The sequence below is a fragment of the Achromobacter anxifer genome (assembly GCF_903652925.1).
In the GTDB taxonomy this organism is placed as follows: domain Bacteria; phylum Pseudomonadota; class Gammaproteobacteria; order Burkholderiales; family Burkholderiaceae_B; genus Achromobacter; species Achromobacter anxifer.
The window spans coordinates 277,642-501,856 of record NZ_CAHLAR010000004.1; the positions used below are offsets into that span (position 1 = coordinate 277,642).

Annotated in this window: 204 protein-coding genes and 1 pseudogene (2 of these 205 running past the window's edge); 101 read left to right on the top strand and 104 right to left on the bottom strand. The window is 66.9% G+C overall.

Annotation, left to right across the window (positions count from 1 at the left end; translation table 11 throughout):
• The 5 genes from HWY37_RS14340 to HWY37_RS14360 form a co-directional block, all read left to right on the top strand.
• Nucleotides 1-897, top strand: the 3' portion of a protein-coding gene (locus HWY37_RS14340; protein ID WP_175205627.1) for a branched-chain amino acid ABC transporter substrate-binding protein. The gene continues 231 nt to the left of window position 1, outside the view; only the last 897 of its 1,128 coding nucleotides appear in the window; its start codon lies off the left edge, out of view; the stop codon is at nucleotides 895-897.
• A 210-nt stretch (nucleotides 898-1,107) separates the two neighbouring features.
• The gene (locus HWY37_RS14345; RefSeq protein ID WP_175205628.1) at nucleotides 1,108-1,809 is read left to right on the top strand and encodes a response regulator; all 702 of its coding nucleotides are present in this window, start codon (nucleotides 1,108-1,110) and stop codon (nucleotides 1,807-1,809) included.
• Complete coding sequence (locus HWY37_RS14350; RefSeq protein ID WP_176088891.1) at nucleotides 1,802-3,094, top strand: ATP-binding protein; 1,293 nt, start codon at nucleotides 1,802-1,804, stop codon at nucleotides 3,092-3,094. The genes HWY37_RS14345 and HWY37_RS14350 overlap by 8 nt, the downstream gene beginning before the upstream one ends.
• A gap of 149 nt (nucleotides 3,095-3,243) precedes the next feature.
• Entirely contained in the window at nucleotides 3,244-4,338 is a 1,095-nt protein-coding gene (locus tag HWY37_RS14355; RefSeq protein ID WP_176088892.1) for a serine hydrolase domain-containing protein, read from the top strand.
• 63 nt (nucleotides 4,339-4,401) lie between these two features.
• Nucleotides 4,402-5,289 carry a MipA/OmpV family protein gene (locus HWY37_RS14360; RefSeq protein WP_175205631.1) on the top strand — a complete coding sequence of 296 codons (888 nt, stop codon included), beginning with the start codon at nucleotides 4,402-4,404 and terminating at the stop codon, nucleotides 5,287-5,289.
• Nucleotides 5,290-5,372: 83 nt separating this feature from the next.
• On the opposite strand, the gene HWY37_RS14365 is transcribed toward HWY37_RS14360, so the two are convergent.
• From HWY37_RS14365 to ugpB, 4 genes are all read right to left on the bottom strand, one after another.
• Nucleotides 5,373-6,461, bottom strand: a complete 1,089-nt coding sequence (locus HWY37_RS14365; RefSeq protein ID WP_176088893.1) for a sn-glycerol-3-phosphate import ATP-binding protein UgpC — start codon at nucleotides 6,459-6,461, stop codon at nucleotides 5,373-5,375.
• A 50-nt stretch (nucleotides 6,462-6,511) separates the two neighbouring features.
• On the bottom strand, nucleotides 6,512-7,363 hold the full coding sequence (gene ugpE, locus HWY37_RS14370) for a sn-glycerol-3-phosphate ABC transporter permease UgpE (protein ID WP_013393954.1): 852 nt from the start codon (nucleotides 7,361-7,363) through the stop codon (nucleotides 6,512-6,514).
• 21 nt (nucleotides 7,364-7,384) lie between these two features.
• Nucleotides 7,385-8,266, bottom strand: a complete 882-nt coding sequence (gene ugpA / locus HWY37_RS14375) for a sn-glycerol-3-phosphate ABC transporter permease UgpA (protein WP_175205633.1) — start codon at nucleotides 8,264-8,266, stop codon at nucleotides 7,385-7,387.
• A 197-nt stretch (nucleotides 8,267-8,463) separates the two neighbouring features.
• Nucleotides 8,464-9,777 carry a sn-glycerol-3-phosphate ABC transporter substrate-binding protein UgpB gene (gene ugpB / locus HWY37_RS14380; protein ID WP_175205634.1) on the bottom strand — a complete coding sequence of 438 codons (1,314 nt, stop codon included), beginning with the start codon at nucleotides 9,775-9,777 and terminating at the stop codon, nucleotides 8,464-8,466.
• A gap of 193 nt (nucleotides 9,778-9,970) precedes the next feature.
• Between ugpB and proC the strand changes: the two genes are divergently transcribed.
• Both proC and HWY37_RS14390 read left to right on the top strand, forming a co-directional pair.
• Nucleotides 9,971-10,804: a pyrroline-5-carboxylate reductase gene (proC, locus tag HWY37_RS14385; protein WP_175205635.1), complete on the top strand. Its 834-nt coding sequence runs from the start codon at nucleotides 9,971-9,973 to the stop codon at nucleotides 10,802-10,804.
• Complete coding sequence (locus HWY37_RS14390; RefSeq protein WP_175205636.1) at nucleotides 10,801-11,358, top strand: queuosine precursor transporter; 558 nt, start codon at nucleotides 10,801-10,803, stop codon at nucleotides 11,356-11,358. The genes proC and HWY37_RS14390 overlap by 4 nt, the downstream gene beginning before the upstream one ends.
• A gap of 38 nt (nucleotides 11,359-11,396) precedes the next feature.
• Here the strand turns inward: HWY37_RS14390 and HWY37_RS14395 are convergent, their stop codons facing one another.
• The 3 genes from HWY37_RS14395 to HWY37_RS14405 all read right to left on the bottom strand — a co-directional run bounded on the left by HWY37_RS14395 (nucleotide 11,397) and on the right by HWY37_RS14405 (nucleotide 14,468).
• A complete protein-coding gene (locus tag HWY37_RS14395; RefSeq protein ID WP_175205637.1) occupies nucleotides 11,397-12,416 on the bottom strand; it encodes a Bug family tripartite tricarboxylate transporter substrate binding protein in 1,020 nt (339 codons plus the stop codon).
• A 76-nt stretch (nucleotides 12,417-12,492) separates the two neighbouring features.
• Nucleotides 12,493-13,305 carry a citryl-CoA lyase gene (locus HWY37_RS14400; protein ID WP_175205638.1) on the bottom strand — a complete coding sequence of 271 codons (813 nt, stop codon included), beginning with the start codon at nucleotides 13,303-13,305 and terminating at the stop codon, nucleotides 12,493-12,495.
• Complete coding sequence (locus tag HWY37_RS14405) at nucleotides 13,302-14,468, bottom strand: CaiB/BaiF CoA transferase family protein (protein WP_175205639.1); 1,167 nt, start codon at nucleotides 14,466-14,468, stop codon at nucleotides 13,302-13,304. The genes HWY37_RS14400 and HWY37_RS14405 overlap by 4 nt, the downstream gene beginning before the upstream one ends.
• A 116-nt stretch (nucleotides 14,469-14,584) precedes the next feature.
• Here HWY37_RS14405 and HWY37_RS14410 point away from each other — a divergent pair, with 116 nt between their 5' ends.
• The 6 genes from HWY37_RS14410 to HWY37_RS14435 all read left to right on the top strand — a co-directional run bounded on the left by HWY37_RS14410 (nucleotide 14,585) and on the right by HWY37_RS14435 (nucleotide 20,803).
• Nucleotides 14,585-15,487 carry a LysR substrate-binding domain-containing protein gene (locus HWY37_RS14410; protein ID WP_175205640.1) on the top strand — a complete coding sequence of 301 codons (903 nt, stop codon included), beginning with the start codon at nucleotides 14,585-14,587 and terminating at the stop codon, nucleotides 15,485-15,487.
• Nucleotides 15,488-15,872: 385 nt separating this feature from the next.
• Nucleotides 15,873-16,988, top strand: coding sequence for a high-affinity branched-chain amino acid ABC transporter substrate-binding protein (locus tag HWY37_RS14415; RefSeq protein WP_175205641.1), 1,116 nt, complete (start codon nucleotides 15,873-15,875; stop codon nucleotides 16,986-16,988).
• Nucleotides 16,989-17,176: 188 nt separating this feature from the next.
• Complete coding sequence (gene livH, locus HWY37_RS14420; RefSeq protein WP_175205642.1) at nucleotides 17,177-18,103, top strand: high-affinity branched-chain amino acid ABC transporter permease LivH; 927 nt, start codon at nucleotides 17,177-17,179, stop codon at nucleotides 18,101-18,103.
• A complete protein-coding gene (locus HWY37_RS14425) occupies nucleotides 18,103-19,338 on the top strand; it encodes a high-affinity branched-chain amino acid ABC transporter permease LivM (protein ID WP_175205643.1) in 1,236 nt (411 codons plus the stop codon). The genes livH and HWY37_RS14425 overlap by 1 nt, the downstream gene beginning before the upstream one ends.
• Entirely contained in the window at nucleotides 19,335-20,102 is a 768-nt protein-coding gene (livG, locus tag HWY37_RS14430; protein ID WP_175205644.1) for a high-affinity branched-chain amino acid ABC transporter ATP-binding protein LivG, read from the top strand. Before HWY37_RS14425 ends, livG begins: the two co-directional genes overlap by 4 nt.
• Nucleotides 20,102-20,803, top strand: a complete 702-nt coding sequence (locus tag HWY37_RS14435; protein ID WP_176088894.1) for an ABC transporter ATP-binding protein — start codon at nucleotides 20,102-20,104, stop codon at nucleotides 20,801-20,803. The genes livG and HWY37_RS14435 overlap by 1 nt, the downstream gene beginning before the upstream one ends.
• Nucleotides 20,804-20,859: 56 nt before the next feature.
• On the opposite strand, the gene cuyB is transcribed toward HWY37_RS14435, so the two are convergent.
• From cuyB to HWY37_RS14450, 3 genes are read right to left on the bottom strand one after another with little or no spacing between them, the layout of a single operon-like run.
• Entirely contained in the window at nucleotides 20,860-21,594 is a 735-nt protein-coding gene (gene cuyB, locus HWY37_RS14440; RefSeq protein ID WP_175205646.1) for a cysteate racemase, read from the bottom strand.
• 1 nt (nucleotide 21,595) lies between these two features.
• Nucleotides 21,596-23,062, bottom strand: coding sequence for an N-acyl-D-amino-acid deacylase family protein (locus HWY37_RS14445; protein WP_176089086.1), 1,467 nt, complete (start codon nucleotides 23,060-23,062; stop codon nucleotides 21,596-21,598).
• A 2-nt stretch (nucleotides 23,063-23,064) separates the two neighbouring features.
• On the bottom strand, nucleotides 23,065-24,042 hold the full coding sequence (locus HWY37_RS14450) for a Bug family tripartite tricarboxylate transporter substrate binding protein (protein WP_175205647.1): 978 nt from the start codon (nucleotides 24,040-24,042) through the stop codon (nucleotides 23,065-23,067).
• A gap of 134 nt (nucleotides 24,043-24,176) precedes the next feature.
• Between HWY37_RS14450 and HWY37_RS14455 the strand changes: the two genes are divergently transcribed.
• Nucleotides 24,177-25,148, top strand: a complete 972-nt coding sequence (locus HWY37_RS14455; protein ID WP_175205648.1) for a LysR family transcriptional regulator — start codon at nucleotides 24,177-24,179, stop codon at nucleotides 25,146-25,148.
• Nucleotides 25,149-25,184: 36 nt separating this feature from the next.
• Here the strand turns inward: HWY37_RS14455 and HWY37_RS14460 are convergent, their stop codons facing one another.
• The gene (locus HWY37_RS14460) at nucleotides 25,185-25,796 is read right to left on the bottom strand and encodes a glutathione S-transferase family protein (RefSeq protein ID WP_175205649.1); all 612 of its coding nucleotides are present in this window, start codon (nucleotides 25,794-25,796) and stop codon (nucleotides 25,185-25,187) included.
• Between the two features lie 80 nt (nucleotides 25,797-25,876).
• On the opposite strand from HWY37_RS14460, the gene HWY37_RS14465 reads away from it, so the two are divergent.
• A complete protein-coding gene (locus HWY37_RS14465) occupies nucleotides 25,877-27,031 on the top strand; it encodes a PQQ-dependent sugar dehydrogenase (RefSeq protein WP_175205650.1) in 1,155 nt (384 codons plus the stop codon).
• Nucleotides 27,032-27,036: 5 nt separating this feature from the next.
• Entirely contained in the window at nucleotides 27,037-27,675 is a 639-nt protein-coding gene (locus HWY37_RS14470; protein WP_175205651.1) for a glutathione S-transferase family protein, read from the top strand.
• Between the two features lie 7 nt (nucleotides 27,676-27,682).
• Here HWY37_RS14470 and HWY37_RS14475 read toward each other — a convergent pair whose 3' ends face one another.
• Nucleotides 27,683-28,597, bottom strand: a complete 915-nt coding sequence (locus HWY37_RS14475; protein ID WP_175205652.1) for a DMT family transporter — start codon at nucleotides 28,595-28,597, stop codon at nucleotides 27,683-27,685.
• 67 nt (nucleotides 28,598-28,664) lie between these two features.
• On the bottom strand, nucleotides 28,665-29,042 hold the full coding sequence (locus tag HWY37_RS14480) for a DUF423 domain-containing protein (protein ID WP_175205653.1): 378 nt from the start codon (nucleotides 29,040-29,042) through the stop codon (nucleotides 28,665-28,667).
• Between the two features lie 191 nt (nucleotides 29,043-29,233).
• Here HWY37_RS14480 and parS point away from each other — a divergent pair, with 191 nt between their 5' ends.
• Both parS and HWY37_RS14490 read left to right on the top strand, forming a co-directional pair.
• Nucleotides 29,234-29,701 carry a type II RES/Xre toxin-antitoxin system antitoxin gene (parS, locus tag HWY37_RS14485; protein ID WP_175205654.1) on the top strand — a complete coding sequence of 156 codons (468 nt, stop codon included), beginning with the start codon at nucleotides 29,234-29,236 and terminating at the stop codon, nucleotides 29,699-29,701.
• Entirely contained in the window at nucleotides 29,698-30,213 is a 516-nt protein-coding gene (locus tag HWY37_RS14490; protein ID WP_175205655.1) for an RES family NAD+ phosphorylase, read from the top strand. The genes parS and HWY37_RS14490 overlap by 4 nt, the downstream gene beginning before the upstream one ends.
• A gap of 2 nt (nucleotides 30,214-30,215) precedes the next feature.
• Here HWY37_RS14490 and HWY37_RS14495 read toward each other — a convergent pair whose 3' ends face one another.
• Together HWY37_RS14495 and HWY37_RS14500 are read right to left on the bottom strand one after the other, a co-directional pair.
• Nucleotides 30,216-31,274 carry an alcohol dehydrogenase gene (locus HWY37_RS14495; RefSeq protein ID WP_176088895.1) on the bottom strand — a complete coding sequence of 353 codons (1,059 nt, stop codon included), beginning with the start codon at nucleotides 31,272-31,274 and terminating at the stop codon, nucleotides 30,216-30,218.
• 62 nt (nucleotides 31,275-31,336) lie between these two features.
• Nucleotides 31,337-32,545, bottom strand: coding sequence for an ABC transporter substrate-binding protein (locus tag HWY37_RS14500; RefSeq protein ID WP_176088896.1), 1,209 nt, complete (start codon nucleotides 32,543-32,545; stop codon nucleotides 31,337-31,339).
• Nucleotides 32,546-32,774: 229 nt separating this feature from the next.
• Here HWY37_RS14500 and HWY37_RS14505 point away from each other — a divergent pair, with 229 nt between their 5' ends.
• A complete protein-coding gene (locus HWY37_RS14505; RefSeq protein ID WP_176088897.1) occupies nucleotides 32,775-33,515 on the top strand; it encodes an IclR family transcriptional regulator in 741 nt (246 codons plus the stop codon).
• Between the two features lie 82 nt (nucleotides 33,516-33,597).
• On the opposite strand, the gene rocF is transcribed toward HWY37_RS14505, so the two are convergent.
• Both rocF and rocD read right to left on the bottom strand, forming a co-directional pair.
• Nucleotides 33,598-34,563 carry an arginase gene (rocF, locus tag HWY37_RS14510; RefSeq protein ID WP_176088898.1) on the bottom strand — a complete coding sequence of 322 codons (966 nt, stop codon included), beginning with the start codon at nucleotides 34,561-34,563 and terminating at the stop codon, nucleotides 33,598-33,600.
• Entirely contained in the window at nucleotides 34,563-35,798 is a 1,236-nt protein-coding gene (rocD, locus tag HWY37_RS14515; protein ID WP_176088899.1) for an ornithine--oxo-acid transaminase, read from the bottom strand. Before rocD ends, rocF begins: the two co-directional genes overlap by 1 nt.
• A gap of 159 nt (nucleotides 35,799-35,957) precedes the next feature.
• Between rocD and HWY37_RS14520 the strand changes: the two genes are divergently transcribed.
• Nucleotides 35,958-36,779, top strand: a complete 822-nt coding sequence (locus HWY37_RS14520) for a MetQ/NlpA family ABC transporter substrate-binding protein (RefSeq protein ID WP_176088900.1) — start codon at nucleotides 35,958-35,960, stop codon at nucleotides 36,777-36,779.
• A 15-nt stretch (nucleotides 36,780-36,794) separates the two neighbouring features.
• Here HWY37_RS14520 and HWY37_RS14525 read toward each other — a convergent pair whose 3' ends face one another.
• From HWY37_RS14525 to HWY37_RS14535, 3 genes are read right to left on the bottom strand one after another with little or no spacing between them, the layout of a single operon-like run.
• Nucleotides 36,795-37,733: an NAD(P)-dependent oxidoreductase gene (locus HWY37_RS14525; RefSeq protein ID WP_246302298.1), complete on the bottom strand. Its 939-nt coding sequence runs from the start codon at nucleotides 37,731-37,733 to the stop codon at nucleotides 36,795-36,797.
• The gene (locus tag HWY37_RS14530) at nucleotides 37,730-38,413 is read right to left on the bottom strand and encodes an RraA family protein (RefSeq protein WP_176088902.1); all 684 of its coding nucleotides are present in this window, start codon (nucleotides 38,411-38,413) and stop codon (nucleotides 37,730-37,732) included. The genes HWY37_RS14525 and HWY37_RS14530 overlap by 4 nt, the downstream gene beginning before the upstream one ends.
• A gap of 43 nt (nucleotides 38,414-38,456) precedes the next feature.
• Nucleotides 38,457-39,425 carry a Bug family tripartite tricarboxylate transporter substrate binding protein gene (locus tag HWY37_RS14535; protein WP_175205664.1) on the bottom strand — a complete coding sequence of 323 codons (969 nt, stop codon included), beginning with the start codon at nucleotides 39,423-39,425 and terminating at the stop codon, nucleotides 38,457-38,459.
• 91 nt (nucleotides 39,426-39,516) lie between these two features.
• Between HWY37_RS14535 and HWY37_RS14540 the strand changes: the two genes are divergently transcribed.
• Nucleotides 39,517-40,248: an IclR family transcriptional regulator gene (locus HWY37_RS14540; RefSeq protein ID WP_425485023.1), complete on the top strand. Its 732-nt coding sequence runs from the start codon at nucleotides 39,517-39,519 to the stop codon at nucleotides 40,246-40,248.
• A 56-nt stretch (nucleotides 40,249-40,304) separates the two neighbouring features.
• Here HWY37_RS14540 and HWY37_RS14545 read toward each other — a convergent pair whose 3' ends face one another.
• Entirely contained in the window at nucleotides 40,305-41,501 is a 1,197-nt protein-coding gene (locus HWY37_RS14545; protein WP_176088903.1) for an MFS transporter, read from the bottom strand.
• 91 nt (nucleotides 41,502-41,592) lie between these two features.
• Between HWY37_RS14545 and HWY37_RS14550 the strand changes: the two genes are divergently transcribed.
• Nucleotides 41,593-42,048 carry an Lrp/AsnC family transcriptional regulator gene (locus HWY37_RS14550; RefSeq protein ID WP_175205666.1) on the top strand — a complete coding sequence of 152 codons (456 nt, stop codon included), beginning with the start codon at nucleotides 41,593-41,595 and terminating at the stop codon, nucleotides 42,046-42,048.
• Between the two features lie 10 nt (nucleotides 42,049-42,058).
• On the opposite strand, the gene HWY37_RS14555 is transcribed toward HWY37_RS14550, so the two are convergent.
• The 4 genes from HWY37_RS14555 to HWY37_RS14570 form a co-directional block, all read right to left on the bottom strand.
• Nucleotides 42,059-43,228 (bottom strand): metallophosphoesterase, encoded by a 1,170-nt coding sequence (locus tag HWY37_RS14555; protein WP_176088904.1) that lies wholly within the window; start codon nucleotides 43,226-43,228, stop codon nucleotides 42,059-42,061.
• Between the two features lie 216 nt (nucleotides 43,229-43,444).
• The gene (locus HWY37_RS14560) at nucleotides 43,445-44,671 is read right to left on the bottom strand and encodes an alpha-hydroxy acid oxidase (RefSeq protein ID WP_176088905.1); all 1,227 of its coding nucleotides are present in this window, start codon (nucleotides 44,669-44,671) and stop codon (nucleotides 43,445-43,447) included.
• Between the two features lie 91 nt (nucleotides 44,672-44,762).
• On the bottom strand, nucleotides 44,763-45,626 hold the full coding sequence (gene asd, locus HWY37_RS14565) for an archaetidylserine decarboxylase (RefSeq protein ID WP_175205669.1): 864 nt from the start codon (nucleotides 45,624-45,626) through the stop codon (nucleotides 44,763-44,765).
• A gap of 220 nt (nucleotides 45,627-45,846) precedes the next feature.
• Nucleotides 45,847-48,201, bottom strand: a complete 2,355-nt coding sequence (locus HWY37_RS14570) for a cytochrome P450/oxidoreductase (protein WP_176088906.1) — start codon at nucleotides 48,199-48,201, stop codon at nucleotides 45,847-45,849.
• A 114-nt stretch (nucleotides 48,202-48,315) separates the two neighbouring features.
• On the opposite strand from HWY37_RS14570, the gene HWY37_RS14575 reads away from it, so the two are divergent.
• Complete coding sequence (locus HWY37_RS14575; RefSeq protein WP_176088907.1) at nucleotides 48,316-49,149, top strand: IclR family transcriptional regulator; 834 nt, start codon at nucleotides 48,316-48,318, stop codon at nucleotides 49,147-49,149.
• On the opposite strand, the gene HWY37_RS14580 is transcribed toward HWY37_RS14575, so the two are convergent.
• The gene (locus HWY37_RS14580; RefSeq protein WP_176088908.1) at nucleotides 49,146-50,087 is read right to left on the bottom strand and encodes a LysR substrate-binding domain-containing protein; all 942 of its coding nucleotides are present in this window, start codon (nucleotides 50,085-50,087) and stop codon (nucleotides 49,146-49,148) included. The two genes, HWY37_RS14575 and HWY37_RS14580, sit on opposite strands and share 4 nt — an antisense overlap.
• 143 nt (nucleotides 50,088-50,230) lie before the next feature.
• On the opposite strand from HWY37_RS14580, the gene HWY37_RS14585 reads away from it, so the two are divergent.
• Together HWY37_RS14585 and HWY37_RS14590 are read left to right on the top strand one after the other, a co-directional pair.
• A complete protein-coding gene (locus tag HWY37_RS14585) occupies nucleotides 50,231-51,193 on the top strand; it encodes a Bug family tripartite tricarboxylate transporter substrate binding protein (protein WP_176088909.1) in 963 nt (320 codons plus the stop codon).
• Entirely contained in the window at nucleotides 51,190-52,782 is a 1,593-nt protein-coding gene (locus tag HWY37_RS14590; protein ID WP_176088910.1) for a sulfatase family protein, read from the top strand. Before HWY37_RS14585 ends, HWY37_RS14590 begins: the two co-directional genes overlap by 4 nt.
• A 34-nt stretch (nucleotides 52,783-52,816) precedes the next feature.
• Here the strand turns inward: HWY37_RS14590 and HWY37_RS14595 are convergent, their stop codons facing one another.
• From HWY37_RS14595 to HWY37_RS14620, 6 genes are all read right to left on the bottom strand, one after another.
• Complete coding sequence (locus HWY37_RS14595; RefSeq protein WP_176088911.1) at nucleotides 52,817-54,448, bottom strand: ATP-binding cassette domain-containing protein; 1,632 nt, start codon at nucleotides 54,446-54,448, stop codon at nucleotides 52,817-52,819.
• Between the two features lie 166 nt (nucleotides 54,449-54,614).
• A complete protein-coding gene (locus HWY37_RS14600) occupies nucleotides 54,615-55,583 on the bottom strand; it encodes a serine hydrolase (RefSeq protein WP_246302299.1) in 969 nt (322 codons plus the stop codon).
• A 177-nt stretch (nucleotides 55,584-55,760) separates the two neighbouring features.
• Nucleotides 55,761-56,630 (bottom strand): HpcH/HpaI aldolase/citrate lyase family protein, encoded by an 870-nt coding sequence (locus HWY37_RS14605; protein ID WP_176088912.1) that lies wholly within the window; start codon nucleotides 56,628-56,630, stop codon nucleotides 55,761-55,763.
• 11 nt (nucleotides 56,631-56,641) lie between these two features.
• Nucleotides 56,642-57,361, bottom strand: a complete 720-nt coding sequence (locus tag HWY37_RS14610) for a response regulator transcription factor (RefSeq protein ID WP_176089089.1) — start codon at nucleotides 57,359-57,361, stop codon at nucleotides 56,642-56,644.
• 318 nt (nucleotides 57,362-57,679) lie between these two features.
• On the bottom strand, nucleotides 57,680-58,150 hold the full coding sequence (locus HWY37_RS14615; protein WP_175205677.1) for a hypothetical protein: 471 nt from the start codon (nucleotides 58,148-58,150) through the stop codon (nucleotides 57,680-57,682).
• A gap of 73 nt (nucleotides 58,151-58,223) precedes the next feature.
• Nucleotides 58,224-58,823, bottom strand: a complete 600-nt coding sequence (locus tag HWY37_RS14620) for a GNAT family N-acetyltransferase (RefSeq protein ID WP_176088913.1) — start codon at nucleotides 58,821-58,823, stop codon at nucleotides 58,224-58,226.
• Between the two features lie 107 nt (nucleotides 58,824-58,930).
• Here HWY37_RS14620 and HWY37_RS14625 point away from each other — a divergent pair, with 107 nt between their 5' ends.
• On the top strand, nucleotides 58,931-60,163 hold the full coding sequence (locus tag HWY37_RS14625) for an NAD(P)/FAD-dependent oxidoreductase (RefSeq protein WP_176088914.1): 1,233 nt from the start codon (nucleotides 58,931-58,933) through the stop codon (nucleotides 60,161-60,163).
• A 34-nt stretch (nucleotides 60,164-60,197) separates the two neighbouring features.
• On the opposite strand, the gene HWY37_RS14630 is transcribed toward HWY37_RS14625, so the two are convergent.
• Nucleotides 60,198-61,334: a 3-deoxy-7-phosphoheptulonate synthase gene (locus HWY37_RS14630; protein WP_281372228.1), complete on the bottom strand. Its 1,137-nt coding sequence runs from the start codon at nucleotides 61,332-61,334 to the stop codon at nucleotides 60,198-60,200.
• Between the two features lie 239 nt (nucleotides 61,335-61,573).
• Here HWY37_RS14630 and HWY37_RS14635 point away from each other — a divergent pair, with 239 nt between their 5' ends.
• The gene (locus tag HWY37_RS14635) at nucleotides 61,574-62,800 is read left to right on the top strand and encodes an EAL domain-containing response regulator (RefSeq protein WP_175205680.1); all 1,227 of its coding nucleotides are present in this window, start codon (nucleotides 61,574-61,576) and stop codon (nucleotides 62,798-62,800) included.
• Between the two features lie 189 nt (nucleotides 62,801-62,989).
• A complete protein-coding gene (locus HWY37_RS14640; protein WP_246302300.1) occupies nucleotides 62,990-64,291 on the top strand; it encodes a ferredoxin reductase family protein in 1,302 nt (433 codons plus the stop codon).
• A 5-nt stretch (nucleotides 64,292-64,296) separates the two neighbouring features.
• Here the strand turns inward: HWY37_RS14640 and HWY37_RS14645 are convergent, their stop codons facing one another.
• Nucleotides 64,297-65,949, bottom strand: coding sequence for a mucoidy inhibitor MuiA family protein (locus HWY37_RS14645; protein ID WP_246302301.1), 1,653 nt, complete (start codon nucleotides 65,947-65,949; stop codon nucleotides 64,297-64,299).
• 164 nt (nucleotides 65,950-66,113) lie between these two features.
• The gene (locus HWY37_RS14650) at nucleotides 66,114-67,004 is read right to left on the bottom strand and encodes a LysR family transcriptional regulator (RefSeq protein ID WP_176088915.1); all 891 of its coding nucleotides are present in this window, start codon (nucleotides 67,002-67,004) and stop codon (nucleotides 66,114-66,116) included.
• A gap of 105 nt (nucleotides 67,005-67,109) precedes the next feature.
• Between HWY37_RS14650 and HWY37_RS14655 the strand changes: the two genes are divergently transcribed.
• The 3 genes from HWY37_RS14655 (at nucleotide 67,110) to HWY37_RS14665 (ending at nucleotide 72,311) form a co-directional block, all read left to right on the top strand.
• Entirely contained in the window at nucleotides 67,110-68,426 is a 1,317-nt protein-coding gene (locus HWY37_RS14655) for an MFS transporter (RefSeq protein WP_175205682.1), read from the top strand.
• Nucleotides 68,427-68,512: 86 nt separating this feature from the next.
• Entirely contained in the window at nucleotides 68,513-69,223 is a 711-nt protein-coding gene (locus HWY37_RS14660) for a DUF2325 domain-containing protein (protein WP_175205683.1), read from the top strand.
• A 94-nt stretch (nucleotides 69,224-69,317) separates the two neighbouring features.
• Complete coding sequence (locus tag HWY37_RS14665; protein WP_176088916.1) at nucleotides 69,318-72,311, top strand: PAS domain S-box protein; 2,994 nt, start codon at nucleotides 69,318-69,320, stop codon at nucleotides 72,309-72,311.
• A gap of 35 nt (nucleotides 72,312-72,346) precedes the next feature.
• On the opposite strand, the gene HWY37_RS14670 is transcribed toward HWY37_RS14665, so the two are convergent.
• Together HWY37_RS14670 and HWY37_RS14675 are read right to left on the bottom strand one after the other, a co-directional pair.
• Entirely contained in the window at nucleotides 72,347-73,786 is a 1,440-nt protein-coding gene (locus HWY37_RS14670; protein ID WP_258128653.1) for an RNA polymerase factor sigma-54, read from the bottom strand.
• A 170-nt stretch (nucleotides 73,787-73,956) separates the two neighbouring features.
• A complete protein-coding gene (locus tag HWY37_RS14675; RefSeq protein ID WP_277354211.1) occupies nucleotides 73,957-74,967 on the bottom strand; it encodes a sigma-54 interaction domain-containing protein in 1,011 nt (336 codons plus the stop codon).
• Between the two features lie 183 nt (nucleotides 74,968-75,150).
• On the opposite strand from HWY37_RS14675, the pseudogene HWY37_RS14680 reads away from it, so the two are divergent.
• A pseudogene (locus tag HWY37_RS14680) lies at nucleotides 75,151-76,497 on the top strand (sigma-54-dependent transcriptional regulator); the annotation flags it as partial.
• 280 nt (nucleotides 76,498-76,777) lie between these two features.
• Here the strand turns inward: HWY37_RS14680 and HWY37_RS14690 are convergent.
• Nucleotides 76,778-77,062, bottom strand: a complete 285-nt coding sequence (locus tag HWY37_RS14690; RefSeq protein ID WP_176088917.1) for a DUF378 domain-containing protein — start codon at nucleotides 77,060-77,062, stop codon at nucleotides 76,778-76,780.
• Between the two features lie 155 nt (nucleotides 77,063-77,217).
• Here HWY37_RS14690 and HWY37_RS14695 point away from each other — a divergent pair, with 155 nt between their 5' ends.
• Both HWY37_RS14695 and HWY37_RS14700 read left to right on the top strand, forming a co-directional pair.
• Nucleotides 77,218-77,808 carry a hypothetical protein gene (locus tag HWY37_RS14695; protein WP_175205686.1) on the top strand — a complete coding sequence of 197 codons (591 nt, stop codon included), beginning with the start codon at nucleotides 77,218-77,220 and terminating at the stop codon, nucleotides 77,806-77,808.
• A 28-nt stretch (nucleotides 77,809-77,836) separates the two neighbouring features.
• Nucleotides 77,837-78,460, top strand: a complete 624-nt coding sequence (locus tag HWY37_RS14700; RefSeq protein WP_175205687.1) for a DUF4142 domain-containing protein — start codon at nucleotides 77,837-77,839, stop codon at nucleotides 78,458-78,460.
• A gap of 49 nt (nucleotides 78,461-78,509) precedes the next feature.
• Here HWY37_RS14700 and ligD read toward each other — a convergent pair whose 3' ends face one another.
• The 3 genes from ligD to HWY37_RS14715 all read right to left on the bottom strand — a co-directional run bounded on the left by ligD (nucleotide 78,510) and on the right by HWY37_RS14715 (nucleotide 82,391).
• Nucleotides 78,510-81,044, bottom strand: a complete 2,535-nt coding sequence (ligD, locus tag HWY37_RS14705; protein WP_176088918.1) for a DNA ligase D — start codon at nucleotides 81,042-81,044, stop codon at nucleotides 78,510-78,512.
• A 9-nt stretch (nucleotides 81,045-81,053) separates the two neighbouring features.
• Complete coding sequence (ku, locus tag HWY37_RS14710; protein WP_175205689.1) at nucleotides 81,054-81,965, bottom strand: non-homologous end joining protein Ku; 912 nt, start codon at nucleotides 81,963-81,965, stop codon at nucleotides 81,054-81,056.
• 84 nt (nucleotides 81,966-82,049) lie between these two features.
• The gene (locus HWY37_RS14715) at nucleotides 82,050-82,391 is read right to left on the bottom strand and encodes an ElaB/YgaM/YqjD family protein (protein ID WP_175205690.1); all 342 of its coding nucleotides are present in this window, start codon (nucleotides 82,389-82,391) and stop codon (nucleotides 82,050-82,052) included.
• 204 nt (nucleotides 82,392-82,595) lie between these two features.
• On the opposite strand from HWY37_RS14715, the gene HWY37_RS14720 reads away from it, so the two are divergent.
• A complete protein-coding gene (locus tag HWY37_RS14720; RefSeq protein ID WP_175205691.1) occupies nucleotides 82,596-82,847 on the top strand; it encodes a hypothetical protein in 252 nt (83 codons plus the stop codon).
• On the opposite strand, the gene HWY37_RS14725 is transcribed toward HWY37_RS14720, so the two are convergent.
• Nucleotides 82,833-83,903 carry a DNA topoisomerase IB gene (locus HWY37_RS14725; protein ID WP_175205692.1) on the bottom strand — a complete coding sequence of 357 codons (1,071 nt, stop codon included), beginning with the start codon at nucleotides 83,901-83,903 and terminating at the stop codon, nucleotides 82,833-82,835. The two genes, HWY37_RS14720 and HWY37_RS14725, sit on opposite strands and share 15 nt — an antisense overlap.
• A gap of 123 nt (nucleotides 83,904-84,026) precedes the next feature.
• On the opposite strand from HWY37_RS14725, the gene HWY37_RS14730 reads away from it, so the two are divergent.
• The 3 genes from HWY37_RS14730 to HWY37_RS14740 all read left to right on the top strand — a co-directional run bounded on the left by HWY37_RS14730 (nucleotide 84,027) and on the right by HWY37_RS14740 (nucleotide 85,461).
• The gene (locus tag HWY37_RS14730; RefSeq protein ID WP_175205693.1) at nucleotides 84,027-84,194 is read left to right on the top strand and encodes a hypothetical protein; all 168 of its coding nucleotides are present in this window, start codon (nucleotides 84,027-84,029) and stop codon (nucleotides 84,192-84,194) included.
• 51 nt (nucleotides 84,195-84,245) lie between these two features.
• Nucleotides 84,246-84,398 (top strand): DUF3309 family protein, encoded by a 153-nt coding sequence (locus tag HWY37_RS14735; protein ID WP_013393887.1) that lies wholly within the window; start codon nucleotides 84,246-84,248, stop codon nucleotides 84,396-84,398.
• A gap of 127 nt (nucleotides 84,399-84,525) precedes the next feature.
• On the top strand, nucleotides 84,526-85,461 hold the full coding sequence (locus HWY37_RS14740) for a 2-hydroxyacid dehydrogenase (RefSeq protein ID WP_175205694.1): 936 nt from the start codon (nucleotides 84,526-84,528) through the stop codon (nucleotides 85,459-85,461).
• A gap of 43 nt (nucleotides 85,462-85,504) precedes the next feature.
• Here the strand turns inward: HWY37_RS14740 and HWY37_RS14745 are convergent, their stop codons facing one another.
• Together HWY37_RS14745 and HWY37_RS14750 are read right to left on the bottom strand one after the other, a co-directional pair.
• Entirely contained in the window at nucleotides 85,505-86,338 is an 834-nt protein-coding gene (locus tag HWY37_RS14745; RefSeq protein ID WP_175205695.1) for a universal stress protein, read from the bottom strand.
• Between the two features lie 114 nt (nucleotides 86,339-86,452).
• Nucleotides 86,453-88,573, bottom strand: coding sequence for an FUSC family protein (locus HWY37_RS14750; protein WP_176088919.1), 2,121 nt, complete (start codon nucleotides 88,571-88,573; stop codon nucleotides 86,453-86,455).
• Nucleotides 88,574-88,861: 288 nt separating this feature from the next.
• Between HWY37_RS14750 and HWY37_RS14755 the strand changes: the two genes are divergently transcribed.
• The 5 genes from HWY37_RS14755 to HWY37_RS14775 all read left to right on the top strand — a co-directional run bounded on the left by HWY37_RS14755 (nucleotide 88,862) and on the right by HWY37_RS14775 (nucleotide 94,633).
• The gene (locus HWY37_RS14755; RefSeq protein WP_175205697.1) at nucleotides 88,862-89,776 is read left to right on the top strand and encodes an EAL domain-containing protein; all 915 of its coding nucleotides are present in this window, start codon (nucleotides 88,862-88,864) and stop codon (nucleotides 89,774-89,776) included.
• A 169-nt stretch (nucleotides 89,777-89,945) separates the two neighbouring features.
• Nucleotides 89,946-90,128, top strand: coding sequence for a hypothetical protein (locus HWY37_RS14760; RefSeq protein WP_175205698.1), 183 nt, complete (start codon nucleotides 89,946-89,948; stop codon nucleotides 90,126-90,128).
• 218 nt (nucleotides 90,129-90,346) lie between these two features.
• Nucleotides 90,347-91,459 carry a DUF748 domain-containing protein gene (locus HWY37_RS14765; RefSeq protein ID WP_175205699.1) on the top strand — a complete coding sequence of 371 codons (1,113 nt, stop codon included), beginning with the start codon at nucleotides 90,347-90,349 and terminating at the stop codon, nucleotides 91,457-91,459.
• 185 nt (nucleotides 91,460-91,644) lie between these two features.
• On the top strand, nucleotides 91,645-93,282 hold the full coding sequence (locus tag HWY37_RS14770) for an ABC transporter ATP-binding protein (RefSeq protein WP_175205700.1): 1,638 nt from the start codon (nucleotides 91,645-91,647) through the stop codon (nucleotides 93,280-93,282).
• A gap of 202 nt (nucleotides 93,283-93,484) precedes the next feature.
• A complete protein-coding gene (locus HWY37_RS14775; protein ID WP_176088920.1) occupies nucleotides 93,485-94,633 on the top strand; it encodes a DUF748 domain-containing protein in 1,149 nt (382 codons plus the stop codon).
• A 63-nt stretch (nucleotides 94,634-94,696) separates the two neighbouring features.
• On the opposite strand, the gene HWY37_RS14780 is transcribed toward HWY37_RS14775, so the two are convergent.
• The 5 genes from HWY37_RS14780 to HWY37_RS14800 all read right to left on the bottom strand — a co-directional run bounded on the left by HWY37_RS14780 (nucleotide 94,697) and on the right by HWY37_RS14800 (nucleotide 99,816).
• Nucleotides 94,697-95,410 carry an MgtC/SapB family protein gene (locus HWY37_RS14780; protein WP_175205702.1) on the bottom strand — a complete coding sequence of 238 codons (714 nt, stop codon included), beginning with the start codon at nucleotides 95,408-95,410 and terminating at the stop codon, nucleotides 94,697-94,699.
• 199 nt (nucleotides 95,411-95,609) lie between these two features.
• Entirely contained in the window at nucleotides 95,610-95,963 is a 354-nt protein-coding gene (locus tag HWY37_RS14785) for a hypothetical protein (RefSeq protein WP_176088921.1), read from the bottom strand.
• Nucleotides 95,964-96,330: 367 nt separating this feature from the next.
• Nucleotides 96,331-97,290 carry a c-type cytochrome gene (locus HWY37_RS14790; RefSeq protein ID WP_176088922.1) on the bottom strand — a complete coding sequence of 320 codons (960 nt, stop codon included), beginning with the start codon at nucleotides 97,288-97,290 and terminating at the stop codon, nucleotides 96,331-96,333.
• Nucleotides 97,291-97,292: 2 nt separating this feature from the next.
• Nucleotides 97,293-99,059 (bottom strand): GMC family oxidoreductase, encoded by a 1,767-nt coding sequence (locus HWY37_RS14795; RefSeq protein WP_176088923.1) that lies wholly within the window; start codon nucleotides 99,057-99,059, stop codon nucleotides 97,293-97,295.
• Nucleotides 99,052-99,816: a gluconate 2-dehydrogenase subunit 3 family protein gene (locus tag HWY37_RS14800; RefSeq protein ID WP_175205706.1), complete on the bottom strand. Its 765-nt coding sequence runs from the start codon at nucleotides 99,814-99,816 to the stop codon at nucleotides 99,052-99,054. Before HWY37_RS14800 ends, HWY37_RS14795 begins: the two co-directional genes overlap by 8 nt.
• Nucleotides 99,817-100,330: 514 nt before the next feature.
• Between HWY37_RS14800 and HWY37_RS14805 the strand changes: the two genes are divergently transcribed.
• From HWY37_RS14805 to HWY37_RS14860, 12 genes are all read left to right on the top strand, one after another.
• Nucleotides 100,331-101,908 (top strand): TerC family protein, encoded by a 1,578-nt coding sequence (locus tag HWY37_RS14805; RefSeq protein ID WP_175205707.1) that lies wholly within the window; start codon nucleotides 100,331-100,333, stop codon nucleotides 101,906-101,908.
• 262 nt (nucleotides 101,909-102,170) lie between these two features.
• Nucleotides 102,171-103,166, top strand: coding sequence for a SphA family protein (locus tag HWY37_RS14810; RefSeq protein WP_175205708.1), 996 nt, complete (start codon nucleotides 102,171-102,173; stop codon nucleotides 103,164-103,166).
• 81 nt (nucleotides 103,167-103,247) lie between these two features.
• Nucleotides 103,248-104,411, top strand: a complete 1,164-nt coding sequence (locus HWY37_RS14815) for a formylglycine-generating enzyme family protein (RefSeq protein ID WP_176088924.1) — start codon at nucleotides 103,248-103,250, stop codon at nucleotides 104,409-104,411.
• A gap of 37 nt (nucleotides 104,412-104,448) precedes the next feature.
• The gene (locus tag HWY37_RS14820; protein WP_176089091.1) at nucleotides 104,449-105,420 is read left to right on the top strand and encodes an AAA family ATPase; all 972 of its coding nucleotides are present in this window, start codon (nucleotides 104,449-104,451) and stop codon (nucleotides 105,418-105,420) included.
• A gap of 7 nt (nucleotides 105,421-105,427) precedes the next feature.
• On the top strand, nucleotides 105,428-106,387 hold the full coding sequence (locus tag HWY37_RS14825) for a DUF58 domain-containing protein (RefSeq protein ID WP_175205710.1): 960 nt from the start codon (nucleotides 105,428-105,430) through the stop codon (nucleotides 106,385-106,387).
• Nucleotides 106,384-106,884: a DUF4381 domain-containing protein gene (locus HWY37_RS14830; protein WP_175205711.1), complete on the top strand. Its 501-nt coding sequence runs from the start codon at nucleotides 106,384-106,386 to the stop codon at nucleotides 106,882-106,884. The genes HWY37_RS14825 and HWY37_RS14830 overlap by 4 nt, the downstream gene beginning before the upstream one ends.
• On the top strand, nucleotides 106,871-107,890 hold the full coding sequence (locus HWY37_RS14835; protein ID WP_175205712.1) for a vWA domain-containing protein: 1,020 nt from the start codon (nucleotides 106,871-106,873) through the stop codon (nucleotides 107,888-107,890). The genes HWY37_RS14830 and HWY37_RS14835 overlap by 14 nt, the downstream gene beginning before the upstream one ends.
• Nucleotides 107,875-109,467, top strand: coding sequence for a vWA domain-containing protein (locus HWY37_RS14840; protein ID WP_176088925.1), 1,593 nt, complete (start codon nucleotides 107,875-107,877; stop codon nucleotides 109,465-109,467). Before HWY37_RS14835 ends, HWY37_RS14840 begins: the two co-directional genes overlap by 16 nt.
• Before the next feature lie 215 nt (nucleotides 109,468-109,682).
• Complete coding sequence (locus HWY37_RS14845) at nucleotides 109,683-110,972, top strand: hypothetical protein (protein ID WP_246302302.1); 1,290 nt, start codon at nucleotides 109,683-109,685, stop codon at nucleotides 110,970-110,972.
• Nucleotides 110,969-111,967 (top strand): HAD family hydrolase, encoded by a 999-nt coding sequence (locus tag HWY37_RS14850; protein WP_176088927.1) that lies wholly within the window; start codon nucleotides 110,969-110,971, stop codon nucleotides 111,965-111,967. Before HWY37_RS14845 ends, HWY37_RS14850 begins: the two co-directional genes overlap by 4 nt.
• 47 nt (nucleotides 111,968-112,014) lie before the next feature.
• Nucleotides 112,015-113,652, top strand: a complete 1,638-nt coding sequence (locus HWY37_RS14855) for an arylsulfatase (protein WP_176088928.1) — start codon at nucleotides 112,015-112,017, stop codon at nucleotides 113,650-113,652.
• Between the two features lie 101 nt (nucleotides 113,653-113,753).
• On the top strand, nucleotides 113,754-116,324 hold the full coding sequence (locus HWY37_RS14860) for a spermidine synthase (RefSeq protein WP_425485024.1): 2,571 nt from the start codon (nucleotides 113,754-113,756) through the stop codon (nucleotides 116,322-116,324).
• A 3-nt stretch (nucleotides 116,325-116,327) separates the two neighbouring features.
• On the opposite strand, the gene HWY37_RS14865 is transcribed toward HWY37_RS14860, so the two are convergent.
• The 3 genes from HWY37_RS14865 to HWY37_RS14875 form a co-directional block, all read right to left on the bottom strand.
• Nucleotides 116,328-116,855: a hypothetical protein gene (locus HWY37_RS14865; RefSeq protein WP_246302303.1), complete on the bottom strand. Its 528-nt coding sequence runs from the start codon at nucleotides 116,853-116,855 to the stop codon at nucleotides 116,328-116,330.
• A gap of 124 nt (nucleotides 116,856-116,979) precedes the next feature.
• Nucleotides 116,980-117,624, bottom strand: a complete 645-nt coding sequence (locus tag HWY37_RS14870) for an FMN-dependent NADH-azoreductase (protein ID WP_176088929.1) — start codon at nucleotides 117,622-117,624, stop codon at nucleotides 116,980-116,982.
• Nucleotides 117,621-118,067, bottom strand: coding sequence for a GNAT family N-acetyltransferase (locus HWY37_RS14875; RefSeq protein WP_176088930.1), 447 nt, complete (start codon nucleotides 118,065-118,067; stop codon nucleotides 117,621-117,623). The genes HWY37_RS14870 and HWY37_RS14875 overlap by 4 nt, the downstream gene beginning before the upstream one ends.
• A 91-nt stretch (nucleotides 118,068-118,158) precedes the next feature.
• On the opposite strand from HWY37_RS14875, the gene pdxR reads away from it, so the two are divergent.
• Nucleotides 118,159-119,598, top strand: a complete 1,440-nt coding sequence (gene pdxR / locus HWY37_RS14880) for a MocR-like pyridoxine biosynthesis transcription factor PdxR (RefSeq protein ID WP_175211183.1) — start codon at nucleotides 118,159-118,161, stop codon at nucleotides 119,596-119,598.
• Between the two features lie 2 nt (nucleotides 119,599-119,600).
• On the opposite strand, the gene HWY37_RS14885 is transcribed toward pdxR, so the two are convergent.
• Nucleotides 119,601-120,080, bottom strand: a complete 480-nt coding sequence (locus tag HWY37_RS14885; protein ID WP_176088931.1) for a carboxymuconolactone decarboxylase family protein — start codon at nucleotides 120,078-120,080, stop codon at nucleotides 119,601-119,603.
• 120 nt (nucleotides 120,081-120,200) lie between these two features.
• Nucleotides 120,201-121,499 carry an ATP-binding protein gene (locus tag HWY37_RS14890; RefSeq protein WP_175211187.1) on the bottom strand — a complete coding sequence of 433 codons (1,299 nt, stop codon included), beginning with the start codon at nucleotides 121,497-121,499 and terminating at the stop codon, nucleotides 120,201-120,203.
• 230 nt (nucleotides 121,500-121,729) lie between these two features.
• On the opposite strand from HWY37_RS14890, the gene chrA (HWY37_RS14895) reads away from it, so the two are divergent.
• On the top strand, nucleotides 121,730-122,980 hold the full coding sequence (gene chrA / locus HWY37_RS14895; protein WP_175211189.1) for a chromate efflux transporter: 1,251 nt from the start codon (nucleotides 121,730-121,732) through the stop codon (nucleotides 122,978-122,980).
• A gap of 72 nt (nucleotides 122,981-123,052) precedes the next feature.
• Here the strand turns inward: chrA (HWY37_RS14895) and HWY37_RS14900 are convergent, their stop codons facing one another.
• Both HWY37_RS14900 and HWY37_RS14905 read right to left on the bottom strand, forming a co-directional pair.
• On the bottom strand, nucleotides 123,053-123,847 hold the full coding sequence (locus HWY37_RS14900) for an enoyl-CoA hydratase (protein WP_175211191.1): 795 nt from the start codon (nucleotides 123,845-123,847) through the stop codon (nucleotides 123,053-123,055).
• A gap of 64 nt (nucleotides 123,848-123,911) precedes the next feature.
• Nucleotides 123,912-125,111, bottom strand: a complete 1,200-nt coding sequence (locus HWY37_RS14905; RefSeq protein ID WP_176088932.1) for a multidrug effflux MFS transporter — start codon at nucleotides 125,109-125,111, stop codon at nucleotides 123,912-123,914.
• Nucleotides 125,112-125,184: 73 nt separating this feature from the next.
• Between HWY37_RS14905 and HWY37_RS14910 the strand changes: the two genes are divergently transcribed.
• Nucleotides 125,185-125,505 (top strand): Rdx family protein, encoded by a 321-nt coding sequence (locus HWY37_RS14910; protein ID WP_176088933.1) that lies wholly within the window; start codon nucleotides 125,185-125,187, stop codon nucleotides 125,503-125,505.
• 55 nt (nucleotides 125,506-125,560) lie between these two features.
• Here HWY37_RS14910 and HWY37_RS14915 read toward each other — a convergent pair whose 3' ends face one another.
• The 3 genes from HWY37_RS14915 to HWY37_RS14925 all read right to left on the bottom strand — a co-directional run bounded on the left by HWY37_RS14915 (nucleotide 125,561) and on the right by HWY37_RS14925 (nucleotide 128,408).
• The gene (locus tag HWY37_RS14915) at nucleotides 125,561-127,087 is read right to left on the bottom strand and encodes a tripartite tricarboxylate transporter permease (RefSeq protein ID WP_175211197.1); all 1,527 of its coding nucleotides are present in this window, start codon (nucleotides 127,085-127,087) and stop codon (nucleotides 125,561-125,563) included.
• A gap of 3 nt (nucleotides 127,088-127,090) precedes the next feature.
• A complete protein-coding gene (locus HWY37_RS14920) occupies nucleotides 127,091-127,561 on the bottom strand; it encodes a tripartite tricarboxylate transporter TctB family protein (RefSeq protein WP_175211199.1) in 471 nt (156 codons plus the stop codon).
• A 334-nt stretch (nucleotides 127,562-127,895) separates the two neighbouring features.
• On the bottom strand, nucleotides 127,896-128,408 hold the full coding sequence (locus HWY37_RS14925) for a GFA family protein (RefSeq protein ID WP_176088934.1): 513 nt from the start codon (nucleotides 128,406-128,408) through the stop codon (nucleotides 127,896-127,898).
• Nucleotides 128,409-128,575: 167 nt separating this feature from the next.
• Here HWY37_RS14925 and HWY37_RS14930 point away from each other — a divergent pair, with 167 nt between their 5' ends.
• Both HWY37_RS14930 and HWY37_RS14935 read left to right on the top strand, forming a co-directional pair.
• Nucleotides 128,576-129,460 carry a bifunctional helix-turn-helix transcriptional regulator/GNAT family N-acetyltransferase gene (locus tag HWY37_RS14930; protein ID WP_176088935.1) on the top strand — a complete coding sequence of 295 codons (885 nt, stop codon included), beginning with the start codon at nucleotides 128,576-128,578 and terminating at the stop codon, nucleotides 129,458-129,460.
• Nucleotides 129,461-129,741: 281 nt separating this feature from the next.
• Nucleotides 129,742-129,894, top strand: a complete 153-nt coding sequence (locus HWY37_RS14935) for a hypothetical protein (protein ID WP_175211206.1) — start codon at nucleotides 129,742-129,744, stop codon at nucleotides 129,892-129,894.
• Nucleotides 129,895-129,917: 23 nt separating this feature from the next.
• Here HWY37_RS14935 and HWY37_RS14940 read toward each other — a convergent pair whose 3' ends face one another.
• Nucleotides 129,918-131,468, bottom strand: a complete 1,551-nt coding sequence (locus tag HWY37_RS14940) for a sensor domain-containing diguanylate cyclase (protein WP_175211208.1) — start codon at nucleotides 131,466-131,468, stop codon at nucleotides 129,918-129,920.
• A gap of 45 nt (nucleotides 131,469-131,513) precedes the next feature.
• Nucleotides 131,514-132,596, bottom strand: a complete 1,083-nt coding sequence (locus HWY37_RS14945; protein ID WP_176088936.1) for a site-specific integrase — start codon at nucleotides 132,594-132,596, stop codon at nucleotides 131,514-131,516.
• Nucleotides 132,597-132,743: 147 nt separating this feature from the next.
• On the opposite strand from HWY37_RS14945, the gene HWY37_RS14950 reads away from it, so the two are divergent.
• From HWY37_RS14950 to HWY37_RS14980, 7 genes are all read left to right on the top strand, one after another.
• Complete coding sequence (locus tag HWY37_RS14950; protein ID WP_175211212.1) at nucleotides 132,744-133,772, top strand: DNA-binding protein; 1,029 nt, start codon at nucleotides 132,744-132,746, stop codon at nucleotides 133,770-133,772.
• Between the two features lie 148 nt (nucleotides 133,773-133,920).
• Nucleotides 133,921-135,075: an AI-2E family transporter YdiK gene (gene ydiK / locus HWY37_RS14955; protein WP_246302304.1), complete on the top strand. Its 1,155-nt coding sequence runs from the start codon at nucleotides 133,921-133,923 to the stop codon at nucleotides 135,073-135,075.
• Between the two features lie 110 nt (nucleotides 135,076-135,185).
• A complete protein-coding gene (locus HWY37_RS14960) occupies nucleotides 135,186-135,998 on the top strand; it encodes an RNA pseudouridine synthase (protein ID WP_246302305.1) in 813 nt (270 codons plus the stop codon).
• Between the two features lie 206 nt (nucleotides 135,999-136,204).
• Nucleotides 136,205-137,146, top strand: a complete 942-nt coding sequence (locus tag HWY37_RS14965) for a S66 peptidase family protein (protein ID WP_175206551.1) — start codon at nucleotides 136,205-136,207, stop codon at nucleotides 137,144-137,146.
• A 133-nt stretch (nucleotides 137,147-137,279) separates the two neighbouring features.
• A complete protein-coding gene (locus tag HWY37_RS14970; protein WP_175206541.1) occupies nucleotides 137,280-137,624 on the top strand; it encodes a helix-turn-helix transcriptional regulator in 345 nt (114 codons plus the stop codon).
• Between the two features lie 13 nt (nucleotides 137,625-137,637).
• Nucleotides 137,638-138,951 (top strand): type II toxin-antitoxin system HipA family toxin, encoded by a 1,314-nt coding sequence (locus HWY37_RS14975; protein WP_246302306.1) that lies wholly within the window; start codon nucleotides 137,638-137,640, stop codon nucleotides 138,949-138,951.
• Nucleotides 138,948-139,850, top strand: coding sequence for a LysR family transcriptional regulator (locus HWY37_RS14980; RefSeq protein ID WP_175206540.1), 903 nt, complete (start codon nucleotides 138,948-138,950; stop codon nucleotides 139,848-139,850). The genes HWY37_RS14975 and HWY37_RS14980 overlap by 4 nt, the downstream gene beginning before the upstream one ends.
• A gap of 38 nt (nucleotides 139,851-139,888) precedes the next feature.
• Here HWY37_RS14980 and HWY37_RS14985 read toward each other — a convergent pair whose 3' ends face one another.
• The 7 genes from HWY37_RS14985 to HWY37_RS15015 all read right to left on the bottom strand — a co-directional run bounded on the left by HWY37_RS14985 (nucleotide 139,889) and on the right by HWY37_RS15015 (nucleotide 146,621).
• Nucleotides 139,889-140,758 (bottom strand): alpha/beta fold hydrolase, encoded by an 870-nt coding sequence (locus HWY37_RS14985; protein ID WP_175206539.1) that lies wholly within the window; start codon nucleotides 140,756-140,758, stop codon nucleotides 139,889-139,891.
• Complete coding sequence (locus HWY37_RS14990) at nucleotides 140,755-141,141, bottom strand: hypothetical protein (protein WP_175206538.1); 387 nt, start codon at nucleotides 141,139-141,141, stop codon at nucleotides 140,755-140,757. Before HWY37_RS14990 ends, HWY37_RS14985 begins: the two co-directional genes overlap by 4 nt.
• A 9-nt stretch (nucleotides 141,142-141,150) precedes the next feature.
• The gene (locus HWY37_RS14995; protein ID WP_175206537.1) at nucleotides 141,151-141,948 is read right to left on the bottom strand and encodes an N-acyl homoserine lactonase family protein; all 798 of its coding nucleotides are present in this window, start codon (nucleotides 141,946-141,948) and stop codon (nucleotides 141,151-141,153) included.
• On the bottom strand, nucleotides 141,945-143,162 hold the full coding sequence (locus tag HWY37_RS15000) for an ABC transporter substrate-binding protein (RefSeq protein WP_175206536.1): 1,218 nt from the start codon (nucleotides 143,160-143,162) through the stop codon (nucleotides 141,945-141,947). Before HWY37_RS15000 ends, HWY37_RS14995 begins: the two co-directional genes overlap by 4 nt.
• An 89-nt stretch (nucleotides 143,163-143,251) precedes the next feature.
• Nucleotides 143,252-144,694: an NAD-dependent succinate-semialdehyde dehydrogenase gene (locus HWY37_RS15005; protein WP_175206535.1), complete on the bottom strand. Its 1,443-nt coding sequence runs from the start codon at nucleotides 144,692-144,694 to the stop codon at nucleotides 143,252-143,254.
• On the bottom strand, nucleotides 144,695-145,672 hold the full coding sequence (locus HWY37_RS15010) for a Bug family tripartite tricarboxylate transporter substrate binding protein (RefSeq protein WP_175206534.1): 978 nt from the start codon (nucleotides 145,670-145,672) through the stop codon (nucleotides 144,695-144,697).
• 55 nt (nucleotides 145,673-145,727) lie between these two features.
• Nucleotides 145,728-146,621 carry an NAD(P)-dependent oxidoreductase gene (locus tag HWY37_RS15015; protein ID WP_175206533.1) on the bottom strand — a complete coding sequence of 298 codons (894 nt, stop codon included), beginning with the start codon at nucleotides 146,619-146,621 and terminating at the stop codon, nucleotides 145,728-145,730.
• Between the two features lie 226 nt (nucleotides 146,622-146,847).
• On the opposite strand from HWY37_RS15015, the gene HWY37_RS15020 reads away from it, so the two are divergent.
• Genes HWY37_RS15020 through HWY37_RS15030 form a run of 3 tightly spaced genes read left to right on the top strand, consistent with a single transcriptional unit; the run spans nucleotide 146,848 to nucleotide 151,512 of the window.
• Nucleotides 146,848-148,203, top strand: a complete 1,356-nt coding sequence (locus tag HWY37_RS15020; protein ID WP_175206532.1) for an MmgE/PrpD family protein — start codon at nucleotides 146,848-146,850, stop codon at nucleotides 148,201-148,203.
• Between the two features lie 40 nt (nucleotides 148,204-148,243).
• Nucleotides 148,244-150,325 (top strand): acetate--CoA ligase family protein, encoded by a 2,082-nt coding sequence (locus HWY37_RS15025; RefSeq protein WP_246302307.1) that lies wholly within the window; start codon nucleotides 148,244-148,246, stop codon nucleotides 150,323-150,325.
• Nucleotides 150,326-150,360: 35 nt separating this feature from the next.
• Nucleotides 150,361-151,512, top strand: a complete 1,152-nt coding sequence (locus tag HWY37_RS15030; protein WP_176088939.1) for an acyl-CoA dehydrogenase family protein — start codon at nucleotides 150,361-150,363, stop codon at nucleotides 151,510-151,512.
• Nucleotides 151,513-151,517: 5 nt separating this feature from the next.
• On the opposite strand, the gene HWY37_RS15035 is transcribed toward HWY37_RS15030, so the two are convergent.
• Both HWY37_RS15035 and HWY37_RS15040 read right to left on the bottom strand, forming a co-directional pair.
• Nucleotides 151,518-152,369 carry an SAM-dependent methyltransferase gene (locus tag HWY37_RS15035; RefSeq protein ID WP_175206529.1) on the bottom strand — a complete coding sequence of 284 codons (852 nt, stop codon included), beginning with the start codon at nucleotides 152,367-152,369 and terminating at the stop codon, nucleotides 151,518-151,520.
• A 65-nt stretch (nucleotides 152,370-152,434) separates the two neighbouring features.
• On the bottom strand, nucleotides 152,435-153,733 hold the full coding sequence (locus HWY37_RS15040) for an APC family permease (protein WP_175206549.1): 1,299 nt from the start codon (nucleotides 153,731-153,733) through the stop codon (nucleotides 152,435-152,437).
• 490 nt (nucleotides 153,734-154,223) lie between these two features.
• Here HWY37_RS15040 and HWY37_RS15045 point away from each other — a divergent pair, with 490 nt between their 5' ends.
• The 3 genes from HWY37_RS15045 to HWY37_RS15055 are packed head-to-tail and all read left to right on the top strand — an operon-like array spanning nucleotide 154,224 to nucleotide 157,019.
• On the top strand, nucleotides 154,224-154,982 hold the full coding sequence (locus tag HWY37_RS15045; protein ID WP_176088940.1) for a COG4705 family protein: 759 nt from the start codon (nucleotides 154,224-154,226) through the stop codon (nucleotides 154,980-154,982).
• Nucleotides 154,983-155,004: 22 nt separating this feature from the next.
• Entirely contained in the window at nucleotides 155,005-155,670 is a 666-nt protein-coding gene (locus tag HWY37_RS15050; RefSeq protein WP_176088941.1) for a response regulator transcription factor, read from the top strand.
• The gene (locus HWY37_RS15055) at nucleotides 155,646-157,019 is read left to right on the top strand and encodes a sensor histidine kinase (RefSeq protein ID WP_176088942.1); all 1,374 of its coding nucleotides are present in this window, start codon (nucleotides 155,646-155,648) and stop codon (nucleotides 157,017-157,019) included. The genes HWY37_RS15050 and HWY37_RS15055 overlap by 25 nt, the downstream gene beginning before the upstream one ends.
• 9 nt (nucleotides 157,020-157,028) lie before the next feature.
• On the opposite strand, the gene HWY37_RS15060 is transcribed toward HWY37_RS15055, so the two are convergent.
• Nucleotides 157,029-157,619 (bottom strand): YceI family protein, encoded by a 591-nt coding sequence (locus HWY37_RS15060; RefSeq protein ID WP_175206525.1) that lies wholly within the window; start codon nucleotides 157,617-157,619, stop codon nucleotides 157,029-157,031.
• A gap of 370 nt (nucleotides 157,620-157,989) precedes the next feature.
• Nucleotides 157,990-158,613: a glutathione S-transferase family protein gene (locus HWY37_RS15065; RefSeq protein ID WP_175206524.1), complete on the bottom strand. Its 624-nt coding sequence runs from the start codon at nucleotides 158,611-158,613 to the stop codon at nucleotides 157,990-157,992.
• A gap of 141 nt (nucleotides 158,614-158,754) precedes the next feature.
• Here HWY37_RS15065 and HWY37_RS15070 point away from each other — a divergent pair, with 141 nt between their 5' ends.
• The 6 genes from HWY37_RS15070 (at nucleotide 158,755) to HWY37_RS15095 (ending at nucleotide 164,449) form a co-directional block, all read left to right on the top strand.
• Nucleotides 158,755-159,165 (top strand): DUF2946 family protein, encoded by a 411-nt coding sequence (locus HWY37_RS15070; protein WP_175206523.1) that lies wholly within the window; start codon nucleotides 158,755-158,757, stop codon nucleotides 159,163-159,165.
• 240 nt (nucleotides 159,166-159,405) lie between these two features.
• Entirely contained in the window at nucleotides 159,406-161,469 is a 2,064-nt protein-coding gene (locus tag HWY37_RS15075) for a TonB-dependent copper receptor (RefSeq protein ID WP_176088943.1), read from the top strand.
• Nucleotides 161,470-161,488: 19 nt separating this feature from the next.
• Nucleotides 161,489-161,851 carry a copper homeostasis periplasmic binding protein CopC gene (gene copC / locus HWY37_RS15080; protein ID WP_175206521.1) on the top strand — a complete coding sequence of 121 codons (363 nt, stop codon included), beginning with the start codon at nucleotides 161,489-161,491 and terminating at the stop codon, nucleotides 161,849-161,851.
• A gap of 13 nt (nucleotides 161,852-161,864) precedes the next feature.
• Nucleotides 161,865-162,743, top strand: coding sequence for a copper homeostasis membrane protein CopD (copD, locus tag HWY37_RS15085; protein ID WP_175206520.1), 879 nt, complete (start codon nucleotides 161,865-161,867; stop codon nucleotides 162,741-162,743).
• A gap of 258 nt (nucleotides 162,744-163,001) precedes the next feature.
• Complete coding sequence (locus tag HWY37_RS15090) at nucleotides 163,002-164,108, top strand: BamA/TamA family outer membrane protein (protein WP_175206519.1); 1,107 nt, start codon at nucleotides 163,002-163,004, stop codon at nucleotides 164,106-164,108.
• Between the two features lie 65 nt (nucleotides 164,109-164,173).
• On the top strand, nucleotides 164,174-164,449 hold the full coding sequence (locus HWY37_RS15095; protein ID WP_176088944.1) for a hypothetical protein: 276 nt from the start codon (nucleotides 164,174-164,176) through the stop codon (nucleotides 164,447-164,449).
• Nucleotides 164,450-164,486: 37 nt separating this feature from the next.
• Here the strand turns inward: HWY37_RS15095 and HWY37_RS15100 are convergent, their stop codons facing one another.
• Nucleotides 164,487-165,350 (bottom strand): LysR substrate-binding domain-containing protein, encoded by an 864-nt coding sequence (locus HWY37_RS15100; RefSeq protein ID WP_175206517.1) that lies wholly within the window; start codon nucleotides 165,348-165,350, stop codon nucleotides 164,487-164,489.
• Nucleotides 165,351-165,518: 168 nt separating this feature from the next.
• Between HWY37_RS15100 and eno the strand changes: the two genes are divergently transcribed.
• Both eno and rpiB read left to right on the top strand, forming a co-directional pair.
• Nucleotides 165,519-166,808, top strand: a complete 1,290-nt coding sequence (gene eno / locus HWY37_RS15105) for a phosphopyruvate hydratase (RefSeq protein WP_176088945.1) — start codon at nucleotides 165,519-165,521, stop codon at nucleotides 166,806-166,808.
• 23 nt (nucleotides 166,809-166,831) lie between these two features.
• On the top strand, nucleotides 166,832-167,263 hold the full coding sequence (gene rpiB, locus HWY37_RS15110) for a ribose 5-phosphate isomerase B (RefSeq protein WP_176088946.1): 432 nt from the start codon (nucleotides 166,832-166,834) through the stop codon (nucleotides 167,261-167,263).
• Between the two features lie 84 nt (nucleotides 167,264-167,347).
• On the opposite strand, the gene HWY37_RS15115 is transcribed toward rpiB, so the two are convergent.
• The 6 genes from HWY37_RS15115 to HWY37_RS15140 are packed head-to-tail and all read right to left on the bottom strand — an operon-like array spanning nucleotide 167,348 to nucleotide 172,986.
• Entirely contained in the window at nucleotides 167,348-168,160 is an 813-nt protein-coding gene (locus tag HWY37_RS15115) for a phosphodiesterase (protein WP_176088947.1), read from the bottom strand.
• An 8-nt stretch (nucleotides 168,161-168,168) separates the two neighbouring features.
• Entirely contained in the window at nucleotides 168,169-169,428 is a 1,260-nt protein-coding gene (locus HWY37_RS15120) for an ABC transporter substrate-binding protein (protein ID WP_176088948.1), read from the bottom strand.
• Between the two features lie 10 nt (nucleotides 169,429-169,438).
• Complete coding sequence (locus HWY37_RS15125; RefSeq protein WP_175206512.1) at nucleotides 169,439-170,281, bottom strand: carbohydrate ABC transporter permease; 843 nt, start codon at nucleotides 170,279-170,281, stop codon at nucleotides 169,439-169,441.
• A gap of 5 nt (nucleotides 170,282-170,286) precedes the next feature.
• Complete coding sequence (locus HWY37_RS15130) at nucleotides 170,287-171,150, bottom strand: carbohydrate ABC transporter permease (protein WP_175206511.1); 864 nt, start codon at nucleotides 171,148-171,150, stop codon at nucleotides 170,287-170,289.
• A gap of 8 nt (nucleotides 171,151-171,158) precedes the next feature.
• Nucleotides 171,159-172,295, bottom strand: a complete 1,137-nt coding sequence (locus tag HWY37_RS15135; RefSeq protein WP_176088949.1) for an ABC transporter ATP-binding protein — start codon at nucleotides 172,293-172,295, stop codon at nucleotides 171,159-171,161.
• Entirely contained in the window at nucleotides 172,288-172,986 is a 699-nt protein-coding gene (locus HWY37_RS15140) for an HAD family hydrolase (RefSeq protein ID WP_175206509.1), read from the bottom strand. Before HWY37_RS15140 ends, HWY37_RS15135 begins: the two co-directional genes overlap by 8 nt.
• 142 nt (nucleotides 172,987-173,128) lie before the next feature.
• Between HWY37_RS15140 and HWY37_RS15145 the strand changes: the two genes are divergently transcribed.
• Nucleotides 173,129-173,911 carry a DeoR/GlpR family DNA-binding transcription regulator gene (locus HWY37_RS15145; protein WP_175206508.1) on the top strand — a complete coding sequence of 261 codons (783 nt, stop codon included), beginning with the start codon at nucleotides 173,129-173,131 and terminating at the stop codon, nucleotides 173,909-173,911.
• Here the strand turns inward: HWY37_RS15145 and arsH are convergent.
• The 4 genes from arsH to HWY37_RS15165 form a co-directional block, all read right to left on the bottom strand.
• Entirely contained in the window at nucleotides 173,908-174,630 is a 723-nt protein-coding gene (gene arsH, locus HWY37_RS15150) for an arsenical resistance protein ArsH (RefSeq protein WP_246302308.1), read from the bottom strand. The genes HWY37_RS15145 and arsH overlap by 4 nt on opposite strands.
• A gap of 118 nt (nucleotides 174,631-174,748) precedes the next feature.
• Nucleotides 174,749-175,828, bottom strand: coding sequence for an ACR3 family arsenite efflux transporter (gene arsB / locus HWY37_RS15155; protein ID WP_175206506.1), 1,080 nt, complete (start codon nucleotides 175,826-175,828; stop codon nucleotides 174,749-174,751).
• A 4-nt stretch (nucleotides 175,829-175,832) separates the two neighbouring features.
• Nucleotides 175,833-176,333, bottom strand: coding sequence for an arsenate reductase ArsC (locus HWY37_RS15160; protein WP_175206505.1), 501 nt, complete (start codon nucleotides 176,331-176,333; stop codon nucleotides 175,833-175,835).
• Between the two features lie 102 nt (nucleotides 176,334-176,435).
• Nucleotides 176,436-176,762 (bottom strand): ArsR/SmtB family transcription factor, encoded by a 327-nt coding sequence (locus HWY37_RS15165; RefSeq protein WP_175206504.1) that lies wholly within the window; start codon nucleotides 176,760-176,762, stop codon nucleotides 176,436-176,438.
• Nucleotides 176,763-176,899: 137 nt separating this feature from the next.
• Here HWY37_RS15165 and HWY37_RS15170 point away from each other — a divergent pair, with 137 nt between their 5' ends.
• The 3 genes from HWY37_RS15170 to HWY37_RS15180 are packed head-to-tail and all read left to right on the top strand — an operon-like array spanning nucleotide 176,900 to nucleotide 179,691.
• Nucleotides 176,900-177,844: a chromate resistance protein ChrB domain-containing protein gene (locus HWY37_RS15170; RefSeq protein ID WP_175206503.1), complete on the top strand. Its 945-nt coding sequence runs from the start codon at nucleotides 176,900-176,902 to the stop codon at nucleotides 177,842-177,844.
• Nucleotides 177,841-179,223 (top strand): chromate efflux transporter, encoded by a 1,383-nt coding sequence (gene chrA, locus HWY37_RS15175; RefSeq protein WP_176088951.1) that lies wholly within the window; start codon nucleotides 177,841-177,843, stop codon nucleotides 179,221-179,223. The genes HWY37_RS15170 and chrA (HWY37_RS15175) overlap by 4 nt, the downstream gene beginning before the upstream one ends.
• A gap of 9 nt (nucleotides 179,224-179,232) precedes the next feature.
• Complete coding sequence (locus tag HWY37_RS15180; protein WP_175206501.1) at nucleotides 179,233-179,691, top strand: chromate resistance protein ChrB domain-containing protein; 459 nt, start codon at nucleotides 179,233-179,235, stop codon at nucleotides 179,689-179,691.
• A gap of 171 nt (nucleotides 179,692-179,862) precedes the next feature.
• Here the strand turns inward: HWY37_RS15180 and sorU are convergent, their stop codons facing one another.
• The 4 genes from sorU to HWY37_RS15200 all read right to left on the bottom strand — a co-directional run bounded on the left by sorU (nucleotide 179,863) and on the right by HWY37_RS15200 (nucleotide 183,277).
• A complete protein-coding gene (sorU, locus tag HWY37_RS15185) occupies nucleotides 179,863-180,150 on the bottom strand; it encodes a SorU family sulfite dehydrogenase c-type cytochrome subunit (protein WP_246302309.1) in 288 nt (95 codons plus the stop codon).
• 50 nt (nucleotides 180,151-180,200) lie between these two features.
• Complete coding sequence (gene sorT, locus HWY37_RS15190; RefSeq protein WP_176088952.1) at nucleotides 180,201-181,448, bottom strand: SorT family sulfite dehydrogenase catalytic subunit; 1,248 nt, start codon at nucleotides 181,446-181,448, stop codon at nucleotides 180,201-180,203.
• Between the two features lie 209 nt (nucleotides 181,449-181,657).
• The gene (locus HWY37_RS15195) at nucleotides 181,658-182,290 is read right to left on the bottom strand and encodes a class I SAM-dependent methyltransferase (protein ID WP_176088953.1); all 633 of its coding nucleotides are present in this window, start codon (nucleotides 182,288-182,290) and stop codon (nucleotides 181,658-181,660) included.
• A gap of 279 nt (nucleotides 182,291-182,569) precedes the next feature.
• Nucleotides 182,570-183,277 (bottom strand): FadR/GntR family transcriptional regulator, encoded by a 708-nt coding sequence (locus tag HWY37_RS15200; RefSeq protein ID WP_176088954.1) that lies wholly within the window; start codon nucleotides 183,275-183,277, stop codon nucleotides 182,570-182,572.
• A gap of 228 nt (nucleotides 183,278-183,505) precedes the next feature.
• Here HWY37_RS15200 and ilvD point away from each other — a divergent pair, with 228 nt between their 5' ends.
• The 3 genes from ilvD (at nucleotide 183,506) to HWY37_RS15215 (ending at nucleotide 187,991) form a co-directional block, all read left to right on the top strand.
• On the top strand, nucleotides 183,506-185,215 hold the full coding sequence (gene ilvD, locus HWY37_RS15205) for a dihydroxy-acid dehydratase (RefSeq protein ID WP_175206496.1): 1,710 nt from the start codon (nucleotides 183,506-183,508) through the stop codon (nucleotides 185,213-185,215).
• Nucleotides 185,216-185,281: 66 nt separating this feature from the next.
• Nucleotides 185,282-186,568 (top strand): MFS transporter, encoded by a 1,287-nt coding sequence (locus HWY37_RS15210; RefSeq protein WP_176088955.1) that lies wholly within the window; start codon nucleotides 185,282-185,284, stop codon nucleotides 186,566-186,568.
• A gap of 49 nt (nucleotides 186,569-186,617) precedes the next feature.
• Nucleotides 186,618-187,991 carry an FAD-dependent oxidoreductase gene (locus HWY37_RS15215; RefSeq protein WP_176088956.1) on the top strand — a complete coding sequence of 458 codons (1,374 nt, stop codon included), beginning with the start codon at nucleotides 186,618-186,620 and terminating at the stop codon, nucleotides 187,989-187,991.
• A gap of 61 nt (nucleotides 187,992-188,052) precedes the next feature.
• Here HWY37_RS15215 and HWY37_RS15220 read toward each other — a convergent pair whose 3' ends face one another.
• The 8 genes from HWY37_RS15220 to HWY37_RS15255 form a co-directional block, all read right to left on the bottom strand.
• A complete protein-coding gene (locus HWY37_RS15220; protein ID WP_246302310.1) occupies nucleotides 188,053-189,027 on the bottom strand; it encodes a Bug family tripartite tricarboxylate transporter substrate binding protein in 975 nt (324 codons plus the stop codon).
• A 142-nt stretch (nucleotides 189,028-189,169) separates the two neighbouring features.
• Nucleotides 189,170-189,961 carry a TetR/AcrR family transcriptional regulator gene (locus HWY37_RS15225; protein ID WP_175206493.1) on the bottom strand — a complete coding sequence of 264 codons (792 nt, stop codon included), beginning with the start codon at nucleotides 189,959-189,961 and terminating at the stop codon, nucleotides 189,170-189,172.
• 75 nt (nucleotides 189,962-190,036) lie between these two features.
• Nucleotides 190,037-190,495, bottom strand: a complete 459-nt coding sequence (locus HWY37_RS15230; protein ID WP_175206492.1) for an acyl-CoA thioesterase — start codon at nucleotides 190,493-190,495, stop codon at nucleotides 190,037-190,039.
• Nucleotides 190,492-191,649 carry an FAD-dependent monooxygenase gene (locus tag HWY37_RS15235; protein WP_176088957.1) on the bottom strand — a complete coding sequence of 386 codons (1,158 nt, stop codon included), beginning with the start codon at nucleotides 191,647-191,649 and terminating at the stop codon, nucleotides 190,492-190,494. The genes HWY37_RS15230 and HWY37_RS15235 overlap by 4 nt, the downstream gene beginning before the upstream one ends.
• Nucleotides 191,646-192,500, bottom strand: a complete 855-nt coding sequence (locus tag HWY37_RS15240) for a VOC family protein (protein ID WP_176088958.1) — start codon at nucleotides 192,498-192,500, stop codon at nucleotides 191,646-191,648. Before HWY37_RS15240 ends, HWY37_RS15235 begins: the two co-directional genes overlap by 4 nt.
• On the bottom strand, nucleotides 192,497-194,200 hold the full coding sequence (locus HWY37_RS15245) for an AMP-binding protein (protein ID WP_176088959.1): 1,704 nt from the start codon (nucleotides 194,198-194,200) through the stop codon (nucleotides 192,497-192,499). Before HWY37_RS15245 ends, HWY37_RS15240 begins: the two co-directional genes overlap by 4 nt.
• A 47-nt stretch (nucleotides 194,201-194,247) precedes the next feature.
• Complete coding sequence (locus HWY37_RS15250; RefSeq protein WP_217706387.1) at nucleotides 194,248-195,432, bottom strand: alpha/beta fold hydrolase; 1,185 nt, start codon at nucleotides 195,430-195,432, stop codon at nucleotides 194,248-194,250.
• Nucleotides 195,433-195,667: 235 nt separating this feature from the next.
• Complete coding sequence (locus HWY37_RS15255) at nucleotides 195,668-198,130, bottom strand: penicillin acylase family protein (RefSeq protein WP_176088960.1); 2,463 nt, start codon at nucleotides 198,128-198,130, stop codon at nucleotides 195,668-195,670.
• A gap of 252 nt (nucleotides 198,131-198,382) precedes the next feature.
• Here HWY37_RS15255 and HWY37_RS15260 point away from each other — a divergent pair, with 252 nt between their 5' ends.
• The 7 genes from HWY37_RS15260 (at nucleotide 198,383) to HWY37_RS15290 (ending at nucleotide 203,658) form a co-directional block, all read left to right on the top strand.
• A complete protein-coding gene (locus tag HWY37_RS15260; RefSeq protein WP_176088961.1) occupies nucleotides 198,383-199,591 on the top strand; it encodes an amino acid ABC transporter substrate-binding protein in 1,209 nt (402 codons plus the stop codon).
• A 25-nt stretch (nucleotides 199,592-199,616) separates the two neighbouring features.
• Nucleotides 199,617-200,480, top strand: coding sequence for a branched-chain amino acid ABC transporter permease (locus HWY37_RS15265; RefSeq protein ID WP_176088962.1), 864 nt, complete (start codon nucleotides 199,617-199,619; stop codon nucleotides 200,478-200,480).
• Nucleotides 200,477-201,424, top strand: a complete 948-nt coding sequence (locus HWY37_RS15270; protein WP_176088963.1) for a branched-chain amino acid ABC transporter permease — start codon at nucleotides 200,477-200,479, stop codon at nucleotides 201,422-201,424. Before HWY37_RS15265 ends, HWY37_RS15270 begins: the two co-directional genes overlap by 4 nt.
• The gene (locus HWY37_RS15275) at nucleotides 201,421-202,155 is read left to right on the top strand and encodes an ABC transporter ATP-binding protein (protein WP_176088964.1); all 735 of its coding nucleotides are present in this window, start codon (nucleotides 201,421-201,423) and stop codon (nucleotides 202,153-202,155) included. Before HWY37_RS15270 ends, HWY37_RS15275 begins: the two co-directional genes overlap by 4 nt.
• Entirely contained in the window at nucleotides 202,152-202,871 is a 720-nt protein-coding gene (locus HWY37_RS15280; RefSeq protein ID WP_176088965.1) for an ABC transporter ATP-binding protein, read from the top strand. Before HWY37_RS15275 ends, HWY37_RS15280 begins: the two co-directional genes overlap by 4 nt.
• A 141-nt stretch (nucleotides 202,872-203,012) precedes the next feature.
• On the top strand, nucleotides 203,013-203,426 hold the full coding sequence (locus HWY37_RS15285) for a hypothetical protein (RefSeq protein ID WP_175206482.1): 414 nt from the start codon (nucleotides 203,013-203,015) through the stop codon (nucleotides 203,424-203,426).
• A 10-nt stretch (nucleotides 203,427-203,436) separates the two neighbouring features.
• Complete coding sequence (locus tag HWY37_RS15290) at nucleotides 203,437-203,658, top strand: YMGG-like glycine zipper-containing protein (protein ID WP_176088966.1); 222 nt, start codon at nucleotides 203,437-203,439, stop codon at nucleotides 203,656-203,658.
• Between the two features lie 52 nt (nucleotides 203,659-203,710).
• On the opposite strand, the gene HWY37_RS15295 is transcribed toward HWY37_RS15290, so the two are convergent.
• The 4 genes from HWY37_RS15295 to HWY37_RS15310 are packed head-to-tail and all read right to left on the bottom strand — an operon-like array spanning nucleotide 203,711 to nucleotide 207,597.
• Complete coding sequence (locus tag HWY37_RS15295) at nucleotides 203,711-204,523, bottom strand: SDR family oxidoreductase (protein ID WP_176089097.1); 813 nt, start codon at nucleotides 204,521-204,523, stop codon at nucleotides 203,711-203,713.
• A 14-nt stretch (nucleotides 204,524-204,537) separates the two neighbouring features.
• Complete coding sequence (locus tag HWY37_RS15300; RefSeq protein ID WP_246302312.1) at nucleotides 204,538-205,278, bottom strand: SDR family NAD(P)-dependent oxidoreductase; 741 nt, start codon at nucleotides 205,276-205,278, stop codon at nucleotides 204,538-204,540.
• A gap of 23 nt (nucleotides 205,279-205,301) precedes the next feature.
• Nucleotides 205,302-206,630, bottom strand: a complete 1,329-nt coding sequence (locus tag HWY37_RS15305; protein ID WP_175206545.1) for an MFS transporter — start codon at nucleotides 206,628-206,630, stop codon at nucleotides 205,302-205,304.
• A 28-nt stretch (nucleotides 206,631-206,658) separates the two neighbouring features.
• The gene (locus tag HWY37_RS15310) at nucleotides 206,659-207,597 is read right to left on the bottom strand and encodes an alpha/beta hydrolase (RefSeq protein ID WP_175206479.1); all 939 of its coding nucleotides are present in this window, start codon (nucleotides 207,595-207,597) and stop codon (nucleotides 206,659-206,661) included.
• A 159-nt stretch (nucleotides 207,598-207,756) separates the two neighbouring features.
• Between HWY37_RS15310 and HWY37_RS15315 the strand changes: the two genes are divergently transcribed.
• Nucleotides 207,757-208,659, top strand: coding sequence for a LysR family transcriptional regulator (locus HWY37_RS15315; protein WP_176088967.1), 903 nt, complete (start codon nucleotides 207,757-207,759; stop codon nucleotides 208,657-208,659).
• Between the two features lie 54 nt (nucleotides 208,660-208,713).
• Here HWY37_RS15315 and HWY37_RS15320 read toward each other — a convergent pair whose 3' ends face one another.
• Nucleotides 208,714-209,391, bottom strand: coding sequence for a hydrolase (locus tag HWY37_RS15320; protein ID WP_176088968.1), 678 nt, complete (start codon nucleotides 209,389-209,391; stop codon nucleotides 208,714-208,716).
• A gap of 141 nt (nucleotides 209,392-209,532) precedes the next feature.
• Between HWY37_RS15320 and HWY37_RS15325 the strand changes: the two genes are divergently transcribed.
• Nucleotides 209,533-210,438 (top strand): LysR family transcriptional regulator, encoded by a 906-nt coding sequence (locus HWY37_RS15325; protein ID WP_176088969.1) that lies wholly within the window; start codon nucleotides 209,533-209,535, stop codon nucleotides 210,436-210,438.
• 107 nt (nucleotides 210,439-210,545) lie between these two features.
• Nucleotides 210,546-212,024 carry a hypothetical protein gene (locus tag HWY37_RS15330; protein WP_176088970.1) on the top strand — a complete coding sequence of 493 codons (1,479 nt, stop codon included), beginning with the start codon at nucleotides 210,546-210,548 and terminating at the stop codon, nucleotides 212,022-212,024.
• A 41-nt stretch (nucleotides 212,025-212,065) separates the two neighbouring features.
• Here the strand turns inward: HWY37_RS15330 and HWY37_RS15335 are convergent, their stop codons facing one another.
• Complete coding sequence (locus HWY37_RS15335) at nucleotides 212,066-213,304, bottom strand: EAL domain-containing response regulator (protein ID WP_176088971.1); 1,239 nt, start codon at nucleotides 213,302-213,304, stop codon at nucleotides 212,066-212,068.
• Between the two features lie 262 nt (nucleotides 213,305-213,566).
• Here HWY37_RS15335 and HWY37_RS15340 point away from each other — a divergent pair, with 262 nt between their 5' ends.
• Together HWY37_RS15340 and HWY37_RS15345 are read left to right on the top strand one after the other, a co-directional pair.
• Complete coding sequence (locus HWY37_RS15340) at nucleotides 213,567-216,602, top strand: hybrid sensor histidine kinase/response regulator (protein WP_246302314.1); 3,036 nt, start codon at nucleotides 213,567-213,569, stop codon at nucleotides 216,600-216,602.
• A 203-nt stretch (nucleotides 216,603-216,805) separates the two neighbouring features.
• Nucleotides 216,806-217,492, top strand: a complete 687-nt coding sequence (locus tag HWY37_RS15345) for a response regulator (RefSeq protein ID WP_175206473.1) — start codon at nucleotides 216,806-216,808, stop codon at nucleotides 217,490-217,492.
• 12 nt (nucleotides 217,493-217,504) lie between these two features.
• Here the strand turns inward: HWY37_RS15345 and HWY37_RS15350 are convergent, their stop codons facing one another.
• The gene (locus HWY37_RS15350; RefSeq protein WP_175206472.1) at nucleotides 217,505-218,206 is read right to left on the bottom strand and encodes a response regulator; all 702 of its coding nucleotides are present in this window, start codon (nucleotides 218,204-218,206) and stop codon (nucleotides 217,505-217,507) included.
• Nucleotides 218,207-218,656: 450 nt separating this feature from the next.
• On the opposite strand from HWY37_RS15350, the gene HWY37_RS15355 reads away from it, so the two are divergent.
• On the top strand, nucleotides 218,657-221,710 hold the full coding sequence (locus tag HWY37_RS15355) for an ATP-binding protein (RefSeq protein ID WP_176088972.1): 3,054 nt from the start codon (nucleotides 218,657-218,659) through the stop codon (nucleotides 221,708-221,710).
• 64 nt (nucleotides 221,711-221,774) lie between these two features.
• Here HWY37_RS15355 and HWY37_RS15360 read toward each other — a convergent pair whose 3' ends face one another.
• Both HWY37_RS15360 and HWY37_RS15365 read right to left on the bottom strand, forming a co-directional pair.
• Nucleotides 221,775-222,764: a PDR/VanB family oxidoreductase gene (locus HWY37_RS15360; RefSeq protein WP_176088973.1), complete on the bottom strand. Its 990-nt coding sequence runs from the start codon at nucleotides 222,762-222,764 to the stop codon at nucleotides 221,775-221,777.
• A 68-nt stretch (nucleotides 222,765-222,832) separates the two neighbouring features.
• Nucleotides 222,833-224,215: the 3' portion of a Rieske 2Fe-2S domain-containing protein gene (locus HWY37_RS15365; RefSeq protein ID WP_175206469.1), read on the bottom strand. It continues 168 nt past the right edge of the window; only the last 1,383 of its 1,551 coding nucleotides appear in the window; its start codon lies off the right edge, out of view — the gene reads right to left on this strand; its stop codon occupies nucleotides 222,833-222,835.

The following is a 224,215-nucleotide window of genomic DNA, read 5'->3' on the forward strand; positions in this document are numbered from 1 at the left end:
GACGACGGCTGCGAACCCAAGCAGGGTCCGGTCGCCGCCAACCGCGTGGTCAACAGCAAGATCGGTTTCGTCGTGGGCCACGTGTGCTCGGGCGCCACCATCGCCGCCGCCGACATCTACAACAACGAAGGCGTGGTCATGGTCACGCCCTCGGCCACGTCGCCGGCCCTGACCGACGGCAAAAACTACGAGTTCATCTTCCGCACCATCGGCCGCGACGACCAGCAAGGTCCCGCCGCCGCCAAGTTCATCCTGGACAAGATCAAGCCCAAGAAGGTCGCCGTGCTGCACGACAAGCAGTCGTACGGCCAGGGCATCGCCACCGCGGTCAAGAACGACCTGGAGAAGGGCGGCGTGCCGGTCGCCATCTTTGAAGGCATCAACGCCGGCGACAGCGACTATTCGGCCGTCATCACCAAGCTGAAGAGCCAGGGCGTGGACTTCGTCTACTACGGCGGCTACCACCCCGAAATGGGCCTGTTGCTGCGCCAGGCGGCCGAACAGGGCGTGAAGGCCAAGTGGATGGGTCCGGAAGGCACGGGCAACCCCGACATCAACGCCATCGCCGGCGACGCGGTCGAAGGCATGCTGCTGACGCTGCCGGCCGACTTCACCCAGAACGCCGCCAACGCGGACATCGTCAAGGCTTTCGAAGCCAAGAAGCGCAACGCCAGCGGCGCCTTCCAGATGACGGCCTACACGGCCACCCAGGTCATCGCCGACGGCATCAAGGGCGCGGGCAGCGACGACCCGACCAAGGTCGCCAAGTACCTGCACGCCAATACCTTCGACACGCCGATCGGCAAGGTGTCCTGGAACAAGCAGGGCGACCTGACGAACTTCCAGTTCGACGTGTTCACCTGGCACAAGGACGGTTCCAAGACCGTCTACAAGTAAGCTCCCTGCGGGCCGCAGAGGCCCGCGATGCCGGCGGAACCTCTTGCCGTTCCAAAGCAGACCGGGCCGGAAGCGACAGTCTTCCGGCCCGGTTTTTCTTTGCCGCTGGCAGGCCGGGGAACCGGAGCGCGGCCCCCCCGGTCGAACGCCCGCTCGCCGCATTTGCGTAGAATGCGGCGCCATCGACCTCACTTTTTTTGTCCGGACATCATGACCAAGGCCCTGTTAGTCGAAGACGATCCGAAACTCTCGCGCCTGATCGCGCAGTTCCTGGAGCAGCACGGGTTCCATGTCGCCCAGGCCTACCGCGGCGATCACGCGGTCGAGGCCTTCCGCAGGCATGACCCGGCCATCACCATCCTGGACCTGATGCTGCCGGGACGCGACGGCCTGCAGGTCTGCCGCGACCTGCGCGCCTTCTCGTCGGCGCCCATCCTGATGCTGACGGCCCGCGAAGACGACCTGGACCAGATCCTGGGCCTGGAGTCGGGCGCGGACGACTATGTCATCAAGCCCGTCGAGCCGCGCGTGCTGCTGGCGCGGGTCAGAGCGCTGCTGCGGCGCCATAGCCAACTGGACGAACCGCCGGAGCGCCTGGAGTTCGGGCCGCTGGTCATCGACCGGCGCACGCGGGCCGTGGTCCATGCCGGCGCCGAGGTGGACCTGACCACAATGGAGTTCGAAATGCTCTGGGCGCTGGCCAGCCAGGCCGGGCAGGTGCTGACCCGCGACGATCTGCTCAACGCGGTGCGCGGCATCGAGTTCAACGGGCTGGACCGCAGCGTCGACGTATGCGTCAGCAAGCTGCGGCGCAAGCTGGACGACGACCCGCGCGATCCTGCGCGCATCAAGACCGTGTGGGGCAAGGGCTATCTGTTCTCGCCCAAGGCACACGAGGGCGGTGATGCTTAAGTTTGTCCTGCGGCTGTTCGTGGTGCTGGCGATAGGGTTCGTCATTTCCAACGAAGTGGTGGACCGTTCCGCCAATTACTTCTTCGAGCCGGTCAGCGACGCCTATACCCGCGAAGCTGTGCGCGGCCAGATCCACAGCCTGGTGCAGGAGCTGGGCCGTGTGCCTCCCGCCGAGCGCGAGGCGCACGTCCGCGATGCGCTGGCGCCGCACTATGGCCTGGCGCTGCGGGTGGTCCAGGCCGACAACTATGGCGCGAGCGAAGAAGAGCGCGCCATGGCGGACTCCGGCAGCTTCTTCCTGCGGGATAAGCAGCAGACCTTCGTGGCGGCCATTCCAGGCGGGGGCAGCCAATGGCTGGAGGTCAAGCTGCCGCCCGAACCATCCATTGGTCCCTGGCTCATGGCCGCGGTGTATTCCGCGCTGGGACTGCTGCTGTGCGCCTTCATGCTGGTTTGGGCGCTGCCGATCTGGCGCGACCTGGAAGCGCTCAAGACCGCCGCGCTGCGCATGGGGCAGGGCGATCTGCAGGCGCGGGCGCGCCTGTCGCGCCATTCCAGCATCCGCAACCTGGGCGACACGTTCAACCAGATGTCCGACCGCATCAGCGCCTTGGTGGGCAACCAGCGCGACCTGACCAATGCCGTGTCGCACGAACTGCGCACGCCCATCGCACGCCTGTCGTTCGAGTTGGACATGATGGACCGCGAGGACGATCCTGCCGCGCGCAAGCGTCTCATCGAGGAGATGAAGAGCGACGTGGCCGAGCTGGACGCGATGGCTTCGGAATTGCTGATGTACGCCCGCCTGGAGCACAAGGGCGACGGCGTGCCGCTACAGGCCCAGGATGCCCGCAGCTGGCTGGATTCGGTGGTGCAGCATGCCGGCTTCGAGGCGGAGGTGTCCGGCGTGCGTTGCGAGGTCGCGCTGTGCCAGGTCGCGGAGGTGCACCTGCATCAACGCTACATGACACGGGCGCTGCTGAACCTGCTGCAGAACGCCATCCGCCATGCAGGCCGCAAGGTCCAGGTCAGCCTGATCAGCCCGGCGCCGCGCGAATACGTGCTGATCGTGGACGACGACGGCCCAGGCATTCCGCCCGCCGACCGCGAGCGCATCTTCGAACCCTTCATCCGCCTGGACGAAAGCCGCGACCGCGGCACCGGCGGCGTAGGGCTGGGCCTGGCCATCGTGAGCCGCGTGGCGCGCTGGCATAACGGCACGGTGCAGGCCAGCGACAGCCCGCTGGGTGGCGCGCGTTTCGTGGTCAGCTGGAAGACCGCCTGAGCAACGGCGCAATGCGGCGCGGCACAACGTAAACAAACTTCACAAAGCCCCGCCGCAATCTTCACAAACTCCATACAAAGCGGGAAAGATCCCGGACAGGCGCGTGGCTAGCATGACGGCAGTTCTCTTCAGAGGCATTGCCGCTTGCCATGTTTTCCCTCAGCCGCCTGGTTGCCCTTGGTTCGTTGCTGGTCGCCGCAGGCGGTTGCCAGGGCGTGCCGCCGGGTGCGCCGCCGCCGATCGCCAAAGGCGATTACGAGGCGGTCGTCGGCTACCTAGCGCAGCGCATCCCCTACGACATGAACGCCTTGAGCGTTCCCGGCCTGTCCATCGCGCTGGTCGACGACCAGCGTGTGGTGTGGAGCACCGGCTTTGGCTTCGCGGATCCCGTGCGCCATCGCCAGGCCACCAGCGACACGCTGTACCGGGTCGGTTCCATTACCAAGATCGTCACCGCCGCGGGCGTGCTGCGGGCCGCCGATGACGGCCGCCTGACGCTCGACCAGCCGGCTTCGCAGGCGCTGCCCGACTGGGACATCCAGCCGCGCCGTGGCGCCATGCAATGGCTGGGCGCGCATCCCTTCACTCCCCGCAATCTGCTGGCCGTGCATCCGGGATCGCTCGAAGACACCATGGGCCGCGCGCGCGCCGACATGGCGTATGCCTTGCTTGGCGACATGGTGGCGCACGTGGCCAGCGAACCCTTCGATACCTACGTGCGCCGCACCATCCTGCAGCCCTTGAACATGCCGCGCGCGGGCTTCCAGCCCAACCCGCGCATGCTGGATTTGCGCGCGTCGGGCTACCGCCGCGGCGCGCCCTGGACCGAGGCGCCGCAGCCCAACGAGGCGGCCGATGGCCTGTGGCTCAGTTCTTCGGAAATGGCGCGCTTCTTCTCCATGCTTTTCGCCGACGGCCTGTATCAGGGGCGGCGCGTGCTCAACGCCGATTCTGCGCGCGCCGTGCTGGACCTGGAGACGGTGGACAGCGGGATGGCGCTGGATTGCCGCCTGTCCCTGTCGTGGCTGGCCGCGCCTTGTGATGCGGAGCTCACGGGCGGCGAGTTGCGGCTGCACAGCGGCGCGACCGAAGCCTTCCATTCCCGCTTCGTGCTGGCTCCGTACGACAAGCTTGCCGTGCTGGTCATGAGCAATTCCGATACCAGCGAGCCGCTGGTGTCCTCGGTGTCGGCGATGGCGATGGCGCTGATGCGCCAGGCCAAGCAAGGCGCAGTGACCCAATAGATCGGGCCCGAACGCGGCCTGCCATGTTTTACCCCCTCAACCTCGTTTCTTGGAAGCTGTTAAATGAAGCGAAAATTGCGTTCTTCCCTGTTTACGCGCGGTACTGGCGCCGCGTGCCTGCTGGCTTTTATCCCGGGACTGTCCCTGGCCGATGACGCTGCCAACAGTTCCGTCTATGGCCAGCGCGGGGCCAGTTCTCGCGGGTTGACGGTGGCGACCGGAGAGGGGCCGGCCGACGAATGGCTGTTCTACGGCACGCTGGGGGCAGGCTATGCGCCGCGCTATAGCGGCAGCGACGAATACTCGGCGGTGCCCATCATCGGCGTGGGCGTGCGCAGCCCCGGCGGTTTTTTCCTGGGCACCGACCGCGGCCTGGGCTGGGAAACGCAGGCGCTGGACAGCACCTTCCGTTTCTATCTGGCACCCAGTGCGTCGCGCAAGGACCACAAGAAAGGGTTCCAGGGTTCGGACAAGCTGAGGGGCATGGGCAATATCGACAGCCGGGCGCAGGTCGGCATGGACGCCGAAACCACGTTGGGGCCGGTGACCCTGTCGGCGTCGGTCGCGCACGCCTTCAAGAAGGGCGACGACCGCGATGTGGGCAGCGCCTACACCATGTTCAATCTGGGAGCCAGCACCACGGTGTACGAGGGCAGCGCCGGGATGATCTCGCTGGCCTTGTCCAGCACCTTCGGCGACGGCAATTACATGCGCACCTGGTATGGCGTGAGCGGCAAGCAGTCGGCCAAGTCCGGCTACCGCAAGTACACGCCCAAGGGCGGTCTGGAAAGCGTGGGCCTGGGCGCAACCTGGACCGTGCCCTTGAGTAAGTCCTGGGCGTGGACGACGGCGGCGGAGGCGCGGCGTCTCTACGGCGACGCGGCGGACAGTCCCATCGTGAAGGACCGCGCCCAGTACACCATCGGCACCATGATGACGTACTCGTATTGATCGGGGGTAGTAGCCCGTTCCCGGCCGGGAACGGGCTGGACGGAACCGGGTGCGCAAAGCCGCCGGTTCCGTCCAGGATGGGATTACAGGCCTTGCACGCGGCGGCCGCTGTCGGCCTCGAACCAGTGCAGCGGATGGCGGCCGTCCGGCCCCACGTTCACGCGATCGTTGACCTTGGCCGACGATTCGGAGAGCTGGCGGGTGGTGCAGCGCACGACCAGCGTGGACTTGCCGCAGCGGCAGTGGACCAGTTGTTCGGAGCCCAGCGTTTCCACCATCTCGACTTCGGCGGGCACGCCTTGGGTGTTCAGCAGCATGTGCTCCGGGCGCATGCCCATGATGACCTTGCGGCCGCGCACCTGCGCGGGCACCTGCAGCGGCGAGATTTCCAGCGAGGTGCCGTCCAGGGTCTGGACCGTGCCGTCGCCGGCCACGTTCACTTCCATCAGGTTCATCGGCGGCGAGCCGATAAAGCCGGCGACGAAGGTCGAGGCAGGCTTTTCGAACACTTCCATCGGCGTGCCGATCTGCTCGGGCACGCCCTGATACATGACGATCATGCGGTGGGCCAGCGTCATGGCCTCGACCTGATCGTGGGTCACGTACAGGCTGGTGGTGCCCAGGCGGCGGTGCAGCTTCATGATTTCCAGGCGCATCGCCACGCGCAGCTTGGCGTCCAGGTTCGACAGCGGTTCGTCGAACAGGAATACCTTGGGTTCGCGCACGATGGCGCGGCCCATGGCGACGCGCTGGCGCTGGCCACCGGACAAGGCGCGCGGACGGCGGTCCAGCAGGTGGCCGAGTTCCAGGATCTGAGCGGCCGCGTCCACGCGCTTCTTGATCTCGTCCTTGGAGAACTTGCGGATCTTCAAGCCATAGGCCATGTTCTCGAACACGGTCATGTGGGGGTAGAGCGCGTAGTTCTGGAACACCATCGCGATGTCGCGTTCGGCGGGTTCCAGGGTGTTGACGACCTTGTCGTCGATGATGATCTCGCCGCTGGTGACGGTTTCCAGGCCGGCGACCATGCGCATCAGCGTGGACTTGCCGCAGCCCGACGGGCCGACGATGACGATGAATTCACCGTCCTTGACGTCCATGTCGATGCCATGGATGACCGGCACGTTGCCGGCGTAGGTTTTCTTGACGTTGCGGAAGCTGAGAGTAGCCATGAGTTATTCGTGTTCGGAGTCGTGTTCGGGTGGGCGAGGGAGGATAGGCGTCACTTTTCAGTGTCGACCAGACCCTTGACGAACCATTTCTGCATCAGGATGACGACCAGCGCCGGCGGGATCATCGCAAGCATGGCGGTGGCCATGGTGATGTTCCATTCGGTCACGCTGTCGCCGCCGCTGATCATCCGCTTGATGCCGATGACGACGGGGTACATGTCTTCCTGCGTGGTGACCAGCAGCGGCCACAGGTACTGGTTCCAGCCATAGATGAACTGGATCACGAACAGCGCGGCAATGCTGGTCTTGGACAAGGGCAGCAGCACGTCGCGGAAGAAGCGCACCGGCCCCGCGCCGTCGATGCGGGCGGCCTCGATCAGCTCGTCCGGCACCGTCAGGAAGAACTGGCGGAACAGGAAGGTGGCGGTCGCCGAGGCGATCAGCGGCAAGGTCAGGCCGGCGTAGCTGTTCAGCAGGCCGAGGTCGGCCACGACCTTGTAGGTGGGCGCGATGCGGACTTCGACCGGCAGCATCAGCGTGACGAAGATCATCCAGAAGAAGAACATGCGGCCGGGGAAGCGGAAGTACACCACCGCGAAGGCCGACAGCAGCGAGATGGCGATCTTGCCGATGGAAATCGCCAGCGCCATGATCAGGCTGACGTACATCATGCGGCCCACGGGCGCGCCCGACGAACCGCCGGACGAGCCGCCGAACAGGGCTTGCATGTAGTTATCGACGAAATGCTTGCCGGGGATGAGGGACATCGGCGCGGACGCCACTTCCTGCGCGGTCTGGGTGGACGCGACGAAAGTGACGTAGAGCGGAAATGCCACCATCGCCACGCCGCAGAGCAGAATGACGTGGGCCAGAATATCCAGCCAGGGACGGCGTTCAACCATTGTTTGTAGCCTCGGACAAAATCAATACTGCACTTTGCGGTCGACGTAGCGGAACTGCACGACCGTCAAGGCAATCACAATGAACATCAGCACCACCGACTGCGCCGCGGACGAACCGAGATCCAGGCCGCGGAAGCCGTCGCTGTACACCTTGTAGACCAGGATGGAGGTCGACGTGCCGGGGCCGCCCTGCGTGGTCGTATCCACCACCGCGAAGGTGTCGAAGAAGGCGTAGATGATGTTGACCACCAGCAGGAAGAAGGTGGTGGGCGAGAGCAGCGGGAACACGATGCTCCAGAAGCGGCGCGACGGGCTGGCGCCGTCGATCGCGGCGGCTTCGATGAGCGAACGCGGAATCGATTGCAGGCCGGCCAGAAAGAACAGGAAGTTGTACGAGACCTGCTTCCACACGGCGGCGATCAGCACCAGGATCATGGCCTGGTTGCCATTCAGGCGCGGGTTCCAGTTCACGCCAGAGTGGTTCAGCGCCACGGCCAGGATGCCGACGGAGGGCGAGAACATGAACAGCCACAGCACGCCGACCACGGCGGGGGCCACGGCGTAGGGCCAGATCAGCAGCGTCTTGTAGAGGCCGGCGCCGCGGATGACGCGGTCGGCCATGACGGCAAGCAGCAGCGACACGCCCAGGCCGACCACCGCCACCAGGATCGAGAACACGGCGGTGACGCGGAACGAGTCCAGGTAGGCTTGCTGCTTGAACAGTTCGATGAAGTTGTCCAATCCGACGAACTCGGAGGACAAGCCGAAAGCGTCTTCCAGCCGCATCGATTGCCACATGGCTTGGCCAGCGGGCAGGAAGAAGAAGACCACGGTAATGATGATCTGCGGCAGGAGCAGCAGATAGGGCAAGGTCTTGTGCCCGAATACAACGCGTTTTTCCATAGGGGGAACCCAAGGTACAGAAAAGCGGCGGTTGAAGTAACCGCCGCCTGAAACCGCCTTCGTAAAATACGAGAGGCTTAAAGCCCTAAAAACCCAGGGCCTTAAGCCTTGTACTGCGTGGTGTGGAGCAGCCCAAGTCCTTGTTACGGCATGGAAAATACCGATTGACAGGACCCGGGCGGTATTTCAGAAGGGCGTTACTTTACACTCTTCTCGAACTTTTCCAGCAGTTCGTTGCCGCGCTTGACGATGCTTTCGGCGCCGTCCTTGGCGCTGACCTTGCCCGAAACGATGCGCTCGATTTCAGCGTCTTCGATTTCGCGGATCTGCGGCAGGAAGCCCAGGCGCAGGCCGCGCGATTGGGCGGTGGTTTCAACGTTCAGCTGCTTGACGCCGACTTCGGTGCCCGGGTTCTTGTCGTAGAAGCCTTCCTTCTTGGTCAGCTCGTAGGCAGCCTTGGTGACGGGCACGTAGCCGGTCTGCTGGTGCCAGCGGGCGGCGATTTCCGGGCTGGCCAGGAACTTGAAGAACGCGGTCACGCCCTTGTAGGTTTCCGGCTTCTTGTTGGCGAAGACCCACAGCGAAGCGCCGCCGATGATGGTGTTCTGCGGCGCGCCTTGCACGTCGGCGTAGTAGGGCAGGGTCGAGGTGCCGAATTCGAACTTGGCGTTCTTGGCGATGTTGGCGCGCAGGCCGGACGAGCCGGTGATCATGGCGCACTTGCCGCTGATGAACAGCGAGTTCGGCTCGTCGCCGCGGCCGCCGTACATGAAGATGCCTTCCTTGCCCAGCTTGGCCAGGTTTTCCAGGTGGCGCACGTGCAGCGGGGTGTTGATGGCGATGCGGGCGTCCAGGCCGCCGAAACCGTTGTCCTTGGTGGCGTACGGCACGTTATGCCAGGCCGAGAACGTTTCCAGCTGGACCCACGACGGCCAGGAGGTGGTGTAGCCGCATTCCTGGCCGGCTGCCTTCAGCTTCTGGCCGGCGGCGGCCAGCTCTTCCCAGGTCTTGGGAGGATTGTCGGCGTCCAGGCCGGCCTTCTTGAAGGCGTCCTTGTTGTAGTAGAACACCACGGTCGAGCTGTTGAAGGGCATCGACACCAGCTTGCCGTCGGCCGACGAGTAGTAGCCGGCCACGGCGCCGATGAATTCCTTCGGATCGATCGGGTTGCCGACCTCTTCGGACATCTGCTGCACCGGCTTGATGGCGCCCTTGGCGTACATCATGGTGGCGGTGCCGACTTCGAACACCTGGAGAATGTCGGGCGCATTGCCGGCGCGGAACGCGGCGATGCCGGCGTTCATGGATTCACCGTAGTTGCCCTTGTAGACTGCCTTGACTTGGTAATCGGGGTTCTTCTTGTTGAATTCGTCGACCAGGCCGTTCACGCGGTCGCCCAGCGCGCCTTCCATCGAGTGCCAGAATTGGATCTCGGTGGCGGCATGCGCGGACGCGCCTGCGAAAGCCGTCATGATGGCGGCAAAGGTTAGGGCAATACGGTGGGATCGCATAGAGAGGTTCCTCCAGTTGGGCGTGACGCGACCGGGTTGTCCGAGCGCGGAAAACACGACACCTTATGAATTGTTTGTGACAAAACCGTGACTTTCACATCACTCTAAACGCCTGTCAAATTGCGCGTTTTAGGCGCGAACGAACATTTTTCTTTTTTTCCCGAACGAGAACTCCCGTTTACAATCGCCTCCTATGAAAAACGAACTTTCGATTGCGTTCATTGGCGGCGGCAATATGGCAGCCGCCCTGGCTTCGGGCCTGGCTGGCAAAGTATGCGCCGCCGGGAACATCCATGTCATTGACATAAACCAGGATTCGCACGCCGCCTGGCAGGCCCGCGGAATGACCACCGCGACGGCCCCCGGCGAGGCCCTGGCGGCCTGCCGCGTATGGGTGTTCGCAGTCAAGCCACAGAACATGAAAGACGTTGTGGCTTCCACGCGTCAGTGGCTGCGCGACGACACTTTGGTGGTAAGCGTGGCGGCGGGCATCCGCGCCGATACGCTGGCCGCCTGGCTGGGTACGCCCGAGGCGCCGTTCAAGCGCCTGGTGCGCTGCATGCCGAATACCCCGGCCCTGGTGGGCGCAGGCATCACCGGCCTGGCTGCCCTGGACGGCGTGGACGCGGCCGACCGCGAACTTGCCGCCCGCCTGCTGTCCAGCGTGGGGCAGGTGGTCTGGGTTGCCGATGACGCCGCGCTCGACGGCGTGACGGCCTTGTCGGGCAGCGGCCCGGCCTATGTGTTCCTGTTCCTGGAGGCCCTGGTGGCTGGCGGCCAGAAGGTTGGGCTGACGGCTGAACAGGCCAAGCAATTGGCGCTGGGCACGCTGGCCGGGGCGACGCGCCTGGCGGCCGAGTCCTCGGAACCGCTATCCACGCTGCGCGAACGGGTCACCTCCAAGGGCGGCACCACCGCCGCCGCGCTCAATGCCTTCGGCGCCGCGGGCTTCGCCGGCATCGTCGAGGACGCCATGGCCGCCGCGGCGCAGCGCTCGCGCGAGCTGGCGGAGGAGTTCGGGAAATGACGGTTGCGGCCTCCAGGCGCTTTGCCGCCATGAGTCGGCCGCAGTTCGCCATCGCCGTGCTGTGCATGCTGGTGGTGGTGGTCGGCTCCAACATCCTGGTTCAGGTGCCGCTGAATGACTGGCTGACCTGGGGCGGCCTGTCGTATCCGGTGGCGTTCCTGGTCACCGACGTGCTGAACCGCCGTTTCGGCCCGGCCGCCGCGCGCCGGGTGGTCTGGTTCGGCTTCGCCGCCGCGCTGGTGGTGTCGGTCTGGGTGGCGTCGCCCCGCATCGCGCTGGCTTCGGGCCTGGCCTATATCTGCGCGCAACTGGTCGACATCCAGGTGTTCGACCGCCTGCGCGACCAGCGCTGGTGGCGTGCGCCGCTGGTGTCGGGCGTGCTGGGCGCCATCCTGGACACGGCGGTGTTCTTCAGCGTCGCCTTCGCCGCGACCGGCGCGCCCTGGATGACCTGGATGATGGGCGACCTGGCCATCAAGCTGGCGGTCAACATCAGCATGCTGGCGCCGTTCCGCGCGCTGATGTGGAATCTGGCCAAGCCGGCCAACGCCTGATCGGACGGCGCCTGCCTGGGCGCCGTCGGGTTTCCTGACTAGTTGGCCTGGGCGCCGGACTGCTTGATCAGGTCCGACCATTTCGCCAGTTCGTCCTGTCCGAACTTGTCGATGTCCGCCATCGGCACGCTGTTCCTCTCCACGCCTTGGACCTCCAGCTTGGCCGTGATGTCCGGATTCGCCAGGGCGGCCGCAGCCGCGTCCCGCAGCTTTTGCAGCACCGGGGCGGGGGTTGCGGCCGGCGCGTAGATCATGAACCACGCTTGCAGGTCGAAATTCCCGCCCAGCTGCTCGGCGATGGTCGGTACCTCAGGGGCGGACGCGCTGCGCCGCATGCCCGAAGTGCCTAGCGCGCGCAGCTTGCCAGCCTTGATGTGCGGCAGTACGGCAATGGGGTGATAGAACATGAATTGGGCCTGGCCCGACATGACGTCGGTCAGCGCCTGGCTGCCTTCCTTGTAGGGGATGTGCACCATGGTGCCGCCCAGGCGCGATTTCAACAGTTCCCCGGCGAGATGGCCCGAGGTGCCGGTGCCGGCCGAAGCGAAGCTGATGCCGCCCGGCTTCGCGGCCGCGGCAGCCAGGTCCTTGAGATCGCGGATCGGCGAGCCGGCGGCGACCACCAGCAGGGTGGGCGTGGAGCCGACCATGGCGACGGGCGTGAAATCGCGCAAGGGGTCGTAGCCCAGCTTCGGATACAGCGCCTTGTTGATGGCATGCGTGCCGACCGTGCCCATGACGATGGTGTAGCCGTCAGCCGGCGAGCGGGCGACGAACTCGGTGCCGATGGAGCCGCCCGCGCCCGCTTTGTTTTCGACGATGACGGGTTGGCCCAGGGACTTCGCCATGGCGTCGCCCATCATGCGGGCGACGGTATCGGTGGTGGTGCCGGGGCCGAACGGCACGATCATCTTGATGGGGCGTTCGGGGTAATCCGCGGCGCGCGCGGGCTGGGCCGCCAGGCCTAGCGCGCCGGCGAGCAGGGCCAATGCGGCGAAGGCGAGGCGGGCCGGGCGGGCGGGGTGGCCGCGTACGGATCCCAAGCAAGTAATCGTCATGGTGTTTGTCTCCTGTGTTTATCATGCGCCGCCGGCTACCCGCCACGCGCGTGGCAGGCAGGCCCGCGGCGTGCGTTCAGCGGTCCGTGTTGCCGAATCCGTCTGGAACCTTGCCGTCGTACTGCAGTTCGCGAGTCGCCTGGTACGACAGGGCGAAGCCCGCGGGCTGCTGCAGTTCCTCATACAGGTGCGCGATCAGGCCGGCCGTGCGCGCCAGCAAGGGCACGCCGCGCAAGGCCTGCAGCGGGAAGCCGGCGCCCAGCAACACCGCGGGAATGGCGGCGGACACGTTCAGCTTGAGCGCCTTGCCAAGCACCTCCGGGATCTGCCGTTCCACGGCTTCGGCGATCTCGATGTAGGTCTGGTCCGAACCGCAGTCCCGCGCCACTTCGAACAGCCTCGCCACGCGCGGATCCCGCGTCTTGTGTAGCGGGTGGCCGTAGCCCGGGATGGCCCGGCCTTCGGCGCGATAGCGCTTCAAAACCTCCAGCGCAGCCGCGTCCAGGTCCAGCTGCCGCTGTTCCGCGCAATCCTTGATTTCGGCGAAGAGGCGGCCGGCGGTCTCCGAGGCGCCCAATATGACCGACCCGCAGCCGAGCAGGCCGGAAGCAACCGCGCCCTGCATGGCGTCGGGCGCGGCGGCCAGCGTCATGCGGGCCGCCTGCACGCTGGGTACCAGGCCATGTTCGGCGATGGCGACCAGCGTCGCGTCCAGTACGGCCGTGGCGGCGGCATCGGGCCGGCGGCCGGTGACCAGCAGGTGGAAGTAGTCGGTAAAGGAGATCTTGCCTATCAGGTCGCGGCACAGATCCTCGCCGCGCACCACGATCGCGTGTTCGTCGGAGGTGCAGATGGCGCTGCGGGGTATGGTTGCCTTGCCTATTTTCATGACGGGTCCCGGGTATCAGGGTGGGGCTTGCGGGCCGCGAGCGCGCCGCGGATCTCGGCGTTGTGTTCGCCCAGCACGGGCGGCGGAATGACGGTTGAGGCGCGCTGGCCGTCGAAGCTGACTGGCGAGCGCACGGTGCGCCACCGTCCTTGCGTGGGATGAGAGCCCTCGATCTCCAGCTGGAGATGCCGCGCCTGCGGGTCCTGCAGCGCTTCGGCCGTGTCGTACATGGGCGCGTGCGGCACGTCTTCGGCCGCAAGGCGCCGGCACCATTCCTCGCGGGTCCGCAAGGCGAAGACCGCGCCGAGCACGCTGATCAACTCCTCATGGTGGGCGATGCGGCCGGCGCGCGTGGCGAAGCGCGCGTCCTGCAGGATGTCGGGCCGCTCAATGGCATTGGCCAGTCCGCGCCAGAACTTTTCAGGCGAGGACATGTGCAGGGCCAGCTTCTTTCCGTCGGCGCAGGCCAGGGCATAGGACTGGGACACGCTGGGCCGGCTGAAGGGGCCCATGACCTCGCCCTCGGAAAAGTAGTGGGTGAACGCGTCCAGGTTGAAATGGCACATGGCTTCCAGCATGGACACTTCCACGCTACGGCCCACGCCCGTGCGGGCGCGCTCGACCAGCGCGCCGAGTATGCCGTAGGCGGCGTAGAAGCCCGTGAGCGCGTCCGCGATGGCCGGGCCCACGACGCGCGGGTTGGCGGGGTTCACCAGGAGATTGAGAAAACCGCTGGCGGCCTGGGCCACCGAGTCATAGGCCGGCCGCGCGGCGGCGGGGCCGGTCTGGCCGAAGCCGCTGATCGCGCAATACACCAGGCGCGGATTGAGGGCGCGCAGTCGGGCTTCGCCCGCGCCCAGCCGTTCGGCGGCGCCCGGGCGGAAGTTCTGGATATAGACGTCCGCCTCGCGTATCAGGTCGTCGAAGACCTGCGCGTCGTCCGGCTTGCGGGCGTCGATTTCTATGCTGCGCTTGTTGCGGTTGTAGGTTTGGTAATGCGGGCTGTAAAGGCCGCCCTTGAAGGCGCGGAACGGATCTCCCGTGCCGGGTTGCTCCACCTTGATGACGTCGGCCCCCAGATCGGCCAGCAGCATTCCCGCCGCCGGACCGGTGATGAAGGTTCCCTGTTCGATGACGGTGATGCCATCCAAGACCTTGGACATGGATTTTTCCTCTTGCATGTGCTGCGAGTCGATAGGCTATCGGCCTCCATGCAAAGATGAAAATGATTAATATCGTCCATGATCATTGATAGTATCGATTATTGGAGGCTTGTGCCATGGAACTGCGGCATCTCAGGTACTTCATCGCCCTGGCCGGCGCGCTGAACTTCACGCGCGCGGCCGAACGGGTGCATGTGACGCAGTCGACGCTGTCCCACCAGATACGCCAGCTGGAGGACGAGATCGGCCAGCCCTTGTTCGAGCGCATCGGCAAGCGCGTGGTTATGACTGAAGCCGGCGAGACCTTCCTGGCCTACGCGCTGCGGGCGTTGAAGGAGATCGACCAGGGGCTGGGGGAAATCAAGCAGGACCTGGCGCAGACGACGGGAGAGGTCCGGGTCGGCACCACCCACACCTTCAACCTGAATTTCATTCCCGATTGCGTGGCCCAGCTGCTGAGCCGCAGTCCCGGCGTGAAGATCGTCATCGAGGAGCTGCCCGCCGATGCCATTGCCCGGAAACTGGAGTCCAGCGAACTGGACATAGGCGTGGCGTACCGGCCCGAGGCGCCGAGCGAGCTGCGCTTCGAGCCCTTGTTCAACGAAGAACTGGTGCTGGTGGTGTCCGCCAGCCATCCGCTGGCGGCGCGCCGGCGCATCCGGATGATAGAACTGCATCGCGAACCGCTGGTGCTGCTGCCGTCAGGATTTTCGACGCGGCGCATGCTGGATGAGTGCTTCCAGGCCGCCGGCGCCGCGCCCGAGGTCGTCGCGGAAATGAACACCATTGCGGCGATGCTGGGAATGGTGGCGCGCATGCACGTCGGCGCCATTGCTGCCGCCAGCGCCATCGCGCAGGACCCCGGGCTGCGCATGATTCCCCTGGAGAGTCCGACGCCCATGCGCACCCCGGGCTTGCTGTTCAATAATGCGCGGCCACAGACCCGGGCGGGCAGGGCGTTTACCGCCTTGCTGCGCAGGCGCGCCATGGGTCACGGAGAGAGTGCCGGCCGGACATAATCCGGTCCGGAATCGTGAGGCTCTCCATTATTCGTAAGTCCGGCGTAAGTACTGTATTTAAATGCGTATTTAAACGACGTATTAATGAGCGGCTTATTTAAAACGCCAAGCACGATTCCGTTCGGAACGCCAGATATTTAATAAGGTTTCCTTGCGGATTCTCCAGCGATTTCATGGGCTTGCAATCGCAATCCGTCACGATTAAAGGTTGCGGCGTAAATATTGGGGATTACACGCAGTGACAGTGTGGCGGCTTGCTTCCAGAATACCGGCCACACCGTGATTTTGCCCAAGAAGCCGGCGACGGGCGACTCGGATTAACGGATTACCCACCCGATAAACCGTGTCGTACAGAGCCGCTCAAAACCTCGCTGGAGAACTCCGCATGAAGTTTCTGAATCGCCTTACCCCGGTAGCCATGGCGCTTGGGGCACTTGCCTTGGCTGGCGCCGCGCACGCCGCCGACACGATCAAGATTGGCATTCCCCAGCCCATGACCGGCCCGAACACGCAATACGGCGACCAGATCCAGGCCGGCGCATTGACCGCGATCGAGACCATCAACGCCAAGGGCGGCGTCAAGGGCAAGAAGCTCGAGCCGATCCTCATCGACGACGGCTGCGAACCGAAGCAGGCCGTGCCCGCCGCCAACCGCGTGGTCAACTCCGGCGCCAAGTTCGCCGTGGCCCATGCGTGCTCGGGCGTGACCGTGGCTGCCGTCAAGGTCTACGAGGAAGAGGGCATCGTCGGCATCACCCCGGGCGCGACTTCGCCGTTGGTCACCGACACGATCAAGCCGCACTTCTTCTTCCGCACCATCGGCCGCGATGACCAGCAAGGTCCGTACGCCGCCCATTACATCGCCAAGACCCTCAAGCCCACCAAGGTCGCCGTGCTGCACGACAAGCAGACCTACGGTTCGGGCGTGGCCACGCAGGTCCGCGACACCCTGGTCAAGGACGGCGTGAACGTCGCCATGTTCGAAGGCATCAACGTCGGCGACAGCGACTATTCGGCCATCATCACCAAGCTCAAGTCGGCCGGCGTCGACCTGGTCTACTTCGGCGGCTACCACCCCGAACTCGGCCTGCTGCTGCGCCAGTCGCGCGAACAGGGCCTGAAGGTCCAGTTCATGGGTCCGGAAGGCACCGCCAACCAGGATCTGGTGGCCATCGCCGGCCCGGCCATCGACGGCCTGCTGGTCACGCTGCCCGCCGACTTCACCAAGCTGCCCGGCAACGAAAGCATCGTGAAGGCCTTCAAGGACGCCAAGCGCGATCCGGACGGCGCCTTCCAGATGCCCGCGTACGCCGCCGTGCAGATCCTGGCCGACAGCATCAACGCGGTGGGCGAGGATCCCGCCAAGGTGGCCGACTACATGCACAAGACCACCTTCAACACTGGCATCGGCAAGGTCGAGTACGACGCCAAGGGCGACCTGAAGAACTTCGAGTTCGCCGTCTACAAATGGGATAAGGACGGCAAGAAGACCCAGCTGTAAACTCGCGATCCGCCGGCGTCGCCGGCGTGTAGGGCCTGTCGTCCTCGTTCTGCCGTAATCCGCGTAGCGATGCGCCAAAAGCGCTGTGCGGCCGGCGGGCGCAGATGCCAGGCCCTTATAAAATACGCCCAGGTTTCCGGCTCCGGGTCTCTCTACCGGGGCCGGAACCATTTGGAGCAAGAGAAATAATGTCTGACCTCATACCCCAACTTACCCAGCAATTCTTCAACGGATTGTCTCTGGGCGCGATCTATGCGTTGATTGCCATCGGCTACACAATGGTCTACGGCATCATCGGTATGATCAACTTCGCTCACGGCGAAATCTACATGATCGGCGCCTATGTCGGCCTGGTCACCCTGACGGCCATCGGCACCAATAGCGGCCTGCCGGTACCGTTCATCATCGCGGCCATGCTGGTCGTGGCCATCGTGGTCACGGGCATCTACGGCTTCAGCGTCGAGCGCGTCGCCTACCGGCCCGTGCGCGGCAGTCCCCGCCTGGTGGCGCTGATCTCGGCCATCGGCATGTCGATCTTCCTGCAGAACTGGGTGGCCCTGGGCCAGGGCGCGCGCGACATGGCCGTGCCTTCGCTGGTATCCGGCGCCGTGCAGTTCCACATGGGATCCGACTTCGACGTGACGGTGCCGTATTCGCGCATCATGATCATCGTGGTCACCGTGTTGCTGATGATCGCGTTGACGCTGTTCATCAAGTACTCCCGCATGGGCCGCGCCTCGCGCGCCTGCTCGCAGGACATGCACATGGCCAACCTGCTGGGCATCGACACCAACCGGGTGATCTCGTTCACCTTCGTGATGGGCGCGATCCTGGCGGCGGTGGGCGGCGTGCTGATTGCCATCACCATCGGCAAGCTCAATCCCTTCATCGGCTTCCTGGCCGGCATCAAGGCCTTTACCGCGGCGGTGCTGGGCGGCATCGGCAGCATCCCCGGCGCCATGCTGGGCGGCGTGCTGCTCGGGCTGGCCGAGACCTTTGCGGCTGCCTACATCTCCTCACAGTACAAGGACATCGTGGCGTTCTCGCTGCTGATCCTGATCCTGCTGTTCCGTCCCACCGGGCTGTTGGGCAAACCTGAGGTGGAAAAAGTCTGATGTCGAACAACAATCTGAAAAACGCCACGATGGCGGCCGTGCTGACGGCTGTCATCGTCACCCCCGTCTTCGGCCTGCAGCTGATCCGCCAGGGCGCGCGCACCACGATGGAGTCGAACTGGTCGCTGGTGGCGATTGCCGCCGCGGTGGTCTTCTTCTTCCAATTGCTGCGGCCCTGGATCGCCAAGCCATTCCAGAAGCTCAAGACGGGCCTGCCCACTCTGCCGGCCGCGCCGGCCAAGACCCACAAGCCGCTGGCGCTGCTGTTGCTGGCGATCGCGGTGGTCTGGCCGTTCTTCGCCGGCCGCAGCTCGGTGGACATCGCCACGCTGGTGCTGATCTACGTGATGCTGGGCCTGGGCCTGAACATCGTCGTGGGTTTCGCGGGCCTGCTGGACCTGGGCTTCGTGGGCTTCTACGCGGTGGGCGCCTACACCTACGCCTTGCTCTATCACTGGGGCGGCTGGAGCTTCTGGGAAGCGCTGCCGTTCTCGGGCGCGATGGCCGCGCTGTTCGGCTTCATCCTGGGCTTCCCGGTGCTGCGGCTGCGAGGCGACTACCTCGCCATCGTGACGCTGGGCTTCGGTGAAATGATCCGCCTCTTGCTGATCAACCTGAACACGCTGACCGGCGGTCCGGACGGCATCTCGGGCATTCCCAAGCCGACGGTGTTCGGCCTGGAAATGACCCGCCGCGCCAGCACGGAAGGGGGCACCACGTTCCATGAATTCATGGGCTGGAACTTCCAGAACCAGGACATGGTGGTCTATCTGTACCTGATGGCGCTGCTGCTGGCCCTGGTCACGCTGTTCGTGTCCACGCGCCTGATCCGCATGCCGGTGGGCCGCGCCTGGGAAGCGCTGCGCGAAGACGAGATCGCCTGCCGTTCGCTGGGGCTGAACCCCACGCGCATCAAGCTGTCGGCGTTCACGCTGGGCGCGATGTTCGCCGGCTTCGGCGGCGCCTTCTTCGCGGCGCGCCAGGGCATGGTGAACCCCGAATCCTTCACCTTCATCGAATCGGCGCTGATCCTGGCCATCGTGGTGCTGGGCGGCATGGGCTCGCAGGTGGGCGTGATCCTGGCGGCTGTGCTGCTGACGGTGCTGCCGGAAGTCGCGCGCGAGTTCGCCGAGTACCGGATGCTGATGTTCGGCCTGGTGATGGTATTGATGATGATGTGGCGTCCGCAGGGGTTGTTGCCCATGAAGCGTCCCCACGTGGAGCTGGCTAAATGAGCGAGGCATTGCTGAAAGTATCCGGACTGACCATGCGGTTCGGCGGCCTGCTGGCCGTCGACAGCGTGGCGTTCGAAGTCAAATCCGACGAGGTGTTCGCCATCATCGGCCCCAACGGGGCCGGCAAGACCACCGTGTTCAACTGCGTGGGCGGCTTCTATGCGCCGACGGCGGGCGAGATCACCATGGACGGCCAGGCCATCACCGGCCTGCCCAGCCACAAGGTGGCGCGCCACGGCCTGGTGCGCACCTTCCAGAACGTGCGCCTGTTCAAGCAGCTGACCGTGCTGGAAAACCTGCTGGTGGCCCAGCACACCCAGGTGGAAGCGCGGCTGCTGCCGGGCCTGCTCAAGCTCAAGTCCTACCGCCAGTCCGAGACCGACGCGCTGGCGCGCGCCGCGCAATGGCTGGATTTCATGGGCCTGCGCGAGTTCGCCAACCGCGAAGCCGGCAACCTGGCCTACGGCCACCAGCGCCGCCTGGAGATCGCGCGCTGCATGATCACCAAGCCGCGCCTGCTGATGCTGGACGAACCGGCGGCCGGCCTGAATCCTCAGGAAAAGCGCGATCTGCAATCGCTGATCGACCAGCTGCGGCGCGAGTTCGGCGTCGCGGTGCTGCTGATCGAACACGACATGAGCCTGATCATGGGCATCTCCGACCGCATCCTGGTCATGGAGCACGGCAAGCCCATCACTACCGGCACCCCCGAGCAGGTGCGCAACGACGAGCGCGTCATCAAGGCGTACCTGGGGGAGGAATAATGCTTAAGCTGGATAACATTCATACCTACTACGGCGCCATCCAGGCGCTGAACGGGGTGTCGGTTGAGGTCAACAAAGGCGAGATCGTCACGCTGATCGGCGCCAACGGCGCGGGCAAGACGACGCTGCTGATGACGGTCTGCGGCAATCCGCGGGCCAAGGAAGGCACGATCACGTTCGAGGGCGAGGACATCACCCACAAGGACACGCACCACATCATGCGCAATGGCATCGCCATTTCGCCGGAAGGACGGCGAGTCTTCAAGGACCTGACCGTCGCCGAGAACCTGATGATGGGCGGCTTCTTCGCCAAGCGCGACGAGATCGAGGCCGGCATCGACCATGTGTATGGCCTGTTTCCGCGCCTGAAAGAGCGCGCCAGCCAGCGCGCCGGCCTGATGTCGGGCGGCGAACAGCAGATGCTGGCCATCGGCCGCGCGCTGATGACGCGTCCGCGCCTGCTGTTGCTGGACGAACCCACGCTGGGCCTGGCCCCGCTGGTGATCGCCCAGATCTTCGACATCATCCGCGAGATCCGCGAACAGGGCGTGACCGTGTTCCTGGTCGAACAGAACGCCAACAAGGCGCTGGGCGTGGCCGACCGCGGCTACGTGCTGGAGAACGGCCGCGTGGTGTTGCAGGACACCGGCGCCAATCTGCTGGTCAACGACCAGGTGCGCAAGGCGTATCTGGGCGGCTGATCCTTATTCCCCGCGAAGGGAAATTGGGCGCATCGGAAGATGCGCTTTTTTTTCGCTCAAGCAGCCGCCAGCTCTTCCGCCTGATAGTGCGCAATAGCCGCCCGGGCCAGCGCGTCGATGGAGTCCGTCAGCGTTACGCCCAGGCTCGGGCGCAGCGCGTGCGGCACGGCCAGGGGCAGCTCGGTGCATCCCAGCACCACCGCGTCGGCGCCGCGCGCCTTGAGGCGGGCGATGCATTCGGCGGCCGGCGCGTAGGCGTCTTCAAGGCGGTTGGCCTTGACCGCGCGGATCGACCCCATGCAATAGCGTTCGACTTCGTCGTCGTCCGGCACGATGCATTCGTAGCCTTGCGCTTCCAGATGCCGCTGGTACAGGCCCAGCTTCAGCGTGGCGGCCGTGCCCATCAGGCCGATGCGGCCGGCGGGCAGGCCCAGGCGGCGCAGATCGTCGATGACGGCCTGGATGATGTGCAGCACCGGCACGCCGGTGGACGCGGCGATCTGGTCGTACCAGAGGTGGGCCGTGTTGCAGGGGATGGCGATGAGTTGCGCGCCGGCCTGCTGCAGGAAGCGCACGCCTTCCTGCATGTAGGGCAGGGGATTCTCGCCGCCGGCCATGTACGCGCTGGAGCGGTCGGGGATGCGGGGGTCGTTGCGCAGCAGCGTGGGGATGTGCTGCTGATCGATCGCGGCAGGCGTCAGCGCCGCCAGACGCAGGGCAAAGGCCGCGCCGGCCATGGGGCCCATGCCGCCCAATACACCCAGGTAACAACCCTGGGAATAGGTGTTCACGTTATTCACTCCGAGGTAATGCCATCCCGGGCCGCAGAACCTGGCCCGGGCGTTCGGCGCCGGTTCGTTTCCCGTCCCACACCTGCTTGCCATTGACCCAAACCGCATGGATGCCCTGGCTTGCCTGAATGGGAGCTGAAAAAGTGGCCACATCTGTCACCGTGGCGGGATCGAACAGCACCAGGTCAGCATGATACCCCTCCTGCAACAGGCCGCGCTCGGCGATGCCGTATTGGTCCGCTGCGAGGCCGGTCATTTTGTGGATCGCGGCCTCCAGCGTCAGCAGCTGTTGTTCGCGCACCATGGCGCGCAGCACATTGGTGAAAGTGCCCCATTGGCGCGGATGCGGATGCGGGTCGAAGGGCAGACCGTCGGAGCCCACCATCGTCAGCGGGTGCGAGAAGATGCGGCCCACGTCGGCCGGGTCCATCAGAAAATAGATGGCGCCGGCGGGCGCCAGACGGGCAACGGCGGCCTCGTCGTCCAGGCCCAGTTCGGCCATGACCTCGCCGAAGTCGCGGCCGGTGGCTTCGGGGTAGCCCTTGGACCAGGTGATCATCGTGCGGCTGGCGAGCCGCGCGCGGTCCAGCCGCAGCATGGTGGAGGTGGCCGGGTAGGGATGGCAGTCCAGGCACACCGGCTGCGTGGCGGCGGCGCGACTGATCAGATCCAGCGTTTCGCGGCTGCGGCCATGATTGCGTTCGCCCGCCAGCTTGTGGTGCGAGAACACCACGCGGCAATCGAGCTCGCGCCCGATCAGCAAGGCCTCTTCCATGGCGGGAACGATGTGGTCGGCCTCGTCGCGCAGGTGGGTGGCGTAGACGCCGGAACGGCCGCGCAGCGGCGCGCAGACCTCGACGATCTCGTCGGTGGGCGCGGCGCTGGCCGGCGGATAGAAGGTGCCGGTGGAGACGCCGAAGGCGCCCGCGTCCAGCGCTTCCTGCAGCAAGTCGCGCATGGCGGCGCGTTCGCCGGCATCGGCCGCCCGCGAGGTGTCGTCCATGACGGCCACGCGCAGCGTGGTGTGGCCGACCAGCGGGACCACGTTGACGGCGGCGGGCGTGGCGCGCAGCGCGTCCAGCCAGGCGCGGAACGTATCGAAGCGGAACAGTTCGGCGGGGCCCAGCAGGTCCAGCGGCTGGGGTATCGCCGTGCCGGCCAGCGGCGCGAGGCTGATTCCGCAGTTGCCGGTGACCACCGTGGTGATGCCCTGCGAGACCTTGGGCAGCATCTCGGGGTGGGCCAGCAGATAGCCGTCGTCGTGGGTATGCGAATCGATGAAGCCGGGCGCCAGCGCCAGGCCGCGGGCGTCGATGACGGGCGCGCCCGTGGGGTGGGCGACCGCGCCCACCGCGGCGATGCGCCCGTCGCGCACCGCCAGATCGCCTTGGCGGGCGGGGCCGCCCGTGCCGTCCACGAGCGTGGCGCCCGCCACGATGAAGTCTGCTTGCAGCATGCTCGCGCCCATCATTAATCGAGCTTCTCGATGCCGGCGGCGTCGATGATCTGTTGCCACTTGGCGGTTTCGCGGTCGATCAGCTGCTTGAATTCAGCCGGCGAGCCGGTCGCGGGCTCCGCACCCAGCGTGGCCAGGCCGGTGCGCACCTCGGGCGCTTGCAGCGCCTTCTGGATGGCGGCGTTCAGCGTGGCGACCACATCGGCGGGCGTGCCCTTGGGCGCCACCACGCCGCCCCAGGCGACGGTCTCGTAGCCCTTCAGGCCGGCCTCGTCCAGCGTCGGCACGTCGGGCATCAGCGCCAGGCGCTTCAGGCTGCTGACGCCGATGGCGCGGACCTTGCCGCTCTTGACCAGCGGGGTCGCCTCCGAGGTGTTGACGAACAGGTAGTCCAGGCGGCCGCCCAGCAGGTCCTGGATCGCGGCGGGGCCACCGTTGTAGGGGATGAACATGACGTTCACCTTGGCCATGCTCTTGAACAGTTCGCCTCCCATGTGGCCGGTGGTGCCCACGCCGGAGGCGCCGTAGGACAGGCGGCCGGGTTCCTTGCGGGCGCGGTCGATCAGGTCCTGCACGCTCTTGATCGGCGAGTCGGCGGGCACGATCAGGGCGTTGTACAGGTCGAACAGATGGGCGACCGGGGTCAGGTCCTGGTCCACGTCGTACGGCAGGCGCTTGAACAGCGAACGGTTCACGGCCAAGGTGTTGATGTTGCCGTAGCCCACGGTATAGCCGTCGGGCGCGGCGCGCTTGACCAGCGCGATGCCGATGTTGCCGGCCGCGCCGGGACGGTTCTCGACCACCACCGTGGCGCCGGTGTCGCGCGCCAACTGGGTGGTAATCAGGCGCGACAGCACGTCGGGCGAGCCGCCGGCGGCGGACGGCACCACGAAGGTGATGGGCTTGTCGGGATAGGCGCCGGCAGTGGCGGTGGCCGACAGGACGGCGCCTAGCGCCAGTGCGGAAAGGCCGCGGAAGAGTGTGGTGCGCATGTTGGATTTCCCCTTGGTTTTGTCGTGTTGAGGCGGGCAGGTTACACCTCGCGCCGCCCTGCGCCCTCATCGAAAAATGTCGAAAACCTATAATCCCGCGTTATCGGTTTAGGGCACACGGGACAGGGGAAAAGATGGATGAGCATGCCTATGCGGACGAGGTCGGGCCCAGTGCCGGACGACCTTTGAACCTGCGCCAGATAGAGGTGTTCCGGGCCATCATGATGGCCGGATCGATCAGCGGCGCCGGACGCATGCTGCACGTGTCACAGCCGGCGGTCAGCCGGGTGCTGGCGCTGACCGAGAGCCGCCTGGGCTACAAGTTGTTCGAACGCGTCAAGAGCCGCCTGTCGCCGACCGCCGAGGCGCGGCGTCTGTACGCCGAGGTCGAGCAGGTGTACGGCGGCATTCAGCGCGTGAACGATCTGGCGGCCAGCCTGGGCCAGTCGGGCGCGGGCATGCTCAAGATCGTTGCCAGCGCCAGCTTCGGACAGCGCCTCATCCCCATGGCGCTGGACCGCTTTCGCGGCCGCAACGCGGATGCGCGCGTCGATTACCGCAGCGTGACCTTCGACGAGCTGGCGGCCTACTTTTTGTCGGGCCAGGCTGACATAGGCATTTCCATGCAGCCTCCCGATCATCCGAATCTGACCTCGTTGCGGCTGGCGCAGGTGCCGGTGATCTGCGCGCTGCCCGCCGGCCATCCGCTGGCGGCGCGCGAGGTGTTGCGGCCGGAGGATTTTTCGACGGCAACATGGATTGGCTATCCGCGCGACACGCCGCTGGCGCGAGCGCTCAAGCCTTTTTTCGGGGAAGGCCCGGCATGCGCGGCGGCCATCGAGGTGCATTCGCCGGTGACCGCCTGTTCCTTCGTGCAGCAGGGGCTGGGGCCGGCGCTGGTGGACGCCTGGTGCGTCACGCCCGACCAGGCCGCGCACATGGCGCTGCGTCCGATATGGCCGCGGGCCAGCGTGGACATCTGGGCCACGCATTCCAATCTGAGTGCGCCGCCCTTGCTGGCGCGGCGTTTCCTGGCGGCGGTCAAGAAGACGCTGGAAGAGGGCGCGCCGCCCGATCTGGCGTACGCGCCCGGCGCTGCCGGTTGAGTAAGGGCTGCCGCGTGCGCGCCAGCCCTTGTGGCCTTACAGGCCTTCGGCCTTGAGCGCAGCCTGCACGCCCTTGTCGGCTTCCATGCGCTTGAAGAAAGCGGCCAGGTTGTCGAGCCCGGACAGGTTCACTTCCTTGGCATGGGCCCAGCGCAGCACCACGTACAGGTAGGCGTCGGCGATGGAGGGCGCGTTGCCCGTCAGGTAGGGCTTGCCGGCCAGTTGGCCGTCCAGCTGCGCGAACAGCTTGGTCAGCAGCGCGGATGCCGAGGCGGCCAATTCCTTCTGCGCGGCTTCGTCGCTCACGAAGCGCGACGCGCCGAAGATCATCGAGAAGGTCTTGTGGATGTCGGAGTTGATGAAACCGAGCCAGCGGCGCACTTCGGCGCGCGAACGGGGCGAGCCATCGCCCAGCAGCTTCAGTTCCGGCGCGTGTTCAGCCAGGTATTCCAGGATGGCCGCGTTCTGCGTAACGGTCCAATCGCCATCGGCCAGCGCGGGCACGGCGCCCAGCGGGTTGACCTTCAGAAACTCCGCGCCCTTGAGCTCGTCGCGGCTGAGCTTGTGCGTTTCATAGGGTTTGCCGATCCACTCCAGAACGATGTGGGAGGCGAGCGAGCACGCGCCGGGCATGTAGTACAGTTTCATGTGATGGGGTCTCCTGAGAGGAAGGACGGGGATCTCCGTTCCCGCCCGCTATGGTACGCCACCCGCTGCCGGAGATGCCCATGCCGTCACGCCCCGCCGCGAGCACGCGCGCGCTGTTCCTGTCGTTCAGTCTTTCCTTGGCGCTGGCCGCGTCCGCGCAGCCCGGCCCCGAACCCGCAACGGTCCCGGCCCGCGTCACGGCGGTGGTGGGCGGCCTGAATCATCCCTGGGCCATGGCCTTTCTGCCCGAAGGCGGCGTGCTGATCACCGAGCGCCCCGGCAACCTGCGGCTGCTGCGCATCCCCGGCGGATTGTCCAAGCCCCTGGCCGGCGTGCCCAAGGTGGCGGCGCAGGGCCAGGGCGGCTTGCTGGACGTGGCGCTGTCGCCCGATTTCGCCTCCGACCGTTATGTCTATCTTTCGTACGCCGAAGCCGATGGCGGCAAGAGCGGCACCGCCGTGGGCCGCGGCCGCCTGTCCGCCGACGGCAGCGCGCTGGAGGATTTCCGCGTGCTGTTCCGGCAGGAACCCAAGCTGTCCTCCGGCCTGCATTACGGATCGCGGCTGGTGTTCGACGGCAAGGGCTATCTGTACATCTCGCTGGGCGAGAACAACCAGCGGTCCACCGCGCAAGACCTGGACAAGCTGCAAGGCAAGGTCGTGCGGCTGAAGGCCGACGGTTCGGTGCCGCCCGACAATCCCTTCGTGGGCCGGGCCGGCGCGCGGCCGGAAATCTGGTCCTACGGGCACCGCAATCCTCAGGGCATGGCACTCAATCCGCGGACCGGCCAGTTGTGGGAGAACGAGCACGGCCCGCGCGGCGGCGACGAAATCAATCTGATCCAGCCGGGCAAGAACTATGGCTGGCCGCTGGCGACCCACGGCATCAACTATTCGGGCCAGCCCATACCCGAAGCCAAGGGCACGGACCTGCCCGGCATGGAGCCGCCCTTGTTCTGGTGGCCGAAGTCGCCCGCCATCAGCGGCATGGCCTTCTATGATGCGAACCGCTTTCCGGCCTGGCGCAATTCATTGTTCATCGGCGCGCTGGCCAACCAGAACCTGATCCGCCTGACCTTGGACGGCGACCGCGTGGTGGCCCAGGAATGGCTGCTGGCAGATCGCAAGCAGCGGATACGCGACGTGCGGCAAGGGCCGGACGGCTATATGTACGTGTTGACCGATGCCTCGCCCGGCGAGCTGTTGCGCCTGGCGCCGGCGGAATCCGGAGGATGAACGCCATGAAACCGTATGAGCTGATCGGGTCCGCGGGTTGCGGATCCGCCATCGTCGAGATGGCGCTGGTGCTGGCCAACGTGCCGCATACGCTGACGGATCTGCCTTACCTCAAGCCTTGCGCCGAGCGCGACCGCCTGCTGCAGTTGAATCCGCTGGGACAGGTGCCCACGCTGATCCTGCCGGACGGCGAGGTCATGACGGAGAGCGCCGCCATGATCCTGCACCTGAACGACGTGGCGCCGCAGGCCGGGCTGGCGCCCGCCGCCGACAAGCCGGAGCGCGCGCGCTTTCTCAATCTGCTGATCCGCCTGGTGGCGGCCATCTATCCCACGTTCACCTATGGCGACAATACGCCGCAGTGGACCACGGAAGGACGGGCCGCCGATCTGTTGCGGGAACGGGTGCACACGCGGCGGGCGGATCTTTGGCAAGAACTGGAGCGCCAGGCCGGCGCGCCGCACATGCTGGGCCGGCGGTTTTCGGCGCTGGACCTGTATGTGACCGTGATGACACGCTGGCGTCCGGGGCCGGCCTGGTTCGCTGCCGAATGTCCGGCCCTGACGGCCGTGGCGCGCGAAGGCGCGCTGGAGCCCAACGTGGCGCGGGTGCTGCGGCGGCACTTCCCGCCGCCCACGGAGTAGCGCGCCGTCAGCGCTTGGCGGACTTGCGCGTTCTGGCTTTGGCCCGCGCTTCGCGCACCGCGATGTAGACGCCGCTGCCGGCGATGAACAGGGCGCCCAGATAGGCGTAGGCGTCAGGCGTCTCGCGCCAGAAGATCCAGCCAAGGATCGTGGCCCAGATCAGTCCGGTGTAGTCGAAGGGCGCCACCACCGAGGCGGGCCCGATGCGGAACCCTTGCGTGATCAGCGCCAGCCCCAGCGTGCTGAACAGCGCTACCGCGCCGAAGTAAGGCAGATCCGCGATTGCCGGATCTTCCCAGACCAGGGGCAGGGCGACCGCGCTGCATACCAGCTGGCCCAGCACAATGTAGAGCGTGGTGGTCAGCATGCCTTCGTTGCGGTTGATGCCGCGGGCCGTGATCATCATCACCCCGTAGAGCAGGGCGGTGATCAGGGGCAGGAGGGTCGCAGCCTGGAAGGTTGCGGCGCCAGGCCGGACCACGATCAGCACGCCCGCAAAACCGGCCAGCACGGCCAGCCAGCGCTTGGCATCCACGCGCTCCTTCAGGACCAGCACGGACAGCGCGGTCACGAACAGCGGCGCCGCGAAGGCGATAGCGGTGGCCTCGGCCAGCGGCAACGAACGCAGGCCCAAATAGAAACAGTAGGCCGACACCACGTTGATGGCGCCGCGCGTCAGGTGCAGGCCGGGATGGGCGGTGCGCAGCACCCGGCGTCCGCCCAGCCACAGCGCCAGCGCGGTGACGAAGGGCAGCGCGATCAGGGCGCGCAGGAACAGGATCTGCAGCGGGTTGTAGTGGGCGCCCAGCCACTTGGCGTTGGCGTCGCTCAAGGTCAGGAAAAAGATGCCCCCCACCACGCAGGCGATGCCTGCGGCGGCGGATTGGGTTTGGGTGGCGGGCAATGCGGAGGAGGTGGACATCTACAGCCTGGAAAGTGGGCGGTTCCTGCCGCCGTGTGAGGATGAGGGAAAGAAGGCCGCGTGGCGTTCAGCCCTGGGCGCGATAGGCGGCCAGGGCGACCATGCCCCACGACGCCAGGAAGGCAACGCCGCCGAAGGGCGTGACGGCGCCCAGCCAGTGCGTGCCCGTCAGGGACAGTACATACAGGCTGCCGCAAAACAGCACGATGCCGACGAACATCACCACGCCGGCCGCGGAAAGTAGGGATGAACCATAGCGCGCGCCCAGCAGCGCGACGACGAACAGGCCCAGCGCGTGGATCAGGTGGTAGAGAACGCCGGTTTGCCAGACGGAAAGCAGCTCGGGCGTGAGCATGCGCTTGAGGCCATGGGCGCCGAAGGCGCCTGCGCCCACCGCCACCATGAGGTTCAACGCCGCGAGTATCGTGAGCTGCCGGTCCGTCATTGCCAGTCCTTACAAGTGTCTGATTTATCGTGTTACAGCCGCCTATGATATGCCCAAATCCGGCGCCGGCCCTGGACGCGGCGGCATGGGGACGGATCTTGTGATGGACATTCCAAATGGGATATCATGAATTCAATTTGGAAATGCCATGCGCCCAACAACAAGGGCGCGCCATCATGCAGGAGCTGGCCATGAACATCGCCGTCGCCGAAAAATCCCCAACCAAGCGGCCGTCCCGCCATGCGGCGGCGCGCGCCAAGCAGCTGTTCCGCAGCCTGGTGGACAGCCCCCTGGTCGACATGGCGCGTGACGTGCGCCGCGGCCTGCCCGCCCAGATGGTGGACGACGCGGCGGATTACCTGCAGGTGTCCAAATCCGAGATCATGGCCATCACCGAGGTCAAGGCGGCATCGCTGTCGCGCTGGAGCCGCGAAGGCCACATGCTGCCGCTGGGCGAATCCGACCGCCTGGCCCGCGTGGCGCGGGTGGCGCGAGTGGCGCGCCAAGTGCTGGGCAGCGACGAGGAAGCGGTGGCCTGGCTGAACACCCCGGTGCCCGCGCTGGGCAACGTCAAGCCGCTGTCGCTGCTGACTTCCGACGCCAGCAGCCGCATCGTCGAAGACACGCTGGCGCGCGCGGCTGCCGGCGTCTACGCATGACGGACGACAGCGTTTCCATCTGGCGTATCGGCACGACAGCGGGCAAGTACCGCGCCGACGACCTTAGCGGAGCCGGGGCGGCGGCCGTGGGCGGGCGCTACAACAGCCCCGGCACGCCGGTGGTGTATGCGTCGGCCAGCGTGGCGCTGGCGGTGCTGGAAACCGTGGTGCACTTCGCGGCCCGCGCATCCGAACAGGCCAACCGCTACCTGATCGAACTGGCCGTGCCGCGCGCCGTGCTCGAGGCCCGCCAGACCTTGAGCCTGACCCAGCTGCAGGAAGACTATCCCTTCTGGGACGCCGTGCCCTTCGCCGAAGCTTCGCAGGCCGTGGGCGACAACTGGGTGGAGTCCGGCGTGTCGGCGCTGCTGGAGCTGCCCAGCGCCATCGTGCCTTACCGGGGGGTGCCGGACGCCAATTTCCTTATCAATCCGGCGCACCCCGACGCCGAGAACATCGTGGTCGTGCGGCGCGAACGCTTCATCTACGATCCGCGCCTGCGGCCCGCCTGAACTCAGTTCGTCAGCACCGCGCGCCCCACCACCTTGCCGGCCCGCAGCGAGGCCAGCACGCTGTCGGCCTCGGCCAGGGCGTGGCGATGCACCGGCATGGGCGGCACCTTGCCGGCCCGCACCAGCTCCATCAGTTCCTTCAATTCGGCCAGGTTGCCGACATAGCTGCCGACAATGGACAGCGCCTTCATGGGGATCAGCGCGATCGGCCACGAAGACGCCCCGCCGAACAGGCCCACGATGATGAGCTTGCCGCCCTTGACCAGGAAGTCGAAGGCAAGGGAAGTGGTCGCCGGCGCGCCGACCAGGTCGATCGCGGCTTGCACCGGCTTGCCGCCGGCCGCCTTGATGATCTGCTGCGCGGCGTCGGGCGCGGCGCCGTCGATCGCGGCCAGGGCGCCGGCATCCAGCGCGGCCTGGCGCTTGGCCGGGTCGATGTCGACCACGATGGCGCCCGCGCCGCCCAGCGCCTTGATCAGCGTCAGGCTCATCAGGCCCAGGCCGCCCGCGCCGAAGATGACCACGGGATGCGAGCGGTACACGTCGGCGCCGATCTTCTTCAGCGCCGAATAGGTGGTGAGGCCGGAGCAGGCGTAGGGCGCGATCTGCGCGGGCTCCAGGTCGCCGATGTCTATCAGGTAGCGCGAATGCGGCACCAGGATGTGATCGGCGTAGCCGCCTGCGCGGTGCACGCCCAGGCAGGCCGGCGCCGGGCAATGGTTTTCCATGCCGGACAGGCAGGTCGGGCAGGTACCGCAGCCGATCCAGGGATAAACCAGGTAATTGCGGTCGGCTGCCAGCCCCTGGACGTCGGGGCCGGCGGCTGCCACCGTGCCCACGGTTTCGTGGCCCATGGTCAGCGGCAGCGAAACGCCACGGTCTTTCAGCGACAGGGTGCGGCCCTGGCCGAGGTCGTAGCCGCCTTCCCACAAGTGGATATCGCTGTGGCAAACGCCCGCCGCGCGGACCTTCAACAGCACCTGCGACCCCTGCGGCGTGGGGGTGGGCTGGTCCATTTCCTGCAGGGGTTCGCGGAAGTTCACGACGCAATAGCACTTCATGGGATGTCTCCTCCTGGGTGTTGTTGCAGCCGGCCCGCGCTGCGGGCGCGACGTCGGCTAGGCTATTTCTTCACGGCCGGGCATTCGCTGTCCGCCAGGGACACGAAGACCTTTTCGCCCGGCACCGTGGACAGGATCCGGTAGAAGTCGCCGGGGTACTTCGATTCGGCGGGTTTCTTCACTTCGACCAGATACAGGTCCATGATGACGCGGCCGTCTTCGGGGCGCACCCGGGCATTCTTGATCAGTTTGGTGGTGATGGGCAACTCGCGCATCTTCTGGTTGACGGTGGCGCCGTCAAAGGTGCCAGCCGCCTGCGCCGCCTGCAGGTAGTGGGTGGTGGCGACGTAGCTCAGCGCCTGCACGATGGAAGGCGCTCGGGTCACGCCCATTTTCTTCTGCCAGCGCCGGGTCCATTCGCGGGTGTCGTCGTCGGCGTCCCAATAGAAGCCGGTAGGGAAGGTCAGCCCTTGCGCCACCGGCAGGCCCATGGCCTGCACGTCGTTGATGAAGGTCAGGAAGGTCAGCATGCGCTGCTTGCCGCCGGTCAGGCCGAACTCCTGGGCCTGCTTGATCAGGTTGACCAGGTCGCCGCCAGCGCTGGCCAGGCCCACCACGTCCGCCTTGGACGACTGCGCCTGCACCAGGAACGAGGCGAAGTCCATGGCGCCCAGCGGATGGCGGGTGCTGCCCAGCACCTTGCCTCCGGCGTTCTCGACGAAGCGCGAGGCGTTCGCTTCCAGCGACTTGCCGAATACGTAGTCGGTGGTGATGAAGTACCAGGACTTGCCGCCGCTTTCGACCACGCTCTTGACGACCGCGTTGGCCAGGGCATAGGTGTCGGGCGCCCATTGGGTGCTGAGATTGCTGCACTGCTTGCCGCTGAAATCGCCGGCGAAGCCGCCGCTGATGAGGGCGGTGCCGCCTTTCTCGCGCGCCACGCCCTGGGCGGCCAGGCCGGCCGAACTGGCGCCGCCGTCCACCACGGCCACCAGGCCCTGGGTGTCGAACCAGCGGCGCACCAGGGCGGAGGCCACGTCGGCCTTGTTCTGATTGTCCGCGCCGATGACCTCGACGGTCTTGCCGGCGACCTTGCCGCCGAAGTCCTCAACCGCCATGCGGACCGCCATTTCGGAGCCCAGGCCGCCCAGGTCCGAATAGATGCCGGAACGGTCGTTGGATACGCCCAGGCGGACCACGTCGGACTGGGCATGGGCCGCGCAGGCGGCCAGCGAGGCGGCCAGCGCCGCCAACAGGGGTTTGATACGCATCTGCTTGCCTCCCGGCCCGGGGCGGGCCGAATTATCGGTTTTCGTTGGGATGCCGTGTATCTGCTTGCGGGGCGCCAGTTCTCCATCTGGCTGAAAATTATTTCATATTGGTGAAATAAAATTCCTGTGCAAGAATTTAGGTTCATGTACATGAAAAGTCAACATAGTGGATTTCCCAAGCCCGGCGCTTACGCCAGGCGGCCGGAAACCTCGCGGGAGGGCCGCCGTCATGGAAGTGAAGCTGGTCGCAAGAACGCTGGAACTGATCGAACTGTTCGCCCAGGAGCGCCGTCCGATGCCGCTGACCGAGCTGGCTCAAGGCCTGGATGCGCCCATGTCCAGTTGCCTGGCGCTGGTGCGCACGCTGGTGGCGCGCGGCTACCTGTACGAGGTGCGGCGCCGCGCGGGCTATTACCCCACGCCGAAGCTGCAAGCCCTGTCCGGCCAGATCCAGGCGGGCGATCCCTGGATGGAGCGTGTGCGTCCGCAGTTGGCCGCGCTGCGCGACGCGGCCAATGAAACAGTGATGCTGGGGAAGATCCAGGATGGCGCGGTGCTGTTCCTGGACGTGGCGGAATCCACGCAGCCGGTGCACTACGCCACCCGCCCGGGGGGGCGGCGGCCTTTGCATACCAGCGCAGTGGCCAAGGCGATTCTGGCGCGCTTGCCGCCAGCCGAACGCGAGAGCGTGCTGGCCGAGCCCAAATACGAACGCTACACGGAGCGCACCCTGGTTACGCGCCAGGCGCTGCTGGACGAAGTGGAGCGGACGGCGGCCAGGGGCTGGGCGGAGAACGCCGGCGAAAGCGTGGCCGACCTGACCGGACTGGCCGTCGCGCTGGACCTGGGCGGGGAGTGGTATGCGCTATGCATGGCGGGCCCCACATCGCGTCTGGCCGAAAGGCGGGGGGAGAACGTGCGCTTTCTGAGCGAGGCGGCGGACGCCATCCGTCTCGGCCGCGAAAGCTAGGATCTGCCCGACACCGACACCGACACCGACACCGACACCGACACCGACATCGCGCCCGAACCGCGCACTGACCGCGGCAGGCTCACGAACCGCGGCGCATCAGCGTGGACTTGCCGAACAGGCTTTCGATCAGGTCCACCGCCAGCTCGGCGGTCTTGTTGCGCACGTCGAAGGCCGGGTTCAGTTCGACCACGTCCAACGAACGCATCAGGCCGGTGTCCGCGATCATTTCCATGCAGAGCTGGGCTTCACGGTAGGTGGGGCCGCCGGCCACGGTGGTGCCCACGCCCGGAGCAATTTCCGGGTCCAGGAAGTCCACGTCGAAGCTCACGTGCAGATGGGTGTCGGCGTCCAGTCCGGCCAGCGCTGATTCCATGGTGGCGCGCATGCCCATCTCGTCCAGGTAGCGCATGTCGAAGACTTCCAGGCCGGCCTCATGCACCAGGCGCTTTTCGCCCTGGTCCACGCTGCGTATGCCGATCTGGCGCACCCAGCCGGGTTCGATGTCCGGCGTCTGACCGGACAGGCCAGTGATCTGCTCGGGGCCGTAGCCGCACAGGCAGGCCACGGGCATGCCGTGGATATTGCCGGTGGGCGTCAGGGCATTGGTATTGAAGTCGGCGTGGGCGTCGAGCCACAGCACCCGCAATTTCTTGCCGGCTTCGCGGCAGTGGCGCGCCACCGCGCTGATCGAGCCTATGCCCAGGCAGTGGTCGCCGCCCAGCAGGATGGGCAGATGGCCCTGGCCCAGTTCGTCGTAGACGGCGGCGTGCACCGCGCGGTTCCAGGCGGCGACTTCTTCCAGATGGCGATAGCCTTGCACCGGCGGCTGCCAGGGATTGGCCGGTCCGTAGAGGTTGCCGCGATCGGTCACCAGGAAGCCCTGGGCTTCGATGACCGGGCCGATATCCGCCACGCGCAAGGCTTCCGGGCCCATGGAAGCGCCGCGCGCGCCGGCGCCTATGTCGGTCGGGGCGCCGATGAGGGTAACGTGTTGGGGCAGGTTGGCGGTGTTCTGCAAGGCGCGGACTCCGGGTAAAAAAGACATCAAGGAGCGGATAGTACCGCGGCAAGTTGATCGCAAGCCCAGTCGATCTGCTCGCGGGTCACGATCAGGGGCGGCGACAGGCGCAGGGTGTGGCCATGCGTGTCCTTGACCAGCATGCCGCGCGCCTGCAGGCGTTCACACCACAGGCGCGCGCCACCGGCGTCGGGCTCCAGCTCCACGGCCAGCATCAGGCCGCGGCCGCGTACCTCGCGCACCGGACCGGGCAGGGCGCGCAGGCGTTCCAGGAAGTACGCGCCCATGGCCGCGGCGTTTTCGATCATGCCTTCCTCGGTCAGCACCCGCAGCGCGGCGCGCGCGATGGCGCAGGCCAGCGGATTGCCGCCAAAGGTGCTGCCGTGCTGGCCGGGCTGGAACACGCCCAGCACGTCGGCATTGGACAGCACGGCGGACACCGGATAGAAGCCTCCCGACAACGCCTTGCCGATCAGGGTGACATCGGCCTCGATGCCTTCGTGCTCCTCGGCCAGCAGCTTGCCGGTGCGGCCCAGGCCGGTCTGGATTTCGTCCAGTATCAGCGTGATGCCGCGTTCGGTGCAGCATTGGCGCACCCGCGTGAAATAACCCGCCGGCGGCAGGATCACGCCGGCCTCGCCCTGTATCGGTTCCACCAGGAACGCCACGGTATTGGGCGTGATGGCGGCTTCGAAGGCTTCGTAATCGCCGAAGGGGACGATCTTGAAGCCCGGCGCGAATGGCCCGTAGTGGCCATAGGCGTCGGGGTCGGTCGAGAAGCCGACGATGCCCAGCGTGCGGCCGTGAAAGTTGTTGGCGCAGACGATGATCTCGGCCTGGCCCTCGGGCACGCCGCGCACCTCGTAGCCCCATTTGCGCACGGCCTTGATCGCGGTTTCGACGGCTTCCGCGCCGCTGTTCATGGGCAGGATCTTGTGCGCGCCGGTCAGCCGCGCCAGGTCTTCGTAGAACGGCGCCATCTGGTCATGGCGGAAGGCGCGCGAGGTCAGCGTGAGTTTTTGCGCCTGTTCGACCATCGCGGCCAGGATGGCCGGATGGCAATGGCCCTGGTTGACGGCCGAATAGGCCGACAGGCAATCCAGGTACTTGCGTCCGTCCACGTCGTAGAGCCAGACGCCGCTGCCGCGCGCGATCACCACATCGAGGGGATGGTAGTTGTGCGCGCCGAGCTGGTCTTCGACGAGGTCGCGGTGGCTGGCGGCGGATCCGTCGCCGGAGGGGGTATTCAATACCGCGCTCATGAGCGTCTCCCGAGGAGGTATTGCATCCATCTTAGCGCCGCGAGCCGGTCCCGGACATTGCCATTGCATGACAAAGGCCATTACCGGCTGCGGCAGTGCGCTGCTGCACAATAGCGGCTGCGCCGGGCGATGCCCCGATTTCTTTCCTGGAAGGTCCCTATGTTCTTGCCTCAACTGTTTACCAAACTCGCGCGCGGCGCGGCCGCGGCCGGCCTGGCCCTGGCCTGCGTAGCGAATGCCTCGGCGCAGGACAAGCCTTTGCGCATCGGCGTGATCCCCAGCGTCGCCAACGCCGCCACCGAACTGGCGATTGCCCAGGCCAAGAAGGAAGGGCTGGAGGTCAAGCTGGTGGAATTCAACGACTGGGTGCTGCCCAACATCGCGGTGGCCGATGGCTCGGTGGACGCGAACTTCTTCCAGCACGAACCGTTCCTGGAGTTGTTCAACCAGCGCCGCGGCGCGGACTTGAAGCCCATCGCCTACGGCTATTCCACCACCATCGGCCTGTTTTCCAAGAAGCTGAAGAAGGGCGACCCGATGCCGGACGGCGCCACCATCGCGGTGCCAAACGACCCGGTCAATACGGGCCGCGCGCTGCTGTTGCTGGAGTCCATCGGGCTGATCAAGCTCAAGCCCGGCGTGGCACATCAGGCCAGCCTGCAGGACGTGGTGTCGAACCCCAAGAAGCTGAAGTTCGTGCCGATCGAGGGCTCGCAGTCGGCGCGCACTTTCGACGACGTGACGGCCTCGGTTACCTACACGACCTTCGCCAAGCAGGCCGGCCTGAACGAAAAGGACGGCCTGGCCTTCGACAATACCGATCCCGCCAACGTGCGGCGCTATGCGATCCGCTGGGTGACCACGCCGGCCCGCGCGCAGGACCCGCGCCTGCTGAAGTTCATTTCGATCTACCAGAACTCGCCCGAGGTGAAGGCCAAGCTGCGCAGCCTGTATGGCGATCTGATCGACTTTCCCTGGTAGCCCGGCGCGGCGGCGCTATCCGGCGCGCGCCAGCGCAGCCAGCAGGTTGCGCGCCGCGGCCACGCCCATATTGACGTAGGCCGCGCTGGTGACGCCGCCTATGTGCGGGCTTAGGACGATGCGCGGCTCCTGCTGGAAAGGATGGCCGGCGGCCATGGGCTCGACCGCGAAGCTGTCCAGGCCGGCAGCCTGCACGCGGCCCGAACGCACGGCCTGCAGCAGCGCTTCTTCATCCACCAGGCCGCCGCGCGCGGTGTTCACCAGGATCATCCCGGGCTTGCACTGCGCCAGCGTCGACGCATTGACCATGGCTCGGTTCTCGTCAGTGAGCGGGCAGTGCAGGGAGACCACGTCGGCTTCGCGCCAGATCTCTTCCAGCGGCACGCGCGCGATATGTTCCGGCAGGCTCTGCGCATAAGGGTCGAAACCAATCACGCGCATGTTCATGCCATGCGCCATGGCGGCCATGCGCTGGCCGATGGCCCCCAGGCCGATCAAGCCGATGGTCTTGCCGCCCAGTTCAAGGCTCTTGTGCGTGGACTTGTCCCAATGACCTGCACGCATGCGCTGGTCCAGTCCTACCAGCGACTTGGCGCATGCCAGCAGCAGCGTCAGCGCCTGTTCGGCCACGGCGGCGGCGTTCACACCGACCGCGGCTTCGACCCGGATGCCGCGCTGGGCGGCCGCGGCCTTGTCGATGGTGTCGGTCCCGCTACCGTGCTTGGAGATCACGCGCAAGGCGGGCGCCGCGTCCATCGCGGACGCGCCCACCTTGCTGTAGCGCACGATGATGGCGACGGGATTATGCTTGCGGCATAGCTCGACGATGCCGTCTTCGGTCGGCGTCTTGCCGGCAAAGACCAGTTCGAAATCCTGTAGCAGCGCGAGCGCCTCGGGCGCGAGGTCGGCCGCGGTCACGACGATGGCGGGCTTGCCCGCAGCGCGGCTGTTCACAGCGTTTCCCCTTCCTTCAGGACGCCGGCCGCGCGCAGGGCGGCCGCCAGCCATTTGGCCTCGGTGTCGCCTGCCTGGATGGCGGCGATGCGCTCGGCTTCGTCACGCACCTTCTTTTCCGCGACGGGCAGCAGGGCTTCGATCTTGCCGCGTTCAACCGCCACCACGCCGTCGGCATCGCCGATGATGAAGTCGCCGGGATGGACGGTCACGCCGCCCACCGACACGGGATGGCCGATGCGGCCGGGCACGTTCTTGGTCGGACCGTTGGGATTGGCGCCGGCGGCGAACACCGGGTAGTCCATGTCTATGATTTCCGCCGTGTCGCGCGCCGCGCCGTCCATCACCACGCCGGCCAGGCCCAGCTTGCGGCAGGCGTGCATCATGATGGTGCCCATCAGCGCCGCGCTGAGGTCGCCCTTGCCGTCGATCACCAGCACGTCGCCCGGCCTGGCCAGGGAGATTGCCGCGTGGATCATAAGGTTGTCGCCGGGGCGCACTTCAACGGTCAGCGCCGGGCCGGCCAGCTTCATGCCGGGATGCAGCGGACGGATGCGGCCGTTGAGCGCGCCGCGCCGGCCCGCCACGTCGGCCAGAATGGCGGGTTGCAGAGCCGCGGCGCGGCGCACGATGTCGGCGCCGACGCGGGGAAAGTCCTTGATGATGTCCTGATTGGCCATGAGTGTTCCTGTCGGGTTGGAGTATCTGCGGGACCGTGGCCTGTCATTCGACCTTTGCGCCCGATTCCTTGACGATGGCGCCCCAGCGGACGCGGTCGTCGCGGATCAGCTTCGCGAAGTCCTCGGGCGTGCCGGTCAGCACGCGCGCGCCTTGCTCCTGGTACTTCACGCTCAGGTCCTTGGCCTGCAACGCCTTGTTGAACTCGGCGTTCAGGCGCTGCACGATGTCCTTGGGGGTGCCGGCCGGCGCGGCCAGGCCGAACCAGGTCACGGCCTCGAAGCCGGGAAAGCCGCGCTCGGCGATGGTGGGCACGTCGGGCATGTCGGGCACGCGCTGCGCCGAGGTCACCGCCAGCGCCCGCATCTTGCCGTTGCGCACGTGGCCGATGAGCGTCGGCACCGAGGACAGGTACATGTCGATCTGCCCGCCGATCAGGTCATTGGAGGCTTGCGCCGCGCCCTTGTAGGGAATGTGCGTGAGCTTGATGCCCGCGGCGTTCTGCAATTGCACCGCGGCCAGATGCGCCACGGTGCCGTTGCCCGAGCTGGCGAAGTTCAAGATTCCCGGCTTGGCCTTGGCCGCGGCAATCATGTCGTCGAAGGATTTGAGCGGCGAGTTGGCCGGCACCACGATCACGAGCGGCGCGTCCGCGACCAGGCCGATGGCGGTCAGGTCCTTTTCGGGATCGTAGGGCAGCTTGGAATACAGCGTGGGGTTGATCGCCAGATTGCTGGTCTGGCCCAGCACCAGGGAGTAGCCGTCCGGCGCCGACTTGGCCACCGCGTCCACGCCGATGTTGCCGCCCGAACCGGGCCGGTTTTCCGTGACGATGTTCCAGCCGGTATTGCCGGCCACCTTGATCGCGGCCTCGCGCGCCAGCACGTCGGTTCCGCCTCCGGGCGGGAACGGCACGATCAGGCGGATGGGTTTGTCGGGGTAGCCCTGAGCCGCGCCCAGGCCGCTTACGCACACCAGGGCCAGGCCGGCCAGCACACGCGCAATCTGTTTCATGGTTAGTCTCCGTTTTGTTTTTTGGTGCGTGCATTCTGGAGAGTTGTTCCGCGTAATACAATGCAAGTTCGTTAGATGAAACGTGTTGCGCATGATGAACGATGATCCGATCCATGACCCAGACGAATCCCAGGCCGAGGAAGGCGTGGTGGCCGTGCGCCGCGCGATGCGGATCCTGGAGGCTTTTGGCGTGGACGACGCCCACCTGACACTGGCCGAACTGAGCCGGCGCACCGGTTGCCACCGCTCCACGGTGTTGCGCCTGGCGCGCACGCTGGCCATGGACGACTACCTGGCGCAGAGGCCGGATGGAACATGGCGGCTGGCGCGCGCCGCCGGCTGGCTGGGCGCCTGTTACCAGGCCACGTTCAATATCGCTGAAGTGGTGCAGCCGGTATTGCGCGAGCTGTCGGCGACTACCGGAGAAAGCGCGACGTTCTATGTCCGCGAAGGCAAGCAGCGCATCTGCATGGCACGCGTCGAAGGCCCGAAATCCATCCGCCACCACGTGCGCGTCGGGGCCGCGCTGCCGCTGGAACTGGGCAGTCCCGGCCGTGTGCTGCTGGCGTTTTCAGGAGAGCCGGGCGAGCCCTATGAGTCGGTGCGCCGCGCGGGCTACATGATGTCGCTGGGCGAACGCGACGCGGAGGTGTCGAGCATCTCGGCGCCGGTCTATGGCATCAACTGGACCTTGCAGGGAGCGATCTGCATATCGGGGCCGATTTCGCGCCTGACGGAGCAGGTGCTGCTCGAACTCAAGGACCCCGTGCTGGCCGCTGCCAGCCGGCTGTCGCGTTCGATGATGGGTGTCAGGCAGGGTTAGTTTTCGGCGGCGCTGGTGTCCGCCTTATGCCTGGACGACTGAATGTTGGTGCCGGCTCAGGCGGTCGCTTCGCCGCGCGCGGCGCGCCGGCCGTTCAGGCGCCAATGCAGGCCTAGCGCCGCGGCGGCCAGGGCGCTGGCCGCGGCCAGGCCCAAGGATTCGAAGCCGGCATGCGTGTAGATCGTGCCGGCAATGGCGGTGCCGACGCTGGCGCCAAGGTAGGTGGTGCAGGTGTTCAGGCCCAGCACCGCGCCGCGCTCTTCGGGGCGGGCCCGCGACAGCAGCAGCACCAGCAGGTTCAGGCTCAGTTGCGAGGCCGCGCCCCACAGCACGGCGATGGCCAGTACCGAGGCCAGCGCATGCGCGGCCGGCAGCAGCCCCAGATAGACCAGGGCGATGACGCCCAGCGCCAAGGGCAGGGCGCGGCGCGGACCCAGGCGCTCGATCAGCGGCGCGCCGGCCACGCCCGCCAGCAGAAAGCCGGCGCCATAGGCGAAGGCGATGAAGCCCACTTGCCCGGCGGACAAGGCGAGCAAGCCGCGCACGTGATCCGCCAGGAAGGCGTACACGCCGTAGAACGCGGACGAGAACGCCAGGCAGCCCAGCAGCAGGGCCGGCACGTCGCGGTAGGACAGGGGCGCCAGCAGGCGCGACAGGCGCAGCGGCGCGGGGTTGGCGGCGCGGCGTTCCGGCAGCTTGCGCAGCCCCAGCACAGCGATCGTGGCGCACAGCGCCAGCGCGCCATAGGTGGCGCGCCAGCCCACAGCATCGGAAATCAGCGCCGACAATGGCACTCCCGCGACCAGCGACACGGACCAGCCCGCGATGACGCGGCCCAGCGTGCGCGCCTCCTGTCCCGGCTGCGCGATCAGCGCGGCCGAACCATACGCGGCGGGCAGGATGACGCCCGCGGCCGCGCCGGCCAGCGCCTGCGCCAGCGTCAGCACGATCCAGTGCGGCGCGCAGGCGGACAGGATCAGCGCGGCGATCAGCGCCGCCATCGCGCCCAGCAGCGAGCGGCGAATGCCGATGCGGTCGATGCGGGCGGCCAGGAAGAAGGCGCTGGCCGCGGTCGCGGCGCCGTAAGCGGAAATGGCGGTGCTGATGGTCAGCGGCGAGGTGGAGTAGGAGCGCGCCACGTCGCTCAGGATGGGGCTCAGGGCCAGGCCGTTGGAGCCGACGACGCTGACGGCGAACATCAGGGCGGGCACGGGAGAGGTCTGGCGGGCGCTGCGGGTGCTACGGTTATGCATCGCCGAATTTTATTGGAATAAAATAAGGGTTAACGCTAGTATTTCCTTATTCCATAAAAGTTCGAATGCCGTTCGGCAGAATGTGATTCCAATGCCTGATCTTGATGACCGCGACCGAAAACTGTTAACGCTGCTGGCCGACGACGCCACTCCCAGCTACGCCGAACTGGGCAAGATGCTGAATCTTTCCGCCCCGGCGGTGCATGAAAGGGTTAAACGCCTGAAGCGCGACGGTCTGATCAAGGGCATCGCCGCCAAGCTGGACGGCGCCCGCATCGGCCGGCCGCTGCTGGCCTTCGTGCACGTGGACACCAACAACTGGAGCATCACGCAGCAAGTGCTGGGGCTGGCCGAGCTGACCGAGGTCGAAGAGATCCACACCATCACCGGCAAGAGCGCCATGCTGCTGAAGGTCCGCGTGAGCGACACGCAGGCGCTGGAACTGCTGCTGGCGCGCATCCATCAGATCGACGGCATCACCAACACCACCAGCGACATCGCTCTGACCAGCTACCTGGAACGCGGGCCATTGCCGGACAAGGGCTGAAGCCGCGCCCTCAGCGGGCCGGCGCCGCGCGCAGGCGCAGGCGCGTGATCTCGGAGGGCGCGCCCAGACGCTTGGGCGGCCCCCAGTAGCCGGTGCCGCGGCTGATGTAGATCCACATCTTGCCCATGCGGTGCAGGCCGGCCGTATAGGGCTGCTGGAAGCGCACGAAAAAGCCCCAGGGAAAGAACTGCCCGCCATGGGTATGGCCCGACAGCTGCAAGGTATAGCCCAGCGGCTCGGCCGCGGCCGCGCTGCGCGGCTGGTGCGCCAGCAGGATCCGCGCCAGGGCGTCGGCGGGCGCGCCGGCCAGCGCGCCCTTGGGGTTGCTGCGCTGCTGCGGGTCGAAGGAGCCGGCGCTGTAGTCGGTAATGCCGGCCACCACCACGGGCAAGCCGCCGGGGTAAATCACCACATGCTCGTTCATCAGCACGCGCAGGCCCATGCGGCGGAACTCCGCGACCCAGGGCGCGGCGCCCGAATAGTATTCATGGTTGCCAGTGACCAGGTACACGCCATAGGGCGCGCGCAGCTGGCCCAGCGGGCTGGCCTGTGCGGCCAGCTGTTCCACGCTGCCGTCGACCACGTCGCCGGTGATGGCGATCATGTCGGGCAACAGCTCGTTGACGGCGTCGGCGATGGCCTGCACGTAGCGCTTCTTGATGGTCGGCCCGACGTGGATGTCGCTGATCTGCACGATGGTGAAGCCGTCCAGGTCGGGCGCAAGCCCGGCGATGGGCACGTCCACGTCGACCACGCGGGCGCGCTTGCGCGCGTTGTACAGGCCGACCAATGTCGCGGCCAGCGCCAGAATGGGCACTGTCCGGGCGCTGAGCGCCAACAGCGCGGCCCAGGGCAGGTCGGCGCCGACCGCCAGATTCACCAGCCAGGTCACCAGCAGCAGCGCGTCGCGCAGCACCGTCAGCACGAACAGGGACGAGAACAACCCCATGGCGAACAGTCCGACCCAGGCGATGCGGTCGCCCCAGGGCGGGTGCACCGACGAGCGTCCCAGCATGCCCAAGGGGATCAGGATGCAGGACAGCAGCAGGGCAAGAATGGCGGCGGCGGCGCTCGCGCCGCCCAGGTTGGCGTCGGGGATCAGGCGGGCGCCCACATAGACGTGAGCCAGGGCGCCCAGGGTCAGGAAGCGGAGGAAGAATGAGGATTGGCGTAGGGACACGGGCGGCTCAGGGGCGCGCCGGGCGGAGCGGCGGCGCGCGTAGCGTAGGAACCGTCATTCTATGCCGGGCCAGGCGCCGCGCCGCTTCCTGCCCGACAGCGCCGGCGCTGCGTCATTGCAAAACGGACTGTTCCTGCATTACTGCGCGCTCGAATACTCGAACGCTACCGCATTCCGGAATACTCCCGAATCACTGCGCTCCGGAATACTCCCGAGTCACTGCGCGCGGGGATATTCGCGCGTCAACAGCTCGGCCAGCATTTCGCGCACATGGTTGATGCCCAGCATCGCCATGTTGCGGTCGACCTCGGCGCGCAGCAGGCCGATCGCGTGCGACACGCCGGCCTCGCCGCCCACCGCGGCCGCGTAGTTGAACGGCCGGCCGACAAAGACGAAGCTCGCGCCCAGCGCCAGGGCCTTTAGCACGTCGCTGCCGCGCCGCACGCCGCTATCCATCATCACGGTCATGCCGCCGGCCGCAGCCACCACGCCTGGCAGGGCGCGCAGGGGCGAGATTGCGCCGTCCAGCTGCCGGCCGCCGTGATTGGACACGATGATCCCGTCGGCGCCGTGCTGCCTGGCCAGCGCCGCGTCCTGCGGATGCAGGATGCCCTTGATGATGAGCGTGCCCGGCCATTGGCGGCGGATGCGCGCCACATGCTCCCAGCTGAGATGGTCGCGCGCGCTGAAGTCGCGCAGCACGGACGAAGACACGATGGGCGCTCCGCGCGTGGCGAACGAGTTCTCGAAATGCGGCATGCCGTGAGCCAGCAGCGTGCGCAGGAAGGTGCCGGCCAGCCAGCGCGGCCGCGTCAGGCCGTCCCAGGCCAGGCGCAGGCTGGGCTTGAGTGGCGTGGAAAAGCCCGTGCGCACATTGTTTTCGCGGTTGGCCGACACGGGGATGTCCACGGTCAGCACCAGCGTTTCGTAGCCGGCGCGGCGGGCTCGCTCCACTAGGGCGTCGATGCGCTGCGGATCGCCCGGCAGATAGGCCTGGAACCAGGTGCCGGGCGCTTCGCGGATGACATCCTCCAGCGGAATCAGCGAGGTGCCGCTGAGTATGGCCGGTATGCTCTGGGCGCGCGCGGCGCGGGCCAACACGATGTCGCCGCGATAGGCCGACAGCGCGCTGATGCCCATGGGGGCGATGCCGAAGGGCGAGGCGTAGCGGCGGCCGAACAGCTCGGTCTGCTGGGTGCGGTGCGACACGTCCACCAGCACACGCGGCGAGAACGAATAATCCGCGAACGCCTGGCGGTTGCCGCGCAGGGATTGGTTGTCTTCCGCTGCGCCCGCCACATAACCGAAGATCGGGCGCGGCAGGCGCTTTCTGGCGGCGGCCTCGAAATCGTCCAGCGACAGCGCGCGCGCCAGCGCGCGCGGCAGGGGGCGATCGGCCGTGGTGGCGCGGGGACTGGCGGTGGACGTGAGTGTGGATGTCATGGCGGGCCGGCAAAAGCCCGTAATCTAGCAATGCCGATTCATCGCATAAAGCGAATAAAACCAGACATCCAGTTTCGATTAAAGCGAAATATCAGGCAGGCAGCGCCATCAGCTCGCCCATGCGCACGGGTCCCAGCACCGAGGGCGTGTCGGCCCAGCGGATCTTGTTGGGGCCGAACAGCACGATGGCGGTCGAACCCAGCTTGAAGCGGCCCATCTCGGCGCCCTTGGCAAGGTGGATCGGGCCGCGGGCGGCATCATCGTAGCGGGTGGATTTGACGCGGCGCTTGTGCGGCGTGACCAGGCCCGCCCACACGGTTTCGATGGAAGCGACGATCATCGCGCCCACCAGCACCACGGCCATGGGACCGTGTTCGGTATCGAAGATGCAGACGACGCGCTCGTTGCGCGCGAACAGGCGCGGCACGTTGCGGGCGGTCAGCGGGTTGACCGAAAACAGGCGGCCGGGCACGTGGACCATTTCGCGCAGCGTGCCGGCAACCGGCATGTGGACTCGGTGATAGTCCTTGGGCGACAGGTAGATGGTGGCGAATTGGCCGCCCTGGAACGGTTCCGCGCGCTCGGCGTCGCCGCCCAGCAGGTCGGCCAGGCCATAGTTGTGGCCCTTGGCCTGGAAGATGCGGCCGTGTTCGATCGCGCCCATCTGGCTGATGGCGCCGTCGGCCGGGCACACCACCGAGCCCGCTTCCTCGTCCAGCGGACGCGCGTCTTCCTTGAGCGCCCGGGTGAAGAAATCGTTGAAGCAATCGTAGGCCAAGGGATCTTCCTGCAGCGCTTCGCGCATGTCGACGCCGTAGCGGCGGACGAAGCGCGAGATCATCCAGTTCTTGACCGCGGGTTCCCGGCAGTCGGACGCATATCCGAAAAGCCGCGACACCAGATGGTGGGGGGCAAGGTACTGGCTGGCGAGGAATAGTTGGTCTTTGATCGGCATCTAGGAGCGCTAAGAAGTAACCCCGCGGCGCGCCGCGGCACGGACTGGGCCGCCTGGGGCCCGCCGCAGGCCCGGGACTGGCCGCGTCAAAAAACGTCGTCCCGCGTTGCAGCGGGACGACGTGGTGATGAGCAGAGGGTGAATTCTACCGCTTTCAGGGCTACTTCAGGCATGCCAGCCGCGCCGTTCGCAACGGCCAGCGCGGCTGGCGGGCAGGGCGCTACAGTTCCAGCACGATGCGTCCGCCCTGGGCGCGCGAGCAGCAGGCCATCATGCGCTTGCCATCCTGCCGTTCCGCGCGGGTCAGCACCACGTCGCGATGGTCGATGTCGCCGCCCAGCACGCGTACCTCGCAGGAGCCGCAAAGGCCTTCCTCGCAATCGCTCTGCACGTCGATGTTGGCGCCGCGCAGCGCGTTCAGCAGGGTCTGGTCGGCGGGCACCTGCACCACGATGCCGGAGTCCTTGAGTTCGGCTTCGAAGGCGTGTTCCTTGGACGGGTCCAGCGTGCCCAGCGTGGAATGAAAGTGCTCGACGCGCAGGCTGTCCTCGGGCCAGTCCGTGCAGGCCTGCTGCAGCGCGTCCAGCATGCGTTCGGGACCGCAAGCGTAGATCTGGACGCCGGCCTCGGGCCGCGCCAGCAGCGCGTCGAAGTCGTTGCGGCTGCCTTCGTCGCTGACGTGCAGGCGCAGGCGCGCGCCGTGCAGCGCCTGCAGCTCGTCCAGCAATGCCATGCAGGCGCGCGTGCGGCCGCTGTAATGCAGTTCGTAGTCGATGCCCAGTTCGCGGGCGCGGCGCGCCATCGCGCTGATGGGCGTGATGCCGATGCCGCCGGCGACGAAGATCAGGCGCTTTGCGCTCTCGTCCATGCGGAAGTGGTTGCGCGGCCCGCGTGCGCGCACGATGCTGCCGGGGCGCAGGTGCTGGTGGATCCAGGCCGAACCGCCACGCCCGTCCGCTTCCTTCAGCACCGCGATCTCCAGCGCGTTGGCCGCCGCCGGATCGCCACACAGCGAGTATTGGCGCGACAGACCGGTGTCACCGCATTCGACGTCGATGTGCGAACCGGGAGTCCAGCGCGGCAGGGGCTTGCCGTCGGGCGATTCGAGCCGGATACGCGCAATGCCGTCGGCGGCGGTCGCGACCTGGGTCACGACCAGCTTGCGGCTGATGGCGTGGGTGGAGGGTTCGCCGATGCGCACCGGCTGCACCTGTCCAAGCAAGGCGGGATCGTGGCGCTCGGGGTTGTCCGCCGGGTTCCATTCCACCCACAGATGCTCGGGGCCGCGGAACGAGGTATTGGGCACGTAGGTGAACTGCTGTTCGGCCAGGCGCATGTGCGGCAGGCGGCGGGTCAGTTCCTCCAGGAAGATCTGCATTTCCATGCGCGCCAGGTTCTTGCCCATGCACTGGTGCGCGCCATAGCCGAAGGTCAGCTGGTCGCTGGCGTTGTCGCGGCGGATGTCGAAGAAATCGGCGTCGGCGAAATGGCGTTCGTCGTGGTTGGCGGACGAGGACACGATCAGCAGCTTGGCGCCCGCCGGTATCGCCACGCCCGCGATTTCGGTGTCGCGCGTGGCCAGGCGGCGCCAGGCCGCGACCGAGCCGTTGTGACGCAGGCATTCCTCGACCGCGTTGGGCAGCAGGCCAGGGTCCTCGCACAGTTCGCGCCAGGCGTCGGGATGCTGCAGCAGCAGCTTGATGGCGTTGGCCGAGGCGTTGGCGGTGGTCTCATGGGCGGCGACGATGCCGGCCATCATCATCGAATGCAGATAGGAGTCGGTCACGACCTCGGGATGATCCTTCTGCTTGCGGATGCCGTACTGCATCCAGCCCGGCGCGTCTGGATCCTGGCGCATCTTGTCCAGGATCTTGCCGGCCAGCTGCCAGAAATTCCCCACCGCGTGCGCCACCGCCACTTGTTCCTCCGGCTTGGGCCGGCCCCAGGTGTTGACGGTGTGCGCGATGGAGTACTGGCGCAGCAGGTCCATGTCTTCCTCGGGCACGCCGAGGAAGTGCAGGGCGACCGTCAGCGGCACTTCCCACAGCATCTGGTCGACCAGGTCGGCGCGGCCGTCGTTGATGAAGCGGTCCACGTATTCGCGCGTCAGCCGCCGCACCATGGGTTCGTGGTGCTTGAGTTCGTCCGGCGTGAAGGGATCCATCAGCACGCGGCGGCGCGGCATGTGGGCCGGTTCGTCCTCGTTGACCAGGGTGCGGTTCATGGCGTAGCCGTAGCTGGCCAGCACGGCGTTGGCCTCGGGGCCGGTCGGCGTGATCTTTTCCAGCGCGATCGAGGGGCTGTAGGTGTGGTTGTCGCGGAACACCGCCTTGATGTCGTCGTAGCGGGTCACCACCCAGTAGCCGAGCTTGGGGCTGTAGAACACCGGTTCCTGTTCGCGCGCCCAGCGCACGTAGTCGGGCGGATCCTGCTGGTAACCGTCGCCGAAGGGGTCGAATTCGGCCGCCCGCGGACTGACCGGACAGCCCTGGGCACGTGCCAGCGCGGCGTGGTCGATGGGGCAGCCGCCGTTGCTGGCGGCTGCCTTGGATTCGGGGGTAGAAGTCTGGCCCATGGTGTCGCTCCGGATTACAATTGCGTAAATCATATACGCATTGCGTAATTATTCAATTGGGGTAATCTCCGGGCTGCGCCCGCAGCCGGCAGGCAGTCCATCCATCGCGCCGACATGACCCAGATTCCCGATCCAAACTCCGTTTCCGCTCCGTCCGAGCCGGCGCGCCCGCGCGAACGACGCCAGCGGGTGCAGGCCGCCGAGACCGGCATGGCCGTGCTCAAGGGGCTGGGCCGGCTGGGCGGCCGAGCCAGCCTGACCTTGCTGGCCGCGCAAGTGGACGAAAGCCCGGCCAAGGTCCACCGCTATCTGGTCAGTCTGATGGAAGAGGGCCTGGTGGCGCAGGATGCCGCCACCCAACAGTACTACCTGGCCCTGGAAGCCATGCTGCTGGGGCTGGCCGCGCTGCGCCAGGCCGATCCCATCCGCCTGGCCGAACCCAGCCTGGTGCGCCTGCGCGAAGGGCTGGAAGTGACCTGCTTCATTGCGGTGATGGGCAACAAGGGGCCGACCATCGTGCGCTTCGAGGAGCCGGGCCTGCCGGTGACGGTGAACGTGCGGATGGGTTCGGTGCTGTCGATGCTGTGGTCCGCCACCGGCCGGGTGTTCCTGGCGTTGCAGGACGACGCGCGAGTGCGCGCCCTGGCGGAAACGGAGCTGGCACGCGCGCCAGCGGAACTGCGCGCCCAGCTCGACGTCGCCGATCCCATCGGACGCTTGCGCCAGCAGGTGCTGGCCGAAGGCTGCGCCACGGTGCGCGATACCAATCTGAAGGGCATCAGCGCCGTGTCCGCGCCGCTGCTCAACCACAACGGGCGGCCCTGCGCCGCATTGACGGCGCTGGGCGCGACCGGAGGCTTCGACGCCTCGCCCGACGGCCCGATTGCGCAAGCGGTACGGCGCGAGGCAGAAGCGGCCAGCGTCTTGCTGGGCTACCAGGCGCCTTAGCTCGGCTCGATCGGGACTGTGCCGGCCGACACGCCGCGCAGCCATTCCATGGCGGCGCGCACCAGCGGCATCCCGGCCGTGCTGCGATTGATCACCGCGCCGATGGCGCCGAAATTCGCTTCCAGGCGCAGCGGAAGCACTGCCACGCCGCCTTGCCGCTCGCAGTAGCGCGCGATGGCCTGGGGCAGCGCCGCCAAGCCATCGTTTTGAGCCAGCAGCGCCAGCGTCGCCAATAGCGAGTTGGACTGGATGCTGGAATCGGGCGGACGCGCGCCGGATTGCGCGAAGGCCTCGTCCAGGCGTTCGCGCATCATGGTGCCTTCCAGCGGCAGCACCCAGGGCCAGCGCGCCAGCTCGGCGGCGTCGAGCGCATCGCGGCCGGCCAGCGGATGGCCGGGGCGCGCCACCACCAATATCGGTTCTTCATGCAGGCGGATGACTTCGCAGTCCGTGGGCAGCAAACGGCTGCCCAGCCGGCCCAGCACGATGTCCAGCTCGTCGCGCGCCAGCCTGTCCATGAGTTCGCCAAGCGCGCCTTCCACCAGCTTGACCTCCAGCCGCGGCGATTGCTGCTGCAGATGCGCGATCAGCTGGGGCGCAAGCCGGGGCGCGGCGGAGGGCAGAGTGCCCAGGCGCAGCAGGCTGGCGCCGCGTTCCTGCGCCGCGCGCAGTTCGGCGGCCACGCGCTGGGCCGCGCCCAGGCCGTTGCGGGCGTGGCGGATCATAACCATTCCGGCATACGTGGGCTGAGTGCCCTGGGTTCCGCGCTCGAACAGCGGATAGCCCACCTGTTCCTCCAGCTGCGCCAAGGCCTTGGACGCGGCGGGCTGGGACATGTGCAGGCGCTCGGCCGCGCGCCCCAGATGGCGCTCGTCGTCCAGCGCGACCAGCAGCTCGGCATGACGCCGCTTGAGATGGGTGCCGGCGCGATCGGACATGGCTTTACATATTCAATTGGTTATGAATCGTTCAGTTTATTTCATTTCACGCGGGCATCGCGCCCTGGGCATACTTGCCGCTCGACAAGACAGAGGCGTTCCCCGGGCCGGCCCCGGGAAGAGCGCCAGGATGGAGATGATTCATGAAGAAGTTCTGCTTGGCCGTGGCTGCAAGCCTGGCCTGTGGCATCGCGGGCGCGGCGCAGGCGGCCGACGCCTATCCGGCGCGGCCGGTGCAGATCGTGGTGCCGTTTTCACCGGGCGGCGCGGTGGACGTGCTGTCGCGCCAACTGGCGCAGCGCCTGGAGCCGCGCGGCTACACCATGGTGGTCGAAAACAAGCCCGGCGCCGGCGGCAACATCGCCGCATCCATGGTGGCCCGCGCCGCGCCTGACGGCTACACGCTGCTGATGGGCACCACCAATACGCACGGCATCAACAGCGTGCTGTATGCCAGCCTACCGTACGACCCGGTGCGCGACTTCGCGCCGGTAGGCCTGGTGGCGGACAACGTGGTGGTGCTGCTGGCCAATGCCGACTTTCCCGCCAAGACGCTGGCCGATGCGGTCAGCCTGATCAAGGCCAATCCCGGCAAGTACACCTATGGCTCGCCCGGCCTGGGCACGGTGCACCAGCTGGCGATGGAACAGCTGAAGCACGCCGCCGGGCTGGACGTGGTGCACGCGCCCTACAAGGGCGCTGCCCCCGCGATGGCCGACCTGGTCGCCGGCCACGTGCCCCTGATGATAGGCGGCATCGCGCCCGCCATTCCGTTCCTGGCGTCCGGCAAGGTCAAGGTGCTGGGCGTGGCCAATATCGAAAAATACGCCGCGCTGCCCGATGTGCCGCTGTTCTCGGACGTGGCGCCCGGCGTTGGGGTGCGTTCCTGGATCGGCTTGTTCGCGCCGGCCGGCACGCCGCCCGCCGTGGTGCAGAAGCTGAACGCGGACCTGCGCGCCGTGCTCACCGACCCGTCCTTCGAGCAGGTCTTGCAGCCCCTGGGCATGGTGCCCATCTACATGACGCCCGAGGCCTTCGGCGACATGGTCAAGCGCGACATGCCGGCCTGGCGTTCCGCGGTGGAGATGTCCGGAGCCAAGCAATGAGCCGTACCGAGAAGCCGGTCAATTTCCTTCTGTTCATCACCGACCAGCACCGCGCGGACCACCTGGGCGCCTATGGCAACCGCGTGGTACGCACGCCCAACCTCGACCGCCTGGCGGCCTCGGGCTGGCGCGCCGACAACATGCACGTGGCCACGCCCATCTGCATGCCGAACCGCGCCAGCCTCATGACGGGCCGTTATCCGTCCGCGCATGGCGCGCGCCACAACGGCATCGCGCTGTCCTTGCGCAGCCGCACTTTCGTCGAGGCCATGCGCGAAGCGGGCTACGGCACCGCGCTGGTGGGCAAGGTGCATCTGCAGAACATGACCGACATTCCGCCTTCCTGGCCGGTGCGCGCCGAGGACAGGCTGCCGCGCGAGGCAGTCGAGCCCGACGCCGGCCGCTACGACCAGGAGCAGCGCAAGCTGTGGTTGGAACGCGCCGACCATGATCTGAGCTATCCCTATTACGGTTTCGAGCAGGTGGACCTCGTCGACGACCATAGCGACGACGTGCACGGCCATTACCGTCGCTGGCTGCGCCGCGAGCATCCCGAGGTCGAGGCGCTGATCGGCCCCGGCCACGCGATTCCCGCTCCCGATTACGAACTGACGCGCATCCGCCAGGCCTGGCGCACGCGCGTGCCTGAAGAGCTGTATCCCACCGCCTACATCGCCGACCGCAGCATCGATGCGCTGCGCGGCTATGCGGCCGAAGGCCGGCCGTTCTTCCTGCAATGCTCGTTCCCGGACCCGCACCATCCCTTCACGCCGCCGGGGCGCTTCTGGGACCTGCACAAGCCGGAGGACATGGAACTGCCCGCGTCGTTCCACGGCGCCGGCGCGCCGCCGCCGCACGTGGCCTGGCTGCGCTCGCAGCGCGATGCCGGCACGGCCGTCAAGCACACGCCCGCGATCTTTGCCTGCAACGAGCGCGAGGCGCGCGAAGCACTGGCGCTCAACTATGGCTCCATCGCCAATATCGACAACCAGATCGGCAGGGTGCTGGCCGAGCTCGACGCGCTGGGGCTGGCCGACAACACAGTGGTGATCTTCACCAGCGACCATGGCGATTACCTGGGCGACCACCAACTGATGCTGAAGGGGCCGATCCACTACCGCGGCCTGACGCGCGTGCCTTTCATCTGGCGCGATCCCGCGGCAGGAGCTGTGGCGGGCGCTGCCAGCGACGCCTTGCTCAGCACCATCGACGTCGCGCCCACCGTGCTGGCGCGGGCCGGCGTGCAGCCTTACAACGGCATCCAGGGCCGCGATATGGCCGGGCTGATCGCGGGACGCGAATCCGCCGTGCGCGACGCGCTGATGATCGAGGAAGAGGGGCAGCGCGTGATTCTCGGCTTCAAGAGCCGTATCCGCTGCCGCAGCTTGCTGGCGGACGGATTCCGCGCCACGGTCTATGACGGCGCGCCCTGGGGCGAGCTGTATGACCTGAAGCAGGACCCCCACGAATTGCGCAACCTGTGGGACGACCCCGCGCATGCCGCCGACCGCGCGCGCCTGCTGGAGCGGCTGGCCTACGGCATGCTGGAGCACATCGACACCAGCCCCTATCCCAGCGCGCTGGCGTGATGACGGGCTGCCGGCCGGGCGCCGGCAGCCGCGTTCAAGCGGCCTTGGCGGCCAGCTTGGTCTTGTAGAGCCAGTCCTTGTAGTCGTCCAGGTCGCCGTCGAAGGGGCTGACCTCGCCGTCGGCCACGATGATGAATTCATCGGTGGTGGCGCGCAGCAGGTGGCGGTCGTGCGACACCAGCATCAGCGTGCCTTCGAACTGCGCCAGCGCGCTGGTCAGGGCTTCGCGCGTTTCCAGGTCCAGGTGGTTGGTAGGCTCGTCCAGCAGCAGCAGGTTGGGGCGCTGCCACACGATCAGGGCCAGCGCCAGCCTGGCCTTTTCGCCGCCGGAGAAGGGTGCGATGGAACTGGTGGCCATGTTGCCGTTGAAGTTGAAGCTGCCCAGGAAGTTGCGCAGCTCCTGCTCGCGCACCGTAGGCGCGATCTTCGTCATGTGCCACAGCGGCGATTCGTCATGCCGCAGCATTTCCACCTGATGCTGGGCGAAGTAGCCGATGGACAGGCCCTTGTTGAACTGGGCCTCGCCGGCCAGCGTCGCCAGCTCGCCCGCGATGGTCTTGATGAAGGTGGACTTGCCCGCGCCGTTGATGCCCAGGAGGCCGATGCGCTGGCCGGCCTGCAGCGAGAAATCGATGCCCGACACGATGATCTTGTCGGACACGGCTTCCGTCACTTCGTCCGTGATGCGGTAGCCGGCGCTGACGGCGTCCATGGTCAGAAGCGGATTGGGCGCGCGCAAGGGCTCGCGGAATTCGAACGAGAACTCGGCGGCCGCGCGCAGCGGCGCCACTTCCTCCATGCGGGCCAGCGCCTTGATCCGGCTCTGGGCCTGGCGCGCCTTGCTGGCCTGGGCCTTGAAACGGTCGATGAAGGATTGCAGGTGCGCGCGCTGGCGCATCTGCTTTTCCATCATGCCCTGGGCCAGTTCCAGTTGCGCGGCGCGCTGGCGCTCGAAGGACGAGTAATTGCCCGAGTAGCGCTTGAGCTTGCGCTCGTCGATATGGACGATGACGTTGACCACGCCGTCCAGGAAGTCGCGGTCGTGCGAGATGACGATCAGCGTGCCCGGGTAGCGCTTGAGCCAGTCTTCCAGCCAGATGATGGCGTCCAGGTCCAGGTGGTTGGTGGGCTCGTCCAGCAGCAGCAGATCGGACGGGCACATCAGCGCCTGCGCCAGGTTCAGGCGCATGCGCCAGCCGCCCGAAAAGCTGGTCAGCGGCAGCTGCATCTGCGCCTGCGTGAAGCCCAGGCCGGTCAAGAGCTGCTCCGCGCGCGAGTGCACCGTGTAGGCGTCCGCATCCGCCAGGGCCGAGTAGATCTCGGCCATGCGCAGGCCGTTATCCGCGCTTTCGGGCTCGGCTTCCAGCTGCGCCAGTTCCTCTTCCAGCTTGCGCAACGTGACGTCGCCGTCGATGGCGTATTCGATGGCGGGGCGGTCCAGCGCGGGCGTTTCCTGCGCCACGTAGGCCATGCGCCAGCTGGCGGGGTAGTCCAGGTCGCCCTGGTCGGCGTGCAGCGTGCCGCGCAAGAGGCCGAACAGGCTGGACTTGCCGGCGCCGTTGGCGCCGATCAGGCCGATCTTGTCGCCGGGGTTGAGCAGCAGGTCGACCTTGTCGAGCAAGGGCTTGACGCCGCGCATGAGTGAAACTTGTTGGAAGCGGATCATGGATGGTGCAACAGGGAACGCGGCAGGATTCCCGCCGGCCAGGCGCAGTGAAAAGTAATCGGGGAAAGGGGCGCACCGGCGGCGCGGCAGGCGGGCGGAACGGGCGGGCGTTCCGCGTCAAAGGCGGGTATTGTACCGGGCTTGGCGTGACAGGCGCGCTCTCGGGTCAGCGCGACGCGAACCGGCTGTCCAGCACCCGCCGCAGGCGCACCGCGTCGCCGAAGCGCGAGCCGCTCACGCCCTGCGCGTTGAGCAGCACCATGGCCAGGTTACGCTTGCCGACCTTGACCGCCATGACCAGGCAGTCGCCGGCTTCTCGCGTGGTGCCGGTCTTGGACACGAGAATGTCCCACTGCGGACGGCCCAGCAGGATGTTGGTGTTGCGGAAGGTCTGGCCGGCAGCCTGGTAGCTGGCCTCGCTGGCATATTGCCGGATCAGCGGCTGCGCGGAGATCGCCTGCAGCAGTTTGACCAGATCCCTGGCCGAAGACTGGTTGTCGTTGGACAGGCCGCTGGGTTCGGCGAAGCTGGAGTCGGTCATGCCCAGCGCGCGCGCTTCTGCATTCATGGCCGCGACGAATGCTGCCGTGCCGCCCGTATAGGTGCGCCCCAGGGCTTGCGCGGCGCTGTTTTCCGAAGGCACCAGCGCCAGGCGCAGCAGATCGGCGCGGCTCAGTTTGGTGCCGGCCGTCAGGCGCGACGGCAGCTCGCTGGTGGAGCGCGTGTCGCTGGCGTCGATGGTGATCATCTCGTCCATGGGCAGGCCGGCCTTGACCAGCGTCAGCGCCGCCATGAGCTTGGTGATGGAGGCTATCGGCCGCACGGCGTCTTCGTTGCGCGCGAACAGGATTTCGGCGGTGTCCATGTCCTGGACCAGGATCGTGCTGGACTTGAGCTTGCCGATTTCCTTGGCCGGGTCGCGCGTGACCAGCGAGGCATTGACGGCCGCGTCCGGGTCCAGCGGTTCGGGCTGCGCGCCCCAGCGCTGGACCGCGATGCGCTTGCCGTAGCCGTGCTGGCACATCGGCAGGGACGGTTGGGAATTGCAGGGATGGAAATTGGCCGCCTGAGCCTGCGCTGGCGCCGGCAAGCCCGCCGCCATGGCGGCCCAAAGCGCCGCCACGCAGAATGACATCCACATTTGCCGCAAGATCAGCGCCACCATCGCTCCCTGATTCGCCGGCCCCGCGCAGTGCGGGGCGTTACCGGAATATGCATTTGAAAGGCGATATTACTGCGGCTGGCGCGATCGCCGCCGCCACGCATGCCCGCAGAGGGCAAGGGGGGCCGTCGAGCCTGGCGCCCTGGCGCGCTAGCCGCGAGCGATGGCCTCGGCCAGCGCCAGCACGCGTTCGGCCTCTTGCGCATGCAGGTTTTCGACCAAGGCGCCGTCGACCACGGCCACGCCCAGGCCGGCGGCCTGCGCGGCCTGCCAGGCGTCCAGGCGCTTGCGCGCGGTGGCGAGTTCTTCTTCCGTTGGCGCGAAGGCGGCATTGGCCGCCGCGATCTGCTTGGGATGGATGAGCGTCTTGCCATCGAAGCCCTGGTCGCGTCCCTGCGTGCAGGCAGCCGCAAGGCCCGCGTCGTCCTGCAGGTCCAGGTGCACGCCGTCCAGCGCCGCCAGGCCGTGGGCCCGCGCCGCCATCACCGCCATCGAGCGCGCCCACAGGGTTTCTTCGCGCGACGGCGTATGGCGAGCGTGCAGGTCCTTCACCAGGTCCGACGTGCCGACGACGATGGCGGCCAGCCTGGGGTGGCCGCCCGCGATCGCGTCCAGCCGCAGAAAGCCCAGCGGCGTTTCCGCCATGGCCCACAGCGGCAGGTTGGCAGGCGCGCCGGCCGCGTCCAGCGCGCGGGCCAGCGCGGCCAGTTGTTCGGCCGACTGCACCTTGGGCAGCAGCACCGCGTCGGCGCCCGCGCCGGCGATGGCCCGCACGTCCTCCAGGCCCCAGGGGGTGTCCAGCGCATTGACGCGCACGATGCATTCGCGGCGTCCATAGCCGCCTGCGCGCAGGGCCGCGGCCACTTGCTCGCGGGCCTGCGCTTTCGCGTCGGGCGCGACCGCGTCTTCCAGGTCCAGGATCAGCGCATCGGCGTCGAGGCTGCGCGCCTTGTCCAGCGCGCGCGCGTTGGCGCCGGGCATGTAGAGTACGGAACGGCGGGGTCGGATCGAGGAATTCATGGCGTGATCATTCAGTTCTTGGAGCTGCCCACGATCCGCACCGGCGTAGTGCAGACGTAGCCCACACCGTACACGGTGCGTATGCCCATATCGCCGCCGGCTTGCGCGCGCAACTTGCGGCGCAGGCGGTGCATGTGGGCATCGAGCCGGTGCGTGTCATAGGCTTGCTCGCTGGCGCCCAGCGCCTCGATCAGCCGGCCGCGCGACAGCGGCAGCGGCGCGGCCTGGATCAGCGCGCCGATCAGGCGGCTCTCGGTGTCGGTGATGTCGACGCAGACCTGATCGGGCGACATCAGCGTGCGCCGCGCAGGGTCGAAGCGCCAGGCGTCGGATTCCGGCGCGGCCGGATCGCCCGCCGGCACCACGCGCAGGCGGCGCGACAGCGACACCAGGGTGGCGCCCAGTTCGGCAAGATTGACCGGCTTGGTCAGGTAGTGGTCGGCGCCCAGGCTCAGGCCGGACACCTTGTCTTCGCTCAGCAGGCGTCCGGTGAGCATGATGATGCCCATGGACGGAAAGCTGGTGCGCAGATGGGAAACGCGGGCCAGCCCGTCGCCGTCAGGCAGCATGGCGTCCAGCACCAGGATGCCCGGCGTCACGCTCAGCAGCAACTGGTCCAGCTCGGCCAGGGAGCCCGCGGTGAGGATGGCGCATTCCAGGCCAAGGTCCTGGATGTATTCGGCGATGGTGTCGCGCCAGTCCCCGTGGTCGTCGACGATGATGATGTTCACGGCGACGCGGGCGGCAGCGGTTGCGCGCAAGGCACTCCGGGGGCAAACACGCTTTCCGCTCCTTTATCTGGTCTTCTTGTATGGGGAGATCCCGCTGGCGCGGTTTTTTTCGTATCGCGCGCTTGCGGAGAATATCATCATCGCCTCTGCGGCGCCGCGTCAAGAATCAGGCATGGCTGCCGGGCTGCGAGGATTGCGTTGCTGGTCAAAAAATGACCAGCCCGTTGCGCATCGGCCGAACGGCCATCAGCCGTGGGTCCACGGCCGTTTTATCCACAGAAATTGTGGATAAGGGCAGCACTGTGGATACTGTGCTTTTTATGTAGGCAGGTATTCCACCGGCACGCCTGGCGGCACCTTGCGCATGCGGTCGCGCTCGATGCGCGGCGAGGCAAAACGGGTCTTGCGGGCAGCGGCATTCTGCAGCAGCACGGACAGCACCGCGCCCTTGTCCTGGATCCATTGGCTTTTGCCCCGCAGCAATTTCATGGCGTTCTCCACCGTGCCCAGGCGGTAGGTCATGGAATTGATCTGCACGGTGGTCTTGCCGTTGAACAGGGACTCGTCCTGTTCGGTGATCGCGGCGGCATCGAGGTTGTTGCTGTCGTGGTCGACGCGGTAGATGAACTTCAGGCCGCTGTGCGGATCCTGCGCGACCACCAGCTTGTCGGAGCCCGATATGTCGGACAGCATGCCGAGCACGGGCGATTCGACGAGCTGGTTGCCGCGCTGCTCCTCGGTGTAGATGAAAATGGTGTGGCGCGAACGCGCCGTGAAAGTCTGGTCCATACCTGGCGTCAATAGTGCGGGGCGAGCCTGGCGGCCCGTACAAGCGGCAAAAAGAACGAACGGCTGGCCGGGTCTACGCGGAACGGCGCATGCGCGCCAGCAGACGCGCTTTGACCGCGGGCCAATCCTCATCAAGGATCGCGAAATACACCATGTCGCGGGCGCGTCCCGATTGGGCGATCAGGTGCTTGCGGAACACGCCTTCCTCGACGCCGCCGATCCGGAGTATGGCCTGCCGCGACTGCATGTTGCTCAACTCCGTCTTGAATACGACGCGCATGATACCAATTGTTTCAAAGACGTGCTGCAACAACAGGAATTTGGCTTCGGTGTTGGCGCCGGATCTCTGGCTTTCCGGCGTGAGCCAGGTGCCGCCGATTTCCAGGCGCTTGTGCGCAAGCGCGATGTCCATGTAACGCGTGGCGCCGATGATCCGGCCATCATCCTGGCGCACGATGACAAACGGCAGGCAGTTGCCATCGCGCTGATTGGCCAGCGTGCGGTCCACGTAGCGCTGCATGTCGTCCTGCGATTGCACGGGCTCGGGCTGCAGCCGCCATAGCTCGGGATGCAGGCCAACCTGGGCCAGGGCTGCCGCATGGCCGGCTTGCAGCGGCTCAAGGCGCACGACCTCGCCGGCGAGCGTGACGGGTTGCAGGCTGGGGCTGGTCATGACGCATTCCTCGATGGGCTTGCCGACGTCGGGACACGCCGCGCAGGGGAGGATTCTACGCCCGCGGGCCCTTGCCGAACACGGTCCGCAAGCGCAGAATGCGCCGCATGAAAACAGACGTAGTGGTACTGGGCGCGGGCATCGTGGGGGTCAGCACCGCGCTGCATCTTGTGGCGCGCGGCCGTTCGGTCGTGCTGCTGGACCGGCGCGGCCCTGGCGAGGAAACCAGCTATGGCAATGCCGGCCTGATCGAACGCGCCAGCGTGATCCCGTATGCCTTTCCGCGTGACTGGCGCAGCTTGTGGCGCTATGCCCGCAACAATACGCCGGACGTGAGCTACCACCCGCGCTTCCTGCCGCGCATCGCGCCTTGGCTGCTGCGCTACTGGTGGCATTCGGCGCCATCGCGGCTGGCGCGCGCGGCCGAGGCGATGCTGCCCCTGATCGAGCGCAGCGTGGCCGAACATGACGCGCTCAAGGACGAGGCGGGCATTCCGCAATTGTTCCGGCGCAACGGCTGGATCGACGGCGTGCGCAGCGAGGCCGGCCTGGCCCAGGCCGTCGCCGAGGCGCAGGCGCTCGCGCCCTATGGCTTGAACTACCGGGTGCTGGACCGCCAGGCCCTGGCGGCCCTGGAGCCTTCGCTATCGCGCATGGCGGGCGCCGTGCATTGGCTGGACCCCGTCAACGTCTCCGACCCGGGCGCCGTGACGCGAGGCTACGCGGCCTTGTTCGAACGGCGCGGCGGCGTGCTGGCGCGCGGCGACGCGCGCAGTCTCAAGCAGGCGGGCAAGAACTGGCAGGTGCAAGGCGAGCAGGGCCTGATCGAGGCGCGCGACGTGGTCGTGGCGTTGGGTCCCTGGTCGCCGGACATCCTGCGCCCCTTGGGCTATCGCATTCCGATGGCGGTCAAGCGCGGCTATCACCAGCACTTTGCGCTGGAGGACGGGGCCACCCTGTCGCATCCGGTGGCGGACATCGAAAGCGGCTTTCTGGTAACGCCCATGACGCTGGGCGTGCGCCTGACGACCGGCGCCGAATTCGCGTCGCGCGATGCGCCGCCTTCACCCATCCAGATCCAGCGCACGCGCGTGCTGGCGAGGCAATTGCTGCCGCTGGGCGAGGCCGTTGAGCGTGAACCGTGGATGGGATGCCGGCCCTGCATGCCGGACATGCGGCCGGTCATCGGGCCCGCCCCGCGCCATGCGGGACTGTGGCTGGCCTTCGGCCATGCGCACCACGGCTTCACGCTGGGACCGGTGACGGGCAAGCTGCTGGCCAGCCTGATCACGGGTCAGGCGCCGGACATGGATCCGGCGCCTTACCGCGTCGGCCGCTGAGACCGCGCGCGGCAAGAGGCCGCAGGGCGGGGCTTCAGGCCTGCTTTGCAGCCTTTTCGCGGCGCTGGCGCACGGCCAGGGCCAGGCTTTCCAGCACGGGCGCGGTCTGCGACCAGCCCAGGCAGGCGTCCGTGATGGACACGCCGCGGCGCAGCGCCTGGCCCGGCTTCAGGTCCTGACGGCCTTCTTCGAGGTGGCTTTCGATCATCACGCCGGTGATGCGGGCGTCGCCCTGGGCGATCTGCGCGGCGATGTCGCGGGCCACGTCGACCTGGCGCAGGTGCGACTTGTTGGAGTTGGCGTGCGAGCAGTCGATCATGACCTGTTCGCGCTGGCCGGCGGCGCGCAGCGCGGCGCAGCAGGCGTCGACGCTGGCGGCGTCGTAGTTCGGGCCTTGCTTGCCGCCGCGCAGGATGACGTGGGTGTCCTGGTTGCCGCGGGTTTCGAAGATGGCGGCCATGCCCATCTTGGTCATGCCCATGAAGGCGTGCTTGGCGCTGGCGGCCACCATGGCGTCGGCCGCGATCTGCACGCCGCCGTCGGTGCCGTTCTTGAAGCCCAGCGGGCAGCTCAGGCCGGAGCTCAACTGGCGATGGCTGGGGCTTTCGGTGGTGCGCGCGCCGATGGCGCCCCAGGCGATCAGGTCCGCGATGTACTGCGGGCTGAGCAGGTCCAGGAATTCGGTGGCGATGGGCAGGCCCAGGCCGCTGATGTCCAGCAGCAGTTCGCGCGCGCGGCGCAGGCCTTCATTGATGCGGAAGCTGCCGTCCAGGCGCGGATCGTTGATATAGCCCTTCCAGCCGACGGTGGTGCGCGGCTTTTCGAAGTACACGCGCATCACGATGAGCAGGTCCTTCTGGTGCTGCTCGGCGGCGGCGCGCAGCAGGCGGGCATACTCCATGGCCTGGCCGTGGTCGTGGATGGAACAGGGGCCGACCACCAGCACCAGGCGGTCGTCGCGGCGATGCAGCACGTCGGCGATCTGGACGCGGCTCTGTTCGACCAGGGTCTGGATCTCGGCCGAAACTGGCAGTTCGTCCTGCAGCAGGGCGGGCGAAATCAAGGGCCGCACCGCGCTGATGCGGGTGTCGTCCGTGCGGGTGTTGTCCTGGGTAGAGTCGGCCGCGCCGACCTCGCGGTCGTGCAGGGGATCGTCGATGCGGGGGGTCAAGGGAAGCTCCGTGCCGTAGATGCGGGAAAGACATCTATTATGGCACCGGCGGCGGGGCAGGGCGACGGACGGTGGTCTCCGTCCGGCTGATGCCGCTGATACTAAGACTATCGGCGATGGACCTGCATTAACCCGTTAGCAATAACGACAGGCCGCGCGCAGATGCCTTAGCATGGTGTACACAGTGTTCAAGCGGCCGCCTGCGAAGGCCCGCCCTATACGGAGTAGGACGGTTGACCATGCCCAAAACCGAAACCGGCGGGACCCGACGCATACTCCTGGTCGAAGACCACCCGGTTGAACGCGCCTATCTGCAGAACATGCTGCTGGCGCTGGGGTTTCGCCGCGTGGCCGGTCTGGGCAGCAGCACCGAGGCGATCAGCGCGCTGGCGCGCCAGTTCTATGACGTGGTCATCAGCGATATCGTGGTGGGCGAGGGCGACGGCACGCGGCTGCCCAACGAGCTGCGCCGCCTGGTCGACGCCGGACGCCTGAAGAGCATGCCGCCCATCATCTGGATCAGCAGCCTCAGCGACGAGCTGCTGCAATCGCATGTGCGGCTGGCCTTGCAGGCCGGCTGTCCGTCGGCGCAGGCGCTGCCGAAGCCGGTTTCGCGCACGGCCATGCAGCAGGCGATCAAGACGGCCTTGCGCAGCGTCGACGAGGACGATGTCGAATCGCCCCGGCGGCGCTCGGTGCGGCGCGACGTCATCGAGGCGGCGCTGGGCCATGCGCTGATCACGGGCCAGGGCATGAGCGTGGTGCTGCAACCGCAGATGAGCCTGTCGACGGGCCGCGTGCTCGCGGCCGAGGCGCTGTCGCGCTGGGACCACCCCGGGCTGGGCTCGATCCCGGCGGCGGACTTCGTGCCGGCCGCGCACAGGCTGGGGCTGGACCGCACCTTGTTCAGCCGGGTGATGGACCGCGTGCTGGAAGTCCTGCAGCGCATGCACGCTGAAGACATCGCCGTACCAATTGCCATCAATGCTTCGGCTTCGACGCTGTGCTCGCCGGATCTGCCGGCTCTGCTGGAGCAGCGGGTGGGTCAGGCCGGGCTGCCGGCGAGGCTAGTCAAGGTGGAACTGACCGAGGACGAGCCCGTGACGGACTGGCTGGCCTTGTCATCGGTCCTGAACCTGTTGCGGGTGCGCGGCTTCGAGCTGGCGATGGACGATTTTGGCGCGGGGATTGCGTCCATGCGTCTGTTTTCGGCCATGCCCTTCACCGAGCTCAAAATAGATCGCGACTTCATCGTGCACATGCACCGCGAGCCCGCCTCGCGGGCCGTGGTGGCGGCGGCCATCGAAATGGGCCGGGTGCTGGGCCGGCGCGTCGTTGCCGAAGGGGTGGAACATGAGCGCGACGTGGCCCTGTTGCGCGAATTGGGCTGCGATGTCGCGCAAGGCTATTGCATCTCCGTGCCGCTGGAACCCGACGCCTTCATCGAGTTCTGCCGCAGTCACTGATCCTTTCAGCCCCATCCAGGAGTATCCTGACGCTGGCCGGATCCGTCCGGCCAGCCAGGGATTTGACCCGGATCAAGGCCACGGCGGTGCGGCGAAAAAAACCGTCCCAGCCGGCCTTACCATTGATCCATAAGGGCCGCGCGCGGTGGCGCGGCTGCCACAAGATGGAGCGATGAAACGATGCGACGCATGCTGGCCGCGGTTCTGCTGATTTCCTTGCTGGCCTGGGCCGGCGCCTACTGGGCCCAGCCTCCCGCCGAACTCAACGTCTGGACCGCGCGCGACCAGCTGATCCTGCTGACCGGCTTGAGCGCCTACGCGGTCATGACCCTGATCATGCTGCTGGCGGTGCGCCCGATGTGGCTCGAAACCCGGCTGGGCGGGCTGGACAAGATGTACCGGCTGCACAAATGGAGCGGCATCCTGGCTGCGGCGCTGGCGGCGGCGCACTACCTGATCAAGCTCGGCAAGCCCTTGTTGCTGGCGCTGTTCGACCCGGTGCCCAAGACGCCGCGCGCGGCGGCCTTGCTCGACATGTTCCGCGGCTCCGCCAAGGATATCGGCGAATGGGCGGTATGGATCCTGGCGGCCATGGTGCTGCTGACCTTGTGGCGGCGCTTTCCATATCACATCTGGCGCCAGGTCCACCGCATCGCGGCCGTGATCTTCCTGGTGGTCGCTTTCCATGGGGTGGTGCTGACGCCGGCCGCGTGGTGGTGGCAGCCTGCCGGATGGCTGATGGCCTTCTGTACCGCGTTGGGGACGGTCTGCGCCCTGATGGCGCTGACGGGCAACATCGGGCGCGGGCGGCGCTACAAGGGGCAGGTGCTGGCCATCGACCACCTGTCGGATGACATCCTGGCGCTGACCTGCAGGGTGGAGGGCAACTGGCATCACCGTGCCGGACAGTTCGCCTTCCTGACCGCCGACCGCCGCGAGGGTGCGCACCCGTTCACGGTATCCGGCGCGGACGACGGCACCGGGCGCGTGCAGTTTTCGATCAAGGCGCTGGGTGACTACACGCGGCGCCTGCAGCGCAGCCTGAAGGTGGGGCAGCAGGTGCTCATCGAAGGCCCGTACGGCTGCTTCGACTTCCAGCGCGACGATGGCCGGTCGCAGATATGGGTAGCGGCGGGCATCGGCGTCACACCCTTCATTTCATGGCTGGAGTCCCTGCAGACCGATCCGGACACCGCGCCCGTCGCGACGCTGTACTACTGCGCCCGCAACGCCGACGACGCGCCGTTCGCGGACCACCTGCAGGCGCTGTGCGCGCGCGTCCCGAACGTCACCCTGCATGTGCGCTACAGCGATACCCAGAGGCCCTTGACCGCCGCCGAGCTGGCGGCGGACCACAAGCCGGGCACGCAATGGCCCAGCGTGTGGTTCTGCGGCCCGGCGGGATTCGCCGATGCCTTGAAGGACGGGCTGCACCGGCGCGGCATGCCGGTGAGCGCGCTGTTCCACCAGGAAGCTTTCCAGATGCGCTGAGCGCCTCAGATGCCGGAAACTTCCACGTCGCCCGGATAATCGACCGAGAATTTCAGCACGGTCTCGCGCGATTTGCCGGGCTCCATTTCCCAGTCCCAGACCAGCTTGCCGTCTTCTTCGCGCTTGATCTCGCGGTCGGCCGGAGAGAGCAGCTTGACCACGATCTTCTCGTTGCGCGAGATCGGCAGGCGGTCCTTGAAGGACACCTGTTCCTTGGTGGCCTTGTTGTTCTTCACCGTGATCTTGTACTCATAGGTCACGCGCTTGCCGCTGCCGGAAAAGCCCGTGCTCTCGGTAAAGCGATTGACCAGCTGGCGCTTGATGGAGATGCCCTCGTCGGCGCCCAGCGCCAATTCGAGCTTCTCGCCGGGCATCACGGCTTTCATCGTGCTGGCCGCGACGAAGGCGTCGTCCAGGAAGGTGTTCAGCGAGCCCGCCAGGAAAGGAAAGTCCGTGTTGTTGCTGGCGTGCGCGGTCAGGAACATGGCTTCGCGCAGGGCCGGCGTCGACTGGTACTGGAGCGTGGCCGGCAGCTTGGCGGTGGCGATGGCGACGCGCTGCGTGGTGTTGTCGGACAGCAGGGTGGCCGTATTCTTGATCTGGAACGAGGCGCTGGTCGCCTCGGATTGCACCTGGGCGGTGGCTTGTTCGACCGGCTCGGGCGCCACCTCGGCCATGGGCGCGGCCGCGTCCGAAAAAGACTGGATGCGCTCGCGCGACATCTTGGCCTCGGCCTGCTGCGGGGCCGCGGCCGGCGCGGGACGGCGGGGCGCCGGCATCGGCGGCGGCGGAGCCGCCACGTCGACGATCCAGGGTTGCAACGCCGGCGCGCCGCCGCCCAGCGAGGGCCGGGCGGTGGACAGCGTGAGCTTGACGTTGTTCCAGTCCTCGCCGGTGTTCTGGCGGATGACGCCGAAGTAGCCCAGGTCGACGCTGCGGTCGGCGGGCCGCAGGCGCGCATCGTAGGCGGGCGTCCAGCGGGCGCCGGCTACCGCGTAGGAGACGTTCAGGTCCAGCTTGCCCGCGCGCGCCAGGTTGACGCGCAGGGTGACGGTCTTGGTGCGCCGGCTCAACGAGCTTTGCAGCTGGTCCAGCTGGCTTTGCAGCGCGGTCAGTTCGCGCTCCAGGTTCTCTTTCTGTTCGGCGACCCGGCGCAGGCCGGCCAGGGCCTTGGCCAGCGAATCCGCGCTCAACGACTGGATCGCCTTCAGTTCGTCCAGCGTCAGGCGGACGCCATCCTTGGAGGGTTCCGTGGCGCCGCGCTGCATCATCAGCACCAGTTCGCGCTGGTTGTCCAGCACCGCCGCCTCGTCGTCCAGGGCCGCCTGCTGGACCTGCAACTTGCGCACCTGCTCCTCCAGCTGCTTGACGCGCTCGTTGGGCGTGTCGGCCTGGTAGGCGTCGCGCACCTTCACGTCCAGCAGCGTCGCCTGGCCGGTGCTCTTGGCCGACACCTGCAGCGAGTTTTCCTGCAGGCTGGCCGGCAGTTTCTCCAGCACCAGCTCGTGCTCGCCCGCCGCCAGTTCGCTGCTGGCCGCGCGGGTCACGACGGCGCGGTCCTGGTAGACGGTCACGGAACCGATGGAGGAAGCCAGCCCGGCGGCCGCGCCCAGGCCGGGTATCGTCGCGATGGCCAAGGCCAGAAGGGTACGTCGCACTAAGTCACCTTTAGACAGGTAGGAATCGAAAGCGGCGCGTCCAGGAAGAGGGACAGGCCGCCAAGCGCGCCAATTTACCTTGCGGGCTTGGCCATGGTTTTACAGAAAATGACAAAAGCGACAGGCGGATACGGCGGTCTGCACGGACGCGCCGGTGACGCCTGTCAGGGGTGCGCAAGCTCGCGCAGCATGCCGACCGCATTGCCCGCCGCGATCGAGCGTTCATGGCGGCGGTAGGCCATGTCCAGCAGCGCATGCGGCGCGTCGCCCTTGATCGGCCGGTACTCGATGCCTTGCGCGCCCATGTGGCGCATGGCGGCGGGCACGACGGAAATGCCCACGCCCGCCGCGACCAGGCTGACGATGGAAGCCATCTGCGGCGCCTCCTGGATCACGCGCGGCGCGAAACCCGCCCGCAGGCAGGCCGACATGATCGCGTCGTACAGACCGGCGCCGATGGGGCGCGGATAAAGCACGAAGTCCTCGTCCGCCAGCGCGTCGATGGGGATGCTGCGCTTGCGGCTCAAGCGATGGTCGGGGGGCAGGGCGACCAGCATGGGTTCGTCCAGCACGCGCTCGGACGCGAACTCGGCGTCCAGCACGTAGGGCGGGCGCACGAAGGCCACGTCAACCTCGCCGGCGCGCAAGCCGCGCAGCAGCGTCACCGTATTGCTTTCGGTGAGCGTGACGCGCACGTCGGGATAGCGGTCTCGATAGGCGCGGATGGCGCGCGGCAGATAGGGATGGAACACGGCCGAGGCCGTGAAGCCCACCGTGATGGCGCCGCGCTCCCCGCGCCCCAGCCGCCGCGCCGTGTCGATGGCGCGGTCGGCGCTGGCGAGTATGGCGCGCGCGTCTTCCAGGAATTGCGCGCCTGCCTCGGTCAGCGCGATGCCGCGGGGCAGGCGCAGGAATAGCGGGGTGCCGATTTCACGTTCAAGCTGCTGGATCTGCTGGCTCAGCGGCGGCTGGCCGATGCCCAACCTGGCGGCGGCCCGCGTGAAGTGCAGTTCCTCGGCGACCGCCGTGAAATAACGCAGGTGGCGCAGTTCCATCTTTTCTATATATGGTAGGGGCTAGTCTCATATATTGGACATATGCAAGCGAAAAGTCTACCTTGGTGGCGTGGGCTGCATGCCCGCCGCTATTCGAGAATCCCGATGTCCGCCCCTACAGCCAGTTCTTCCTCCACCACCGCCGCCACGCCGGCGCAGTCTGCTCCTGCATCATCCATCCCATCGTCTCCTCATCTGGCCCGCGGCACGCCCGGGCTGCGACGGGCCCAATGGGCATTGTTCGCGGCAGGCTTTTCGACCTTTTCGCTGCTGTATTGCGTGCAGCCCCTGATGCCGCTGTTCACCCAGGCTTTCGGCGTGTCGCCCGCGCAGAGCAGCCTGGTGCTGTCGCTGTGCACCGGCCTGCTGGCGGTGGCCATTTTCTTCGTGGGCCTGTTTTCCCAGGCACTGCCGCGCAAACGCACCATGGCGCTGTCGCTGTTCGCCTCGGCCGTGCTGGGCACCATTGCCGCGGCGGCGCCGGACTGGCACAGCCTGCTGGCGTTGCGCGCGCTGCAAGGCGTGGCGATGGGCGGCGTGCCAGCCGTGGCCATGGCCTATCTGGCCGAAGAGGTGGAGCCAGGCACCCTGGGATTCGCCATGGGCCTGTACATCGGCGGCAGCGCCTTCGGCGGACTGTCCGGCCGGGTCATCACCGGCCTGGTGTCGGATCATTATGGCTGGCGTGCCGCGCTGGGCACGCTGGGCATGGTCGGGATCGTGGCGGCGGCGCTGTTCATCTGGCTGCTGCCCCCGTCGCGCAACTTTGCGCCGCAACGCGGCAGGGGCTGGGCGGGCGTATGGGGCGACGTGCGTACCGGCGCGGCCACGCACCTGAAGAACGGCCCCTTGTGCGGCCTGTTTGCGCTGGGCGGCCTTCTGATGGGCGCGTTCGTCACCGTCTACAACTACGTCGGCTTCCGCCTGCTGCTGCCGCCGTTCTCGCTCAGCCAGACCTTCATCGGCTTCATCTTCGTGGTCTATCTGGTGGGCATCTTCGCCTCGACCTGGTTCGGCCGCCTGGCCGACCGCCACGGGCGCGGCGCGATGCTGTCGGCGGCCACCGGCCTGGCGCTGGCGGGCCTATTGCTGACCCTGTCCGACTCGCTGATCGTCCTGGTGGCCGGCATCGTCGTGTTCACCTTCGGCTTCTTCGCGGCTCACGCGGTCGCCAGCGGCTGGGTGGGGCAGATGGCGCGCGGCTACAAGGCGCTGGCGGCCTCGCTCTACCTGCTGGTGTACTACGTGGGGTCCAGCGTGCTCGGGGCCTTGGGCGGGCATTTCTGGACGACGGGACTGTGGCCCGGCGTGGCGGCGATGGCAGGCGGGCTGCTGGTCCTGGCGCTGGCGATCAGCGCCCGCCTGTACTGGCGCACGGGCCGCGCGCCGGCCTCGGCCCCCCTGGGAGGCGGGGCCTCCTAGGCTGGCGGCCTAAAAGCTAGTAATTCTCATTTATAATTTGCGGCACGCTCGGCGAGCGCCATCCCACTCCAGATCCGAGGGCCGCGATGCATCCAACTTCTCCCGACAGCCAGACCCTGCAGCGCGAACACGCCGCGCTGCTTGCCGCCTACGGCCAGGCCCAATCGCATTGCAGCCGGCTGCTGGCCGCGCAGGCGGCGCGGATCCTTTACCTGGAAAGCGAGGCCATGCGCCTGCGCGCCGCCGTCATCCTGCGCGATAGCGCCCTGGCCTGGGAGCGCGAGGACCGCAAGGCGCTGGAGACCTCCATACCCGGCCTGCCCAGGCGCGTGGCGCTGGCGCGCAGCGTCGCGCAACTGATGGAGCGGGTGCAATCCCTGATGCGCGAACGCCTGGCCTGGCAAGGCCGGACCAGCGCCGCCGCGCGCCAGCTGGAGACCCTGACGGAGCCGCCCGCGTGGCGGCCCGCGCCATCGTCGGTCGCCTTGCGCGAGAAAGCTGTCCTGTGCGTGGGCGTGGACGCCATGGCCCTTGCGCTGACGCGCAAGGCGGTGGAGCAGGCCGGCGGACGTTGCGTCAATCATGACGCCGACATGGACGCCGACGGCGAGGCGCTTGAGGCCAGCCTGGTCGCGGCGGACCTGGTGATCTGCCAGACGGGCTGCGTCAGCCATGGCGCCTACTGGCGCGTGAAGGACCATTGCACCCGCACCGGCAAGCAATGCGTGCTGGTCGACAAGCCGGAAGCGCTGCATGCGCTGCGGCTGGAACGGCAAACGGAAAAATCCGGCGGCTGAGCAGGCCGTCGACGCGTGAACCGTAGCGTCGGGTTACCTAGCGTTTCGGCTGCGCGGCCGCGCCCGCAATACAGTCTGGGGCAAGGGGGCCGACATGCTGACCAAGCGAGACCGAGTGGCGCTGCCCTGGACGGACACGCTTGCCCGCCTGGAGGATGAACGCATCATGCTGCAGCGCATAGCCGCCGGCATGCCGCTGGGCGAGGTGCTGGAACACGTGCTGCACGCGATCGAGGCCCAATCCAGCGTGGAATTACGGACATCGATAGCGCTGGTGGACGAGACCGGCTGTTTCCTGGTGCATGGAGCCGCGCCCAGCCTGCCGGCGGCATACAACGCCGCCGTGCGCAAGGTGCCCATCGAGGCCGGCACGGCATCCTGGGGGGCGGCGGCCTACACGGGCAATCCGGTATACGTGGAAGACATCGCCTCGCATCCGGGCTGGGACCAATGGCGGGACCTTGCGTTGGCGCATGGCCTGCGCGCCTGCTGGTCGACGCCGATCAAGGCGCCCGACGGACGCCTGCTGGGCGTGTTCTCAAACTACTACGGCCTGGCGCGCTCGCCGTCCGGCCACGACATCGATGCCATCGCGCTGGTCACGCGCAGCGCTGCCCTGGCGATCGAACGCCATCTGACGGAACAAGCGCTGCGCCATAGCGGCGAGCGCTGGCGCGCCATGTTCGAGGGCATGCAGGAGGCGTTTTTCCTCAGCGAGGCGCTGCTCGACGATGCCGGCCGCATCGTCGATTTCCGTTTCCTGGAAGTGAATCCCGCCTTCGAGCGCCAGACGGGCATGAAGGAAGGCGACACCCTGGGCCATACCCTGCGTGAAATGATCCCGGGCGTGCCTGGGCAGATCATGGATACCTTCGCCCAGGTGGTGCAAACGGGCGAGCCTACCCAGTTCGAGTTCATGGTGCCAGCTCCCAAGGAAGCCTGGTATGAAGCGCGCGCCCGCAAGGACGGTCCCGGCAGAATGATGGCGCTGTTCCTGGACGTCACGGCGCGCAAGACGGCGGAAGCGGAATTGTGGGAGGGGCAGCACCGCAAGAACTACCTGGCCGCGCTGGGCGACCGCATGCGTGAACTGCACCGTCAGGAGGACATCGAGCAGGCCGCCTGCGAAGGCCTATGCCAGCATCTGGCGCTGAGCCAGGTTGCGGTGCTGGATGCCGAGAGCGAGAGCCAGCCGCCCGCCGTTTCTTCGGCCTGGCCTCCCGGCCCGACGCTTGCCGGACAGCCGCCGCATACGCTGGGGGACGACTATCAGGCGGCGTTGCGCCAGGGGCGCACAACGTACCTGGCCCCCTTGCTCGGAGAAGCGGGTGGCGAGATCCGCCCATGGGCGATCGTGGTGCCGTTGCGGCGCTGGGGCAGGCAGGGAGGGGCGTTGCTGGCATGCCCTTCGGCGGACAGCCGTCTCAAAGGGAGCGACATCGCCTTCATCGAGGACGTGGCCGAACGCATGTGCGGCGCCGTCGAGCGTTCGCAATACGCGCGCACGCTGGAGCAACGCGTCGAACGCGCAATCGCCGAACGCGACAGGATCTGGCGCCTGTCGCCGGAGCTGCTGGCGGTGATCGACCGGCAAGGGCGGTTTGTCAGCGTCAACCCGGCGGTGCGCCTCATCCTGGGCTGGACGCCCGATCAGTTCATGGGCATGGAGCTTGGCGAACTGGTCCATCCGGACGATCTGACGCCAACCTTGGCTGCCTGGAGCTGGGCTTCGGGCGATGTGGGGCCGCGCCCTGGCGCCAGGCACCTCGAGAACCGGATGATCAAGCGCGACGGCAGCTATTGCTGGATTACCTGGAGCATGTCCTGGGCGCAGGACAGCCTGTACGTCACCGGACGGGACGACACGGATCTGAAGCAACAGGCCGAGGCCCTGCGCGATACCGAGAATGCCCTGCGGCAGTCGCAAAAAATGGAAGCGGTGGGACGGCTGACCGGCGGCATCGCCCACGACTTCAACAATATGCTGCAAGGGATCTCCGGCGCCCTGTACCTGGTTCAGCGCAAGGTCACGGCGGGCGCGCCGGAGCAGGCCTTGCGCTTCGTCGAGGTGGCCATGGATTCGGCCAACCGGGCGGCGCACCTGACGCAGCGGCTGCTGACCTTCTCGCGCCGCCAGCCCATCGATCCGAAGCCGTTCTGCGTGGCTTCCGCGCTGCAATCCATGGTGGCCTTGTTCCACCGCTACACCGGCGAACGGGTGGATCTGCGGCTGGAGCTGCAGCCGGAATTGTGGACCGTGCGCTGCGACAAGAACCAGTTCGAGAACGCCATGCTGAACCTGGTGATCAACGCCTGCGACGCCATGCCGAATGGCGGCGCGTTGACGGTCACGGCGCGCAACGTCGAACCGCAAGACCCGTTGTTGCTGCAATGCGCCAGCGAGCATGCCGGACGCTTCGTGGAGGTCGCGGTGCAAGACGCAGGCTGCGGCATGACGCCCGATGTGCTGGCCCACGCCTTCGATCCTTTCTACACCACCAAACCCCTGGGCCAGGGCACCGGCTTGGGACTGTCCATGATCTACGGCTTTGCGAAACAAGCCGGCGGCGCGGCAGGCCTGGAGAGCGCGGTGGACGTGGGAACCACGGTGAGGCTGTTCCTGCCGCGCTACGACGGTCTGCCCGAAAGCGCGCCGCACGGAGAGCTTGCGCCGGCGGCCGCGCCCGGCGCCGCGCGCAAGGAAGCGGTCCTGGTGGTGGAAGACGACGCGAACGTGCGCGAGATGGTGCGCGAATGCCTGGCGGAACTCGGCCTGGAAGTGCTGACCGCGGAGGATGGCGAGGCGGGACTTGAACTGGTCCAGTCCGACCGCGGCATCGACCTGCTTGTCACGGATGTGGGATTGCCGGGAATCAACGGCCGGCAGTTGGCAGATGCGGCGCGGGTGGCACGCCCCGGCCTGCGCGTGCTGCTGATGACGGGCTACGCGGAAAGCGCGGCGCGCAGCCAGGGTTTCCTGGAACAGGGACTGGAGCTGATCGTGAAGCCTTTTCAGCTCGACAAGCTGTCCGATCGCGTGCAACGGATGCTGGATACGGGACCGCGCGGCGCCAGCCAGGACGACTAGGGCTTGTTCAAACTGAAACAAGCCTCGCACTGGTCTTAATGACGGCGCCGCAATTCCGCAGGAGGCACGCGCAATTGGCCGCGATACTTCGACACCGTGCGGCGCGCCAGAAGTATCCCGTTGGCGGCCAGTTGCTGGGTCAGGGTGACATCGGATAGCGGCATCGCCGGGTCCTCGGCCTCGACCATTTCCTTGATCAAGGCGCGCACCGCGGTGGCGGAGCATGAGCCGCCGGTATCCGTCGCCAGTTCGCGGGAGAAGAAGTGGCGGAATTCGAAAACCCCGCGGGGCGTCACCATGTATTTGCCGATGGTGGCCCGCGACACGGTGGATTCATGCATGTCCAGATCGTCGGCCACCTCGCGCAGCATCAGCGGCCGCAAGGCGACGTCGCCATACTCGAAAAACGTCTGCTGGCGCTTGACGATGGCTTCCGCCACGCGCTGGATCGTGACGTAGCGTTGTTCGACGTTGCGCACGAGCCAGCGGGCTTCCTGCAACTCCTGGGCCATGGGACTGCGGTCGTTGAGCCGCGCCCGCCTGAACAGTTCGGCATAGGTCTGGTGCAGCCGCGCCTGCGGCATGGCGTTGCGGTTGGGCAGCACGCGCCAGCGCGATTGCCACTTGTCGACGAACACGTCGGGAACCACGTAGATGGGCGCATCGGCGCTATACCGGCCGCCAGGCTTGGGGTCAAGGCTGCGGATCAGCGCGCAGGCCTCGCGCAATGCGTCCTCGCTGCAACCCAGCTTCTGGCGCAGGCCCGGGCTATCGTTCCTGGCCAGCCGATCGAGCTGTTCCTGCACGATCCGCATTGCCAGGGCGCGGATATCTTCCTGCAGGCCCGTGGCCGCCGCCAGCTGCAGCGACAGGCATTCCGCGAGGTCGCGCGCAGCCAATCCGGGCACGTCGAGTTGCTGCACCAGGCGCAGCGCCGTCCGCCATTCGCTCTCGTCGGGCATCGCGCCGGTCTCGCCGCGCGCGTCGCCCCACAGGCTTTCCATGGGGACCCGCAGGTAGCCGTCCTCGTCCAATGCGTCGACGATGTATTCCGCCAGGCGGCGGTCGCGCGCTTCCAGCTTGTAGTTGCCCAACTCCTGGGACAGGCGCTGGTTCAGCGATAGCGTCGACGCGACCCAGAGCGTCTGATCGCGGTCCGCGCCATCCCCTTGGCCGCGCGTCGGGTAGTCACCGGAGTAGGCGGGCGCGTCGGCGGGTTGCGGCTCCGGCGGAGTCGCGGATTCCGGCTCGACCGGCATGGCTTCATCCGAAGCAGGGGAGAGGTCTCCCGCGGCTGGCGCCTGCTCGGCGTCCTGCTCGTCGGCGTCCTCCAGGAACGGATTGTTGGCCAAGGCCTGCTCGACGGCCGTGGTGAACTCCAGCGCGGACATCTGCAGCAGCTTGATCGACTGTTGCAGGCGAGGCGCCAGCGTCATTTGCTGGCGCATGCGCAATTCTTGCGTGGGGTAGGCCAATCCGATCTCCTGGTTGCGTGGCACCGGCGCGGTGCCTGTTCTTGTATGCACGCAAAGATCGTGCCAAGTACTCCGGCGGGCCGGACGGCGGCCCAGCCCGCGCAGACCAGGCTCACTATTACAAAAGGATGGTAAGAACTGCCTTCCTGCGCCTGGAGCGGAACGGCGCTTCAGGACTGGACCGGAGGCCGCTCGTCCTTGTCGTATTCCTCCAGCCGGTTGTAGAGGGTCTTCAGACTGAGGCCCAGCGTCTCGGCGGCAATGCGCTTGTCGCCCGCGTGATGCGCCAGCGTCGCCAGGATGAACGCGCGCTGCGCTTCGGCCAGCGGCATGCCGACAGGCAGCGTCAGGGCGCCATCGCGCAGCAGCGCCCGCCGCTCGTCCCGCATCCCGGCCGGCAGATCAGTTTCCAGTTCGCCATCGGCCAGGATGTATGCGCGCTGCACCGCGTTGCGCAACTCGCGCACATTGCCGGGCCAGTCGTGCCGGGAGATCGCTTCCAGCATGCGCAGGGAGAAAGCCTTCCGCGTACCGTTCGCCTCGTTCAAGGTATCCAGGAACCAGTGCGCCAGCATCAGCGCGTCGTCGCCGCGTTCGCGCAGGGCGGGCACCCGCAGAGGGATCACCAGCAGGCGATGCAGGAAGTCCTGGCGCAGCCTGCCTTCGGCGACCGAGGCGTGCGGATCGCGGTTGCTGGCGCAGATGATGCGCACATTGGCGCGCAGGAGATCGGAGCCGCCCACGCGCTGGTAGGTGCCGGCCTCCAGCACGCGTAGGAAATTGACCTGGAGGTCCGGCGGCATCTCAGTGACCTCGTCCAGGAACAGGGTGCCGCCGCTGGCGTATTCGAAGTAGCCGGCGTTCTGGGCGATCGCACCGGTAAAGCTGCCTTTTTCATGACCGAACAGTTCGGCATGCGCCAGGCTGCCGCTGATGGCGCCGCAATTCACGGCCACGAAGGGCTGCTCCCGCCGTTCACTGGCGTCATGGATCGCGCGGGCCACGATCTCCTTGCCGGTTCCGCTTTCGCCCACGATGAAGACGCTGGCGTCCGTGGCCGCGGCCAGTTGCAATTGCGCGCCAAGCTTGCGCATCACCGGGGACAGGCCGGGCGCGTCCAGAAGCTCGTCGGCAGGCGCGGGCGCCTCTACGCTTGCGGTCCTGGTGCTGCGGTTCGGCATATCGATTCCTTGGCCCCGCAGGGCCATGAGGGTCCTTCCATGCTAGAAGGCGCGGACAGAAGGGTATGCGACGATTTGCAAGCATTCGAAAATGTTCATCGAAAGTGTCGGGCATCTGCCCATGCGCCGCCCGCAATCGCTATGCTGGACCTCTTACCGCAACATCCGCGACACGGAGCAAGCATGCCTCATCTGCTGATCGTTGACGATGATCCCGCGATCCGGGAAACCCTGGCCGAGCTGGGCCGCGAAAGCGGCTTTTCGGTGGCCCTGGCCGCAAGCGTCAAGGACGCGCTGATCCAGCTGGACCGGCATGCGCCCGATCTGGTGCTGACCGATATCCGCCTGCCGGAAGGCAGCGGTATGGACATTTTCAAGAACGAAGCCGCCGCCAGCGCGGAAGTGGTGGTGATGACGGGTCACGGCACCGTCGACAACGCGGTGCAGGCGCTGCGCCTGGGCGCCACCGATTATTTGGTCAAGCCCATCTGCATGGAGCGCCTGAACGGCATTCTCGCGCGAGTCAGCGCGAGTTCAGGCAGCGATCTGCGCGGCGCGCCGTTCGAGGAACCCGGACGCTACGGCAAGATGTACGGCGCGTCCGCCTGCATGCAGGATCTTTACCGCCAGATCGGGCGCGTAGCGCCCACCAACGTCACGACGCTGCTGATAGGCGAAAGCGGAACGGGCAAGGAGTTGGCGGCCCACGCCATCCACGAGCTCAGTGCGCGCCGTCAGCGGCCGCTGATCGCGGTGAACTGCGGCGCGATCTCTCCCAACCTGATCGAAAGCGAGATGTTCGGCCACGAACGTGGCAGCTTCACGGGCGCCGACCGGCAGCACAAAGGCTATTTCGAGCGCGCCGACGGCGGCACGCTGTTTCTGGACGAAGTCACCGAAATGCCGCTCGACCTGCAGGTCAAGCTCTTGCGCGTGCTCGAAACCGGGCAGTTCATGCGCGTGGGCACCAACCGCGAAATCGCGTGCGACATCCGGATCATCGCGGCCACCAATCGCGATCCCGAGCAGGCCGTGCGGGAAGGCAAGCTGCGCGAGGACCTCTATTACCGCCTGAGCGTTTTTCCGATCAAGTTACCCGCGCTGCGCGAGCGCGGCGACGATATCCTCTTTCTGGCCAACCGATTCCTGGAGGCGCTGAACCAGGAGTCAGGAAAGAGCAAGGCGTTCTCGCCGCGCGCGGTCGAGGCGCTCCAGCAGCATGCCTGGCCGGGCAATGTGCGGGAACTCAAGAACTATGTGCGCCGCGCCTTCATCATGGCGGACGGCGACAGCCTGGACGCCGAAATGCTGACGCCGCGGGTGTCGCCCGCGGCCGACGGAGAAGGCGGGCACGTCAACGTCCCGGTGGGAGAAACGCTGGCGGAAGCGGACCGGCGCCTGATCCTGGCGACGCTGGAGCGCTGCAACGGCGTCAAGAAGCAGGCGGCCACCGTGCTCGGCATCAGTCCCAAGACGCTCTACAACCGGCTTGAGGAATATGCCGCGTCCGGCCTCAAGCCTGTGGCAGCGACACCGTTGGACCTCAAGGAGACCGTCATGGCAAGCAAGCAGGCAGACAAGAGCAAGGTGGAAACGGATCGTGCGCAACCCAAGGCCAATGCGCCGCGCACGGAAACGGAAGCTGCGCACCGCAGCGGCCAGTTCGGCGCGGACAAGCCCGGCTCGGGGCAACAACCGGCCGCGCCCCGACGCGAGTCGGACAAGAAGCCCAACGACAAGGGCGCTCCGTATGAGGAAGGCGGCCAGTACCCAGGCAAGCGCCCGGCCGACAAATAGCGGCCGTCGCGCCTCAGTCTGGCGCTTCACCCAGCCGGAACAGCAAGACCACGCTGTACAGCGCCGCCAATCCGATCAGTCCGTAGACACAGCGGGTAGCCGCCGCCCACGGCAGAACCCGGGCGAAGACGTCCAGGTCCACGGCGGCGATCAAGCCGGAATTCAGGCCTCCGGCCACGACGGCGATCAGCGCCGACCAATCCAGGACCGAGAGACTGCGCGCGTCGAGCAGCGTTGATGATGGGGCGGTTTCTTCTTCCGCCTCGGAAAAAGCTTCGTTGTTGCCGGGCATGTCCATGCGGGTTTCCTCTTCGCGGGATGTCAGGGGCGGGACTGCGGATGGGCTGCCTGCGCATTCCGCGCAAGACCACAGCACCCATAGCAAGCGCCATGCCCATGGGCAGGCATGGCGCTTGCTGCCGACAAGGCCAATGACCGACGCGGGAGTACGCAATGTCCTTGATCGTTGCCGCCAGATTCGACACCTTCGACCAGGCCGCCACGGCGGCCCACAAGCTATGCGACGAGGGGTTCACCGAAGACGACATCCATACCTTCTACATCAATACGGCGGGCGAGCACGCGCGCTTTCCCATCGGCGGAGACCGCGTGGCCGACCCCGATGCCAAGGGCGGCCATTTTGGCGCCGTGGCGGGCGCCTCGGGCCTGGGCCTGGCATTTGCGCTGTTGGGCGGGCTGATTGCCGCGCGCGTCGGCGCATCGGTGCTGATCGTCATCGCAGCCGCGGGCGTCGGCGCGTACCTGGGGGCATTGGCGGGCGCGCTCTGGGTGGTGGGACGAGGCCGCCGCAGGCCTGGGGCCTTGCTGGAGCCCAATGAGGTCCATCCCGATGTGCGTCAGGCTGGCGTCATGCTGGCGTTGCATGTGCCGCCCGAGCGCGACGCGCTGGCCAGGAGCGTGTTGAAGGCGGCGGGCGGGCAGGACATCGAACGCGCGCAGGGCCGCTGGTTGAATGGCAAATGGGAAGATTTCGACCCCCTGATTCCGCCCCGGCGCGTGGATGCGCCGACGATGGCGAACTAGGAATGGGCGATCGTCCCGGGAGACAAGGATGAAGAAGACGACTTGGATGTGCGCCGTGGCCGCGCTCTGCCTGTTTGCCGCGCCGGGCCTGCTGGGCGGCGCGCAGGCACAGGAACTGGCGGAACCGGACGCGCGCTTCCTGCAGGCCGCGGCGGCTTCCGGCATGTTCGAGGAGCAGGCGGCAAGGCTGGCGGAAAAACGCGCGGCGGACGGCGAGGTCAAGGCCTTTGCCGCGAAGATGCTGGAACAGCACCGAGCCCTGGACGCGGAGCTGACAACGCTGGCCGGGCGCAAGCAGGTGAAGCTGCCAGACGAGCCCTCCGAGCCCGACCGCCGCACGCTGGAGCAGCTGGGCGACAGGACCGGGCCCGACTTCGATACGCTCTATATCGAAAAGGCTGCCGTGGACGCGCACACCATGGCCAACCGCCTGTACGAGACGGCGGCGCGCGAATCCAAGGATCCGCAGGTGCGCGATTTCGCGGTGCGCGCGCTGCCGGCGCTGGCCGAGCATCTGGCGATGAGCCGCAAACTTCAACGCGGCCCGCCCGCCGAACCGGACAAGATCCAGCCCGCCGTCAAGGGCGAGGCGCCGGCAGTGTCGCCCGCGTCCCGCGACGCGCCTGCGTCGTCGATCGCGCCGGCAAGGTGACGAAGGATCCCGTAGCCTTGATCGCCGCCCCTGCGCCGCGACGCCCCGGCTAGAGCCCCAGCTTCTTCTGCATGCGCGGCCCCACTGTCTTGCGCGCGGCGTCATAGCCGCGCCAGGGATCGGGCCTTTCCTGCGCAAGCGCGACGGCGTTGCGTATGTTGCAGGCGGCGCCGCGCAGGTCGTGAGCGGGATCCAGCGCATCCCACGCCATCGGCATGGATACCGGCGCGCCAGGACGCGCCCGCGCAGAGAAGGCGGCAATGGCCGTGGCGCCATTGCCGTTGCGCAGATAGTCCACGAAGATGCGGCCGTGGCGTTGCGCCTTGGCCATATTGGCCGTGTAGCGTTGCGGAATCACGCGCGCCAGTTCATCGGCCAGCGCGCGGGCCAAGGCCTTGACGGTGTCCCAGGGCTGGGTCGGGCGGATCGGCGCAACCAGGTGCAGGCCCTTGCCGCCGGTGGTCTTGAGGAAGGGCGCGAGGCCGACTTCCTGCATCAGGCCGCGCGCCAGCTGCGCGCCTTCCACCAGCGTCTGCCAGGAGACGTCATCCCCCGGATCCAGGTCTATGGTGATGCGGTCGGGCTCGCCGTTGCGCGGCGCGCGGGCGCCCCAGGTGTGAAACTCGATGACCCCGCGCTGCACCAGGGCCAGGACGCCATCCAGCGAGCGGACCAACAGGTGCTCGCCGTCGCGTTCCAGGCCTGCCGGCAATTTGCCTGCGATGTGCTTCTGGAAAAAACAGGTCCCGTCCGTGCCGTCCGGACAGCGCAAGAGCGCGATGCGCCGGCCCTGCAAATGCGGCAACAGCAGGGGACCGGCGGCTTCGTAGTAGCGGGCCAGATCCAGCTTGCTGGTGTCCGGTTCGTGTATGACCACGCGATCCGGGTGGCTGATCAGAATCTTGCCGACGCGGTTGCCGGCCAGGCGCGCCACGGCTGACGCGCGGGCTGGCGCTTCGCCGCTGACTTCGCGCGCCGGCTTGTCCTCGCGCAGTCCGACGAACGAAGCCTGGCGCAGCAACTGGTCCTGGGTAATGGCGGCGTAGCGGATTTCCGCCACCAGTTCCGGCTTCACCCAATGCACCACGCCTGCGCCGCGTCCATAACGGCCGGGGCCGGGCAGGGGGCCTGTGAAAGGGCTGGTCCGGGTTTCCAGCGCTTGCATCTTCCTGTGCAACGACGCCAGGGTTTCGGCATTGAAACCCGTGCCTACGCGGCCCGCATAGCTCAGCTTGGATCCCTTGCGCAGGCCGACCAGCAATGCGCCGAAGTGCTTGCGCGCGCCACCGGGGCTCGTGTAGCCGCCGATGACATACTCCTGTCGCGGGCGGCACTTGAGCTTCAGCCAGGCCATGCCGCGGCCTTCGGTGTAAGGCGAGTCGAGCCGCTTGCAGATCAGGCCCTCCAGGCCCAGGCTGCAGGCCTGTTCCCAGGCGGCGCGGCCTTCGGCCTCGCCCGTCGCCTCCAGCCGCTGCGTCATGCGCAGCGGACTGTCGTCAGGCAGTTCCGCCAGGACCGACGCCAGCAGCGACTGGCGTTCGGACAAAGGCAGGCCGCGCAGGTCCGCGCCATCCCACCAGGGCAGATCGAATGCCATGAAGCGCAGATCCGCGGTCTGGCCATCGAGGGCATTCTGCAGCAGCTGGAAATCCGACACGCCGCGTTCATCCAGGCAGACGACCTCGCCGTCGATCCAGCCGTCGGGCAGGTTCAGCGCGCCCAAGGCTGCGGCAAGCTCGGCCATGCGGTCGCTCCAGTCCTTGCCGCTGCGGCTGACCAGGCGCACGAGGCCATTGCGGATGCGACACAGGATGCGGTAGCCGTCGTACTTGATTTCATAGGACCAGCCATCGCCAGAGGGCGGCGCATCGACCAGGGTTGCCAGCTGCGGGGCGAGGCTGGCCGGGAAGGCAGACTTCTTTGCCGGCTTCCTTGCGGACGTCGCGGCCGTCTTCGCTGCTTTAGCCGACCGCTTCACCGGTTCAGTCGCCTTCTGCGCGGGTATCGCCGCCGTCGCGGCTCTGACGCTCTTGGCGCTCCTGGCGGGCCCGGCGGCGGCGTTGCGGCTACGCGGAGATGCTTCCGCGTCATCACCAGGCACCGTGTCCTCGTCGTCCAGCTTGCGCAACAGCCATTGCTTGTCGTCCTTGCCCAGGCGCAGCAAGGCCCATTCACCCTTGAGCTTGCCGCCATGCAGAGTGAAGCGCAGGTGTCCCTTGGCCAGGCCTCGGCCAGGATCGCCGTCCGGCGTCCAGGCGCCCCGGTCCCAGATGTCCACATGCCCGGCGCCGTAATGACCTTGCGGGATGTCGCCTTCGAATTTGCCGTACTCCAGCGGGTGATCCTCCACCTTGACGGCAAGCCGCTTGACGTCGGGATCGCGGCTGGGGCCCTTGGGCACCGCCCAGCTCACCAGCACGCCGTCGACTTCCAGGCGAAAGTCGTAGTGCAGGCTCCGCGCCTGATGCCGCTGGACCACGAAGGACAGAGGCTGTCCCGCGCGGGCCCTTGGGACCTTGCCGCGAGGTTCGCGGCTGCCGAGAAAATCGCGCTTCTTGCGGTACTGGGCCAACGGTTCCGACATGTCTGCTCCCTATGCGGCCTTGCGCTTGCGCGCCGCCGGTTTCGCCGCGGCAGTCTTCCCGGCGGCGCGCTTGCGGGGCGTGGCCGTCTTGGCCGCCGCGTTGCGCTTGGCTGTGGCGGACGGTTTGGGGGAACCCCGTTGTTCGATGCTTTGCTTGAGCAAGGACATCAGGTCTATCACCTTGGCCGATTGCCGAGGCGCGGCTTCTTCCGGCTCGGTCAGGACGTGGGTCTTGCCCGCCTTGATCTTCTTGTCGATGGCCTTGAGCAGGTCTTCACGATACTCGTCGCGATAGGCCGCCGGATCCCAGGGGATGGTCATGTCGTCCACCAGCTTCATCGCCATTTCGCGTTCCCGCGCCGCCGGAGCAGCTTCCTTGCCTGCGGGCAGGTCCAGGTCCTCGGCCGACAGGATCTCGTCGGCATAGCGCAGCGTGATCAACATCAGCGCGTCACCTTGCGGCAGCAGGGCGCACAGGTACTGGCGGGTATGCAGCACCACGCGCGCCAGGCCCATCCGGCCGGCGCGTCTGAGGACCTCGCGCAGCAGCGCATAGCCTTTCTCGCCGCGGCGGTCGGGTTCCAGGTAATAGGGCGTGTCGTAGTAGTAGATCGGCACTTCCGACGCGTCGACGAAGCCCTGGATGTCCACGGTCTGCGTGGCGGCGACGTTGGCACGCTTGAAATCCTCGTCGTTCAGATAGACGTATTCGCCTTTCTCGTACTCATAGCCCTTGACGATGTCTTCGGCGGCCATGACCTTGCCAGTGCGCTTGTTGATGCGCTGGTAGCCCACCGGCGAGTTGTCGCGCCGGTCTATCCAATCGAGATCCAGGCGGTGTTGGCGGGTGGCGGCATGCAGCACGATGGGCACGTGCACCAGGCCGAAAGATATCGCGCCTTTCCAGATGGTTCTAGCCATGGCCGACTCCTGTTCCTGAACGGGAAGCGAGCAGCAATAGTCATGCCCGGGCCGTGGCCCGGGCGTGCGCGGCGCGCGCCGACGCTACTGCCTGCCCACCACCACGCCGAAGAGGAACGCCGCTCCGGCCACCAGGCCGATCGCCTGCCAGGGCCGCGCGTGGATGTATTCCTCTGTGCAGTCTATGGTCTCCCGCATCAGGTCAGTGGCATTGTCCGACGCGTCGCGCAGGCTGCGGCGCGTGGCGCGCAATTGCTCCGACAGGCGCTCCTTGAGCGCTTCCAGGTCGGTCGCTGCAGTGTCATTGAGCGTGGCCTCCAGATCATCTATCCAGGACTCGGGGTGGCGCGAGCGCCGGTGCGCGCCGCGGTTGTCCGGGCCATTCTCGGGAAAGTCGGAGGGCAGGGGAGTGTTGGTAGTGGCCATCGGCAACTCCTGACGGTCGGGCTGGAAAAGCGCTGGCGCGGACCGGCCCGGGCGGCCGCGCGGCGGGAGCGGAAGCTTCAGGTCCAGCAACCGGCGTGCCTGGACGGCACGGCCACATCCGCTTGCAAATTGATGGCATCCGGGGAGTGCCCATGGCGTCGGAAGCCGTCGCATCATTGGAGGTCCGACCCCAAGGAGGCCCGCATGAAATCCGCATCCGCACCTGGAACCGCCAAGTCGGCGCGCACCCGCAAGCAACCTGAAGACAACGCTAAGATACTGCCGCCGCGCTCTCCCGTCGATGTTCCGCGCATGCCAGCCAAGCCGGACGCCTCCACGCCGGATGAAGCCGCGCGCGACAAGCGCATCGTCGCCGATACGCGCACCGAATCAAACTGGGCAGACGGGTCCGCGCCCCAGCCGAATGCCAAGAACGCGCGCTCATCCTTGTTCTGATCGCCTGGCAAGTGGTCCCGCCGCCTTGCCGCGCCCAAGCAGGAACGCCAGCAGGCGGCGCTCGTCGGCCTTCAACCCGCGAGGCGTCCGCGGCGCCGGGGCGCGTGCGGGCAACGTCCCGTCCATATAGCCGGCCAGAATGGCCGGGTGCACATAGCAGGCCCGGCATACGGCCGGGGTGTTGGCCAGGCGTCGGGCGACCTGTCTGATCACGTCCGCCACGTTCTTGCGTGCCTGTGCCGGATCCCTGCACGGAATCGCTTGCAGCGCGGCGTAGGCCATCACGGACCCCGCCCAGGTCCGATAGTGTTTTGCTGTGAAGTCCGCGGCGCCGGCGTCGCGCAGATACGCATTGACCGCGCCGGAGTCCACGGGATGGCTGCCGCCGTCCTCGTCCAGGTACTGGAACAGCTGCTGGCCGGGTATGTCCATGCAGCGACGGATGACGCCCGCCACCCGGCGGTCGGATGATGCTACGTCGTGCTGCACGCCGCTCTTTCCTTGAAAGCGGAAGCGGAACCGGCTGCCGCTTACGGTGGCGTGGCGCCGCTTGAGCGTCGTCAGGCCATATGACTTGTTGGTTCTGGCATATTCCCGCGCGCCTATCCGCACCAGGGTTTCCTCCAGCAGCCGCACCAGTACGGCCATCACTTTGTCCTGGGTCAGGCCCGGCGTGCGCAGATCGCGTTCCACCCGCCGCCGGATACGCGGCAGCGCCTGCCCGAACGTAACCAGGCTCTGGTACTTGTCCGCGTCGCGCACGGCGGTCCAGTCCGGATGGTATCGGTACTGCTTGCGTCCTCGGGCGTCCCGGCCGGTGGCCTGCAGATGTCCCTGCGGCGACGGACAGATCCAGACTTGCTCGTAGGCAGGCGGTATCGCCAGGACGTCGATACGCTTTATCACCCCCGCGTCCTGGATGCGTCCGCCGCGCGTGTCCAGGTAATGGAACCTGCGGCCGTTCACGCGGACCCGCGCATAGCCTCGCTGGCTGTCGTCTGAGTAGACCAGCGCCGCGCCGCCGGAGGCAGGCGGCGCCTGCGGTCGTGTCTTCATGTGTACTCCCGGCGGCTCATGGGCAGCGGGTCGCGGGGAGCAAGCGCCGTGCCTGCGCGGGGCCGCGTGACTCCCGGGCACGGGGCTTGCTGACGGGCAGGTGGGTTTTCTCCGGAGATTGCCATGCAAATCGCATATTCGTACTACCTGCACGTCCCGCCCAAGCCAGAACCGATACCGCCAGGCTCGCCTCCCGGAGACCTGCCGGTGGATCCGGATACCGATGAACCGGACGTCGATCTGCCTCCGATTTCACCTCCCGACAAGGAGATCACCCCGCCCAGCCCCTGACGCCTGTGCGCGCTCAAGCCTTCGAATCGAACAAGAAACCGAGGAGTCGCCATGTCGACCATTCTGCTGATCATTCTCATCCTCCTGCTGGTCGGCGCCGTGCCGGCCTGGCCGCATAGCCGGGGCTGGGGCTATTACCCCAGCGGCATACTGGGCATCCTGCTGATCGTGCTGATCGTAATGTTGCTGACGGGACGCCTGTAGCGACGCTTGCGACCAGGCGGCAGCCGTGTCGGGCGGCTGCCGGCCATCCCGCGGACCGGCGGGTGGCGCGCGTTTGCGCCCAGGCGTAAGATCGCCGGGTTTTTACGCAGCCCCCGCCGACCCCGACATGACCATCCCATTGCTAGTCTTGATAGAAAGCGTGCAGGACTACCTGCCCGAAATCGAAGCCCGCGGTTTCCGCGTCATCTTTGCCCCCACCACAGCAACGCGCGCCCAGGCGATCCGCGACCACGGCGCGGACATCCGCATCGTGTTGACCCGCGGCGCCACTGGCTTGCGCGCGGATGAGATGGCGGCGATGCCGAAACTGGAAATGGCCTGCTCGCTGGGCGTGGGATACGAGAACATCGACCTGGCCGCCGCAGCCAGCCGCGGGATCGTGGTGACCAACGGTCCGGGCGCCAATGCCGTGTCGGTAGCGGATCACGCCATGGCGCTGCTGCTGGGCGCCGCGCGGCGCTTGCCGCAGGCCGACGCCTCGGTGCGCCAGGGGCATTGGAGCGGTTTCATGGGCCCGCAGATCACCGGCAAGCGCCTGGGCATCCTGGGCCTGGGCACCATCGGCCTGGAAATCGCCAAGCGCGGCGCCAATGGCTTCGGCATGAGCGTGGGCTATCACAGCCGGCGCGCCCGTCCCGAAACCGGCTATGCCTATTTCGAAACGCCGCTGGCCTTGGCCGCCGCCTCGGACTTCCTGGTCATCGCCACGCCTGGAGGCTCCGGCACGCGCCATCTGGTGGACGCGCAGGCGCTGGAAGCGCTGGGCCCGGATGGCTATCTGGTGAACATTGCGCGCGGCAGCGTGGTCGACACGCAGGCGCTGATCGCGGCGCTGGCCGCGCGGCGCATTGCCGGCGCGGGACTGGACGTGGTGGACGGCGAACCCGAGATCCCCCGGGCGCTGCTCGAACTGGACAATGTGGTGTTGACGCCGCACAGCGCGGGACGGTCCCCGGAGGCGGTCCATGCGACCGTGGCGCTGTTCCTGGACAACGCCACGGCCCATTTCGCGGGCAAGCCTGTGCTGACGCCCGTGCGCTAGCGGCTCAGGGCCTGTTCACACTAAAACGAGCCTTGCACAGGCCTTAGTGCGAGAACATGACCGGCACGGTCATGCTTTTCAGGATGGACGCAGTGGCGCCGCCCAGCGCCCACTGGCGCAGCTTGCTGTGGCCGTAAGCGCCCATGACGATCAGGTCCGCGCTGTGGTCGGCCGCCGCGTTCAGGATGGTGCTGCCGACTCCCACGCCTTTGACCTCGCGATGCACATGTTCCGGCGAGGGCATGCCCTGGGCCACGCAATAAGTAGCCAGATCCCCGAACGGCGTCTCGGCCTTGGGTTTGGCCTCGCCCTCGTTCATGGTCAGCACGATCATGTGCTTGGCCAGGCGCAGGATGGGCGCAGCGTCCGCCAGCGCGCGGGCCGCTTCGCGGCTGCCGTCCCAGCAGCACAGCACGCGGTCGCCGATGACGGGGAAGTCGCCGCTGGACGGCAGCGCCAGCACGGGCCGGCCGGCGGTCAGCAGTGTCTGTTCGACGAATTCGATTTCGTGCGCGGCCTCGACGTCCTCGCGGTTTTCCTGGCTGACGACGATCAGGTCGCTGGTGCGGCCCAGCAACGCCACGGTGGCGCTGGGCGAGGATTCGCCGCTGCGCACGTAGGCGGGCACGTCGGCGCGGGCCGCGGCTTCAAGGAAGGCGTTCTGCACCGCATCGCGGCTTTGCGCCTGCAATTCCTTGATGATGCCCAGCGAGCGCGACATCAGCACGGACTCGCCGTAGTAGTACTGCGGCGGCGCGGCGTTGGCGTAAATACCGACGACTTCGGCCTTGTGGCGCTTGGCCAGGGCCAGGGCGGCTTCAGTACGGCGTTTGCAGTCGAATCCGTGGTCCAGGTGGACGGAAATGCGGCGATACATGGCGGCCTCCTTGTTTAAGCGTCCCATGCCCATATGGTCGCGCTTTCCGGCCTGATCGCCATTGATACGCGTCAAATCGGGGCCAGTCAGCCGGGGCCGGCGCAAACAGCCGGGCTATTGCCCGGGCTGCGGGCGCTCCACGCGTTCGCGCAGCTGGCGCAACTGGCGCGCCTGTTGCGCGATCCGGTCCAGCGGCGCGGCCAGTTCCGGGCTGGCCGCCGCGACCGCCGCGGGCACGGCCAGTTGCCTTGCGCCTGGATCGGGCGCCGGTTCCTGCGGGTGCAAGGCGTGCGCCAGCGCGGCCCCATATTCACGCAGCGCCTCGGCCGCGGGCGAGCCGGCGGGCAGGGCAGGCTGGATCTCCAGCACCGTGCCCGCCGCCGTCACGCGGCGCATGGCGTTCAGCAGATTCACCGCCGTATCCACGTTGCGGTCGCGATGGACGGGATTCTGCTGCAGCCGCTGCAGCGAGGCTTGCGCATTGTCGGCGGACAGGCAGGCCTGGCGACGCAAGCCGACGATGTCCTGCGCGCCGCCGCCGCTTTTCTCGCGCAGCAGCGCCTGCGCATAGGCGGCATGGCGCGCCAGCGCCAGGCTGAGCGCGCCGGCCAGCTGGCGAGGCTCCTTCTCGGGCCAGACCAGGATGCCGACCAGCAGGGCCAGGATGCCGCCCAGCACGCTATTGAAGGCCCGCAGCGCGGCCAGCATGGGCTCGTAGATCTCGGGCTGCTGGATATGGGTGACAAGCACGAACTGCGAGGTCAGGAAGAATGTGAAGAGCGCGTAATGGATGGTGCGGGCCGCGAAGGTGCCCAGGGCGATGGGCAGCACGGCCAGCGCCACCGACAGCGGCGTGCTCAGCAGCAGACCCAGCAGCGACGCGCCGATGGCGCCGGCCACGCTGCCGGCCACGCGCTCCAGGGTGCGCTGCCAGGTCGTGGCGAAGTAGGGCTGCAGGATGAATACCAGCGTCAGCGACATCCAGTAGCCGTGGTTGACGGCGAAGGTCTTGGACAGCGCCACCGCGATGGTGGCGCCAACGCCTACCCGCAAGGCGTGGCGGAACGCGTCGGACTCGACGCTCAGGTTCTGACGCAAGATGCGCCAGGCCTCCCGCGTGCGGCCTGGCGCGCGGCGTTCGCGCGCCGGCGCCGCCGGTGTCTCGCTCTGGTCGAACAGCGATTGCGTGACGGCCTGGGCCAGGTGCAGCAAGCGGTCCAGCACCGGCGCCATGCTCGCCAGGTCCGGCGCATGGGCCAGGGCGCCGCCGCGCAAGTCATGCAGGCCGGCGCTGTAATGCGCCAGCCGTTCGCGCAGGCATTGCGCCTGCTTGGCGTCATTCACATCCGACGTGCTGGCAATGGCATTGCACAGGCTGGCATAGCGATGCAGCGCGTGCGAAAGATGCGCGCCCGCGCTGCGGCCCAGCCAGCGCGGCGCGTTCGATTCCAGCAGCTCGGCGGCGGCCACCAGCGCGATGAAGCTGTCCTCGGCGCTATCCAGCAGATACAGCAGCTGGTGCGCGCGGGCGCGGCGGGAAGGGCGCGCGTCCTGCACCTCCCGGATGCGCACGCGGGCGGCTTCCAGGGCGGCACGCTGGGCGCTGCGCTGCGGACGGGTAACTGCGCTCCAGGCCTGGGGGTCGGCGGCAGGCGCCAGGCCCGAATACATGCGGGCCAGCGCATCGGCAAAATCCGCCAGTCCGCGATAGCAATGCGCCACCGCATGGGTCGCGTCCTTCCAGGGACGCCGGCGCCACACCAGCGCGGTCATCAGGATCGCCCATACGGCTCCCGCCAGGAAGAACAGGGTGTATGACAGGCTGTCCTCCCAGGTGGCGGTCGGCAGTTCGGCGGCCACCACGAAACCGGCCGACAGCAAGGTGCCGACGATGGCCGCGGCCGGCCCGAGCACGCGCAACAGGCCGCCGAAGGTGCAGCACAGGAAGGTCAGCGGCAACAGCAGCCAGAGGTGGGTGGCGCCGATGCTGGCCAGGAAGCAGAACAGCGCGCCGATCAGCCCCAGCGCCAGCATGGCGCCGGCGCGCTGGCGCAAGGGGCCGCCCGGATCGCCAAAGCAGGCCCAGAACGCGGCGATGGCGCTCCAGCCCAGGCGCGGTTCGTGCGCCAGCACGGCCAGGATGACGGGCGCGGCGCTGATAGCTGCGGCTTGCAGGGCGTCTAGCCAAAGAATATTGCGCAGGGACGCGCGCCAACGGGTAAGCAATTTCTTCACGCCAGGCCGAAAAACTCAAACCCTACCATGTCGACAAGCCACATTTTCGAGAGCGGACCCGCCGGCCGGAATCCGGGGCCGCATGAGGGATCGGAGATGGATCCGAGCACCTTAATACGTATGGATACATATGTGTGACTTTGCCGCGTCAGGGGCGCAGAATTGCCTGGAAGAAACCCGCAAAATCGCATACAAGAAGCCCTGTAGCTGGGAAAACTCAGTCCAATGTGCCTCTTTCTGCGCCCGGACAGCGCAGGTTTTGCCTTGAGGCACGCAAGGAGTGTCGACATGATGTCGAATCACGAGGCTTCCACAGGCTCGACGGCGAGCGACGACGAGATCGCCGCCATGGTCACAGGCAAGGATGGCCTGCGAATATTGCTACAACCGCAGGTAGACCTGTTGACCGGCAGGATCGTATCGGCCGAAGCGCTGGCGCGCTGGCGGCACCGCAGGCTGGGCGTCATCATGCCCTCCGAATTCATTCCGGCCATCAATCGCCTCGGCCTGGACAAGGTGCTGTTCGAACGCGTCTGCCTGCGGGTCATCGACAAGCTGCTGACCCTGCGCCGCGCCGGCATCGCCATCCCGGTAGCCATCAATGCGCCGGCCTCGACCCTGTCGGACGAGGCTGCCGTGGACTTCCTGCTCGACCGCATCTACGCGGCCGAATTGCCAGCCTCGCTGGTGCGGGTGGAACTGACCGAAGACCAGCCCATCCGCGAACTCGACGTGCTGCGCGCCACGCTGCTGAAGCTGGAGAACGCCGGGTGCGAGGTCAGCCTGGACGATTTCGGCACCGGCCATGCCTCCCTGAAATTGCTGTCGGCGCTGCCGCTTTCCGAGGTCAAGATCGACCAGTATTTCGTCACGCGCATGCGGCGCAGCGCCGTGGCGTTCGAAGTGCTGCGCACCGCCGCCGAACTGGCCAACCGCCTGGGCCGCCGCGTGGTGGCCGAAGGCGTGGAAAACGTCGCCGACATTCCGGCCTTGCGGGCGGCGGGCTGCCGATACGGGCAGGGCTTCGCGCTGGGACGCCCTATGCCGCTGGACGAACTGATGGTCCGGCTGCGCACCCAGCGTGATCAAGGCGAACCCCTGGCCGCGCCTGCCGCCTACACCTCTTCCTGGCTGGACGCCTACGACGCCGCCACGCCGGAATCCAAGACTGTCAACGCCAAGCGCCACACCGCCACGCAGTAGGGCACGGCCAGCAGATCGCACTTTTTACCGACAAGGGCCGGACTTTACCGGCCCGGGCTTGCCAGCGTCCGCATCCAGAATCACACATGACCGGCGCCGCGCCAGTTTGGGCACGCGAGTTGCTGTAGAGGGTCTGGCGGAGCTTTTTCCGTCTACCAGGAGACTTGCAATGCCCAATCAGAACCAACCCGACCAGCAAAAGCAGCAGCAAAAGCAACAGGCCCAGGAAAACCCGAAGGACCGCAATCAACCTCCCGGGCAGCAGCAGCCCGGCCAGTCCGGCCAGCATATCGACAAAGACCGTCAGCAGCCGGGCCAGGCCCCAGGACAGCAAAGCAAGATGCCGCGCTGAAGGATCGCTGGCCGCATCCGGGCTGAAACCTCCAGCCCAGGCACGCGGCCGCGATACGGCCCTGACCGCCATACGAGCGGCCAGGGCCGTTTTCCTGCACGCTGCCGGCGGCGTGCAGCCGATGCGGGTCACGCGTGCTAGTCCATTTTGCCCATTGCCGTCTGGCCGCGTATCCCCGAGGATGAACGGTCCGACCCCTGATTCCGGGAGAGCCCCCCATGAGCTTGGACGCAGCGCCACCGCAACGCCGTTCGGTCTGGGGCAGCATTCTCGCCATTCTGACCCTGGTTGCGGCGGTGGCCGTCGTGCTGGCGTTCGCCGCCACCCGCGTGGTCGAACTGCGCGTCGCCGGCATGCTGGGGCCGCGCGCCCAAGTCGGGGAAGTGCGGGCCGGATTCACGCGGGTGGTGCTGACCGATGTGGTCATCGCCGGTTCGGCTGGCCAGGCGAATGCCAGCGCACGCCGCGTGGTGCTTGAACCGATATGGCTGGCGTTCCTGCGCAACGAGGCCGCGTTCAAGAGCATTACCTTGGAGGGTTTCGACTTTGTGGTCGTGCGCGGCGCCGACAGCGAACTGCACATCGCGCCGGCCTTGCAGTCCGCCTTGCAGACAGGCGAGGGCGAGGTGGCGGCAGGATTGCGCCGCCGCGTGCCGGTGCGCACGGACGACCTGATCCTGCGCGATGGCCGGCTGGAGTACGAGGACGCGGCTGTATCCAAGCCGCCGCACCGCATCCCGTTCATCGATGTCCAGGCGCGGCTGCACCCGGTGGCCATGCCTGGCGACGGCACGCGCAGCGAAATGGAATTCAGCGGCAAGATCGAAGGCAATCGCAGCGGCGAGTCCACGGTGCGCGCACAGGGCTGGCTGGTCCTGGGCGGCACCGACGCCGACATGACGGTCGCCGTGCGCAACATGGATATCCGCCACGCGGCGCCTTACCTTGCGGACAACGGCGCCGGATCGTTGGCCGGCGGCTCCATGGACCTGGACATGAAGACCGCGATCGCCCACCGCGACCTGCGCGCTTCAGGCGCCGTGGCCTTGCACAACTTGAAATTCAGCGGCGACGGCTCGCTGTTTTCCTTGCCCCGCAAGGCGGTGCTTGCCGCGTTGAAGGATCGCACGGGCGCGCTGCGGTTCGAGTTCACCCTGGCGGGCAATCTGGACAATCCGAAGTTCTCCGTTTCCCGCGGGTTTGCCGCACAGGTCGCGCAAGGCTTCGGCCACGCGATCGGGGTGGGCGCGGAAGGCGCCGCCGAAGGCGTGACCGGCGCGGTCAAGGAACTGGGCAATGCGCTGTCGGACCTGCTGAGTCCCAAGCCTTGAGAGGCACGCCTTGCCGAGGCCGGGCGAGGAGAGTGCGGCTAGCGGCGCACGGCGAGGGAAGCACGGCCCGCCGGCCAGGCTGTCGCTGCCGCAGTCGCCAATGAATGAGCAAATGAGCAATCGGCATTTCCCCGGCGCGTAGCCGCGGCCTAACATCCGCGGATTCCCTTCAGGCCGATATCTCCATGACCGAATTGCTGCGCATCCAGAACCTCACCGTCGATCTGCCGCCAGGCGCTGACCGGCCGCATGCGCTCAAGGATCTGTCGCTGAGCCTGAACTCAGGCGAGATCCTGTGCGTGGTGGGCGAAAGCGGCTCGGGCAAATCGCTGACCGCCGGCGCCATACTGGGCTTGCTGCCGCAGGAGGTGCGCGCCAGCGGCGGACAAGTGCTGTGGGAAGGCCAGGATCTGCTGCGCCTGGCGCCGGACGCGCTGCGGCGCCTGCGCGGGCAGCGCATAGGCATGATCTTCCAGGAGCCCATGACGGCGCTGAATCCGTTGCGCACCATCGGCGACCAGATCGCCGAGGTCTTCCGCACCCATACCCGCCTGTCGCGGGCCGAGATCCGGCGGCGCACCTTGGAGCTGTTGGACTCCGTGCGCCTGCCCGATCCGGCCCAGGCGCTGGGCGCGTACCCGCATGAACTGTCCGGCGGCCAGCGGCAGCGGGCCATGATCGCGATGGCGCTGGCGCTGGAGCCGGCGTTGCTGATCGCCGACGAGCCGACCACGGCGCTGGACGTCACGACCCAGGCGCAGATCCTGCATCTGATACACGACCTGCAACGCCGCAAGGGCACCGCCGTGCTGTTCATCACGCATGATTTCGGCGTCGTCGCCGAGATCGCCGACCGCGTCGCGGTGATGCAACGCGGCGAACTTGTGGAAAGCGGGGCTGCGCAACAGGTGCTGGAACATCCGCGCCATCCCTACACGCGCGCCCTGATCGCGGCGGTGCCGCCGCTGGCGCCCGCCGTGGCGCGGCCGGCGCTGGCGGCCGATGCGCCGGCCATCCTGCACGCCCAGGGGCTGTCCAAAACCTACCGCAAGCGAGGCTGGCTGGGACGCCCGGTGCGTGAAACCCGCGCCCTGGACGATGTGACGCTGACCTTGCGGCAAGGCGGCACGCTGGGCATCGTCGGCGAAAGCGGATCCGGCAAATCCACCCTGGCGCGGGCCTTGCTGGGCCTGGCGCCGCCGGACACGGGCGGCATCACGCTCGCGGGCCAGGCGCTGGCCTCCAAGGGAGCAAACGCGCGGCTCGCGCACGCGAAGCGGGTGCAGATGGTGTTCCAGGATCCCTACGGTTCCTTGAATCCGCGCCAACGCGTCGGTGAAATCGTCGCGCGCGGACCGATCGTCCACGGCACGCCGCGGCGCGTGGCGCTTGCGCGCGCCCAAGAGCTGTTCGAATTGGTCGGTCTGTCGCCCGATGCCTTGCGGCGCTACCCGCACGAATTCTCGGGCGGGCAGCGCCAGCGCATCGGCCTGGCGCGGGCGCTGGCCATGCAGCCGCAGGTGCTGATCGCGGACGAACCGGTGTCGGCGCTGGACGTGTCGGTCCAGGCCCAGGTGCTGGCGCTGTTGGCGCGGCTGCGCGAGCAGCTGGGCCTGTCGATACTCTTCATCACCCACGACCTGCGCGTGGCGGCGCAGGTCTGCGACGACATCGCCGTCATGCAGCAGGGCCGGGTGGTGGAGGCGGGGCCTTGCGCCGAGGTCTTCGGCCAACCGGCGCATCCGTACACGCAGGCTTTGCTGGCCGCGGTGCCCGGACGGCGCTGGGATCCGGCCACGGTGGCCTTGCGCCAGGCCGCCTGAGTTGGACGCATCCGCATAGCGCGCGCCAGCGCTGGCCGTCCAGCGCGGCGCGGCCATCCACGTTTGCAATCACGCGTATCACGATAGCGGCGGCAGGTGCGCGCTGGCTGGCGGGTCAGGCATGCTAGTCTGTCTTGACCATTGCCGCACGACCGCATATCTCCGAGGATGAGCGATCCGGCCTCTCATTCCAGGAGCCCCAATGCGCTTGAATGCAGCACCGCAGCAACGTCGTTCGATCTGGCGCAAACTGCTCGTCATCCTGCCCGTGACCGCAGCGGTGATCGCGGCACTGGTCTTCGCCGTCACCCGCATCGTCGAGCTGCGCATCGCCGGCATGCTGGGAGAGCGCGCCAAGGTAGGCGAGGTTCAGGCCGGATTCAAGCGGGTGGTGCTGACCGACGTAGTCGTCTCCGGAGAGCCGGGCCAGGCCGACGTCCGGGCGCGCCGGGTGGTGCTGGAACCCGAATGGCAGGCCCTTCTGAAGCGCGAGGCCGTGTTCAAGTCCATCACGGTCGAAGGCTTCGACTTTACGGTGGTGCGCAGCGCCGACGGCGAACTGCATATCGGGTCGGCCCTGCAATCCGCCTTCCGCAAGGACCAGGGCGGCGGCGAGGACGAAGCCAAGAGCCAGGGAAAGGGCGCGGATGAAGGCGGAGAGCGCCGCCGCATGCCGGTGCGCATCGCCGACCTGATCCTGCGCGACGGCCGCCTCGATTACGAGGACGCCGTGGTGTCCAAGCCGCCGCACCGCATTCCGTTTACCGACGTGCAGGCGCGGCTGCAGCCCGTGAACATGCCCCGCGACGGCACGCGCAGCGCCATGGAATTCAATGGCAAGGTCGAAGGCAACCGCAACGGCGAATCGACGGTGCGCGCGCAGGGCTGGCTGGTGCTGGGCAGCACGGACGCCGACATGACGGTCGCGGTGCGCAACATGGATATCCGCCACGCGGCGCCCTATATCGCGGGCAAGGATGCCGCGACGCTGACTGGCGGCTCCATGGATCTGGACATGAAGACCGCCATCGCCCGCGGCGACCTGCGCGCATCCGGCACGTTGGCCTTGCATGACCCGCAATTCAGCGGCGACGGCTCGCTGTTCTCGCTGCCGCGCAGGACCGTGCTCGCGGCGCTGAAGGATCGCTCGGGCGCTCTGCGCTTCCAGTTCACCCTGGCGGGCAAGCTGGAAAATCCGCGGTTCTCGATCTCGCGCGGCATCGCCGCCCACGTCGAGCAGGGCGTCGGGCACGCGATCGGGGTGGGCGCGGAAGGCGCGGCCGAAGGCGTGACGGGCGCAGTCAAGGAACTGGGCGACTCGATATCCGACCTGCTCAGTCCGAAGCCTTAGCGGCGCGCCGCCGGCAGCGCCACAACCGGCGCTGAACGGCAGTGGCGCGCCCCTGCCGCGCCCTCAGACCGTGCGCGCCGCCCAGAACGCAGTGCGCACCGCGGGCGATGCGGCGATGCTGGCAGTCACCCGGTCCAGGTCCAGCTCGTCCACCGAGGCTTCGCTGAGCGCGGCCTCGATCTCCACCTCGTTCTCGCCGAACTGATCGATCTTCAGTTCGGACAGGGGCAATTGCTCGCTTTCCAGGACGTCTTCCAGCACCGTCATGGCGGCCTGCCGCTGTTCCACGTTCGCGATTACGTGTATCACGGTCGTGACTTCCGTCGTCTGCGAGTCCACAGGCTGGCGGTTGACGTAACTGACCACAGGACGCAGCAGGGTGTTCGCCGCAAGCACGAAGGCCGTGGCCGCCACGGCCTCCAGGATCAGCGATGCACCCGCGCAGGCGCCGATGGCGGCGGAGCCCCACAGCGTGGCGGCGGTGTTCAGGCCGCGGATGCTGCCGCCTTCGCGCATGATGGCGCCAGCGCCCAGGAAGCCCACGCCCGACACCACATAGGAAATGACGCGCGAGCCGCCGTCGGCGCCGCCCACGCGGAACGCCAGGTCCACGAAGATGGCCGCGCCCACGGACACCAGCACGTTGGTGCGCAGGCCCGCCGTGCGCTGGCGGAACTGGCGTTCAAAGCCGACCACCGAGCCCAGCACGAAGGCCGTCAACAGGCTGACCAGCGTATTGGCCAGAGTGAGGAACTGGATGTTTTCGAAATTCTTCATGTTCTTCTCGATTCTTCAGCATGTTATGGACAGGCGCGGCAAAGGTGGCGATCCCGCTCAGGGCAACCGCCACACCGAGGTCAGCACCAGCGCCAGTCCGACCAGCCAGATCAGGGCCAGCGCCAGGACGCGCGCAATCATCAGGTATTTGTACGGATCTTTCATGACAGTCTCCCGGCAGCCCGCGGCCGCCATCGCGTCACGCCGGCAGTACGGCGATGGAGGCGCCCGATTCGGATTCCCAATGCACCCGCCGCACGTTCGGGCTCTGGCCCAGCCGCAGGGCGATGGCGCTGAGCAGATTGCGCAGGTCCGGGGGGCAATGCAGCGTGACGACGGTGGACGCCAGCTGATCGGATTCATTGCGCGAAATGCGCACCGCCAGCACCCGCAGGTCGAGGTCCCTCAGTTCGTAGTACAGCTGCTTGCGCAGCGCGTTCAGCGTGTCGCTGAGGCTGACGATGGTGAATTGGTAGATGGGCGTGACCGGGGCCTGCGCGGGACGCGCCGCGCGGGTCCGGTCCAGGAAGGGCAGGAATTGCTTGATACGCATGATCGTCTCCTTGTCGGGGGGAGTACGGTGGAAGGTCCACATGCATGCGCCGCCTGGCCGGCGTGACGGGCGCGCAACAAGGCGCGCGCATCGCGCGTCGGCAAGCAGTCGGGGAGAGGGCTGGCGGTCCCGAAGAGGTCGGGGCCGGAGAGCCGGGTCCTGGCTTTAAGCAGGACCGGCGCGGACTAGTTCCGCGGATCCTGCGTCAAGCGGCGCTTGCAGTCGTGTTTCGACTACATCCGTCGTTGTCCACATTGATCTCTTGTGTGTTGAAGGTGGCGGCAGTATAGCGCCGGCCTAGGGTTAACACCAGTAAAAAGAAAGCAAAAATGGCGCGCCGGTTTCAAGACGGCGCGCCCGGCGCGCTTCATTTGGCCGGCGCCGGCGGCCCCGCGTAGTACTGCGCCAAGGCGGCGATTTCGCTGTCGGTCAGGCGTTGCGAGAAGGCCCGCATGACGCCGACGTCGTCATTGCGCCGCGAGCCATTGCGGAACGCCATCATCTGGTCGGTGAAGTAGTCCTTGGACTGTCCGGCCAGCCGCGGCAGCAGCGGTCCTTCGCCCATGCCGCGCAGGCCGTGGCAGTTGGCGCAGGCGGGCAGGGCGCGCGCGCCGTCGCCTTGCAGGTCGAGCTTGCGTGCAGCCTCGCCGCCGGCTTCGCCCACATGCAGCGGCGGCCCGGCCAGCGTGCCGTAATAAGCCGCCACCTGCCCGATCTCCTGTTCGGTCAGGGCGCGCGCCACCGTGTTCATCAAGGGCTGGACGCGCGAGCCAGAACGGAAGTCGGCCAGTTGCTTGGCCAGGTACTCGCTGGTCAGGCCGGCAAGGTTGGGGAAGATGCCGCCCGTGGGCGTGATGCCCGCCGGCCCATGGCATGCGACACAGGCCTGCACGCCGGAACCGGGCTTGCCATTGGCGGCCAGCTGCTTGCCGGCTTCGGGATCCGCGCCGCGCAGATAGCCCTCCCAATCCGGCCGCGAGGCGCTGAAGTCCTGGGCGCTGCGGCCCGGCACGGCGGGCGTGGAAGCGGTAGGAGTGGAAGCGGCTGGCGCGGCGCCGGAAGCATTGGCTGGCGTGGCCGCCGGAGCCGCGGCCTGGTTGGCGGACGGCGGCTTGGCGGATTGCGCGTTGGATGGGGCAGGGGTTGCCGGCTGAGCGGCCGCCGGCGGCGGTGCAGGCGGCGCAGGGGGCTGCGGCACCGCCGAGGCGCGGATCAGTCCGTCGCCACCGGTCCCTATCATCTGGTGCAGCGTCGCGATCAGCGTGATGGCGGGAACCGCGATCATCAACGCCAGCGTGATGGCTATGCCTTTGCGATGTTCGATCATGATCACACCAGCGGGCCCGGCGAACGCAGATAGTCCGCCTTGATTTTCTCGACGATCCAGTACGCGGTGGCGCCCACGGTGCCCGTGGGGTTGTAGCCCGAGTTCTGCGGGAACAGCGCCGCGCCGGTCACGAACACATTGGGTACATCCCACACCTGGCCATAGCGGTTGACCACGCTGGTGGCCGGGTCGCCGCCCATGGCGGCGCCGCCCGTCAGGTGAGTGGACTGATACACCGTGGCCGAGAACGGCCGTTTGCGCGGGCCTGGCTCGGTGCGGACGATGCCCTTCATGGCGCGCCCGATCTCGTCGCCCTTGTCGGTCAGGAAGGCCGACATGCGGATGTCGTTGTCCGGGAAGTCGTAGGTCACGCGCAGCAGCGGCAGCCCCCAGGCGTCCTTGTAGGTCGGGTCCAGGCTCAGATAACCGCCGCGCCAGGGCTGGGCCGAACCGGTGATGGTGATCGAGGCCGAATGGTTGTAGTAGCGCTTGACGGCTCTTTTCCATTCCGCGCCCCAAGCCGGCGTGCCCTTGGGCGTGGGGTGGTAGCCGATGGGCGCGCCACTGACCACCTGGATCTGCAGATAGCCTCCGCCGACGAAGCCCAGCGGGCCATGGTCGAAATTGTCGGCGCTGAAATCGTCCATGGTCACGGCCACGGCGCCCGCGCCCATGAAGGGGTTGATGTTGGTGGCTTCGTCGAAGAACAGATTCACGCCGGACGTGGTCTGGTGCGTGTAGTTGCGGCCGACCACGCCCGTGTCCGTGGCGGGATCGTAGGGCTGGCCGATGCCGGACAGCAGCAACAGGCGCACGTTGTTAATGCCGAAGGCGCACAGCACGACGATTTCGGCCGGCTGGAAGGTCTCGGTGCCCGCCGCGTCCACATAGGTCACGCCGCGCGCGCGCTTCTTGTCCGGCGCCAGCTCCACGCGCAGCACATGCGCGCCCGTGCGGATCTCGAAGTTCTTCAGCTTCATCGCCACCGGCAGGATACAGACCTGCGGCGAAGCCTTGGCGAAGTGCTCGCAGCCGAAGTTGGAACAGAAGCCGCAATACACGCAGGCGCTCATGTGCAGGCCTTCCGAATTCACGTAGGGCCGGGTGCAGAGGGCGGAAGGCTGCACATAAGGGTGATAGCCCAGCTTGCGCGCGGCCTCGCCGAACAAGGCGGGCGCATAGGGCACCTTCATGGGCGGATTGGGGTAGGGGCGCGAACGCCAGGGCTCGAACGGATTGCCGCCATCCTGCTTCTGCCCCTTGATATTGCCTGCCTGTCCCGACGCGCCGATGAGATAGTCGTAGCGGTCGAAGTAGGGCTCCAGCTCGTCGTAGGTCAGCGGCCAGTCCTGACAGGTCAGTTCCTTGTCGAAGATGCCGGCGCCGTAGCGTTCGGTGTAGTGGCTGCGGATGCGGAAGTCGGTGGGATCGAAGCGGTAGTAAGCGCCGGACCAATGGTTGCCCGCGCCGCCCAGATGCGTGCCGGGATAGGCGAACTGCCAGCGCCGCATGGGCAGGGCCTTCTGGTCCGTGTTGTTGCGGAAGGTGAAGGTCTCGGTGGCGGCGTCCTGGTGCAGTTCATGGCGCCGCGTGTACTTCAATTCGTCGTGGACATTCGGCCCCTGGAAATCGGGCGAGGGCCAGCGCGCCTCGCCGCGCTCCAGCACCACCACGCGCTGTCCGGCGGCCGCCAGTTCCTTGCCGATGATGGAGCCGGTCCAGCCGCCGCCGATGATGGCGACGTCCACTGCGGGCAGCGTCTTAGCCATGGCCGTCTCCCGGCTTCATCGCGTGGCCGCGGGCGTTGGCGATGGACACCGGCTTGCCGGCCCAGATCACGCCATGGCGCTCGATGTCGTTGGAAAACGAGGCGTAGGCGCCAGGAAATCCAACCAGTTTCCAACCCGCCATGTCGACGTTGCCGCCGTACAGCGGGTCGGAGAAGAATCCTTCCACGGTGCCGTCCAGCAAGGCCTGGAAGAACACGTCGGAGGGCAGCGGCGAAAAATCCGGCTTGCCCGCCTGCATGTCGTGCAGCCAGGCGTCCTGGCGCGCCGCGTCTAGCTCGGCATAAGGCTTGCCGTCCTGCTTGCGCGTCGCGGCGTCCAGCGCGGCCAGGCCGCGGCGGAACATTTCGGCGGGCGTGAACGACAACTGGTAGCCCTGTTCTGGGGTGCCGGCCTCAAACGGGCCCTGGCGGTACAGCTGGCTGCCCGCGCCCCAGGCGCCGGCCAGTTGCCCGTCCAGAAAGGCGGTCACGCCGGCTTCCTTCGCGCCGGGCCCCAACTCGTCGGCCGGAATCAGGCGCGCGGCGATGGCATCCATCGCCAGGGCTTCCTCGGTGTTGAAGAACTTCAGCGTGCGCTGGGCCGGCGCGCCGGATGCGGCGGTGGCCGCAGAGGGAGGAGGGTGTTGGCTGCCGTCGCCGGGCGCGCTCAGCGCCTGGGGCGCCCATGCGGCGCCGGGTACGCCTATCGCCAGGGCCTTGAGCAGGCCGCGGCGTCCAGAAACAGGTTGATCGCCCATGCGTCACTCCAGCATCGGGGCGGGCTTGCCGCCAGCCCCTTCGGTAGGGATCCCATGCCAGCTTGTTATCTGTGTGCGTAGTGTGTCACTGTTCGCGGGACGAGAGCAACGACGAACGCGCATCCGCGGGTCCGCCCGGATGCGGCCTGATACGGATTCAGGTAGTATTCAGTTTCCCGTAAGAAAGAGAGCAAGGCGGACGCTCTACCCATTGCTGCCCAGGCAGCCAGGGCGGTTCGCCATCTATGAACGAAGACCCTCCTCCTAGCAGGGCGCCGCAAGCAAGCCGGCGCCCGATGCCCCATCCTCCCGCAGCCACGGTCTGGGCGCTCCGCCCGTCAGCCGATTCCCTTCTCGCCGCCGCGGCCACGCCGCGCCTGGGTTGCCGCGCTCCGCCGCCCGCAGCCCGGCCCGCTCGCGTCCGCGCTGAGCATCCTGTCCGCGCCGACGGCGCACTTCCCCTGATCCTGTCCGGCGCCGCGCAGCGTCCGGCTCCGTTTTGCATGGAATCCTGATGATTTTCGACTGGATGAGCGACCCCACCGCCTGGCTAGGCCTGGCAACCCTGGTCGTGCTTGAAATTGTGCTGGGCATCGACAACCTGGTGTTCATTGCCATCCTGGCGGACAAGCTGCCGCCCGCGCAGCGCAACCGCGCCCGCCTGATCGGCCTGACGCTGGCCATGGTGATGCGCCTGGGCCTGCTGGCCAGCATCGCCTGGGTGGTGACGCTGACCGCGCCTCTGTTCACGGTGCTGGGCGCCGAGATCTCGGGACGCGACCTGATCCTGATCCTGGGCGGCCTGTTCCTGCTCTTCAAGGGCACGATGGAACTGCATGAGCGCGTGGAAGGCAGCTCCCACCACGACCAGGGCCAGAAGCCGCAGCATGCCGTGTTCTGGCAGGTGATCCTGCAGATCGTGGTGCTGGACGCGGTGTTCTCGCTGGACTCGGTGATTACCGCCGTGGGCATGGTGCAGGACCTCAGCATCATGATGATCGCCGTGATCGTCGCGATGGCCGTGATGATGCTGGCCAGCCGCCCGCTGATGAGCTTCGTTGGCCGCCATCCCACGGTCGTCATCCTGTGCCTGGGCCTGCTGCTGATGATCGGCTTCAGCCTGGTGGCCGAAGGCCTGGGCTTCCACGTGCCCAAGGGCTATCTGTACGCCGCCATCGGCTTCTCGATCCTGATCGAACTGTGCAACCAGCTGGCACGCCGCAACCGGGCCAAGGGCACGCACGCCCTGGGCCGCCGCCAGCGCACCGCGCAAGCCGTGCTGCGCCTGCTGCGCGCAGGCCGCGGCGGGCAGGCGGGCGGACATGCCGATGAAGTGGTCGCGCTGGTCGACGCCGCAGGCGACGAGCCGGCCTTCGCGCCGGAGGAAAGCACCATGATCGAACGCGTGCTATCCATAGGCGGCCGCGATGTGCGCTCCATCATGGTGGCGCGCGGCGACATCGTCTGGCTGGACGTGGCCGATACGCCCGATGCCATCGTGCGCAAGTTCGCCAGCGGCCATTCGCGCCTGCCGCTGTGCGCGGGCGATCCGTCCAACGTGCTGGGCGTGCTGCACTTCAAGGACCTGCTGCCGCTGCTGCAGAACCCTGGCCCGATCGACCTGGTGGAGCTGGCGCGCGAACCGCGCTACGTCATGGAAACCACGCCGGTGCTGAAGGTGCTGGAAGAACTGCGCGCCTCGCGCGACCACATGCTGATCGTGGTCGACGAGCACGGCGTATGCGAAGGCCTGATCACGCCGATGGACGTGCTGACCGCCGTGGCGGGCGAGCTGCCCGAGAGCCAGGAAGAGCAGCCCGAAGCTCTGCAACTGGCCGACGGCTCCTGGCTGCTGGAAGGCCGCCTGGCGGTGACGGAGGCCGCGCGCCTGCTGGAAGCGCCGGCACTGGCCGAGGACTATCCCGACGCCACGCTGGCGGGCTGCCTGCTGCGCGCCGGCGGACGGATTCCTGAAGCGGGGGAAGCGATCGCGTGGCGCGACTGGCGTTTCGAGATCACCCGGCGCGACGGCCTGCGCATCGACCAGGTCCACGCCAGCCCGGTACGGCATGAGGCCGATCAGACCGGCTGATGCCCTGTCGCACTAAGCGCGCAACAGAGGGGGATGCCTATGGGCATCCCCTTTTTACCTTGGTCCAGCCCGCCGCCACTCAGCCCTTCTTTCTGCCGAAAGCTATGACCATCAGACCAATAGCTAGTATTGGTGAAAGTAAAACTCTGTGCGAAGATTGCGATAGATTTCACGATTTTTTCGATTCCAGCCTCCTTGCTGAAATCAGCATTTCCGTACGGCGTGTCTTTGCATTTTGTTATCTCTTTGTGGGGTACAGCGCATGGGCAGTACGAAGTCTGCATTCAGGGAAATCGACAAAAGAGGAATAACCGCGGTGGGCGGATTGATCGCCTGGACCGCGTTGAGCTTGCCCGTGGCGGCGTGGGCGACCGAGGGCGCGCTAGGGCGGCAGATCAGCGGCACCAACGTGCAACCCAATGCGGGCATTGTGTCGCCCGAACCGATTTGGGCCGTGAATCTCTCCCAGATCTACATGGACGGCAGCATAGGCGGCAGCCGCGAAGTCCCCATCGGCGGCCGGACCTCGCTGGGCCTGGACGCCAAGGTCGCGTTCACCCTGGCCACGGTCCTCAAGACCTGGGACACCGGACCCGGCCGCTGGAATTTCGCGTCGAGCTTTACCTTGCCCTACGTCTGGACCAAGGTGAATTCCACGGTGACCGGCCCCGGCGGCCGCAGCGTCGGCCAAAGCGACACCGCTTCCAATCTGTTCGACCTGTATTTCTCGCCGATCATCGCGGGCTACCACTTTTCGGAAACCTCGCACATGGCGCTCAGCTTCAACGTCTGGGCGCCCACCGGCAAGTACAACGCCAACGACATGGCCAACCCCAGCCTCAACAACTGGACCTTCATTCCGCAGGTGGCCTACACCAAGATCTTCCCGGAGTCCGGCTTCCAGCTGGACACGGTGGCCGGCATCCAGTTCTACACCCGCAACAACGCCACGGACTATCGCAACGCGCCACTGTTCAGCATGGACGTGATGGGTCGCAAGATGTTCAGCAACGGCGTCAGCGCGGGCTTGATCCTGGGCACGATCCAGCAGTTGGGCAGCGACTCGGGGCCCACCGCCGACCGGCTCAATGGTTTCAAGGGACGCGATTGGGCGCTGGGTCCGATCGTGACCTATGACAGGAAGTTGGCGGACAAGCGTTCGCTGTCGCTGGGCTTGCGCTGGGTGCCCACGATCAGCAGCACCAATCGCCTGGACAGCAGCAGCACGGTCATGGCGACAGCGACGCTGGTGTTCTGACCGCCAGGATGGTCTTTGTGGGGCAGCCAGCCCCGGACGCGGCGCTGCCGCGTTTGGTCTGTTTGATATCGGGTGACTGAAATGGCAAAACCAACACAACATAGGACACGCGTCGCCGGCGCGCTGCTGCTGGCCGGCGTGGTGCTGGGCGCGGCCGCGAGCACTAGCTATCTCCTCATGGGCCGGGACGGCAAGCCCGAAGCGGTAAAGGTGGTGCTGGGCGACGGCAAGAGCGGTCCCTCCGGCATGGCCTGGGTGCCCGGCCGCGAATTTCTGATGGGCAGCAGCCACAAACTGGCGCAGCCCAACGAGATGCCGGCGCACAAGGTGTCCGTCAGCGGCTTCTGGATGGACGTGAACGACGTGACCAACGCGCAGTTCCGCCGCTTCGTCGAAGCCACGGGCTATGTCACCACCGCCGAACAGAAGCCAAAATGGGAAGACCTGAAGGTGCAATTGCCGCCTGGCACGCCGCGTCCGGACGACAGCCTGCTGGTGCCGGGCGCCATGGTGTTCGTCGGCACGGAAAGCGAGGTATCCCTGCGCGACTACTCGCGCTGGTGGCGCTACGTGCCCGGCGCGAACTGGCGCCATCCGCAAGGGCCCGGCAGTTCCATCGCCGGCAAGGATGACCATCCCGTGGTGCAGGTTTCGTACCAGGACGCGGTGGCCTACGCCAAGTGGGCCGGCAAGCGCCTGCCCACCGAATCCGAATGGGAAATGGCGGCGCGCGGCGGGCTGGAGCAGGCCACCTACGCCTGGGGCGAAGAGCTGCTGCCGCAAGGCAAGCCCATGGCCAACATCTGGGACACGCAACAGCAGCAGCCGTTTCCCGTCGTGAAGGATGAAAAAGTGCAGGTCGGCACCATGCCGGTGGGCAGCTTCTCGCCCAACGGCTATGGCCTGTACGACATGGCGGGCAATGTGTGGCAATGGACCGCCGACTGGTATCGCGCCGACGCCTTCAAGATCCAGGCGCAGTACCGCCAGCCACCCGCGGACCCGGCGGGGCCGGCCGACAGTTTCGATCCCGACGACGGCATCGTGCCGCCCGGCGCGCCCAAGCGCGTGACGCGCGGCGGCTCGTTCCTGTGCAGCGATACCTATTGCATCAGCTACCGCACCAGCGCGCGGCGCGGCACGGACCCGATGAACGGCATGTCGCACCTGGGCTTTCGCACGGTCATGACGCCCGAGCAATGGAAGCTGGCGCAGACCCGCAAGAACGGCGTCGCCAGCCGCTAGCGCGCTTCAGCTTCATTACGCAGGAGAGGGAATGCCGATGGGCAACCGCGACAGCATTCTGGAATTGGAGCGCGCCGTCGCGCGCTCAGTGCTGGGCCAAGACGCCGTCATACGCGAGGTGCTGCTGGGCCTGCTGGCCGACGGCCACCTGCTGCTGGAAAGCCTGCCGGGCCTGGCCAAGACGCGCACCGTCAAGACCCTGGCCGGGCATCTGGCCGCGGACATGAGCCGCATCCAGTTCACGCCCGACCTGCTGCCCTCGGACATCACTGGCGCCGAAGTGCTGCAACAGGACGGGCAGGGCAACAGCCGCATCCAGTTCCAGCAGGGGCCGTTGTTCGGCAACCTGATCCTGGCCGACGAGATCAACCGCGCACCGGCCAAGGTGCAGGCCGCGCTGCTGGAAGCCATGGAGGAACGGCAGATCACCGTGGCGGGCAAGACCCACCGCATGCCGCAATTGTTCATGGTGCTGGCCACGCAGAACCCGATAGAACAGGAAGGCACCTATCCCTTGCCGGAAGCGCAGATGGACCGCTTCATCATGAAGATCGTGCTGGACTACCCCGACGCCGACAGCGAAAGGCAGATGCTGGCGCTGCTGCGCAGCGAATCGCGCGCGGAGAACGGGGAGGCCGGTGCGCGCCTGGCGCAAGAGGTCTTGTTCGCCTGTCGCGGCGAAGTCGACCAGGTGCATGTGTCGGAGGCACTGGACCAGTACCTGGTGGACCTGGTGAACGCCACCCGCCATCCGGCCGGCCATGACGAAGACCTGGCGCGCTGGATCCAGGTCGGCGCCAGCCCGCGCGGCGCGATCGCGCTGGACAAGGTAGCGCGCGCCCATGCCTGGCTGGCGGGCCAGGACTATGTGTCTCCGGACGACGTGCGCGGCGTCGCCAAGCCAGTGCTGCGCCATCGCCTGCACCTGTCCTACGACGCCGTCGCCGACGGCGTCTCGCCGGACCAGGTGATAGACAAGCTGCTCGACACGGTCGCAGTGCCGGTCTGAGGCCGCCATGAACACCGCAGCGCGTTCCGCCGAAGTTCAGGTCCATGTCGCGGATCTGATGGCGCTCGAACCCGCCGCGCGCGGACTGGGCTTTTTCAGCCGCCAGCCGGTGCGCAGCATCCTGGCGGGGCAGCATGGCTCGCGCCTGCGCGGCCGCGGCCTGGACTTCGAGGAGCTGCGCCGCTACCTGCCGGGGGATGACTTGCGCCAACTCGATTGGCGCGCCTCGCAGCGGCTGGGCAAGCCCTATGTGCGCACCTACAGCGAAGAGCGCGATCGTCCGGTGCTGGTGGTGGTGGACCAGCGCATGGGCATGTACTTCGGCTCGGTGCGCAGCTTCAAATCGGTGGTGGCGGCGCGCGTGGCGGCGCTGTCGGCCTGGATGGCGTATCTGGCGGGCGACCGGGTGGGCGGCCTGGTGTTCGCCGATGCCGGCATCGACAGCGTGCGTCCCTTGCGCAGCCGTGAACGCATCCAGGCGCTGTTCGCGGCGATCGCGCGGCGCAGCCAGTCCATGAGCGCCGACCAGCCGGACGTGGACGCTTCGGGACGCCTGAACGAAGCGCTGCAAGGGGCGCTGGCGCACGCGCCGCACGACTGCCTGATCTGTCTCGTCAGCGATTTCGCCGGCGCCGACGACGGCACCTTGAAGCTGCTGCGCACGCTCGCCGCGCACAACGACGTGGTGGCGACCCTGGTGTACGACCCGCTGGCCCTGCGCATACCCTTGCGCGGCCGGCTGGTGGTGACGCAGGGGGAATTGCAGGTCGAGGTGGTCGCCGACCGCAAGCAGGTGCGGGAGCCGCTGTCGGACTTTTTCTCGGGGCGGTTGCACGATGTCGCGGAACTGCTGCGCCGCAGCCGCGTGCCGCTGCTGTCCATTGACACCGCCGACGACACCGTCGCGCAGTTGCGTCGCGAATTGGGCCGCCAGGCCACCCGTCCGCGCGCCAGGAGCCCGGCATGAGCGCCGGCGCCGCGCCGTCCATCGAGCAGCTGCGCCAGTTGCCGCTGCCCGCGCCGGTGAGCTATTGGCCGCAGACCTGGGGCTGGCTGGCGCTGCTGGCCGTGGTCGCCGCGTTGGCCGCCTGGGCTGCCTGGCGCATCGCGCGGTGGCATCGGCGCAATCAGTACCGCCGCACCGGTCTGCGCAAGCTGGAGGCGCTGCGGCTGGCAGCGCAGTCGGATCCGCTGGCCGCACGCGGCTTACCCGAACTGCTCAAGCGCGTCGGCCTGTCCTCGGTGGCGGCGGCCGACAGGGCCAGGGTAGGGGCGCTGAGCGGCGGGGAATGGGTCGCCTTCATGACGGCCGGCTCGGGCGCATTCCCGCCCGACGCCGACGCCTTGCTACGCGCGCTGGCCTATGCGCCGCCCGAGGCCTTGCGGGCCATCGACCCGGAACGCGTGCGGCAGCTGTTCGCCGCGAGCCGGCAATGGATGGAGCGGCATCATGTGGCGGCTTGAGTATCCCTGGCTGCTGGCGCTGCTGCCGCTGGGCTGGCTGGCCTGGCGCTATCTGCCGCCCTATGTGCAGCGGCGCAGCGCCGTGCGCATCCCGTTCTTCGAGTCGGTGGCGCGCAGCACCGGCCAGACGCCCCAGCGTCCCGGCGTGCGCGGCGACCGCTGGCAACTGCTGCTGAATGTCCTGGTGTGGCTGCTGCTGGTCCTGGCGCTGGCGCGTCCGGAGCGGGTCGAGCCGCCGCTGGAACACCGCCAGCCGGTGCGCGACCTACTGCTGGCCATCGACATCTCGCAGTCCATGGAGACCGACGATTTCGTGACGCCGGACGGCCGCCGCGTGGACCGGCTGAGCGGCGTCAAGGCGGTGGTGGCCGACTTCATCGACCGCCGCAAGGACGACCGGCTCGGCCTCATCGTGTTCGGCACCGCCGCCTATCCGCAGGCGCCCTTGACGCAGGACCATGCCACGCTCAAGCTGCTGCTGGACCAGGTGACGACGCGCATGGCCGGGCCGAACACGGCCATCGGCGATGCGATCGGCTTGGCGATCAAGCAGTTCGTGCACGCCAGCGAACAGGATCAGGTGCTGATCCTGTTGACGGACGGCAACGATACCGGCAGCGCCGTACCGCCCGACCGGGCCGCGGCGATGGCGGCCGAGCGCCACATCGTGGTTCACACCGTGGGCATCGGCGACCCGCTGGCGCAAGGCGAGGAGAAGGTCGACTACGACGCCTTGCGCGCCATCTCGGCCAAGACCGGCGGCCGCTTCTTTCCAGCGCAGGACCAGGCCGCGCTGCGCCAGGTCTACGCCGAGCTGGACCGGATCACGCCGCATGAAGTGCGCGAGCTGCGCCACCAGCCCAAACAGGATTTCTTCTGGGTGCCGCTGGGCCTGGCGCTATTGCTGCTCGCAGGCTGGCACCTGCTTGCGGCGTTGCGCGGCTGGCGCGGCAGTCGCCGCGGCGCGGCGCCGGGCGCAGAGGAGGGCGGATGGAAATCAACCTGAGCGCCTTCCATTTCCTGCGTCCCTGGTGGCTGCTCGCGATCGTGGCGGCGGCATTGCTGTTGTGGCTGCGGCGCGACGAGGACGGCAGGCTCGGATGGCGCAGCAATATCGCGCCGGCGCTGCTGCCTTACCTGACCGTGAACACGCAGGGCAGCCGCGGGCCGCGTCCGGCGCAGATCCTGGCCGCCGTGCTGGCGCTGGGCGGGATCGCCGCCGCAGGTCCGACCTGGCAGCAGGACCGCCCAGCCTTCCTGGACAATATGGCGCCCTTGATCGCGGCGGTGGACCTGTCGCCGTCGATGGACGCAACCGACCTGCCGCCCAGCCGGCTGGAGGCGGTCAAGCGCAAGCTGCGCGACCTGCTGGCGCGGCGCGCGGGCGCCAAGACCGGGCTCATCGCCTATGCGGGTTCGGCACATCTGGTGCTGCCGCCCACCGACGATCCCGCGCTGCCGGATATGTTCGTCCAGGCCCTGTCGACCAACCTCATCGCGGCCCGCGGCAAGGACGCAGCCGGCGCCATTGCGCTGGCCGCCAGCCTGCTGCAGTCGGGCGATGCGGGCGGAACGCTGGTGCTGGTGACGGACGGCGCCGACACGAGCCAGTTGGCCGATGTCGAACGCCTGGCTCGCGCCAATACCTTCCAGATCCTGGTGTGGGCCGCCGGCACCCGCGACGGCGGCGTGGTACGCGACGCCCGGGGCCAGCCGCGGGTGGATGCGCAGGGCAAGCCCATGCTCGGCAGTTTCGACGAGGACGCGCTCAAACGCCTGGCCCAGGCCGCCCGCGCGCCGCTGGGCAGCCTGACGCTGAACGACGACGACCTTGACTGGGTCACCGGACATGCCGAGCGCCACTTCCAGGAAGTCCAGGACGCGGACAAGCCGCCCAACTGGAAGGACGCCGGCTACTGGCTGTGCTGGCCGCTGGCGCTCTTGGCGCTGCTGGCCTTGCGGCGCGGCTGGAACGTCAACTGGACGGCCTGCCTGCTGCTCGCCGCGGGTTTGGCGCTACCGACGCCGCGCGCGCAGGCCGGCGCGCTGGCGGACGCCTTCTTCACCGCCGACCAGCAGGGCCGCTGGGCCTACGAGCACAAGCGCTACGCCGAAGCGGCTGAGCTCTTCTCCGATCCCTACTGGAAGGGCCGCGCCGCCTACGACGCGGAACAGTACCCCGCCGCGCTCGCCGCCTTCGCCAAGCTCGACACGCCCGAGGGCTATTTCTACCTGGGCAATACCCAAGCCCGCCTGCGCAGCTACGACGCGGCCGTTGCCGCCTATGACCATGCGCTGCGGCTGCGGCCGGATTTCCCTGAGGCGCGCGACAACCGCAAGCTGATCGCCGACCTGATCGCCGCCGCCGAAAGCGAACAGACGGACGATGATTCGGAGAAGCCCGACGAGACCCGCATGGATAGCAGCAAGGCAGGCAAGACCAAGCAGGTGGCGGTGCCTCAGGCTGCGTCCGACGAGGTCTGGCTGCGCAACCTGAGCCTGTCGCCGGCGGGTTTCCTGAAGCAGAAGTTCGCGATCGAGGACGCGAGGAGAACCGCGCCGGCGGCGGGGAGACAGCCATGATGCGCGGCCTGCTCTGGCTGTTGAACGTGGTGCCGGATCTGCTTTCAAGGCAGCTTCTGAATCCGCTTCGAAACCTGTTTCCAGGCCTGCCGCCAAGGCCGCTTCTCAGCCTGCTTTTGAGCCCGCTTCTAGGCCTGCCTCTGGTCCTTTGCGTCACCACCGCGCACGCGCAGCCAGCAACGGACAGCGGGCCGCAGTTGCGCGCCGAAGCCCACATGGCGAATGCCGATTCCGTGATGGCGGGCGCCACTGCCATCCTGCAGGTGGACGTGCTGACCACCACCTGGTTCACCCAGCCGCCGCAGCTGCCGGCCCTGGACATTCCGGGCGCCCTGGTTTCCGGTCCTTCAGGGCAGGCTGCCCTCATCCGCGCCACGATAGGCGGCGTGACGTATAGCGGGTTGCGCTTCTCCTATCTGATCAGTCCGATGGCCGCGGGCGCGCTGCGCGTGCCGGCGATCCGGATCAGCGCGCAAGTGGGCCAGGCGCCAGCGCCGCTGGTCACGCAAACCGCTCCGCTGGAGGTGCGGGCGGCGGGCCCGCCCGGCGGGATTGCCGGCCACGCGCTGGCCGCCGGCGCCGTCCAGGCCACGCAGCAGATCCACTATTCGGCGGATTCTCCCGCCGTGGGCGATCACGTCAGCCGCGTCATCACCGTGCAGGCGCAAGGCGCCCAAGCCATGCTGATTCCGCCGCCAGCTTTGGCCGACGTGCCGGGGCTGAAATCCTATCCCGCCGAGCCCGAGCTGACGCAGCTCACGGACGGTCGCGGCGGGTTCGTGGGCGGCCAGCGCGTGGACCGCATCGACTACGTCATCGAGCGCACCGGCGCCTATGAATTGCCCGCGTTGGACGTCTGCTGGTGGAACGTGGCGACCAACAAGGAAGAGCGGATCGCGCTGCCGGCGCAACGCTTCGAGGCTAAGGCTGGCGCCGCCTATCAGACGCCGTTCTCGGTGGAGCAGGATCTGCGCGACATGGGACGCCAGGTGGCCGTGCGCATTCCCGGAGGATGGCTGGCGCTGGCCGCCGGCGCGGCGGCCGCAGTCCTGGCCGCATGGCTGGGCGCGCCGTGGCTGCGGCGCGCCATTGCGCGGATGCGGGCGTGTCATGCGGCATTGCGCCGCCGTTGGCGGGAATCCGAACCCTATGCGGCGCGGACGCTGCGGCAAGCCCTGGCGCAGCCGCAGCCCCGCCTGATCGCCTTGTACGCCTGGCTGCGCCATGCTGGCGGCGCAGCCACGCTCGCCCAGGCGACCGAGGGCATGGCCGCGCCGTTGCGACGCTCCGGCGCCGAGGCCTTGCGCGCCTGCTATGGCCCCGAACCGGACGCGGCGCGCGGCTGGAACGTTCTGCGCGCGGTGTTCCCCGGCTGGCGCCAGGCGTTGCACGCCCGGACCCGGCAGGCCCGGCCGTACCCGTTGCTGCCGCTGAATCCCGAGGGCGGCGCGGCATCCGCCATGCCACAGGCGCGGCGCCACAAACCTCCCGGAGACCAGACATGAACCTGCCACATTACGCCCGGCGCTGGTACGCGATCCTGCTTCTGTTGCTGCTGGCGGGCGTCGCCCGGGCGCAGACGCCGCTGCCGTCGTGGAACGAAGGGCCCTCGCGCCAAGCCATCTTGGCCTTCGTCGCCGCCGTCACCACCGAGGGCGGCCCGGATTATGTGGCGCCCGCCGACCGCATCGCCGTGTTCGACAACGACGGCACGCTGTGGAGCGAGCAGCCGCTGTATTTCCAACTGATTTTCGCGCTGGACCAGGTCAGGAAGATGGCGCCGCAGCACCCGGAATGGGCGCAGGAACAACCCTTCAAGGCCGCCATCGAAGGCGACCGCCAGACGCTGGCTGCGTCCGGCACCGAGGGACTGCTGAAGATCGTGGGGGCCACGCATACCAACATGACCACGCAGGCTTTCGCCGATGAGGTCAAGCAATGGATCAGGACGGCTCGCCATCCGCGCTTCAAGCAGCCCTATACCAGCATGATCTACGCGCCCATGCTGGAGCTGCTGGACTATCTGCGCGGCAACGGCTTCAAGACCTACATCGTTTCCGGCGGCGAAGTCGAGTTCATGCGCGCCTGGGCGCAAGACGTGTATGGCATTCCGCCCGAACAGGTGATCGGCACCACCTTCGTCACAGAGTTCCAGATGCAGGACGGCAAGCCGGTACTGATGCGCACGCCCAAGCTCGATTTCAATGACGACGGGCCAGGCAAGCCGGTGGCCATCAACAAGTTCATCGGCCGCCAGCCGATCTTCGCCTTCGGCAATTCGGACGGCGATCTGCAGATGCTGCAGTGGACGGCGGCCGGCAGCGGCAAGCGCTTTGCGGGCCTGCTGCACCACACCGACGCCAGGCGCGAATGGGCCTATGACCGCGAGTCCAAGGTCGGCCGCCTGGACAAGGCGCTGGACGAGGCGCAACGGAAAGAATGGGTAGTCGTGGATATGGCAAAGGAGTGGAGAAGGGTATACGCATTTGAAACACAGTGATTTCGTTTACGTGACTGGGTTCTGCCCCAAGGGGCAAGGAGAGAGCGATGAACGCAAGAAAACTGTTGAGCGCGGCGCTTTTCGCCGCAGCAGGCCTCACGGCCCTGGGCAGCGCGCAAGCGCAGACCCAGGCGCCACCGGCCAATCAAGGCCAGGCGGCGGCTTCCGGCAAGAAGCCGAACATCCTGGTGATCTTCGGCGATGACATCGGGCAGGCGAACATCAGCGCCTACGCCCACGGCGTGGTGGGCTATGAAACGCCCAACATCGACCGGATCGCCAAGGAAGGCATCATGTTCACGGACTACTACGCCGAAAACAGCTGCACCGCCGGGCGCTCGTCCTTCATCACGGGCCAGTCGCCGCTGCGCACCGGCCTGTCCAAGGTCGGCGCGCCGGGCGCGACGGTGGGCCTGCAAAAGGGCGACATCACCATCGCCGAGGCCTTGAAGTCGCAGGGCTACGCCACCGCCCAGTTTGGCAAGAACCACCTGGGAGATCGCGACGAGTACCTGCCCACGCACCACGGCTTCGACGAGTTCTTCGGCAACCTCTACCACCTGAATGCCGAAGAGGAGCCCGAACGCCCGTACTGGCCCAAGGACCCCAACGATCCCTACGTGAAGAACTTCTCTCCGCGCGGCGTGATCAAGGCCACGGCCGACGGCAAGGTGCAGGACACCGGCGCCCTGACCACCAAGCGCATGGAGACCATCGACGACGAAACGGTGGGCGCGGCGATCGAGTACATCGACAAGCACGGCAAGGAAGACAAGCCGTTCTTCGTGTGGATGAACACCACGCGCATGCACATCTATACCCACATCCGCCCCGAGAACAAGGGCAAGAGTGGCATGCCCGGCAATGACTATGCCGACGGCATGTGGGAACACGACCAGGACGTGGGCAAGTTGCTCAAGAAGCTGGACGACATGGGCATCGCCGACAACACCATCGTGGTCTACACCACCGACAACGGGCCTAACGCCTTTACCTGGCCCGATGCCGCGACCACGCCGTTCCGCAGCGAGAAGGACTCCAACTGGGAGGGCGCGTTCCGCGTGCCGGCCATGGTCCGCTGGCCCGGCCACATCCAGCCGGGGCAGACCAAGCGCGGCATGATGTCCGGCATGGACTGGTTCCCGACCTTGCTCGCGGCCACGGGCGACACCACCGTCAAGGAACGCCTGCTGGACGGCTGGGCGCCGGTGTCCGGAGGCACCAAGTTCAAGGTGCACCTGGACGGCTACAACCAGCTGCCATACCTGACCGGCAAGCAAGACAATAGCGCGCGCAACGAGTTCTTCTACTTCAACGACGACGGCCTGTTGGTCGGCATGCGCTGGGACAACTGGAAGGCGGTGTTCTGCGAACAGCGCGCGCCAGGGAACTTCAACGTCTGGCAGGATCCCTTTGTCTGCCTGCGCGTGCCGAAGATCTTCAACCTGCGCATGGACCCGTACGAACGCGCCGACATCACCTCGGACCAGTACAACGACTGGCTGGCCAAGAACTCCTATCTGACCGCCATCGCCACCATGAAGGCTTCCGAATTCCTGGAGACCTTCGTCAAGTATCCGCCGAGCCAGCGGCCGGCGAGCTTCAGCGTGGACCAGGTCCAGGAGCGCGTGCACAAGTCCATGGAGGCGCACTTCCAGGAACTTGAGAAGCAGAAGGGCAAGTAAGCAGCGCCGGCGTAAGCCGGAGCAGGACCGGGCGGCGCCTGTCGCGCCGCCCGGCAACGCGAAGGAGCAGCACGATGGGCTTGGGGGCTAGCGGGGCGGCGATGCATGGACGTGATGTGGAAGACCCGGTGACGAAAGACCCGGTGGTGACAGGCCCGGCCGAGGAAAACCCGACTGCGACAGGGCGCGTCCTGACGGCGGTCCGGCCGGCCGCGCTGCTGTTCCTGTCGGGATCGGCGGCCCTGATGTTCCAGGTGCTGTGGATCAAGCAGTTGTCGCTGGTGGTGGGCGTGGAGGTCAGCGCCATTGCCGGCGCGGTCAGCGCATTCTTCCTGGGCCTGGCGCTGGGCGGCTGGGTCCTGGGCCGCCAAGCGGACCGCCTGCGGCGGCCGGTGCGCTTCTACGCCATGCTGGAGGCCGCCGTGGCGCTGTGCTGCGTCGCGGTGACCTGGCTGCTGGCGCGTAGCGCGGCCGTCTTCGTCGCCGTCGAAGCGCATAGCGCCGTGGTCGCGTGGCTGGGCATCGGCCTGCTATTGGCCATCCCCGCCTTTCTGATGGGCGGCACCTTACCGGTGCTGCTGCGCGCCGTCAACCGCCAGGACGGCGGCGCCAGCCGGCGGGGCGGGGCCTTGTACGCCGCCAATACCTGCGGCGCGATCCTGGGCGCCTTGCTGCCCGCGTTATTGCTGATCCCGCGATTCGGCGTGCAGGGCGCCGCGCTGGCCGCGGCCACGCTGAACCTGCTGGCGGCCGCCGGCGCGTGGCTGCTGGACCGCAGCGCGGGCGGGACCGCCGTCCCCGCCGCCGGCGCGCAAGCCACGGCCGCGCCGCTGTCGGGCGAAGCGCGCCTGGCGGTGGCCCTGTATGGCGTGGCGGGCGCCGTCGCGCTGGGCTATGAGGTGATCTGGTCGCAGATGATCGTGCCCTTCATGAGCACGCGCGCCTTTGCCTTCGCCATCGTGCTGGCCACCTATCTGGCCGGGCTGGCCATCGGCGCGGCGCTGTATGCGCGCTGGGGCCACCGCGTGCGCAATCCCTGGCCGGTGTTCGGCTTCCTGATCGCAGGCGCGGGCCTGATCGCGGTGCTGGAGGTGGCCTTGCTGGGCAAGTGGCTGATCCAGGCGCAGACCTATGCGGAAGCGGTGGTCTATGAATGGACCGGCAGCGGTTTCGCCGGCATGTGCGCGCGCTTTGCCGTTGCCGCGGCCAGCCTGGTGCTGGCGCCCACGCTGCTGTTGGGCGCGGCCTTCCCCGCGGTGCTGCGCATTGCGGTCGGCGACAAGCAGGTGGGCAGGGAAGCCGGCGCGGTGCTGGCGTGCAACACGCTGGGCGGCATCGCCGGCACCTTGCTGACGGGATTCCTGCTGTTGCCGGCGCTGGGACTGGTGCGCACGCTGGGCGTGCTGGCGGCGGTCGCCGCCGCGGTCGGCGCGGTGGCGGCATGGCGCGGACGGACAGATGGCCGCGCCGCCACGGGTTGGGCGACTGGCCTTGCCGGCCTTGCCACGCTGGCGATGGTCGCCATCCTGCCTGTCGACCAGTTCGCGCGCTTGCTGCCGGGAGCCAGCGGCGCCGGCTTGGTGTTCTATGAGGAAAGCCATGGTGGCACGGTGGCCGTGGTGGAACGCGCCGGCAACGGCAACCGCTTCCACCGGCTGTACATCCAGGGCGTATCGAACTCGGGCGACGCCATGCCGTCGCTGCGCTACATGCGCCTGCAGGCGCTGCTGCCGCTGATCGTTCACAACGGCGAACCGAAATCCGCGCTGGTGGTGGGCTATGGCACCGGCATCACGGCGGGCGCCTTGTCGCAGTACCGCGGGTTGGACAAGCGCGCCGTGGCCGAACTGCTGCCTGCCGTGCTGCGCGCCGCGCCCCATTTCCAGGGCACCTTCCAGGCCGCCACGGACCCGGGCCTGGACAAACGCCTGCGCGACGGCAGGCGCGAACTGCAGGCCAGCGCCGAACGCTGGGACCTGATCACGCTGGAACCGCCTCCGCCGTCCGCCGCAGGCGTGGTCAACCTCTACTCGCGCGATTTCTACCAATTGGCCGCGAGCCGGCTGGCGCCGCAAGGCATCGTGGCGCAATGGCTGCCGCTGCCTACGCAGAACGCGGAAGACACGCGCGCCCTGGTCGCCAGCTTCATCGAGGTGTTTCCGCATGCGCAGTTGTGGACCAGCGAACTGCACGAGATGCTGTTGCTGGGCTCGATGCAGCCGCTGACGCTGGACGCGGCGCGCATCGAAGCACGCTACGACCAGCCAGACACCGCCGCCGCATTGAAGGCGGTGGGCGTGCCCTCGGCCGCCGCCTTGCTGTCCACCTGGGTGACCGACCGCGCCGGCCTGGCGCGTTACGCGGGCGACGCGCAGGCGGTGACCGACGACCGCCCCGGCATCGAGTACGCCACCTGGGTGCGTCCGCGCGAAGTGGCGCGCACGCTGCCCGAACTGCTGGCGCTGCGCACCGAACCGCCGTTGCAAGGCGCATCCGAGGCCTTGCGTGCGGAACTGGAGCTGGAGCGGGCGCGGCTGGACACGTTCTATCGGGCCTCGCTGGCGGCCTATGCGGACGACCGCGAGACCTGGGGCAGGGAAATGAACAGGCTGGCGCGCGACGACGGCGGCAACGCCTACTTCCGCTGGTTCATGCCGAGCGCGCGGCAGTAGACCTCAGCTGCAGATGCGCCGCCAGGGCGCGAGGCCCTGGGGCGAGCAGTAGCCTGCGCAGGGCATGGCCATGGACATGCCGCTCTGGCAGCGCTGTTCCGGCGCCTTTTCGCCATAAGGCACGGTGCCCTGGCAGTCGCAGAGCGCCGCGCCGGCGCCCGAGGGCAGCTTCTTCACCAACTCCGCCGGCGCGACGCGTTCAGCGCGCTGACTTTGCCCGGCGCTTGGCGGCGCTTCGTCGTCCGCATCCGCCTGCTGGATGATGCCGCGCACCTTCGCCGCCGGCATATTGCAGGCCTTTGCGATCGCATTGACCGTGCGTCCGTCGTTGGCCATTGCCACTATCTTCTTGTCGCTGCAAGCGGCGTCGGCGGGCGACGAGAATGCGGCAGAAAGCCCAAGCGCCGCCGCGAGGAAAAATCCGGTTCTGGTCCATGCCATGTCGAGCCTCCCACCCCCGGGCCCGAATGAGGAAATACGGCGTAATCTGCTCAGGCTAAGGGTTTCCGCAAAAAGCGTAGAGCCCGCCATTTGGCAGTGTCAACGCAGACCGATTCCTTAGTCCTTGCGGTCGAATACCCTTGTCCCACTGTGTTGCCCCTAAGCATGAGCCGGTTTGGTGCCGACGCAATGATGCGTCGGCACCAGGCCAGGTTCATGCCTCCTCGAATATCGGGCTGGCGCCAGCCGTGAACGAATGCGCGGCGATTTCGGCTCCCGCCCGCGCACGCGCTTCCTGCCGCGCCGCATCGCCGCGCGCCGTGCCTTGCACCGAGAAGAACTTCACGTCCAAGAGGCCTATGGTTCCCAACACATACCGCAGATAGGGCGTGAGGAAATCCGGCTGGCTATACGCGCCGCAGCCGAAGTCGCCCCCCGACGAGATCGCGACGTACACCGGGCGATCCTCCAGGCTGCCCACCTTGCCCTGGGGCGTGATCTGGAAGGTGTGGCGCACTCGGACAACATGGTCGATCCAGCTCTTCAGCGACGAAGGCACGGTGAAGTTGTGCATGGGCGTGGCGATGACCAGATGGCTGGCGTCCTGCAAATCCTGGATCAGATCGGAGGAACGGCCCAGCGCGCCGCGTTCCTGGCTGCCGTCCGCCGGATCCTGCCGCGCGCTGAGGGCGGCGGCGTAAGCGGGATCGACGTGGGGCAGGGCGGTGGCGTCCACGTCGCGCACCACGGCGGGAGAGCCGGGAGCGGCGGCGATGAGCTGGTCGACGATGGCTTGCGACAGGCGGTAGCTTTCAGAGGCGCGGCCACGCGGGCTGCAGACGATGCGCAGGATGTTCATGCGGCGGGGGTATCCAAGGGTTTGCTGAATCGGATGGCGCTGGTCAACAGGCCACAACGGAAATAGAAGCGCTGGGCCAGGGCATTGCCCAGGCCGGTATCGAGCACCAACCGCGCGCAACCGCTGTCGCGCGCCACGCCGTCCAGCGCTTCCAGCAGGCGGGCGCCCCAGCGTTCGCCGCGGCGGTCGGCCGCCACCACCAGGTCGTCCACGTACAGAAAGCGGCCGTAGATCAGGTTTTCCTGAAGGCGGTAGCCGGCCAGCGCGACGGCAGTGGCGCCATCCAGCGCGGCCAGCAGGCGGTAGCCGTCGGCGCGCATGCGGCCGACGCGTTCGACGAAGCCGGCTTCGTCATTCAGATGGGGCCTGAGCTCGCACATGAGCGGCAGGCAGGCCCGCAATTCTTGCGGGGTCTCGATATGGCGCAGCAGGATGTCTGTCATGGAGGCGATGCGGTATCAGGGGAGGTCCACTGAATCTTAGGCAGCGCATGACATAATTTGAAGGGCCATAAAATGAATTCTGGACTATGCCATGATCAAACCCCAGCCCCGGGATCTGCCGGCGCTCTCCGACGCCAGCGCCGAGCCTTTGTACCGGCAGGTCTACGAGCGTTTTCGCGGCGCCATCGCCCAGGGAACGCTCAAGCCGGGCGACCGCATCCCCTCGGCGCGCGCGCTGGCCAAGGAGCTGGGCGTTGCGCGCGGCACGGTGGAAGTGGCCTATGCGCTACTGGGGTCCGAAGGCTACATCCTGGCGCGCGGCCAGGCCGGCACGGTGGTGGCGCCCGATCTGCAACCGCAGCATGCGCCCGTCGCCTTGCCGCCGCCTCCCGACCCCGCGCCGGATGAACGGGTCTGGCGCGAGCCGCCCGGCATCCGGCCTTTCCAGATGGGGCTGCCCGCGCTGGATGAATTTCCCCGCAAGATCTGGGCGCGCCTGGGAGCCCGGCAACTGCGCGCCATGCAGGCGCAGGAGCTGGCCTATCCGGCCAGCGCGGGCCTGCCGGCGCTGCGCAGCGCCACGGCCGCCTATCTTCAGGTGGCGCGCGGCATCCACTGCCAGCCCTCGCAGGTCTTCATCACCTCGGGCTACAACAGCACCATGCGGCTCATCCTGCAGACGCTGTTCGAACCCGGCGACCGGGTCTGGATGGAGGATCCCGGCTATCCGCCGACGCGCGCGCTGCTGGAACAGGCGCGGCTGCAACCGGTGCCCGTGCCGGTGGACCAGGACGGCCTGATGGTGGCCGCGGGCATCGAACGCGCCGGCTCCGCGCGCGGCGCGGTGGTGACACCGGCGCATCAAAGCCCCTTGTCCATGTCATTGTCGCTGCCGCGGCGGCAGGCGCTGCTGGAATGGGCCGAACGCGGCGGATCCTGGGTGGTGGAGGACGATTACGACGGCGAATACCGTTACGTGGGCCGGCCGCTGCCCGCGCTCAAAAGCCTGGATACGCAGGGCAGGGTGCTGTATGCCGGCACCTTCAGCAAGGTGCTGTTTCCCGGCCTGAAGCTGGCCTATCTGGTGGTGCCGGAAGCGCAGATCGGCAGCTTCGAAAGATCGGCGCGGCTGCAGGCCGGCGGCGCGCCGGGCCTGACGCAGGCGATCCTCGCCGCCTTCATGGCCGAAGGCCACTTTGCCCGCCATATCCAGCGCATGCGCAAGCTGTACGCGGAGCGCCGGGCGGCGACGGTGGCGGGACTGACTGCGGTGCTGGGCCAGCACCTGCGGATCGAGCCGCAACCGGGCGGCATGCACCTGGTGTTGCGGCTGCTGGAAAGCGGGGCAAACCGGGACCTGGACGACCAGGCGCTGGCGGCGCGCATCTGGGAGCAGGGGCTGTTCGCGGAAGCGCTGTCACGCTGGTCTGACGCGCCGGACCGGCGCTCGGGCATCCTGCTCAGCTTCACCAACATCGCGTCCGAGGCGCAGGCCCGCGAACTGGGCCTGCGCATCCTCGCGCTGCTGTAGTCCTACTTCAGCCCGGCCTTGTCCAGGCCGTAGGCCTCGTCGGCGGAACCGGGCACGGTGCGGAACGCCACGTTCAGGCGGTTCCAGCCGTTGATCCCGACCACCAGGAAGGTCAGGTCCGAGATTTCGCGTTCGGACAACTCCGCGCGCACCTCTTCATAGACCGCGTCGGGCACGCCGTGCGCGGACAGGTTGGTGACGGCTTCGGTCCAGGCCAGGGCGGCGCGTTCGCGTGGCGAGAACAGGGTGGATTCGCGCCAGATGGCGACATGATGCAGCCGCAGCTCTCGTTCGCCCGCGATCTTGGCCTGCTTGACGTGCATGTCCAGGCAGAAACCGCAGCCGTTCAGCTGGGAAGCCCGGATGTCGACCAGATGGCCGAACTCGCGCACCACCGGCACCTTCTTGAGCGACATGCTGTAGTCCAGGTACTTCCTGGACAGTTCCTCGGACACCTGGAAGTAATTCAAACGCTGGATCATGTTTCCTACCTTTCTGATGTGTGTAGCCGAGTGGAATCTCGAACCAGAAGGATGCCCAAACTTGGCCCAGGCAAAAAGTGCCAAGAAAGGAGTTTTTTTCTAGGCCATGAGCCTTGGAGTTCAGGTCGGCCAGCGCAGCACGAAGCGCGCGCCGCCCAGGGGACTGTCCTGTATCTCGATGCTGCCGCCATGGCTGGCGGCCACCCGCCAGACGATGGCCAGGCCCAGGCCAGCGCCGCCGGTGCCGCGGTCGCGGCTTTCGTCCAGGCGGATGAAGGGCTCGAAGATCCGGGCCCGATCTTCCGGCGCGATGCCGCCGCCGTCGTCGTCCACGACCAACTCGTATCCGCCCACAGGGCATTGTCTGAGTTCCACCTCGACGTGGCGGCTGGCATAGCGCACGGCGTTCTGGACCAGGTTCAGCAGCGCCCGGCTCATGTAGCGCGGATGCAGCCGCACCCGCGGCGGATGATCGCCGCGCACATGGCACTGCACGGCGCGCGCCTCGGCCTGGTGCGCGACCTGAGCCAGGGCCTCGCCCAGCCAATCGCAGGTGTCCACGGTTTCCAGCTTGACGGTCTCGTCCGTGGGGCGCTCGAGCCGCGCGTAGACCAGCAGCTCGGCCACCAGCGATTCCAGCTCGGAGATATCGGTCTGCATGTCGCGCAGGATCTGGTGCCGCTTGGGCAGATGCTGGTCCTGGCCCAGCAGGGCGACCTCGAAGGACAACCGCGCCAGCGGCGTGCGCAGCTCGTGCGAAACGGCGTTGGTCAGGCTGCGCTGGTTCTCGACCAGCGCCGAAATGCGCTCGGCCATCTGGTTGAAGCTTTCGCCCACGTGCCGCATGCCGGCCAGGCGCGACAGCCGCACGCGCGCGCCGAGGTCGCCCTGGCCCATGCGCAGCGTGGCGTTGCGCAGGCGGTCCAGGTCGCGCCACAAGGGCAGGGCCCAGAGCAGCAGCAGGATGCCGCCGACGATCAGGCTGAGCGCGGCCCAGGCGGCCGCCGTGACCCACCGCTCGAACGCCCGCGACGCGCGCGGCAGGCGGACCTCCAGCCACTGCCGTGGTTCCCCGGCCAAGGGGATAACATAGACGTCATAGTTGTCGCGCATGATGAAGCCGCTGGCGGCGACCTGGCGCTGTTCGGCTTCCGAGGGATTGGCCTCGGCATCGTCCAGCAGTTTCAGGCCCAGTCCGTAATGGGGCTGTATCTCTTCACGCAGGAAATCCGGCCGCGCGTCTGGCGCGACGTTGTCCAGCTCCTTGCGCAGCACATACATCTGCCCGCGGACCGCCTTGTAGGAAAGATCCGCGCTGAGCGGATCCAGCAGATACTCCAGCGTGCGCTGCACCAACTGCGACCCCGCCCCATAACCGATGGCGGCGACGACGAAGATGCGGATAGCGAACTTGAGCATTGGGGATGGCGACGGGATCAGGACCCGCGATGCTAGGGGCGCCTGGAGGGGCAATCCGGCAATATTTGTACGGTATTTGTAAAGTTGTTTGAAGCGCGCGGGGATAGCGAGGTAAACCCGCCATATGGCCCGGCGCGTTCAGGCGGTTGAATCCGCAACGCCGCCCGGCTATAAGCATGGGGCGAGGGCCGGATTCCCATGCCCCGCCTGCCGATGAAGCCCGAGTTCCCATGCCGCCGCTGCCTCCCCACCAAGACGAACACGTTGCCAGCAAGCCCGCCACTTCAACGCGCGAGCAGCCCGGGCCGGGCTCCTGTCTGGAAGTCTTTCTGGTTTTCCTGCGCCTGGGACTGACGTCCTTCGGCGGACCGGTGGCGCACCTGGCGTACTTCCGCAGCGAATTCGTCGAACGCAGGCGCTGGCTGGATGATTACGCCTATTCCGACCTGGTGGCGCTATGCCAGTTCCTGCCCGGGCCCGCCAGCAGCCAGGTCGGCATGGCGATAGGCCTGAAGCGCGCGGGCTGGGCCGGCATGCTGGCCGCCTGGCTGGCGTTCACGCTGCCCACCGCCGTCGCACTGATCCTGTTCGCTCTCGGGCTGGCGCAGTTCGGCTGGCTGTCGGCGTCGGGGGCCATCCATGGCCTGAAGGTCGCGGCCGTCGCCATCATCGCGCAGGCGGTCTGGGGCATGGGCCGTTCGCTCTGTCCGGACCGGGAACGCGCCGGGCTGGCGGTGGCCGCCGCGCTCATCACCATTCTGTTGCCGACCACGCTGGGGCAACTGGCCGCGATCCTGCTGGGCGCCGTCGCGGGCATGGCCGCGCTGCAAGTGCCGCCACGTCCCGCCCTGGCGGTCGAGCCCTTGAATGTCTCGCGCCGCGCCGGCTATGCCGCGCTGGCGCTGTTCCTGGTGTTGCTGGCGGCCTTGCCGGCCTGGGCCGCGCTTAGCGGCATGCCGCTGGCGCAGCAGTTGTCCGGTTTCTACCGCGCGGGCGCGCTGGTTTTCGGCGGCGGCCACGTGGTGCTGCCCTTGCTGGAAGCGGCGTCGGTGCCGAGCGGAATGGTGTCCAACGCCGACTTCCTGGCCGGCTATGGCGCGACCCAGGCCATGCCCGGACCGATGTTCGCCTTCGCCGCCTTCCTGGGCGCGATGTCTTCCGGGCCGCTTTCGGGCTGGGCGGGCGGGCTGATGCTGCTGGTCGCGATCTTCCTGCCGGGCGCCTTGCTGGTGGCCGCGGCGCTGCCTTTCTGGGACAGCTTGCGGCGGCGGCCCGGCGTGCGCAACCTGGTCGCGGGCGTCAACGCCAGCGTGGTCGGCATATTGCTGGCGGCCCTGTATGACCCGGTATGGACCAGCGCCATCCGCGGCCACGCCGACTTCGGCCTGGCCTTGCTGCTGTTCGCATTGCTGGTCTATGCGCGCTGGTCGCCCGTCTGGGTGGTGCTGCTGGCCGCGGCGGCGGGCTGGGCGCTGGGCTAGGCCCCATTCACCCTAAATCGAGCCTTGCGCCGGCCCCTGGGGCCGGGCGGCCGTAACGTCCAGCCGGAAAGCCTAGGACTGCCAGCGCGGCTGACGCTTCTGCAGGAAGGCATCGATGCCTTCGCAGGCGTCGGCTTCCATCATGTTGCGCGCCATCACGTCGCCCGCGTAATCGTAGGCGTCGGCCAGCGCCATCTGCCGCTGCTTGTAGAACATGCGCTTGCCATACCGGATAGCCGTGGGGCTCTTCGCCACGATGTCATCGACCAGCGCGCCCACCCGTTGATCCAGTTGCGATTCGGGCACGGCATCGTTGATCAGCCCCCAGTCCCTGGCCTGGGCCGCGTCGATGAATCTTGCCGTCACCAGCATTTCGAAGGCGCGCTTGGCCGACACGTTGCGGCTGAGCGCCACCGCGGGCGTGGAGCAGAACAGGCCGACATTGATGCCGGACACCGCGAATCTGGCGGTATCGGCGGCCACGGCCAGATCGCAGCTGGCCACCAGCTGGCAGCCCGCGGCGGTGGCGATGCCATGCACCTTGGCGATCACCGGCACGGGTAGCGCCTGCAAGCCTTGCATCACGGCGCTGCATTTCCTGAACAGGTCGCGGTAGTAATCCAGCGAGGGCTGGCCGCGCATTTCCCGCAGGTCGTGGCCGGCGCAGAAGGCTCGGCCGCTGGATTCCAGTACCACGCAACGCACACCGGCGTCGCGCGACAGCTGATCGATTTCGGCTTGCAGCGCGGCCAGCAGGCCCTCCGACAGCGCGTTGAACTGGCCGGGCCGGTTCAGGCGCAGCGTCACCACGCCGCCTTCGGAATGGCGCGCCAGGATCGGTTCTTGCGCCGCTGCTTCGATGTTCATGTCGTCTCCAGGTGAGCTTATTCCTGGATAGTAGTTGCATCGGCCCAGGGCCGGCGAGCGGTTCTCAGCCCGCCGCCAACCGCCGCGCCATGCCCGCGGACAGGCACAGCAACGGCCCCACGATGACCGCGCCGATGAGCGCCATCGCCGCCTGCGGCGCCATGCCGCTGTCGAGCAGCAGGGTGGCGATGACGGCCGACCCGCTCATCTGGAACAGCCCGTACACCGCGGCGGCGGTGCCGGCGCGTTCGGCGAACGGTTCCAGCGCCAGGCTCAGCCCCGACCCCAGGGCCAGCGAGAAGCCCACCGTCAACACGGCCACCGGCAGCATGAAGACCCAGGCCGACAGCGGCAGCCACAGCCAGGCGGCCAGATGCATGGCCGCGGCCGCCAGCAGGGCGATCATGCCGACCCGCACCATGGTGTGCCGCCCGTAACGCGAAATGAATGCGGGTGCCAGGAAGAACGCGCCGATGTTGATGGCCGCGTTGCCGCCGAACCAGGCGGAAAAGCCCAGCTCGGAATAGCCCAGCTGCTGCACCAGCACCACGGGCGCGGCGGACACGAACACCAGGATCATGGCCATGCCCGCCATGCCGAATGCGGCGAAATACAGGAAGCGGCCGCTGGCGACGATGGGCGCGTAGCGGCGCAAGCTGTAGAGCGCGCCTTGGGGCCGCGTGGGATGGGCCCGGGTTTCCTCGAAGCGTATCGCCAGCAGGCCGGCCAGCGTCAGCGCGAACAGCACCATGAATACGAAGGTGCTACGCCAGCCGGCATGCACCGCCAGCGCGCCGCCCACCATCGGCGCAAGCGCCGGCACCGTGCACAGCGCGCCATTGAGATAGCTGTAGACGCGCGCGCCCACGGCCGGATTGAAGCAATCGCGCACCGCCGCGAACGCCACCAGCGAGGCCGAGCAGGCGCCCAGCCCCTGGATCACGCGCGCCGCGTAAAACACGTCCAGCGAGTTGGCGGCGGCGCCCAGCGCCGAGCCCAGCAGATAGGCGAGGGCTCCGCCCAGCGCCACCGGCCGCCGGCCATAGCGGTCCGCTAGCGGACCGATCAGCACCTGGCCCACGCCTACCGCGAAGATGAACAGGGTGATGCTGGCTTGCAAGGCGGTGACGGGCTGGCCGTAGTCCTGCGCCATGACGGGCAGCGAGGGCAGATAGATGTCGATGCCCATAGGCGTGAGCGTGACCAGCCCCATCAGGAGACCGATCAGCCAGCGTTGGCCGCGAGGGGATAAAGCAGACTTCATGGCAGGCTCGGGGTCCATGGCGGACCCGGGAAAACCCGATATTATCCATGAACAGGCGTAGAATCCTTTAGCTATGAATCCTGCCGCCCTCCGCCCCCGCATCGTCATCCATTACTGCACGCAGTGCCAGTGGCTGCTGCGCGCCGGTTGGATGGCCCAGGAACTCCTGTCCACTTTCTCGACCGATCTGGGCGAGGTCGTGCTGCAGCCCGGCACCGGCGGCGTCTTCCAGGTCACCTACAACGGCGACCTGATCTGGGACCGCAAGAGCGACGGCGGCTTCCCCTCGGCCAAGGAACTGAAGCAACGCGTGCGCGATCGCCTCGATCCCGCCCGCACGCTGGGCCACATCGACGGCCACACCGCAGGCCCGCTGGCAGCGCCGGACGCCTGACGCGACACCGGCCAGCCCCGCAGGGCCGGCCGGTCTTGCGCGGCCAGCGCCGCAATCAGGCGGAAGACTCCGCCTGGGTCAAGCCGGCGCGGTTCTTGCGCTGCCGCATGGCCGACACCACCAGCAGCGCAATCAAGCCCACGCAAGCCGCCACGAAGCCCAGGCTGATGGGCCGCGTCACGAAGATCGCCAGGTCGCCGCGCGACAGCAGCAGGGCACGGCGGAAGTTCTCTTCCACCATGGGTCCCAGCACAAAGCCCAGCAACAGCGGCGCCGGTTCAAAGCGCAGCCGGATCAACGCGTAGCCCGCGGCCCCGAACAGGGTCACCATGGCCACGTCGAACAGGTTGTTGTTGGTGCTGTAGACACCCACGCAGACAAAGAACAGCGCCGCCGGGAACAGATACCGGAAGGGCACCGTCAACAGGCGCACCCACATACCGATCAGCGGCAGGTTCAGCAGCAGCAACAGCACGTTGCCGACCCAGAAGCTGGCGATCAGCCCCCAGAACATGTCGGCGTGCTCCACCATCATCTGCGGACCAGGCTGGATGCCGTGGATGATCAGCGCGCCCAGCATCAGCGCCATCACCGGGTCGCCAGGGATGCCCAGGCTCATGGTCGGGATGAAGCTGGTCTGGGTCGAGGCGCTGGTCGCGGCTTCCGGCCCGGCGATGCCCTCGATGGCGCCGCGGCCGAAGCGCCTCGGGTCGCGCGCGACCTTCTTTTCCGTGGCGTAGGAAATGAAGGACGCGATCGTCGGACCCGTGCCCGGCAGGATGCCGAAGGCCGCGCCGATCGCCGTGCCGCGCACCAGCGCGCCGCGCGACTGCTTGATGTCGCCGGCCTCGGGCCGCATCGACTTCATGCTGATCTTGGCGGTGGTCACCTTGGTGTCGCCGCCGATGCGGTTGATGTTCTTCAGGAAGTCGGCCACGCCGAACAGGCCCATGGCCAGCGCCACAATCTGCAGGCCGTCGGACAGTTCCAAGATGCCGAAGTGAAAGCGCATGGTGCCGGTGTTGACGTCGGTGCCGATTACGCCCAGCAGCAGGCCCACCACCACCATGGCCACGCCCTTGATGGCCGAGCCCTTGGCCAGGGTCGCGCCGGCCAGGAGGCCCAGCATCATCATGGAGAAGTACTCGGCGGGCCCGAACTTGAAGGCCACGTCCACCAGCATGGGCGAAAACAGGATCATCGCCAGGATGCCCACCGACGCGCCGCAGAACGACGAGAACATCAGCATGAACAGCGCCGAGCCGGCCTTGCCGTTGCGCGCCAGCGGATTGCCGTCCAGGCAGGCCACCGCGTGCGAGGCGGTGCCGGGCAGGTTCAGCATGATGGAGGTAATGCCGCCGCCATACTGCGAACCGTAGTAGATGCCCGACAGCATCACCAGCGCCGCCGTCGGCGTCATGGTGTAGGTCAGCGGCAGCAGGATGGAAATCGCGGCCAGCACGCCCATGCCCGGCAGCACGCCGATCAGGTTGCCCATGAACACGCCGAACACGGCCCACATCAGATTGTCCAGCGCGAAGGCGACGGAGAACCCATGCATCAGGTTATTGAAGATTTCCATCGATCAACCCCAGCGGAACAGCGGGAACTGCAATTGCAGCGCCCAGGAAAAGACGGCCACGCCCAGCACCGTCACGCCGGCGGCAAGCAGCGCCGCGCTGCGCGGCGTGTGCTGGCGGTCGCCCATCGCGGAAATGAAGACCAGCGCAAATGTGGCGGGCACCAGACCGCCGAACTTGCCGATCAGGATGAAGGTCATCAGGCCGCCGATGATGCAGCCCCAGCCGCGCCAGTCGGGCGGCCCTTCGTCTTCGGCGTCTTCCTCGGCCGCGACCGGCGCCGCTGCCATGCGAAGAATCATCAGGCCCAGCAGGACCAGCAGCACGCCCAGGATGGCGGGAAACATTCCCGGTCCCATGCGCGCCAGGCTGCCGATGTTGTAGGTGGACGCCTGCGCGATGGCCCCCAGGCCAAGCACGATCATCGTGCCTGCGGCCCAGAGCTCGCGCCTGACGGCGCTGCGTTTGGATTGCATGTGTAGTCCTCCCGTTGTTGTGCTTCTGCCTGACTACGTACTGAACAAAAGCTGACTTTTGGTTGAAGGCGAAGTCTAAAAATTCAAACTTCCGTTCAGCTTTCAGACAGGTGCGCACTACGCTCGACGGGCGGTTTTTGGGGCAAAAACGGGGGAAATCCCTTAGGCCGCGCGACGCGCAGGGGCGGCATTGCGCGCGCAGCCATGCAGCGCCGCGGAGCCGCGCTAGCGGCGTACCGCAGCGCACGCGGCGCCGCGGAGCGAGCAGGAGGAATTGGAAGCGCTGACGCCGCGTCCTGTGCTGACGGTTCAGGACGCAGCTTGCGCCGGGCCGTCAGCCCTTGGGCGCCCAGGGCTTGCGCTCGCCGAGCGCCAGCGCAGCCTCCAGGCGCTGCTTGGCAGCCTCGGGCCAGCAGGCGTCCATGTCGTAGAACTCGTCCGCCGCGGGCACGTAGTCCGGTATGCCTACCCACGGATGCTTGGAACGCACGAAGCAGTGCGCGCCGGGCGGGAAGTCCGCTGCGCGGTCCAGCGTGCCGGCATACACCAGCGATACCGTTTCGCCGTAGGCCGGATGGTGGCTCCACAACAGCCCGGAACAGAGCGCGCAACGCACCACCACGACGGTCTCGCCGTCGTTGGCGTTCTTGTCGTCGGGATGGCGGCGCAACTCGCCCTGCAACCTGCGCACCCGGTCGGACTCGATGACCGCATTCATGGCGAACGCGGTGCCTGAATGACGCTGGCACACGGTGCAATGGCAGCAGTGCACGAACATCGGCGGACTGGCGAGGCGATAGCGCACGGCGCCGCAGTCGCAGCCGCCTTCGATGAGGGTTTCGGTCACGATGCGTCTCCTGGGGAAGGGTGGATTCCAGTGTATTGGCGCGCAACGGGCAACGGCAGTGGCGATCGCGTCACGATGCAGGGGCGATTGCGCCATTGCGCTGAAAAAGCCGGTCCCGGGCGTTCTGGAGATGGACGAAGCATGAATATCTGACTAAAGTCAGATATATGAACACATCCGACATCCAGCAGGTACGCAGCTTCAACCGCATCGTCGCCGAAGGCATAGGCGCCAACGACGAGCGATTCCTGGGGCGAGGGCGGCCCATGGGCGAGTCTCGGCTGCTATGGGAAATCGGCGCCGATGGCGCCGATCTGCGGGCCTTGCGCGGCCGGCTCGGCCTGGATTCGGGCTATCTCAGCCGCGTCCTGGCGTCGCTGGAAAGGCAGGGACTGATCGCCGTCGAGCCCCATCCGGACGACCGCCGCGTGCGCCGCGCCACGCTGACGGCGGCCGGCGCCAAGGAGTGGGCCGAACTCGAAACACGCTCCGACGCCGTCGCCCGCCGCGTGCTCTCGCCGCTGCCCGAGGACCAGCGCCGCCAGTTGCTTGCCGCCATGTCGGAAGTAGAGCGCCTGCTGAAGGCGTCCATGGTGCGGTTCGAGATAGAGGATCCGAATAGCGAGGAAGCGCGCTGGTGCTTCAGTCAGTACTTCGCCGAGCTCGATGCGCGCTTCGATGCGGGCTTCGATCCCGCGCTGAGCCTGTCGGCAGATGTGCGCGAATTGAGCGCTCCCGAAGGCGCCTTGATCCTGGCGCGCTTGCGCGGCGATCCCGTGGGCTGCGTGGCTCTGAAGTTCCATGGCGAATCGCCCGCGGAACTGAAGCGCATGTGGGTCAGTCCGTCGGCCCGCGGCCTGGGCCTGGGGCGGCGCCTGATCGAAGCCGCCGAGCGGCACGCCCGCGGGCAGGGGACCCGCGTCATCCGGCTGGAAACCAACCGGGCCCTGGTCGAAGCCATCGCCTTGTACCGACGCTGCGGGTACGCCGAAGTGGCCGCCTTCAACGCGGAACCGTACGCCCATCATTGGTTCGAAAAAACGCTGGACTGAAGGGGGCGCATTGCCGCTGAATCGCCCATTAGGGCATAACGCTTGCTTTTTCTGGCAATTAAGTGCTAAAATACGACATCTTTCAGCAAAATAATCATAAGCATAACTGCTGGAAGGTGTAGAAGCAGCCAGCGGCTTCGGCCGCTATTTCGTTTGCGTTGCCTGCGCGCATGCCCCCCGCGCCCCGATGGCATCCATTGGACTAGCATCCATGGCACGCACGAATCCAGTACATCGCGCTTGCGCGGGGGAAGCCGTGTGCCCTGAACAGGAGAACGTTCATGTCTCATCAACTGGTTAGCAAGAAGTCGCACTTCGAGATCCCGCCCCTGGATTGGAAGGCGCCCGAGACCAAGAAGGAAGCGGACATCAAGACCGTTCCCGCGCAAGCCGAAGCCGCCAAGAACGCGGACTCCCTGCGCAAACACGCATAAGGCCTGCCCGGCAGGCAGGGGCGCTATCCCGCGTGCGTCACCACCTGGTTGCGTCCCTGCTGCTTGGCCGCGTATAGCGCGGCGTCGGCATCCTGGAATACCGCCTCCACGCCCGGACCGCGCGGCCGCCATAGCGCCACACCGGCAGACACCGTAATCCCCAACGCGCCGCCCAGCCGGCGCGTTTCCATTTTCTTGCGCAGGCGTTCGGCCATGCCGGTCGCCTCCCTGATGCCCACGGCGGGCAGCAGGATCAGGAATTCCTCGCCGCCGTTGCGGCACAGGATGTCGGACGGGCGCGAACAGTCGCGCATCAGCTGCGCCACCGCCTGGATCACCTCGTCGCCCGCCGTGTGGCCATAGGTGTCGTTGACACGCTTGAAATGGTCGATGTCCAGCGCGATCACGGCGAACGGCGTGTCCGACGCGCGCAGCGAGTCCACCGCATCCTCGATTCCCCGCCGGTTGTGCAAACCGGTCAAGGGGTCGGTGATGCTGGCCTGGTTGAGCTTGCCGATCTTGTCCTGCAGGTTGGTGTAGCTCCTGATCACCGCGCGCTTCAGGCGCTGGGCCTCGAAATACCAGGCTTTCACCGAACGCACCCGCTGCATGGCGACGGCCATGTCGTGATGCTCGACGTTGGTCGCCAATTGCGACAGCGGCTGAGAAATCTTGCGCGCGCACCACCAGATGGCCAGCAGGAAGGCCAGGGCGAAGGGCGCCGCGTAGCGGATCAGCGCCCAGACCAGGTCGTGCAGCGGTTCCAGCGTGGCCGCGGCCGGGCGCTGCGCGATCACGCCCCAGCCGCTGCGCGGCACGCGCGCATATCCCGCCAGCATGTCCACGCCCTGCGTGTTGACGAGGCGCTGCGCGCCGTTCTCTCCGCGCATCACCGCCGCCACCACGGGATTGGCGGTCACGTCCTCGCCCACGCGCTGGCTGTCCTGGTGGTAGATCAGCCGGCCTTCGCTATCCACCACGTACAGATAGGAACCGTCCTGGTAGGGGTGCTTGCCCAGCAGCGTGTGCAAGGCGCCTTCGTTGCGCAGGTAGATCGTGCCCGACACGTAGCCTAGATAGGCGCCGCTGTCCGAATGGATGGGATACGACACGTTGATCAGCAGATTGCCGGCGACGGACACATAAGGCTTGCTGATCAGGGGCTTGCGCGTTTGCAGCGCCATGCGGCTGCCGGCGTTGTCGACGCGGGTACCCTGAAAAGTGCGGATGCCCTTGCTGGCGGCCAGCATGAGGCCGTCGGCGCGGATGATGGCGACGGTATTGAAGCTGTCCGTCTGCTCCTGCAGGCGTTCGACTTCCGTGGCCAACAAGTCAGGGGCATCGAAGCGCCAGGCCACGTGGCGGGCGCTGTACTCCAGTTGCTGCAGGGCCGAATCCAGGAAGGTGTCCGCGCCCTCGGCAAGCTTGGCGGCGTAGACGCGATTGGACTCCAGCGTGTTGGCGATGAGTTGTTCGCGCTGCAGCCGGTAGCTGGCATACAGGGCATTGGCGGTGGCGGCAAGGGCGCTGAATACGGTAAGCGCAAGCACCAGCCCGCGTAGGTTGATTCGCATGGAGATCGTGTCGGGCGAGGTCGGTTGCGGCGAGTGCGCGGGATTTTACCTGGGCGCCGGATCCGGTTCGTCCAGCAAGCGCGCCGCGGGCGACTCGGCCGCGGCGCCGGCACGGAAATAGCCCATGACGGTGGCGACGCTGGCATGGCCGGTCATGGCCATGGTGTCGCCCAACGGCACATTCTGCCGGCCGGCCTCGGTGACAAAGCCGGAGCGCAGGCTGTGCGCGGAAAAATCGCCTTCCAGGCCCGCCAGCCGGCAGCGTTCCAGCACGATGTCGCGCACCGCGGCGGCGGCCAGCGGCTCGCCCAGCACGTCGCCGCGCCGCACGCGCCGGAACAGCGGACCTTGCGTGATGCCGCTGGCGCGCAGCCAGGCGTCCAGCGCCTGCGCCGCCACGCCGACGATGGGCTTCTGGTCGTTGGCGCGCGCCGTGCCGGCCTGGTTCGTCTTGGAATGCGCCAGCGTGTACAGAAAACCGTCGGCGGCGCGCCGCGTGTTTTCCATCGACGCGTGCACGACCTCGGAACGCCTGCGGCCGCCGCTGGCCCAGGCGAACAGCAGCAGGGCGCGGTCGCGCAAGCCGCGCAAGGAATCGTCGCAGGTGGCCAGCATGGCTTGCAGCGGCTCGCGGGTCAGCGCGACTTTCCTGGCGGGCGCGACGCCGCGCTTGGCGTAGGCGCGGCGCGTCTTGGCCAGAAGTTCGCGCACCGCGGCGGCGCGGCAGGGGTTGGGATGGCCGTGCAACTCGTGCGCCTTGGACAGCACCGACACCCGTTGCAGCAGCGTATTCAGGCTGAGCGCGCCGAGACGCCCCTTGGCCTTCAGACGCACCAGTTCCTGGTCCAGCGCCAGCGGCAACTCCCACTTCAAGCCTTGTTCCGTCGAGCGCTGGGCGTGGTCGACCACGAACTGTATGACCGCCGCTTCCGGCAAGGGCAGGGCGAAACGCCTGCCGTAGCGGAGTTCAAACCAGGCGGTCCAGTAGCGGATCGCGGCACGATAGCTGGCGGCGGTGTTGGCGGAGCTGCCTTCGCGCATCAGGCCGCGCGCCGCGGCGTCGGCCTTGGCGTCGAGCGTGAGCGGGTCCAACACAGGCAGTGAAGGCGGCAATTTCAGCTGAGACATGATCAGTCCAGGGTCGATTTTCTTATTTCATACATATTATTATGTATGCTGTATGATATCTAACACTTAGGATAAATTAATCGCGATAAGGTTCCATTATCGTGGGTAATTATCCTCCAAACATCACATCCAGCACGGAGCACACGCATGGCCACGGGAATCAGCGAAACCGACGTCTGGAGCGCCGCCGACGCCTTGCTGCTGGAAGGAGCGCGCCCGACCATCGAGCGGGTGCGCCAGAAAATCGGTCGCGGCTCGCCCAATACGGTCAGTCCGTACCTGGAAACCTGGTTCCGGTCGCTGGGGGCGCGCATCAAGGATCCCGGCGCATTCTCGGCGCCCGCCGCGGTGCCCGATCCCGTCGCCCAGGCGGCGGCGCACTTCTGGGAAGCCGCCTTGTCCGAGGCCCGCACCCAGCAGGAACAGGCCTATCGCGACCGTTGGCAGGAACTGGCGCGGGAAGGGGAGCAACTAGCCGCCAACGCTGAACAGTTGCAGCAACGCGAGGCCCAACTGGTCAACCGTGAACAGGATCTGCAGGAAGCCCTCAAGGTCGCCACCACCCAGCTGGCCGCCGCCGAGGAACGCCTGCAAGCGGCCGAGCAACAGCTGCGCCAACGCGACGAGCAGATCAAACGCAGCCAGCTGCAATTGGATGACGCCCGCAGCGCGACGCAGACGCTCTTGACCGAAGCCGAGAAAATGCGCGGCCTCCACGCCCAGGCGCTGGACGCACTGGAAACCCGCCACGCCGCCCATGAACGCCGCTGGCTCAATGAACTGGACGCCGAACGCGGCGCGGTCAAGCGCTTGCAAGCCAAGCTGGACGAGACGCTGGCCGCCAGCCAGCAACAGTCGACCCAGGCGCGCAAGGCGCTGGAGCATGAGCAGGACCAGCGGCGCCAGGCGGAGCAGGGCGCCCAGGCGCTGCGCGCCGAAAGCCAGGCGCAGCAACTGCGGCAACAGGCGGACCTGGCGGCGGCAGAGGCCGCCTTGGCTTCCGCCCGGGCGCGCGAACAGGCGCTGGAGGCCAGACTGGCGTCCGCCGAGCAGCAGTCGGCCGGGCTGCTGGCGCAACTAAAGGGCAAGGACGAGCAACTGGGCGAGCTGACGCGCCATCTGATGGCGCAGGCCAGCAGGCAGGCGCAGGCCCCGGCGGCCGATTCCGCGTCCTAGCGGCTAGCCAGGGGGCGGCCCGCGACGCTGTACAAGTCAGCCCAAATATCGGATAAATACGTCAGGCATGCCATGCCGCGCCCGGGCAGCCGCCCGCCGGCCGCGATACGTCAGGATCCCGGGCCATCAACCCGGTCAGGAGCAGCGGTTGAATCCTCCATCTCGCCAGTCGGTCGACCTCGCCCGCATCTTGCTCGTCATCGTGATCCTTGCCGGACTGATGGTGGGCAGCCTCTACATCCTGCGGCCATTCCTGCCGGGCCTGGTCTGGGCGACCACCATTGTCGTCGCCACCTGGCCGATCCTGCTGGCGATCCAGCGCTATTGCGGCGGACGCCGCTGGATCGCCACCATGGTCATGCTGATCATCCTGCTGTTCGTCATCGTGCTGCCGCTGTACGAGGTCATCTCGACCCTGGCGCTGCACAGCGCGGCCATCATGGCCGCGGTCAAGAGCCTGCCCGACTACACGCTGCTGGCGCCGCCAGGGTGGGTCCACAACATCCCGCTGGCCGGCCCCAAGATCGCCCAGGAATGGCAGAGCCTGTCGGACGCCGGCGCGGGCGGCCTGCTGGCCAAGCTGGAACCCTACCTGACCAGCGCCGCCAGCTGGCTGCTCGGCCACGCCGCCATCGTCGGCGTGTTCGTCATGCACATGCTGATCACCGTGGTGGTGGCCGGCATCCTGTACACCAAGGGCGAAGTAGCCGTTGATTTCGTGCGGCTTTTCTTCAACCGTCTGTCGGGCCAGCGCGGCGTGGCGGCGGTCCGGCTTGCCGGCCAGGCGATACGCGCCGTGGCGCTGGGCATCGTCGTGACGGCGGTGGTGCAGTCAGGCCTGGGCGGCATCGGCCTGTGGATCGCTGGCGTGCCCGCGGCCGGAATCCTGACCGCGCTGATGGTCATGCTGTGCCTGGCCCAGCTGGGTCCGCTGCTGCCCATGCTGGGCGGCGTGGCCTGGCTGTTCCACAACGACATGAAGCTGGCGGCCGCGGCGCTGCTGGTCTGGGCGATCCTGGTGGCCGGGCTGGACAATCTGCTGCGGCCGATGCTGATCAAGCGCGGGGTCAACCTGTCGCTGCTGCTGATCCTGGCCGGCGTGCTGGGCGGCATGTTCGCCTTCGGCATCGTGGGCCTGTTCATCGGCCCGGTGATCCTGGCGGTGACGCAGACCCTGCTCAAGGCCTGGATCGAGGAAGTGCCGCCGCCGGCCGCGCTGGCGGACGACAAGGCATCCAACCCGACGCCAAACGCCGCTGCAAGCCAGAGTCCGGCCGAACGATCCGGATTTCCTCCGGTCTGAATCCTGCGCGCGCGGCCCGTGGCGAGGCAGCCCGCCAGCGAAGGGCGTAACATCTGCCTCACGTCGCGGGCCCACGGCCCGCTTTTCTGGCAACACCCCGGCAATACCTCATGACGAAGCACCCTCCGGCGCGGCCCCAAGGCGGCGCCCACACTCCCACGAATTCCCGCGGTCCCCGCGCCCAGCAAGGCGGCGCGGCGCATGACAGCGTGCGTCTGGCCAAGCGCCTGGCCGAGGAACTGTCCTGCTCGCGCGGCGACGCGGAACGCTATATAGAAAACGGTTGGGCCGCGGTGGACGGCAAATGCGTGGAAGAGCCGGGTTTCCGGGTCAAGCCCGGCCAATCCATCGGCCTGCTGCCCGGCGCGCGCCTGGAAGACGCGCGTCCCGTCACGATCCTGCTGCACAAGCCGGCCGGCGTGTACGCCAACGACGAACCCGGCTCCGCGCGCGACTTGATCCTGCCGGAGAACCTGATGCCGGGCGACCGCTCGGGCCAGCGCTACCTGAAGCGCATGTTCAACGGCCTCAAGCTTGTCACCCCCCTGGAGCGCGCAGCCAGCGGGCTGGTCGTCTACACGCAGGAATACCCGGTGACGCGCAAGCTGGTGGAAGAGGGCCGCCACGTGGAGCAGGAGTACGTGGCCCAGGTGTCCGGCCAGCTCAGCCCGGCCGACCTGGCGCGCCTGCAGCGCGGCATGGCCTATGATGGCCGCGCCGCCACGCCCATGAAGGTCAGTTGGCAGAACGAAACCCACCTGCGCTTCGCGCTGAAGACGCCGGCGCCGGGTTTCATCGAATACGTGTGCGATGCGGCGGGGCTGCGCTTGCAAGCGCTGCGCCGCATCCGCATCGGACGCCTGCCCATGGCCGGGCTGGCGCCCGCCCAGTGGCGCTACCGCCTGGAATACGAACGCTTCTGACGGCAGCAGGGATGAGCATGGACCAGACGCAGCACGACCCGGACCGGAGCTCCGGACGCAGGGGATTTCTGATGAACGCCGGGGCTCTGTGCCTGTCCGCCGCCTTGGCCGGCTGCGCGGCGCGGCCGCCGGCGCCGCGCCGGACTGCGCAAGGCCCCAGGCCCACGGCGGCGACGCCCCCGGTTACCGGCCCTTATGCGACGGCGGTGCCGGCGCTCAAGCCGGGCGCGCGCATCGCCATCGTGGCGCCCGCATCCGCCGCGCTCGACGCCGCGGACCAGGCCGCCGAATGGCTGGAAGCGCGCGGCTACACGCCCCAGGTCATGCCGGCGTCGCGCTCACGCCTGGATGCGCCTTATGACTATCTGGCCGGCGCCGACGCGGACCGGCTGGCTGACCTGCATGCGGCCTTTGCCGCCCCCGAGGTTGGCGCCGTCTGGTGCCTGCAGGGCGGCTTCGGTTCGTGGCGCCTGCTGGACCAACTGGACTTCGATCTGTTGCGCCGCCATCCCAAGCCCTTCATCGGCTACAGCGACATCACCGCGCTGCATCTGGCCTTGCAGCGCCACGCCGGCTTCGTCACATTCCATGGGCCGATGCTGGCGCAGGACCTGCTGGCCGGCAAGCGCGATCCCACCGAATCGCATCTGCTGTCCATGATCACCGGCCAAGTGGGGCAGGGGGCGTGGATCACGCCGCCGCCTTATGCCACCGCCACGGAACTGATCCCGGGCAGCGCCACCGGACGCCTCATCGGCGGCAACCTGGCGCTGATCGCCTCGCTGATCGGCTCCGACAACGAGATCGACACCCGCGGCGCCATACTCTTCATCGAGGACGTCAACGAGGCCTTGCCCCGCATCGACCGCCTGTTGAGCCAATTGGCCGCGGCCGGCAAGTTCGACGAGCTCAAGGGCGTGCTGGTCGGCAATTTCACCCGCATCCTTGGGGTGCAGATGGACGACGCGCAGGCCCAGGGCATGCTGTATCCGCTGATACTGGACCAGTTCCGCTCCCGCGGCATTCCGGTGCTGGCGGCCTGGCCCAGCGGCCATGGCGATCCGAACCTGACCTTGCCGTTGGGGGCCCAGGTCACGCTCGACACCGGGCGCGGCGGCTTGCGGCTGGAGCAGGCGGTCGTGCACTAGGCTCAAGCCTTGTCGAAAAATGCATCATTAATGAATCATATTTTTTAAAATATGCACCATTAATGATTCATATCAAGATTGATAATGACTCATTAATAGTGCATTTCTTGCCTCACCGCACTATTATTAAGTCATGAAAAAGAAGATCGAACCCAGTTTCGACGCCGCTGCGGCCTTGGCGCGCATCGGCGCCAACATCCGCACGGCCAGGCTGCGCCGCGCCGAAACCGAATCCATGCTGGCCAGCCGCATGGGCGTGTCCCGCGCCACCATCACGCGGCTGGAGCGCGGCGACGGCGGCGTGTCGCTGGCGCTGGCCATCGAAGCCTTGCTCCAGTACGGCTACGCCGACCAGGTCCACGCCCTGGGCGATCCTGAACTGGACGGCGTGGGCAAGCGCCTGGATGCCGTGCGCCGGCCCAGCCGCGGCAGCGCCAAGCCCCCGAACGCGCACCGCGCCGATCCCACGCAGCTGTAGCAGCCCATACATCGTGCAAGCCAGAAAACACAAATCGGTGGAAAGCGAGCTGTATGTCTACGTCGACATACGCGGCGAAGCCGTGCTGGCCGGATTGCTGACGCTGGACGACACGGACGAGAGCCAGTTCTACGCTGAATTCACCTACGTGCAGTCGTATGTGATCGACCCGCGCGCCTTCGCACTGGACCCGTTGAACCTGCCGCTGGTGGACGCCCACACTACCTTCCGCACCGAAAGCCGCTACGAGACGCTGGGCGCGATCTTCGACGCCGCGCCCGACGCCTGGGGCCGCAACGTCATGCGCGTTGACAACGCCGGCGCCCGCGTGACCGAGGATGAAGTGCTGCTCAAGGGCCGCGGCATGGGCGTGGGGGCGCTGTTCTTCAGCGCGCGTCCGCTCACGCCTAACATGCGCAAGACCTACCGATTGCCCGAAGTCCGTCAGCTGGAATCGCTGGGCGACCTGCTGAGCGACATCGACCAGGGCATCAAGCCCAAGGGCCTGTACCGCGACATCCTCGGCAGTTCATGGGACATCGGGGGCGCGCGCCCCAAGACCATCGTGCGCGACGAAGAGGGCGAAATGTGGATCGCCAAGTTTCCGCGCAAGGGCGACTCCTATGACCGCCAGCGCGTCGAGTACGCCAACTTGCAAATGGCCCGGACCATCGGCCTGACCGTGCCCGAAGTCCGCCTGGTCGAAACCCACCTGGGCGCGGTGCTGCTGACGCACCGCTTCGACCGCGTGCAGCTGCCCGCCAGGCCAGGCGCGGAAACGGTAGTCGCCCGGCGCCATTTCCTCAGCGGGGCCTCGCTCATCAGCCCCTCGGCGCATATCGGCAAGCGCGAACTCGACGGGCCGCGCGGCAAGGCAACCTATTCCTACGCGCGGCTGGCGGACGTGACCCGCCGGATTTCGTCCAATCCCGTGCAGGACCTGAAGGAACTGTACGCCCGCATGATCCTGAACGTCGCCGTGCACAACACCGACGACCACCTCAAGAACGTCGGCTTCCTGAAGGACGAAGACGCCGAAACCTACCGCCTGTCGCCGCTGTTCGACGTGGTGACGCAGGAGGGCTCGGCCCGGCACTACCTGCATATCGGCGCGGCCGGCAGGGAAAGCTCGTTCCAGAACTGCCTGAGCGAGTACCGGCGTTTCGGCCTGCGTTCCGAAGCCGTCGCGCGCTCCATCCTGGACCGGGTACTGGAAGTAGCGGCAGAGCGCCGGCGCTATTACGACGCGGCGGGGATGACCGCGGAGGAAATCGGGCACGTGGAAGCGTCGTTGACGGCCTGGCGCCACGGTATATTGCCGGTATGAAAAAGCTGGATATCCCCGCACTGGAGATCTTCGTCGCGGCCGTCGAAGAAAAGAGCCTGTCAAAAGCGGCCGAACGCGAGAACCTGGTGACCTCCGCCGCCAGCAAGCGCGTTGCGGAACTGGAGCGTCACCTGGAGCGCACCTTGCTCCATCGGCATGGACGGGGAGTCGAGCCCACGCCGGCCGGCACATTGCTGTACCAGCGCGCCAAGGCCATTCTGCGAAGCGTGCAATTGACGGAAAGCGCGATCAACGGCTATTCCGCCGACGGCCAGGCGAAGATCCGCCTGGCCTCCAATCCGTCCACCATCCTGCAATTCCTGCCCGACGTGATGGGCCGCTTCCTGGCGGACCGGCGCGACGTAAGCGTGGACTTGCTCGATGCCCATAGCTACGACATTCCGCGCCTGGTGGCCGAAACGTCGGTCGACATCGGCATCTATCACGCCGACCATCCGGTGCCGGGCGTGGCTTCGTTTCCCTTTCGCCGCGACCGCGTCGGGCTGGTGGTGCCGGTAGGGCACCCATTGGCCGGACGCGGCGAGCTGTTCCTCGAGGAGGCGCTGGATTACGACCTGCTGGGCTATTTTCCGCGCCATTCGCTGGATCAGTTCCTGGCCTACGCGGGCCAGACGCTGACGCGTCCGCCCAACGTCAAATTGCAGGTGTCCAACTTCGAAACCCGCTGCCGCATGATCCGGGAAGGCCTCGGCATAGGCATCGTCCCCGAAGGCATCGCCCGCAACTATCTGGCCTCGATGGGGCTGGCGCTGCTGCGCCTGCGCGACGCATGGGCCGAACGCCAGTTCTACGTCTGCGTGCGCGACGCGGCGCAGCTGGCGCGGCCCGTGGAAGAACTCCTGCGCGCCCTGACAGCGTCCACGGCCGACGCGCCCTAGCGTCGCTCGGGTGTTGCTGGCGAGCGTCCCACCAGCCGCTACTTCCCCGCGCGGGCCGCGGCGGCTTGCGCCAACACCGGCCGCAGGTACGACAGGAACCGCTCCGGATCCTCGCTCATGGGGAAATGGCCCATACCCTCCATGATCTGCCACTTCGAGCCCGCGATGCGGCTCGCCAGGAACTCAGTGTCCTGCGGCGTGCATGAATAGTCGTATTCGCCAGTCAGCAGCCACAGCGGGCAGCGCTGCGTGTCGATCTGGACCACCCGTTCGCGGATGTCGCCGTCCGCGGTGTAGAAGTGCAGGTCGCCCTTGAAGACGCCGGGCCCGCTCTGCATGTAATGCCACAGCGTTTCCCAGCGGTGCTTGTCGGGACTGCCCGGGCCCACCAGGCCTGACACGATGCCGGCGCAGACTTCCCCTCCATGCACGTCAGGACGGTTCAACCATTCCAGGTCGTAGTAGGGATCCACGTGCGCCCCCGATTGCAGGCCGATGGCCCCGCCAAAGCATTGCGCATGCTCCAGCGCCAGATGCAGCACCATGCGTCCGCCGATGGAGCAGCCCATGACGATGGGACGCTCCAGCGCCAGCGCGTCGGCCACGCCCAGCACGGCCTCGGCATAGTCCTTCGAGGTCAGGCGATAGGTCTCTTCGTGCCAGCCTTCGGGCGGCGAGGATTTGCCATGCCAGGGCAGGTCGAAGGCGATGACCCGAAAGTTCCTCAGTATGTCCGGATCATTCATCAGCGCGCGGTACTGGCGGGTATCCGCGCCGGCGGTGTGCAGGCACAGCAGGGGCGCGCCGCTGCCGGCTTCCTCGACGTATACGCGGTGCTCGCGTCCGCCCAACTGCAGGCGCAGGTAGCGGCCGACGACCGGTTCGAACTGGGCTTGTTGCGGGTTCACAAGGAGGCTCCCGGAGCGCGCGGGCAGGCCAGCACCTCCTTGAAATACAGCAGGTTGGACATGAAGGGGTAGAGGTCGCCCTCGGCGCGCAGGCGGCGGAATTTGATCATGGCCATCAGGTCATGAAAGCCTGGCGCCGGCCGGGGCACCCAGTATCGGGCCCAGTCCTCGGCCTGTGCGCGCAGCGCGAAATCCCAGCGCGGCATGACGAAGGGGCCCTGCAGCACCTGTTCGATGCGCCCGCCCGACACCGTGATCAGGTAGGGGGTATCGCCTGCTTCCAGCAAGAACACCGTGTTCAGGTGCCGGCCCCGCCACACCAGCCGTTCGCGCGCGTTCACGGCGCCAGCCAGGCGGTGAAGAATGAAATCGTCGTCTTGCATATCGGGTTCCTAGTCAGACGGTGGCGTATGCAGCCGGTAGATCCCGTCTTCCGCGTCCGCGCGCGGATAGCGCAGGGCTACCAGCGGATCATGGCCCGGGACGATGTGCGCATCGGAATCCGCCAGCGACCGGATGCGCGCATAGCCCTCCAGCATGTCGCCCACATGGAAGATGGCAGGGAAGGGGTTGTGGTCAGTGTAGTTGCGGTAATAGTGCAGCGCGTCGGACGCCAGCACGATCCAGCCCCTTGCGGTATGCACGCGCACCACTTGCAGGCCCGGCGTATGCCCGCCGATGCGGTAGAGCTCCAGGCCCGGCGCCAACTGCGCATCGCCGTCGTGAAAGCTCACCCGTCCCGCGTAGAGCCGGCGCACCACCGCCTGTACGTCGTCGGCCGAGAAAAAATGCCGCATCGCCTCGAAACACATGTAGCGCCCCGTGGCGTAGCGCATCTCGGCATCCTGCAGATGGACCTGCGCCCGGGGGTAGGCCTCCACATTGCCCGCGTGGTCATAGTGCAGGTGGGTCAGGACGACGTCGCCGATGTCCTGCGGCGCCAGCCCCAGCCGCGCCAGCGCGGCTTCGGGCTCCAGGCTGAAGCCGCGGCCGCGGGCCCGCGCCGAGCAGGCGCTGAACCCTGTATCGACCAGCACCGCGCGGCCTGCGCCGCGCACCAGCCAGCAATAGAAGTCCAGCGGCATCGGTCCGTCGTGCACGTCGCCGCGCGACAGGAAATTGTCCACGGCCCGGCGCTCCACGCTGGCATAGCGGATCGCGTACACCTCATGGACGGGAGGGGCGGTCATTGCTTGACCAACTTGCACTGGCTTTCGGCCAGGGGCATGAAGGCCTGGTCGCCCGGCACCGTCTTGACGATCTTGTAATAGTCCCAGGCCGCGGCCGATTCCTTGGGCGACTTCACTTCGACGACGTAGGTGTCGTGGATCAGCTTGCCATCTTCGCGCAGGCGCGCATTGCGCGCGAAGGCGTCGCGAATGGGCATGCTGCGCAGGGTCCGCATGACCACGTCCACATTGTCCGAGCCGGACTTCTCGACCGCCCGCAGGTAGTTCAGCACCGCCGAGTATTGCCCCGCCTGCAAGGCCGTGGGCATTTTGCCGGCGGCCTTGAAGAAGCGCTGCGAGAACGCCCGGGTATCATCGTCCATGTCCCAGTAGAAGGTCTCCGCGAAGGTCATGCCCTGGGCCGCCTCCAGACCCACGCCATGCACGTCGGTGATGCTCATCAGCATGGCGACCAGCTTCTGGCGCTGGGACAGGCCGAACTCGCGCGCCTGTTTGATCTCGTTCTGCAGGTCCGCGCCGGCGCTGGCGAAGGCCACCGCGTCCGCCTTGCTGGATTGGGCGGCCAGCAGGAAAGACGCGAAGTCCGTGCCGGGGAAGGGATAGCGGACCGTTCCCGCGACCGTGCCGCCGCCGTCCTTCACAAAGCGCATGCCGTCGCTTTCCAGCGAATGCCCGAAGGCATAGTCCGCCGTGACGAAATACCATTTCTTCGCGCCGGCCTGGACCAGGGGCAGGGTGCCCACCTTGGCCAGGGCGTAGGTGTCATAGACCCATTGCACGTTGTTGGGCGAGCAGTCTTCGCCGGTGATGCGGGTGGCGCCCGCGCCCGTCACCATGGTCATGCGCCCCTTTTCGCGCGCGATGTTCATCACGGCCAGGGCCACGGCGCTGTTGCCCAGTTCGGTCACCACGTCGACCTTCTCGCGGTCCATCCACTCGCGGGCACGGCCCGCGGCCACGTCTGTCTTGTTCAGGTGGTCGGCGGAAAGCATCTCCACCGGCTTGCCCAGGACCTTGCCGCCGAAGTCCTCGATCGCGAGCTTGGTGGCGAGCACCGACCCCGGCCCGACGTTGCCGGAGTAGGCGCCGGACATGTCCGTCAACACCCCGATGCGCACGACGCCGTCCGAAATGCCGTCCGCTGCCGGCGTCTGCGCCTGCGCCAGTCCGGCGCCGGCGGCAAGCGCCAGCAGGACGGTGATCTGCTTGTTCATGGTTTGTCTCCCTTGCTTGGCCTATGGGTTGGCCTATTGATGGTTGGCTCATTGATGGTCGACCTATTGATGGCCGACCTGTCGGCCGCCTACATCTGGCTTACGTACTTGACCTGCATGAATTCCTGCAAGCCCTCGACGCCGCCTTCCTTGCCCAGCCCGCTGTCCTTGAAGCCGCCGAAGGGCGTCTCCGGCAAGGACGCCTGGCAATGGTTCACGCACACGACGCCGCTTTCGATGCGCTCGGTCGCGGCGCGCGCGCGGGCGGCGTCGCGCGTGTAGACGTAGGCGGCCAGGCCGAAGGGCAATCGGTTGGCCAGCGCCACGCCTTCGTCCAGATCCCTGAACGCACTGACCAGCGCCAAGGGCCCGAAAGGCTCGGTATTGGCAGCCAGACTGTCGGTCCCGGCGTCGCGCAGCACGGTGGGCGTCCAGAACCAGCCCGGCAGATCGGGCCGCACGCCACCGGCCGCCAGTTGCGCGCCGCACGCCAGTGCATTGGCCACCATGGATTCCATTGCCGCCAGCCGCCTGGGATTGGCCAGGGGCCCCATCTGCACGCCGGCGTCCAGGCCGTTGCCGACGCGCCATCCGCGGGCGCGTTCCGCCAGGCGCGCGACGAAGCGTTCGTAGACGCTTTGTTGCACATACATGCGCGTGGGCGAGGTGCAAATCTGGCCGGAATTGCGCAGCTTGGCCGCCAACACGGTATCGGCCGCTGCCTCGATATCGGCATCATCGAACACCAACACCGGCGCGTGGCCGCCCAGCTCCAGCGTGGCGCGCTTCAGGCCGGCGGCCGCCATCACGGCCAGCTCGCGCCCGATGGAGGTGGATCCTGTGAAGGTCACCATGCGGATCAGGGGCGACTCGATCAAGCGGCGCGAGATCTCGCCCGGATCGCCGAACAGCATGTTGAGCGTGCCCGCGGGCAGGCCGGCATCGGCCAGCGCGCGGCCGATTTCCAACGCGATTGCAGGCGTTTCCTCGGAGGGCTTGATGACGATGGAGCAGCCCGCGCCCAAGGCGCCCGCGATCTTGCGGGAAGGCGTGATGGCCGGGGCATTCCAGCCGGAGAAGGCCGCCACCGGCCCCACGGGTTCGGGGATCGCCATCTGGCGGATGCCGGCGACGCGTCCCGGGATCAGTCGGCCATAGGTGCGGCGGGCTTCCTCGGCCGCCCATTCGAACATTTCGGCCGCCGTGGCCACTTCCTTTTCGGATTCAGCCAGCGGCTTGCCCAGTTCGCGGGTAATCAGCCAGGCCAGGCGCGGCGTGCGTTCCCGCATCAGGGTCGCCGCGCGCCGCAGGACCGCGGCGCGCTCCAGCGCAGGCGTTTCTCGCCAGCGCGGAAAGCTGCGGTGCGCCGCGTCCAGCGCCGCGTCGATATCCTCGGCCGTGGCGACTGGCAGACGCCCCAGCACCGCCTGGGTGGCGGGATCGATCACGTCCAGTGTGCGGCGGTTGCCCGCTGCCTGGGCCTGGCCGCCGATCAACAGGTTCAGTTCGGGATACTGCAGGGAGTTGTCCATTCATTCCGCCTTGGCGATGTTGCCGTCCTGGATCACTTGCGCCCAGCGCTCGGTCTGGGTACGGATGTGCTGCGCGAAATCGTCGGCGCTGCCCGTCATCGGGAACTGGCCCAGTTTCAGCAGGGCATCGCGCGACTCGGCCGTGCCCATCACCTTGTTGACCGCCGCGTTCAGGCGCTGCGTGAGGTCGGGCGGCAGTCCCGCCGGCGCAAGCACGCCATTCCAAGGTTCGGCCGTGAAACCCGGGATTCCCGCGGCTTGAGCGACGGTGGGCACGCCTGGGGCGACGGGCGAGGGCTGTGCGCTGGCGATTGCCAGCGCCCGCAACTTGCCGGCCTGCACCTGCGGCATGGCCGCGATCGCGCTCAGGAACGCCATGTCGACCCGGCCCGCGACCAGATCGGCGATGGCGGCCGAATCGCCCTTGTATGGCACGTGCGTGATGTCCACCTTGGAGGCGCTCTTGAACCATTCGCCCGCCAGGTGGTTGACCGCGCCGCTGCCCGCCGACGCGAAGGTCAGGGTCCCGGGCTTCTGGCGCGCCCCGGCGATCAGCTCCTGCACGGTATCGAACGAAGAGCCGGACGGCACCACCAGCAGGTAAGGATAGCTGGCCACCAGCGCCACGGGTTGGAAGTCCTTCAGCACCTGATAGTCGACCTTCTGCTTGTAGACGGGTTCGATGGACAGCGTGCCGCTGCTGCCCAGCATCAGCGTGTAGCCGTCGGCCGCGGCGCGCTTGACCGATTGCACCGCGACCACACCATTGGCGCCCGCGCGGTTCTCGACCACCACGGTCTGGCCCAGTTCCGCCTCGAGCTTGCGCGCCAGGTATCGGCCCACCGCGTCGGTCGGGCCGCCCGCGGTAAAGCCGATGACCAGCGTGACGGGCTTGGCGGGATAGTCGGCCGCGGCCGAGTTGAAGCTGATGGCGGCGGCGAGCGCAGGCAGCGCCCACCTGGAAAATAGTGATTTCATCGTTTTCTCAGAGTAGGAAGGAGCGGCGCGAGTTACGCCGCCCCGTGCGGCCGGCTTACTGGTAACCGCGCTCAATCAGCTTGACCATCACCGGGTAGTACTCCTTGACGTAGCCGGCCGCGCGGGTGCGCTCCAGCAGGTCATGCGTCAGCTTGGCCGAACGCGCGTCCACCTCTCCTTGCCTGGCCAGCTCCAGCGCCAGCAGGATGTCCTTGATGGCGTACTCCGTGGGGAAGGTCTTTTCGGGATAGTTTTCGGCCGCCAGCGCCTTCTGGCCGGGATTGCGCAGCACGAAGCTGTCCGCCGACCCCTTGCTCAGCGCGTCCAGCAGCAGGGCGCCGTCCACGCCTGCGCTGCGGCCTATCGTGATGGCCTCGGCCAGCGCATGCACTGTCATGAAAACCACCATGTTGTTCATGATCTTGACCACCTGGCCATTGCCCACGCCGCCGCAGAGCAGCACGTCCGTGCCCATGCAGGAAAGATAGGGCAGCACGGTCTCGTAGTCTTCCTGTGTGGCGCCCACGGTGATCATCAGCGTGCCCAGCCTGGCGGCCTCGCGCATGCGGGCCACGGGTGCATCGATGAGCAGAATGCCGTGAGCCCGCAGCTTCTCGGCCAGCTGGCGCGTGCGGGTGACGTCGCTGGTGCTCATGTCAACCACGATGCGCACGCGTCCCGCCGCTTCCACCAAGCCTCCCGGCCCGGTGCACACCTGTTCCACCTGCACGATGCTGGGCAGGGACAGGAACACGATCTCCGCGCTTTGGGCCACCTCGATGATGGAGGTGCAGGCGCGCCCGCCGAGCGCCCCGATCCGGGTTACCGGTTCGGCATTGATGTCGGTCACGTAGACGGGATGGCCGGACTTGCGGACCAGGTTGGCGCACATGGGTTCGCCCATCACGCCCAGGCCGATGAAGCCCAGCGGGGTCTTGCTGTCACTCATTACTTCCTCCTTTGTATCGCGGGTTTTTTAGTTGTTGCATGCAGCTTACGGAGCGCGCCGGGCTGCCGGTATGAAAAATTGGCAAAGCAACGTTCTCCATTTCGGTCCCCCCAGGAACAAGAACGCTCGTTTTCCTTTTTATCAACGCAGGCCGCCCGCGCAGGCCTAGAGTGATCGGCAGACACGAGCGACGCGCCGCCGCGCCGCGACGACAACGGAGACATACATGTTGCTGGACACGATTGCGGCCTATGGCGCGCAGGACACCCGGGCCAGGTTGCCTGACGACGTCATCCACCACGCCAAACGCGCCTTCCTGGACTGGCTGGCCGCCCTGTATCCAGGCACGCGCACCCAGCCATGCCTGCAGTTGCTGGGCGCCCATGGCGCGGAGCTGGGTTCGGGCAGATCCAGCCTGCCGGGATGCGCCACCACGGCGTTTCCGGCCACGGCGGCCTGGATCAACGGCAGCGTGTCCCATGCCGTCGAGTTCGACGATATCTATCGCGACGCGATCTACCATCCGGGCTGTCCGACCATCTCGGCGGCGTTGGCGCTGGCCGAAGATGCCGATGCCAGCGGCCTGGAACTGCTGAACGCCATCGTGGTGGGGTATGAAATCTCGACCCGCATCGGCGCCGCGGTCCAACCAGCCCATTACCGCTACTTCCACACGACCGGCACGGTAGGCTGCTTCGGCGGCGCGGCCGCCGCGGCCGCCCTGTGCGCGCCGGGCGACGCCGGGGTCATGCTGCACGCGCTGGCCACGGCTGGCACGTTCGCCAGCGGCCTGCAACAGGCGTTCCGCTCGGACGCCATGAGCAAGGCGCTGCATGCGGGCCATGCGGCGGCGGTCGGCGTGCGCGCGGGGCAGGGCGCCGCCCACGGCATTACCGGCGTGCGCGACATCCTGGAAGGCGAAGTCGGCTTCGGCGCCGCGCTGGCGCACGAGCCGGACTGGAGCCTGGCGGTCGAAGGACTGGGCGCGCGCTACAACATCCTCAACATCACCCAGAAGAACCACGGCTGCTGCGGCCACACGTTTGCCGCGATCGACGGTGCGCTGGCGCTGCGGCAACGCGGCGTGCGCGCGGACGACATCGCATCCTTGCGCGTGGACGCCTACCAGACGGCGCTGGACGTGACCGGCAACTTCGTCCCCGCCACCGCCTTCGAGGCCAAGTTCAGCCTGCCCTATGTCGTGGCGCACGCCCTGGTCCACGGCTCGGTGCGCCTGGATGCCTTCGAGCCGCAGCGCCTGCAGGACCCGCGCATACGGCAACTGATGCAGAAACTGGAGCTGCGGGCCGATGCCGCGCTGACCGCCGGTTTTCCGAAGATGCGGGCAGCGCGCGTGACCATCACCACCTGCGGCGGCCAGACCCTGGAACACCATTCCCCTTACCGCAAGGGCGACCCGGAGTCGCCTCTGTCCGACGCCGACCTGAACGACAAGTTCGAGGAGCTGGCGGGGCCGGTGCTCGGCCGCGCCCGCGCCCGGGCCTTGCGCGATGCGGTCTGGCGCCTGGACGCCATGCCCGTGCGCGCCCTGCGGCTGGCCGCCGACATGCCGCAACCCTGACGCATTTCCCCTCAGCCCATCCATGACACCTGCCTCATCCATGTCAGACATTTCTTTTGCAGATGCGCTTCTGTCGCCCCGATCCATCGCCCTGGTGGGCGCTTCCGGCGACGTGCGCAAGAATACCGCCCGGCCGCTCCGGTTCATGCGCAAGCACGGCTATGCCGGCGCGGTCTATCCCATCAACCCGGGCCGCGCGGAAATCCTGGGCGAGCAAGCCTATCCCTCTCTGGCCGGCCTGCCTGGCCCGGTCGACCATGTATTCGTCATGATCCCGGGCGGCGAAGCCGCGGGCGTGCTCGAGCAGTGCGCCCAGGCCGGCGCCCGGGTGGTGACCGTCTACTCCGACGGTTTCGGCGAGACCGGCCCCGAAGGCCTGGCGCGCCAAACTGCGCTCGTGGCGCAGGCCCGCAAGCTGGGCCTGCGCCTGCTGGGTCCCAACAGCATCGGCTGCGCCAACCTGCATACCGGCGGCATTCTCTCGGTCAATGCGGCTTTCGAGGCGGACACCCTGCTGGCGGGCGACATCAGCCTGGTGTCGCAGAGCGGCTCCATGATGGGATCGTTGCTGTCGCGGGCGGCGGCGCGCGGCTTCGGCTTCGCCAAATCGGTGTCCGTCGGCAACGAAAGCGACATCACGGTGGGTGAAGTGGTCGATGCGCTGGTCGACGATCCGCAGAGCAAGGCCATTCTGCTGTTCCTGGAGACGCTGCGCGACGCCGCCACGCTGGGCCAGGCGCTGACGCGGGCGCGGGCCGCGGGCAAGCCTGTGATCGCCTACAAGCTGGGACGCTCGGAGCAGGGCGACGCGCTGGCCCAGTCCCACACCGGCGCCATGGCGGGCAATGACGTCGCGGTAGATGCTTTCCTCAAAGCTTATGGCGTCATGCGCGTGCGCAACCTGGAGACCCTGTTCGAACTTGCGCCGCTGGCGGCTCGCCATCCCCGCAATGACAGCCTGCGGCGCGCCCCGGACCAGCCGGCGCGGGTCGCGGTGATCACAACGACGGGCGGCGGCGCGGCGACGGTGGTGGATAACCTGGGACTGCACGGCATGGCGGCCGTGGCGCCGCCCGCCGACTTCGTGCGCCGCATCGCCGAACAGGGGCTCCGCATCCGCGAAACCCCGGTCATCGACCTGACCCTGGCGGCCAGCAGCGCCCAGTACAAGATGCTGCTGGAGCATCTGCTGCGCGCCGACTGGTGCGATGCCGTGCTGAGCGTGGTGGGTTCGTCGGCGCAGTTTCATCCCGGGTTGGCGGTCAAGCCGCTACTGGAGGCCGACAAGCCGGCGGACAAGCCCTTGGCGGTGTTTCTGGCGCCCGAGGCGCCCGAGTCGCTGGCGCTGCTGCGCGCCGGCGGCATTGCGGCGTTCCGCACGCCGGAGGCTTGCGCGGACGCGCTGGCGGCGTTTTTTGCCGCTGACGGCAGGCCGCCTGCCAGCGGCGCGGCGTACGCGTGGCCGGCCGCGCTGCCCCGTTCCGGCATGTTGAGCGAGCACGAAGCCGGCGCCTTGTTCCGCAGCCTGGGCGTGCCGGTGGCGCGGGGCGAGCTTGCCGATCCGGCCACGCTGGCGCATGCCGTGCCGTATCCCGTGGTGGCCAAGGTCTGCTCGCGCGACCTGGCGCACAAGACGGAACTGGGCGCTGTGCGCGTCGGCATCGCCGACGGCGACGCACTGCGCGCGGCGGCCAGCGAAATGCTGGAAAACGTCAGGCGCGGGGCGCCCGGCGCACAGGTCGACGGCATCCTGGTGCAGCCCATGGAGACGCGCCTGATCGAAATGATCCTGGGCTACCGGCACGACCCCCTGGTCGGCCCGACCGTGCTGCTGGGCGCGGGCGGCATCGCCGCCGAACTGTCGCCCGACTATGCCGTGCGCCTGGCCCCGGTGGACGAGGAAGAAGCCCGCCGGATGATCCTCGAAGTCCGCCAGACCCGGCTGATATGCGGCTTTCGCGGCCTGCCGCCAGGCGATCGCGACGCCCTGGCTCGCGCCATCGCGGCGTTCTCGCGCCTGGCCTGCGCGGCCGGCGTGCGCGTCGAGGAAGCCGAGATCAACCCCTTGTTCGTCCGCGCCGATGGCGTGGTCGCCGTCGACGGCCTGGCCCGCCTGGCCTGACGCCCAACCCGATTACCCCTTACCAGGAAGCAAAGATGGATTTCAACCTGACTCCGGAACAACAGGACTTTCAAGCCGCCGTGCGCCGTTTCGCGCAGGCCGAACTGCGCGACGGCGCGGTCGAGCGCGCGCATTCCGACGACTACCCCTGGGACGTCGCCCGCAAGATGGCCCGCCAGGGCCTGCTGGGCATCACCATCGCGGAGGCGGACGGCGGCGTGGGCGGTTCGCTGATGGACGCCGTCATCGCCATTGAAACCGTTGCCTCGGTGTGTCCGCGCAGCGCCGACGTGGTGCAGGCCGGCAACTTCGGCGCCATCCGCGTGTTGGCCGAATATGGCAGCGCGCTGCAAAAGCAGAAGTACCTGAGCGCGTTGCTGGCGGGAGAAGGACTGATCTCGGTGGGCATGACGGAGCCGGACGCCGGTTCGGCGGTCACCGAACTCAAGACCAGCGCCACGCGGGCGGATGGCGGCTGGCGCATCAACGGCACCAAGATCTTCACCACGCACGGTCCGCACGCCAGCGTCATCCTGACCTACGTGCGCTTCGGGCCGGGCACGGGCGGCATCGGTTCGGTGCTGATCGATACCAAGGCGGACGGCGTCAAGCTGGGCAAGCGCTCCGCCTTCATGTCGGGCGAGGAGTGGGTTGAAATCTTCTTCGACAACGTCTTCGTCGCCGACGACATGGTGGTGCTGGGAGAGGGCGGCTTCAAGAAGCAGATCGCCGGCTTCAACGTGGAGCGCATCGGCAACACCGCGCGTTCTCTGGCCCTCGGCCGCTATGCATACGAAGAGGCGCGCAACTGGGCCATGCAACGCAAGCAGTTTGGCAGGCTGCTGTGCGAGTTCCAGGGGCTGCAATGGAAGTTCGCCGACATGCGCATCAAGCTCGACGCGGCCCAGCTGCTGCTGTACCGGGCCGCCAGCGCGGCCGATACCGGCTTTCCGTCGGCCACGGAGACCGCCATCGCCAAGGCCTACTGCAACCAGGTTGGCTTCGACGTCGCCAACGATGCCCTGCAGGTGCTGGGCGGCCTGGGCTACAGCCGCGAATCGCTGGTCGAATACTGCGTGCGGCGCTGCCGCGGCTGGATGATCGCCGGCGGCTCGATCGAGATCCTGAAGAACCGCATCGCCGAGGGCATCTTCGAGCGCAGCTTCCCGCAGCGGCCGCCGCGCTAGGACCGCTACACCCGCTTGGCGGACCAGCTCCCCTGGCCCGCGGCGCTGCCGTTCATCTGCCGGCCATTGACCTGCCCGGTATACCGCACACCGTTGGCGACGAAGGAGATCTCGGTGCCGTTCAGGCGCGCCTCGGAGATCGTCGCGCTGCCCAGCTTGCCGGACAGGTACTGGTAGTGCTGTTCTAGTTGCAAGGTCTGTCCGCCCACGTCCCACTTGCCCGCCACCTTGGCCGGCACGATCCACAGCAGCGCCGTGCAGTAGGTATTGCAGTCCTGCTGGATCGTTTCCGAGGCGTCCGGCTCCCAGTCGCCCATGCGGAACGAGTTCGACACGATGCGGGTGCCGGGCGCCAGTTCCAGCAGTTTGGGCCGCAGTTTCTCATTGATGGTGGACAGCAGGAACATGGTGATCACGTCCGCCTGCGACAGATCGGTGGCGAACAGGTCCGCCGCCACGAAGGTGGCGCGGTCGCTCACGCCGGCCCGCTCCGCATTGCGGCGCGACAGTTCGACCAGGTCCGGGTTGTATTCGATGCCTTGCGCCTTCAAGCCGCGCTGCGCCGCGGTGATGACGGTACGGCCGTCGCCCGAGCCCAGGTCCATCAGCCTGTCCTTGGGCGTGACCTTGGCCATGTCCAGCATGGTATCCACCAGCGTCTGGGGCGTAGGCACCCAGATGACGTCCTTACCTTCCTGGCCCACGTCGGGCACGTACTCCTTCTGTTGCGCGGGCGGGGTGGTGGCGCTCTGCGCCTGAGCCGGCGCGCCTGCCATGGCCGCAAGCGCCAGCGCCGAGGCCAGCAGCGCCCCGCGCAGCCGCAGGGCGGGCTTGAAGGATTCGATCGCGATTTGCATGACATGTACTCCTTGCGTGTAAGGCATGCGGGCGGGCCCGAGGCGCGCCGCCCGGGAAACAGCAGCTAGCCCCGCGCCTGTGGCGGGCCAAGAAAACGCAGCATGGGCAGGCCTGCCGCCAGCACCGCCAGGCCGATCAGGGCGCCGGCGCCGGCATACACGGCGCTGGAATACACCAGGCCGGCGCAGGTCAGCGCCAGCAGCAGCGGGGGCAGGGGATAGAACGGCACGCGGAACGGGCGCGGGCGGTCGGGATCGGTGCGCCGTAGCCGCCACACCGACGCGGCGACCAGCAGCATGAAAATCCAGAACACCGGCGCGGTGTACGCCACCAGGGTCTGCACGCTGTTCTGGCTGAACGCGCCCAGGGCGATCAGCGCCAGCGTGATCGCGCCTTGGGCCAGCAGCGCCGGCGTCGGCGTTTCGCCTTGCGCGCTCCAGCCGGCCAGCGCCTGCAAGCGCGGCACGTCGCGTCCCAGCGCGTAGTACACGCGAGCGCCGGTGATGATGGTGCCGTTGATGGTGCTGAGCGCGGTGGCGCAGATCATCAGGCTGAGCAGGGCCGCGGCATAAGGACCGGCGGCCAGCTGCATGACGTCCGCCCCCAGCGCCGGCGTGTCGCGCAAGCCCTGCAGGCCGAAGATCTCCAGCAGCGCCAAGTTGGTCAGCACATAGGCGCCTGTCACCACCACCGTGCCGATCAGCAGCACGCGGCTCATGTTGCGCCCGGGGTCGCGCAGCTCGCCGCTGAGATAGGCGGCCTCGTTCCAGCCGCCATACGTCAGCAGCACGAACACCATGCCCATGCCCAGCAGGCCCGCCGGATTGCCGACCAGCGGCGCGGGCATGGCATCGGCGCCCGCCGCGCCGTCCCCCGATGCGGTCAGGCTGGCCGCCAGCACGGCAGCCAGCGCCACCAGCGTCAATACGGTAAACAGCCATTGCAGGCGCTTGGAGTAACGCGTGCCCGCGACGTTCAGGGCGGTAAGCGCCACCACGGAAATCGCGGCGTGCAGGGCAGGGCCGTGCGCGCCCAGCGGCAACAGGCGTTGCGCGTAGTCGCCATAGATGTAGGCCACCACCGCGATCGCGCCGGTCTGGATCACGGAACAGCGCGCCCAGGCGAACATCAGGCCCACGCGCCGCCCCCAGGCTCGCGTCAGGTAGAGGTATTCGCCGCCCGCGCCCGGATAGGCCGAACCCAGTTCGGCGTAGCACAGCGCGCCGATCAGCATCACGAATCCGCCCGCGCACCAGAGCGCGATGTACATGGCCTCGGAGCCCGCATGCTGGGCTACCAGGGGCGGGAAGCCGAATATGCCGATCCCGATCACCACGCCCACCAGCACCACCGTCGCGTCCATCACGGAGAGGCCGGCGGGCGCCCGCGCCTGGCGCAACAATGCCGGATTCGTGGGCGAGCGCAGGGTGGGCTGAGTCATCGGGAAGGCTCTCGATTGAACGCGGCTGGCGCGGGGAAGCGACGTCGTCCGACGGCGCAGTCTGACAATTGCCTGAATAATTTGCGACTAAATTCCGCGCAGAAAAGTTTCTTCTGGTTTTCCCTTAAACGCAGTCAGCGGCCTGAAATTCTTCGGAATTCGGTCCTCGATTCGACATAAGAATAATCTATTAACATATTGATTAATATGAATTAATAATTTCTTCTAAAGCACTTTAGTTAAAGTGATTTCTTAAGATTGATAGGTGGCGGCGAGTCGGAGTGAATTGCAAGGGCGCGCATGCAGCCCCTATGGAAGCGCTAAGTCACCGTGATCAAAATGACGCCCAGCCCTTGCCTCCAGGCGAGGATCACCTTGAGTCAGCCGGCAAGGCATGAACCGAGAGCGCCCCATGAAATCATCGATCGAACACCCTCTGGCTAAAGTCCCCGAAGTCACCCTGGGGTTCTGGCTCATCAAAATCGCCGCGACCACGCTAGGCGAAACCGGCGGCGACGCCGTTTCCATGTCCATGAACCTGGGCTATCTGGTCGGAACGGGCATCTTCGCCGTGCTCTTCCTGGCCGCCGTGACCGCCCAGATCAGGGCCAGGGAGTTCCGGCCCTTGCTTTACTGGACCACCATCATCGCCACCACCACGGTAGGCACCACGCTGGCCGACTTCGCCGATCGTTCGCTGGGAATCGGGTACGCTGGCGGTTCGACCCTGCTATTGGCCTTGCTGCTCGCCTCGCTCTACGTCTGGCATCGGGCCCTGGGCTCGGTGTCCGTAAGCACCGTCAGCTCGCCCAAGGCGGAAGCCTTCTACTGGCTGACCATCATGTTCTCTCAGACCCTGGGCACGGCATTGGGCGATTGGACCGCCGACACGGCGGGCCTGGGCTACACCGGCGCCGCCGTGGTGTTCGGCGTGCTGCTTGCCCTGGTGGTGGCGGCCTATTACTGGACCAGGATGTCCCGCACGCTGCTGTTCTGGGCGGCATTCATCCTGACCCGCCCGCTGGGCGCCGTGGTCGGCGACTTTCTCGACAAGCCGGTCAGCGCAGGCGGCCTGGCGCTGAGCCGCTATTCCGCGTCGGCGGCTCTGCTTGCCTTCATGCTGGCCGCCATCCTGCTGTTCAGGCAACGCGCGGCCGCGGCGGCGCATTGAACGACAACCTGCCGGAGGACGAATGCGCGTAATGCTGGTCGAAGACGACCCCATGATCGGCGAAGCGATCGACGGCGCCTTGAAAGATGCGTCCTATGCCACCGACTGGGTAAGGAACGGACAGGACGCGCTCACGGCGCTGGATGGCCAGCGCTACGACCTGGTGTTGCTCGATCTGGGCCTGCCGGGCAAGGATGGGTTTGAGGTATTGGCCAGCATACGCGGCCGGGACAATCCGGTTCCCTTGCTCATCATCACGGCCCGCGACGAGCTGGATGACCGGCTGCGCGGCCTGGACGGCGGGGCGGACGATTACGTATCCAAGCCGTTCCAGATGGCCGAGCTGCTGGCGCGGATGCGCGCCGTGCTCAGGCGCAAGGGCGGCACGGGCGCGCCTCTGCTCGGCAACGGCATCGTGTCGCTCGATCCGGCCACCAAGGCGGCCAGCGTCCAGGGCGCCGCTGCGGTGCAACTGTCCAACCGCGAATTCGCGCTGCTGCACGCCTTGCTGCTGCGGCCCGGAGCGATACTCTCGCGCGCCGACCTGGAAGACCGCATCTATGGCTGGGGCGAAGAGGTCGAGAGCAATGCCGTCGAATTCCTGATCCATGCGCTGCGGCGCAAGCTGGGCAGCGCAATCATCAAGAATGTCAGGGGAGTCGGATGGATGGTCTCAAAAGGCGGTTGAACGAATCGATCCAATTCAAGCTGTCCTTCACCTTGTCGCTGGCCATACTCGCGGTGGCCATCGTGGCAGGCGTGTTTTCGTTCCGCTCTGCCTTCAATGAAGCGCACGAATTGCAGGACGATGTGCTGCGCCAGGTGGCCCAGCTCATGGATACGCAGCGCCTGTCGCCGCCGCCTGCCGGCGCGGCCGTGCGTAACAATGCCGGCGACGAGGAAGCGCGCGTCATCGTCCAACGCCTGGGCGAGGACAACCGCTCATCGCCGGGCGTGGACGCGGGCGGCCCTCTGGCGCTTCCGGTGGCGCTGTCCGACGGTTTGCATACCCTGGACATACAAGGCGAGACCTTCCGCGTGCTGGTCAAGGCCACGACCATGGGCGACCGCATTGCCGTGGCCCAGGAGCTCGGCTTTCGCAATGAAATTGCCCGCGATGGCGCGCTGCGCGCGGTCATGCCTTTCCTGGTCCTGGTGCCGGTGCTGCTGCTGATCGTCGCGGATCTGGTGCGCAAGATGTTCCGCCCCATCGCCACGCTCTCCCAGGAAATCGACCAGCGCGGCGAGCAGGAACTGCATCCCGTCGAAGACCGCCACCTGCCGCTGGAAGTGCGGCCGTTCGCCGTGGCGATCAACCGCCTGCTGGCCCGCGTCGGCCAGGCCATGGAGTCCCGGCACCGCTTTGTGGCGGACGCCGCGCACGAATTGCGCTCGCCCCTGACCGCGCTGTCGCTGCAGGCCGAACGGCTGGCGCAAGCAGAGATGTCTGACACGGCGCGAGAACGGCTGACCGTGCTGCGACTGGGCATCGAACGCGGCCGCAGCCTGCTGGATCAGCTCCTGAGCCTGGCGCGGGCGCAGTCAGACGCCGGCACCCCCAGATCGCCCGTATCCATCAAGGGCGTCTACCGCCGGGTGCTGGAGGACCTGATGCCGCTGGCCGACGCCAAGCGCATCGACCTAGGGGTCGAAGGCGCGGAGGACGCCCAGGTCTGGGTGAACGAACTGGACATGTACGCCGTGGTCAAGAACCTGGTCGACAACGCCATACGCTACACGCCCGAGGGAGGAAGAGTGGATCTTTCCGTAGGCGCGGCGCACGGCAAAGCCGCGCTGCGAGTTCAGGACAGCGGGCCCGGCATCCCCCCAGGTGAAAGGGAGCGGGTCTTTGACCCGTTCTACCGCAGCCTGGGTAGCGCGCAGATAGGTTCCGGCCTGGGGCTCTCCATTGTGCAGACCATCGCCGCGCGCGCCGGCGCCGACATCCGCCTCGACTACACGGATCCGGCCCGGCAGGCCGGCTTGAGCGTCACCATCGTCTTTCCGATTGCGTCCCAGGCGCGGATGCCAGGCTAGACCGGGTTCTCAAGGCGCCGCGCCGGCCACCGCCTCCACCGTGATTCGCAGCTGCACCTCGTCGCTTACGTCCGGCGCAAACGCGTCCACGCCGAAATCGCTGCGCTTCAGGACCGTGGTGGCGTCAAAGCCGATGGCCGGGCGCTTTGCCATGGGATGGACGCCTTGCTTGTTCTGGCGCGCCTCCAGCACCACGGGCTTTTCGATGTCCTTGATGCGCAGGATGCCGTTGATGCTGAGATGGCCATTGCCCAGGTCGGTCACGGAAGCGCTCTTGAACTGGATGTCCGGATACTTGGCCGCCTGGAAGTACTCCGGGCCTTGCAGCATCTCGTCCAGCTTGGCCACGTGCGAGGTCAGGCGCGGCACGGGCACGCGCAGGTCGACGGCCGACTTGGCAGGCTGGGCGGCGTCGTAGCGGATCACGCCAGTCACGCCGCCGGCATGCGCCGTGGGCTTGGAAAAACCCAGGTGATTCCAGGTCACCACGATTTCCGTATGTTCCGGGTCGATCTGGTAGTCCACGGGCGCGGCGTGCGCCGGCAGGCTGCCCAGGGTGAGGAGGGTGGCCGCGACCAGGGCTGAGCAGGTGTGTTTCATGTGGTTCTCTCCGTGTACGGCGCCGCTCCGGGACCGGGCAGGCTGTCCGTCTTGTCCATAACCTTAAATTCAGCTGACACTGAAGACGTGGAGCAAGGATAGGGAATGATCCAATGCTGCGCTAGAAGGGCAAAACTGGCCGCAGCGTTCTATTTTTGGCGCCAGTCCCAAGGACCAGTGGTGCCAGCCCATTTCAGAGCCAATCCAGCAGGTGGGTGGCGCGCGCATACCCATCGGGCAGGTCGCGCGTGCGCGCGGACTCCACGACAGCGCGCAGGGCTTAGGCGCCGCCTTTGCGCCGGGCAACGGCGCGAGAGCGCCACGGCCCGGTTCCCGCATCAAATAGCGCCCCCTTCGGGGCGCGCCTGCCTCAGGCCTTGGCTTCCGCCACCGCGCGCTGCACCGCCGGGCGGGCGCCGACGCGGGCCAGATAGGCCGTCAGTTTCGGGAACTGCGTCATGTCGACGCCGTCGCCTTCCAGCCAGCTGCCGATGGTGTAGAGGTAGCCATCCGCGACGCTATAGCGTTCGCCCGCGGCCCAGGGGCCGACGATCTGCGACTCCAGGTAGGCGGCGCACGCCGTCATGCTCTGCGGCACCTTGGCCTGCATGGCGGCATGCGCGGCCGGATCGTCCGCCCAGCGCGCGCCGCGGCGCTTGTGGGCATGCGCCACGTGGGCCGTGGAGGCCAGATAGCTCGCCAGTTCCTGCACGCGCGCGAATGCGAAGGGATCGTCCAGCGGCGCCAGTTGCGCGGCCGGAAAGCTCTGCGCCACGAAGGCGAGCAGGGCGGGCGTCTCGGTCAGCACGCCATGTTCGGTCGCCAGCGCCGGCACGCGACCCTTGGGATTGACGCGCAGGTATTCGGGGCTCTGCTGCTGCGCGGCGCCCATGTCGAGCTTGACCAGATCAAACTCGGCGCCCGCTTCGTGCAACGCGATATGGGTTGCCAGCGCACAGGTGCCAGGGGCGGAATAAAAGGTCCAACGGGACATCTGCATCCTCTACTTTCAACGGTTGAAAAGCCATGTCGCCACAACGGGCTGCGGGGTACAGGGTAGCCCGATCACCTGGCGATTCCAACTGCCATCTGCTCCGCCCAGCGTGATAGCATCTGCGCCGTTAAGGGGATGTCCATGCACGCAGGTGCCTACGCCGGAAGACGATGGGTCGCGCTAGTCGCGATGGCCCTGTTCGTCTTCCAGGCGCTGATTGCCTCGTCGGCATTGGCGGCGTCGGGCCTGTCCTCGGGCAAGACGGCCGTCACCACCATCGTCTGCACGGCCAGCGGTCCGCGCGTGGTGACGATGGACGTGGAAGGCGGGCAAGGGCAGGGCATGCAGCAGCACAGCGGCTCCTTGCCGCATTGCTGCACGGCCGGCTGCGCCATGCTCAGCGGCTCGGTTCCGCCCGAAATCTTCCTCCTCGCCTGGTTCCTGCCGCCAGCCGCGCCCGCGATCACGGCGCCGCCGGCCGCGGAACCCCAGTTCTCCAGCGCCCTGGCGCGATTGCCGCAGCGATCGCGCGCGCCGCCGCTGTCCGCCTGACCCACTTCCCAGACTTCACCGGTACACGACTCGCGCGGCCAGCACGCTGGCGCGCCTGAGCGGTCGCGCCGGCACAGGCGACGCGCGCATGGCCATGGCGCCTGCGCGCCTCGGGGAAGGAGGGTCCCGCAGCGACCAGGCGCGGAACCAGGCACGGAGTTCCCGGCCTTCCTTCAGGAAGGAGCGGGCCGCTGCCGATGCGCGCCTGCCACGGAACTTTCCCGATACGCAGAACCCGATATGTCCAGAGACAAGGATTTCCTGAGAATGAGTTGCCTGGCCGCCGCCATGGCCGCCTCATTCCCCGCGTGGCCGCAAGCCGCCGAACCGAACAGCGTCGCCACCATGGATCCCGTGGTGATCACCGGCGTGGAGCCCAGCGCGCCACTGACATTCACCACGGACCCGAAGATTCCGCGCCAGCCGCTGCCGGCCAGCGACGGAACCGACTACCTGAAGACCATTCCCGGCTTTTCCGCCATCCGCAACGGCGGCACCAATGGCGATCCCGTGCTGCGCGGCATGTTCGGCTCGCGCCTGAACATCCTGACCAACGGCACGTCCATGCCGGGCGCCTGCCCGGCGCGCATGGATGCCCCCAGCTCGTATATCTCGCCCGAGAACTTCGACCAGCTCACCGTCATCAAGGGTCCGCAAACCGTGCTATGGGGGCCTGGTGCCTCGGCCGGCACCGTCAAGTTCGACCGCGACACGCCGCGCTTCACGGAAGCCGGCGTGCGCTTCGACGGCAGCCTGACCGGGGGCTCGTTCGGCCGCAACGACCAGGCCGCCGACCTGACCGTGGGCAACGACAAGGTCTACACCCGCATCACCGCCAACCACTCCCATTCGCAGGACTACAAGGACGGAGACGGCAATACCGTGCCGTCGCGCTGGGACAAGTGGAATGCCGACCTGACGCTGGGCTTCACGCCCGACGCGGACACGCTCTACGAACTGACGGCGGGGACCGGCGACGGCGAAGCGCGCTATGCCGGCCGCGGCATGGACGGATCGCAATTCAAGCGTGAGAGCTTCGGTCTGCGTTTCGAGAAGCGCAACCTCGGCCCCGTGCTGAGCAAGGTCGAGGCGCAGCTGTACTACAACTATGCCGATCACGTGATGGACAACTACACGTTGCGCGCGCCGGACCCCATGAGCGCCATGCCCATGGCCATGGCCGCCGACGTGGACCGCGCCACCTGGGGCGGCCGCTATGCCAACACCCTGGAGCTGGCGCCGGACGTCAGCCTGGTCGCCGGCCTGGACTTCCAGCAAAGCCGCCACCGGTCCCGCAGCGGCACGGACACGGTGCCGTACAGCAGCCAGAGCTGGGTCAAGGACGCGGATTTCTTCAATACCGGCCTGTTCGGCGAACTGACCTGGCGCGCGGCGCAGGACAGCCGCGTTATCGGCGGCGCGCGCATCGACTGGGCCTCGGCCAAGGACTTCCGCCAGGACAACGGCTCGATGATGATGCCCATGCCCAATCCCACCGCCGGCGAGCGCCGCCACGACACGCTGCCCAGCGGCTTCCTGCGCTACGAGCATGACCTGGCCGCGCTGCCCGCCACGGTGTACGTCGGCCTGGGGCATGTGGAACGTTTTCCGGACTACTGGGAACTGTTCTCCCCCGACAAGGGACCGGCCGGCTCGGTCAACGCCTTCCAGGGCGTGAAGCCCGAGAAGACCACCCAGCTGGACTTCGGCGCGCAGTACAAAACGGACGCGCTGGACGCCTGGTTCTCGGGCTATGCCGGCTATGTCCAGGACTTCATCCTGTTCAACTACACGGCGGGCGGCATGATGGGGCCGGCCTCACAGGCCAGCAACGTCGATGCCCGCATCGCCGGCGGCGAGCTGGGCGCGTCGTACAAGCTGACGCCATCTTGGAAACTGGGCGCAACGCTGGCCTACGCCTGGGGCCAGAACCGCAGCGACGGCCGGGCGCTGCCGCAGATTCCGCCGCTGGAAGCCAAGCTCAGCGCGGCCTACGACGACGGCACCTGGTCGGCCGGAGCGCTGTGGCGCATCGTGGCCCCGCAGAAGCGCTATGCCTTGAACGAAGGCAACGTGGTCGGCAAGGACTTCGGGCCCAGCGCGGGCTTCGGCTTCTTTTCCGTCAACGGCGGCTATGCCGTCAACAAGCAGGTCCGCCTGTCGCTGGGCGTGGATAACCTGTTCAACAAGACCTACAGTGAACACTTGAATCTGGCGGGCAACGCCGGCTTCGGGTATCCCGCCAATACGGCGGTAAACGAGCCGGGCCGCACGGTCTGGGCGCGCTTGAGCTTCAAGTACTGATTCATCCAAGGAGAGCACCATGTTCAAGAAATCCCTGATCGCAGCCCTGGTCCTGGCGGTAGCGCCGCAGATCACCTGGGCCCATGCCCACGTCGGCACGTCCAGCCCGGCCAAGGACGCCGTGGTCAAGACCGCGCCCGCCAGCATCACCTTGACCCTGACCGAGGGCCTGGAGGCGGCGTTCTCGTCGCTCACGCTGCTGGACGCCAGCGGCAAGGTCGTGCCCACGGACAAGTCCGCGCTAGCGCCCGGCGACAACAAGACCCTGGTGCTGCCGCTGGGCAAGGCGCTGCCGGCGGGCGCGTACACCGTGAAGTGGCAGGCGCTGTCCAAGGACGGGCACAAGACCCACGGCTCGTGGTCCTTCACCGTCCAGCCTTGAGTCCAGAGCCCCGATGCTGATTGCCTCCGCGCTGTGCCGGTTCCTGGCCCTGTCTTGCTCGGTGTTTCTGTTCGGCGCCAGCGCCATGCTGGCCCTGAGCGGTTCCCGCGGCCTGAGCCTGGCCATGGAAGCGGCATTGCGGCGATCGCTGCGGGCCGCGGCCGTGGTCGGCGCGCTGGCGGTGCTGTGCCTGCTGCCGCTGCAGGCGGTCAGCATCGCCGAGGACTGGCGGGCGGCCGCGGATCTGGACATGCTGGCGACCGTGGCCTTCCAGACCCGCTACGGGCAAGCCTGGTGCCTGAGGCTGCTAGCCATCCTGCTGTTTCTGGCCGTGATCTTGCGCGCCAATCCTGGCCGGAACCGCCTGCGCGCCCTGGTCGCCGGCGCCGCGCTGCTGCCGCTGGGACTCAGCGGCCACGCGGCGATGGAGGAGGGCTGGACAGGCTGCGCGCACGCGGCCAACGACATGCTGCACAGCCTGGCTGCGGGCTTCTGGCTGGGGTCCTTGCCCGTCTTCCTGCTGCTACTGCGGCAATGGCGGGAACCCGCCCACAGGCCGGACGCGCTGCGCGCACTCATGCGGTTCTCGAATGCCGGACACGTGGCGGTCGTCGTGCTGCTGATCACGGGCGTCGTCAATGCCGCGCTGATCCTGCGAACGGCATCGCCCGACCCGGCTTCCGGCTACCAGCAGGCGCTGGCGGCGAAGGCGCTGCTGGCGCTGGCCATGGTGGCGCTGGCCGTCGTCAACCGCTACCGCTGGGTGCCGCGCCTGCGGGCCGAACCGGAAATAGCACTGCGGCATATCCGCCGCAACACCATCGCCGAGCTGTGGGCGGGGGCCGCCGTGCTGCTGCTGGTGGGTCTGCTGGGACTGTTGCCGCCCCAGTAGCGCAAGGCAGGGCAGCCCGGCACGGAGCCAGCCAGGGCGGACCCGCAAGCAGGTGCGCTGGATCCCGGGCCGTGTCATCATCCGCCTTGCACGACTGACTGTACGCGGCTGGCCTCCAGTGCTGGCGAGCCGCGCCTGACATCACGCGGCCACCTAAGGCGGGGAGTAGACTCCGTGCGACAGGATTGCAGAGGCTCTCGGGTACCCATAAGCCAGGGACTTCGGTCCCGGGCGCAGCGCATCGGACGCCGGGGCGCCTTGCTGGGTTCTTTCCTGTTGCTGCTATGCGCCGGCCTGGCGCGCGCCGAGCCGCCGTCCGAGCCGGACTCCGGCGCCGGCGATGCCGACATGGGCAACTTCCTGTTGACGCAGAACGGCGCCTTGCCGGTACCCGTGATCATCACCGAACCTGCCGTGGGCTATGGCGGCGGGCTGATGCTGCTGTATTTTTCCGAACCCGCGGCGGCTTCCGGCCCGGAAGGCCAGGACCAGAGCGGCCGCAAGCCGCCCCCCAACGTCACGGGCATCGGCGGCATGGCCACCGAAAACGGCACCCGCGGCGCCGCGGCGTTCCACTTCCACAGCTGGGACGCGGACCGCTACCGCTACCTGGGCGCCCTGGCCCAGGGACGAGCCAATCTGGAGTACTACGGCGCCTCCAGCCACGGCCGCAGCTACGAAGTGAAGGGCACCTACCTGATGCAGCAGTTCCTGTTCCGGGTCGCCGACAGCCCCTGGTTCGTCGGGCCCAGCTACAGCTATTTCCGTTCAAGTACTCGCTTCACCGGCACGCCGGCTGGCGAGCTGTCCAAGGCCGAACTGGCGGGACATATCGGCAAGGCCGGCCTGGTGGTGGACTACGACACGCGCGACAACATGTTCTATCCCAACCATGGCACCTATACGGGACTGGAAGCGCAGGCCGCGCGTTCCTGGCTGGGCAGCGACAACTCGTTCGAGAACTACCATGCCCGCGCCTATACCTGGCTGCCTGTCGCGCCGCGCTGGACCCTGGGCTTGCGCGGCGACGGCCAGTTCACGCGCGGCTCGGTGCCGTTCTATGCGCAGCCCTATGTTGACCTGCGCGGCGTCTCGCGCGGCCGCTACCAGGACCGAGACGCCCTCGCATTCGAAGCCGAAATGCGCTGGGACGCCACGCCGCGCTGGTCCATCCTGGGATTCAGCGGCGTGGGCAAGGCCTATGGCAACTGGAAGTCCTTCTCCGAAGCGAGCAATGTCGTCAGCGTGGGCGCGGGCTTCCGCTACCTGATCGCCGCCAAGCTGGGTTTGGCCGTGGGCATAGACGTCGCCCACAGCAAGGACCAGAACGCCTTCTACATCCAGGTCGGGAGCGCGTGGCGCTAGGAAGGGCAACGACCTCAACGACATCCGCATGGGAGTATCGTTGATCACAGCCACCGGAGCACACCATGAACGAGAGTCCCATACTGGAGGCCGGCACCTCCCAACTCGGCAACCTGCTGCAGTTCCTGGACTGGATCGCGGAACGTCCGCGCACCTATGTCCAGACCATGGACGCCTGGCGCAGCTCCTGTCCGCGGCTTTCCGCCTGGGAAGACGCAACCACCAATGGCTTGGTGGACGTGCCGCGCAGCCCGGCCGGCGCCGAAGCCGTGATTGTCCTGACGCCAAAGGGGCAGGCGCTGCTTGCGTCCGCGCGCGGCGCGGCCGCCAATCCCGCATAGCCGCCGGCTTCGCAGGACGAACGCCCGCCTTAGGGCGTCAACGCGCGCCCAGCGCTCCCCGCAACCAGGCCAAGAACGCCTCAGCCTGGCCGTTCATGCGCCGCCCGGCAGCCGGCAGGGCACGCAGACCGTCATCGAACTCGACCGAGCCATAGGGTGCCACCAGCGAGCCCTCGGCCAGTTCGCGCGCGATCAGGCGCGTTTCCACCAGGGCAACACCCAACCCTGACAAGGCCGCTTCGATGCACAGGTGGGTATGCGGAAACTCCAGCACGTCGCCGCGCGCGACGGGCTTGCCGGTCTTGGCTTCCCACTGATCCCAGGCGCTGGACGTGTAGCCGTGGGCGATCCGGGCCTGCTTTTCGGGCGCCAGCCGCGCGCAGGCCGGCACGCAGACCGCAGCGAAGTTCACGGGCGCAAGGAAGATGGCGCGCCGCCGGTCGGCTTCGGTGTAGTGGGACATGTCCCACGCCACCAGCACATCGGCGCCTTCATTGCGGATCTCGCGCGCGGACGTCATCGATAGCCGTATCCGGATATCGGGGTGCAGGCGATAGAACACCGCCAGCTGGGGCACCAGCCAACGCATGGCGAAGGTCGCGCTGCACGCCACGTGCACGCCCGGACCCGCCGCGCTATTGCCCAGGTTCTCATAGGCCCGCTCCAGTTGGTCGAAGGCGGACCGGGTGGCGGCATAGAAATCGGCGGCCGCCGGCGTCATGCGCAAACCGGTGCCGTCCCGTTCGAAGAGTTCCAGGCCCACATCGTCCGCCAACAGCTTGAGGTGCCGGCTGACCGCGCCATGGGTGCGTGCCAGCTCCTCGGCCGCCCGTGTCACCGATCCGGTACGCGCGACTGCCTCGAATGCGCGCAGCGAGGCCAGGGGAGGGAGTTTGCGCATGCGGGTCCTTATGTCAGAAAAACTGGCGAAAGCTCAAAACTAATCGATATTCCGATGCTAGCAGGCTCGGTAGCATTTCCCCAATTTCAAAGCTTGCAGCCCGGCGTCAATCATGGGTGCAGGCGAGTCCATTTCGTTCAATTAACTGACATACCGGAGTCCAGGCACATGCAGATCGTCCATATCCAGGCCCATGAGGCGCTCGACAGCCGCGGCAATCCCACGCTGGAGGTCGAGGTCGAATTGTCGGACGGCGCACGCGGGCTGGCGTTGGTGCCGTCCGGCGCATCCACCGGCAGCCGCGAGGCCTGCGAACGGCGCGACGGCGATCCCGCCCGATTCCGCGGACGCGGCGTTCTGCATGCGGCGCGCAGCGTTAACACCGAGCTGCAGGACCTGTTGAGGGGCATGCGCGCCGACCAGCAGGCGGAGATCGACCTGGCCATGATCGCGCTGGACGGCACGCCCGACAAAAGCCGCATCGGCGCCAACGCCATCCTGGGCGTGTCGCTGGCCGCGGCCCGCGCGGCGGCGGCCAGCCTGCGGCTGCCGCTGTGGCGGCATGTCGGCGGCAGCCAGGCCTGCGTCATGCCTGTACCGATGATCAACGTGCTCAACGGCGGCGCCCATGCCGACAACCCGCTGGACTTCCAGGAATTCATGTTGCTGCCGGTGGGCGCCGCCACCTTCGCCGAAGCCTTGCGCATGGGCGCGGAGGTTTTTCACGCCCTCAAGGACGCGCTCAAGCGCGCCGGCCATTCCGTCAACGTCGGCGACGAGGGCGGCTTCGCGCCCGATCTGCGCACCGCCAACGAGGCGCTGGACTTCCTCATGGTGGCGATCGAACAGGCCGGACTCAGGCCCGGTTCCGACATCGCCCTGGCGCTGGATCCGGCCGCCAGCGAATTCCGCGGGCCAGCCGGCTACGTCTACGTCGGCCAGGACAGGTGCCTGAACACGGAACAGCAGGTCGGCTACCTGGAGGCATTGGTGCGGGACTACCCCATCCTCTCGATCGAGGACGGAATGGCCGAGGACGACCTGGCCGGCTGGCAGAAGCTGACAGCAAGACTGGGCAGCCGCTGCCAACTGGTCGGCGACGACGTGTTCTGCACCAACCCGGCCCTGTTCGAGCAGGGAGTAGCGCAGGGCGTGGGCAACGCCATCCTGGTCAAGGTCAACCAGATCGGCACCCTCACGGAAACCCAGCAGGTCTTGCGCATCGCCAGCCAGAGCGGCTATCGCGTCGTCATGTCGCACCGCTCCGGCGAAACCGAGGACACCAGCATCGCGGACCTGGCGGTGGCGGGCAACTGTGGCTGGATCAAGACGGGCTCCATGTCGCGGTCCGACCGCACGGCCAAATACAATCGCCTGCTCAGGATCGAGCGCGAACTCGGAGCGGCCGCGGTGTATGCAGGCGGTTTGGCGTCTCGGCGGCCCATCCGGCAAGCCTGACCGGACTACACAAGGAAAAACCCATGAAGATCGCCATCGCATCCGACCACGCCGGATACGAACTCAAGGAACAGCTGAAACAGGCGTTTGCCGAGGTGGAATGGCTGGACCTGGGCACCCACAGCCCGGAATCGGTGGACTATCCCGATTTCGGCCATGCCATGGGCGCGGCGATCACCGCGGGCCAGGCCGCGCAAGGCGTGGTGATCTGCGGCTCGGGCATCGGCATTTCGATCGCCGCGAACCGCCATCCGACCGTGCGCGCCGCCTTGTGCGCCAATGCCACCATGGCTCGCCTGAGCCGCCTGCACAACGATGCGAACGTGCTGGCGCTGGGCAGCAGGATCGTCGGCTTCGAGGTGGCGCGCGACTGCCTGGGCGCCTTTCTGGCCACGCCCTTCGAAGGCGGCCGCCATCAAAGGCGCATCGACAAACTGGGCCAGCCTGCCGCGTGATCCGCGACAAGGCCGGTCTGGCCTGTCGCGAAGCGTGACGTCACAAGCTCGATATGCCTGGCCGGACTTCGGCCGGCGCTGCGTTCAGTCCTGCTCGCCCTCGCGCATCTCGTGCAGCGAATAGCGCTCGCCGCAGTCGAGATAGTCTTCGGCGTGAATCAACACCTGATCGGCCGTCAGCAGCACCACGCCGTACTGCGGCTGCTCATGCACGCCCACGATATGGCTCTCGTCCCCGTGCAGATCGAGCGCGACCTGGTGGTTGGTGCCGCGCAGCGTCGAGTAGCCGATACCGCGATAGACACCGCAGATCGGGCGGTGGATGTGGCCGAAGAATACTTGGCGGATGCGCGCCTCGAAGCCGGCGATGGCGGCCAGGAACGGCCCGGTGTCGCGCAGCGAGATGAAGTCCATGCTGCGGATGCCGATCGGAAAGAACGGGTGATGCATGAACAGCAGCACCGGCTTGGCCGACGCCGCCAGTTGTTCGCGCAACCAGGCCGCGCGGTATTCGCAGAAAACGCCCCAGTGCACGCCGGCTTCGTTGGTATCGAGGAACAGCGCCAGGTAATCGCCGAATTCCACCGCATACTGAACGAAACCCTTGGGGTCGCGCCCGACTTGCGGGAAATATTGCTGGAAGTGCTGGCGCCGATCATGATTGCCCAAGATCGGGAACACCGGCATGGTAAGCGGCTCCAGGCATTCGCGCAGGTGCGCATAGGCCTCGGCGTGGCCGTAGTGGGTCAGGTCGCCGGTGATGGCAACGGCATCGGCGTCGGGCTGGCGCGCCAGGATATGGGCCACCGCCTGCTGCAGGCGCTGCTTGGGGTTGGTGCCATACAGATTGCCGGCGTCGGCAACCAGGTGGGTATCGGTGAGATGGATGAACTTCATCGTCGGCCTCACTTCAGCAGCTTCTGCACGTCGCGCGTCATGGCCTCGAGCGCAGCGTCCGGCTTGGCCGACTTGTCGAATACGGTCTGCAGATGGTCGTTGATCACGTCCGTGATCTTCAGGCCGTTTTCGCCCGGGAAGGCATACCAGCCCGTCAGCCACGGCAGCTGGCGCACGGCGGTGTACTGGTTCGGATTGGCGTCGTAGTAACCCTTGAGCTGAGCAGGGTCGTCAACCGGCAGGGTGTTGGCGGGGAAGTAGCCGGTGGCCTTGGTCATGAGAGTGGCGCCCTCGGGGCCGGTGGCGAACTTGATGTATTCCCACGCAGCCTTCTGGCGCTCCGGATCCTTGGTGAACATCATGGCGACGTTGCCGCCGGCCGGCACCCGGGCGCTTTCGCCGTAAGTCGGGAAGAAGCCAGTCACCATCTTGAACTTGCCGCCGATCTGCTTCTCGATGGTCGACAGGCGCGAAGTCGACGACGACAGCACCGCCAGCTTGCCGGTCACGAACAGCTGGGTGGCATCCTTGTATTTGAGGTTCTGCATGGTGCCGTGCTCGACCATGCGGCCCATCTGCGCGATCGACTCGCGGCCTATCGCATCGTCGAAGGCGACCTTGGTCTCGCTCTGGTCCAGCATCCTGCCGCCCTTGGAAAACACCATGGCCTGCCAGAGCCAGTTGCCGGTGATTTCCCAGTCGTAGTGCAGGCCGTTGGTACCGGCGTTGGCCGCGCGCGACTTGTCGGCCGCCGCAATGATGTCATCCCAGGTTTTAGGCAGCGCGTCGGCCTTCACGCCGGCGCGCTCGAGCAGGTCCATGTTGTAGTAGACGATCGGGGTCGAGAGCGAGAAGCCGATGCCGGCCTGTTTGCCGTTGACCTGGCCAAGCGACATCAGCGCCGGACTGTAGCCGCTCTTGTCCCAATCCTTCTCGGCCTTGATGAAGGGCGTGAGATCGACCGCAATATTGCGGTCCACGAACACGCGCTGACGGTTCAGGCCCTGGAATGACACGTCGGCAAGCTGGCGCGTGACGGCATGGCGCAACGCCTGCTGCGCAGCGGCCTCGTACTCGGGCGTGGGTGCGCGGAACTTCACGGTGTAGTCGGGGAACTTTTGCGTGAAGCGCTTGGCTATTTCTTCGTGCACCGAGTTGAATACGTCGGGATAGGGGTAATCAACGATCAGCTCGATCTTGGCGGCCTGGGCGGCATTGCCAATCAGGGCGAGGCCGGCCAGCAGGCCGAACAGCGGTTTGAATTGCATGGGGTTCCTTTCAACCTTTGACACCGGAGAGGGTCACGCCCTCGATGAAGCGCTTCTGCGCCGACAGAAAGAACAACAGCAGGGGCAGGGTGATGATCACCGTGGCTGCCATGAGAGGGCCGAAATCCGTGCCCGCTTCCTCGTTTTTGAAAAACATGGTGCCCAGCGGCGGGGTGGCCAGATCGGTGGTGTTGATCACCAGCAGCGGCCAGAAGTAGTCGTTCCAGTGCCACACCACCGAAAAGATCGAGAAGGCGATCAGTGCAGGCATGGCGGCGGGCATCATCACGCGCCACACCAGTTCGAACTCGCCCATGCCGTCAAGCCGGGCGGCATGGATCAGGTCGTCAGGCACTCCCATGAAGAACTGCCGCATCAGGAAGATGCCGAATGCCGAGGCGATGAAGGGCAAGATCAGCGCCGCGGTCGTGTCGAGCAGGCCGGCGTGGTAAAGCAGAATGTAGAGGGGGATCGCGGTGGCTTGAAACGGAATCATCAGCGATAGCAGCACCAGCCCCCAGGCCAGCCGCTTGCCGCGGAACTTCAGCTTGGCGAAGCAATAGGCCGCCGGCAGCGACACGATGATCTGCAGGATCAGGATGCCGCCGCACACCACGATGCCGTTCCACAGGTAGCGCAGCAGCGGCACCTGGGTCAGCGCGCGGGTGTAATTGTCGACGGCGGCCCATTGGCGGGGAAGCAGGTGAAAGCCATCGCGGAATATCTCGTCGGCCGGCTTGAGAGAGGTTGACAGCATCCACACGAAGGGCAGCAGATAGACCGCGGCGCCTGCCAGCAGCAGCGCGTGGCGCAGCACACGCCAGGACAGCCCGGGTTGCAGGGGATTTTTCATCAGTATCAGGTCCGTTTTTCCATGCCGGCCTGCTGCACCAGCGTGAGCACGAAGATGCACCCCACGAACACCACCACCATGGCCGCCGCATAGCCCATGCGGAAGAAGCCGAAGCCCTCGGCGTAGATGGTGTGCAGCAGCACTTCCGTGGATTTGTTGGGGCCGCCCTGGGTCAGAGCATGCACGGTGTCGAACACCTGCAGCGAGCGGATACCGCATACGGTAACCACGAACAGCATGGTCGGACCCAGCATGGGCAGCGTAAGGCGCAGCAGCCGGTCAAGCGGATGGCGCATGCCGTCGAGCAGGCTGGCGTGGCGTAGTTCGGCCGGGATGTTTTTCAGGCCCGCCAGGAACATCACCAGCGCCAGGCCCGACATCTGCCAGATGCCGATGGCGGCCAGCGCGGGCAGGGCCAGGTCATAGTCTTTCAGCCAGTTGCGCGGCTCGGCGCCGAACCAGCCCAGCACGTGGTTGAGAAAACCCACCGAGGGATGCATCAGGAATTGCCATACCACCGCCATCGCGATGAGGGTGGAGGCGACCGGCATGAAGAACGCGGTGCGGTAGAAGCCGCGCCAGGTGTCGTGCGACTCGATCAACAGCGCCACGGCCAGGCCTATCGCGATCGAACCCACCGACACGACCACAAGGTAGTAGACGGTATTGGCGAAGCTTTTGCGGAAGGTTGTGTCGTTCCACAGGTCGGCGTAGTTGCCCAGTCCGATCCAGTTCCAGCTCGCGGCGCCGAACTGCCAGTCGGTGAGCGACATGAGAGCCACCACCATCAGCGGCAACACCAGCAGCAGCAGGGTCAGCACCAGGCTGGGTCCGAGCAGCAGCGTCAGTTGCAAAGGCTTGATGCGCATCACGGCTCCTAGGCGGCCAGCGACAGCGCACGCTGGCCGTCGGCGAGGCTGTGGCCGGCGGTGTCGAACGCGTGCCACGCCGCTAGCGGCACGTAGACGCGCAGCGCCTCGCCGCTGTGAATGCGTGTGCCGGCGGGCAGCACCACCACGACCTTCTCGGCGCCCGCGGTCTGCAGCGTCACCATGCAATCGGCGCCCGTGAACTCCACCAGTTGCACCTGGCCGCTCACCGCCAGCGCGTCGCGCATCTGGACTAGTGTGGCGGCATGCGGGCGAAACGCCAGCCGCGCGCTACGGGCCGGAAAGTGCGGTTCGATGGCCTGCTCCTGCAATGCGGCGCGGCCGGCGCCGTCGCGGCCCACGGTAAGGAAGTTGATGCGAGGCGCCCCGACGAAGGCGGCAACGTCGGCGTGATGTGGCGCGTGGTAGATCTCCTGCGGCGTGCCCAGCTGCAGGATATGGCCACCCCTCATTACGGCCACGCGATCCGACATCGACATGGCCTCGTGCTGGTCGTGGGTAACGTAGACGAAGGTCACGCCAAGCTGGTCGTGCAGCTGGCGGATCTCGCCGCGCAGCGACTGGCGCAGATTGGCGTCGAGATTGGAGAGCGGCTCGTCGAACAGGAACAGCGAGGGCCGGCGCACCATCGCGCGAGCCAATGCCACGCGCTGGCGCTGGCCCCCCGAGAGCTGGGCCGGCTTGCGCGCCCAGAGATGGTCGATGCCGAGGACGCCGGCCACGTGGCGGCCCTGTTCCTGCGCGTCGCGCATGCGGCGGCGGATGCCCGGGCTGAGCCAGCGCGCGCCCGGCAGGCGCTGCGCGAAGTTGAGGGAACGCATGTAGAGCGGAGTGCAGATGTTGTCGCCCACGCTCATGTGCGGGTAGAGCGCATACGACTGGAACACCATGGCGCAGTCGCGTTCGCTGGGCGACTGCGCCAGGATGTCGGTACCGCCTTTGCGCAGCGTGCCGCTGTCGGGCATTTCCAACCCGGCCAGCAGCTTGAGCAGCGTGGACTTGCCGCAACCCGAGGCGCCCAGCAGGGTCAGGAACTCGCCATCGCGGATGGTCAGCGAGAGACGGTCGAGCACAGTCGTGCCGCCGTAGGACTTGCTTATCTGATCGAGGACGATGTCAGTCATCTTCTTTCTCAAGGATGCGGGCGGACTGCGACGCGATCCACCGCGTCAGGTCGCCGGCATGGTCGTAGGTGAATACTGCGGGAGTGAGGTCACCCGTCTGGGCGTGGTAGCCGCCGCGATGGGCGGCGAAATCAACGCAGGCCGCCAGCGCACAGCGCGCGTCGACCAGGGAATCGCCCACAAACAGGGCCTCCTCGGCGCAATGGCCGAGTCGTTCGAGCGTGGCCAGCAGCGGCGCGCTATCGGGCTTGGCGGGCAGACCGTCGTCGAGACAATGGATATGGCTGAAATGCGTGCGCCATCCTTGGTGCGCCAACAGGAGCAGGGTGGACGCGCGGTTGCGGTTGGTACACAAGGCCAGCGTATGGCCGGCTGCGCGCAGACCAGCCAGCAGGGCGCCGGCGCCGGCGTAGGGCGTGGCCGTGACCAGTGTGTGATCGTCATAGTGGCGTGACATCGCCGCGAGCAGCGCAGGGCGCGCCGCGTCCTCGCGACCGGCAATTTGCGTGGCGGCCAGGTCGAACATAGGGCCGATGCCCAGGTTCAGTGCCCGGCGTAGCGCCGCCGGGTCCAGGCCAGGGGCCCCGGCAGGGGCCACGGCGTGCACGGCCGCCAGCAGACTGGGCCAGGTATCGAGCAGTGTTCCGTCGAGATCAAAAACGATCGCCGGGTAGGGAGTGAAGGTCGTCATGCCCGGCACTTTACTGATCGAATGTGACGTCAATATGAACACTATCGGCTATAAAAGATCATTATCGATCATTGTGATTTGTCAAAATTCGGGACGTGCTTGCGTGATATGGTGAGCGCCCCGGGCCCGATAACGATCAAATATGCTCAAAGCCGAACGTCAACAGCGCATCCTGGCGCTCATGCAGGAAACCAACGTCGTGACCGTGCGCGATCTGGCGCAGGCTTTTTCGACCTCGCCCATCACCATCCGGCGCGATTTGCTCGAACTGGGCGACAAGGGTCTGCTGGCGCGCACCCATGGCGGCGCGCTGGCCTCGCACGAAGTGCTGGCCGAGGGCAATGCGCGCTATGAGATGTACAGCTATGCCGAACGGCACAATCAGCAGTCGGCCGAGAAGGCGGCGATCGCGGAGTGCGCGGCGCAGTACATCTCCGATGGCGACAGCATCCTGATCAACGCCGGCACCACGGCACACGCGCTGGCCCTGGCCCTGCGCGGCCACCAGGATCTGCACGTCATCACCAACGGCCTCTCCGTGGCCGCGGCGGCCGGGCAGAGCCGGCTGGCGTATGTGTATGTGCTGGCGGGCCGTCTCGACACGCGCAAGCAGGCCACCATCGAGCGCGCCGATAACGACACGCTAAGCGGCATCCAGATCCGGGAGGCATTTCTAGGGGTGCATGCGGTGTCTGCTGCCGGCATTTTCATGCGCGACAGCGAGGATGGAGCCATGAACCGCGCTTTCATCGCGGCGGCGAGCCGTACCACCGTAATGGCCGACCATACCAAGCTCAAGGCGCACGCCAGTTTCCGCGTGGGCGCCTGGCAGGCGGGGCAGCGCCTGATTACCGATCCGGCGGCCGACCCCGAGGTTGTGGCCGCGATCCGCGCCCAAGGCGTGGAAGTGGTGATCAGCGCCTAGATGGCGCTTTGCTTCATCCGGCTCGACAGCGCGGCCGCAGTCTCCTTGCGTTCGCTGTAGCGATCGACAAGGTAGGGCGCCGCATCCCGCGTGAGTAAGGTGAACTTCATCAGCTCCTCAACCACGTCCACGACTCGATCGTAGTAAGGGGAGGGCTTCATGCGTCCCGCATCGTCGAACTCCTGGTAAGCCTTGGCTACCGACGATTGATTGGGGATCGTCAACATACGCATCCAGCGGCCCAGGATTCGCATCTGATTCACCGCATTGAAGGACTGCGATCCGCCTGAAACCTGCATGACCGCCAGCGTCTTGCCCTGGGTTGGACGCACGGCACCCACCGACAAGGGGATCCAGTCAATCTGCGTCTTCATCAACCCCGTCATCGCGCCATGACGCTCGGGCGAGCTCCAGACCATGCCTTCCGCCCATTGAACCAGTTCGTGAAGCTCGCGAACCTTGGGATGATCCTGCGTGGCGTCATCGACCAGCGGCAGGCCGGACGGGTTGAACAGGCGCGTCTCGCCGCCCAGCGCCTCGAGCAGACGAGCAGCTTCCTCGGCGACCAGGCGGCTGTAGGAACGCTCACGCAACGATCCATACAGCAGCAGGAAGCGCGGCGCATGCGTGGCCCGCTCAGGAGAGAACAGCTCGGTCGGGTTCGGCTTTTCAAACAAGGACGGATCGATATTCGGCAAATCGGCGAGCAACTCAGACACGATTTCCCTCGGCATTGCGAATCAAATTGCGGGACGGCCCGCAGGCCGGGTTGCGATAAATCGTGATGGGACTCATGAAACACCTCTGTTGATACAAAATTCAAACCGGGCCAACGCATCAGTTCCGCGTGGCGCCGGCGTCGTACCAGCCTTTGCTCCGATTGACGATCCGCACGACGAGCAACATCACGGGCACCTCGATGAGCACGCCGACGACCGTCGCCAGTGCAGCGCCGGACTGGAAACCAAACAGGCTGATCGCGGCGGCAACGGCAAGTTCAAAGAAATTGGATGCGCCGATCAGCGCGGACGGGCACGCAATGCTGTGCTTCTCGCCGACTCGGCGATTGAGCCAGTACGCCAGGCCCGAGTTGAAGAACACCTGGATAAGAATGGGCACGGCCAGCATCGCGATCACCAGCGGCTGTCCGATGATGGCTTCGCCCTGGAACGCGAAGAGCAGTACCAGCGTCAGCAGCAGCGCGGCCATCGAGAACGGCCCGATTCGCTCCAGCGCTGCTTCAAACGCCGCCTGGCCGCGGCGAAGCAGCGCCCGACGCCAGAGCTGGGCAAGAATGACCGGAATCACGATGTAGAGCCCGACGGATACCAAGAGCGTGTCCCATGGCACGGTGATGGCCGATAGACCCAACAGCAGTCCAACCACGGGTGCGAAGGCGAACACCATGATTGTGTCGTTCAGCGCCACCTGGGACAGCGTGAAAACCGGATCGCCGCCGGTCAAGCGGCTCCAGACGAAAACCATGGCAGTACAAGGCGCCGCGGCCAGGAGTATCAGGCCGGCGATATAGCTATCCAGCTGATCGGCGGGCAGCCATGGGGAAAAAACCTGGCGGATGAAAAGCCACCCCAGAAACGCCATCGAGAACGGCTTGACGGCCCAGTTGATGAACAGCGTCACGCCGATGCCGCGCCAATGCTGCCTGACCTGGCCTAGCGCGCCGAAGTCCACCTTGAGCAGCATCGGAATGATCATCACCCAGATCAGGATCCCAACAGGCAGGTTGACCTGGGCGACTTCCAGGCGGCCAATCGCCTGGAACAACGTCGGCATAAGCTGTCCAAGCGTCACCCCCAGGACGATGCAGAGGAAGACCCACAACGTCAGGTAGCGCTCGAAAATACTCATCCCGGGGCGCTGGCGCGGGGCCGTCGCCGCCTGTGTGCTCGACGACATTGGCTTACTCCCGGGACTGACCAATGCCGCGCAGTTCGGCCTGGAGCGACATGGCATCGAGGCGCTCAAGGGGCAAAGACAGGAAGAGTTCGATACGGCGCTTGAGCATGCGCGCAGCATCGTGGAAGGCCTTGAGGCGCTCTTCCTCGTTTCCTTCATGCGCTGCTGGATCCGGCACGCCCCAATGCGCCGTCATCGGATGACCCGGCCATACCGGGCAGACTTCACCCGCCGCGTTGTCGCACACCGTGATGATGAAATCCATCTTCGGGGCATCCGGGGTAGCGAACTCGTCCCAACTCTTGCTCCGGTACCCCTCCGCGGGCAGCGAATAGGATTTGAGGGTGGCGAGAGCTAGCGGGTGGACCTCGCCCTTGGGAATGCTACCGGCCGAGTACGCCCGAAACCGGTCAGCGCCCAGGCCGTTAAGCAGCCCTTCGGCCAGGATGGAACGCGCGGAATTACCGGTGCAAAGAAAGAGCACATTGAATGGGGAGTGCGACATGGGATTTCCTGACAGCAGCGGGTGGTGGAGTTTGTTCTTTGGAGAGCAGCGACGGCATCGACGTGCAAATAGACGTGAAACCGCCATACGGAGAACGCCTGCTTAGCACGTCGTGCAGGCAGCGGGATTGGAAGCCTCGCAGGGCGTTCCTTGGCAGCAGTGCTCGGTGAGGTATCCAAGCAAGCCATTCATCCGGGAGAAATCGGCGCGATAGATCAGGTTGCGTCCTTGTTGCTCGACGCTTACCAAGCCCGCATGCGCGAGTTCCTTCAGATGGAAGGACAAGGTATTGCGGGCAACGCCGAGCTGTTCGGCCAGGACGCTGGGCATGAGTCCAGGCGGGCCGGCCACAACGAGGGCGCGGAAAGTTCGCAAACGTTGGGGATGGGCAAGAGCGCCCAGGGCTGAAATGGCTTGGTCTTCATTCATGAATCGATAATACAACGATTATTGAATTATTTAGACCGAAATCCCGAGTACTTGAGCGTCTTGAAGGGATTGAGTCTCCATAAATTGAAGAGTACGCTACATAAATGTAGATTACGCTACGTTTTCATGGACCGTAGATGAGCTGGTTGACCCTGATCCTTTCGATGCCCACCGAGAATGCGACGGCACGCATGCGTGCTTGGCGCGCACTGAAATCATGTGGCGCCGCCGTGTTACGCGATGGCGTCTATCTGTTGCCGTCGCTGGAGCGGACCCGGGAAACCCTGAGCGCGATCGCTCACGACGTGGAAGGGAGCGGAGGCACGGCCTATCTGGCCGACACCGAGTTTCGTAATGACGACTCCATACGGCTCAAGGAACTTTTCGACCGTTCGGCAGATTACGGCGAGTTCATGAAGAAGAGCATCGAGCCGATTCGGGCAGCCCTGTCCACTGAAACCGCCATGGATACGTTGAAGCAATTGCGCAAGCTCCGTAAGGTCTACGCGCAACTGGCCGAAATTGACTTCTTTCCTGGCGAGGCGCAGCGCCAGGCTGATGCCGCTTTGCTTGAACTGGAGGAGGGCGCCAATCGCGCACTCTCTCCGGACGAGCCGCATTCCGTCGATGGAGCCATCGTCCGATTACTTGCTGACGACTACCAGGGCCGGACCTGGGCAACGCGTGCGCGCCCTTGGGTGGACCGACTTGCGAGCGCTTGGCTGATTCGGCGCCGCATTGATCGGAATGCTCGGATCCTGTGGCTCGCATCACCTGGCGAGTGCCCAGAGAACGCTCTGGGGTTCGACTTCGATGGCGCGAGGTTTTCCCATGTAGGCGCAAAGGTAACGTTCGAAAACCTGGTCACCGCCTTCGGCTTGCAAAGCAGAGGCTTGGACCGGCTGGGTGCCATCGTTCACTTCCTGGACATCGGTGGCGTTCAGCCTCCGGAGGCAGCCGGAGTGGAGCAGGTCCTGGCTGGCCTGCGGGCAACGATTGCAGACGACGATCAGCTCCTGGCGCTCGCCAGCGGAGTCTTCGATGGGCTCCTGGCCAGCTTCGAGAAGGAGGGCAGGGCATGAACACGCAAATCCAGGACACTGCCATCCCTATTGGCGAGCCCGCTGAAAAGCCGCTCGAGCGACCTCAACCGGTCAGCTTCCGGCAGGCGTTCTGGTTCTGGTTGAAGCTGGGGTTCATCAGCTTCGGAGGCCCGGCGGGACAGATTGCCATCATGCACACCGAACTGGTCGAGCGCCGGCGCTGGATTAGCGAACGACGATTCCTGCATGCCCTCAACTACTGCATGCTGCTGCCCGGGCCAGAGGCACAGCAACTCGCAACCTACATCGGGTGGTTGCTGCATCGGACGTGGGGTGGGGTAGTCGCGGGCGGGCTGTTTGTCCTGCCATCGCTGTTCATCCTGATCAGCCTGTCCTGGGTCTACGTCGCTTGGGGCGACGTGCCCGTCATCGCCGGATTGTTCTATGGCATCAAGCCAGCGGTGACCGCCATCGTTCTACACGCCGCCCATCGCATAGGGTCGCGCGCGCTGAAGAACCCCGTTCTCTGGAGCATTGCAGGCGCGGCGTTCGTTGCGATCTTCGCAATGGAATTGCCGTTCCCGCTGATTGTCGCAATCGCGGCATTGATCGGCTTCGTTGGAGGCAGGAGATGGCCAGAATGCTTCCAGGTTGGTTCGCGTCACGGATCGAGTTCGCAAGGCTACGGCCCGGCATTGGTTGACGACGACACACCCTCGCCAACACACGCCCGTTTTCGCTGGAGCCGCTTGATCTGGATTGTGGCAGCTGGTGCGGCGCTCTGGGCCGCGCCAATGGCAATACTCACCGCAATCTATGGATGGCAGGGCGCGTACACCCAGATGGGGTGGTTCTTCACCAAGGCCGCCTACCTGACATTCGGTGGAGCGTACGCCGTGCTGCCATACATCTATCAAGGTGCAGTCGATCATTATGGATGGCTGACGCCCATCCAGATGATCGACGGACTGGCTCTTGGAGAAACCACCCCGGGTCCATTGATCATGGTTGTGGCTTTCGTCGGATTCGTGGGCGGATACGCGCATGGTTTGCTTGGCCCGGAACACCTGTTCATAGCAGGAGCCCTCGCAGCCACCATCGTGACCTGGTTCACGTTCTTGCCGTCGTTCCTGTTCATCCTCGCTGGCGGGCCATTGGTTGAAGCCACTAAAGAGGATTTGAAATTCACCGCGCCACTGACGGCCATTACGGCCGCTGTCGTTGGCGTCATCCTGAACCTGGCTGTGTTCTTCGGCTATCACGTCTTATGGCCGAAAGGATTGGCGGGACACTTTGACTGGGGCTCAGCGCTGATTGCGTTGGGCGCCGCGGCCGCGCTGTTCAGGTTCAAGCGCGGTGTTATCGAGGTCATTGCGGCCTGCGCCGTCATAGGCCTCCTGCTCAAGCTTGCCCTATGAGGTGGCATCATGAAATGGATCACTCGCGAACACCCGAAGATCGACCGGATCGCCTGTCCTTGGCTTATCAGCCGCTATATCGACAAGGAGCCGGAATTCCTGTTCGTCGCTCCGGAGCGCGTTTTGGAAGAAGCCAAGACTACCGGGGCGACTCCCTATGATGTCCCGGGAGTCACGCTTACCCATGTTGGCGAAAAGTGCAGCTTCGATGCCTTCCTGGATCGATATGGCCTGGATGACCCCGGTTTGCAGGATCTTGCCGTCATTATTCGGGGAGCCGACACCGACAGGTTGGAACTGGCGCCGCAGAGCGCCGGGCTCCTCGCCGTATCTCTGGGCTTGTCGCGGAATTTTCCGGACGATCATCAAATGTTGAGGCACGGCATGATTGTGTACGACGCGCTCTACGCGTGGTGCCGCCATGCCCGGGGTGAGACGCATACCTGGAGCTATGCCGCCCATCAATAGGGGAAAGGGCTAAGGCTACTTATTGGGATGTTTCAGGAAAGATCCGTTGTTCGACCGGATCTTTTACTTTACATAATAAACATTATGCGTATTTTAACCATGGAAGAGAGGCGCCCTCAGGCGCCATCTCCAAACCAGCCGCGTTCAGTCCGCCAGCTCACGCATTTCTGGCTATTGCGCCCCGGTCGCCTTGGCCACGTACGCCGCCAAGACTTCGATTTCCTTATCCGATAGTGTCGTATAAGCCGGCATCTGCCCGATGCCATTGCGGATGGCCGTCTCCACCCGCGCGGCGTCTGGCTTGATCTCGTCGAGCTTCGGACCGATGGCTCCGCTGGACTGCGCGTCGTCCAAGGTATGGCACAGCGCACAGGCCGGCGTCGCGTTCACGAACAAGGCGCGGCCCGCCTCCATGTCGGGTTCGGCGGCCTGCGCGCCGCCGTACAAACTTGCGCCCATCAGGCCGGTGCAAAGCGCGCGCTTCCAGGATCCTGCCAACGCCTTACCCGTCATGCCTGGACCGCCACGGTCACGGCATGATCGCGCCACCCGTTGTTGATGTAGCCGCCGGAATTCTGCGGGCGGTCTTCTTCCTGCACCCGGCCTTCGGTATCAGTCGCCCGGCTGACGAGCACATGCTCGCCGGCCGGCAAGTCGACCGGCAGCGCGAACTGGCGCCAGGCATAGCGCCCTAGATCCGGGCCCACCAGTTCGGCCTGTTGCCAACTCTTGCCGCCGTCGACGGATATCTCGACCTGCTTGATGCCGTTGGTGCCGCCGAAAGCCACGCCTTGCACCACGACACGGCCCGGCTTCAGCTTGGACGCGGCCGGATTGGGCGTATTGATCCATGACTTCACGCCCATGGCCCAAACAGAGGGATGGCTGGGATCGCCTTTCTGGCCCGGCGGCGCAAGGCGGTACCCGGTCTGCTGGATCGCGGCCTGGCTTTCCTTGTCGGTAAAGGCCAGCCGCTTGATGTACTTGACGCTGTTCACGCCCGTATAGCCCGGGACGATCAGCCGCAACGGGCCGCCATGGGCCAGCGGGATCGGCTCGCCGTTCAGCTCCCAGGCCAGCAAGGCATCCTGCATCGCCTCCTTGGGTACCGAGCGCTCGACCATGACCATGTTCGGGTCCAGGCCGTCAGGCAGTTTCTCGCCGCCCGTGCCCGTCATGAACATGGCGCCTGGCGCCAGGCCGCCGCAATGTTCGACCAGGACGCTGACCGGCACGCCGCTCCAGACCACGCAGCCGGCCGCGCCGACCTGCCAGGGCGTGCCGCTGGGCTTGTTGGGGAAATAGCCGCGGCCATTGCCCGAACACTGCAGGACCATCGCCAGCGTCTGCAGGCCCATGGTCTTCAGTTGCGCCACGCTCAGGGACATGGGTTTGGCCACTCCCGCGATGTCGACCATCCATGCGTCCCGGTCGGCCACGATGGACTCGTCGGGCGGCGGCAGATTGTTGCGCACATAGAGCTGGCGCAGCGGCGTGACCACCCCGCTGCCGAACGCCTCGCGGCGCGTCTCTATGGTGTTGGCGCTGTGCACGATCATGGCCTCGGGCTGCTTCCATGCCGCGTAGGCCGGCAAGGGTTTGGCGGCGGACGCTGGAGCCGGTGTCGCGGCAGCGGCAGGCGCAGCCTTGGGCTCCGCGGCCTGGACGGCGCGCCCGATGCTGGCTGCGGCCAAGGCAGTCGCGCCGCCAGCCAGAAGGCGTCGGCGCGCCGCGTTCTCGATCAGGGATGAACGCATGGCAGTCTCCTCGTTGGGGCCTGGAATCGTTGGTGTTCCAAAACCCTGCCGGCCTGCCTGGGCGTGGCTATCTACTACCCCGCGCGCGCACGTCAGTCAGGCCGCCAATAGTTATGACTGCGATGGTGGTTGATCGAGCTTTTCGTGTCAATTAGTTATTTGCCCATGCCCGCCCTAGCCCATTTGGCTGCGTCCAAGGCGAAATCGGATCAGGTTTCCCGGACCAGGCGATACACCGACGCCGGCGGCAGATTCAGCGGCACGAAGCCGATCTTGCGCGCCCGCAGTCCGCAAGCCTCAAGCACATCCGCGGATATCGGGCAGCGCGGGCCATAGGTGAACAACGACATCGATCCCTCCGCGGGCAAGGCGTCGAACACGGCGGCCAGCAGCTGGTGATGATGGGCCTGGCTCATGTTGCGCAAAGGCAGCCCGCAAATGGCCGCGCCTATGCCGACCAGTTCGGGATGGCTGTGGCGCGACAGGTCCTGCGCCGCCACTTGCAGCACCGCCGCTTCCGGGAACTGCCTGCGCAGGCTGGAGCTCATGGCCGAATCCTGCTCGACCAGCACCATGCTGGCAGGATGCACGCCCCGGCGCAGCATCTCACGCGTGAATACGCCGGTGCCGCAGCCCAGCTCCAGCACTTTTCCGCTGCCAGGCGGGATGCCGGCGGTGATGGCCGCCGCCAGCGCCGGGCCGGATGGCGCGACGGCGCCTATGGCGGCCGGATTCGATAACAATGCCTTGACGAACTGCGTGCGCTCTTGCAGCCAGCCCAGCGCCGAACGGATCGCGGGCTTGTGCGGAACAATAGTCTTATAGGGGTGCGAGGAATGCATGGGGCCTCAGTCTCCTGGTTCGGAAATTCCGTGCGTCCCGGGAAACCTTAACTGCGTCTGGCGCCGCCGGCCGGCAACCGTCGGTAAGCACCCTTGTCAATTAGGCCACGCGCAGACCGCGCCCCACGCCCGCGCGCCGCCCCGGCTGACAGCTTAGGTTGCATAACGTACCCTGCCCCTGCGCCCCTCTTCCCTGCTTCCACCCTGCTCCTGCCCTACTCCGCCTTCACCTGCGCCGTAGAGATGAGATTGCCCCATTTCTGCTTTTCGTCTCGGATTTCAGGGCACTTCTTTATCGACGTGCTGCACCACCAGATCAATGACGCGCGGGGTGTTCTTGGACGCCAAGGCCTCGATGATCGCGCAGTGCTCCTGATGCAGGGTCTCGCGGCTTTCCGGCACGAAGCCGTACATCCGCCAGGCCTGGGTCCAGAGCTGGTGGACCTGCCGTTGCATGGCGCTGAGAATGGGATTGCCCGCCAGCTCCGCGACCTTCGCTTCAAAGCTCAGATCCAGGCCGGCGTTCTCCTCGAATTCTCCGCGCGTCGTCTTGTCCTGGGCGTTCTCGTCGATCAGTTCCTTCAGGACGCGGATGCTGCCTTTGTTGGCCTTGACGGCATAGGCTTCAAAGACCGCGCGCTCCACCGCGGTACGGGCGGCGATCAGGTGTTGCATCAGGTCCCTGTTCACGCCTTGCGAAAGCATGTCGTTCAAGCTGCCGCCGCTGCCTGAATCGAGCTTCTTCTCGACCAGGAAGGTTCCGCTTCCGACACGCGTTTCTATCCGCCCTCCCGCCTCGAACACTTTCAAGGCCTGGCGGATGGAGGAACGGCTCACGACGAAACTCTCCGAAAGCTCCCGCTCCGAGGGCAGCTTGTCACCGACCTGCAGCTGGCCGCTGTTGAGCAGGTTTTCGAGCTGCTGGCAGACCTCCTGGAAGATGTCCGTGCGCTTGATGGGGAGCATTGAGAAAGGCGTCTTGCTCATAGGACCTGCCGTCGACCGTCCGAAGTTTGTGAACGCGAACTTTACCACTCTTCGTCCAATTGGTCCGTCCACTTTCCAATAACTCAGGCATCAAATCGGGGCAATTGGGGATTCTCTGGATTAATTGGACAGTTGTCCTACCACTTTTAGTCGGATAGCATACCAATCCTCAGAGGCTCATAACGGCATGTCGAGCCCTGCAATACCGCCAGGATCGGAGACGACGAGATGTATAGAAGCAATTTTGAACCAGGGTCCACCCGCTGGGCCGTGCGCCGCAGCCAATGGCGCAGCATGGGCATCCGTGAAGAAGACATGGACAAACCCAAGATCGCCATCATCAACACCTCGAACAAGCTCTCATGCTGTTATGTGCACCTGGACGCCATCAGCGCCATCGTGCAGCAGGCCATCAGCGATGCCGGCGGCCTGGCCTTCGAGGTGCGCACCGTCGCTCCCAGCGATTTCGTCACCAGCGCCGGCAAGAAGGCGCGGTACCTCATGCCCACCCGCGACCTGATGGTCAACGAGGTGGAATGCATGATGGAAGGCGCGGTGCTCGACGGCATGATCTGCCTGTCGTCCTGCGACAAGACCACGCCCGCCCACTTGATGGCCGCCGCGCGACTGGACGTCCCCACCCTGCTCCTGACCTGCGGCTATCAGATCGGCGGCAAGTGCTCGAACGAAAAGTTCGAAGACCAGTTCTTTGACATCGACGATGTCTATGAACAGATCGGCGCGCTGGCCACCCGCAGCATCACCCTCAAGGACCTGACGGACATGACCGAGGTGGCCATCCAGTCGCCCGGCGTCTGCGCGGGCCTGGGCACGGCCAACTCCATGCACATCGTGGCCGAAGCCATGGGCATGACCCTGCCCGGCAACTCGCCCATCTGGGCCAACGGCCGCCGCCTCAACGAATACGCGCAGGCGGCGGGCCGGCAGATCGTCGAGCTGACCCGGCACGGCGTATCGGCCCGCCAGATCATCACCGAAGAGGCCATCCGCAACGCGGTCATGATGGTCCTGGCTGTAGGCGGTTCCGTGAACACCGTGCGCCACATCGCCGCCATCGCCACCGAGGCCGAGCTGCCGTTGGACGTGGTCAAGCTGTATGAAGACTACGGCAAGGCCATCAAGCTGCTGACCGCCGTGCGTCCCAACGGCCCGTTCCGCACCGAAGACCTGGAAGCCGCCGGCGGCACTCCCGCCGTCATGAGCCAGCTGCGCGAGCACCTGCACATGGACGCGCTGACCGTGACCCGCAAGACCGTGGGCGAGAACATCAGCGAAGCCCGCGTCAAGGACGACAAGATCATCCGCACCCTGGCCGACCCGGTCAGCCAGCGCCCGGGCGTGGGCATACTGCGCGGCAATCTGGCGCCCAACGGCGCCATCGTCAAGCTGTCGGCCGTGCCCGGCGAACGCGCCGAATTCTCCGGCCCGGCCAACATCTATGAGGGCGAGGATGAGGCCATCGCCGCCCTGGGCGAGAACAGGATCAACAAGGGCGATGTCATCGTGCTGCGCAATATGGGCCCCAGCGGCGGCCCCGGCACCGTCTTCGCCTGCAGCTTTGTGGCCGCGCTGAATGGCGCCGGCATCGCCGAGCACGTGGCCGTGGTCACCGACGGCGAGCTGTCGGGCCTGAACCGGGGCATCATCGTCGGCCAATTGATGCCCGAGTCTGCCGCCGGCGGCCCCTTGGCCGTGGTGCGCCAGGGCGAGACCATCCACATCGATTTCGTCAATCGCAAGATCGACATGGACGTCCCGCGGGACGAGATTGCGCGCCGGCTGGCCGAATGGCGTCCGCGCGAACTGGAACTGGGCGGCGGCAGCAGCACCTATCTGCTGCAGTACGCCCAGCTGGTGCAGCCCATCGAACAGGGCGCGGTGCTGGGCAAACGCAAGGTGCACGCGCAAACCGCCTGATCCGGACGGGCGCGGATGCGCCCGGGCCCGGCAAACCATAACAACGACACAGGGAGACAGCCCATCATGTCCACGCTGACAGAGGCACAGAAGTCCAGGAAAGCGGGTCTTGCAGCATTCATCGGCACCGTTCTGGAATGGTATGACTTCATCATCTATGGCACCGCGGCCGCCATCGTGTTGAACAAGGTTTTCTTTCCGAACAGCGATCCGCTGGTCGGCACCATGGCCGCTTTCGCGACCTATGCCGTGGGCTTTCTGGCTCGTCCCCTGGGCGGCCTGTTCCTGGGCTATCTGGGCGACAAGGTCGGCCGCAAATCGGTCCTGGTGCTGACGCTGTTCCTGATGGGCGGCGCCACTACAGCGATCGGCCTGCTGCCCGGCTATGACAGCATCGGCCTCTGGGCGCCGGCCCTGCTCGTCCTGATGCGCTTGATCCAGGGCTTTGGCGCAGGCGGCGAGTATGCCGGTGCCGTGGTGCTGTCGGTCGAACATGCCCAAAAAGGCAGGCGCGGCGCGGCCGGCGCCTGGGCTCCGCTGGGCTTTGCCGCCGCCACCCTGCTGGCCAATGCGGTGTTCTTCTTTTTCCTCAATGTGCTGAGCGAAGAACAGTTCATGGCCTGGGGCTGGCGCGTGCCCTTCCTGCTGGGCGCGGCCTGCGTGCTGGTGGGCTACCTGATCCGGCGCAACATCGAAGAGCCGCCGGCCTTCGAGAAAACCCAGCAGACCGCCCAAGCCGGGAAGATCGGCCTGTTCTCCGCGATCAAGCAGCATCCGCGCAGCTTCTTCATCGTGATCGGCTCGCGCATGGGCGAGAACGGATTTGCCTATCTCTATCCGGTGTTCTGCGTTTCCTACATGGTGACGACGCTGAAACTGGAGAAATCCATGGCGCTATGGGCGGTGATCATCGCCTCGGCCATCCAGCTGGTGACGATTCCCTTCTATGGCGCCCTGTCCGACCGCATCGGCCGCAAGAAGGTCTATCTGGGCGGCATCATCTTCTCGGTCCTTTGGCTGGCGCCCTTCTTCATGCTGCTGGACATCCAGGCGTTCTGGGCCATCGCGCTGGGCTTTGCGGTCGGTCTGGGCATCGCCTATCCCGCCATGCTGTCGCCCCAGGCGGCCTGGTACGCCGAACTGTTCGACACCGAATTCCGCCTGGCAGGCTTTGCGTTCTCGCGGGAGCTGGGCTCCCTGCTTGCTGGCGGGCTGGCCCCCTTCATCGCAACGGCGTTGTATACCTACTATCAACACTGGTGGCCCATCGTGGCCTACATGGGGGGCATGGGCATCCTGACTGTGATCGCATTGGCGCTCGGACCGGAAACCGTGCACAAGGATATCGACTAAAACCAGGCACAGCCGCCCGCAAGGCGGCTTGCCACTTGATGGAGGCAACATGGCCAACAAGACCCCCGACTTTCCCGCCTGGCATCTCGAAAGCCGTTACGACGCCTTGCCCGATCTGCCGGTGCTGGCCGAGGTCGACGTTCTGGTGGTCGGCGGCGGCGCAGCCGGCGTCGCCGCCGCCACCACGGCCGCGGAAGCCGGCATGCGCACGCTCATCCTCGAACGCTACGGCTTCTTCGGCGGCGCCGCGGTGGCCGGCATGTCGGGCACCATCTGCGGCATGTATCTGGCCAGCGACACGCAAAACCGGCCCCAACAGGTCGTGACCGGTTTCACCGAACGCTTTCGCGCCGCGCTGCAGGCCCGTGGCGGCGTTACCGGCCCGCAACGCTATGGCAAGACCTGGACTGTCACGCACGACCCGCTGATGTGGAGCGAGACCGCAGACCAGCTGGTTGAAGACGCCGGCGCCAAAGTACTGTTCCACACCAGCGTCAGCGGCGTCATCATGCAGGACGATGCCTGCACAGGCGTCGTCCTCGAGTCCGCTGCCGGGCGATCCATGGTGCTGGCCAAACGCATCATCGACGCCTCCGGCGACGCTGCCGTCATCGCCCGGGCCGGCTACCGCTACGTTTTTGGCGACCAAGGAAAGATCCAGAATCCCACCATGTTCTTCCGCATGGGCCAGGTCGATATCCCGAAATTCCTGGACTATTGGGGCGACGACACCATCAACCCGCCCAAAGTCAGCGAGGCGATAGAACAAGCCGACGCCGCGGGACGCTACGCGCTGCCCCGCAAGAAAATCTGGATCTTTCCGACCACGCGCCCCGGCGAACTGCTGGTCAACGCCACCCGCCTGACTTCGCGCGACGGCCACATGATGAACGTCATCAACCCCGAGGACTTCACGGAGGCCGAGATCGACGGCCGCAGGCAGGTGCGCCAGTACGCGGCTTTCCTGAACGACAACGTGCCGGGTTGCGAAGACAGCTACGTCGTCAACACCGGCACGCAAGTCGGCGTGCGCCAGACCCGCAGCATCGTCGGCGTGGAAACGCTGACCAACGACGACGTGCTCAGCTGCCGCAAACGCGCGGACGGCATCTGCCGGGTCCCCTGGCCCATCGAGCTGCATGCGGGCGAAAAGCCGAAACTGCACTGGCTGCTGGACGACTACTACGAGGTTCCGTACCTGGCCCTGGTGCCGGAACATGGCGAAAACCTGATCGTGGCCGGGCGTTGCCTGAGCGCCGAGCATGAAGCGCTGGCTTCCGCCCGGGTTACCGCCCAGTGCTTCGAATACGGCAGGGCTGCGGCGCTGGCGGCGGTCCTTTCCATCGAGTCGGGAGGTCGCTTGCGTGATCTCGCCGGCGGGGAAATCCGCGCGCGCATGCTCGCGCTGGGCAGCAATTTATAGAGCGGCCGGCCAGGGCCCGAGCAACTCCGCCAGATCCTTCCTGGCGGCTGCCCGCAATGCCCTACTCCGCCTTCACCTGCGCCGCAGAGATGACATTGCCCCATTTCTGCTTTTCGTCGTGGACGAACGCGCCGGCCTGCGCGCGGTCTAGCGGCATGGCGAAGGTGCCCAGGTCGGCCAGCCGGCTTTGCACTTCGGGTTCCTCCAGGACCTTGTTGATCGCCGCGTGCAATGTGTCCAGGACCGGGGCCGGCGTGCCCTTGGGGGCAAACATCGCGAACCAGCCGGACGTCACCATGCCCGGCAGGCTGTCCTTGATCAATGGAATGTTCTCGAAGCCCGGCAGCTTGCGGTCGGCGCTCATCGCGATGGGGACCAGCTTGCCCGAGCGCACCAAAGGCACCAGCGGCGCGATGCCATCTATATAGACCGGGATATCGCCCTTGATCAGGGTCTGCAGCGCCTGGGACGTGCCGCTGAAGCTGATCTGGCGGAACTCGCGGCCGCCCAGTTGGCCGATCAGGTAGACGGAAAGGTTGGGTATGGAGCCCCGCGTCGGACTGCCTATCACCAGATCCGAGGCCTCTCCCCCCTTGGCCGCGGCGATCAGGTCCGCGACCGAGCGGTATGGCGTGCCAGGCGTGGTCACCAGCATCATGGGCGTATAGGCCAGCGTGGCCACGACCTCGGTATCGCGTTCGATGTCGAACTTGGCCGCCTGGTACAGGAACGGCGTGGTGACGGCCGCGGCGGCGTGGAACATGGCCAGCGTGTAGCCGTCAGGTTCGGACCGGGTCAGCGCGTTCATGCCGATGATGCCGTTGCCACCCGGGCGGTTTTCCACGATGACCTGGTGGCCCCATTGCCGGCCCAGCCTGTCCGCGACCAGCCGGGCGATGATGTCGGGCGCGCTGCCCGGGGCCGTCGGCGCGATGATCCTGACCAGCTTGTCGGGATAAGGCTGGGGCTCGGCGGCGCCAGCCGCCGCGCCGCCCAGGACCAGCGCCATTGCCGCCAGCCAGCGTCGTGCTTTCATGATCTCTCCTCCTTGGAAACGCGGAACGCGTCGATGCTTCCACGCCATATTTATCACTCTATCAATTAAATATAGATTTAATTGATATGGTGTTAAATAAGGGTTTACACCACTGCGTCAGGCGGCGTCGCGCCCGACAGATTCAGGAGGTTTTGCGGACAGCAGGCTTGCGTTTGGGCTTGGCCTGGGCGGCGGGCGCCCATTGCGCGATGCCGTCCAGCAGGATCTGCAGGCCCGTCTCGAAGGCCTGTTCCGTGCCCAGGCTGGAAAACGCCGTGCTGACGTAGCGCGCGCCGGGATAGCGGTCGGCCGGCATCGCTTCAAGCCGGCTGCGGATGAAATCGCGGTGGTAGACGGGCAATTGCTTGGACGCTTCCGCCCGGCTGCTGGCCACCAGGAACTGGGCCAGCAGATGGTAGGCCAGCGCGACCTGTTCGGCGGAGAAGCCGCCTTGCATGAAGGCCGTGGTCACGTGGTTGAAGAACACCGCTCCGAAGTCGGTCTCGCCAGAGTCCACGTCCTGGAACAGCCGGAAGCGGTTATGCGACGCCACGTAGGTGCTGACGCCAGGGTTCTCCACGGCATATGTCAGGCTGACGTGCGCGATGGCTTCGATATCCGCGCGCCAGTCTCCTGTCAGCGCAGGCATGCGCGCCAGGCGTTCGCGGTAATAGTTGTTGAGCACGCCGGAAATGAGCTTGTCGCGCCCGCCCAGGTAATAGTGGATCAGGCCCGGCGCGACGCCGAAGTCGCGCGCCAGCTGCACCATGGAGATCTGCTCCAGCGAGGTCTCGCGCGCCAGCGCGATCGCGCGGTCGATGATGGTGGCCCGGCTTAGCGTGGCTTCGTCATTGATCGGCGATTCGACCCTGGGCGGACGGCCGCGCTTGCGCGGCGCGGCATCGCTGGCGGCGGGCTTTTTCGTGGCGGGCATATCGGCGCTCTGGGATGGCTGGATGAACGGGGCATCCTAAGGTTTTATTGCCTCCCTGGCAAATAAACCGCCCGCTCAGCGCTCCACTCCGCCCGCCTCGCTTGCGCCGTGCCGCAGCAGCACGGCGCGCAGGGACGGCGGCACCGGCGTGCCCTCGCGTGCATCCAGGCGCACGCAGATGGGCGAAAACACGGCCGAGAACACCTCGGCGCCGTCGGGCCGGCGCGCCCGCGCCTGTATGTCGAACGACCGCGTGCGCAAGGCGCCGACGCGGCATTCGATGTGGATCACGTCGCCCGGCCACAGCGTGCCGGTGAAGTCGAACGACATGCCCCGGCATGGCGTGCCGACGCCGTGCGCGTCGCCCAGGCGCTTGCCCTCCCCCAGATGCTCGGTGTAGAGCGCCATGGCGCCCAGCAGGTAATCAGTGAAGCGCCCGGTGTAGACCACGCCCGCCGGGTCGCAATCGCCCCAGCGCACTTCGCGCCGCACCACGAAGGGCTCGGTGCTCCAGACCATTTCCGTCGCTCTCATGCCTGCCCCTCGCATTCGGCGGGAATCAGTCCGGCCGCTTCGAACTCCCGCACCAGGGCGGGATACTGTTCGCGCAGCCTGCCGATATCGACCCGGCCGGTGCGCGTCATGAAGCGGAAGACGAACTCCTGCGGACCATAGGCGTCCATCCAGTCGCGCATGCGTTCGTACCAGTTGAAGGACGCTTCCGATGCGCCTATCAGCTTCTGCTTTTGCGGCTGGCGCTTGCGGTAGTAGTGGTCCAGCGCCCGGGGGATGTCGCCGGGCGAGGCGTTGAGCGCATCGGCCAGGGCGATGGCGTCTTCCATCGCGATGCGCGTGCCCGAACCGATGGAGAAGTGGGCGCTGCTGAGCGCATCGCCGATCAGCACCCGCTTGCCCGCGAACCAGTTGCGCGCGCGTATGACCGGGAACTGGCGCCAGCTGGAATGGTTGGAGACCAGGGCATGTCCGTCCAGCTCCGGCGCGAAGACCTCTTCGAACAGGCGCTGCCGCGCGTCGGCGCTCATCGCCTCCATGCCCAGGTCCTGCCAGCTGCGGTGATCGCACTCGGCGACGAAGGTGCTCATGGTCGCCGAGTACGGATAGTAGTGCGCCACGAAGTACCCCGCGCCATGCTTGCGGAACACCAGGCTGGGATACGGGAAGGCCTTTTCGACGCCATACCATGCGAAGTGATTCGTGAGGCTGTGGCGTTGCACGTCGAATTCGGCCTCGGCGCTATCGCGCACCCGCGAGTTGATCCCGTCCGCGCCCACCACGACGTCGGCGTCCAGCGCCTGGAAATCCTCGATACGCTGCTCGTAGCGCAGGTCCACGCCCAGGCGCCGGGCATGGTCGCCCAGGATGCGCAGCAACTCGATGCGGGGTATGGCGCCGCCGCTGCCTGGGCGCTGCACCGTGATGGGCGTCTCGTTCGAGACGATGACCTGCCGGTCGCTGAAGCGCATGGCGCCGGCCAGCGCGTCGAATACGGCGGGCTCGGCGTCGCGCAGCCGGTCCAGCCCCTTGTCGGCCATGACCACGCCGAAGCCGAAGGTGGCGCCGGCCGGGTTCTGCTCATAGACGGTGACGGCCGCGTCGGGCTGGTGCCGCTTGAGCAGGATGGCGAGGAACAGGCCCGAGGGCCCGCCTCCGATGATGGCGGCTTTCATGCTTGCTCCAGCGGTTGTATGGCCAGGACGTCCATGTCGAATTGCTCGATCCTGCCGTTCAGCCCGCCGGTCAGCGCGCCGTACCAGACGGCCGGCTTGAAGCCCAGTTCCTTGCGCTGGAACCGCAGGCCGGGGTTGCCGACGATGCGCACATAACCATTGCCCGCGGCCTGCGTGACGTAGCCCGGGTTGGCTTGCGCGGCATCCAGCAAGGGCTTGAATTCCGGCACGTCCAGCACGTAGATGGCCGCCTTGTCCTGCGCCTGCGCGCCCAGCGCGGCGCCCTTGGCCTGCCATACCGGCTCGATGCAGGCGAAACCGCCCTCCTCCAGCGCCATCGCCGCTTCCAGCGTGTTCTGCGCGTCCTGCGCGTCTTCCCCGCTGAAGGGCCGCACCTGCCAGGTGATCTCGATGGGATAGCCATTGGGATCGTTGAAGTAGATGGACTCGATCACTTCGTGACGGATCTGGTAGCGCAACGGAATGCCGACAGCCTCCACCCGCGCGCGCCATTGCAGCAGTTCGGCCTCGCTCTCGACGCGCCAGGCGGTGTGCGTGGCGCGGTCCTGGTAATGATCCGTGGGCGCCAGGCGTTCCGGGCGCTCTGTGCCGATGTAGTAGAAAAAGGCAATGGTGCTGCCGTTGCCGCTATCGAAGAAAAAATGCAGGAAGTCAGGATGGTTCTGCGGGCCCCAGCCCTTGGCGGAGATGGCATGCACCAAGGGCAGGCCCAGCAGGTCGCGGTAGAAACGCACGGTTTCCGCGAGCTTCCAGGTGGGCCGGGCCGTGTGGTGCACGCCATGCAGGCGCACCGAGGGGATGGCGGAGGTTGCGGACAGGGACGGGTTCATTTGGCTTGCTCTCCATTCATGTGCAGGCCGCGTTCGGCCTCCAGCGTGGCGGCGATCTGGCTGCGCAGCGCTTTCTTGCTAAGTTTTCCGGACGCGGACAGCGGGAATTCGTCCACGACTTCAAGGCGTTCCGGCCACTTGAACTTCGCCAGGCCCACCTCCTGCAGATAGCCGCAGACCGCGGGCAAGGTCAGCGCCGCGCCCTCTCCCCGCGCGATGACGAAGGCGCACACGCGCTCGCCATAGACCGGGTCCGGCATGGCGACCACGGCCGAGGTCAGGATGCCCGGGTGGCCGTTGAGCACGTTCTCGACTTCCTCGGCGTTGATCTTTTCCCCGCCCCGGTCCACCACGTCCTTGATCCGTCCACAGAAGTAGTAGTAGCGCCGGCCTTCGTGCACTTCGCACCGCATCAGGTCGCCGGACCGGTAGAAGCCGTCGGGCGTGAAGCGGCCGACGTCCTCAGTCTCCGACCTGTAATAGCCGCGTATGGTGTAGGGCCCTCGGAACAGCGCTTCGCCGATTTCTCCGACAGGGACTTCGGCGTCGGTGCCCGGCGTCACGATCCGGACCTCATCATGGGACGAGACCGGCCTGCCCACCGAGCTTTCGAGCACGCTGGCCTTGTCGCCTTCCCTGGCGAACATGATCACGCCCTCGGTCATGCCGAAAATGTGGAAAGCCGGCGACCCGGTGGTCCTGGTCAGGCCCGCGGCATTGCGCGGCGTGATGAAGCGGCGGCGCGTCTTTTCGCCGGCATCCGCGCGGCTCAGCTCGGGCAGGATGCGCGTGAGTATCGGCCCTGCGACGCCGAACCAGGTGGGACGGTAGGTCCGGACCAGGGACTGCAACGTCGCCTCGTCCAGGCTGCGGCACACGGTGACCTGGGCGCCGCTCAGCAGGAACGGACCGAAGAAGCACCCCATGTTCAGGTTGTGCATGTAGGGCGTCGGGAAGAACAGCACATCGTCGCTGGTGTAGCCGTTCCAGGCCGCCACGGCGCGCATGTTGTAGAGGTATTCGGACTGGAAGCGCGGAATGATCTTGGGCACGCCGGTCGTTCCCCCCGAGAGCTGGAACACGGCGACCTGGAACGGGTGCAAGGACACCTCAGCCAAACGCGCGCGCGCGGCTTCCAGCGGCATCGCGGCGATCAGGGCGTCTATCGACGCGGCGCCCGCCCTTGCCGTGCCGCGCGCCTGCAGCACATATTCCAGCGTGGGCACGTGCTGCTGCATCTCGCGCGCGAAGGCCACGTCGTCGAACTTGGGATCGTCGCCCTGCACCAGATGCAGCCGCGCCTGCGCAAGATTTCCCAGATACTCGATCTCCAGCTTGCGGAAGGCCTGCAATGAGCAGACCGGAATGATCCCCGCCTTCAGGCAGGCGCAAAACGCCACCAGCAGCTCGTGGCTATTGCCGCACTGGAAAATCGCCCGGTCCAGCGGACGCAGCCCCAGCGCCAGGAGCGCCGCGCCCAGCCTGTCGCTGCGTTCGTCCAGTTCGCGATAGGTGTAGTGCGCGTCCGGCCCCACCAGCGACAACCCGTCGGCGTGGGCGGCGAAGGCGTCGCGCAAGCCCCCTGCCAGGGTCTCTGCGGTCAGGACGCCCTGCCTCACGTACTCGCGCAGCCGGTCTTCGTCCGGGTAGCGCACACCTGGCAGGCGCTCGGCCGGCAGGATGCTTTCCATACTCGTCATCGGTTTTCCTCTTGCGCCCGCGCAGGGCGTGTCTCCTGTCCGCTCGATCAGAAATGCTCGCGCAGCCACGCTTCCAGATGCCTGGCCGCCACCGTCCGGCCGGCCGGCTCGTCCTTGGCCAGCGCCATGCCGTGATGGTTGCCGCGCACCCGCACATGCGTCTTGGCGTCGGTGCCGATCTGCCCGTAGATCGCCTCGATGTCGGCGGGAAACGTGCACTGGTCGCCCGTGTACTCGATCAGCAAGGTCGGTTGGCGCACCGCCGGCAAGGTCTGCTCCAGCGAGGCATTCGACGACAGCCCCGACCAGGTCGACAGCCATGACTCTGGCGTGACGACTCGGGCAAAACCCACGCTGCCCCAGTTCGACACAAAGGGATCCTTGCCCCAGAGCGAACCCGTCTTCCGGTCCGAGGGGTCCAGCGTCACGTCCCAGGCCCGCGGGTCCGCATCCGTGCGCCACACCTGGAAGATCGGCGCGAACGCGGCCTGCTGCCGGTCCAGGGGATGCTGCGAACCGGCCTTGACCTTGGCGCGGGCCTCCTGCTTGGCTGCCAGCAGCTGGCGCGCATGCTGGTCGATGCGCCGCACGCGTTCGACCTGCGCGGCGCGGTACTTTTCCAGGAATGCCGCGTCGTAGCGGGCCTGGCCCGCCTGCGCGTCATAGCCGTTGACGACGGAAAACGGATCCAGCGCGGGGTCGGTGCGCATCGGGTCGGCCTCGTCCACGACCGAGGGATCCAGGCCCGACATCAGCAGCCTGCCCTGCCCCGGATGCGGCGACAGCAGCGCCAGCCCGTCTACCACAGGCATGTCCAGCTCCGCCAGTTTGGTGGGCCGGCCCCCCGGGGTCTTGGCGATGCGGGCCTCGGGCGCCAGCAGGGACTGCTGGTTGTAGAGCGAGTACAGCCCGGCGCCGCCCGAATTTCCCAGCAGCACGATGCGCTCGTAGCCCAGGTCCCGCAGATGCCGCATGCCGGCCGCCACGTCGAACAAGGCGATCTCGTGTTCCAGCCGCAGGTCGTTGCCGATCGAGCGCGGCCCCTGCACCCAGCAGGCGCAGCCCGCGTCCAGTGCCGCCGGCACCATGTAGTGCGTGACCGACATCTCGCGCGGATGCATCAGCGAGACCACGGTGCGCTCCTGGCCAGTCGCCGTGAACAGGAAGCCCAAGGTGCGCTGCCCGTCCGCCGTGCCCAGGGCATAGGGCACGACCTTGTACGACCGTTGCATCAACTCCGCGTCCCAGGACGCGCCCCGCATGCCGGCCGTCACCGCGGCAATCTCTTTCTCCGCCACGTGCTTCTCCCAATAATTGATACCCAGGTAAATAATTTATGAGTTATTTACCTGGGTGTCAATTAATTATCGAAAGCGGCGCCTGAAAGCGCCCCACCTGCGCGGCAGCGGCCGGCGGGGCCAGCGGACCGCAAGACGCGCATGCTGCGCCCGCGGCCCGCGTTACACCTCAACGCTGCGCCGGATTCAGCGTCAGCGTATCGGCCTTCTCGCTATCCACCTTGGCGCGGCTGAACGCCATGGGGAAATACACGCCCGAGGACCAGTCCTTCAGCAGGTTCTGGTAGTACGGGCTGCGCGGATCGGCCGACTGGCCCGGCACGTTCTGCACGCGCGAGTTGTCCCAATCGGCCACGTCTATCACCTGGCGATAGGACGAGCCGCTGATCTGGCGGAAGTCGCTATTGCGGAAGGTGCCGCGGTGCACGGTGTCGTTATCGCCGCCCACCGGATAGCGCGGCGTGCCGAAGGCATTGGCCGTGGACTCCGGCAGGAAGGCGGCCAGGCTGTGCTCGAACTGGATGTGGTGCAGCCTGCCCCAATCCCATTGCGAGGAATCCGATCCCAGCTTGGCGCGCAGCTTCTGCATGCCGTCGGCCAGCGCCTGCAACAGCAGCGCGTCGCGGCCCTGCTGCGGTTGCGGACCGAAGGCGGCGTCCGGCGCGGCGAGCTTGTCCAGGGTCTGCTGGGTCGACAGATTGCCGACGGCGGCGCGGCCATTGGCGGGCACGTACAGCTCGGTCACGCGCTTGACCACCTCGGGCAACCAGAATTCGTAGACGGTGGCCGCGCGCGATTCCGTGCCGACTCGCGCATCCCAGTCCTTCAACATCCCCAGGGGCTGCGTCAGCCCGGAATCGGCCGAGTTCAGCGATTTAGCGTAGCCCACCAGCGTGCGCGCCGGGATCGACAGATTGTCGTACTGCAACGCTTGCGAGCCCTGCACCGTCTGCCCCTTGCTGTCGGCCAGGACCTCGCGGATGCGCTGCACGCGATAGGGTTCGGCCCAGGTGCGCGCCGACATGTCCTTGTAGCGGTAGTCCGCCGGCAGGTTGTATTCGTTGGCGGTGGCGACATAGCCTTCCGGCGGATTGAATACGCGCGGCAGCGCGCTGCCCGGCAGGAAGCCCCGCCATTCGAAGTCGCCGTTGCCGGGCACGGGCAGCATGCCCGACCAGTCCGCGCGCGGGCGGATCGGCGCGATGCTGCCGCCGAACCAGCCGATGTTGCCGTCGACGTCGGCGTACACCATGTTCTCGCTGGGCGTGTAGTGCTTCTCCATGCCGGCGACGAATTCGTTCCAGTTCTGTGCCTGGTTCAGGCGCAGACTGGCCAGATAGGCCGCGGTTCCAGGAAATTCAAGATACGCCGCGCGCAAGGCGTAGGCCTTGTGGCGCACCGGGTCGACGTGGATCACCGGGCCATGGCGGGTGAACATCAGCGGCCGCACCGCGGCCGCCTGTCCGCGCACCGGGATGGACTCGTCGACCTGCCGCATCTTTTCCCAGCGGCCGCGGTAGCGGTATTCGTCGGGCTTGGCCGGGTTGGTGTCGTAGACGTAGAGGTCTTCCTCGTCGCCGAAGGCGAAGATGGTCAGGCCGAAGGCGATGCGGTCGTTGTGGCCCATGGAAACGCCAGGCAGCGCCGGTTCGCCCGCGCCGATCACGTTCCAGCCCGGCGCGTTCAGATGCACCATGTAGCGCAGCGAGGGCATGGTGATGGAGCGGTGCGGATCGCCCGCCAGGATGGGCTTGCCGCTGGCCGTGTGCAGTCCGCCTATGGTCCAGTTATTGCTCTCGTAGCGAGTCGCCATCGGATCGAAGGCCGGATCCAGCGAGGCCAGCATGCCCGCCGACAGATCGCGCGCAAGCTCTTCGCGTTGCGCGGCCGCGAGCGGACTGCGCGGGAAGTCGGCGGCGACGAACTTCTGGCCGTTGCGCGCCAGGTTGTAGTCGGCCAGCACCGTGTTGTCGATCTGGCGCACGTCCAGGCCGGCGGGCACCTGCAAGGCCAGCGGCGGCTCGAAGGTGGTCAGGCCCTGCACGGCGTTCAAGCCCAGCGCCGCGACCCGCTGCGCCATCTTGACCTCCTCGCTGACATTGCGCGTCAGGCCGTAGATGCGGATGAGCGAAGTCTCGGAACTCCAATAGCCGGGCTCGGTGCCGGTCAGCTTGAACTCCGGCGGCATCTGTTCCGGATGCGCCTTGACCCAATCGACATAGGCGTTGATGCCGGCCGCGAACGACGTGAGGATCGCCTTGCCTTGCGGATGGTAGCTGGCGAATTCGGCCTGCATGTCACCGCGGTACAGGAACAGCCGCGCCGCGCGGTCCTGTTCGACGAAGCGCGGGCCGAACTGTTCGGCCATCTTGCCCTCGCCCTGGCGGCGCCACAGGTCCAGCTGCCAGAGGCGGTCGCGCGCCGCGCTGAAGCCTTGCGCGAAGAACAGGTCTTCCTGGTTCTGCGCATAGATGTGCGACACCCCGTGGCGGTCGCGCACGATCTCCACGGGCTGCGACAGCCCCTTCATATCGACGGTTTCTTTCTTGCCCCCGGGCGCCGCGCAGCCTGCCAGCACTGCGATCAACCCGCCCGCCAGCCATGCGGCGGCCCTGCGATTGAACGTACGCATCGACTTCTCCTCGGATTTATTTCTCTTGTATCTGCCTGCCGGCTTTCGAGGGGTCATGCCGCCCGATGCGACAGTCAGGACCTGTCCAGGCCCTGGGTATATGTACAACCAAATTACCCCCGCTGGGAACGCTGTTTCATTTGATCAGCTCAGTCAGAATATGTAACCAGCACTATTGCGCGCATCAGTTCAGGTATCCGTAACCGCGAGCGCCGAGAATGGAGTGCATAAAAACTTGCAGGAGACATCACCATGTCTCGGAGACTATTGCTCGCCCTGCCCGTTTTGGCGCTTGCCCTGCAGGGTGGCGCAGTGGCAGCGGCGCCGGCGCCCGACGTCCTGCTGGGCGCGTCCGTGCAACTGACCGGTCCTGTCGCCAATACCGGCCGCTACTACCGCGATGCCTACCAGATGGCGGTGGACCAGATCAACGCCGCAGGCGGCGTGAAGATCGACGGCACGTCCCACAAGCTGGCCCTCAAGATCTACGACAACCAGTCGGACGTAAATCTGAGCGTGCGCCAGTACACGCAGCTCGTGACCCAGGACAAGGCCACTCTGCTGCTCGGCCCCTTCGCCAGCAATTTCGCGCTGGCCGATTCCGCGGTGTCGGAAAAGTACAAGGTGCCCATGGTCCAGGGCGGCGGCGCCTCCGACCAGATCTTCTCGCGCAAATTCAAGTACATCTTCGGCACGCTGGCGCCGGCCAGCAACTACTTCGGCAGCACGGTGGAAATGCTGAAGGCGCTCAAGCCCGTGCCAGCCAGCGTCGCCCTGCTGTATGCCGACGATTCCTTCGACGTTTCGGTCGCCGAGGGCACGCGCCCGCTGCTGAAGGCCGCCGGGCTGACGGTTGCCATGGATGAGCGCTACAGCACCAACGCCACGGACTTCAACTCGCTGCTGTCGCAGATCAAGAGCAAGAACGTGGATGCGGTGCTGGTGGCCGGGCACGAAACCGAGATCCTGAACTTCGTGCGCCAGGCCAAGAGCCTGGCCGTCGCGCCCAAGATGTATTCCTTCACGGTCGGCGTGCCCTCGGAAGACTTCCGCAAGGCCCTGGGCCGCGACGCGGACTACGCCTTCGGCATGACCGCGTGGTTGCCGTCGGCCGAACTGAAGGACCGCTGGTTCGGCGACGCGGAGCAGTTCGCCCGCGCCTACAAGGCCAAGTTCGGCTATGACCCGGACTATCACGCGGCGTCCGGCGTGGCCGACGTCGAGGCCCTGGTCTACGCCATGGAAACCGCCGGCAGCACCAATCCGCAGAAGGTGCGCGACGCCCTGGCCAAGATCAAGTTCGAAAGCCTGTACGGTCCCGTGGCCTTCAACGCCCAGGGGCAGATCGACCTGCCGCAGGTGGTGATCCAGGTGCAGGGCGACAAGCTGGCCGAAATCTACGGCGCCAAGGGCTTCATCACGCAGCCCAAGTACCCGATGCCGGCCTGGAACGCGCGCTAGGGTCCACGTTTTCCGGGAGGACGCGATGGACCTGCTTGCGCAAATCCTCGTCAACGGCGTGCTGCTCGGCGGGCTGTACGCCGTGATGGCGCAAGGCCTGGCGCTGGTGTGGGGCGTGCTGAACATCGTCAACCTGGCGCATGGGGCCTTCATCATGCTGGGCGCCTATGCATCCTGGTACCTGTACAACGACGCCGGCGTCGATCCCTTCCTGGGATTGCCGCTGACGGCCGCCGCCATGTTCGTGCTGGGCTACGCCTTGCAGCGCGGCCTGCTGAACCTGGTGGTGCGCGCGCCCATGTTCAACACGCTGCTCATCACCTTCGGCCTGGAAGTCGTGCTGACCTATCTGGCGCAGCTGGCGTTCTCGGCCGATTTCCGCACCATCAACCCGCCCTATGCCGGCGACAGCTACACGCTGGGCCCCGTCACCCTGCCCATGGCGCGGCTGGCCGCCTTCGGCGTGGCGCTGGCAATCACGCTGGGCATGTGGCTGTTCCTCTTGCACAGCCGGCTGGGCCGCGCCATCCGCGCCACGGCGCAGAACCTGGTCGCGGCGCGGCTCTATGGCGTGGAACCGCGCCACCTGTACGCCGTCACCTTCGGACTGGGGCTGGCGCAGGCGGGCGCGGCCGGCGGGCTGTACGGCACCGTCTCGCAGATCAATCCCTACATCGGCGCCACGCTGACCGCCAAGTGCTTCGCCATTTCCATCATCGGCGGGCTGGACAACCCGCTGGGCGTGATGGTGGGCGGGCTGTTCCTGGGCATCGTGGAATCGCTGACCACGCTGTACGTGGGGCCGACCTACGCCGACGTCGCCAGCTTCGGCATCCTGGTGCTGGTGCTGCTGGTCAAGCCCAGCGGCCTTCTGGGCAAGGCGGCATGAAAGCCTGGCGCTGGCTCCTCGTCCTGTTGGCGCTGGCCGTATTGGCCGGCGTGCCCTGGTATGGCTCGGACGTGCTGGTGCAGTTCGGCATCAATACCCTGCTGCTGGCCGTGCTGGCGCAGGGCTGGAACATCATCGGCGGCTACACGGGCTACGCGTCCTTCGGCAACTCGGTGTTCTACGGCCTGGGCAGCTACGGCGTGGCCATCGCCATGGTGCAGTGGGAACTGCCCTTCGCGGCGGGGCTGGCCCTGGGCGTGGCGCTGGCCGTGGCCTTTGCCGTGCTGCTGGGCCTGCCGGTGCTGCGCCTGCGCGGCCACTACTTCGCCATCGCCACCCTGGCGCTGGCCCAGGTCATGACCGCCATCGTCTCCAACATCAGCCTGGCCGGCCAGAACATCGGCCTGGTGCTGCCGCCGCTGAACAACGACCCGCTGTTCTACGAACTGTCGCTGGGCCTGCTGGCGCTGGCCACGCTCACGGTCGCGTGGCTGACACGCAGCCGCTTCGGCTTCGGCCTGATCGCGATCCGCGAAAACGAGGAAGGCGCGGCCGTCATGGGCGTGAACACCACGCTGTACAAGGTGACCGCCTTTGCGATCTCGGGCGTGTTCAGCGCGCTGGCTGGCGGCATACACGCCTACTGGATCACCTTCCTGGATCCGGAAAGCGCCTTCGACATCAGCCTGAACGTGAAGATGATCATCATGGCCGTGTTCGGCGGCGCGGGCACCATCCTCGGCCCGGTGGTGGGCGCGTTCTCGCTGTCGGCCATATCGGAACTGCTGTCCAGCGAGATCACCAGCGTGGCGGGCCTGTTCTTCGGCGCGGTGATCGTGGCCGCCGTGGTGCTGATGCCACGCGGGCTGGCCGACCTGTTGCGCCGCTTCCGCAGGTCGGGCTGGCGCTACTTCATCGAGAACATTCGGGCGCACCGGCTATGAGCGCGATCCTGGACGTGCGCAATGTGAGCCGGCGCTTTGCCGGACTGGTGGCCGTGAACCAGGTCAGCTTCACGCTGGCCGAAGGCGAAATCCTGGGCCTGATCGGCCCCAACGGCGCCGGCAAGACCACGCTGGTCAGCCTGATCAGCGGCACGCTGCCGCCCAGCGAGGGCGAGATCCTCTATCACGACCAGCCCATAGGCGGCATGCCCGCCTACCGCCGCGCGCGGCTGGGCATAGGCCGGACCTTCCAGATCATGCGGCCCTTCCCTGGCCTGTCGGTGCTGGACAACGTGGCGGTGGGCGCGTTGTTCGGCCGCGGCGGCGGCCAGCCCAAGCTGGCGCTGGCGCGCGAACAGGCCCGGGCCTGCCTGGATTTCGTCGGGCTGGGCCGCGCCGTGGACCAGCGCGCCGACGAGCTCGGCGGACCGGGCCGCAAGCGGCTGGAGCTGGCCAAGGCCCTGGCGATGCAGCCCAAGGTGCTGCTGTGCGATGAAGTCATGGCCGGACTCAATCTGGTCGAGATCGACGAAGTGATCGAAGTGATCCGCAAGGTGCGCGACAGCGGCATCAGCGTGCTGGTGATCGAGCACGTCATCAAGGCCATCAAGAGCCTGTCCGACCGGCTGCTGGTGCTGCACCACGGCGAGAAGATCGCGGACGGCGCGCCGGAAGAGGTGCTGGCCGATCCGGAGGTGGTGCAGGCCTACCTGGGCAAGAGGCGCGCATGAACGAAGCCGCGCCGCTGCTGAAGGTGGAAGGACTGAGCGCCGGCTACGGCGAGTTGCCGGTGCTGCGCGACATCGCGCTGGAGGTCCGCCGCGCCGAGATCGTGGCCCTGGTCGGCAGCAATGGCGCGGGCAAGACCACCTTGCTGCGAGCCTTGTCGCGGGTGCTGCCCAGCACCGGCAGCATCATGATGGACGGCCGGCAGCTGTCGCGCGCCACGCCGGACCAGGCCTTCGCCAGCGGCATGGTGCAGGTGCCCGAAGGACGGCAGCTGTTCGACCGCATGACGGTGCAGGACAACCTGCTGATGGGCGCCTACCGGCGCAGCGACAAGGCCGCCATCGCGCGCGACCTGGACAAGGTCTACGCCTACTTCCCGCGCCTGTCGGAACGGCGCCGGCAGCTGGCCGGCAGCATGTCCGGCGGCGAACAGCAGATGTGCGCCATGGCGCGCGCGCTGATGGCAGCGCCGGTGCTCATGATGATCGACGAAATGAGCCTGGGCCTGGCACCGGTGGTGGTCGAACAGCTGATGGACGTGCTGGCCGACATCCGCGGCGAAGGCGTCACGGTGCTGCTGGTGGAGCAGGACATCCATCTGGCGCTGAGCGGCGCGGACCGCGGCTATGTGATGGAGACCGGCTGCATTGCGCTGGGCGGCCCGGCGCAATCGCTGCTGTCCGATCCCAAGGTAAGGCAAGCCTATCTGGGAATCTGAAGGCGCCCGCGCCTCTTGCGCAAGCCTGTTTTCGAGCCTACATTGGTCGATGTCGCCTGTCGCTTGCCCGCTGCAAGCGCCCTGCGCGAATGGCGTCAATCGGTTGTTTTTCTATCTTTTGTTCCTCCGAGGAGCGATGTGATGAAAGTGAAACACCTGTTTGGTCCGGCAGCGCTTGCGCTGTCACTGCTAGTCGCCACGCCCGTGGTGGTGGCCGCGTCCTCAGATCCGGCGCCCATCGTCACCGGGAAACAATGGACCGAGTCCGACGCAAGTCTCAAGAAGGCCTACCTTCTGGGCATGGCGAACCTCATCCAAGTGGAGCAAGCCTACCAGCAACGCCGCGCCCCGGCTGACAACCAGACGCTGATCCCGCGCTTCGCCAAGGGGCTCCAGAGCCACACGCTGGACTCCGTGCGCGAAAGCCTGGACAGCTGGTACGCGGCCAATCCCAGCAGGCTGGACCGCCCCGTGGTCGAGACGCTCTGGTTCGAGATCGTCGCGCCCAACGCTCCGGCCACCCCCGCCACTCCCGCCCCCAAGCGCCACCGCTAGGAGTCCCGCCATGAAAGTCATCCGTTCGATTGCCATAGTCCTCATGATGGGGTCGCTGGTTGCCTGCACCAACATGAGCTCCAAGCAGCAAGGCACCTTGTCGGGCGCGGCCATCGGCGCCGCGGCCGGCGCGGGCATCGCCGCCATTGCCGGCGGCAGCGGCTGGACCGGCGCCGCCATCGGCGCCGCGGCCGGCGGCATCGCCGGCAATATCTACGGCGGCAACCACTAAGCCTGCGTCCTGCCAGGCAAGCCAGGTCCCGGGCCGAGGCCCGGGACTCTCCCTACAGATTGCCGGTGGATTTGCCGATCCGCCAGTACACCCCTCCCCCCGTCATCCCTCCATCCACCGGCAGGTCCGCCCCGGTGATGAACGACGCTTCCGGCCCCAGCAGGAACATCACCGCCGCCGCGATCTCGTCGGCGTCCGCGCCGCGCGACAGCGGCGTGGCATCGCGGTTGCCTTCGTAGAACAGGCGCGCCCGTCCGGCGTCGTGCACGGCGTTGGGCTGCATGATCATCGGCGTTTCCACCAGGCCCGGGCAGACCGTGTTGACTCGGATGCCGCGCCCGGCCAGCTCCAGCGAGGCCGCGCGCGTCAGGCCGCGCAAGGCCCATTTGCTGGCGGTGTAGGCCGCGCTGAAGTACCCGGTCAGCCCCGCGGTCGACGAAGTGTTGACGATGGCCGCGCCTGCCGGCATCAGGCCCGCGAGCGTACGGATCGCCAGGAAAGGCCCGTCCAGGTTGATGTCCAGCAGGCGCCGCCATTCCGCGTGCGTGGTCTCTGTCACGGTCTTGCGCAAGGTGACGCCGGCGTTGTTGACCAGGCCGTAGAGCGGCACGCCAGCCGCAGCGATGTCGGCGGCCAGCGCCTGCCAGGCGGCTTCGCTGGCCACGTCGGCCACGCGCACCCGCAAGCGCTGCGCGGCCGGGCCTGCGGCGCAGCGCAGGGCCGTCCAGGTTTCATCGCCTTCCGGCAGCACATCCAGCGCATGGACGATCGCGCCGGCCTGCAGCAGGCGCAGCGCCTCGGCTGCGCCCTGCCCGCGCGCCGCGCCCGTCACCACCGCGGCCTTGCCGCTCCAGTATTCCGGGATTGCGTTCTGGTCCGTCATGTCTTGGAGACTCCGCCGTCCACCATCAGTACGTGGCCGGTGACGTAGGCCGAGGCCTGCGACGCCAGGTACAGCGCCGCGTCGGCGATCTCCGACGGCTGGCCGACGCGCCGCACCGGCAGCCGCTCGACGTACTCGGCGTAGGTGGCGGGGTCGCCATGCATCCAGCTGCTCATGGGGGTTTCGATGAATCCGGGCGCGATGGCGTTGACGCGCAGGCCCTTGGGGCTCCATTCCAGCGCCAGGCACTGCGTCAGGTGCGCCACGCCGGCCTTGGCCGCCGCATAGTCGGCGCAATTGGGACGCGGCTTGACCCCGGCGTAGCTCGACAGGTTGATGATGGCGCCATGACCTTGCGCGATCATGTGCCGCGCCGCCGCCTGCGCGCCGAAGAACGTGCCCTTGAGATTGATGTCCAGGGTGCTCTGCCAGGAAGCTTCGTCCAGCTCCAGGGCGGGCATGCGGCCCATGAAGCCGGCATTGTTGACCCACACGTCCAGCGCGCCATACTGCGCGGCCACCGCGTCGGCCAGTTCGCGCAGCGCCTGCGGCTGCGTCACGTCCAGCTTGCGGCAGTCGGCGTCGACGCCGGACAGCGCTTCCAGGTCCAGGTCGGTGGCGACCACCGTCGCGCCCTGCTTGCGGAACGCCGCCACCATGGCGCGCCCGATGCCGCCCCCCGCTCCCGTGACGACCGCGATTTTTCCTGCCAGATCCGGGTAATTCATGTTGCTCATGTGATGCTCGAAAGGGTTGAAGTTCAATTGAAGGCCGGACGCTTTTTGGCCGCCGTGGCGCCCCGGTCGGCGGCCTCCTCGCCGGGGAGACGGATGTCGTTCAGGTCCATGCCCGCCGTTTCCTTGATCAGGAAGGCGCCCGCGAAAGCCATCAGGCCCAACGCCCCCACGTAGGCCGTATAGACCCAGTCCAGCCCCTGCGCGCCCAGCCACGCATTGATGTAGGGCGCGGTGCCGCCGAAGATCGCCACTGACAAAGACGAGATGAAGCCCACGCCCATGGCGCGCGCGCCGGTGGGCACCTGTTCGGCCACCACCGCCGGGAATATCGCCGCCAGCAACGCCCAGACCAGCAGGCCGATCAGCTGCCCGACGAACAGCGTCCAGGGCTGGTCGGTCACGATGTGCGACACCGGAAAGACGGCCAGCGCCACCCCCAGGCCGAAGGCCATCACCATGGGCTTGCGGCCGTAGCGGTCGGCCAGCCAGCCGCATACCGGCAGCCACAGCAGGCACACCAGCTGCGCGATCAGGCTGGCCGTATAGGCGCCCGCCGGATCCATGCCCTTGGTCGCGATGGCGGTAGCCGGCGCGAACGTGACCCAGGTGTAGTAGGTGGCGTTGGAGGCCGCGGCGATCATCACGATGTTGCGCGCGACCTTCCAGGCCTGGGCCGCCGTCACCTTCTGGCCTCCCTGCTCCGCCCTGTGCTCGAACACCTCGCTCTCGCTGGCGCTGCGGCGCAGAAACAGCGCGTAGACGCCCAGCAGCGCGCCCACGCCGAAGCCCACGCGCCAGCCCCAGGCCTCCATCGCCGGCTTGCCCAGCCAGGCGGTCAGCAGCGCGGCCAGCGCGGTGGCCCCCATGACGCCGATGGTGACGCTGACAAACACCGAGCTCGACCACAAGCCGCGCTTGGCGGGCGGCGCGATTTCGGCCACATAGGTGTAGGCCACGCCCGACTCGCCTCCATGTGCCAGTCCTTGCGTCAGCCGGCACACAAAAAGCAACACCGAAGCCAGCACGCCCGCCTGCTCATAGGTCGGCAGCAGCGCGATCGCCAGGCTGGTCAGGGCCAGCAGGCACATGGTCAGGACCAGCGTGAACTTGCGGCCATAGCGGTCGCCGATACGGCCGAACAGCCAACCGCCCACCGGCCGCGCCAGGAACCCGCCCGCGAACACGGCCAGGGTCGCCAGCAGCGCCGAGCCGCGGTCGGACGGATCGAACAGGTTCATGGCCAGATAGGCCGAGAACGTGCCGTACAAGGTCCAGTCGAACCACTCCAGGGCGTTGCCCACGGCCGCGGCGCGCAGCGAAGCGCGGCGCCGTTGGCGGTCCTGTGTCTCCATCATTATTGTCGTCGTCATGTTTTTATCCTCAGGCATTCCCGCCCAAGTGTTGGGCAAACCAGTCGGCGGCGGCGCCGCTGGTGCGTTCGAAGTGTTCCGTGTAGACCGAGTAGTGGCCGCCGGGCAGCAACAGGAGCTGTTTGGGCTGGTGCGCCGCGTTGAACGCGTCCTGCTGCAGGTCGGCGGGCGTCAGGCCGTCGCCGGCCGCCACGATCATCAGCAGCGGCGTGGGCGCGATGCGCCGCACGTACACGCCGGGTTCGTAAGCGCGGGCCAGTTCCAGCGAACGCAGCGTCACCTCGTTGACCCATTCAGGACAGCGGCGCGCCTCCCCGGTCATGTAGTTGTAGGAGTCCGGACCGGGATAGGCGACCGGCGCGTCGGGGTCGGCGTCTACCATCCGCAGCGTGGCCGGCGGCTGCCCGGCGTCGCGCGCTTCGCGGTCGGCCTCGAACGCGGCTTGCAGCGCCTGCGCCTTGTCGTAGCGCACGCGCCGTTGCGCCGCCGAAAAGCCGCTGGTAGTCGGAACCTGGCTGACCACGCACTTGACGCGCCGGTCGATCGCCGCGACCGTCAGCGCGTGCCCGCCGCTATAGCTGCTGCCCCAGATGCCGATGCGCTCGCGGTCGACCTCCGGGCGTTGGCGCAGATAGGAAATGGCCGACCTGAAATCCTGGATCTGGCGCTGCGGATCGATCTCCTGGCGCGGCATGCCTTCGCTGCGGCCGAGGTTGCGGAAGTCGAAGGTCAGCGCAGCCAGGCCCCGGGCGACCACGGCCGCCGCGTAGTCTTCCAGGTCTCCGCCCGCCACCATGGACCAGCCGTGCGCAAGCGCCACGGCTCCCAGCGGACCGGAGCGATGCTCCGGCAGATAGAAAGTGCCGCGCACGCGGTCCCCTTCCACCAAGAATTCAATCGGCTTCGCCGATCCTTTTATTCCCGATCGTTCGCGTATCGGTAGGCTCATGCCTGTCTCCTCATCGCTCATTTATGAGCTAAGCTTCTGTGAACAGGTCGGATTCTGCCTATCGGCCAGGACGCGAACAAGCGCTATTATTCGCGCCATCAATCGTCAATCACGATCAATAACAAGCACCTCCTCTGCAGCCAGGGACAGCCCAGCGCCATGGATCTACGCCAATTCGATTGCTTTCTGGCCGTTGCGGACACGCTGCATTTCGGCCGCGCCGCGGAAGCGCTGCACATGAGCCAATCTTCGGTGTCGGAGGCCGTGAAGGCGCTGGAAAGAACCCTGGGCGGCCCCCTGTTCGAACGCAGCAGCCGCCGGGTCGCGCTGACGCCGCTGGGCCAGACCCTGAAGCTGGGCGCTGGGCCCGCCGTCATCATGCTGAAAGCGGCGCTGGACGACTGCAAACGTCAGGCCGCGGGCAAGCCGCGCCATCTGCGCATCGGCTTCCTGGGCGGCGGCTTCTACGAGCTGTACCGCCCGCTGGTCACGGAATTCAAGGCGGCCCACCCGAATGTGGAACTGGAATTCGTGGAGCTGACCTACGTCACCCACTACGCGGCGGTGGCCGACGGTTCCGTCGACGCCGCCTTCTGCCGGCTGCCGCTGGGCGCGGACGGGTTGTGCCATGGCCCCATCGTGCTGCGGGACCAGCGCATGCTGTGCGTCCCGCATGACCATCCCTACGCCGCGGCGACGCTGCTGGATCCCGAAGTGCTGGCCGAGGAACGCCTGGTGCGCATGGTGCCGGGATCGGTCAACCAGGAATGGCAGGATTACCACTTTCCCCGCCACACCCCCAAGGGCAAGCCCATCGGCGACGGCCCCGTGGTGCGCACCATCCGCGAAGGCATCGCGGCCGTGAACACGCGCCAAGGCCTGTTGATGCTGACCAAGCGCGCCGCGAGCTATTACGCGACGCCCGAGATCGCATTCGTGGAAATCGACCTGCCCGCCATGCCCTCGGCCCTGGTGCGGCGGGTGGACGACCACCGGCCCATCCTGCAGGAACTGGATGCCCTGTTACTGCGCATCGCCGAGCGCTATGGCGTGGCGGCCTGAGCCGGACGCGCAGGTCCGGCCCAGGCCGCGAACGACAGGATGCGAAGACCGATATCAGCGCTGCGAATCCAGCGCTTCGTTGTTCTTCACCACTTCCTGCGCCTTGGCATAGCTTTCGATCAGCAGCTGGTAGGCCGGGAACACCTTGGTGTAGACCCCGGCCCATTGCAGCGCGTCTTCGCGGTTCCAGGTTTTCTGCAGTTCCGACGCCACGGCGGCCGTGTCCATCGGCACCACGCCAGCCTGCACCACGCGCGCCAGGGTGATTTCCTGCGCCATCTTGGTATAGGTGCCGGACGCGTCGATCACGGCGAAGACCTTGTAGCCGTCGGCGACCGCGCTGATGGCCGGGAACGCCATGCACACGCTGGTGATGGTGCCGGCGATGATCAGGGTCTTGCGGCCGGTGGCCTTCACGGCGGCGACGAACTCGGGATTGTCCCAGGCGTTGATCTCGCCTTTGCGGGCGACGTATTGCGCATGCGGAGCGTTGGCATGGATCTCGGGGATCAGCGGGCCGTTGGGGCCTTGCGGCACCGAAGCGGTGGTGATGACCGGCATCTTGGCCAGCGTGGCCATCGAAGCCAGCGCGCTGGCGCGGGCGCGCAGTTCCGGCATGGGCATGTCGCCCACGGTCTGGAACAGACCGCTCTGGTGGTCGATCAGCAGCATGACGGCGTCGGCGGGATCGATGACGGGACGCTGGCCGTTGAAGTTGGCGGGTGCAGACATGGAGTACTCCTTGATTGAAAATCGACGGCGGTGTGCCGAATCAAAAGCCTTATGGCTGCACAAATATTAAAAATAGAACAAAATTGGCGAAAGACCGATTTTTTGGTATCAGAGTCCTATTTTTGGATCTAAAGGAACGCGATGCAGGATCTCAACGATCTCTTCTATTTCGTGCAGACCGTCGAACACCAGGGCTTCGCGCCGGCCGGGCGGGCGCTGGGCATGCCCAAGTCCAGGCTCAGCCGCAGGCTGGCCTTGCTGGAGGAACGGTTGGGCGTGCGGCTGATCCAGCGTTCGACGCGGCACTTCATGGTCACCGACATCGGCCTTACCTATTACGAGCGCTGCAAGGCCATGCTGGCCGAAGCCGAGGCGGCCCAGGAAGTCATCGACGCGGCTCAGGTCGAGCCGCGCGGCGTGGTGAAGCTGACCTGCCCGATCGCCCTGCTGCACACCCACGTGGGCGGCATGCTGGCCGATTTCATGCTGAAGTACCCGCGCGTCGTGATCCAGCTCGAAGCCACCAACCGCCGCGTCGACGTGCTGGGCGAAGCCGTGGACGTGGCGATCCGGGTGCGCCCGCCTCCGCTGGAAGACAGCGAACTGGTCATGCGCGTGCTGGCCGACCGCGGCCAAAGCCTGGTGGCCAGCCCCAAGCTGGCGGCCGAATGCGGCATGCCGGCGACGCCCGACGATCTCGGCGCCTGGCCCAGCCTGGCCCTGGGTTCGCCCAACCAGGCCTACCGCCTGGAGCTGTACCGCCAGGACGGCGAGCAGGCCACCGTGTCGCTCGCCCCCAGGATGATCACCACCGACATGATCGCCTTGCGCAACGCGGCGATGGCTGGCGTGGGCGTGGTGCAGTTGCCGACGCTGATGGTGCGGGAACAACTGCAGGCGGGACAACTGGTCCGGCTGCTGCCCGACTGGGCGCCGCGGCGCGAGCTGATCCACGCGGTATTCCCTTCCCGCAGAGGCCTGCTGTCCTCGGTGCGGGCGCTGGTGGACTATCTGGCGGAGCGTTTCGGGAAGCTGGAAGAGGACTAGGCGGCCCAGACTGAGCGTGCAGGCCTTGCCTGCCTCGGGTCCGGTATCGGCATACACTGCTACGCGCCATGCCATGACCCGGACCCCGCCATGCAGACGTTCAATCCATGATGTACCTCTTGTGGTCGCTGCCCGCCCTGATCGTCATCGGCGCCATCGCCAGCGGGCGCCTGAACACCACGACCGCCGCCGTCCTGGGCCTGCTGGCCGCCCTGCCCATCGCCTTGTACGGCGCGCCCGCGCCCTTCGGCATCGGGCAGCTCGGACTGGCGCTGGAGCGGGGCCTGTGGATAGGCGGCATCATCAGCCCCTACATCCTGGGCGGCCTGCTGTTCTGGAACATGGCGGCGCAAGGCCGCAAGCCGCAACTGGCCGCCGATGCGGACAAGGGGGCGCTGGCCCAGCCGCTGGCGCGGCGCCGGCTGCTGTTCTTCGCCTGTTTCCTGGTGGGTCCCTTCGCCGAGTCGGCCACCGGCTTCGGCGTCGGCATGCTGGGCACGGTGCTGCTGATCCGGCCGCTGGACCTGAAGCCGCGCGACACCATGGTGTTCGCATTGCTGAGCCAGACCCTGATTCCCTGGGGCGCGATGGGCAGCGGCACGCTGCTGGCTTCGGCGTATGCGCGCGTGCCGGCGACGCAGCTGGCGCTCTATGCCATGGCGCCGGTGGCCTTGCTGATGGGGTTGTGGATGCTGCTGTACTGGCGCACCGCAAGGCGCGCCGGCCTGCGGGCGCCCATGGCGGAGCACGGCCGCGAGGCGGCATGGATGCTGGCCTGCCTTGCTGCGCTTGGCGCCGCGACCGCCTTGCTCGGACCGGAAACCGCCTTGCTGGCAGCCTATGGCCCGCTGATCGTGTTGCGCTTCCTGCTGGACCGCCGTCCCGACCGAGCCCGCATGCGGTTCGCGGCGCGCGCCGCCCTGCCCTACATCGTGATGATTGCCTGGCTGGTGGCGACGCGGCTGCTTCCCGGCCTGAACAGGAACCTGGCCGCGGTCGCGACGTTCAGCCCGTTTCCCGATCTGCCGGCCTGGATGCCGTTCCTGCATGCGGGCAGCTGGCTGATCGCCGGCGCGCTGCTGATCGCCTGCGTCTACCAGCGCAGCGGCCTGCTGGCTGGTCAGGCGCGCGCGGCCTGGGCCACCGGACGCCACGCGGTGTACTCGGTGTTCCTGTTCGCCATGATGGCCGAGGTGCTGGCGGGCGCAGGCATCTCGCAAGCCTATGCCGACGGCCTGTACGCCAGCCTGCGCGACTGGACCATCCTGATCACGCCGGTACTGGCAGGGGTGTTCGGGATCCTGGCCAACAGCGGCAACGCGCCGAACAGCCTGTTCATGCCGTCGCAGCTGTCCCTGGCCGTCAGCGCGGGGCTGAGCGTGCCGGCCGCGGCGGCCTTGCTGCATGTGTCGGGCACGTCCATGGGGATATTTTCGCCAGTGCGGATGTCGATCGCGGCCGGGCTTGCCCATGGCCGCGGCGAGGAACGCGGGGTGTACGCGCGCCTGCTGCCCTTTGCGCTGGCGGCCTTCGGCGTGCTGCTTTGCCTGGCGGTATGGCTCGTGCTGGGCGGCTCCGCGTCCTGAGCGCCGCGCGGAGTCCCTGAAGATCCCGGCAGCGGGCCGCGCTAACCGTTGGCATACATCCTCAGGAGCCTGTGTCCGACCACGCCCTGGCTGCGCACATACTGCCGGAAAGCGTCCAGCGGCATGGGCCTCCCATGAAAGTATCCCTGCGTCACCTGCACACCCAAGGCACGCACCATTTCGTGCTCTTCATGGTTTTCCACCCCTTCGGCCACCACGGTCATGTCCAGCGAGCGCGCCATTGCCACCGTGCTGGCCAGGACGCTCTGGGCGTGCGGCTGCCGGCTGGCGCGGGCGACCAGATCCCGGTCGATCTTCAGTTCGTCGAACGGCGCGCACAGCAGACGGTCGAGGGAGGAATCGCCGGTGCCGAAGTCGTCGATGGCGCAACTGAAGCCGCGCAGCCGCAATTGCGTGATGGCTCCCGCCAGCGCCGCATTGGAACCCGCGCCGCCGTCCTCGGTGATCTCGATAACGATGCGGCCGGGCTCCACGCCGGCCCGCTCCGCGCGCTCGGCCACCCCTTGCGCCCAGGCGATGGAGCTGGCGACGGCGGCGGGCACATTGACCGTGATGACGCAATCCGGGCTGCTGCCGAGGGCGCGTTGGGCATCGAAGGCGCGCGCAAGCATGTAGTCGGTGAACGGTCCGAGCAGGCCTGCGGCCTCGAGCGCCGGCAGGAATACCGCCGGAGGCACCATCGAGCCGTCATCCAGGCGCCAACGGGCCAGCATCTCGGCGCCGCGCAACTCGCCGGTTTCGGCGCAATGCTGCGGCTGGAAGTACGCGGCGATCTGCCGCTTCTGCAGGGCGCGGCTCAGGTCGTCGCGGCTGAAGCCCTCGCACGAAACCCCTGCAGCCTGAGCCCCAGTCTGTCCGGCCTGCGTTTCGCCGCCAGCCTGGGAACACACCAGCGATTCGATTATCGAGATAAGGCTGGACGCCTCCAGCGGCTTGGCCAGTACGCCGACGATGGGCACGCCGCGAACGCCGGCGTAGGCCGCCGCGGCCTGCAGGATCCGTGAGGGATGGCTGCTGGCGATCGCGACACCGCGACAGCCGCCGGCTTGCGCCAAGGCGTCTATCATCTGCAGGCCGGTGCTGTCGGCCATGTCGAGATCGACGATGACCAGGTCCCAGCGCCTCTGGGCGATCGCCGCGAGCGCCGATGCGCCGTCATGCGCCATTTCCACTTCGGGCACGCCGATCTTGCCCAGCATCCGCGCCAGCGCGTGCCGTTGGAATTCTTCTTGATCGATAATCAGGGCGGTCTTGAGCATGATGATCCCGGTGGACGGTGGCCGATGGCACTGCCGCTAGCGGCCTTGTGGCGGGTGGCGAAGACGGCAAAATGCCGACAAACCCATTTTTTCATCGCGGCGGCCGCACTGAAATCAGTCGAGTCTTATTTTTCGCCCAGATGCTTCAGGCCTGGTCCCAGTCCCGCCGTGCCAGCCGCACCCCGGACTTCAAAGGAAAATCGCGAAACGACCGTTCCTTTGGCTCTATCATGGCGTCACCCCCGGCGAAACCCGATCCAGCATGGCCGTGCAAACCGAAGACATATCTGAGTCCGAAACCCGCGGCCGGCCGGTGCGCAGCGCCATCAGCATCCTGAACCGCTATCAGCGGGCCCTGCTCTATGTCGGCGGCGCGGTGACGACCATCGTCCTGCTGGCCGTCACCGGCGTCATGCTGTACGCGCAGACCAAGGACTACATCGCGGAGCGCTACGCCGGATTCGTCATCCGCAAGACGCTGTTGCGCACAGCCCTGTCCGTGCGCGAGGGCGCCTTCCGCATCGGGCTGTCGCACGAGGAGTACGCCTGGCCCTTGCGCCAGGCGGCAACCCGGCCAGACCTGGTGCAGGCATTCGAGCGGCAAGGCGGGCGCATGGAGTTCCAGCGCAACCCCAACTTTCCTCCCGTGCTGGCGCTTGCCGACATCGGCCCCGGCCGCCCTGCCGCGGATTACCTGCCCTACCTGCACCTGACCGACGAGATCAGCTACTCGGCCGCGGCCTATGCCAAGGCGCTGTCGGTCACGGGCTTCTTTTACAGTCCCGACCGCCGGTTCCTGGGCTTGGGGCCCATGTCCGACACCCTGGACCCCATGGCGCTGACGCAAGCGCAGGACGTACCCGGCCTGATCCGCAAGATCGCCCCCGATCTGGGCGACCTGGACTCCGACCAGGTACGGCAAACCTTGATGCAGGCCGGCGGCCCGCGTTGGCTGCCGCCGGCCATCGACCCTCTCACGCACAAGCTGTCCTTGCGGCTGTACCAGGCCGCCGCCAGCCAGGGCAAGATCTTTGCCATCTTCGTCGCCAGCTATCCGGCCGACACGCTGAACGCCTATCTGGAAACGACGAGCTACGAAGAGGCTGCATTCGTCGCCGGACCGGACACGCGCCTGCTGCTGCCTACCGGCATGGATGAGCAGGCCTCGCAACTGGCCGGCAGGATCCTGCACGCATCCCTCGCTGCGCCGGCCAAGCCGTCGGAACTGCGCTACCGCGACGGCATGTTCATCCTGAGCGATCAGGTCTCGGAGTCCGGCTGGAACCTCATCTACGCGTTTTCGTGGCGCACCATCATCGCCGATCTGTGGCCCCGCCTGGCTGGCTATGCCGCCGCGGCGCTGCTGCTGGTGAGCTTCGTGTGGTCGGTCTTGCTGCTGCTCGACCGCAAGGTGTTCAAGCCCGGCTATGCGCGCTCGCAACGCATATTCGAAAGCGAGAACCTCAACCGCACCATGGTCGCCACGGCGCCCTCCGGCCTGGCCCTGCTGTCCTTGAACACGGGCGAGGTGCTGCTGCAGAACGAGGTCATGCAAAGCTATGCCGACAGCGGCGCCGCCGATGGCCCGCCCCTGCACGCGCGCCTGCTCGCCCTGTACGCCCAGGCCCCGGACGCCGCGGCCTGGCAGGCCGACCTGGAACTGCCCTACCCGCGCGCCGACGGCAGCCGCAGCGACCTGCTGGTCAGCGCGGTGCGGACCAAGTACCAGGGCGTGGACGTGCTGCTCTGCAATTTCACCGACATCACGGCGCGCAAGCTGTTGGAACAAAAGCTGGAGGAAGCCCGCGCCGCGGCCGACACGGCGAACCAGGCCAAGTCCGCGTTCCTGGCCACCATGAGCCACGAAATCCGCACGCCGCTCAATGCCATCCTCGGCAACCTCGAACTGCTGCAGCGCTCGGGCCTGTCGCCATCCCAGAGCGAACGCCTGCGCGCGGTGACTTCGTCCTCGGCCACGCTGCTCGACATCATCAACGACATCCTGGACTTCTCCAAGGTCGAATCCGGCCAGATGAGCGTCGAGTCCATCCCCTTCGACCTGGCCGAGACGGCCCGCCAGGTCATCGCCGTCTTCACGCCGGCCGCGCAGGCCAAGGGCCTGGGACTGGAGTGCATCCTGGACGACGGGTTGGCGCCCCGCTACCTGGGCGACCCCACCCGCATCCGGCAGATCATGTTCAACCTGGTCGGCAATGCCATCAAATTCACCGCGCATGGCGACGTGCTCCTGGAGGTGTACCGGCAGGACGAGGACGATCCCTCGACGCCCATCGTCATCGGCGTCAGCGACACCGGCATAGGCATGACGGCGGCGCAGCAGGCCACGCTGTTCCGTCCATTCACGCAGGCGGACTCCTCCATCGCGCGGCGCTATGGCGGCACCGGCCTGGGGCTGGCCCTGTGCGCCCGGCTGGCCGCGCTGATGCACGGCAACATCGCCGTCACCAGCGCGCCGCAGGAAGGCAGCACCTTTCTCGTGACCCTGCCCTTGCACGCCGCGCCGGCGCTGGTCCAGGGAGATGCCCACGATGACGACACGCCCGAGGCCGCACCGGCCAGACAGCCCCTCGCCGCCCGCATCCTGGTCGCCGACGATAACCCCGCCAACCGCGAACTCATGAAGATGCAGCTGGAAACCCTGGGTTACCAGGCGGACCTGGCCGAGGATGGCAGCGCTGCCCTCGCGCGCTACCTGGAGCAGGCCTACGACCTGGTAATCACCGACGTCAACATGCCCGGCATGGACGGCTATGCCGTGGCGCGCTGCCTGCGCGCGCAGGGCGCCACGGTGCCCATCATCGCCTACACCGCGCATGTCGGCGCGCAGGAGCATCAACAGTGCCGCGACGCCGGCATCGATGCCGTGCTGGTCAAGCCCCTGCTGCTGGGCAAGTTGGACGACGCCATCCGGCGACTGCTGCGCGCCGGTGCGGCGCCGGCCCCCGCCGCCCGCCCCCGCGACGAAATCGCGCAAGGCCCGCTGCCGGCCCGGGTACATCAGGCGCTGAGCCTGTCGCTGCGCCAGTCGCTTGCCGCGATCCGCCAGGAACTCTCGGCGGCCGCGGCCGGCGCGCCTCCCGGCGACGCAGGGGCGCCTGCTCATCTGCATTCCTTGCGCGGTGCCTTCGCCATGATCCATGAATCGGCGCTGGCCGAGTTGTGCGGACGCATGGAAGATCTGGCCCGCGCATCCCGCATTGACGAACTGGCAAGCGTATTGGATCGCTTCGAGGCCGAGGCCAGCGCCGCGTTGTCCCGGCGCCAGCCCGAAAAATAGGAATAGTCCTATCTCTATCTGAGCGCCTATCGGACCAGGCTGCTTATCGGCTTGGCGCCAGCCAAATACATTCTGTACTGGCGCCCCTGCGGCGCGACCGGCATCGACGGCCGGCTCGCGAGCAGGGCCGAAACCGAGCGCGGCCTGCGGCCGCCATGACCGCCCCGGGCCGCTGGCCGGGCGAACACTATCCCTGTTCCAACATGAAACCACTCAACCTGCGCGTTGTGGTCGCGGACGACCACCCCGCCGTGCGCGCCGGCGTCCAGCACACGCTCACTGTCAGCAGCACCGTCTCCGTGATCGGCGCCGCCCGCGATTCCACCGAACTGATGGAGATGCTGAGCCGCCAAGCCTGCGAAGTCCTGATCTCCGACTACTCGATGCCGGGCGGCCATTTCGGCGACGGCATTACCCTGTTCGGCCTGATCCGCCAACGCCATCCCCATTTGAAGATCGTCGTGCTGACCATGCTCGAAAGCCCGGGCATCGTGCACTCGCTGTTGAATCTGGGGGTGCCTGCCATCCTGAGCAAGTCGGATTCGCTGAACCATCTGCTGCCGGCGATCCATGGCGCGTATGCCAACGGCCGCTATCTCTCGCCGCGGATCTCGGAGCTGGCAAGCACCCTGGATCGCGGCGACTATGGCATCCACATGCTGACCCGCCGGGAACTGGAGGTGGTGCGCCTGTTCGTGTCCGGCCTGACGATCAACGAAATCGCGGACCGCCTGCATCGCAGCAAGAAGACCATCAGCACGCAGAAAGGCACCGCCATGCTCAAGCTGGGCCTGGAACGCGACATCGAACTGCTGCGCTACGGCATCGAGGCGGGATTGATCAGCGCCAACAACCCCAGCCCGGCCGGCAATCCGCCGGAGCCAGGCTGAACGCCGGCCCCCTCAGCCCGGCGTGGCGCCCGGCTCGGGCGCGGCGGGAACTTCCGCCAAGGTCGCCGTCAAGCCGTTCTCCATCGCATAGCGGAACAGATCGACGTCGCGCTCGATGCCGAGCTTTTCCATGGCCTTCGCCTTCTGCGTGCTGATGGTCTTCTTGCTGCGATGCAGACGCTCGGCGATCTCATTGACGGTCAGGCCCGACGCATACAGCCGCACCACTTCCGACTCGCGTTGACTGAGCACGCTGTCGGCGTTGCGCCCGCGCCGCGTCAGATCGATGCCCTGGATGACCTTGTTGGCGCTTGGGGAGTAATACTTGCCGCCGGTATGCGCGGCGTGGATCGCGGGAATCAGGTGCGCCAGGGCGTCCGACTTGCTGACGATGCCGCCTATGCCCATGGTAACCAGGTTGTGCAGGACGGCGGCGTTGTCCAGCATGGTCAGCACCACCAGCTTGAGCTGGGGATAGCGCCGCTGCAACAGCCCGAACAGCAAGGCGCCATCGCCGAAATCGCCGGCCGGCATCGAATAGTCGGACACCACCACGTCGCAGGGCGTCCGGTCCAGAAGCGCGACCAGTTCGGTGGAATTGGCGGCGGCCCCCACCAGCGCGATGGTGGGCACCGCCGCCAGCGCATGCTGGACGCCCGCAACCATGCCGGGATGGTCGTCCGCCAACATCACCTTGATCTTGAATTCGTCCATCGCCAGGCCTCCGCTCAAGCGCCCCGATACGGCGCAACGCATTGTAGTCGCGGCGCTCGCGCATGGGTGACGGCAAGAGCGCCGCAACTTCTTGCTCGATGCCGGAATAACGTCGCCCTGCGCCAAGGCTGAAGGCCAAACGGCGCCCGGAAAGCCCGAAAACGGGTGTTCCCTTGCGTTTCGACAAACCGGGGAATGCAAGGCGTTGCGTGCTCAAAAACTCGAAACGGCGTGGCCGTCCGCGTCCTGCCTGGAGTCCTGCCCTGCAGCGAATTCATCAGCCTTGTCCTAGTTCGGACGCCGTCAATATAAGACGAGTCTGAATCCTGGAAAACAAATGCAAATATAGCGCCGAAATCAATTTACCAATGGGGATTTCGTGGGATTCTTCGCCTGCGTTTCACCCGGCCCGCGCTACCCGCGCGCGCGGCCCCACACCGATAGACTGATATGCCAAACACCGCCACGGCCTGCCTTGGCGACCCGCAAGACCTGCTCAACGCGGGAGCGCAACACGCCAAGGAACTCAGCCTCTTGAGCCGCTATCACTCCGTGATGCTGTTCGGCGGCGGCATGGTGCTGTCCGTCCTGATCGTGGTGGCGGCGTGCCTGGTGCTGTACAACGCGGTCAACGCGGCGGTTTCCCGGTTGCAGGCGGAACTCATGGCCCATCATTCCATCGTGACCATGGATATCGAAGGCAAGCAGACGGCCATGCGGCGCGGCGTCATTCATGCCGAACTGCTTTGGCAGGCGCGGCCCGCGCCCTCGCGCGCGACCTGGCAGGCGTTTCGCGCCGGCCAGGGGCGAGCCAGGCTGCAGGCCAGCCCCGGCCTCAGCCCCATCCTGGCCGCTGCCGACCTTGCGGCAGGCTCGTCCATGGACGACTACGCCCGTTATCTGGGCATGCTGGAACTGCAGGCCTACACCGCGACCGCCAGCGAGCAGGAACGTAAGTCGCCGCTGATGGCATACGGCTACAGCCCCGACCTGCGCTTCGTGGGGCTGCTTCCGGCGCCGCGCGCGGAATACGCCGAACTGCTGCGGCGCGCCGGCGTCCCGGATACCGCCGGCCTGATCGGCCGGCTGTCCTATGATCTGGCCGCCCTGTCCAACGCCGCGGTGGCCGCGCAATGGGCCTCGACCCGCCGCATCCTGTGGCAGCCGCCGGGCGTCAATCCGCTATCCGGCGAGAACGTGCTCAAGCTCGTCCAGCCCGCCTTCGACGGCCTGGATCCTTTCATGATTTTCGTCAGCGACTATCCCGTGAGCGCGCTGGCAGCGCGGCTGGACGACATTCCCACAGGCACGGCCGTGGCGCTGGTCGACGGCGGCGGCCGCGTCCTGCTGGACGTCGACCGGACCGGCGCGCCGCGCGCGGAACCCATCCGCGCCGCCCTGGCTGCAGGGTCCTGGAGACAGCCGGCGCATGAAGCGCGCACGCATTTCCAGGACGGCGTTTTCAGCCTCAGCGAGCCGTTGCTGGATACCGGCTGGACGCTGGTCTACGCCTATCCGTGGCGCACAATCGTCGGCTCCATCCTGCCCAGCCTGGCGCTGTATCTGACCGTGACCATCCTCCTGTTGGGCACGCTGTGGGCGCTGCTGCTGTGGTTCAACCGCAAGGCCCTGATCCCCGTTTACCGCCGTTCGCAGCACGTGTTCGAAAGCGAGCACATGAACCGCTCCATCATCGCGACGGCGCAATTCGGCGTGGGCCTGGTGTCGTGCGCCGGCGGTGAAGTGCTGCTGCAGAACGCCATGATGGAGCGCTACGCCGCGCGCGCGGCGGCAGGCGTGTCCCTGCCCGCGCTGCTGCGCGACTGCCATGCAGGCGGCGACCCTAAAGCCTGGGTTCAGCGCGACCGCGAGGTGTTGCTGCGGCTGGACGACGGCCGCGAATGCGAACTGCTGGTCAACATCGTCAAGACGCGGTATCACGGCGACGACGTGCTGCTGTGCAGTTTTGCCGATGCCACCGCGCGCAAGGACATCGAAAAGAAACGGGAGGACGCCCGCGTCGCCGCCGTCGAGGCGGTGCGCGCGAAATCCGTGTTCCTGGCAACGATGAGCCATGAGATCCGCACCCCCCTGAACCTGCTGCTGGGCCATCTGGAACTACTGGACCGCGACCAGGCCGGCGGCCGCCAGGACGGACGGCTGCGTACCGTTCGCGAAGCCTCGCGCGCGCTGGTCGATCTCATCAACGACATCCTGGACGTATCCAGGATGGAGTCCGGGCAAATGACGGTCGAACGCATCCCCTTCGACCTTGAGCGGCTCATCGCGGAGGCCGTCGCCATGTTCGAACCCGCGGCGCAGGCCAAGGGGCTGCGTCTTTCATCCACGACCGACCCCGCCCTGGCGCGGCGCTATGCCGGCGACCCGACCCGGATACGCCAGATTCTGGTCAATCTGGTGGGCAACGCCGTCAAGTTCACCGATGATGGCGAGGTCGCCATTGCGGTGACGGCGGCGCTCGGCGGCGCCGGCGATGCCGCGGTCCTGATCCAGGTGCGCGACACCGGCATCGGCATGACGCCGGAGCAGGCCGCGCAGGCGTTCACGCTGTACGCGCAAAGCGACAGCTCCATCGCTCGCCGTTTCGGTGGTTCGGGACTGGGCCTGCCCATCAGCAAGAAACTGGCGGAAATGATGAACGGGACGCTCTCCGTTTCCTGTCCCCCCGGCGGCGGCAGCGTGTTCAGCATGACGCTACCCCTGCAGCCCTGCCACGACGCGGCTTGCGCCGAGCCGCAACCTGGGGGCGTCCCCACCGCTGGCGCGGAGCCGGCGCAAGCGCCCACGCTGGCCGGGGTAACGCCGGACATCCGCATCCTGGTGGTCGACGACCATCCCGCCAACCGCGCCCTGATCCTGGACCAGCTTGCCGCCCTGGGCTGCCCCGCCGACGCCGCGGAAAGCGCGACCGCGGCGATGCGATGCCTCCGGTCGCGCCGCTACGACCTGGTCATGACGGACCTCAGCATGCCCGAGATCAGCGGTTACGCCCTGGCGCATTACCTGCGTGGACAGGAAGCGCGCCTGCCCATCATCGCAATCACCGCCCACGCGGATCCGGAAGAACTGCGTCCTGGCGGGCTGGCGGCCTTCGATGCCGTCCTGCAAAAACCGCTGTCGCTGCGATCCCTGCAAGGCGCCATCCAGCAGTACCTGCCCCGCGCGCGCCCGTGGCCTCAGCAGACACAGGAGGACCCCGCCCTCCGGCCGCCCGAGCCCGGGCTGCTGGCCGCGATGGAAGCCAGCCTGAGCAACTCGCTGGCAGTGATCCGCCAAGCGCTCGCGGGCGCCGATTTTCAACAAGTGCGGGAGCAATGTCACTCAATGCGCGGCGCATTCGCCATGATGCGGAAAACCGATGTCGCCCAGCGCTGCCTCGACCTGGAGCGGCTGGCGGCAGCCCGCAACCGGCGCATGCTGGAGGCAGGCTTGCCAGAACTGGAAGCTCTGGCGCGCGCCGCGCTAAGCCCGGCCATTCTGTAGCCGATGCGTCTGGCTATTTCTGCTCGGCCTTCTCGGCCGGCTCCCTAGTCCGTTTCCGGCGCCATCAAAGATCCAGCACCAGCAATTCGCTGCGGGCGCGGGAAACGCATACGGTCAGGTAGTCCTGCTGGTCGGCGGCATCCAGCACATAGTCGCGGTGGTCCACCTCGCCAGACAGGTAGCGCACCTTGCAGGTGGCGCACAGCCCGGCCTCGCAGGACGTCGCAAGGCCGATGCCCGCATCCTTCAGCACGTCCGCGATGCTGCGGTCCGCGGGCACGGCCAGGCATTGCCCCGTGCTGGCGATCTCGATCCGGAATCCGCCTTCCGGCGCCGCCGCATCGGGCACGCGCTCGGGCGCCTTGAAATGTTCGCAATGCACCGTGCCGGCGGGCCAGTGGGCGGCCGCCTTCGCGCAGGCGTCCATGAAACCAGCGGGGCCGCAATAGAACAGGTGCGTGCCTGCCGGCGGCGCGCCGTGCAGCAGGCCGGCGATATCCAGACCGCGCGCTGGATCGCCGTTGTCGAAGTGCAGATGCAGCCGCCCGGATTCCAGCAAGGCGTCCAGCTCGCCGCCGAAGGCCGCGGCGCCGGCATCGCGGGCGCAGTAGTGCAATTCGCAATCGGCGCCCTGTTCGCGCAACGCGTGGGCCATGGCCTTGAGCGGCGTGATGCCGATGCCGCCGGCCAGCAGCACGGTCTTGCGCGCGGCAGGATGCAGTTCGAAATTGTTGCGAGGACGGCTGACGCGCACCCGGTCCTGGACGCGCAGGCGTTCATGCAGGCTTTGCGAACCGCCCCGCCCCTTGGCATCGCGCAGCACCGCGATCACGTAGCGGCGCCGCTCGGTGGGCGAATTGCACAACGAGTATTGCCGCACCAGGCCGCCCGCCAGATGGATGTCGATGTGGGCGCCGGCCGAGAACAGCGGCAACTCGCCGCCGTCCGGATCCACGAATTCATAGGAATGGATGTTCCTGCCTTCATAGCGGATCTGCGTCAGGAACAGCTCCAGTTCCCCGGGCTGATCCGCGTCTGCTTCGCGCTGTGTCATCTTGTCTCCTCGACTTTTTTCTGCCGAATCCGGCGCGCGCCGCCATGCGCGCGCGCCGGACCGCGGCCTCAGGCCTTGCGGGCCGACTGCTCCAGTTCTTCCAGGCGCTGGCGCACGGCCTGCGCGCGGGCCTCGCCCTTGAGGTGCTCGCACTCCGTCAGGATCGCGACGATGCCCTTGGAGATGCGGCGCCGTTGCGCCACTTCGTCGCCGATGTCGTCGGCCAGGGGGATTTCCAGGACGTTGCCCGAGCAATAGCTGTTGGGCGCGCCGGCGACAGACCTCAGCCATTCGGCGAAACCGGCGGGCCCGGCCGCGGGGTTGGCGCCCCGCACCGCGTCGCGCAGCAGCTTGCGGAACATGTACAGCCCGGCGTCGAACTTGGTGGGATGCTCCAGCGCATGGACCGCGATCGGCCGCTGGCTGATGATGGCCTCGTAGTCGCCCGGCGCGTACTGCGCCTCCTTGTAGTTGGCGCGTTCGCGATGGTTCGGCGGAATTGGCGGCATGTCCTCGATGCCGTATTCGCCGAAGCGTTCCGGCCTGCGCATGGCGACCTGTCCTTCCAGAAAGTCGATGCTCTCGTAGCCCACCCACTCCTTCTTGCCGATGCCGCGCGTGTCGATGCCGGGTCCCATGACGCGCCAGCCGATCATCTTGCTGTTCTCGTCATCGACCGGCACCGTCCAGCGGATGATGTGGAAGCGGCTGAAGAGCTTCTTCTTTGAGCCGTCTTCCGAGGTGTAGGCGTGCAGGCTCAGGTTGGGCAATGCCTGGTGCTGCACCCGGATGAACAGCTTGTCCTTGTCGACCCGGCGCGCGCCGGCGCAGGCCAGGCTGCGGCCGTTCTGCACGGGGATGAACTGCATGTCCGGCGCGACTTCCATGGACGCGGCGCCGACTTCGTCGAAGGTGGTGCCCTGGTAGTGGCCGCCGACCACGTTCTTGCCCGCGTGCAAGGCCGTGGGGTGATAGTTGTCGGCCGCGTTGTCCTGCACCTGCAGCCAGTTGCAGTGCTGGAAGTTGCTGTACGGCACCAGCTCGTCGCCTGGCAGCACGGTGAAGTCGCCTTCCCATTCGGGGAACGGCGGCTCCTCGTCCGGCGGCCCCATGTAGGCGAAGACCAGGCCGTTGCGCTCCACGGCCTTGTAGGCGCCCTGGCGGATCGAGCAGGCGTACTTCTCAGCCTCGGCCTCTTCGCCGGCGGGGAACGGCACATGCAGACAGGTGCCGTCCACGTCGAACACCATGCCGTGGTAGCAGCACTGGATCCCACGCTCCTGGATGGCGCCGTACTCCAGCGAAGCGCCGCGGTGGACGCAATGCGCATGCAGCACGCCGACGCGGCCGCTGCCGTCGCGGAATGCCACCAGCTCCTCCGTCATGATCTTCAGGAAGCGCGGCGTATCGGTCAGCTCCATCGACATGCAGATCGGATGCCAGAAGCGCCG

Bases quoted from the DNA above. Each gene is read 5' to 3' on its own strand.
- HWY37_RS15345 (WP_175206473.1), top strand. From the start codon at position 216,806: ATGAAACCACTCAACCTGCGCGTTGTGGTCGCGGACGACCACCCCGCC.
- ugpE (WP_013393954.1), bottom strand. From the start codon at position 7,363: ATGGTTGAACGCCGTCCCTGGCTGGATATTCTGGCCCACGTCATTCTG.
- HWY37_RS14400 (WP_175205638.1), bottom strand. From the start codon at position 13,305: ATGAAAATAGGCAAGGCAACCATACCCCGCAGCGCCATCTGCACCTCC.
- HWY37_RS14535 (WP_175205664.1), bottom strand. From the start codon at position 39,425: ATGAAACAGATTGCGCGTGTGCTGGCCGGCCTGGCCCTGGTGTGCGTA.
- HWY37_RS14540 (WP_425485023.1), top strand. From the start codon at position 39,517: ATGATGAACGATGATCCGATCCATGACCCAGACGAATCCCAGGCCGAG.
- rpiB (WP_176088946.1), top strand. From the start codon at position 166,832: ATGAAGATCGCCATCGCATCCGACCACGCCGGATACGAACTCAAGGAA.
- HWY37_RS14770 (WP_175205700.1), top strand. From the start codon at position 91,645: ATGACCGAATTGCTGCGCATCCAGAACCTCACCGTCGATCTGCCGCCA.
- copC (WP_175206521.1), top strand. From the start codon at position 161,489: ATGTTCAAGAAATCCCTGATCGCAGCCCTGGTCCTGGCGGTAGCGCCG.
- HWY37_RS15315 (WP_176088967.1), top strand. From the start codon at position 207,757: ATGGATCTACGCCAATTCGATTGCTTTCTGGCCGTTGCGGACACGCTG.
- HWY37_RS15115 (WP_176088947.1), bottom strand. From the start codon at position 168,160: ATGAAGTTCATCCATCTCACCGATACCCACCTGGTTGCCGACGCCGGC.
- HWY37_RS14505 (WP_176088897.1), top strand. From the start codon at position 32,775: ATGGAAGTGAAGCTGGTCGCAAGAACGCTGGAACTGATCGAACTGTTC.
- HWY37_RS15200 (WP_176088954.1), bottom strand. From the start codon at position 183,277: ATGAGCAAGACGCCTTTCTCAATGCTCCCCATCAAGCGCACGGACATC.
- parS (WP_175205654.1), top strand. From the start codon at position 29,234: ATGAACATCGCCGTCGCCGAAAAATCCCCAACCAAGCGGCCGTCCCGC.
- HWY37_RS14495 (WP_176088895.1), bottom strand. From the start codon at position 31,274: ATGAAGTGCTATTGCGTCGTGAACTTCCGCGAACCCCTGCAGGAAATG.
- HWY37_RS15325 (WP_176088969.1), top strand. From the start codon at position 209,533: ATGCAGGATCTCAACGATCTCTTCTATTTCGTGCAGACCGTCGAACAC.
- sorT (WP_176088952.1), bottom strand. From the start codon at position 181,448: ATGCGTTCATCCCTGATCGAGAACGCGGCGCGCCGACGCCTTCTGGCT.
- HWY37_RS15020 (WP_175206532.1), top strand. From the start codon at position 146,848: ATGTTGCTGGACACGATTGCGGCCTATGGCGCGCAGGACACCCGGGCC.
- HWY37_RS14595 (WP_176088911.1), bottom strand. From the start codon at position 54,448: ATGATCCGCTTCCAACAAGTTTCACTCATGCGCGGCGTCAAGCCCTTG.
- HWY37_RS15280 (WP_176088965.1), top strand. From the start codon at position 202,152: ATGAACGAAGCCGCGCCGCTGCTGAAGGTGGAAGGACTGAGCGCCGGC.
- HWY37_RS15060 (WP_175206525.1), bottom strand. From the start codon at position 157,619: ATGAAACACACCTGCTCAGCCCTGGTCGCGGCCACCCTCCTCACCCTG.
- HWY37_RS14360 (WP_175205631.1), top strand. From the start codon at position 4,402: ATGAAGCGAAAATTGCGTTCTTCCCTGTTTACGCGCGGTACTGGCGCC.
- HWY37_RS14390 (WP_175205636.1), top strand. From the start codon at position 10,801: ATGACGGTTGCGGCCTCCAGGCGCTTTGCCGCCATGAGTCGGCCGCAG.
- HWY37_RS14785 (WP_176088921.1), bottom strand. From the start codon at position 95,963: ATGCGTATCAAGCAATTCCTGCCCTTCCTGGACCGGACCCGCGCGGCG.
- HWY37_RS14740 (WP_175205694.1), top strand. From the start codon at position 84,526: ATGACCATCCCATTGCTAGTCTTGATAGAAAGCGTGCAGGACTACCTG.
- HWY37_RS15195 (WP_176088953.1), bottom strand. From the start codon at position 182,290: ATGCATTCCTCGCACCCCTATAAGACTATTGTTCCGCACAAGCCCGCG.
- HWY37_RS14570 (WP_176088906.1), bottom strand. From the start codon at position 48,201: ATGGGCCAGACTTCTACCCCCGAATCCAAGGCAGCCGCCAGCAACGGC.
- HWY37_RS14910 (WP_176088933.1), top strand. From the start codon at position 125,185: ATGAATCCTGCCGCCCTCCGCCCCCGCATCGTCATCCATTACTGCACG.
- livG (WP_175205644.1), top strand. From the start codon at position 19,335: ATGAGCGAGGCATTGCTGAAAGTATCCGGACTGACCATGCGGTTCGGC.
- HWY37_RS15135 (WP_176088949.1), bottom strand. From the start codon at position 172,295: ATGACTGACATCGTCCTCGATCAGATAAGCAAGTCCTACGGCGGCACG.
- copD (WP_175206520.1), top strand. From the start codon at position 161,865: ATGCTGATTGCCTCCGCGCTGTGCCGGTTCCTGGCCCTGTCTTGCTCG.
- HWY37_RS14755 (WP_175205697.1), top strand. From the start codon at position 88,862: ATGATGTCGAATCACGAGGCTTCCACAGGCTCGACGGCGAGCGACGAC.
- HWY37_RS15025 (WP_246302307.1), top strand. From the start codon at position 148,244: ATGTCAGACATTTCTTTTGCAGATGCGCTTCTGTCGCCCCGATCCATC.
- HWY37_RS15035 (WP_175206529.1), bottom strand. From the start codon at position 152,369: ATGCAAATCGCGATCGAATCCTTCAAGCCCGCCCTGCGGCTGCGCGGG.
- HWY37_RS14655 (WP_175205682.1), top strand. From the start codon at position 67,110: ATGTCCGCCCCTACAGCCAGTTCTTCCTCCACCACCGCCGCCACGCCG.
- HWY37_RS14930 (WP_176088935.1), top strand. From the start codon at position 128,576: ATGAACACATCCGACATCCAGCAGGTACGCAGCTTCAACCGCATCGTC.
- HWY37_RS14870 (WP_176088929.1), bottom strand. From the start codon at position 117,624: ATGAACATCCTGCGCATCGTCTGCAGCCCGCGTGGCCGCGCCTCTGAA.
- HWY37_RS14850 (WP_176088927.1), top strand. From the start codon at position 110,969: ATGAACCTGCCACATTACGCCCGGCGCTGGTACGCGATCCTGCTTCTG.
- HWY37_RS14640 (WP_246302300.1), top strand. From the start codon at position 62,990: ATGCTGGCCGCGGTTCTGCTGATTTCCTTGCTGGCCTGGGCCGGCGCC.
- HWY37_RS14815 (WP_176088924.1), top strand. From the start codon at position 103,248: ATGGCAAAACCAACACAACATAGGACACGCGTCGCCGGCGCGCTGCTG.
- HWY37_RS14970 (WP_175206541.1), top strand. From the start codon at position 137,280: ATGAAAAAGAAGATCGAACCCAGTTTCGACGCCGCTGCGGCCTTGGCG.
- HWY37_RS14560 (WP_176088905.1), bottom strand. From the start codon at position 44,671: ATGACATCCACACTCACGTCCACCGCCAGTCCCCGCGCCACCACGGCC.
- HWY37_RS14735 (WP_013393887.1), top strand. From the start codon at position 84,246: ATGTCGACCATTCTGCTGATCATTCTCATCCTCCTGCTGGTCGGCGCC.
- HWY37_RS14620 (WP_176088913.1), bottom strand. From the start codon at position 58,823: ATGACCAGCCCCAGCCTGCAACCCGTCACGCTCGCCGGCGAGGTCGTG.
- sorU (WP_246302309.1), bottom strand. From the start codon at position 180,150: ATGGGCGCAAGTTTGTACGGCGGCGCGCAGGCCGCCGAACCCGACATG.
- HWY37_RS15120 (WP_176088948.1), bottom strand. From the start codon at position 169,428: ATGCAATTCAAACCGCTGTTCGGCCTGCTGGCCGGCCTCGCCCTGATT.
- HWY37_RS14500 (WP_176088896.1), bottom strand. From the start codon at position 32,545: ATGCGTATCAAACCCCTGTTGGCGGCGCTGGCCGCCTCGCTGGCCGCC.
- HWY37_RS14410 (WP_175205640.1), top strand. From the start codon at position 14,585: ATGGAACTGCGGCATCTCAGGTACTTCATCGCCCTGGCCGGCGCGCTG.
- HWY37_RS14425 (WP_175205643.1), top strand. From the start codon at position 18,103: ATGTCGAACAACAATCTGAAAAACGCCACGATGGCGGCCGTGCTGACG.
- HWY37_RS14790 (WP_176088922.1), bottom strand. From the start codon at position 97,290: ATGATCGAACATCGCAAAGGCATAGCCATCACGCTGGCGTTGATGATC.
- HWY37_RS14435 (WP_176088894.1), top strand. From the start codon at position 20,102: ATGCTTAAGCTGGATAACATTCATACCTACTACGGCGCCATCCAGGCG.
- HWY37_RS14840 (WP_176088925.1), top strand. From the start codon at position 107,875: ATGGAAATCAACCTGAGCGCCTTCCATTTCCTGCGTCCCTGGTGGCTG.
- eno (WP_176088945.1), top strand. From the start codon at position 165,519: ATGCAGATCGTCCATATCCAGGCCCATGAGGCGCTCGACAGCCGCGGC.
- HWY37_RS15290 (WP_176088966.1), top strand. From the start codon at position 203,437: ATGAAAGTCATCCGTTCGATTGCCATAGTCCTCATGATGGGGTCGCTG.
- HWY37_RS14800 (WP_175205706.1), bottom strand. From the start codon at position 99,816: ATGGGCGATCAACCTGTTTCTGGACGCCGCGGCCTGCTCAAGGCCCTG.
- HWY37_RS14625 (WP_176088914.1), top strand. From the start codon at position 58,931: ATGAAAACAGACGTAGTGGTACTGGGCGCGGGCATCGTGGGGGTCAGC.
- HWY37_RS15265 (WP_176088962.1), top strand. From the start codon at position 199,617: ATGGACCTGCTTGCGCAAATCCTCGTCAACGGCGTGCTGCTCGGCGGG.
- ilvD (WP_175206496.1), top strand. From the start codon at position 183,506: ATGTATAGAAGCAATTTTGAACCAGGGTCCACCCGCTGGGCCGTGCGC.
- HWY37_RS15235 (WP_176088957.1), bottom strand. From the start codon at position 191,649: ATGAAAGCCGCCATCATCGGAGGCGGGCCCTCGGGCCTGTTCCTCGCC.
- HWY37_RS15330 (WP_176088970.1), top strand. From the start codon at position 210,546: ATGATGTACCTCTTGTGGTCGCTGCCCGCCCTGATCGTCATCGGCGCC.
- HWY37_RS15310 (WP_175206479.1), bottom strand. From the start codon at position 207,597: ATGAGCCTACCGATACGCGAACGATCGGGAATAAAAGGATCGGCGAAG.
- HWY37_RS14865 (WP_246302303.1), bottom strand. From the start codon at position 116,855: ATGGCGGGCTCTACGCTTTTTGCGGAAACCCTTAGCCTGAGCAGATTA.
- HWY37_RS15220 (WP_246302310.1), bottom strand. From the start codon at position 189,027: ATGAAAGCACGACGCTGGCTGGCGGCAATGGCGCTGGTCCTGGGCGGC.
- HWY37_RS15180 (WP_175206501.1), top strand. From the start codon at position 179,233: ATGAAATGGATCACTCGCGAACACCCGAAGATCGACCGGATCGCCTGT.
- HWY37_RS14350 (WP_176088891.1), top strand. From the start codon at position 1,802: ATGCTTAAGTTTGTCCTGCGGCTGTTCGTGGTGCTGGCGATAGGGTTC.
- HWY37_RS14995 (WP_175206537.1), bottom strand. From the start codon at position 141,948: ATGACCGCCCCTCCCGTCCATGAGGTGTACGCGATCCGCTATGCCAGC.
- chrA (WP_175211189.1), top strand. From the start codon at position 121,730: ATGCCGCCGCTGCCTCCCCACCAAGACGAACACGTTGCCAGCAAGCCC.
- HWY37_RS14470 (WP_175205651.1), top strand. From the start codon at position 27,037: ATGAAACCGTATGAGCTGATCGGGTCCGCGGGTTGCGGATCCGCCATC.
- HWY37_RS14835 (WP_175205712.1), top strand. From the start codon at position 106,871: ATGTGGCGGCTTGAGTATCCCTGGCTGCTGGCGCTGCTGCCGCTGGGC.
- HWY37_RS15100 (WP_175206517.1), bottom strand. From the start codon at position 165,350: ATGCGCAAACTCCCTCCCCTGGCCTCGCTGCGCGCATTCGAGGCAGTC.
- rocF (WP_176088898.1), bottom strand. From the start codon at position 34,563: ATGTCTTTTTTACCCGGAGTCCGCGCCTTGCAGAACACCGCCAACCTG.
- HWY37_RS15070 (WP_175206523.1), top strand. From the start codon at position 158,755: ATGCACGCAGGTGCCTACGCCGGAAGACGATGGGTCGCGCTAGTCGCG.
- HWY37_RS14715 (WP_175205690.1), bottom strand. From the start codon at position 82,391: ATGGCCACTACCAACACTCCCCTGCCCTCCGACTTTCCCGAGAATGGC.
- HWY37_RS15350 (WP_175206472.1), bottom strand. From the start codon at position 218,206: ATGGACGAATTCAAGATCAAGGTGATGTTGGCGGACGACCATCCCGGC.
- HWY37_RS14405 (WP_175205639.1), bottom strand. From the start codon at position 14,468: ATGTCCAAGGTCTTGGATGGCATCACCGTCATCGAACAGGGAACCTTC.
- HWY37_RS15230 (WP_175206492.1), bottom strand. From the start codon at position 190,495: ATGAGAGCGACGGAAATGGTCTGGAGCACCGAGCCCTTCGTGGTGCGG.
- HWY37_RS15000 (WP_175206536.1), bottom strand. From the start codon at position 143,162: ATGAACAAGCAGATCACCGTCCTGCTGGCGCTTGCCGCCGGCGCCGGA.
- HWY37_RS14650 (WP_176088915.1), bottom strand. From the start codon at position 67,004: ATGGAACTGCGCCACCTGCGTTATTTCACGGCGGTCGCCGAGGAACTG.
- HWY37_RS15065 (WP_175206524.1), bottom strand. From the start codon at position 158,613: ATGTCCCGTTGGACCTTTTATTCCGCCCCTGGCACCTGTGCGCTGGCA.
- HWY37_RS14395 (WP_175205637.1), bottom strand. From the start codon at position 12,416: ATGACGATTACTTGCTTGGGATCCGTACGCGGCCACCCCGCCCGCCCG.
- HWY37_RS14745 (WP_175205695.1), bottom strand. From the start codon at position 86,338: ATGTATCGCCGCATTTCCGTCCACCTGGACCACGGATTCGACTGCAAA.
- HWY37_RS14935 (WP_175211206.1), top strand. From the start codon at position 129,742: ATGTCTCATCAACTGGTTAGCAAGAAGTCGCACTTCGAGATCCCGCCC.
- HWY37_RS14465 (WP_175205650.1), top strand. From the start codon at position 25,877: ATGCCGTCACGCCCCGCCGCGAGCACGCGCGCGCTGTTCCTGTCGTTC.
- HWY37_RS15050 (WP_176088941.1), top strand. From the start codon at position 155,005: ATGCGCGTAATGCTGGTCGAAGACGACCCCATGATCGGCGAAGCGATC.
- HWY37_RS15055 (WP_176088942.1), top strand. From the start codon at position 155,646: ATGGATGGTCTCAAAAGGCGGTTGAACGAATCGATCCAATTCAAGCTG.
- proC (WP_175205635.1), top strand. From the start codon at position 9,971: ATGAAAAACGAACTTTCGATTGCGTTCATTGGCGGCGGCAATATGGCA.
- HWY37_RS14415 (WP_175205641.1), top strand. From the start codon at position 15,873: ATGAAGTTTCTGAATCGCCTTACCCCGGTAGCCATGGCGCTTGGGGCA.
- HWY37_RS15160 (WP_175206505.1), bottom strand. From the start codon at position 176,333: ATGTCGCACTCCCCATTCAATGTGCTCTTTCTTTGCACCGGTAATTCC.
- HWY37_RS15130 (WP_175206511.1), bottom strand. From the start codon at position 171,150: ATGCGCATCAAGCCTTTGCAACTGACGCTGCTGCTCGGACCCAGCCTG.
- HWY37_RS14615 (WP_175205677.1), bottom strand. From the start codon at position 58,150: ATGGACCAGACTTTCACGGCGCGTTCGCGCCACACCATTTTCATCTAC.
- HWY37_RS15320 (WP_176088968.1), bottom strand. From the start codon at position 209,391: ATGTCTGCACCCGCCAACTTCAACGGCCAGCGTCCCGTCATCGATCCC.
- HWY37_RS15015 (WP_175206533.1), bottom strand. From the start codon at position 146,621: ATGAGTGACAGCAAGACCCCGCTGGGCTTCATCGGCCTGGGCGTGATG.
- HWY37_RS15075 (WP_176088943.1), top strand. From the start codon at position 159,406: ATGTCCAGAGACAAGGATTTCCTGAGAATGAGTTGCCTGGCCGCCGCC.
- HWY37_RS14545 (WP_176088903.1), bottom strand. From the start codon at position 41,501: ATGCATAACCGTAGCACCCGCAGCGCCCGCCAGACCTCTCCCGTGCCC.
- HWY37_RS14355 (WP_176088892.1), top strand. From the start codon at position 3,244: ATGTTTTCCCTCAGCCGCCTGGTTGCCCTTGGTTCGTTGCTGGTCGCC.
- HWY37_RS14875 (WP_176088930.1), bottom strand. From the start codon at position 118,067: ATGACAGACATCCTGCTGCGCCATATCGAGACCCCGCAAGAATTGCGG.
- HWY37_RS15215 (WP_176088956.1), top strand. From the start codon at position 186,618: ATGGCCAACAAGACCCCCGACTTTCCCGCCTGGCATCTCGAAAGCCGT.
- HWY37_RS14845 (WP_246302302.1), top strand. From the start codon at position 109,683: ATGGCGAATGCCGATTCCGTGATGGCGGGCGCCACTGCCATCCTGCAG.
- HWY37_RS14585 (WP_176088909.1), top strand. From the start codon at position 50,231: ATGAAGAAGTTCTGCTTGGCCGTGGCTGCAAGCCTGGCCTGTGGCATC.
- HWY37_RS14460 (WP_175205649.1), bottom strand. From the start codon at position 25,796: ATGAAACTGTACTACATGCCCGGCGCGTGCTCGCTCGCCTCCCACATC.
- HWY37_RS14530 (WP_176088902.1), bottom strand. From the start codon at position 38,413: ATGGCCAATCAGGACATCATCAAGGACTTTCCCCGCGTCGGCGCCGAC.
- ugpB (WP_175205634.1), bottom strand. From the start codon at position 9,777: ATGCGATCCCACCGTATTGCCCTAACCTTTGCCGCCATCATGACGGCT.
- HWY37_RS15270 (WP_176088963.1), top strand. From the start codon at position 200,477: ATGAAAGCCTGGCGCTGGCTCCTCGTCCTGTTGGCGCTGGCCGTATTG.
- HWY37_RS14780 (WP_175205702.1), bottom strand. From the start codon at position 95,410: ATGAAGAATTTCGAAAACATCCAGTTCCTCACTCTGGCCAATACGCTG.
- HWY37_RS14805 (WP_175205707.1), top strand. From the start codon at position 100,331: ATGATTTTCGACTGGATGAGCGACCCCACCGCCTGGCTAGGCCTGGCA.
- HWY37_RS14825 (WP_175205710.1), top strand. From the start codon at position 105,428: ATGAACACCGCAGCGCGTTCCGCCGAAGTTCAGGTCCATGTCGCGGAT.
- HWY37_RS15045 (WP_176088940.1), top strand. From the start codon at position 154,224: ATGAAATCATCGATCGAACACCCTCTGGCTAAAGTCCCCGAAGTCACC.
- HWY37_RS15240 (WP_176088958.1), bottom strand. From the start codon at position 192,500: ATGAACCCGTCCCTGTCCGCAACCTCCGCCATCCCCTCGGTGCGCCTG.
- HWY37_RS14600 (WP_246302299.1), bottom strand. From the start codon at position 55,583: ATGTCATTCTGCGTGGCGGCGCTTTGGGCCGCCATGGCGGCGGGCTTG.
- HWY37_RS14450 (WP_175205647.1), bottom strand. From the start codon at position 24,042: ATGCGCACCACACTCTTCCGCGGCCTTTCCGCACTGGCGCTAGGCGCC.
- HWY37_RS14760 (WP_175205698.1), top strand. From the start codon at position 89,946: ATGCCCAATCAGAACCAACCCGACCAGCAAAAGCAGCAGCAAAAGCAA.
- ku (WP_175205689.1), bottom strand. From the start codon at position 81,965: ATGGCTAGAACCATCTGGAAAGGCGCGATATCTTTCGGCCTGGTGCAC.
- HWY37_RS15275 (WP_176088964.1), top strand. From the start codon at position 201,421: ATGAGCGCGATCCTGGACGTGCGCAATGTGAGCCGGCGCTTTGCCGGA.
- livH (WP_175205642.1), top strand. From the start codon at position 17,177: ATGTCTGACCTCATACCCCAACTTACCCAGCAATTCTTCAACGGATTG.
- HWY37_RS15170 (WP_175206503.1), top strand. From the start codon at position 176,900: ATGAGCTGGTTGACCCTGATCCTTTCGATGCCCACCGAGAATGCGACG.
- HWY37_RS14455 (WP_175205648.1), top strand. From the start codon at position 24,177: ATGGATGAGCATGCCTATGCGGACGAGGTCGGGCCCAGTGCCGGACGA.
- HWY37_RS15245 (WP_176088959.1), bottom strand. From the start codon at position 194,200: ATGACGAGTATGGAAAGCATCCTGCCGGCCGAGCGCCTGCCAGGTGTG.
- HWY37_RS14665 (WP_176088916.1), top strand. From the start codon at position 69,318: ATGCTGACCAAGCGAGACCGAGTGGCGCTGCCCTGGACGGACACGCTT.
- HWY37_RS14920 (WP_175211199.1), bottom strand. From the start codon at position 127,561: ATGCAATCCAAACGCAGCGCCGTCAGGCGCGAGCTCTGGGCCGCAGGC.
- HWY37_RS15095 (WP_176088944.1), top strand. From the start codon at position 164,174: ATGAACGAGAGTCCCATACTGGAGGCCGGCACCTCCCAACTCGGCAAC.
- HWY37_RS15005 (WP_175206535.1), bottom strand. From the start codon at position 144,694: ATGGACAACTCCCTGCAGTATCCCGAACTGAACCTGTTGATCGGCGGC.
- HWY37_RS14915 (WP_175211197.1), bottom strand. From the start codon at position 127,087: ATGGAAATCTTCAATAACCTGATGCATGGGTTCTCCGTCGCCTTCGCG.
- ugpA (WP_175205633.1), bottom strand. From the start codon at position 8,266: ATGGAAAAACGCGTTGTATTCGGGCACAAGACCTTGCCCTATCTGCTG.
- HWY37_RS15010 (WP_175206534.1), bottom strand. From the start codon at position 145,672: ATGAAATCACTATTTTCCAGGTGGGCGCTGCCTGCGCTCGCCGCCGCC.
- HWY37_RS15355 (WP_176088972.1), top strand. From the start codon at position 218,657: ATGCCAAACACCGCCACGGCCTGCCTTGGCGACCCGCAAGACCTGCTC.
- HWY37_RS15125 (WP_175206512.1), bottom strand. From the start codon at position 170,281: ATGAAAAATCCCCTGCAACCCGGGCTGTCCTGGCGTGTGCTGCGCCAC.
- HWY37_RS14695 (WP_175205686.1), top strand. From the start codon at position 77,218: ATGTCCTTGATCGTTGCCGCCAGATTCGACACCTTCGACCAGGCCGCC.
- HWY37_RS14820 (WP_176089091.1), top strand. From the start codon at position 104,449: ATGGGCAACCGCGACAGCATTCTGGAATTGGAGCGCGCCGTCGCGCGC.
- HWY37_RS14580 (WP_176088908.1), bottom strand. From the start codon at position 50,087: ATGTCCGATCGCGCCGGCACCCATCTCAAGCGGCGTCATGCCGAGCTG.
- HWY37_RS14475 (WP_175205652.1), bottom strand. From the start codon at position 28,597: ATGTCCACCTCCTCCGCATTGCCCGCCACCCAAACCCAATCCGCCGCC.
- HWY37_RS15210 (WP_176088955.1), top strand. From the start codon at position 185,282: ATGTCCACGCTGACAGAGGCACAGAAGTCCAGGAAAGCGGGTCTTGCA.
- HWY37_RS14890 (WP_175211187.1), bottom strand. From the start codon at position 121,499: ATGCTCAAGTTCGCTATCCGCATCTTCGTCGTCGCCGCCATCGGTTAT.
- HWY37_RS14990 (WP_175206538.1), bottom strand. From the start codon at position 141,141: ATGCAAGACGACGATTTCATTCTTCACCGCCTGGCTGGCGCCGTGAAC.
- HWY37_RS15360 (WP_176088973.1), bottom strand. From the start codon at position 222,764: ATGACACAGCGCGAAGCAGACGCGGATCAGCCCGGGGAACTGGAGCTG.
- HWY37_RS14635 (WP_175205680.1), top strand. From the start codon at position 61,574: ATGCCCAAAACCGAAACCGGCGGGACCCGACGCATACTCCTGGTCGAA.
- HWY37_RS15165 (WP_175206504.1), bottom strand. From the start codon at position 176,762: ATGAATGAAGACCAAGCCATTTCAGCCCTGGGCGCTCTTGCCCATCCC.
- HWY37_RS14795 (WP_176088923.1), bottom strand. From the start codon at position 99,059: ATGGCTAAGACGCTGCCCGCAGTGGACGTCGCCATCATCGGCGGCGGC.
- HWY37_RS14980 (WP_175206540.1), top strand. From the start codon at position 138,948: ATGAAAAAGCTGGATATCCCCGCACTGGAGATCTTCGTCGCGGCCGTC.
- HWY37_RS15305 (WP_175206545.1), bottom strand. From the start codon at position 206,630: ATGGAGACACAGGACCGCCAACGGCGCCGCGCTTCGCTGCGCGCCGCG.
- HWY37_RS14900 (WP_175211191.1), bottom strand. From the start codon at position 123,847: ATGAACATCGAAGCAGCGGCGCAAGAACCGATCCTGGCGCGCCATTCC.
- HWY37_RS14730 (WP_175205693.1), top strand. From the start codon at position 84,027: ATGCAAATCGCATATTCGTACTACCTGCACGTCCCGCCCAAGCCAGAA.
- HWY37_RS14940 (WP_175211208.1), bottom strand. From the start codon at position 131,468: ATGCGAATCAACCTACGCGGGCTGGTGCTTGCGCTTACCGTATTCAGC.
- asd (WP_175205669.1), bottom strand. From the start codon at position 45,626: ATGCCGATCAAAGACCAACTATTCCTCGCCAGCCAGTACCTTGCCCCC.
- HWY37_RS15030 (WP_176088939.1), top strand. From the start codon at position 150,361: ATGGATTTCAACCTGACTCCGGAACAACAGGACTTTCAAGCCGCCGTG.
- HWY37_RS14810 (WP_175205708.1), top strand. From the start codon at position 102,171: ATGGGCAGTACGAAGTCTGCATTCAGGGAAATCGACAAAAGAGGAATA.
- chrA (WP_176088951.1), top strand. From the start codon at position 177,841: ATGAACACGCAAATCCAGGACACTGCCATCCCTATTGGCGAGCCCGCT.
- HWY37_RS15145 (WP_175206508.1), top strand. From the start codon at position 173,129: ATGCTCAAAGCCGAACGTCAACAGCGCATCCTGGCGCTCATGCAGGAA.
- HWY37_RS14590 (WP_176088910.1), top strand. From the start codon at position 51,190: ATGAGCCGTACCGAGAAGCCGGTCAATTTCCTTCTGTTCATCACCGAC.
- HWY37_RS15140 (WP_175206509.1), bottom strand. From the start codon at position 172,986: ATGACGACCTTCACTCCCTACCCGGCGATCGTTTTTGATCTCGACGGA.
- pdxR (WP_175211183.1), top strand. From the start codon at position 118,159: ATGATCAAACCCCAGCCCCGGGATCTGCCGGCGCTCTCCGACGCCAGC.
- HWY37_RS15260 (WP_176088961.1), top strand. From the start codon at position 198,383: ATGTCTCGGAGACTATTGCTCGCCCTGCCCGTTTTGGCGCTTGCCCTG.
- HWY37_RS14950 (WP_175211212.1), top strand. From the start codon at position 132,744: ATGGCCACGGGAATCAGCGAAACCGACGTCTGGAGCGCCGCCGACGCC.
- HWY37_RS14725 (WP_175205692.1), bottom strand. From the start codon at position 83,903: ATGAAGACACGACCGCAGGCGCCGCCTGCCTCCGGCGGCGCGGCGCTG.
- HWY37_RS14365 (WP_176088893.1), bottom strand. From the start codon at position 6,461: ATGGCTACTCTCAGCTTCCGCAACGTCAAGAAAACCTACGCCGGCAAC.
- HWY37_RS14480 (WP_175205653.1), bottom strand. From the start codon at position 29,042: ATGACGGACCGGCAGCTCACGATACTCGCGGCGTTGAACCTCATGGTG.
- HWY37_RS14720 (WP_175205691.1), top strand. From the start codon at position 82,596: ATGAAATCCGCATCCGCACCTGGAACCGCCAAGTCGGCGCGCACCCGC.
- HWY37_RS14550 (WP_175205666.1), top strand. From the start codon at position 41,593: ATGCCTGATCTTGATGACCGCGACCGAAAACTGTTAACGCTGCTGGCC.
- HWY37_RS14490 (WP_175205655.1), top strand. From the start codon at position 29,698: ATGACGGACGACAGCGTTTCCATCTGGCGTATCGGCACGACAGCGGGC.
- HWY37_RS14605 (WP_176088912.1), bottom strand. From the start codon at position 56,630: ATGAATTCCTCGATCCGACCCCGCCGTTCCGTACTCTACATGCCCGGC.
- HWY37_RS14660 (WP_175205683.1), top strand. From the start codon at position 68,513: ATGCATCCAACTTCTCCCGACAGCCAGACCCTGCAGCGCGAACACGCC.
- HWY37_RS14700 (WP_175205687.1), top strand. From the start codon at position 77,837: ATGAAGAAGACGACTTGGATGTGCGCCGTGGCCGCGCTCTGCCTGTTT.
- HWY37_RS15040 (WP_175206549.1), bottom strand. From the start codon at position 153,733: ATGGACGCGACGGTGGTGCTGGTGGGCGTGGTGATCGGGATCGGCATA.
- rocD (WP_176088899.1), bottom strand. From the start codon at position 35,798: ATGAGCGCGGTATTGAATACCCCCTCCGGCGACGGATCCGCCGCCAGC.
- HWY37_RS14775 (WP_176088920.1), top strand. From the start codon at position 93,485: ATGCGCTTGAATGCAGCACCGCAGCAACGTCGTTCGATCTGGCGCAAA.
- HWY37_RS14960 (WP_246302305.1), top strand. From the start codon at position 135,186: ATGACGAAGCACCCTCCGGCGCGGCCCCAAGGCGGCGCCCACACTCCC.
- HWY37_RS14765 (WP_175205699.1), top strand. From the start codon at position 90,347: ATGAGCTTGGACGCAGCGCCACCGCAACGCCGTTCGGTCTGGGGCAGC.
- HWY37_RS14345 (WP_175205628.1), top strand. From the start codon at position 1,108: ATGACCAAGGCCCTGTTAGTCGAAGACGATCCGAAACTCTCGCGCCTG.
- HWY37_RS14575 (WP_176088907.1), top strand. From the start codon at position 48,316: ATGACCCAGATTCCCGATCCAAACTCCGTTTCCGCTCCGTCCGAGCCG.
- HWY37_RS14445 (WP_176089086.1), bottom strand. From the start codon at position 23,062: ATGGGCGCGAGCATGCTGCAAGCAGACTTCATCGTGGCGGGCGCCACG.
- HWY37_RS15225 (WP_175206493.1), bottom strand. From the start codon at position 189,961: ATGCCCGCCACGAAAAAGCCCGCCGCCAGCGATGCCGCGCCGCGCAAG.
- HWY37_RS15250 (WP_217706387.1), bottom strand. From the start codon at position 195,432: ATGCAACGGTCGTACAAGGTCGTGCCCTATGCCCTGGGCACGGCGGAC.
- HWY37_RS15255 (WP_176088960.1), bottom strand. From the start codon at position 198,130: ATGCGTACGTTCAATCGCAGGGCCGCCGCATGGCTGGCGGGCGGGTTG.
- HWY37_RS14860 (WP_425485024.1), top strand. From the start codon at position 113,754: ATGCATGGACGTGATGTGGAAGACCCGGTGACGAAAGACCCGGTGGTG.
- HWY37_RS15340 (WP_246302314.1), top strand. From the start codon at position 213,567: ATGGCCGTGCAAACCGAAGACATATCTGAGTCCGAAACCCGCGGCCGG.
- HWY37_RS14945 (WP_176088936.1), bottom strand. From the start codon at position 132,596: ATGTCTCAGCTGAAATTGCCGCCTTCACTGCCTGTGTTGGACCCGCTC.
- HWY37_RS15300 (WP_246302312.1), bottom strand. From the start codon at position 205,278: ATGAGCAACATGAATTACCCGGATCTGGCAGGAAAAATCGCGGTCGTC.
- arsB (WP_175206506.1), bottom strand. From the start codon at position 175,828: ATGTCGTCGAGCACACAGGCGGCGACGGCCCCGCGCCAGCGCCCCGGG.
- HWY37_RS14675 (WP_277354211.1), bottom strand. From the start codon at position 74,967: ATGCCGAACCGCAGCACCAGGACCGCAAGCGTAGAGGCGCCCGCGCCT.
- HWY37_RS15335 (WP_176088971.1), bottom strand. From the start codon at position 213,304: ATGCTCAAGACCGCCCTGATTATCGATCAAGAAGAATTCCAACGGCAC.
- ligD (WP_176088918.1), bottom strand. From the start codon at position 81,044: ATGTCGGAACCGTTGGCCCAGTACCGCAAGAAGCGCGATTTTCTCGGC.
- HWY37_RS14830 (WP_175205711.1), top strand. From the start codon at position 106,384: ATGAGCGCCGGCGCCGCGCCGTCCATCGAGCAGCTGCGCCAGTTGCCG.
- HWY37_RS14885 (WP_176088931.1), bottom strand. From the start codon at position 120,080: ATGATCCAGCGTTTGAATTACTTCCAGGTGTCCGAGGAACTGTCCAGG.
- HWY37_RS14905 (WP_176088932.1), bottom strand. From the start codon at position 125,111: ATGAAGTCTGCTTTATCCCCTCGCGGCCAACGCTGGCTGATCGGTCTC.
- HWY37_RS14855 (WP_176088928.1), top strand. From the start codon at position 112,015: ATGAACGCAAGAAAACTGTTGAGCGCGGCGCTTTTCGCCGCAGCAGGC.
- HWY37_RS14520 (WP_176088900.1), top strand. From the start codon at position 35,958: ATGTTCTTGCCTCAACTGTTTACCAAACTCGCGCGCGGCGCGGCCGCG.
- HWY37_RS15285 (WP_175206482.1), top strand. From the start codon at position 203,013: ATGAAAGTGAAACACCTGTTTGGTCCGGCAGCGCTTGCGCTGTCACTG.
- HWY37_RS14690 (WP_176088917.1), bottom strand. From the start codon at position 77,062: ATGGACATGCCCGGCAACAACGAAGCTTTTTCCGAGGCGGAAGAAGAA.